Here is a 202,553-nt window from a genome sequence, read left to right on the forward strand (position 1 = left end):
CCGGCCGGTCGCGTCGACCGCGTTGATCAAGAGGTTCTGTTTGTCGGCGAAATGCTTGAGCAGCGGCGGGAATTCGGTGAGGACCCGATCGATGACGTCCGAGCGGGGACCGACATAGGCCAGCAGCCGGTTGGTCGAGTCGATTGCTCGGGTGATGTCATCGGTCTGCTCGTTGAGCCGGGCGGTGAACGTGTCCAGCTTGCCGAGGAAGGCGCGGATCTGGTCGGCCCGCCCGTGCACGACGTTGTAGACCTCGTTCTGCAGGGTTTCGAGGTTCGGGATGCCGCCCCCGCGCAGGATCATGGCGAGACTGGCCAGCGTCTGCTCGGTGGTGGGGTAGGCCGACGCATTTTGCAGCGGGATGGTGTCGCCCGGCTTCAGCGGTTCCGGCGACGGGTTGGGCGGCGCGGCCAGCTCGATGTGCTGGGAGCCCAGCAGGCTGGTCTGCCCGATCTTGGCGGTCGCGTTCCGGGGCAACTTGACGCTCTTGTCCACCCGCAGCGTCAGCGTGGCCACCCAGTTCTTCAGGGCGATCGCGCGCACCGTGCCGACGAAGACGTCGGCGACGCGCACCCGGCTGTTGTCGTTCAGGGCCAGCGTGTCGGGCATCTGCACGTAGATGACGTAGGAGCCGGGCCCGCTGCCCGGGCCGCCCGGCATCGGCACGTTTGCGATTCCGTGCCACTTCGCGCACGACGTCAGCGCCGCGGTGGCGACCAGCAGGGCCACCGCCTGCCGCGCCCGGTACCGGACGCGTATGCCGAAGGCGCGCAACGTATTCACGATCCCAGTCCCGCCGATGCGGCCGCGTCGGCGGGCGCGGGTGTCGGGGCGACCGGTCCGGGGATCACGCCCGGCCCGGGTGGCGGCGGTGGGATCGGCACCTGCGGGGCGCGCACGCCGATGGGTGGCAGCACCGGGTACTCGTCGTAGGCGTTCGGCGGTCCCGGCGGCGTCTGCAGCCCCGACTGTGGGGGCGCGATGTCCGGGCCGCCCATCAGTTCGGCGAGCGAGTCGGGGGTCAACAGGCCGGCGGTGATCGGCCCCACCTGCTGCCCCTGCATCCCCGGGGCGACGACCCAGCCGGGCTGGGTGTTGCGGTGCGACAGCGGGGTATCGGGGACCCAGATCCCGGGCACGGTCGTGTCCTTGTACCCGTTCGGCGGCTGCAGCCGGGGCTCCGAGTAGGCGACCTCCTTGGGCAGCGTCTCGGCGGTGGAAAACAGGTTCAGCCCGAAGGGCAGGTAGTTGAACTTGATCGCGTCGAGGACCGGCGCCAGGTATTGCGCGCACAGTTCGGCGGAATCCTGGTAGCCCAGCCGGCTGCCGGCCTGAATCATGCTGCACACGAACTGCATCGGGTTCGCGAAGTTCGGGATCGCCGGGATGGACATGACCGCGCCGTGCGACGGGTGGTAGATCTGGCTGAGGTTCGTCTCCAGCGTCGGCAGGACGTGCAGGGCCGTCTCCAGACCGTTCAGCGGATCGGGCTGGACCAGCGTGTTGGTCAGGGTGGCGAGGTTGTTGACGTCGGTGGCCAGCACGCCGCGGTTCTTGTCCAGGAACGGCCGCAGCGTGCCGAGCAGGGAATCGAATTGCTGTATCGCAGTTGCCAGCTCACGATCGGACCCGGTCAGCTTGTCGGTGAACTGGGCCAGGTTCTGGTTCAGTGCGACGAACTGCTGGTCGTCTTTGTGCAGGGCGTTGACGAACTGCGCCAGGCTGTGCACCACGGCGAAGAAGTCGCCGCGGCCCTCGTTCAGGGCGGTCAACGCCCGCGACAGGCTGTTCAGCGTGGTGTTGATCTGCTTGCCCTTGCCGGCCAGCCCGTCCGCGAACGATTCGATGGCGTCACCGAACGGGCCCTTGGGCTGCTCGGGTGTCGGCCCCAATTTGTTGATGACGTTGGCGACGCTCTGGCTTAGTTGGTCCCACTCCGTCGGGACCTGCGTGCGCTCGATGGGGATCACCGCGTTGTCGCCCATCACCGGGCCGCCCTTGTAGGGCGGCTCCAACTGAATGTTGCGTGACGCCACCAGGGTTGGGTTCACGATCACGGCGGACGCGTTGGCGGGCACCTTGTACTTGTTGTCGTAGTGGAACGTCACCTTCATCTTGTCGCCGGCGGGCTCGATCTTGTCGACCGAACCCACGCGGACGCCCATGATCTGCACCTTGTCCCCGGCATAGAGCGCGTTCGCCTCGGGGAAGTACGCGACCACCGTATTGGTCGTCAACTTGTTGTAGAGCCGCAACCCGAGGAACCCGGCGAGCACGGCCAGCGCCACCACCAGCAACCCGACGACCCTGCGGGCCCTCAGGTGGCGAAATGCGTTGAAGGCACTCAATTCTGGCTACCTCCCGTGATACCGCTACCTCCCGTGCCGCCGGGGTTGATGAAGGGGGCCGGCAGCTGGTTCCCCGGTCCGGGCGGCGCGGGTGGCCCCGGCGGCAGGGCGGGCGCGAATGTCGACGGCGGCGGCAGTGGGCCGGCGGGTTGCAGGTTCTCGGTGCGCGCGCCCGGCGGTGCCTGGGTGGGCAGCGGCACGGGTGTGCCCGGCACGTCCGGCGGCGGATCACCCGGGCGCCCGGCGATCGCGATCCCCGGCGTCGGGGGCAGGCCGTCCGGGTTCGGCGGTGCGGCCTGCACGTCCATCGGTGCCGGGAAGCTGCCGCCGAACGGGCCGACGTTAACGCCCGTGCACGGCAACGGGTTCCACGGCCGCGGCAGCGCGTCGGCCGGTGGGGTGTACGAACACGCCGTTCCCGGCGGGACGGCCGGCCCCGGATGATCCGGCGTGCCCTCCAGCACCGGAGGTGCCGGCGGTGGCGCCCCGTTGGGGAACCGGGTCCCGTTCGGGTCGGGCCAGCGGAACTCGGGCAGCCCGGCGCTGCGCCAGAAGTCCTCGGGGTCGATGCCACGCTTCTTGAACGCGGCGTCGACGAACGGCTGCAGGATCCAGTACGGCAGCAGGTTCGACAGGACGATCTTGAAGTACGGACCCGATGCGACGGATTCCCCCAGCGATGCGGCGAATTGGCTGACGTAGGTGAGGGTTTGAGCCAGGTCGTCCCTGCGCGCCACCAGCACGTCGGTGATGGCATGCAGCTGCTCCAGCACGGGGTTGAGGCTCGGGTTGTCGTTGATGAACCCCTGCACCTGCGTCGAGAAGGCGGAGACGTTTTGCAGCAGGGTGTCGATTGCCCGGCCCCGCTCGTTGAACGCGACCAGCAGCGTCTTCGCGTTGACCAGCAACCGGTTGACCTGTTCGCTGCGGTCACCGAGCACGCCGGCCACCTGGTGGGCCTGCGCGAGCAGGTGCTTGATCTGTTCGTCGCGCTTGCCGATGGTGTCGGAGAATTTAGTCAGACCGTCGAGCGTGGCGCTCAGGTGTGGGTAGGTCTGGTCGATGGTCTGCGACAACACGTTCAGCGAGCGCTTGACGGTGTCGATGTCCCAGCCGGCGGCGGCCCTGGTGATGTCGAAGTTCGCGTCGTAGAGCTGATAGGGGGTGGTGCTTTGGCTCAGCGGCAGGACGCTGCCCGGCTGCAACGTCTGGGTTCCTCGCGGCTCGATCTCGAGAACTTTTTTGCCCAGGATGGTGTCGGTCTTGATCGCGAGCCGGCTCTCGGTGCCGATGGTGTTGGCGCCGATGTTGAACTTGATCAGGACATGGTCGCCGTCGATGTCGAACGACTCCACCTTGCCGACATTCACGCCGGTGATGCGCACCTTGTCGCCCTTGTTCAGTTGGCCGGTGTCGGTGAATTGACCGTAGAAGCTCGGGCTGGCGAAGATCATCGGCACGCTGGTGAAGCTTTGGCCGACGAGTACGCCGAGAATCAACACCGTGATGCCCATGAGACCCACACGGCTGCGGTTGAATTCGGTCAGCGTTCTCATTGCGGTGAGCACCTGCCCGTGGGCTGCTGCCAGATCCTGACCGTCCGGACCGGACCGCCGGCCTGCAGCCCGTTCCACTTGATCGTCAGGTCACAGAGGTAGAAGTTCACCCAGTCGCCGTATAGACCGATGCTGCGTCCGATCAGGTTGAGCGCGGTCGGCGTCTTGTGGATCAGGTCGCTGAGCTGATCGCGTTGGTCGACGAGCGGCCCCTGGAGCGCCTGCAGGTAGTCGATCTCCTTGTGCAGTAGGGCGCGGTTGTCGGCCAGCAGGTTGGCCACGGTCCCGGCGGCGTTGCTGATGTTCGCGGTGCCGGCCGCCAGCGGGTCCGCGTGGTTTTTCAGCCCGGTGATCAACCGCTCGAAGTTGTCGATCGTCTGGTCGAACTCCTTGCGATGCCGAACCGTGGTGTCCAGCACCACATTCAGGTTCTTGACCACCTCGCCGATCGCCTCGTCGCGTTCGGCGAGGTGAGAGGTCAGCTGCGCGGTCTGGTCGAGGATGTCGTTGATGGTGCCGCCCTGACCCTGGAACACGGTGATGATCGCCGAGGCGATGGTGTTGACCTTCTCCGGATCCAGCGCCCGGAACAGGGGTTTGAAACCACCGATCAGGGCGTCGAGATCCAAAGCCGGTGACGTTCGGGACAGCGGGATGAATCCACCCGGCGGCAACACGCGGTCGGCACCCGCCCCGTCGCCGCGTTTGAGTTCCAGGAAGCGGTTGGCGAACAGGTCGAGGTAGCGGATCTGCGCCGTCGTCGACTGGTAGAGCGGAATCGAGCGGTCGACGGCGAAGTCCACCTGCGCCTTTCGGCCACCGTCGACCAGCCGCACCTTCTTGACCTTGCCGACCTCCACGCCGGAGGCGCGGACGAACTGGCCGTCCTTGAGGCCGCTGGCATTGCTGAACTCCGCGGTATAGCTGTTGGTGCGGCTGAAGCGCAGCTGGGCGAACACGACCACGATCGAGACGGTGATCAGCGCCAGCACCAACGAGACGATGCCGAGCTTGATGGCGGAGCCGGTGAGTTTCATGAATTCATCGCTGTCATGGGTTGATCGTGTTGTCCCCGACTTGCCGGCCCCACACGTACTCGATGGCGTACGGCGAGCCGGTATCCAGATGGTTGTACGGCGCAAGACTGGCGCCGGTGTCCAGCACCAACTCGGGCGCGGGCCACAGGTCATGGGTGATCGCCTGCCAGCAACCCGGTGCGCCCCCCGGCCCGCCGCGGGCGTTCACCCGCGGCAGATTGTCCGGGAACACATAGGGATTCGGCGCCCCGCCCACCAGCCCGGCCAGCCCGAGGAGGCCCATGGTGGCCACCGTGCCGGCCAGTCCCGGGAGCGTCAGGATGCCGCCCAACCCCGACGTCAGTTCGGTCATGGTTCGCAGCGCGTAGCCGTTGCCGCCGCCCGTCGTCGCGAAGGCCGCGGGTTCCTCGTCGTAGTAATTGCGGATGGTGCAGAAGAATTCGGGGCTGTAGGTGTCGAGCAGCTGGGCGGTGGGCACCAGATCCGCGACGCCCCGCTGGAAGTAGGGCCCGCCACGGGCGAAGATGTCTTCACCCGTGTTGCCCAACCCGGCCGCGGCCAGCAACGCGGCGTCCAGGTCGGCCTCCTGCCGGTGCAGCGTGCGCGCCGTGACCACCGCATGGTTGAGGGAGTCCAGCAGGTCCGGTGCGGCGTTGGCATAGGTGTCGCCCAGCGATGCCAGCCGCTGAATGTCGTGGCGGATCTGCGGCATTTGCGGATTGATGTCGTCGAGGATGGCGTTGCCGTTGACGATCGATTGCCCGAACTTGTCGCCCAGCCCGGTCAATGCCTGTGCGGCCGCGGCCAGCGTGAGGTTCACCTTGACCGGGTCCACCTTGTCCGCGATCGAAGTGATCGTCCCGAACAGCGTGTTGAACTCCGTCGTCACCGACCGCGCCTCGATCACCTGATTCGTGGTAACGCGTTGCGGCGTCGGGTTTTTCGGTGAGGTCAACGACACATATTTGTTGCCGAACACCGTGGTCGCCTTGATATTGGCCTCCACGTTGGCCGGGATCAGGTCGATGTACTTGGGTTCGACGTCCAAGACGAACTTGGCCGCCGGCACGCCATCACGCTGGATCTGCGAAATGCTGGCCACCCGGCCGATTTCCACCCCGTTGTAGGTGACCTTCGAATTCGGATCCATCACCAACCCCGAGCGGGGGGCCACCATCGTCAGCGGCGTCTTCGGCGCGAGCCGGCCCCGGAACTGCAGCCACACGAACGACAACACCACCGCGGCGACCACCAAGAACACCACGGCCGCCGTCTTGTACGGCGGGATCCGCGGCGGGTGGTCCTTGATTTGCGGGGTCGGGGCGGTTCGGGTTGTCATCGACGGCTACACCGTGAGGTTGAAGTTCGGGCTCTTGCCGTAGACGGCCATCGCGGTCAGGACGACCACGACGACGATCGTGATCAACGACAGCCGCATCGACCGGCCGACGGCTTCACCGACGCCGACCGGCCCGCCGCTGGCGGTGTAGCCGTAGTAGCAATGCGTGGTCATCACGACCACCGCGACTAGGATCACCTCCGCGAACGACCAGCCGACGTCGTTGAGACGCAGGAATGTGTGGAAGTAGTGGTTGTACGTGCCGGCGGACTGCCCGTAGAAGAAAACGGTCGTGACCTGCTGGGACACGAAGGCCAGGGTGATCGCCAGCCCGTAGAGCGGGATGATGACGACGAGACCCGCCACCACCCGGGTGGACGCCAAGAAGGCGACCGACCGGATGCTCATCACCTCCAGCGCGTCGATCTCCTCGCTGATGCGCATGGCGCCCAGTTCCGCGGTGGCGCCGGCTCCGACCGTTGCGGCCAACGCTTGGCCGGCGGCCACCGGCGCCACGAACCGCACATTGACCAGTGCGGCCAAGAATCCGGTGAACGCCTCGACGCCGATGTTGCCCAGCGTCGCGTAGCCCTGGATGGCCACCAGCGAGCCCGCGGACAGGGTGATGAAGCCGACGATGGCGGCGGTGCCACCGACCACGGCCATCGCCCCGGTGCCCATCCCCATCTGGGCGACCATCCGCAACATCTCTTTGCGGTAGCGGCGCATGGCGAAAGGGATCTGGCCGACGGCGGTCAGGGCGAACCAGACCATCTGCCCGATCTCGACCAGGACCCGGGCTGGGGCGTCCCCGTATCGGCGGAGGCTGTCGCGCGTGAAACGGACCCGCAGTCTGGAAGGTGCTGCTGTGGTTGCGGTCGTTGCCATCAGCGCCCCGTTCCGAACCGGACACCGATGGTCGTCAGGGCCGCGTTCACCGCGAACAACGCGATGAAGCACAGCACCACCGTCTCGTTGACGGCGGTGCCCAGGCCCTTGGACCCGCCACGGACGATCAGGCCGCGATAACAGCCGACCAGGCCGGCGATCAGCCCGAACGTCGCGGCCTTGATGAACGCGATCGTCACCTCGGGCAGGCCGGTCAACGCCGTCAACGTGGAGAGGTAGGCGCCGCTCGAGACGTTCTGCAGGTAGACGCTGAAGAGGTAGCCGCCCCCCAGCCCGACGGCGACCACCAGGCCGTTGAGCAGCACCGCGACCATCGTCGAGGCGACGACGCGCGGCACCACCAGCCGGTGGATCGGGTCGATGCCCAACACCTCGAGGGCATCGATCTCCTCGCGGATGGTGCGCGCGCCGAGGTCGGCGCAGATGGCGGTCCCCCCGGCACCGGCGACCACCAGCACGGTCACTATCGGGCCGAGCTGGGTGACCGCGCCGATCGCGGCACCGGCACCGGAGACGTCGGCGGCGCCGATCTCGGCCAGCAGCAGGTTGAGCGTGAAGATGAGCAGCACGGTTTCCGGGATGGACACCGCGATCGTCGGCAGCAGCGATACCCGCATGAGGAACCAGCCGGTCCAGATGAACTCGCGCCACTCGAACGGCTCTTTCAGGGCCTTGCCGGTCAGCACGCACATCCGAAAGAACCCGCCGGCCACTTCCGTGCCCGGCCGGATCCGTTGGCCCACTTTGCCGGCGAACGAGTGCGTGGTGGTCATCGGCGCGGCCCCCGAGGCGAAGGCCTAACGGATCGCGACTCTGCTGCGGGCCGTTCCGGTGAGCTGCGCGGCCGCCCGGGGGAGGGGCGGGGGCATCGGGCGTGGCTCCGGTTCGCCGCGTCGCCCGTAGCGGCACCGTTCCCCCAAACGCAAAGCCGCGCAGCGCATTTCGAACTCAGTCGGATTGGGGACGCTTGCCGGCTGCCGTGCCTCACGAGGGGGCCGAAACCGTGGCCCTCCCAAGCGGCGTCCCGGGTCCCCGCCCTGCGACCCCACGCCGCCATCGTTTGCGCCACGCTGCAACTATTGCATTAGACCGTACGTGCGGTCAATAAATCGCAAAACTCCTCGGCTTTCGCCCAAAACATGGGGCGCGATCCGCGGATCGTCTCGATTTCCCGCGGCTTTTGCGCTTCATTCCGACTGCCCGGCGCGGGGCGGCGGGGCGTTATGTATTCACGCCGCCTGTCGGCGAATTCAGCTCCCGCGCAAAGCGTTCCGCAGACCGGACGTCAGCGTCGGTCGGCCGTGACCGCGGCGAGGCACTCACGCACCACCGAGACGACGTCGGCGGACGGGTTCGCCCACTTGCGCAGGCCCAGCCGGTCGAGCAGGAGCCCGCCGAGGAACACGTCGACGAAGGCGGCCCCGACTTCTTCGGGTGTCCGGGAATCGGCCGGATCGAACCACACCCACATCCACTCCAGCGATCCCCACAACTGCAGCGCCGCCAATTCGACGTCCACGTCTCGGAACACGCCGCTGTCTATCCCGTTGCGGATTTCGTCGATCGCGTGTGTTTGCAACTGATCGCGCAGCTTGCGCACGTGCTGCATCGCCGGGTCGTCGGAGAGCTGAACCACCTCGCGCTGGCTCGCAACCGTCGCGTGGCGGGCGCTCACTTGCAGCAGCGCGGAGGCGTAGATGATCGCGGCAATGCGTTCGTGCGGCCCGGCCAGACGGTCCCATACCATCCGCAGCACGTCGAGCTGCAGGGCGAGGTGGGTCTCTTCGAGCTCCCGCAACATCTGGGCCTTGGTACCGAAGTGATGAACGATCGTGCCCTTCGACATACCGAGTTCGTCGGCGATGTCGCCGATATTCGTTCTGTCATAGCCACGTTCGGCGACATAGCGGACGAACGCGTCCAGAATCTCGCTACGCCTGCCAGGCGACCTGGGCATCTTCAACCCTTCGGCATAACTAACCGTACGAACGGTCTATCATAGCGGCCGGCGACGCGAATACAGGTAACGGTTTGGTCAGCGGTGCCGGCGGCGTGTCGCACCGGACCCATCCGGTGCCGTCACGACATACATGTTCTCGCCGGGCGCGGAGTTGATCTCACCCGCGGCGTACACGGTCAGAAGTTCGGAGCCGTCACGATCGGCGACGCACACATAGGCGTCCGTCTCGGCGTCGTATTCGAAGCCTTCCCAAGCCAATACGAAGGCTAGGCAGTCGCCGTTGCGGTCCAGAACGACGAGCTTGTGCACACCGGATTCCTTCAATACTTCGGCATCATGGCCGCGTCCTTGAGGGCCGTGGTTGTCGGTGACCGCTAGGCTGTCCAACATCTGCGTACTCCCTTAGCGAGGGCGTTGCGAACCTGCACCAGACGTTTCTCCCCGATACCGCCTCCGACCAGGGCATTTCGGCCCCTGTCAAGGGGTCGTAAGTCGCTTGCCAAAAGCGGACGGTGGCGTTAATGCCGGGGCGTTCGCGTTCCTCGGGTCGCGGGTTCCGCACCGACCGCACGCCGACCGGCCTTCGTCGGGCGAAGCGCGACCAGCAGCACGCCGGCGGCGAAGAGCGCCGCGGTGACCCATGGTAAGCGGCCGTCCGGCGCGAACCCCGCGTAGGCGAAGAAATGCAGGCCAGCGGCGGCCAGCGCGGCGCCGACCAGCATGAACACTTCCCCCCAGCGTTCGGTGAGGGGCACACCGAGCATGGGCAGCGGGGCCGCGAAAAGGCGCCGCAACGACCACAGCAACACGAGCTCGACCGCCGTCACCACGCCGAGTACGACCACCCACTCGAGCCGGGCCAGCCACCACAGCCCCGTTCCCTCGGGCGGTTGGGGGAGCAGGCAGGCCGGATACGCGACGATCGCGACGATCACGACCGGGATCATGTGCCAGAGGTAAAGCGCCATCACGTTGTTGTTTCCAACGGCCAGCGCCCGCTTGACCCAACCGGCGTGCAGCACCCGGTTCAGCGCGGGCGCGAGCGCGATCGCCAATCCGCCCTGCGCGCATCCGAACGCCAGAAGCGCCGCGGTGGGTGGCGTCGTGTTGTCGATCGTCTGCCCGGGAACGCCGATCATGCTGACCGGATACATACCCAGCCCGATCAGCAGCGCCAGCGCGATCGCCGAACAGGCGGCCAGCACCGCCGCTCTCCGGCCGCCCAGTAGCCCTCCGCGCCAAGCGATCCCGAGCTGGTAGAACGTCCCCCAGCACAGCAGGTAGTTGACCCAGCCAAGGTTGTGCACGTGGGCACCGATCGACAGCGCGTCCACCGCCACCACCCCCACCGCCAACGCCGCCGGCGCCAGGAGGCCCCAACGCCGGTGTGCGGCAACCGCAATCGGGGTCAGCGAGACGACGATCAGGTAGACGGCCAGGAACCACAGATGCATGGCCACCGCCCACCCCGCGTATTCCAGCGTCGTAGCGGAAAGGTGGCCGAGGTCGAGCACCGCCACCAGCACCAACACCAGCGCCACGTAGACCGCCGTCGGACCCAGCACGCGGGCCAGCCGGTGCCGAAGCCAGATCTGGCGCGACACACCGTCGGTTTCGCGCCGATGCGTCCAGGACAACGCACCGGCGTAGCCGGCGACCAGAAAGAACACGGGGACGGCCTGGAAGGGCCAGGTCAGCCACTGGGTCCACGGTATGTCGACGAGCGGGTTCTGCCGACCGAAGGATCCGTCGTGATAGGTTACCGAGCCGGCCAGCCAATGGCCCAGCACGATCAGGATCACACCCGACACGCGATAGAAGTCGACCGCCAGATTGCGGGCCGGTCGCGCTGTGTCCTGCACGAGCGCAACGGTACCCGCCCGGTGGCCCTGAGGAGCCCGGCGCACAATGGGGCCCATGAAACGGGCTCATCTCGCACAACTCGAAGTCGGACGCCTCGGCCTGGGCGCGATGGGCATGTCCGTCGCGTACGCCGGCGCCGGCACCGACGACGCCGAATCCATCCGCACCATCCATCGCGCCATCGACCTCGGCGTCACGCTGATCGACACCGCCGAGGTCTACGGGCCCTACGTCAACGAGGAACTCGTCGCCCGCGCCCTGCAGGGCCGGCGCGATCGGGTGGTGCTGGCAACCAAGTTCGGCCTGATCTCGCACACCGGCCGTAACGGCCTCGATAGCAGCCCCGCCAACATCCGCACCGCGGTGGAGGGCTCCTTGAAGAGGCTGGCGACCGACCGCATCGACCTCTATTACCAGCACCGCCTCGATCGCGAGACCCCGATCGAAGACACGGTCGGAGCGCTGGCCGAGCTGGTGGCGGCCGGAAAGATCCGGCACATCGGCCTTTCCGAGGTGGGCGTGAACACCGTTCGCCGCGCCCACGCAGTGCATCCCATCACCGCCGTGCAGTCCGAGTACTCGTTGTGGACCCGCGACCCCGAAGAGGGTGTGCTAGATGTGCTGCGCGAACTGGGAATCGGGTTCGTCGCCTATTCGCCGCTGGGCCGCGGCTTCCTCACCGGCGCGATCCGCTCCACCGGGGAACTTCCCGACACCGACTTCCGCAAGACCCACCCACGCTTCTCCGATGAGAACTTCCAGCACAACCTCAGGAGCGCGGACGAAGTGCGCGACATCGCCGCCGACGTCGGCGCGACTCCCGCACAGGTCGCCTTGGCCTGGCTGCTGGCGAAAGGTCCCGACATCGTGCCCATTCCGGGAACCAAGCGCGTGACGCGCCTCGAAGAAAACGTTGCCGCCGACGCGGTCGATCTCACCCCCGACCACTTAGCGAGGCTCGACCGACTCACCCCGGCCGCCGGGGACCGAAGCGCCCAAGCGACACAACAATGGATCGACCGCTAGTGGCGGCCAACAAGAAGCTGGTGATCGGGGCCAGCGGTTTCTTGGGATCGCATGTCACGCGCCAGCTCGTCGCCTCGGGCGCCGACGTGCGAGTCATGTTGCGCCGCACCAGTTCCACCCAGGGGATCGACGACCTGTCCGTCGAGCGCTGTTACGGGGACGTCTTCGACGACGACGCCCTGCGTGCGGCGATGGCGGAGTGTGATGTCGTGTACTACTGCGTGGTCGACGCCCGGATGTGGCTGCGCGATCCGGCGCCGCTGTTTCGCACCAACGTCGACGGGCTGCGCCACGTGCTCGACGCCGCCCTGGGTGCTGACCTGAAGAAGTTCGTATACACCAGCACCACGGGTTCTTTGGCGATCAGCGACAGCCGGCCGGTCACCGAAGACGACCCGCACAACTGGGACGAGGGCGGCCCCTACATCGAGGCCCGGGTGGCGGGGGAGAACCTGCTGCTGTCGTACGCGCGGGAGCGGGGGCTGCCCGCCGTGGCGATGTGCATTTCCACCACCTACGGCCCCGGCGATTGGGCGCCGACGCCGCACGGCTCCCTGATCGCCCTCGTCGCCAAGGGACGATTCCCGTTCTATTTCGGCTACTCGTCGGAGGTCGTGGGCATCGAGGATGCCGCCAGGGCAATGCTTTTGGCGGCGGAACGGGGACGAAACGGCGAGCGCTACATCGTCTCCGACCGATACATGAGCGGCCGGGAGCTGCACCGGATCGCCGCCACCGCCGTGGGCAGGCGCCCGCCGCGCATCGGCATCCCGATGGCGGCGCTGCGCGCCGGTGCGCGCGTCAACGATCTGGCGGCGCGGCTGCTGCGTCGCGATCTTCCGTTCGCCTACGCGGGAATTCGCATGGCGGAGCTGATGTCGCCCCTCGACCACGGCAAGGCCGAACGCGAACTCGGATGGAAACCCGAACCCGTCGAAGACTCGATCCGCAAGGCCGCGGTCTTCTTCGCTTCCCGCGGGTAGCCCTTACTCCGTGGCGGCCAGCGCCGCCGGGCCGTACTTCTTCTCGATCAACGCCCACGGATCGGCGTAGCGGCCCCGGCCCTCTAAGCGGCGCTGCAGCTTGAGGACGGCGCGCAGCACCGGTCGCAGGATCGGGCCCAGTGCGCGCAGGACGATGCGCATGCGGCCCTGGGATTCGGCGACCCAGGCCGTGGTCTCGCGCCAGTCGTGCTCCTGGAAGTCAAGCAGCGCTTGGGCTTCCGTGGTGTCGAACCATCCGGTGAAACTCCAGCCGCGGTCGTCGCCGGGGTCGCCGGGCAGGCTCGCCGAGGGGCCGAGCCGCCCCAGGCCTGCGGCGGTCATCAGGTCGTCCTCGAGGTCGCGCTGCAGCATCACATACGATTCGTTGCCGCCGATGAGCAGCACCTTGCCGGAGATCGCGGCTCCGCGGTCGACGGCGTTGGCGAACGCCAGCGCCACGTCGCGCGCGTCCACCGTGTGGATGCGGTTGTCGCCGGGTATCGAGCGCATCAGGGCCAGGTGGTCGCCGCTGATGCCCGCCTGGGTGTCCGGCGAAATGACCCCACCCAAGCGGAACAGCGCATACGGCAGGCCGCTGGCCCGGATCGCCGCCTCGGCCAGCACCTTGTCCTCGCCGTACTGGTCGATCGGCTGCACCGGCGTCTCCGGGGTGATCCGCTCGGGGTAGCGGTGCGGATTGCGCGACCCGTAGACCGCCGCGCTGGAGGCCATCAGAAACAGCGGGGGATCGGGCAGCTGGGCGGCCGCCGTCAGCAGGGTCTCGGTGCCCCCGACGTTGACCCGCCTGGCCAGCGCGGGATTGCGATACGACGCCGGCGAGATGACGGCGGCGAGGTGGATGATCGCCATGGGCCGATGGGTCGCGACCAGGTCGCCCACCGCCTCGGGGTCCAGCAGGTCGATGTAGGCGGGAATCAGCCTCCCGCCGCCCTCGGACAGCTCGGCCGCGGCGGCGACGGTCTTGTCCGTCCGCAGGTCGGTGGCGACGACCGTCCGTCCCCGGTCCAGCAGGATTTGCGCGCATCTCCTGCCGACCTGGCCGAACGCGCCGGTGATCAAAATGGTGCCAGTGCTCATCGGCGTATCACTGCTCCATCAGTCTGCCGGCGACCTTGGTGGCTAGCCGCCGGATGCGGTCGGAGACATAGATCGAGAACAGCGGCGTGACGATGTCTTCTCGCAGCCGAGTCAGCTTGGAGCTCTTGATAAGCCAGCACCCGTCGATGTTCTCGTAGGTCTCGTGGTAGTGGCCGTACCCGACCAGGGTCACGCCCGGCCCGAAGCGAACCACATCTTGCAGGGCCCACACCCCGCGCGCCGTCGTCGCCGACGTCAGCTCGATCTCGGGTGCGTGCACCTGGTGCGCCGTCGCCTGCGCGGGGCGTCCGATGCCCTTGCGGGTGAACGCCACGAACTCGTCGGCACCGACGATCAGCTTGCCGCCGGCCTCGGACGTGTCGCTGACGAAGTCGTCGGCGAACAGCGCCCGCCACGCCGCCCAGTCCTTGGTGTCGAGGTACCGGCAGTAGCGGGCTTTGAGCTGTTTGATGGCCTCGATCGCCGCCAGCGCGGTGGCGTGATCTTCGGCGGTCCGCTCCGTCATCGCAGGGGCCTTGCGTGACACTTCACCCCAAAACTGTAACCCTTCACCCTTTGAAGTAGACGATCTGGTGTGTGGTGGCCAGCAGCACCCCGTCCCGGCTCCATAACTGTGCGCTCTGGTCGAAGTAGCCGCCGGAGAAGCGGTTGGCGTGGGCGGTGGCCAGGACGAAGTCGCCTTTGACGGCGTCAAGCTGGTCCTGATCGGCAAGGAAATAGGTCGTCAACGAGATCGTCCCCGCCGGGGCGACGCCGCCGCGGCGCAGGAAGACCCGCGGATAGAAGACGTCGCTGAGGGCGGCCAGCGCCGGATAGTCGACGGGGCGTTGCGCCTTGTCACGCACCCACAACGTGGTCGTCGACGCCGGACTGGGTTGCCCGTCGGCGCCCGGGAGCGGGCCTTCGACGAATCGCATGTCGTACAGGTCCGCCCAACGGACGACGTGACCCATGCTCCTGGGTGCGATCCCTTCCGGCGGCGGCGCGCCCGGCGGGCGGGCTTCGGTGTCCGCCCAGCTCTCACGGATCGTCGCGAACACCGCCGTCGCCGTGGCCTTGGCCTGGCCGTCCTGGCCGAGCTCGACATTCCAGTGCTGATTCGTGCGGTTTGTGCGGACGACCCGAAGCGACAGGTCGAAGCCGCCGTCGGCGACCGGCGCGGCGAAGTTGACCGTCAACGCCAACGGCTCACCGATGCGCTCGGGGTGCGTGTCGATGGCCCGCACGATGGCGGCTGCGGTGATCCCGCCGAACGGGCCCACCATGTTGGCCCATTCCGGATGGGTCGCGCCCCGCCTGACGTCGCCGTCGATCACGTCGAGGTCGAGGGCGTTGTCAAAAGGGTGTGTGCCGGTCACGCGGATTCCTTGATGGCCATAGCATCGGGCAGTGGTCGCATGCCGATGCGAGTCGTCGGCAGACTACTTCCCGCCGGGCCTGGCCGCCGGGTGGGGTCATGGCTGGTGCCACAGTCGCGTCGTTATGACGCCAACGTGAGGAGGCGGGTTTTCGCATGAGCATTCCCGACCGTCAGCGCGCGATGGTGATGCCGGGACCCGGCGCGCCCCTCGAGACCGTGGACAGGCCCGTCGACGAGCCCGGGCCGGGGCAGGCGCTGGTCAGGGTGAGGGCGTCGAGCCTGAACTTTCACGACAACGTCAACCTCATGGGGCTCCTGCCGGGCCCGTGGCCGCGCGTGCCGATGAGCGACGGTGCGGGCGAGGTCGTAGCGGTGGGCCCCGAGGTAGACGGGCTCCAAATTGGCGACCGCGTCATGGGGGCGTTCCACCCCGGATGGCTGGATGGGCCGCCCACACCGGAATCGAAACGGGAGCTGCCCGGCGACACCGAGGACGGGTGGTTGCAGCAGTACCGCGTCGCCGACGCGGCGGGTCTGGTCCGCACGCCCGGGCACCTCAGCGACGTCGAAGCCGCGACCGTGCCGTGCGCCGGGGTGACGGCCTTCAGTGCGCTGATGGAAGCGAACATCGGTGCCGGCGACGTCGTGGTGACCCAGGGAACCGGCGGCGTATCGCTGTTCACGGTCCAGCTCGCCCGGGCATTGGGCGCCACGGTGATCTTGACGTCGTCGTCCGACGACAAGCTGAAAATCGGATCCGAGTTGGGTGCAACGCATCTCGTCAACTACCGCGAAACCCCGAACTGGGAGGCCGAGGTGAAGCGACTGACCGCGGGCCGGGGCGCGGACCTGATCGTCGACCTCGGCGGGCCCGCCACGGTGGCGCAGTCGGTGCACTCGGCGCGGGTGGGCGGCACGGTCGCGGTGATCGGCGTCCTCAGCGGATTCGACACGGCGCCCATCTCGGTCGCGGAAGTAATGCTCAACAACCTGCGCATCGTCGGAATCACGGTAGGCAGCGTGCGCGCACACCGCGCGCTGTGCGAGTTGATATCCGCAACCGGCATCAAGCCCCACATCAGCCACACCTTCGACTGGCAGCAGCTGGACGAGGCGCTGGCGGTGATGCGTGCCGGCGAACACGTCGGCAAGATCGCCATCACCATTCCATGACGAAACCAGCGGAAGGCAACATGACGGATTCTCCCTCGAAGCTCATCGACGCCAGGATCAAAGAGTTGGGCGATTGGCGGGGCGAAATGCTGTCTCGCATCAGGAAATTGATCAAGCAGGCCGACCCCGACGTGGTCGAGGAGTGGAAGTGGAGAGGCGTTCCGGTGTGGTACCACGACGGGATGATCTGCACCGGCGAGACGTACAAGAGCGTGGTCAAGGTGACGTTCGCCAAGGGCGCGTCGCTGGCGGATCCGGCGGGCCTCTTCAACTCCAGCCTCGACGGCAACACCCGGCGAGCCATCGATTTCCATGAGGGCGACGCGATCGACGAGAAAGCGTTCAAGGCGCTCGTTCGCGCCGCGGTGGAGCTGAACGCGTCCTAGTGCGCCGCCCTGTACAGCCGTAATGCGGTGCTGTACAGTCGCCCAGCACAAGGTCAAGGAGGCCATCGGCGATGACGCGCAGGCGAATTCGGTGACCGCCGAGTCGGTCGAAGAATTCCGCGGCCGGGCCAGGGCGTGGCTGGCCGAGAATATGCCGCGGCTGGATTCCTCCGAGGCGATGGTCCTCGAGCGAGACGAACTGGCGTCCTGGCGGCGCGCCCGCGCATTGCAGAGGAAGTTGTACGACGGGGGATTCGCCGGGATCTGCTTTCCCCGCGAATACGGCGGGCTCGGGCTGAGCTATGAGTACAAGAAGGCGTTCGACGCCGAGGCGGCCGCCTACGAGACGCCGTTGCTGCTCAACGTCCCGTCGTTCGCCATTTGCTGCGCCACGATCCTGGACATGGGTACCGAGGAGCAGAAGCGCACCCACATCGGTGCGGCGCTGCGCGGCGAGGAGGTGCTCGTCCAGCTGCTCTCCGAACCCAGCGGCGGTTCGGACCTCGCGGGGGTGATCACCCGCGCCGACCGCCGAGACGGGCGCTGGATCATCAACGGCGCCAAGACGTGGAGCACCTGGGCGTTCGCTGCCGACTACGGCCTGTGCCTGGCCCGAACCGACTGGGACGCACCGAAACACAACGGCCTGACGATGTTCCTGCTGCCGCTGCGGCACCCCGGCGTGACGATCAACCGCATCCGTCAGGTCAACGGTTCGGTCGAGTTTTGCGAGGAGTTCTTCGACGACGTCGACGTGGGCGACGACGCCGTCGTCGGCGAACCGGGCAAAGGGTGGGACGTCGCGTCACGACAGCTCTACCACGAGCGCCGCACCATGGGCGACGGCTCGGAGTACACCAGCGGACCCGGAATCGCTGAGGCCGAGGATATTTCGATCGACCTGATGTCGTTGGTCGACGCCGCGCGGCAAGGGGGCAGCGAACGCGTCCGCGAGATGGTCGGGCGCGTCCTGGTCCACCGGGCGGTGCACGGCCAACTCAGCGAGCATGTCTACCACGCCGTCGTCGACGGATCGCTGCCGCCCGCCGCTGGATCGATCATCAGGCTCGACATGGCCGAGGTGCACGACGTGGAGAACGACACCGCCCTCGCCATCGCCGGTTCGGCCGGCGTGGTCGAGGATGACGCGGGGCTGCTCGGTATCGGGACGCGATACCTGGGCCGTCAGATCGCCAGCATCGGGGGCGGCACGACGGAGATGGCGCGCAACGTGATCGGCGAGCGGGTCCTGAACTTTCCGCGCGAGTACGCCGCCGACCGCGGGGTGCCGTTCAACCAGGTGCGCAGGGGCAAGTCGGCAAAGGGGAACCACCAGTGAGCGACCAACTTCGCGACATTCGAGAGCTGGCCAACGACGCCGACGCCTACCGCGACGAGTTGTACCGACGCTGGACCGGACTGCTCAGCTACCGCTACATCGGCCGCAACCACGCGGCGATGAACATCGGCGAGACCGACGACACCGTCACCATCCGCCGCGACATGCGCAACGAGGCCGGGGGGCTCATGGTGGCGCCGTTGGCGATCGCCTCCCCGGAGGGATGCCAGACCGACATGGTCGCGGTGCCGAACCCGGTCATCGCATCGGTGCAGATCATCGACCCCGGCTACGACGTCAGCCGCATCGAGATCGTCGGTTCCGGCATCGTGCACCAGGGCCGCACCATGGGTTACGGGCGATGCAAGATCGTCGACGCCGACAACCCCGACCGGGTGATCGCGTTCAACGAGGGGCAGGGCGCCGTCATCGGTGTGCCACCGGAAGGCCTTGGCAAGATGGATGTTTCGGGCACCGAGCTGGTGATCGAGGACTCGCCCGATCTGCCCCCGCTGTGGCAGGCGTTCGGAGCCGCCAAGCGCGACGACGGCCATTGGGTGCTGCCCGCGCTGAGCGCTGAACTGGCCTCGCCGGACGCCGCGCTGCACATCGGGCCTCAGCACGTCGTCCTCGAGACCGCGGCAATCCACCTGGCCGCCGAGGTCGCAGGCACCCGAAAACTCCAGGTCGTCAGCTGGCACGTGATGTTCATGTCGCGCGGGAAGGTAGGCCCCTTCCGCGTGGAGGGCGCGGCGCATGCTGGGGGCCCCGGACGAATCGGCGTCCGCATGCTCCTGCACGACGAGGGAAACGCGGACAAGGCCGTCACGTCCGCCGCGGCGATCTTCGAGACGGTAACCTCCCGCGGGATTTAAATTCAGCCGGAACTAACGGCCAACGGCGCGTAAACCTTTCGGCCGCGCCACCCCGCCGCGAGTGGGGCCTTGACCGCCCGTGAGCTGGCACGCAATGATCTTTGCCGTGAGCAACCATAGACGCTAGACACCGTAGATGATAGAAACAGTCCGATGTGTAGTTTTGGGGCTTTCGGTCAATCCGAACCAAGTGTCGAACCTTGAAGGTAATGAGGGGAACGATGAAGCAACGGGGACTGGCTAGGAAGGTTTCGGGGTGCGCGTTGGGCGCGCTGGCGGCCGTCATGCTGGTGCCGACCGCCGTCGCGCACGCCGACCAGACCGACCAGGATTTCACCAACTATCTGCAGGCGCATGGCGTCGACCTCGGTAGCCCGGCGCTGGACGTGAAGGCGGCGCAGGTGATGTGCAAAGACCTCGAGGCCGGGTACAGCCAGAAGGATGAGATAGACCAACTGACGGGCTCGCATCGGTTGAGCGAGGGCCAAGCCCAGATGTTCGTCGCCGCGGCAACCGCGGACTACTGCCCCGCAAAGCACCCGCCGAGCAAGCCAAGCAGCAGCTAGCCGCGTCCGTCGGGTCGCGACGGCGGGGATCGCGGCGCGTCGAATCCCTGGTCATACATCTGCGTGCGTCTGTATGGTGCAAAAAACACCGGCACGACGGGAGACGCACAGTGACAGGACGGTTGGCGGGAAAGGTCGCGCTCGTCAGTGGCGGGGCTCGGGGGATGGGCGCCTCGCATGTGCGGACGCTGGTCGCCGAAGGTGCCAAGGTCGTGTTCGGCGACATCCTCGATGACGAGGGCAAGGCCGTCGCGGCCGAACTCGGCGACCCCGTCCGCTACGTGCACCTGGACGTGACCAAACCCGAGCAATGGGAGTCCGCGGTGGCCACCGCCATCGCCGAGTTCGGCGGCATCGACGTGCTGGTGAACAACGCGGGCATCATCAACATCGGCACGTTCGAGGACTACGAGCTCTCGGAGTGGCACCGCATTCTCGACATCAACCTGACAGGGGTGTTCCTCGGCATCCGCGCCGTGGTGAAACCCATGAAGGAAGCGGGCCGGGGATCGATCATCAACATCTCCTCGATCGAAGGCATGGCCGGCACCATCGGTTGCCATGGTTACACCGCAACCAAATTCGCGGTCCGCGGGTTGACGAAGTCGGCCGCGCTCGAACTGGGCCCCAGCGGAATTCGGGTCAACTCGATTCATCCCGGACTCATCAAGACGCCGATGACCGAATGGGTCCCCGAAGACATCTTCAACACCGCGGTGGGCCGGATCGGCGAGCCGAAGGAGGTTTCCAGCCTCGTGGTGTATTTGGCCAGCGACGAGTCCAGCTACTCGACCGGTTCGGAGTTCGTGGTCGACGGCGGCACCACCGCGGGCCTGGCACACAAGGACTTCTCCGTGGTCGACGCCAGCCAGCAGCCCGAGTGGGTCACCTAAGCCTTTTTCTAGGCCTTTAGCCGCATCGAAACTGCGCTCAGCGCTACCGGATTGGCGGTTGGCACGCGCTGAGCGCAGACTCGGCGCAGGGCTTAGACCGTCGCGAGGGATTCGCCTTTCTTGGCCGGCGTGGGCCACGGCGCGGGCACCGGCCGCTGCCGCACCCGTTGCGGCCACCAGAACCACTTGCCCAGCAGCGCCGCGATCGACGGCATCATCAGCGACCGCACGATCAGCGTGTCGAAGAGCAGGCCCAGGCCGATGGTGGTGCCGACCTGGCCGATGACGGTGAGTTCACTGACCGCCATCGTCATCATCGTGAACGCGAACACCAGGCCCGCCGAGGTGACCACCGACCCCGTTCCGCCCATCGCGCGGATGATGCCCGTGTTCAGGCCGGCGTGGATCTCTTCCTTGAACCGGGCCACCAGCAGCAGGTTGTAGTCGGCGCCGACGGCCAGCAGGATGATGACCGACATCGCCAGCACCATCCAGTGCAGTTCGATGCCGATCAGGTGTTGCCAGATGAGCACCGAGAGTCCGAAGGATGCGCCCAGGGAGATCAGGACGGTGCCCACGATCACGGCCGAGCCGACGACGCTGCGCGTGATGATCAGCATGATGATGAAAATCAGGCACAGCGAGGCGATTCCGGCGATCAGCAGGTCATAGTTGCTGCCGTCCTGCATGTCCTTGTAGGTCGCCGCGGTGCCGCCGAGGTAGATCTTGGCGCCCTCCAGCGGCGTTCCCTTGAGCGATTCGTACGCGGCCTTCTTGATCGCTTCGATGTGCGAAATGCCCTCCGGCGTCATGGGATCGCCGTCGTGGCTGATGATGAACCGCACCGCGTGGCCGTCGGGCGAAAGGAAATTCTTCATGCCCTTCTTGAACTCGGCGTTGTTGAACGTCTCCGGGGGCAGGTAGAACGAGTCGTCGTTCTTGGACGCGTCGAACGCCTTGCCCATTGCATTGGAGTTCTTCTGCGCCTCGTTCTGCTGATCCTGCAGCCCCTTCTGCGTCGAATACATGGTCAGCATCGTCGTCTTCATGGCTCGCATGTTCTCGATCATGGAGGGCATCAGCGCCACCATCTGGGGCATCAGCGTGTCGAGATGATCCATGACGGGCAGCAGGCTCTGGATGTCGTCGGTCATCGTGTCGATGCCGTCGAGGGCGTCGAACACGGACCGGATCGAAAAGCACACCGGGATGTCGTAGCAGTGCTTCTCCCAGTAGAAGTAGCTGCGGATGGGGCGGAAGAAGTCCTCGAAATCGGCCATGTGCTGGCGCAATTCGTCGATGTCGATGGTCATCTCGTGCATTTTTCTGACCATGACATGCATGTCGTCGGCCATCTGCGCGGTGATGCTGGACATCTTTTCCATGCTGTCGATGGTGGTCTGCATCATGTCGGCCTGGTGCAGCATGTCGGCCATCTGGTCCGCCTGGTATTTCTGATTCATCTGCTGGGTGACGCTCTGCATGCTGATCTGGAACGGAATCGAGGTGTGCTCGATCGGGGTGCCCTGCGGCCGGGTGATCGCCTGCACGCGCGAAATTCCGGGCACCCGGAAGATCGACTTGGCGATCTTGTCGATGACCAGGAAATCGGCGGAATTGCGTAGGTCGTGGTCACTTTCGATCATCAGCAGCTCGGGGTTCATCCGGGCGTTCGAGAAGTGCCGGTCCGCCGCCGCGTAACCGGCGTTCGCCGGCAGATCGGCGGGTAGGTATTTGCGGTCGTTGTAGTTGGTCCGGTAGCCGGGCAGGGTCAGCAGGCCGACGAGTGCGATCGCGATCGTCACGATCAGGACGGGGCCGGGCCACCGGACGACGACGGCACCCACCTTGCGCCAGCCGCGGGTCCGCTGCGCCCGCCTGGGTTCCAGCGTCTGGCGGAAGCGCGACGCCACCGAGATCACGGCGGGGCCAAGCGTCAACGCCGCACCGACCACCACCACCATGCCGATGGCCAACGGGATGCCCAGCGTCTGGAAGTAGGGCAGGTTGGTGAAGTGCAGGCAGAAGGTCGCGCCCGCGATGGTCAGGCCGGAGCCGGCCACGACGTGCGCGGTGCCGCCAAACATGGTGTAGTACGCGTCTTCTCGCGATTCGCCGACCGACCGGGCTTCCTGATATCGGCCGATCAGGAAGATCGCGTAGTCGGTCGCGGCGGCGATCGCCAGCGTCACCAACAGGTTGGTGGCGAACGTGGAGAGCCCGATGATGTTGTAGTAGCCGAGGAACGCCACCATGCCGCGCGCCGCGGATAGTTCGAGGACCACCATCACCAACGTGAGCAGCACGGTGATGATGGACCGGTAGACCATAAGCAGCATCGCGATGATCACCACGAACGTGACGGTCGTGATCACCTGCAGGCTGCGGTCGCCGGCGATGTGCTGATCGGCCTGCACGGCGGCGGGTCCGGTGACGTAGGCCTTGACTCCGTTCGGAGCCGGCAGGCTCTTGACGATGTTCTGCACGGCCTCGACCGACTCGTTGGCCAGGGCCTCGCCCTGGTTGCCCGCGAGGTAGACCTGGACGTAGGCGGCCTTGCCGTCGTTGCTCTGGACACCGGCCCCGCTCAGCGGATCGCTCCACATGTCCTGGACGTGTTCGACGTGTTTGGTGTCGGCGTCGAGCTTCTTGACCATCTGGTCGTAGTAGGCGTGCGCATCGTTGCCCAACGGGTTTTGGCCCTCCAGCACGATCATCACCGAGCTGTTGGACTTGTACTCGCGGAACACGTCGCCCATGTGTTTGGTCGCGATGACCGATTGCGCGTCGTCCGGGCTCATCGAGACCGAGCGCAGCTTCCCGACCTCGTCCAGCTGCGGGACGATCGTGTTGAGCACCGCGATGATCGCGATCCAGCCAAGGATGATGGGAACGGCGAAACGTCGGATGATCCGCGGGATCGCCGGGCGCTCCGCGTGCCTGGGGACGGGAAGGATATCGGTCGGGTGTTCGGTGCTTGCGCTCATGCGGATTTCACCAAGCAAAAGGTCAGGGCGTGCACGCCGTTGGTTATCTTCTCGTCCTTGACTTCGTCGTCGATCGTGATGCGACAACCGAGGCGGTCACCGTCGCTTTGGGCCGATAGGTTCGGGAACACCGAGGGCGCGGTCGTGCTGAGGACTAGCGTCCAGGGCAGTGGCGCATCGTCGATGCGCCTGGGGTCGGCGGAGAGATCCAGGTAGTTCACGTTGGCGTGGCTGGCCGAGCCGAAGATCTCGTACTTGACGACCTTGGGCTTGAAGGGCTTGGAGTCATCCTGCCGGGGGCTGGTCATGACCCCGGTGTCATTGGCCGTGAAAAAGGACTTGACCCGCGCCACGGTGAACCCGCCAATCACCACCACCGCGACGATCAAGAGCGGCAACCACGCATTGCGCACGACCTTGGATAGCTGCACCTGCGTGGATTCCTCTCCTGGTCAATCGACGGTGCTGCATCGCCCGCTAGGTGATCACCGCATTACGTTGCGCCACAACGGAGTTCATAGCTCGCCGCGATTTGCGCAGTTTGAGCCGTCGGGCCCTGGGAAATCTGCCCCTGCATCGCCGAACCCCCGCCTGATGCCACCCGAGCATAATACATCGCCTGCATAGTTTGCACACAGTGCAAACCAAGGTGATCTAGCTAACTATCCGTCACTTGGCGAAGATGCTGTTGACCAGCGCGGCAGCGTTTTCGACGTAGGGCATCGGCGTGTCTTCGGAATCCTTCGGTTCGCCGCTGGCCCAGCGTTCGATGCCCGACCGCACGGCCGTCAATGCCAGCGCGGCGATCAAGGGGGGTATCTCGTCGTCCGGCCGCATCCCCTGGCGGCGGGCGATGATGTCGGTCAGCTGGTTCTGGAACCGCTCCAGCTCGGCGAGAAACGCGGCCATGACGGCGGGGCTGGTCTTGGCGAGCTCGAGCATGCCCACGGCCTGTTCGCGTCGCGGGGGCACGTCGCGGAGATGGTGCGCGGCCAGCGTGATCAGCTCCGCCAGGACCACCCGATAGGGTGCCGGACCGGCCGCGACGAAATCTTCCGCCAGCTCCGGGGGCAGGTCGGAGGGGCCGTAGGCGATCGCCGATTCCTTGGTGGGGAAGTAGTTGAAGAAAGTCCGCGTCGAGATTCCCGCCTCGATGCAGATCTCCTCGATGGTCACCTTGTCGAAGCCGCGGCCGGTCGCCAGGCGCACCGCGGCGTCGCGGATGTCCGCGCTCGTCTGGCGACGACGTCGCTCGCGAAGACCCATCGGGTGGCACTGGTTGCGCATGACACTCATCGTTGCACGATACGCAAACTTTGCAGTCAAAAGCCGCGCGAGGTTAGGGCCGCGCGCAGGTGAGCGCACTGACTGGCGAAGAACTTGACCGATATCGGGGCCCTGTCCGCGATCTGGTCGAACGCGTGAAACGCGCCCGGAGCGATCTCTTCGTGGACGGGTACGCCGGCCTCCCGCAGGCGGCGCCCGTAGTCCAAGCACTCCTGGTAGAACAGGTCCAGCGTCCCGACGCCGATCCAGGCCGGCGGCAGGCCCGACAGGTCTTCCCGACGGGCCGGCGCCGCCTCCCGCGGATCCGCGCCGTTGAGGTACCACCGCCACGCCAGCTGATTGTCGGTTTCGGTCCACATGAGGCGCTTGTGGCCGTCGTGATTGGCGCCGGTGCGGTCGTCGAGCATCGGGTAGACCAGCAGCTGGAACGCGACTTTGACGTCGTCGCGGTCGTGCGCCCGCTGTGCCACGGCGGCCGCGAAATGCCCACCGGCACTTGCCCCGCCGACCGCGACGCGGTCCGGATCGACCCACGGTTGGTGCGCCAGCCATCGCAGCGCCGCGTAGCAGTCCTCGACCGGGATCGGATAGGGGTGCTCGGGCGCGAGCCGGTGTTCCACCGAGGCCACCGCGACACCGGTGTGATTGGACAGCTTGCGAAGAAACTTGTCGTCGTGGGCGGCGTGTCCCATGATTGTGCCGCCGCCGTGGATCCACAGCATCGCCGGCGCCGGCTGGGGCAGGCCGACGGGGCGGTGCAGGCGAACCGTGACGTGTTGGTTGACCGCGGCCACCGGGACGTTACGCAGCCGGCCCGCGTTGCCCATCAGGTTCATCAGCGCACGCTGGACCCGATAGCCCCGGTGCAGCGCGTATCCGCGGGGCAAGAAGTGGGCCGCCTTGCGCAGACCGGGATCCACCGCGTGCCGCGACGTGAAGGCGTTGCCGGCGTGCGTGTTTGCCATCGCGTGCCCTCCGCTCCAGTGCGCCGACCATACCTGACGTGGTCATCAACTGATTGGCCTGCGGACCGAGAGGGTAAACGGGGTCGTGGCTTCGACCATGACCAAGGTCATCAACGTCCTGGATCCGCGCACCGGCGACCAGGTGACGCAGGTGCCCATCACCGAGCCGTCCGACTGTGACGATGCGGTCCGGCGCGCCGCGGATGCCGCGGCTGCCTGGGCGCGCACGGCGCCCGCCGAACGGGCCGAGGCGATCGCGGCGGCCGCGGCCGATGTCCGCGGCGCCGCAGACGAACTCGCCGAACTGAACGAGCGGGAAACCGGAAAACTGCGCGACGACGCTCGCGGCGGTGTAGAGGCCGGAGTGGGCACCCTGTTGCAATACGCCCAACTCGGCCCATTGCACGGTGGGCGCAGCCTGCAGGGCGATTGGTCGGCGATGGATCTGATGGTTCCGCGGCCGCGCGGCGTCGTCGCGGTGCTCACCCCCTGGAACGACCCCGTAGCGGTGGCCGCCGGTCTCCTCGGCGCGGCGCTGGTCACCGGGAACACCGTGGTCCACAAGCCCAGCGAGCGTTGCCCGGGGACCGGTCGACGGTTCGCTGAGCTGCTGGCCGCCCGGCTGCCCGAGGGCGTGCTGGAAATCGTTGACGGCGACGGGACGGTCGGTGCGCGGTTGGCCGAGTCGGAGCGCGTCGACGTGGTCGCACACGTCGGCAGCAGCGCGACCGGCCGGGAGATCGCCCGCTGCTGTGTCGAGCGCGGCGCCAAGGCGCTGCTCGAGAACGGCGGAAACGACGCCCTGATCGTCGACGCCGACGTCGACCCTCGCTGGGCGGCCGGCCAGGCGGCGCTCGGCACGTTCGCCAACGCGGGCCAGATCTGTGTGTCGGTGGAGCGGGTCTATGTCGTCCAGCGGATCGCGGAGGCATTCGTCGATGCGCTGGTCGACGAGGCCTTGGCGTGGGCCGATCGGATCGGCCCGTTGGTGGACCAACGCCACCGCGAGCATGTGCACGCGCACGTCGAGGACGCGGTGCGGCGCGGCGCTCACATTCTGGCGGGTGGCGAACCGCGGCCGGGACCGGGATCGTTCTATCCGCCGACCGTTCTGACGGACTGCGCGCCGGACATGCTGGTGCTGCGCGAGGAGACGTTCGGTCCGATCGCGCCGGTGCGCTTGGTGCCGGATTTCGCCACGGCACTGGCCGAGGCCGCCGACGACCGCTTCGGCCTGGCCGCTACCGTGCTGACCGGCGACATGGCGCACGCGCAGGAGGCGTGGCGCAGCCTTCCGGTCGGAACCGTCAAGATCAACAACGTGTTCGGGGGCGCCCCCGGAGGAGTCTTCGGTCCCGAGCTACTCGACGAGATGACCGCCATGAAGGTGGTGCACTGGTCGCCGCTTTGATCCGTCGCGAGAGTGCAGTTGCCGACACCGCCACTCGAGAAACGTGTCGCCAGTTGCACTTTCGCGGCTAGGCTTGGTTCCGTTCCAGCTCGAGCAGGACGCGCTTGGCGGCCGGGCCGCCGCGGTAGGCGCCCATCGTTCCGTCGGACCGGATCACCCGATGACACGGCACGAAGATGGGGATCGGATTGGTCGCGCACGCGGTGCCGACGGCACGGATGGCCTTGGGGGAGCCGGACAGTCGGGCCAGGGCGGCATAACTGGCCGTGTCCCCGTAGTCGACCTCGGTGTTGAGGTGCTCCAGCACGGTGCGCCGAAAGCCTTGTGACAGCGACCAATCCAGTGTGACGTCAAAGCTGTGACGGCGGCCGGTGAAGTATTCGTCGAGTTGTCGCACCATCGGATCCAACCGTGCGCGCGATTCGAGCACACGCGGACTGATGCGCTCCGAGAGGTTCTGCAGGACGCTGTCGCGGTCTTCGTTGGCGAACGCCACCCGCAGCAGCCCCAGCGGGGTGGCCGCCAACAGCAGCGGTCCGACGGCGGAGTCCACTGTGCGATAGGCGATGTCGAGCAGATCGCCGGCCTCGGCATCGCTTTCCAGGCGCGCGTGCAGGCGCCGCAGGCGCTCGCGATCGACCGGGTAGTGCTGAGTGAGATCCGTTGTGGTCATTGGTGATTCCTTGTCGTATCGATGCGGGGATAGGTGCGGCGAAGGGTGGCAATACCGTCGGCGGCGGCCCGACGGGCGGCGTCAACGCTGCTTTCCAAAATCACCGCGATCTCGGCGTAGGGCAGGCCGGCCAGGTAGTGGTAGGCAACGGCCTGGCGCTGTTTGGGCGGCAGCGCGCCCACCGCGGCGTCCAGGTCGAGATCGTGCGCGTCGGCCCGCTCGCCCGCGGGGGAGTCGGGGGGATCGGCGACGGGGACGGCGCGGCGCGCGGCCCCGCGAGCGATGTCGATGGCCTTGCGGTGGGCGATGGTCACCAGCCACGCTTCGACGTTGGCGTCGGCCGGCAATTGCGGGTAGGCCTTCAACGCGGCCAGGAACGTATCCGACCAGGCGTCATCGGCGTCGACGTGGCCGATCACCGCGCGTACAACCCGCCACACCGTGGCGCCGTGTCGAGCCACCACCGCCTCGAAAGGCGCCTTGACGTGCCGATCGACATTCATCTTGGCGCCAATTCCTCCGTGACGTTCCGTGACCCTCATTGTGAAGACGTCGGCGGGTCGACAAATGTGAGGACCTCCGATGTCGGATGCGCGGCGGATACTCGGCGCCATGAACGCATCCGCACCCCTGGCCAATATGATCACTCTCGGTGCCCGTGACCTCCCCGCGCTGCGGGACTTCTATCGCGCGCTCGGCTGGCCGCTGATCGTCGACGACGGCGAGTTCGTGGCATTTGAACTCCGAGGTATCGTCCTGGCGCTATTCCCCCTCGCGCAGCTCGCCCGGGACGGACATACGGAACCCGAGCCGGGCGCCGGAGGCATCCGCTTCACCATCGGCATAAACGTCGACTCCGCCGACGAGGTCGACCGGCTGACGGAGCACATGCGCATGGCCGGCGCACGCGTGACCAAAGAACCCGTCGACGCGGAGTTCTTCACCGGCCGCTCGGCCTATCTGTGCGATCCGGAGGGCAACTACTTCGAGATCGTATGGGCCGAGCCAGACAATCCCGTCCTTGTCGCACTTCGCCGCGCCGCCGGCTCCTGAAGCCGCCCTCCCCCCGAAGTCGCGATCTCTCATTTGGGCATCCCTCGGCGTCTACCGGGAAAGGAGGTTGAACGATGCACACACGACACACGGTGATCGATAGCCCACTCGGCGAGCTGACATTGGCCGCGAATGGCGACACCCTCACGGGCGTGTACTTCCGGCATCATTGGCACCCACCCGCTGCCGACACACTCGGCCCGACCGTGGAACCGGTTGCCGATGAACTCCTCCGGCGCGCGGCCGATCAGCTGCACGGATACTTCGCCGGAGAACGTACCCAGTTCGATGTCCCCATCGCCCTGAGCGGCGACCCGCGGCAGAAGCAAGTTTGGGATTTGTTGCCGGACATCGGCTACGGCGAAACCACCACCTACGGCGAGCTGGCGGCGACGTTGGCGGACGGCTACACGGCCTACGAAGTGGGTCAGGTGGTGGGGCGCAACCCGCTGAGCATCATCGTCCCGTGCCATCGCGTCGTCGGAAAGGATGGCAAGCTTACGGGTTACGCTGGCGGCCTGAAGCGAAAACGATTCCTGCTAGACCTGGAGGCGCCGGTGCCCGCGGCTGCCGGCAGATTGTTCTGATGCCGTCGAAATGGGCTCGGAGGGTGAACGCCGCGGACTGGGAAGCGGTGAGTGCCGACATGAATGAGGTTGGCGGCGCGCTGCTTCCGCGGCTGCTCACCCCAAGGGAATGCGCCGCGATGCTCGATCTGTACCCCGACGACAAACTGTTCCGGGCCACCGTCGACATGGGCCGCCACCGTTATGGGGAAGGCGAGTACCGCTATTTCCAGCGGCCCTACCCGCACCCGATCGACGAGCTGAAACAGGCGCTCTACCCCCGGTTGTTGCCGATCGCCCGCGACTGGTGGACGAAGCTGCGACGCGACCCGCCGTGGCCCGACACGCTCGACGAATGGCTGGACATGTGCCATCGCGCCGGCCAAACCAAGCCCACCGCCTTGTTGCTCAAGTACGGGCCGGGCGATTGGAACGCGCTGCACCGAGACCTGTACGGGGACCTCGTCTTTCCGCTTCAGGTCGTCATCAACCTCACCGAGCCGGGAGTGGCGCACAGTGGCGGTGAGTTCCTGCTCGTCGAGCAGCGGCCCCGGGCTCAGTCGCGTGGAACCGCCACCACGCTGCCGCATGGGCACGGCTACATCTTCACCACCAGGGAACGGCCGGTCCGCTCGACGCGGGGATGGTCGGCTGCGCCCGTGCGACACGGCGTGTCTCTGGTTCGCACCGGTCACCGCTGCACCCTCGGCTTGATCTTTCACGACGCCGCCTGAGGGCGTGCGGCACGATGGCATGCATGGAGCTCTACGACGTCATGCGATCGACGCCCGCGGTGCGCGAATACACCGACGACCCGCTTCCCGACGACGTGCTGGCACGGATCCTCGACAACGCCCGCTTCGCACCGTCCGGCGGCAATCGGCAGGGCGTGCGCGTGATCGTGCTGCGAGACCAGGACACCCGGGCAGCGCTGGCCGACCTCGGACTTCCCGCCGCACGCCGGTACACCGCGCAACTCATCAACGGCGAGACGCCGTGGAATCCGTTGCACCCGACCGGCGTCGACGCGTCGACGATCGAGGCGACGGAGGCACCGGCGCAGATGTCGGCCCCGATTCGCGAGGCCCCGGTGGTGCTCGTGGCGTGTCTGGACCTCGCCGTCGTCGCTGCCACCGATCAGAACCTCGATCGCATCGGCGTGGTGCCCGGCGCCTCGGTCTACCCGTTCGTGTGGAACGTCCTGCTGGCCGCGCGCAACGAGGGCTACGGCGGAGTGCTGACCACGATGGCCGTCGCCGAGGAGCCGCGCGTCAAAGAACTTCTCGGCGTGCCCAATTCGTACGCGATCGCAGCGGTGGTTCCGCTGGGCAAGCCGCTGCGACGGGTGACGAAGCTGCGACGACGACCGGTTCCCGAGTTCGTCACCCGCGAGCGTTTCGACGGGGAACCCTTCGACGCATAGGCCCGGTCTTACCGGAGCTGTTGCGCCCCGTACCAGACACCGTCGGGGGCGCCGATCGCGCCGGCCCGTGCGCGGGCCGCGGCCAGTTCCGGTGAGGTGGCGAATTGGCGGGCCTTGTCCACGTCGTGCATATCCATGGCCACGATGACGGTGTCGGTGTCGTCGGCGTCGACGTAGGTTCCGGTGACCACGAGGCCGTGCTCGCGGCGCACTGCGTCAAGCTCCGGATCACGAAAGACGGAGTTCCATTGGTCGACACTGGTTACTCGCTGTTTGACGAGCATTATTCCGGTCATGATGAATCCTCCTGATTGTGCGTGTTTTTCAGGGCGCGGTCTTGTGCGCAGTTAGCACCCAGGCGCGGCTCGCTTCGTCGTTGCGTGGATCGAATGCGGGCGGGGCGGGGCGGCCGTAGTCGGCGGCAACCCGCGCGATGTCACGGATTTCGGCCCTCCAGCCGCGTCGCTGCAACCAGGCACCCAAGTCGTCGGACGGGCCGCCCTTCCACATCGAGACCAGTTCGGGTGAGATCGCCGCTCGCGCGGTGCGAAGCAGGGGGGAATCCTCGTTGTGATCCAGCGCCAGCGTACTTCCCGTCGCGGAGCAGTCGGTGATCCGATCGAGGAACGCATCGGCCGCACCGGGTTCGAGCGCGTAGAGGATGCCCTCGGCGAGCCAGGCCGTACGCTTCGCGGGGTCGAAGCCCGCCTCGACCAGCCGCGCCGGCCAATCCGTTCGCAAATCGACCGCGACTTCGACACGGTGACAGCGCGGCTGCGCGTGCATGCCTTGCAGCACGGCGGATTTGAAGGCCAGGACCTCGGGCCGATCGGCCTCATAAACGACGGTGCCGGCCGGCCACGTCAGGCGGAACGCCCGGCTGTCCATGCCGCAGGCGAGCAGGACGACCTGGGTGGCACCGGTGCCGGCGGCCTCGAGCAGCGAGTGGTCGAGGAACCGGGTGCGCACGGCGACCTGCTCGGCCATCAGCCGGAAGAAATCCAGGGCCGCACCCTCGTTGTTCCAGACGGATCCCTGCGGATCGGCGTGGTCAACGAACGCGCGGGCATACGGGTCGTTGAACAACCGGTCGGTGCGTGCGCTTTCGCGGGCACGCAGCATTGCCACGCCAAGAGATGTCGCCCCGATGCCCGTTGGGGCCGAATGCCTTTGCGGTTGCTCGGTCATAGCGTCTCACCCCTGCTGCGATTGTCTACAGACGTAGACATAACCGAGTCTAGACTCGGCCGACGGATATGTCTACAGTTGTAGATAAATTCGGATGGAGGTGGGATGAAGCCCACGGACGACGACGTGAGCTCGGACGCGAATCCGCCCCGACGCAATGCCGCGGCCACCCGGGCCCGGCTACTGACGGCGGCACGTGAACAGTTCTTGCGCAACGGATATCGGGCGACCTCGCTGCGGGCGATCGCGGCTCAGGCCGGCGTCGACGTGATGCTCATCAAGCGCTACTTCGGTTCCAAAGATGAGCTTTTCGCGGAAGCGACCGACATTTCGGACAATGTCGAAGCGGTACGGCGTGCGCCGGACGAGGCAGTAGGCCGCGTCATGATCGAACGGGTGCTGCGCGCACGCCGAGACGTCGACGCCCCGCTTTTCGCGCTGCTGCGCTCCAGCGGCGATCCTGCCGTCGTCGCGCGCCTCAACGAACAGCTCGAAACCGGCCTGACCCGCAACCTCTCCCGCAGAATCACGGCCGACGAACCACGACTCCGCGCCGAGATGGTCGCCGCCCTGCTTCTTGGGGTCGGCGTGCTGCGGGCCCTCCTCAACAAGGACCCGATCGCCACCGCCGACGACAGGGCCGTCGCCGCGATCTTCAACGAAGCATTCGAAGCACTGACGAAATTGCCCCAAGGACCCGCCTAGCGAGACGCCGGGCACTGATCGCCGTGACTAATCGCGGTGCAGTCCCCGCATGATTACCTCGACAAGACCATCGAATTGTTGCGACGTCGCCGCGTCGGCCTCGAGGTGGGCCAGCACGCGGTAGACCGGGGCACCTATGAGTGCTTGAGCAAGGGATTCAAAATCGGCGTCGGCGCGAATCGCGCTTGTTTGGACGGCGTTACGGAAACGGTCCAAGACAGCGTGATACTGCGGTTCAGTGAGTTGACGGTATAGCGTCTCCCCATCCTGTTTGTCCTCCGCAGCCGCAGCCAGCAGCGCGCGAAGCAGCGCTGCGTTGGAGGCAGAGGCGATGAACTGGGCATACCCGCGCAACCAGGTACGTAGATCGGCGTCAATGTCGCCTGTGTCCGGGAGCGCGAACGACGCTCCGCTGCGATAAGCGTCCAGGACTGCTTCGGCCACCATTGGCGCCTTCGATGGCCATCTGCGGTAGACGCTTTGCTTCCCTACTCCGGCACGGGCCGCTACCCGATCCATCGCTACTTCGGCATAGCCGCCTTCGATCAGGGTCTGCCTGACGGCATCCAAGATCGCGTCGTGGACCGCCGCGCTCCTGGGACGGCCTCCGCGCGCGGGTTCGCTCATTCTTCGTACCTTAATGGTGTAGCCTCCCGATACGAGACAAACTGTCTCGGTTCAGGGAGTGATGCGATGCCGTTCAACGCGAGCGACGAACACTCACCGCTCAGCGGTCTTGACGAATACCTGGTACACAACTTCCCGCACCCGGTACGCGTCATGTGGACGACCGACGCGCAGGCATACGAACGCATCTGGTTTTCAGTGGCTGACACCGCTGGCGTGCTGATGGTGGTATGCGGCTTGGCTTTCTACCCGAACCTCGGGACCGCCGAGGCGTATGCGTTGGTCAACATTGAAGGCGAGCATCACGCTGTACGGGCGCACCGACTGATGAGCGATGATCGGATGGTGACGGCGATCGGGCCGCTGTCGTTCGACGTGGTCGAGCCATTCAAACAGTGGCGACTCAGGCTGGCGCCCAACGATTCTGAACTTGCGTTCGACATCCGATGGTTCGATACCAAGCGTGCTGTCTTCCGCAACATCGGTGCCGGAGTCATCGCCGGAGGTAAGCCGTTCGGTGGTGTTGCCGGCTACGACGCCTTTGGCGTTCAAGACGGGTGGGTGGAAGTATCGGGGAAGCGGTACGTGCTCGATCGCGGAGAACACAACGGCAGCCGCGACCACCACTGGGGCACCCGCGACGGCGTGGGTGGCCCGGCGATGTGGTCGGGATGGCAGCACCCCACGTCGGGTGGGTTCGTGCAGTTCGCAGACTGGGCGGTGTTCGCCGATCACATCTTGTACAACCTGGGCGACCCCCGCCGGGGCAGCCGCGTCGCTATCCGTCGCACGCATCGGCTGCGGTTCGAATCCGAGACGGACATGCTCGTGGGCGGCGAAATGGACTTGGAACTCCCATCCGGTGAGATCAAACGCGTGACCTTCGAGCAGCTCGGTCAGCAGGTGGCCTACCTGCGATGCGCGATGTACGGCGGTCCGAACGGCGGCACCCCCGACGGCAACCTCTGGCACGGAATGCGCGTTACAGAGCGCCCCGACGAGGTGGCAGTCAGTCATGTGCGCTACAACGTGAACGATCCGCAGGTGCGTATGCAGATCCGCGGACTGGATCAGCACCACATGCGTTTTCAGTGCGATGGCGAGACCGCCTACGGCTTATTCGAAGCCTACGATCCGCTCTGCTATCAAACGGCTGCGAGGGGGCGTGGCGGACTGAGCATCGCAAAATGACGACCGGGCTGTTTCGAGATGACACGACGATCAGAGACGGCCTCGCCGCGTGGTGGTCCTACAAGTTCAACACCAGCGGCACAACCGTCACCGAACTCATCCGTCCCGCTAGTGGCCGCTCCAACGAAACCGTTCTCGCCGCGGTGGAGTACCACGGCGGAGCCGAACGGGTAGCGGTCCGCCTACCTACCCTCGTTCCGTCGTTCCCGAACTACGACTTGGAGGGGCAGTCTCGTCTACACGTCGCACTCGCCGCGCAAGGCATTCCGATGGCACGCCTCGTCGCCTACGAGGACGACGTGCGCTGGTTCGGAGATGCATTCATGGTCATGCGTGTCGAGCCGGGCCACTCCGTTGGCGACGCGCCGGCATTTGATCGGTGGCTCAACCGGTCCTCATCGGCTGTGCAGCGGCGGGTCGAAGACCAGTTCATCAGCGTGCTGGCTCGCCTCCACCGACTCAACTGGCGACAACTCGAGCTTGGAGAGGGATTCCGGCAATCCGGCGCAGACATGGCAACCGAACTCGATTGGTGGCGGGACTATCTCAACTGGGCGGCGGGCGATGGAGCGATTCACCCGAGACTTCAAGCCATCTTCGATTGGTGTGCGGCCGTGCCCCCTGAGCCGCATTCGTCTCTGAGCCTGTGTTGGGGTGACGCCCGTCTGGGCAATATTCTCTACGACGAAACCGGGACCATTTCAGTGGTACTGGACTGGGAATTGGCCTCTATCGGGCCTCCCGAGATGGACGTTGCGTGGTTCTTGGTGTTGGACGAGGTCTTTGGGGAACTCAGCGGCAAGCGCGTGCCTGGATTCCGCGACCGTCAAGCCGCGCTGAACGAGTACGAAAACCGTATCGGACGCAAAATGAGAAACCTGCAGTGGCACAAAGTTTTCGCGCTTTTTCGCGCCGCGGCCGTGACGGACCGCCAAGCACGGACCGCGCAAGCACTCGGAGACGAGTATCCAGGCGTGAGCGTCGACGACAACCCGCTCGTGTCGAAAGCGGAATGCCTTATGTCCAACGATGGTTGACTGTCCACCGCGATAACGAATCGTCGGCGTGGCGGTTGGTGACGTTGGTTGAGCGCTGCTGCTTGGCGGATCCACGCCTCGCCGCTCGCGAGGTCCGAACATCCGCCCTAGTTGCCCCAACAGCCACGCAGGGGAGTGACAAGCGGATCGCAAGGCGGCCATACTCCAGGAGATGCAGCCAGACTGCTCGGTAAACGGGAGACGATGACGTGACACGAATCGAGCCTTCGAGTGCGTTCGCCGCGGTGCCGACACAAGATCTCGGTCGAGGGGATCGGATCAATCTCGGCGTCGCCGCCATCATGGGTCGCCTGCCGGCGGTGGCCGAGGCGCTGGGCTCGTTGACCGCGGCGCTGCGCGGCCACGGTACGCTGCCGCCCCGGCTGCTCGAACTGGTGCGGCTGCGCATCGCATTCTTCAACCAATGCCGAAGCTGCATCGCGGTGCGGTACCAGAGCGCCATCGACGACGGTCTCGACCAGGACGCGGTCTGCTCGCTGGAGCGCCCCGCCGACGCCGAAAACCTCTCGGCCGCCGAGCGATCCGCCTTACGCTTCGCGGAGCTGTTCGCCACCGACCATCTCGCCATCGACGACGCGGTTTATGACGAGCTGCGCGAGCACTTCAGCGAAGACCAGCTCGTTGAACTCGGTGTGCACTGCGCGATCGCGCTGGGCGTCGGCCGGCTCTCGGCGACGTGGGACGTCAGTGACCATCTTCCCGAGATGACGGCTCCGTCGGAACGCGTGGCGCCATGGAACTCCGCCTCGGTGGTCGCGTCGGGTTAGGTGCCACGTGCATCCACCCATCAGTGGTGCTGAATTTAGTACCAGTTACGGTACTATAGTCGCATGCCTTCGCTGAATATCTCGTTTACCGACGAGGAACTCGAGGCCGTCCGCATTGCGGCAGCGGGCGATGACCTGTCTCTCCGCGCGTTTGCCCACCAGGCGATTCTGTCGGCGGCCAGTGAGCACAAGCGCCGGGTCGCTGAGGCTGCGAAAATCGTCGCGACGAGGTCGGCCGAACTCAACCAGCGTTTGGCGTGACCGAATTTCTCGACCGCGACGACGTCCTCACCGCCGGCGCGGCGGCTGTCGGAGAGGTCCTCACGGTGAGCGATTACGGCCTTCTCGACGCGGCCGTTGCGAGGCCTCGCGCGACCGTCTTCGGCATTGACGCGTATCCTGACCACCTCTCCAAGGCGGCCGCGCTCATGCAATCGGTTGCGCGCAACCACGCGCTTGCCGATGGCAACAAGCGCACCGCTTGGGCGGCCGCATGGACTTTCTTATGCATCAACGGAATCCAGCTAGGTGATTTTGACATCGACGACGCCGAACAGTTCGTGAACGCGGTCGCGACCGATGGGACCATGTCGGTCAACCTTATCGCTGGAAAGCTGGCTTCGTACACCGCTTCATAAACCGCGGCATTTCTTGGCGAGTTACCGGTCACGGCATCAGGATTCATCATCGCAGCGCCGTGCCCAGAACGCGGTGAATATGGTGGTGAATTACCCGGATCGCTTCGGGTCGAGTGTCTTCGGCGTCACCGGCTGGTGGGTGTTCGACATCTGGTACATGACACCATTCCTGACATTGCCCTGGCTCTACGCCATCGACAAGCGGCGCTGGAGCCGATTCTGAGGTCGGATCAGCGTGAGCTCCCCGGGGCGGCTTCGAGAGCGATGAGTGGTATTGGGCGGCAAGACTCTCACTCAAGGTGGACCAACCAAGCGGGGTCACGGCACTAGTGTGCGCCGAGGCTAGATCACGCATCAACATCATCCACGGCACCATGCTCAAGCAGATGGCCGCCAAAGCGGCCACAGGGCAGTAGGCCCACTTGCGGCTACTCCTAGGATCTCGAACCACTTCGTGCATTCATAGGCCAGCGTGTCACTCGAAAGTGAACAACACTTTCCCGCCTCGCTCGGGGGCGCTCGCGTGGTCGAAAGCCTTGCGGTAGTCATCCAGGGAGTAGGTCGCCTCGACCGGCACCGACAACTCGCCGTCCGCCACCAAGTACGCCAAATGCTGCAAGGTGGCGACGATTTCGTGGTGGGGTGAGCTGGAGTACCAGTTGCCGAGCCAGAAGCCGGTGTACCGCACCTCCCGTGCGAAGAGGTCGGCCGATGACACACCTGACGGCGGACCGATCAGCGACCCGTACGACACGGCGGTACCCCGGAAAGTAAGTGCCGCGATGAGAGCGGATGCGGTAGGCCCGCCCAGGGCGTCGAGGACCAGGCTGAGCTTCTGCGAACCGAGCGCCCGCGTGATGTCGGTCGCCAAGTGGGGCCCGTTGACCAGCACGACATCGGCTCCAGCTCGGCGAAGTTCATCGGCGACGTCCTCGCGGCGCACCACGTTGAGCGTCTTGAGGCCTCTCCGCCTGGCCAGTGTCACCACGAGCCGGCCCACGGCTGAATTGGCCGCCGTCTGGCCGACCCAGTCGCCGATGCGGGTCGGGACGATGCCGCCCAACAGCAGGTGGGCCGTCACCGGGTTGATTGAGAGCATGCCCAGTTGCAGCGTGTCGGTGCCGGGAACTTCGACGACGTCGCGCTCCGCTACCACCACCTTCTGTGACCACGTGCCGTAGGTGTATGTCGGGATCACGATCACCCGTTTGCCGACGATGGCGCGATCGACGTCCGGGCCGGCCTGCTCGACGATTCCCACGCCTTCGGCTCCAACTGTGGCGGGCAATTCGGGCCGGGCGAGATAGCGGCCCTGCAGCAGCAACAGGTCGGACGGGTTGATCGCGGTAGCCTCGAGGCGTACCAGTACCTGTCCGGGTCCGGGCGTGGGCTCCGCGCTGTCGGCCAGGTGCACCGACTCGGCGGGCTCGCCGTATTCGGTCAAAACGAGATGTTTCATCTGAAGCTCCTATCTGCACGAACATCTGAGTACGTCGAAGGATACTCAGATAGGTTTGATTTTCAAACCGATCTGTGTCACGCTTGCGCTCATGAGCAGTAGTCGCCTGGCTGAACTCCCAGGGCGCCCCTGTCCCATCGCCGCCGCCATCGAGGTGGTGGGGGAGCGGTGGTCCCTGCTCGTCGTGCGTGAATTAGCCTTGGGTGCAAGCACATTCAACGAAATCGTCGCGGGCACCGGCGCGCCCCGCGACCGCATCGCCGCCCGGCTCAAGAGCTTGGTCGACGCCGGAATCGTAGAGCGGGTCGCGTACCAAACGACGCCGCAACGGTTCGAGTACCGCTTGACGAAGTCAGGTGAAGAACTCGCACCCTTGCTCCGGGCGCTCCTGAAATGGGGACTGGCCCACGTTGTCTCACCCGACGACCCCGACCGCGACGTCTACCGCAGCGCGGCCGTGTTGAGGGGGAACTACTTTCACCGGACACGCGATGGCCACGGCCAGGGGTGAATCGAGCTTGGAATATATGAGAGGACACACGGTTGTGAGCACTTCATCCTCGGCCACCGACCTTCGCGCCGACGTCTATATCGGACCGTTCCTGAACTTCGAAAAAGGCGGAGGAACGTTTTCGGCGACGACATCCACGCTGATATCGGGCAAGTCCGACGCTGTGCTGATCGATGCACAGCACATCCGCTCCGACGTCGACGAGTTGGTTCAGTTCATCGAGCGCACCGGCAAGCGGCTGACGACTATCTATGTGACCCACGGACACGCCGACCACTGGTACGGCGCCAGCGCCCTGCTCGCAAAGTTCCCCGATGCGCGTGTCGTCACGACCGCACCGGTGGTGGACTACATCAACCAAGCGATTGAGATCGAATCCCAGCAGTGGGCCACGATGTTCGGTGAGCGGGTGGCCAAACCCACGGCGGTACCCCAGGCCCTCGACGAGCTGACCATCGATCTCGAGGGCCACGAGCTTCGGATCATCGAAATTGGGCAAGGCGACATCGAGCCCAGCACTGTCGTGCACGTGCCGGAACTCGACGCGGTGATCGCCGGCGACGTCGTCTACAACCAAATCCACGCCATGCTCGGCTTAAGTGGTCCCGGCGGTTGGCGGCGCTGGCTGAAGAGTATCGACGCCATCGAAAAGCTCGCTCCGAAAATGATCGTCGCCGGGCATCGCAAGCACGAGGCCTCCGATTACGACGTCAGCCGGATGCTGGAGGAAACACGTTCCTACATCACCGATTTCGCCGAAGGGGCGCAGAATCTGGACAGTCCCGGGGAACTGGTCAGCCTGATGAAGGCCAAGTACCCCGACTTCGGGAACCGCTGGACGCTGCATTTCTCGGCACAGTCGTGGTTCTCCCGGAAACAGGCGAAGGCGCAGGGTGCTGGCGCGGGGAGCCAACGATGATGCGCCGCGCGAAGATCACAACCGAGGACGGCACGATCCTGCGGGCCTATCTGCACGCACCCGACGGCACCGACGCGCACCCCGGGATCGTGATGTGTCCGGGCTTCGGCGGCGTGAAACCACATATCGACGCCTATGCGGCATTGTTCGCCGAGGCGGGTTTCGCCGTGCTGAACTTCGACAACCGCGGCTTCGGCACGTCAGGGGGCCAACCGCGCCAGGAACTCGATCCCTTCAAGCAACTGACCGACCTGCGCGACGCAATCACCTTCGCCGAATCACAACCCGAGTTCGACTCTACCCTTGGGTTCGGGGTCTGGGGGTCGAGCTTCTCGGGCGGATTGGCCCTCGTCACCGCCGCCAACGATCCGCGCGTCCGTTGCGTGGTCGCCCAGATCCCGAATGTCAGCGGTCACCGCAACGCGGTCAAGCTCTATACCGCCGAGCAGCGCGACGAGATCCGCCGTCGCGCTGCCATCGACCGGGCAGCCCGGCTGAATGGCCTGCCGCCGATGACGGTACCGATGTTCTCCGATGATCCCGACGAGCTGTGCGCGTTTCCCGGGGACGTACCCGACGAGCCCCGCAAAGCGATCGAAGCCGGCGTGTGGACCAATGAGACCACCATCCGCTCACTAGAGAACTTTCTCGATTTCGAGCCGGCCGGCTGGCTGCCCTACATCACACCCAAGCCGTTGTTGATGATCATTGCGGACCACGACCGGTGCACCTACACCGACGTTCAGCACGACGTGTACCAAGCTGCCCCAGAACCTAAGAAGTTGGTGACCTATGACGGTGGTCACTTCGATGCTTACACAACGTTTTTCCAGGAGACCGGGCCCCCGGCGCGAGACTGGTTCGTCGAGCACCTCGGCGCGCCTGTCGGGGAACCTGCGGGCACACAAGCACACGGATAGGGAGCGATCATGCCGCTGTGGAACGTGTACTGCGCTGAAGGCACCTACTCCAACGAAGAGAAGCGCGCCTTCGCTGAAGCCATCACCGATATCTACGCCTCGCCGGCGAACGGAATACCCGATATGGCCATGCCGCGCTTCTATGTCGTGGTGGTCTTCCACGACGTGCGGCGAGACTCATTGTTCATTGGGGGTGTCGCACGCAACGACTTCGTTCGATTCTCCATCGACCACATCGCCTACGCGATGCCGGTCGAGCTACGCGAGCCCTTGTTGAAATTCATCAACAAGTCCATTCATCCATACGTTCGTGATCGCGGGCTTGACTGGGAGATCCACATCGATGACACACCCCTAGACCAGTGGACCGTCCAAGGCATGCGTCCACCCGACCCCGGCTCAGAACAAATGAAGCGCTGGATCGACGAGAACAAACCCAGCAAGCCGATGCCTAGCGCCGCGGCGACTGCGTAGGCATCGCCCGCGACATGTCTTTGGCGCGCTTTGGCGGCAGACCCGACCTCGCACCCGACCCAGCGGCGGAGGAGTAGACGTGACGTCAACTGAAGAGACGAAGAATCCAATCCTGGTCATCGGAGCCACTGGCCGCCACGGCAACACCGGGGAATATCTGGTACGCCGCCTTCGCGACGAGGGCCGCGCGGTACGGGTGCTGGCGCGTAAGCGTAGTGACAGGACCGAGCAACTCGAGGCCGTAGGCGCCGAAATCTTCGTTGGCGACCTCCACGACCGGCGCACGCTGCTGCCAGCGCTTGCCGACGTTGACTTGGCCTACTTCACGTATCCGATCGACGCCGGCGTCATCCCGGCGGCCTCGAATTATGCGTCCGCGATTTGTGAAGTGGGGCGCCGGCCGCGAACGGTGGTGATGTCAATGGGCCCGGCCCTTCCGCATAGCCTGAGCAATCTCGGCAGGGACCAGTGGGTCGCCGAGCAGGTCTTGGAATGGGCCGGGCTTGACCTTCTGATCTTCCGGGTCGCGGCGTTGTTTCACCAGAACCTGGTGGTATTACATCGCCACTCGGTGCGGGAGTACGGGCTCATCCGCAACTCGTTCGGATCCGGAAAGATCGCCTGGATTAACGCCGCTGATGCGGCAGAGCTGGGCCTGGCGGGTTTGCTGCATCCTGAGCGGTTCTCGGACTTGGTCATGTATGTGTACGGATCCGAGGAATACAACCACACTGAGATCGCCGAGTTGCTCACTGAGGTGACGGGCAGGCCGATTCGCTACGAGGCTGCCACTGAAGACCAGTGGCGCGAGGATTTAATCGCATTGGCGCGGTCAGTTGGTCCGGGTGACGCGGTCAATCCGGCTATGGCGCAGCACATCTCGGCTGTTGGTCACACGGTGGCCCGGGCTGGACGCGCGTTTCCGGCGGATCGAGAAGCGCTGCGCGCACTCATTGGCCGAGAACCCGTTGGCCTGTCTGACTTCCTAGAAGCGAATCGAGATACCTTCACTCGGGCCACTAGCGAAAAGGACGTCGTGGCAGCGAACGCATTAACGACCTAGGCTGCACGCTCGTGTCAACCGCCATTTAGCTCGGCGCAGCGCTGATTCGAGCGGCCACGGAAGGAGTGGAGCGTGTGTCGTCGGTCATCCCGCGTTGCCGAATCGATCGATAGCTAAGTATAGAACTCTATAGTCAGAGTCCCCGGCAGGGACTTGGCAAGGAAGGGCGACGATGGCAGTGCTGGATGAGGCCTTGGACGCGCATGGTGGACTTCTGCGCTGGCAGCAGATGACGCGGGCACAGGGCACGCTCGAAAGTCGCGGCATTCTCTTCGAGACGAAGCTAGCGACCTACCCACCTCCGCCACTCCAATTCGCAGTGGCCACACAGGAGGTATGGGCGTCGCTGAAACCGGGAGCCACAGCGCCGTCCGTCGAGCTGACGCCACAACGGCTTGCGGTTGTGTCTGACGACGGAACCGTACTAGTCGAGGATGAGCACATCCGAGAAAGTTTCGCCGGCCACGAATTCTCCACCCCGTGGAATGCGCTGCAGCGGGGGTTTTTCGGCGCGTATGCGTTATGGAACTACCTCAATCTGCCGTTCCTGCTGACGCTGCCGGAGATCAGCACACACGAAATTAAGCCGGTTGACATCGATGGCGAACTGCTCCAAGGCGTCGGCGTGACGTTTCCGCGAAACATCCATACGCACAGCCGCGAACAGCAGTTCTTCTTCGACGCTGATCGGCTGCTGAAGCTCCACCAGTACCGCGTCGACATCGCAGGCGGTGTTCAGGTGAACCACTATGCAAGTGACTACGTCAACGCTCAAGGTATCAACGTGCCCACCACACGACGCGCCTATCTCCGCGATGACCGAGGACAGACCCAGTGGGATCAACTCCTCGTGCACTTGCGCTTCTCGGACATCCGTTATTCGCCTGTGGTGTAAAGCATTCCGAGATCCTGAGCGACGCGCCGAGGAATGTGCTCAATGCGCGACAAACCCGGTTCAGCATCTCGTGCGTCCAGGCCGGCCAGTACATCATGTGGTAGGTCGCGGATCAGCACATCACTCATGCACTGATGAAATCTGCGTGATATCGGTTCGGTCAGGCAGACATTGGCCGGTTGATCTCCGGCTGCCAAGCGTGGTTTCAGTCGCCGGACGCGTGAGCGGCGCGCGGCGACGGGGTTTGGACTCGCAGCGCATGGGGCACCGCATTTCGCGTCGTTGTACAGCGCCGAGATCGTCGAGGCGCCATACCGAACCCGTAATGCGGTTCGCAGTGGCCCACCAGTTTATTCGAGGGTTGCGCGGATGGTCTGGGGTCGCCGGCCGATGAGTTCGCTCAGCGTCGGGTCGGTGGTCGCGAAGTCACCGCGGCGAGCCGCCTGAAACAGTCCGAGCAGCAAACGGGCCGCTGGTTCAGGCGTGCCGGAGCCGATCATTCGCTGCACCCAGTCCTCATCGTCGATGGTGACGCGCCGGATCGTTTTTCCAGTGATAGCGGACATCATCTCGGCGACGTCGTCGAAAGTGACTGCTTCTGCGGCGGTGAGCGGCGGTGTCGGACCGTCGAAGCACGGGCCGTCGTTTCCCGCGAACCCGGCGGCAACGAGGGTTGCGGCACCGGCAGCGAGGTCCTCGCGCGCGGTCCAAGACACCGGGCCGTCCTCAGGCAGCGCGAGCTCGCCGGCTTCGGCGGCGCCATGCACCGGGTGTCCGACGGTGTGGGCGTAGAAACCGTTCCGTAGTGAGGTCCACGGCGCGCCGATCTGCGCGAGGCGCTCCTCCGTGGCCGCGTGATCGGGGGCCGCTGCAAAGGGGGAATCCAACGCGGTGTTCTGGTGCGCGGTGTAGAAGATGCGACCGGCGCCGGCCTCCGCGGCCGCCCTGGCGGCCGCGGTGTGCTGTGCCACTGCTTCCTCGCCGAGAGAATTCACGGATGTCACGAGCACTCGATCGGCGCCCTCGAACGCCGCGGCAAGCGATGCCGGGTCGCCGAAGTCGCCACGGCGGACACGGACGCCGCGCTCGGCAAGCTCGGCGGCTTTTTGCGGGTCACGGACGCTCACGGACAGCTCGCCCGCGGGGATCTTGCGGAGCAGCTCTTGGACGACGGCGGACCCGAAGGCGCCGGTGGCACCGGTGATGACGATCATTTGCGCCCCTCGTTATCGATGGAATCATATTTACCGTATCACTGATATGAACATCGATAACAGTTGACTGCTATCGTTGATATCCATGAAAGCCGAGCGGTCCCGCCGCGAGCAGACGCGAGACCACATTGTCGGTGTCGCGACTGAACTGCTCGCCGAAGGTGGGCCGAGCGCGGTGAGCACGCGGGCGGTGGCGGCAGCTGCCGGGGTGCAAGCGCCGACGATCTACCGGCTGTTCGGTGATAAAGACGGCCTGCTCGAAGCTGTCGCAGAGCGGGCATTCGCGGCCTACATCGATGCGAAACGTGTTCGCACTGACGTCGATCCGGTCGAGGACCTCAGTGAATCGTTCGCAGCCCATATCCGATTCGGGACGGCCAATCCCGGCCTGACCGCGATCATGTCCGACCCATTACGTCCCCGATCCGCGACCGAAGAGAGGGGAATCGCCGTCCTTTGGGAACGCATCCATAGGGTGGCGCTTGCCGGGCGGCTCCGCGTTCCGGAACACAGGGCCGTTGCACTTGTTCACGCAATCGGAGTCGGCGTTACGCTCGCGCTCATCGAAATCCCCGAGCAAGACCGCGACGCCGAGCTTGCGGACGTCGCCTGGCAAGCGCTTGCCACCGCCATTCTGATCGACATCGGGGACCGTGCAGACCAAGGTACGAGAGCGGCGGCACTTCGTCTCAAGGCTGACGACGATGCGCTGGCTGTCCTCAGTCCGGCCGAGCGCACGCTCATGCGTGAATGGCTCGACCGCGTCGCCAACGCGTAATACCGATTGCCCGGCGCCTGCGTGAACAACGTCATCCAACCCGCTATGCAAACGGACTTGTCAATACACATGTGGATCGGTGAGATTCAGACGAAATCCGGTCGTTTCAGGCGTGGCCGTTGATCGTTCGGGTGTGATGTCGGTGCGTCGTTGCGGGAGTTTGGCTTTGTGGAACATGGCGCCGGCGCGGACGAGGGCGACCCCAAGCTTGGCCCACTTCACTGCGATCCCACTGCGTCAAACGTCTGACATCAGCCGCGCGATTATCTTGCGAGCAATTGCTCGCTGAGTTGCCAGAGTCGCCGAGCTGCCCTCGGGTCGATCGAATGTGGTGCGACGTCAGCGGGAATGTCTACATCCGGGTCGGAGGTCATGGGCAAGTCTTCCGCGATCAGCGGCGAGATATCGCAGTCCTTCAGGTAAACCCCGCCGACCTCGCCGAGAAGCGGACTGGTCGCCGCGAACACGATGGTGGCGGCGCCCTGTGGTGGAGTCTTTCGTCCGGTGGCGGGGTTGATGATCGGCCGCCCAGCTTCGTCGATGAGGCCGCTAGCGCGCAGCTGTTGCTCGCCCGCTGCGCTGTTGAGGCCGGTACCGACGACAACACCGGGGTGTGCGGCATATCCGCGAATCCCCTCGGCAGCCCAGCGACGGTCCAACTCGACGGCGAAGAGCACAGCGGCGGTTTTGGACTGCGCGTAGGCAACCAGCGGGTCGTATCCGGTGATGAAATGAGGGTCATGCCAACGGATGTTGCCGAATCGTTGGGCTCCAGAGGTCACGTTCACTACGCGGGCGCCGTGGGCGGCATGCAACGCGGGCCGAAGGCCTTGTGTGAGTTGAAAGTGTCCGAGGTAATTCGTCACGAACTGTGCCTCGTACCCCCGCGCGTCTCGCATGACGTCGCGGGGAGCGGGCAGTCCAGCGTTGTTGATCAAGATCTGTAGCGGCCGACCGGAATCGAGCCAGCGGCCGGTGAAGGCGTCGATCGATGCGGGGTCCATCAGGTCCAGCGGGCTGACTTCGGTATGGGCCATGTCGGCCACGGCGGCCAGCGCTCGTTGCGGACGGCGGGCGGCGACGGTCACGCACGCGCCCGCCTTGCTCAACGCGCGAGTCGTTTCCAGGCCGATCCCTGAGTGCCCTCCGGTCACAACGACATTCATTCCCGTCAGGTCGATGCCTTGCAGTACTTCATCAGCCGTCGAGGACGCGGTAAAACCTGTTCCAAGGGGATGCTGGTTGTGGTCGTGAATCATGTTTTCTTCCTCGAGGACTCGCGCTACTGAGACATTTCCTGGCGGGGTGACAAGTCGGCGACATTCACAGGAGGCTGTAGAGATGAGGGTCCACCGCAGATCTCCGGTGCTCGAGCTGTCGCCGGTGTAACTCTGGGGGACTCACGAATCGTGCGTTGGTTTCACTGCAGCGGCAAGCCCCTGCAGTGCCTCGCGGGTGGAGGGATGTGGCTGGGCCAAGCGCGCCCTGGATTCGTCGGCGAGTGCCGTGAGGGCGGCCACCTCGTCGTCGGTGAGGCGGGCGGCGATCGCGGCGGCGGCAACGTTCTCGTGCAGGTGCTGCACGCTGGAAGTGCCCGGAATCGGCACCAAGGCAGGGGACCTGCGCAGCATCCACGCCAGCGCCACTTGGGTGGGCGACACATCTAGTCGGCGCGCAGGGGGCTCGAGCGCACGTTCCTGCAGCAAGCCGGATGCCAATGGAAAGTACGGGACGAACGGAATCCGTTGAGCCTCACAGTCTGCCAGCACCTCGACCCCACTGCGATCCAGGAGGTTGAACCTGTTCTGGACGGCGGCCACCGGTGTCACGTGTTGGGCCTGCCGCAATTGGTCCGGCGTGGCACCAGAGAGGCCGATCCGGTGGATCACTCCCTCATCACGCAGCTCGACGAGCGCGCCGAGCGCCTCCTCAAGCGGAACATCAGAGGGCGGGGCTTGACCGTCGCCCCCCAGGCGCAGATACGTCAGCTCACTTACGTCGGTGCGCAAATCGTCGAGTGCTTCACGCACCTGGCGGCGCAACGTATCCGGAGTGTTGTCGCTGATCCACGACCCGTCTTGCCCGCGCGTCGCCCCGACTTTGTTACCGATGATCAGGTCGTCGCGGTAGGGGTGCAACGCCCGCGCGATCAGCTGGTTCACCGTCCGGGGGCCGTAGGCGTTGGCGGTGTCGAAGAAACGAACGCCGGCGTCGACCGCCGCCCGAAGAACCGCGACTGCGCCGTCGACATCAGTGGGGTTACCCCACACGCCGGAGCCCGCCAGCTGCATCGCGCCGTAGCCGATCCGATCTTCACCTAGAACCGTCAGGATCGATTCGCTCATGATTTCACCCCTCTTGCTGGTCAGATTCCTCGTCGGCGGCCCGGTGAGTCGTTCCCGCACGGACTTCAATGGCCCGGAGCGCCGTGGTCCGTCCCTAGCTTCACCGTGCGTGTGGTCGTTGCGCGGATCCAGGCACTCTCGGTACCTGGCTGTCGGCGGCTCCCGACGCACAATGGAGGGATGGACCGGCGTGAGCTCGGCGCGTTTCTGCGCAGTCGGCGTGAACGCATCAACCCCGCCGACGTGGGCTTGCCCGTCGGCTCGCGCCGACGCACTCCAGGACTGCGACGAGACGAGGTGGCGAGGATGGCCTACATCTCCGTCGAGTACTACACGCGATTGGAACAGGCCCGCGCACGGTGTCCCTCGCGCGAGGTCCTTTCCGGCCTCGCTCGGGCACTGCGACTGTCCGACGTGGAACGCACCTATCTCTACAGGCTCGCCGATACCGAGCCGGCCCCGCCGACCGCACCGCCTCGCGAGGTGCGCCAGAGCATCCTCGACCTGCTGCAGCGGTTGCCTCAGGCAGCTGCGATCGTTACCTCCGCAACGCACGAGGTGATCGCCTGGAACGATCTGGCTTGCTCCCTGATGGAGGACTTCTCTGCACTGCCGCGACGCGACCGCAACCTCGTCCGCCGTCTGTTCCTCGGGCCACACCGGGCCGGACAACGCTTGTACGGTCTCTCCGATTCCGAAGAGTTCGCCCTGGCAAGCGTTCATGACCTGCGTGCCGCCGCCGCCCGCTACCCGGATGATCCGGAGGTAGGCGAGTTAGTATCCGAATTACTGGCCGGCAGTGAGGAATTCGCCCGCCTGTGGGCTACTCGGGACGTCGTTCGGCCGACCGTTCTGTGTAAGACCTTCACACATCCGTCTGTCGGTGCGGTCACCGTCAATTGCGATGTGCTGGATGTCGCTGACCGAGACCAACGAATTGTCATCTACACCGCCGAGCCGGGCTCCCGCTCCGAGGAAGCGCTGCAATTGTTGGCCGTCGTCGGCACCCAGCGCATGGATGTGCCCAACTGACCGCCGGTACGAACCGGAGGGCTTCCCCTACACGCACCGAACACCTCACCGCGGCTGCGACCCAAGCCCATTGGTCACTGTGACGTTTTAATAGAGGTGCGCAGGGGAGGGTGGGGCGCCTCGCCGTCCACACAACCCAAGCGATGGACACGGCTGCGAACGTCTGTCCGGTCTACCGCGGCGGCTCAGATCCATGCTCTCGGTGCAGCTCATCCGTAGTGCGCCGGCACAGAACAACAGCGAAAATCAGAGAATCATTAAGGGGTGCGACTCTTTTCATCTAATGCAACCCGCATGCAATTGGTACCGATGCGTGTTCAAGGGGTGCGAGTTTTACATGGCTGTTGGAGATGCGTGAAGGGCCGGCGAGTTGCGAGCGACCAGCCATATCGGCGGCCATCCAAAGAGCGGCAAGCGGTCAGCTTTGGGTCCGTTGCCGACCTAACGGCCCACTCAACACATTGGTCGGAAAGCTAAGCCGCCCACGGTAATTCGTCACAGTGACGTATTGCTAGCGATGCGGGGAGAGGGAGGAAGGTTGGTCGACCACCGGCTATGTGGCCGGCCCGCGGGGGTCGCTCAAGGTTTCGCCTGGCGCGCGAGTAATTCATTCCGCGGCGTATGTACAACCGATGTATAGAAGCGTGTCGATAATCGAGTACACAAGAGTCAGGGCCGTGACGTGCTCAGATCGGCCAATCGTCAAGGAGTGCGAGCACTTTCATCTAATGCAACTCGCATCAGTATTTACCGATAAGCGACATTATGTCGGGTAAAGCGTGTCGGTGCCCGCCCCGGATTTGCGTACATGACACCAATCCCCGAGGAAGCGGTCATCCGATGCTCTCCCGCCACTGGCTGTGGTCAACTCACTCAAAGGGTGAATGGCGGCCGCAGGTTCTTGAACATCGGGAAATGCTTCACGTTCAACGTCGCCGGCTGATATCCCTTCACGTCAGCAGTTGCAGCTATCAGATAGTCACCAAAGCCAATGCTGGAATGACTCGCCCCGTATTGCCGCCTGAAGTCGCCGGCCCGGCGCGCGATGATCTCAGTGGCCGGCTCGGTGCGAAACGACGCCAGCAGCCGCCAAACTTCGCGACGCTCCGCGCTGCGCATCCCACCGACGAGCTCGGCGATCGACACCACGCTGATCGCTATAGGCCCTTCCCCTCGAGCTTCGACGAGCCAGGCTCGCGCCGCGTCCAGACCGCGAAGGTGAGCGATGAGGATGTCCGAGTCGACCAGGATCACGAGGTGCGGCGCCACATCCGGTCGAGGTGCTCTTCACGGCTGCCGGGACGACGATCAGGCAATTCCACATCACGGAGCGCACCGAACGACTCGTCAATCGCATTCAAGTCAGATTCGAGATTGTCGTCGGCGTTGTTGAGGGCCCTGTCAAGCAGTTGGCGGATGAGCTCGGCACGCGAAACACCCTGTTGCTCGGCCAACTTGTCGAGACTGGCTGTCTGCTCCTCATCGAGGTAGATGTTGGTGCGTTTCATACACCAGAACATGCACCATGTTTGCCGGTCCACCCGTCGCACCGAGACCATCGGATATTTAAGTGAGCTCAACTCTGGAAGGAATATCGGATCAGCCCTGACGAGTACGACGCTCTGCGGGCTACGCACGAGTGTCGCTGCGGAATATGCGGCGTCAACGAGGTGCCTTAAAGGCATCGAAGTAGTGGTTTTGGCCTTCATCCTCGTACTCACTAGCGACGGACAGTCCAACCGCTGAGAGCTGGCGCCGGTACTCCTCGGCTCCGAGGGAACGGGTCTCTCGTCCCGTCAGCGCGTCATCGCCAAACCCGACTTCGGATGGGGAGGTGAAAAGTAGTCTGCCGCCCGGCACCAGAATGTCAGCCATACTTTGGATGAGTCGTCGCTGATCCTCGGGCGATAGCAAAAACATGACCCCCCATGCCAAGACACCATCGAAGGTTCGGTCAAAGAAGTTCGATTCTTGGACGGGTTCGCAAGCAACGGGTATGTCTGGGAGATTGCGTCGGAATGCTCGAACGAAAGATGGCGCGGCGTCAATGCCATAGACGTTCAGTCCTTCGGCCACCAAGACCTCAGTGATGGGAACGCCGGGACCGCAACCAATGTCGACGACCGTGCCGCCCCGTGGAAGCGTTTTGGCCCAGTCGCGGACCCTTGTTACCCCGATGGTCGTCGATCGAACGCTTATGAACTCGGCAGCGACGCCCTCGTATCCATTCGATCGATCTACCATGTCGCCAACATATCAAGCGAGTTCGGGTGGTACGTGCGGAAGCTCCTCTCCGGCAGCATGTTTCGGGAGTACCCTCACGCCTCCCCACTGGGGAGCACTGATCAGAACCTGTGGATTGTCTCGGCAGGTGGCGTGAAAGTGGAGGCGGCGTGGGCGCGCTGGCAGGCTCGCAGTAGTTCACGATGCTCAGGAGGCCTGGCTCGTAGGCTGGTTCTGTGGCCGCCGAACGAGTGGAACTAAGAGCAACGTCGATAACGATCGCTGCACCGGATCCGCGTGAGCTGGCGTCCTTCTACGCCCGCGTCCTGGGTGTGGAGGTGACCCATTCCGACCCGCCCCGTGAGGATGAACCCGATAATGCCGGATGGGGTCAGATCAAGACGCCGACACTGACGCTGAACTTCGAGTTTGAAAAGTGCTGGGAACCTCCGGTATGGCCGGCACGGTCAGGACGGCAAATCGCCACCCAACATCTCGACATCTGGGTGACAGACCTCGACGCCGCCGTCGAGTGGGCCGTCGAATGCGGCGCCCGGCTCGCCGATGCACAACCGCAGTAAGAAGTACGCGTAATGGTCGATCCAGCCGGCCATCCGTTTTGCCTGTTTCGCTAGACCAATCCGGCAAAGGTCGCCCGAAACCCCCATCCACAGGACTTGACGACAACTCCCGCACCGGGACGTATCGGGGTATTTTGGCGGCGAGTCACCATTGCCCGTCTCGCCGGACAAGGACCTACATACCCAGCTCCGAAAACGCCGCGGGCTCATCGCGGGTCGGTGCAATGGGCCGAGGCCAACACTGGTGGGGAGTTCTCGAAGGCGGTGCGGGAGGTGTTCCTGGCCACCCGATCGCGCACCTGGCTGGCGGTCGTCGAAGTGCGACGGGCCAAGCCGTCCGTGCCGTATCCGCTGTTAACCCATTGTGAAGATGGTCCCTGCGGCGACGCCAATCACCGTTACTAGAGCCACCAAAATCACCGCGACCGCTGCGCGCACGATCTCTTCTTCCGTCAGTCGCCACTGCGGTCTCGATGCGACGAGAATGGTGTCCCTTCGACGGCCAACGGCGTTCATATTTGCGACCGCCAACAAGAGATCGTCACGCCCGTCGGCCGCGTCTATGTCAACTGGGTTGTGCGCGGCGATTGCGGTGGTCATATCAGTCCCCCAGGCTTGCGGACGCCGATAGGCGTTTTCGGGAGGTCGAAACCTTCGATTTTCTGGTAATTCCAAAGATACGAGTGCCAGATCACGATTGCGGTAACGATCCTTAACGGTCACAGCACACAATCGTGCTCGCACACTTGGGAGTGAGCCGCCGTCGACCTGCCATCGCGACGCAAGTTTCGGAACGCGGTTTCACATGTGCCACAACAGTTTCAGATGTCGAAGACAACGTGCAGGGTCAAGGCCGATCATTCCTCGACGAGATGTGGTGGTCATCGCGCACACTAGGACTCGCATCCGACGCTATGGAGGACCGATACCGGAAATGAGCCCGGTCGCCGAATTTGACTTCATCATCGTGGGAGCAGGCAGTGCAGGCTGCCTGCTCGCCAATCGGCTCAGCGCCAACCGTGATCGCCGTGTGCTCCTCATCGAGGCCGGCGGCAAAGACGACTGGTTCTGGATCAAGGTGCCGGTCGGTTACCTGTACACCATCGCCAATCCCCGCACCGACTGGTGCTACACGACCGAGGCCGACCCGGGCCTGGCCGGCCGCAGCATTCACTACGCGCGCGGCCGCGTGATCGGCGGCTGCTCGTCGATCAACGCCATGATCCACATGCGCGGCCAGGCCAGCGATTACGACCTGTGGGCACGGGCCACCGGTGACGAGCGATGGCGTTGGGGCGGCCCCGACAGTCCAGGCGAGACGCTGTCGATCTACAAAAAGTTGGAGGACTACTTCGGCGGAGCCGACGACTGGCACGGCACCGGTGGCGAGATCCGTGTCGAGCGCCCGCGCGTGCGCTGGAAGATCTTGGACGCCTGGCAGGCCGCCGCTGCCGAGGTGGGCATCGCCCCGATCGATGAATTCAACCGGGGCGTCAATGCCGGTTCTGCGTACTTTCACGTCACCCAACGGCGTGGCCGTCGCTGGTCGATGGCCGATGCTTTCCTGCATCCCATCGCCCACCGGCCGAACCTCACCGTCTACGAGCAAACCCAAGCCTTGCGGCTACTGATGGACGACCAGGTCCACGAGGATCAGCGTCGCGGTGCCTGGACCACGGCGCAGCAGCGCGTCACAGGCCTGCGCCTGCTCAGGGGTGGCCACCTCGTCGACGTCAAGGCCCGCCACGAGGTGATCTTGAGCGCAGGAGCTATTGGCTCACCGCATCTCATGCAGGTCTCGGGTCTGGGCCCCGCCGACCTGCTTGCCCAGCATCAAGTGCCGGTGGCGGTCGATCTGCCAGGCGTCGGCGAAAACCTTCAGGACCACCTGCAGATTCGGACGATCTACCGAGTCCGGGGCGCCCGGACCGTCAACACGCTGTACCGGAACTGGATCACCCGCGCGGGCATGGGACTTCAGTACCTTCTGTTGCGATCGGGACCCATGACGATGCCGCCGTCGACGCTAGGGGCTTTCGCCAAGAGCGATCCCGCGCTGCAAAGTGCCGATCTGGAGTGGCATGTGCAACCCTTGTCGTTACCGAAGTTCGGCGAACCCCTGCACCCCTTCTCAGCGATCACTCCGTCGGTCTGCAATCTGCGACCCACCTCGCGAGGCCATGTGCGCATAGCCAGTGCAGATCCCCTGACCTACCCGAAGATCTTCTGCAATTACCTGTCGACTGACGCCGATCGTCGAATCGCCGTGCGGGGCCTCCGCATGACCCGGCAGATCATGGCGGCGCCGGCTCTGGCCCGCTATCGCCCGCAGGAGTTATTACCAGGCCCGCAACGGGTGAGCGATGAAGAGCTGCAGAAGGCGGCCGGTGAACTCGGTACGACCATTTTCCATCCCGTGGGCACCTGCGCGATGGGAGCCTTCGACGCCCGCGGGCGGCCGCGTTCCGCCGCCACGGTGCTCGACACCGACTGCCGCGTGTACCGGGTCGCCGGACTTCGAGTGGTCGATGCGTCGGCCATGCCCACCATCATTTCCGGCAACACCAACGCGCCGGTCATGCTCGTCGCAGAGCGCGCGGCGCGGGCGATTGTGGGATAAGTCGACTAGTCCAATTACCCTGCACGCCGAGTCATTTCGCCGGCGGGCGGCCGTGGGTCATAGCCGAACGGTCACCGTTCGGTATCCATTTGGGAATGCAACCGCGTTTCGGCTAGCGCAGCTCTATCGGTAACAACAGTCACATCGTTAACATCGCGCGATGCACAGTTTGCTCCCGCCGCCCGGCGATGTGCGACTGCAAACGGTCTCCCGGCGCGACGCGCTGCGCTACGCAACAGCGTTGGCCGGTCTGGCTGCCGCATCGGTAGCCTGCGGTCTGCCTACGGCGGCCGCCGCCGCTCCTCCCCAACTGATCGACTTCGCCGCGCGCCAAATTCCTGCGCAGCAGATTCGAGCTGCCGGCTATAGCGGGGTGGTCAACTACGTTTCGGAGTCGCGTCCCGGCTCATCGTTTGGCGCCAAGCCGATCACTCGGCCCTACGCCGACTCATTGAAAGCCGCAGGCCTGGTCATCGTCAGCAACTACCAATACGGCAAACCAGGTGGGTCGGCGCCGTCGGACTTCACGCGCGGCTACGCCGGCGGCGTCGCGGACGCGCGCACCGCCTGGCAGCTGCACACCGCCGCGGGCGGCAGCGAGGGTGCACCGATTTTCTTCACCATCGACGAGGACATCAATCGCGACACCTGGAATCGCACCGCGCTGCAGTGGTTTCGCGGAATCAACTCGGTTCTGGGGGTTCAACGCACGGGGGTTTACGGCGGCCTCAGGGTGTGTGAGTGGGCCGCGGCCGATGGCGTTATCGGGTCTTCGAGCACACCTGGTCGCCGCTGGGCGTGGCAAACTCGAGCCTGGTCCGGCAACCAGGTCCACCCCGCCGCTGTTCTCTACCAGCGCGTCGTGAGCACCGCGTCCAATCCGGGGCCGAAGGTCGGCGGGCTCGAAGTCGACGTCAACGACGTCCTAGCTGCCGATTGCGGCCAGTGGAACCTCCATGCGGGCCATCCCAGTGGCGATGTGCGGTAGTGGCGAGATCGCTGCCCGCAACTCGAGCTAAAGCCCGGATGGCACGACCTTGCCGTTCACCGTCACCGCCACCTGGCCGGTCGTCGGGGTGAATTCGATCTTGCCGTGCTCGAAGGTCGCCACCTGCAGATCGCCGACGGTGTTCACGTCGCTGGTGGGCACACCGAGCGGACCTGCCGAGCCGTTGGTGCCGGTTACCTCAGGCGTGCCGTCCGGCCCGCGTGGGACATTCCAGGCCTCTCGGATCTTGCCCAGGATGATGTACGCGGGCGTGCCGGCCTGGTTGTTCTTGGCGGTGATCGCGCCGCCCTGGAATTGCTGGAACACCACCCCGCTGTCCCGGGTGCCCGCGTTGCGGTCGCCCGTCAGTGGCTTGCCGAGCGCGTCCCTCTGACTCTGGGTTGCCGACGAGTACTTGGCAGCGATCGGGCCGGTCAGAGTCACCTCGACGCCGCGCTCCCCGACCAGCTTCACCTCCGGGGGCGGCGCTGGGGCGTTGGACGTGGACGTTCCACTCACCGCGGCCTTCGGCGGTGCCGCCGCGTCGCCGCTCTTGGCGTTGCCGCAGCCCCCAGCGATCAGCGCGACGGCGGCCAGGCCGACGACTGTCGCGCGACGCTTTGTGAATGTTCTCATGAGCTTTCCCCTCCGTATTCCTGTGCCTTATGTCAACTTGCGGCCGACCTCCCCGCCCCCCGGGACCACGACCGAACCATTTGAGTGGCGCAGGCGGCCGCGGTCGTCGTAGCTCCGAACGACCTTACGACGCGGTCATAGCCGCCAAGGCAGAGCACCTGGGTACGCATCACCGGTGCTCGATTGAACTCCACCGTGGGCTCGCGGCTCGTTGCGTGACATCGCATCGATGGTTTGAAAGTCCGAGCTGTGGATAGACCTCAATCCAGCTGCCGCTCCTGGATAGCCGGCACATCACGAAGGGAGCCCGACGTGGCATTCTCATACATTGCATCGAAAACAGCGGCGGCAACGGCCGCATTGGCGGCGGCCGGAATCCTCGCAGCGACACCGGCATTGGCCGATCCGCAAGTGCTGCAGTTCGGACAGATGGCAGAGCTTTCCAGTAATGGTGGCACCATCGACTACACCGTAAGCAACCTGCAGCCCAGCGGCCACAACGACGGTATCTGGTACTCCGACGTCACCGCCACAGGGGTGAGCGGTAACGCGACTCCGAACATTGCCGACTTCAACGCTCGGGCCGTCAACAGCTCCACATTCGCGGTGATGAAGGGCAACCAGACCGACGGCCTTCCTGAGGGGCCACTCCCCCTGGGCACCCCTGTTAAGGGGCGCATCTACTTCGACGTTCGCAACGGTACGAACCCGGACAGTGTTGTATACCGGGATGCCGGAGGCACTGACAAGGTCGTCTGGAAAGGCTAGCAACCCGACTCGGGTACCTCCGCCGCATCCAGTTTTGCCGAAAAATGCTCCGCTCGGCGAAATATGCTGCGGTGCAATGGTTTAACCGTTGTTGTTAACCGCCAAAGTCGGATACAACGGGTCCGGCTGACGTTCGCCCATCCACAACGATCTGACAATATCCCGGTGGGGTCGCGATGAGTTCTGCCCTCCCGTGCAGTCTGATCTGTATGGGCAAACTCATCTATGGCTTCAACGTGTCGGTGGACGGGTACATCGCCGACGCACAAGGCAAAATCGACTGGTCCGATCCGAGCGAAGAACTGCACCAGTACTGGAACGACTTCGAGCGTGAGACCGCCCTGGCGTTCTACGGCCGGCGGCTCTACGAACTGATGTCCGCGTACTGGCCGACCGCCGACGAGGCCCCGGACGCCACCCCCCTGATCATCGACTTCGCCCACATCTGGCGCGCCATGCCGAAGGTCGTGTTCTCGCGCACCCTCGAGTCCGTCGACTGGAATTCCCGCCTGGAACGCGGCGACCCTGTCGAGGTGGTAACGAAGCTGAAAGCCGAAACCGACGGCAGGCTGGAGGTGGCCGGCGCGACCCTGGCCGCACCGATCGTGCGGGCCGGGCTGGTAGACGAATACCGGATCGTGCTCACACCCACCGCCGTGGGCGGCGGCATCCCGTTCTTCCCGAGGCTGCCGTCATGGATCTCGCTGCGACTGTTGGAGAACCGCGCCTTCCCGGGCGGCACGGTCCTGCTGCGCTACGAGGCGAAACACGACTGATCGGAAATACACTCAACCGCCGCAAAGCCGGCAGGAAAAAACTTGTGACTTGCGGTTGACTGTCATTCGATCGCGGCGAGCGCCCGCGTGGCGACTGCGAGAGGAACGACTATGCCCACGATCACCACATCGGATGGTGTCGAGATCTTCTACAAGGATTGGGGTTCTGGCCAGCCGATCGTTTTCAGTCATGGCTGGCCGCTGACGGCCGACGACTGGGACGCGCAGATGATGTTCCTCCTGCACCACGGCTATCGGGTGATCGCTCACGACCGGCGCGGGCATGGCCGATCCGACCAGGTCGGGACAGGCAATGACATCGAGCACTGGGTGGCCGACCTGGCCGCGTTGACCGAGCAGCTCGACCTTCGCCAGGCCGTCCATATTGGGCACTCCCCCGGCGGCGCCGAAGTGGCCCGCTATGTGGCGCGCCATCAGGAGCGGGTCGCCAAGGCGATACTGGTGTCCTCCCCGACCCCGAACATGGTTCAGACGCAGGACAATCCGGGCGGGCAACCCCCGGAGTGGTTCGACGCAGTGCGGGCGGGTGTCTTGGGAAATCGATCGGAGTTCTACCGCGCGGTGCCAGAGGGGCCGTTCTACGGATTCAACCGATCGGGGGTGGAGCCGTCCGAGGCGGTCATCGCGAACTGGTGGCGACAGGGCATGTCCGGCAGCGCCCAGGCGCACTATGAGACCGTGTTTTCCTGGCTGCAGGACTACACCGAGGATCTGCGCACGATCACCGTTCCCGTCCTGGTGATGCACGGCGACGATGATCAGATCGTTCCGTTCACCAGCTCGGTGCCCCGAGCGGTCGACCTACTCCAAAACGGCGCGTTGAAAAGCTATTCCGGTTACCCCCACGGCATGCTCACCACGCACGCCGATGTCCTCAACCCGGATCTGCTCGCGTTCATCGCATCCTGATCGGCAGCAGCGGAATCCTGCCCTGCTGGGGTTAAACCAGCGATGCTGAGGACTTCTCTCAGTCGAAGACGACAACCTGGCGGCCGACCACGTCCCCGCTGGCGAGCGCCTCAAGCTTGTCGTTGATGTCGTCGAGTAACACGGTGGTGATGGTGTGCTTGATATGTCCGGCGGCGGCGAGCGCAAGGACTTCGGTCAGGTCGTTGTAGTTGCCCCAAAACGAGCCGAAATAGGACAATTCCGTTCCGACGATGACGTTCAGTGGGACCTCAACCTTGGTGCCCATCAGGCCCACGGAAGCGACGGCACCCTCTGGCTCGAGGATCGAAAAGTCCAGCCCGATCGACTCCGCGGCCCCGGCACAGTCGAGGATTGCGTCCACCGTGCCTCGGCCGGTGAGGTTCTTCAGCTCGGCCTTCACCTCGACGGTGCTCTTGCTGCGGGTGTTGACGGTGTGATCTGCGCCGTTGGCCTTGGCGACGGCGAGCTTGTCGTCCGTGCGTGAGAAGGCGACCACTGTCGCACCGCCGCCGAGCAGCTTCGCATATTGCACCCCGTAGCCGCCGAGCCCGCCGATGCCAGCGACCACCACAGTCCGGCCGGGTCCGAGCTTGCCGGCATCCCGCAACTTCTTCATACCCCGGTAAGGCGTGAGACCAGCGTCGGTCAGTGGCGCGAACATCTCCGGCTTCTGACCGTCAGCTGGCGTGACGGCGATGAGATGGCGGTACGGCACGGCGACGTACTCGGCGAAGCCGCCCGGCGGCCCGAACCCGATCCATCCGCCGGTGCCACTGCATAACTGTTCGTTGCCCTCGTGACACTGCCGGCACGTGCCGTCGCCCCACCCTGGATTGACCACGACTAGATCGCCGTCGGACAAACCGGCCGCGGCGGGCACGGCAGAACCGCGCCCGGCCACGTGGCCGGCGACCTCGTGTCCCGGAATAGCCGGGAACTCCATCGGCGCTGCGGCGGCGAAGTATCCGTCGATGAGCTGATAGTCGCTCCTGCACATTCCGCACGCCGCCACCCTGACGAGGACCTCGTCAGGTGCGGGGTCTGGCACCGGAACCTCCTCTAAGCGAAACGGCTCGTGGTATCCGTGCATGCGTGCCGCCCGCATTTTCATGTGTTCCTCCCCCGATTTGGGCAACTGGTGTGTCTGCAAACGTAGATGGGCGACACTGCACGCGCCATTCTTGGCTGCCCGGTCGTTAGAAGACGTCGCTCGCCAGCCAGAGTAGCGTTCTGCGATTGTGCAGCTTGGTCTGACGCCCGACGGCAAGTGGGATATCGCGACGCCCGACCTGGTGTCGGCGGCGAGCGCGGCGGGGTTCAGCGCAGTGGGGATCAACGCCGAGCGGGTCGGCGCGGCCGCCGGTGAGGCGTATGCCGCGGCCGGAGTTCGTTGCCATGAATTGCTCGCCTTCATCGTCGACGACGACGAATCCGCCACCATGGCAAGTGCCGAGCGGCTGGCCGACCGCGCGCAGACTATCGGCGCGGAGTGGGTGCTGACGGTGTTCACCGACAAGGTGCCGGCCGAGCGAATTCGACGCTGCGCCAGGCTCTTCGACGATGCCGGTGCGGGTATTGCGGTGGAATTCACACCGCTGGGCGCAATTCCGACGATCAGTGACGGCATGGAGTACGTGCGGGCCGCGGGCGGGATGGCGCGGGCCGGGCTGCTGATTGACTCGTGGCACTTCTGCTTCAGCTCCAACACGTGGGAGGATCTGGCGGCGGTGCCGCTGGACGACATCGCTTACGTGCAGTTCACCGACGCGCTGGAACCCGAGCATCAAGACCGGATGATCCGCGAGAGCCTGCACCGACGCGCCCTGCCGGGCGAAGGTGTTCTCGAGCTAAACCGTTTCGCGGCAACGCTGTTGGACCGCGGCTGGGAGGGCATGGTCAGCGTCGAGGTGCTCAGCGCTCGGCTGCGCGACCTCCCGGTCGACGAGCTAGTCGGACGCTTGTTCACCACGACCGCCGCGTACTGGTCCAGCGGTCCGACGACTCAATTGTCTTGATCGACGGGCGTTATGTGGACTGTGACGTTGCCGCCCTTGCGTTTAGCGTCGAGCATCGCTTGGTCGGCTCGACTAAGAAGGGTGTCGAGCAGGGCCGTGGGGTCGGTCTCTGGTGCGGTGAAGGTGCCGAGGTCGACATGAGTGACGCCGATGCTGCCGGTGACCGGAGCGTGATCGGCCGGCGCGGCGATCGCGCAGCGGACTTGTTCGGCAGTTCGTTGTGTGTGGCCAGGCTCGGTGACATCGATGACGACGAATTCTTCTCCCCCGATTCGGGCGACCAGTGCGCTTCCGCGTACGGCAGATTCGATCTGGCGAGCGGTGCGGATCAAGACGTCATCACCGATCGGATGGCCGAAGGTGTCGTTGATGTCTTTGAAGCGGTCGAGGTCGGCGACCATCACGGCCAGGTGCCCGTTCGAGGGACGATCGCTCAACAACTCGGCGAAGTGAAGGTGCAGGCCCCGCCGGTTGAGTAGACCGGTCAGCGGATCGGTGACCGACTCGTTGGCGTCATTGCGCAACGTCCGGATTCCGAACTGAATCCCTACGGGTGCGGCGAGGGCCGGTGCCGTCGCGACCAGGATGCTAACGACGAAGAGCACGCCGTTGAAGTGCGCTTCCGCGGCTGCCCGCATGGCGAACACGGCCGTCGACGCCAGTATCAACAGGGTATGCAGGGCAAGGAATTTCGGTCCGTCGAAGAACAGCAGATAGACCGAGAGTTCCGTAAACGCGTTGAAACCGAACAAGCCGGAGAGCCAGGTGGGTTCGTACAACGCCAGCATGGCGATCCCGAAGTCGCAGGAGATGACGAACGCGCGCGATGCTGGCAGTGACGGCCATGGTCGACAACACCACCGGATTGCCCAGGACAGTACCAAGAGCGCGAATAATGCCACGATGACCCGAGATACGAAGCGATCCGGGCCCGCCCACGGAAGCAGAATCGCCAGGGAATTCACGACGGTCAGCCCATTGCCCACCCCGATCATTACCCGGATGGCTTCTGCCATCCTGCGCTTGGCGAAGTACTGCACCTGCGCGGCGTAGTCGACCGGCGAATTCCACCATTCACCGACAAGACGGCGAAACACCGCGAAACTTCTGGACTCGGCCAGCGAAGCCACCTTTAGCGACGCCTCCTCGACCATCCCGAAATACCGCCGCTGACCACAACGCAAAAGCGGAACCAAAATCAGCGAACGATATTACAGCGTGCGGTTAGAGGAGCCGGCCTCCGAACCCGCTATCCCTCGACGGTCCTCTTCAGACCAGACAGCATCGAATTCCAATTCGCCTCTGCTCGGCTGGCTTCTTCTGGGCTGGAGTTGTTGTCCTGGGACAGCTTTACGTGGGTGCCTGAATTTGTGGACCCCAGTTCGAAGGTGAGCGTGTGGTAGTTCTCGGGCTTGTCGGGCAGGCCGGTCATGGGGCTGAAGTGCGTGACCCGCAGCAGGTGCGGCTCTTGCACGTCGATCACCGACCCCTTGTCCTCGTAGGCCTTTCCACCGTATTCGCCCGACCAGGTGATGGAGCTTCCCGGTTTCCAGTCGGTCTCCACGCGCGTGCCGAAGAAGTACTTCTCCACGATGTCCGGATCCGTCAGCGCCTGCCACACCCGTTCGACAGATGCGTTGACGTAGACCTCTGCGGTGGCTGTGTACGTCATCGACGAGCCTCCTTGTTCTCGCAATATATGACTGAGTCATATATCGACTACCCTGTAACAGGAACCGACAAACCATGTGGCAGGTGCGATGGACGAGCGTGACCGCGAGCAGCTGATCAACTGGGTGGCAGCGGCGGCGCTCGCCATCAGCGACGCCGTTTACGACTCGCTCGAGGCTTCAACCCGACACGATCGCAGCGCCGCTGTCGCACTCGTCGCATTGGCAGACTTAGCGCACGCGGGATCCGTTCAGTCGTTGTGCTCGATGCTAGGTCTCAGTCACTCGGGCTGCGTCCGGATCGTGGACCGACTGGCGCGCGACGGGCTCGTCGACCGCGCGCCCGGTGCGGACGGGCGCACCCGCTCCCTTGTGCTGACCTTGGAAGGACGACGACTTGCGTTGCGGCTGCGTCAAGCCCGCCGTGATGCAGTCGCCGCCACGCTCAGTGATCTCAGTGGCGAGCAAGGCAATCAGCTTCGCGCGATCAGCCGTGCGATCGTGACAACATCGGCGCGCGACCGCCTCGAACGTCGCCGACGTGGCGAACCGCCCAGCGGCGGCTGGCTGTGTCGGCTATGCGATGCGTCAGCCTGCGGGCGCGACATCGGCCAGTGCCCAGCCGCGAACGCGGCCGACGACCCATGATGCAGCCGGAAGGTGATGTCCGCCAGCTATATCGGCGTTTGAGCGCTTGGTCGAGGGGCTCCAAGCTGAATGCCTTGGCCGTATTCGATGCCGAGACGAATCAGCGTCTGCAGCTGGCCGGGTGTCTCCACAGCTTCGGCCACCAATTTCGCGTGCAGTTCGGACGCCAGCGAGTTCAGTGCGGTTGCCAACGCACGTTTGACCGGATCGTCGTCGATGCCAACGATCAACTCCCCGTCGATCTTGATGATGTCCGGATGTAACCGCAGCAGTTGGGTGAAGCTGGCATATCCGGCGCCGGCATCGTCGACTGCCAAGCGTATTCCGCGATCGCGCAGCTGCTTCAGCTCCGGGCCGAGGTTATCGGGAAACGGTTCGTGCTCGGTGATTTCCAAGATCAACGGCCGGTCCTGGGCCATAAGCAGGTCTTGAATCGCCGGGTCCAGCGCGGCGGTCGGGCTCAGGTTGCCGGCGACTGGACGATCACTGGGGATGTCGCGAGCACTATTGAGGACGGTGCACAGCGCGGCATGTTCTAAGTCGATGCCTCGGCCCACGCGCCGGGCAGCGCTAAACCATTGCGTTGGCGTCATCTCCGACGACGATGCGGGGAACCGTATCAACCCCTCGTAGGCGATCGTCGTGCCGCTTTTCAGATGGACGATGGGTTGAAAGACCGCACTGAGGGCGGTCGGGTCCGCCAGCAGTGTGTCCACTTGATCTTGCAGCGCTTCGGTGTCCATCGCCTCCGGCAACATCACCGAGGCGATGAATCGCTCTGTGAGGGCGCGTTGCCCGCGCTCGTCGCTGTCGGTCATCACGTGGGTCAGCAGTGTTGACAGTTGTGACTGGGCGCCGATCACCGCGGAAACGAACTCGCTGATGGCGAGCATCGCGTCGACATCTGCGTCGGTGAACGCGGCGGGGGCCGTCGCGGCCAGGAGCAGTGAACCGATGACGTCGTCGTTGTACATCAGGGGAATCGCCGCCCACGACCGGGTGCCCCACTGTTTGTTCATCGCACGAACACGTGCCGACAGTCGTCGGTCGGCAAGGGCATCGTCAATCAGCTTTGGGTGTTTCTCCCGCGCCGCGAGCCCCTGGATGCTGCTCTGTTTGGGCACCACGAAACCCGGCGTTGTCGCGAGCACACCGTGTCCAGAAACGGTCACGTACGCGTTATCGGAGGCGCGAAGTAGCGTGACTGCTGCTCCATCGGCCTTTTGCATAAACGCACAAGCCTGCTCAGCAATGCGTCCCATCAAAGACACCGGGTCCATCGACGCGGCCAACGCCTGCGCCAGGCTCTCCGACATCTCACCCCCGTTCTCAGCGGCGTGTGCGGGTCGCGCCGTTTACGATAACGACCGCGCGCCAAATGCGGGCGAGATTCAAAGCGGAGCCTAACCCGCCGGGCTACCGGCCCGGCCGCCGCAAAATCATCGAGGCACACGCACCGCCAGGTAGTACTCGGGACGCCGCTTCTTGTCGACCGTATAGCCGATGGCCTCTGCGGTGCCCTGTGAGTCGTAGGCTAACCAGCGCTCCGTGCGCTGGCGTTCGAATTCGGTCCACGACGCGACGGTGAACCTTTCGATGAACGTGTCCGGTTCTCCCACACGTTGATACAGCTGCCAACTGTGGCCGCCCGTGCGCAGCCGTGACCGCCTGACCGCACCCATCGCTGTCACAAAATCGCCGAGATTCTCAGCCGCTACTTGGTAACGGACACTCACCAGGACCGGCCCATCGTTGGCTGACGGTTCTGTCATCAGCGTCGGCACCGGCAAGGTCGAGGAAACGTCGAAGACGTTCACCTTGCCGGTCGCGGGCCGCAGGGGAAACGGCCAGACGCTAAGTGCGACCGCCCCCAACAAGATGGCGGACGCGATCATCGCGACGTCGAGTCCCTCACGTGTGGCGACGAGCCCCCAGGCATACGAGCCGATCGCTTGCGAACCCGTGAGGACCAGAAGATAGATCGACAACGCGCGGGCTCGAACCCACCGTGGCAAGGACAGCTGTGCCGCGGCGTTCAGCGTCGTGAGGGTGATCAGCCACGCCGTCCCCGACAATACGAGAAACGGCGTCGCCGCGACGAACGGCAGCCACACCGCGGCCAGCGGGGCAAAACCATAGACGACGGCGCATGCGGCCGACAAAACGTTGTCCGAGAACCGCCGGCGCAGCCGCGCGGCCACCGCGACGGCCAGGACTGCACCAAGCCCGATGGCGCCCAACGCGACACCGTAACCGCTGGACCCGGTCCCCCACCGTTGGGCGGCGGCCACCGGCAACAGCGCCGTCAGGGCCGACGCGGGAAAGAGAAAGAGCGCTGCGCGTAGCAAAATCCTGCGAAATATCGGCCCATGGCGGACGTATCGGAGTCCGCTGACGACGGCTTGGCTGAGACGTTCACGCTCGAGGGGCGACAGCTGCCGGGACCGATGCCACGTCATCAGCGCGAAGATGATGCCCGCGAACGACACCGCGTTCAACGCAAACGCCGCGGCGGGCCCGACCAGCGCAACTACGACACCGCCGAGCGCAGGCCCGACCGCACGGCCGACGTTGACGGAAACGCTGGCTAGTGTTGCGGCAGCAGATATCTGCTCACGCGCAACGACCTCGGATTGGATGGCCTGCCAGGCCGGAGCAGTGAGTGCGGAGGCACAACCGATGGCCACGGTGAACGCCAATAACGATGTCGGGTCGAGCCGTCCGAGGTAAGTCACCAGCGCTAACGCCAGCGCTACCAGCACCGCATAGGACTGTAGGACCATGAGGCGGCGCTGGTCGAAAAGGTCGGCGAGCGCTCCGGCGAACAACCCCAACAGCAGGGTCGGCCCAAGGCTCGCGGTCTGAACCAGTGCCACGACGACGTCACTGCTGTGCGATTCCACCAAGAACCACTGGGCCGCCACGATCTGCATCCAGGTGCCGATGTTGGAGGCGAACTGCGTAACGAACAAAGCGCGAAAGACGCGACCGCGCAACGGCGCCCAGGTCGACGGGTGCGCTCCGTCGGCGCCTTCTTGAGTAATCATCTTGGAAGATTTGTCGGCGACCTACACACCGCCCTCCGGCCCGGGCCGCATGACGCCGCAACATCGCGAGTCTTGCACACGTGCTGAATCGCCAAGGCGGAAACGTCGATTTCAGCAACCGCCGGCACCGGCTCGGGGACTCTCCACTTTCCCCGCCGATCGGCATCGAGCACACTTGTGCAATGGAGATTTGTCATTGCATCGCCATCGCGCCGAGCGCGGGGCCCCTGTCCCAGGCGCCGACGCCAGCACGGGTGGTGTGAAGATGCCAACCGAGCCGCAGCCGCGCCGCAAGCTGGACGGCCTCTCGGACATCCGGGCGTTTTTCCACACCAACAAGACGCCGCTTTACTTCATCTCCCCGACTCCGTTCAACCTGTTGGGCGTGGACCGCTGGATACGAAACTTCTTCTACCTGACCTACTTTGACTCTTTCGAGGGCACGCACTCGCGCGTGTTCGTGCCCCGGCGACGCGACCGTCGCGATTTCGACTCCATGGACGAGGTGTGCAGCCACCTCCTGTCCGATCCCGAGACGCTCGAGTTCATCGCGGGTAAAGGCCCCGGCGGCAAGTGCTGCTTTGTGATGATGAACGAGGAAATCCAGGCCCTCGCACGGTCGGCGGGTCTCGAGGTCATGCATCCGCCGATCGAGCTGCGCAATCGCCTGGGCTCCAAGATCGTCATGACGCGCCTGGCCGACGAGGCGGGCGTGCCGAGCGTGCCTAACACGATCGGGCGGGCCGGCTCCTATGACGAATTGCTGACGCTCGCACAAGGCGCCGGCTTGGGAGACGACCTCGTCATCTCGATCGCATATGGCAACGCCGGCAGCGGCACGTTCTTCGTGCACGGTCAGCGCGACTGGGACCAGCACGCCGGTGACCTGGTCGGGCAGGACCTCAAGGTCATGAAGCGGATCCGCAACGTCGAGGTGTGCCTCGAGGGTGCCGTCACCCGCCACGGCACCGTCGTCGGCCCCGCGATGACGAGTCTCGTCGGTTACTCGGAGCTGACACCGAGCCGGGGCAGCTGGTGCGGCAATGACATCTGGCACGAGGTGCTGCCGCCCGCCCAGACGCACGCCGCGCGAGAAATGGTGACCAAGCTGGGCGACGTCATGCGCCGCGAGGGTTACCTCGGCTACTTCGAGGTGGACCTTTTGCACGACCTCGACTCCGACGAGCTCTACCTCGGCGAGGTGAACCCGCGCCTGAGCGGCGCCAGCCCGATGACGAACCTGACCGCCGAGGCCTACGCAGACATGCCGCTGTTCCTCTTTCACCTGCTCGAGTACATGGACGTCGAGTACGAGCTCGACATCGACGAGATCAACGCGCGCTGGGAGCGGGGCTATGGCGAGGACGAGGTCTGGGGCCAGGTGATACTGACCGAGACCTCGCCGGACATCGAGATCTTCACAGCAACGCCGCGCACCGGGGTCTGGCGCATCGACGACGACGGTCGCGTCTCCTTTTCGCGGACCGCCAACGACTGGGCCACCCTGCTGGACGGCTCCGAGGCCTTTTACATGCGGGTCGCCGCGCCTGGCGACTTGCGTTCCGAGGGCGCTCAACTTGGCGTCCTGGTCACTCGTTCGCACCTGCAGACGGACGACTATCAGCTCAGCGATCGCTGCCAGCGCTGGGTCAAGGGCATGAAGGCGAAGTTCGTCTCGACGCCCCTGACGCCGGCCGCGCCGATCGTCTCGCGGCTCGTCGCACGCGCGTGAGCCGCCCGCCGGGCATCTCACTGGACAACTGGCTCGCGCCGCCCTACTCGCATTGGTCGTTCCAACACGTCGAAGATTTCGTGCCGACGGCGCCGATCTCCCGCGGGACCGGGCCGATCGCCACGCTGCCCGAAGCCCCCGCTCCCCTGGACGAGATCGCGGTGACCAACACCAACGGGACGGCCACCACCGTCGGCGCCGTGATGGCCGCCACGGCGACCGACGGCTGGGCCGTCGCCTATCGCGGGTCGATGGCGGCCGAGGAATACCTCGGCGGCATGACCGCCTCCACCCGGCACCTGCTGTTTTCGGTGAGCAAGTCGCTGGTGGCAACCGTCGTCGGCGCGCTGCATGGCGCCGGCGCGATCGACCTTGATTCGCCGGTCACGAAATTCGTTCCCGCCCTGGCGAATTGCGGCTACGCCGGCGCGACGGTGCGCCACCTGCTGGACATGAGGTCCGGCATCGCCTTCTCCGAAAACTACGGCGACCCGGCCGCGGAGATCCACTTACTCGACCAGGCGATGGGATGGGCACCCAGGACTCGGCCGGACGCACCCGCCACGTTGCAGGAGTTCCTGCTGACCCTGCGGCAGAAGTCGGCCCACGGCGGGCCCTTCGAATATCGCTCGTGCGAAACCGACGTCCTGGGCTGGATCTGCGAAGTCGCCGGCACCCAGCGGATGCCGGAGCTGATGTCCGACCTGCTGTGGAGCCGGATCGGCGCCCAACACGACGCCACCATCGGCGTCGACTCGACCGGAACCGGCTTTTTCGACGGCGGCATCAGCGCCTGCCTCACTGACATGATCCGGTTCGGGTCGCTACTCCTGCACGACGGCGCCTCGTCGACCGGAAAGCAAGTGGTGCCGGCGGCGTGGATCGCCGACACCCTCGACGGCGGCCCCGACTCGCGGGAGGCATTCGCCGCCAGCCCCGATGACACCGAGCTGCCCGGCGGGATGTACCGCAACCAAGTGTGGCTCCCCTACCCCGACGGCAACGTCGCGCTGTGCCTGGGCATGTGCGGTCAGATGATCTACGTCAACCGCGCCGCAGAGATGGTTGCCGCCAAGCTATCCACCCAGCCGCACTCGCACGAGCCGCACATGCTGGACACGTTGCGCGCGTTCGATGCGGTTGCAAAGGAACTGGCCGACTCCCCCATCGCGGCTATCGCTGACGAATGAACGTCGCCTGCGCTGGCTTCCGTCGCTCCACGACCTGCCTCTCCCGCCGCTGGCGGTCCCACCACGCCCGCAAGGTTTGAACGTCGATCGGCGCGGTTGGGTCGTCAAAAGGCGATGGTGCGGTGTACATGGCGCCTTCGTTCTGGATATTGTAGACGGAAACGTTCACTACTTGCTATGAGCTTACTGTGCGTCGATAAGAATCGCCAGTGACCGTCGGTACATCGCGCTTCAAACGCCAGAGGGGCACACTCGAAAGTATGGATGGCGTTCTGATTTTCGACGGAAAGTGCGGGGTGTGCACGCGTGCGCGCAACGTTCTCCTCCGGCTCAACAGGACTGGGCGGCTGCGAACGGAGCCGATGCAGAAGCCCGGAGTCTCCGAGCGGCTGGGAGTAGCGACCGAACGCGTGCCCGAAACGAGTTGGTGGCTGGATTCGTCTGGCGCGGTGTTCGCCGGCGCGGAGGCGATGAACGCGGCGCTATCGACCGCTCTGGGAACGCAATTGCCGCTACGCATCTACCGTGTGCCAGGAATCCGTTCAGTGCAGGAGGCGGTCTATCGGTGGGTGGCCGCCCACCGGTATCGATTCCGCGGAGTCACGCCGTTGTGCGAATCCGAACCCGACGAGTGCCTTTCCCCGCAAGCGTCCTGATCCCACTTCGCCTGAAGAAACCCGGGGTGGGCCACCGGTAAGGGACGCAATAAGCGACTGTAGCGTGACGGCCGTGAAGTCATCCTCCATCACGCTCGCGGCTTGTGTGGCAGCGTTCGTCCTCCCCCTGGCCGCACCCGGCGCGGCAACCGCGGCCGGCGCGTGCCCGACTGCCGCACCGCCAAGCGGCGGAACGCCCGAGTGGACGCTGACCGGAACCACCGGCAGCGTCGCGGTCACCGGATCCACGGATACGACGGCTCCGCGGGTGAACGTGACGACGCCGTTCAGCGTGACCCAGACCCAGGTGCAGACGCTGCACGCCGGAGACGGACCGGTGGTCCCGGCCACGGCCAAAGTCTCCGTCTGCTACATGGGCGTCAACGGACGCGACGGCTCCGTGTTCGACAGCAGCTACGAACGGGGCGGCGCGGTCGACTTCCCACTCGGCGGAGTCGTGCCGGGCTTCCAGAAGGCCATCGCGGGACAAAAGGTCGGGTCGACCGTCGCGGTCGCAATGACCTCCGCGGATGGATACCCGAACGGTCAGCCCAGCGCGGGCATCCGGCCGGGCGACACGCTCGTCTTCGCAATCAAGATCCTCAGCGCCTCGAGCTGAGCGCCGATTTTTCCACCGCCTGAATCATTTTCAACAACCGCGCCCGCGCATGCTAGCCTGATCGCTTGGATGTTTTTGGTACATCCACATTTGAATGAGAGAAGTAAGTAAATGGCACAGGGAACTGTGAAATGGTTCAACGGGGACAAGGGCTTCGGCTTCATCACCCCTGACGAAGGTGACAAGGACCTCTTCGTCCACTACTCCGAGATCCAGGGCAGCGGCTACCGCACCCTCGAAGAGAACCAGCGGGTTCAGTTCGAGGTCGGGCAAGGAGCGAAAGGTCCTCAGGCAGTAGGAGTCACAGCCGTCTAGGAAACTCACAAACCTGACAGTGGGCTGGTGCGTTAATTCGCACCAGCCCATTTGTAGTTCTCGATGCTGTACGCAATGCTCAACCGCTCACGCGAAAACGTTTGGTCCGTGCCGTCGTTCCGGATACCAACTCGACTCGGCTTCTTGGCAACTGAAGGTGCGCCGCCAGCAACCGGGCAACGGCGTCGTTGGCCTTGCCATCCACCGCCAGCTCCCGGACATAGATTGTCAACTCACCGTCAGGACCGACCTCGACGAGGGGCCCCTTTCGGCTGCCGGGCTTGACCTTGACGACGACGGACACCCTCATCGACTCCGCCATGGTTGTAATTGTCTCGCAATATCCCGGGAGCGAACGGCCAAATCTGGCATTGCGTTGTAGCCCAACAGGTTCAGTAACCGCGGTTAGTGGTGTTAGAGGTCGAGCACAATCCGCAACGCGGCATCGACGCGTCGCATCTCATTGAGGCTGAGAAAACCCACGCTCATGCCGAGGCGACCCGGATCCGCCGCCGCGGTTTGTTCTGCCAGCACCCGCGTCGCTTGGCCGTCAATCTCGACTTCAGGTCGAAAGCTCGCGGCCCGAGCTGATGTGGATGTGGGCGCCACTAGCCATGTCGACAACGGCAGCTGGTCGGATTGGACTACGACGGCGTATCGCGGGCCGGCCTGCTCGTGTCCGCGTCCCCGCCGAGGAGCATGAAGCCGGAAAACCTCACCACGCACGCAGTGTCTCCATGTCGCGCAGCACCTGCATTGCCTCGGCACGGTCCGCCTCGTCTGCGGCCAGCTCTTCGGCCTCGGCGCGCACGGCCGCCGCAGCCTTTCGGCGCGCGGTCTCGATGAGCGCTGCCCGCACAGCCGCAGACACCGGTGTGCCATCCCTGGTCAAGACGGCAAGCGCGCGCGACGCATCCTCGTCCGGGCGAAAGGTGATCGTGTCAGCCACGGAATCGAGTGTAATACAAAATGTAAGACGTAGGCGCCGCCCTCCGAGGGTCGACCAACAGGCCGCCGTGTCACGACTTGCCTGCTCGCGCGCGCAACCATCGCCACCATATGGACGGGTGCCGAAGGAGCGTGGGCAGGATCGCGAGAGGATCGAAATAGGTGACGCGTTCGATCGCCCTGCCATCGTGCAGCACCAGCCGGTTCACGTTGGGCCACTCGATGATTCGGCCCCCAATCGGGGCGTGCAGCCGGAACTCGATGAACAAGAGGTCGTCGTCTCCGCACCATCGGTCGACGCCACCGCGTAAGTCTGGAAGGCAGCACCAGATACGTCGGAACTCCGCTTGCGCGGCCTCGATCCCGATCATCCGACCCACGAGAGGTTGCACGAGAACCACGTCGGGGTGCAGAAGTTCCGGCAGCCGCTGCGGTGACGGGTCGTGCCAGAAATCGGCGAACTTGAAAACGAACTCTTCAGCGGCGGAGCGCTTGTTCACTCCCCCACGATGCCGACCGGGTTGCTGCCATCTCGACGCACGACACTGCCAAGAACCGCCAACCCGAAGGGCGGATCAGCCGGGCGGCGGCACGAGCGGCGGACGGCACGCATTGGCGGTCGGATCCCACCACCAACCGTTGTCGCATGCCAGCGGCTGCGGACCGACACCGAGCGGGCGGCACACATTGGCCGTCGGATCCCACCACTGGCCGGCATCGCACGCCAGGGGTTGCGGTCCGACGCCCAGCGGTCGGCACGTGTCGGCCGTCGGATCCCACCACTGTCCCGCGTCGCATTGCAGCGGGATCGGCGCCCCGAGCGGTCGACAGATGTTGGCCTTCGCGTCCCACCACTCGCCGTTCGCGCAGTCGGCCCGGCTCACCGCCGGCATCGCGATCGTCACGGCCGCCATCGACCCCAACGCCACGGCCGCGGCGGACACCGCACGGGTAATCCACGTCTTCATTTCGAGCCTCCCCCAGTCGGCATATGCATCAATCGAACCGAGCCCGGTCATCGAGGTCAAGGCCCGCCCGGCCCGGCTACCGTGAATCCTGTGAACGTTGCTACTGAACACTCGGACGACGAAGCCGACATTCGCCGGCGAACCGACGAGCTGACCGGCGCGATTCGCGCCGCGGATCTCGAAGCCGTGATGTCGATCTACGCCCCCGACGTCGTGTCGTTCGACCTCGAACCCCCTCTGCGACACGTGGGCGCGGAAGCAAAACGGCGGAACTGGGAGCGCGTCTTCGCGGCATACGAGCACCCGCTCGGTTACGAGATTCGCGACCTCACCATCACCGTGAGCGACGACGTGGCATTTGCTTACAGCCTGAATCGGCTCAGCGGCACGTTGAAGAGCGGACCGACCACCCCCGGCTTCTGGGTCCGCGCGACGACGTGCTTCCGCAAGCTCGATGGCCGCTGGTTCATCGCGCACGACCACGTGTCGGTGCCTCTGGAGATGACGACCGGCGCGGGGCTGCTGAACCTGGAGCCGTGACCCGCCATTGGCAGTAGTTGGCAGTCCCTTGCGTCGACCTGGCAGCGGCCGTGAAGTGCGATGACATATGAGGTCGGTACCAAACGCGCAAGGAGGGACAACCGACATGCCACAGCTTGCACTTCGCCAGGCCACCATCGAATACCAGGAATTCGGACCGCAGGATTCGCCGCACCCGCCGGTGCTGTTTGTCCACGGCATCCTTGTCGACGGTCAACTGTGGCGCGACGTCGCCGACGGCTTGGCGCGTCGGGGTTTCCGCTGCATCGTGCCGACGTGGCCGCTGGGTTCGCACACCATCCCCGTCAATGACGCCACCGCGCTGTCGCTGCCCGGCGTCGCGGAGATGGTCAACGACGCGCTCGTCGCCCTCGACCTCTCCGACGTGACACTGGTTGGCAGCGACACCGGAGGTGGGATATGCCAACTGGTCGTCGATGCTCACCCGGACCGGATCGGCCGCCTGGTGCTCACCAACTGCGACGCCTTCGACAAGTGCCCGCCCTTCCCCTTCGACGTTGCGTTCGCGGTGCTTCGCGGCCCCGCCTCAATCAAGGCGCTAGCCCAACCGCTGAGGTTCCGCGCGGTGCGCCAGTCGCTCTTCGGGTTCGGCCTGCTCGTCAGCAAGGCCGGTCCGGACCTCACCTCGGACTGGGTACAGCCCTGCCTCAGGGACGCCCGCATCCGCCGCGACCTGGCGGCGTTGCTGCGTCGGGTGGCCCCCTTCGATCTCACCGACGTGGCCACCCGCCTCCCCGGGTTCACCAAGCCCGTCACGCTGGTGTGGGGCCAACGCGACCGCTGCTTCACCCCGGGCCTGGGCCGGCGGCTGGCCGGGTTGTTCAAAAACGCGAAGCTGATCGAGGTGCCCGACGCAAAAACGTTTGTCGCCCTTGATCAGCCCGATGCGGTGATCGACGCGATAGCGACGATCACCGCGGTGAGGGCCTAGCACCGATCGCCAGCGATGAGTTCCGGGCGCGCCACCAGTCATACCTAAGAGAACGGAGTAATCGACAGCGCTAACGAAAGAGGTCTGGATCCGATGCCCTCGAACAACACGGCTCTACCGCCGATCGTCGACCAGCAGACCTGGCGCGCCGCGCTCGACGACCTGCGCAAGCGCGAGAAGGCCGCTACCCGGGAGCTGGATGCGATCGCCGCCCAGCGGCGCCGGCTGCCCATGGTCGAATTGCCGGACTACACCCTGATCGGGGCCGAAGGGCCCGTCCGCCTGGCCGATGTGTTCGACGGCCGGTCGCAGCTCATCGTGTACCACCACATGTGGTCCGACGGCGCTGAGTGGCAGTGCGGTGGATGCACGGGCTTCACGTCGCAATTCACCCGGCTGGAGTTCCTCGACAACTACGACGCCCGCTTCGTCATCGTCACCAACGGACCGATCGACGAGGCGCTCGCCTACAAGCGCAAGGTCGGTAACCGGATGGAGTGGTACTCGTCGTCGGAGAGCTCGTTCGGCGCCGACATGGATGCCCCGCCCGGGGGCGGCTTCGGGGTCAACGTGTTCCTGCGCGACGGCGACACCGTCTACCGCACCTGGCATACGAACGGGCGGGGCACCGAGCAGCTCAGCCATTCGTTCGGGCTGATCGACATCCTGCCGTGGGGCCGTCAGGAGGAATGGCTCGATTCGCCCCCGGGCTGGCCCTCCCGGCCGACATACTCGGGTTGGCTCGACTCCCCCGACATCGCCGCGGCCTATGGACCCAAGGACAACGCATGACCACGATCGCCGAACGCTACGTCGTCACCCGCACCATCGCCGCGAGGCCGGAACAGATTTTCGCCGTCCTCGCCGACCCCGCCCGCCACTGCAGCACCGAGCCCACCGACTGGGTCCGCGACGCGGTGGACACCGGACCGATCACCGCCGAGGGACAGATGTTCGCGATGAACATGTTCCTCACCCAGGCCGGCGGCCACTACGTCGTCCACAACCTGGTGAACGTGTTCGACAAGGACCGCGCGATCGGGTGGATACCGGGCCAGCTCGACGAGGCGGGCAACCACAATCCCGGCGGCTGGTTCTGGCGCTACGACCTGGCGCCGAACGGGGATGGCACCGACGTCACCCTCACCTACGACTGGAGCGGTACGCCGCAGGACTTCCGCGAGCGGGTCGGCGAAATGCCGATCTTCGCCGAGGACTACCTCGCCGCGTCGCTAGCGAGCCTGGACCAGGCGGTCGCGCGTTGACGAACGGTCCCGCAGCCCTCGGGTACGCCAAACCGCTTTGAACAAACCCATTTTCATGTGCGGACACCGAATGAAGACGACGGGATCGAATTTCGCGGTTTTCGCTTAGACCACGTGTTTTTGCGTGCCCATTCCCCTCAGAACCGCACTTCCGAATTGGCCCCCAAATTCGCGCAATCCGGTTTACTTTGGTAGAAATCCAAGCCTGGCTTCAGCGACGTTGGGTCGGTGAATTTTCCAATCGGAAGGCTCGCAATGAGTTGGTTGGCGGCGTCGTGGCGACGGCCTGACCACTTCGACTGGCTGACCGGCTACCTGCAGGCTCACGGGCTGGGCACCACCACCCGCCGCACCATGGCAGGGGTGTCGGCCTCGCTGGCGTTGTGGCCCGCAAACGCCCTGTGGGGAGTGACCCCGTTTTACCCGAGCCTTTCGCTGGCGGCGTCGGTGCTGGCCGGAGTGATCGGGCTAATCATGGCAATGGTCTGGTTGACCCGTTGGCCCACACGCCGTCAATCGATCTTCTTTGCAATGACCGGCAGCGCGAGCATCGTGATCGGCTGCCTGACGCAAACCCAACCGATCGTCGCGCTGATGGCATGCTCGGCCCTGGCCGTGTCCGGCGGCTACCTCGCCTTTTTCCACACCGCGCGATATATGGTCGTCAATTTCTTGCTGGCCGGCGCGGCGGGCGGTGTCGAGGTGGCCCGCCTGGTCGCTGCCGGTGAGACGACGCTGGCCTTCACCGGCTACTTTCTGGTGCTCGAACTCAACGTGGTCGTCCCCTTCGCAATCCATATCGTCATCCGGACGTTGGGTGTGGATCTGTTGCGCGCCGACCGCGACCCGCTCACCGGTCTGCTGAACCGGCGGGCCTGCGACCGCGCCATCATCGGCCGGATGCTGGCCGGCCACGACCACATGTTCCTGGCGGTGGCCATGGTCGACCTCGATCATTTCAAAGCGGTCAACGACAGCAGAGGACATGCGGCCGGCGACGAGGCGCTCGTTGCGGCCGCCCGCGCGCTTACCGCCGCGTGCCAAGAGAGCGCGGTCGTCGGCCGCGTCGGCGGAGAAGAATTTTTGATCGCAGACGTCGTCGCGACCCAACGGCCGCAGGGATGGGGCCATAAGTTGTGCAATGCGGTGGCGGCAATTCCCGCCTCGGTAACGGCCAGCGTGGGGACCGCCACCCTGCCGTTGCGCAGCGTGGGCTGCGACGACGTGGAACAAGCGCTGCGCCGGCTGGTCGGCGAGGCTGACGCCGCCATGTACGAGGCCAAGAGATGCGGCGGCAACCAAGCTCGACACCACCGCTCCCCCGCGCCGGCGGCGATGTCCTGACGACAGAGTCCACACAGCCGCGAGGAACCTAGATCCTGCGCCAAACGGCGCGCGCTGTCTTAGCCTGTCTAAGGGACAGTGGTGCGTACGATGACGGGGCGCGCGGGCGTGGGGATTCGATATGGCGGAGCAGGTCGTCGGTCGGCGGGCTGAAGAACGAGTCGTTGTCGAATTTCTTGATTGTGTGTCGCGTCAGGCGTGTGGCCTGGTTATCGAGGGTGAGCCGGGTATCGGCAAGACGACGTTGTGGTTGGACGTGGTTGAGCGGGCCCGGAAGCGTGGGTTTCGGGTATTGAGGTGTCGGGCGGCTGCGGCCGAGTCGGTGCTGGCGTACACGGTGTTGGCCGATTTGCTCGGCGATGTCGATGACTCGGTTTGGGCGGATTTGCCGATTCCGCAGCAGCGGGCGTTGGACGGCGCGGTGTTGCGGCACCGGGTCGAGGCGCACAACATTGATCCTCGCGCGGTGGCGGCGGCGTTTGTGACTGTCATCGGCCGCCTGGCCGCCGAAAGCCCGGTGGTGATCGCGATCGATGATTTGCAGTGGGTGGATACCTCGAGCGCGAATGTGGTGGCCTATGCGACGCGGCGGCTGCCGGCCGGGGCGGCGGTCGTGTGTACGACGCGTGACCAGGGGTCTGCGGCGCGCCTAGAGGTGCCCCGCCCGGACGCGACGCTGCGAATTCGGCTGCGGCCGTTGACGGTTGGTGAGCTGCATCAGGTTTTGGTGCTTCGGTTGGGTCGTTCGGTCGCGCGTCCTGCGTTGCTGCGAATTCATGAGATCGCCGGGGGGAACCCGTTTTTCGCCTTGGAGCTGGCGCGGGGACTGGGCTCGGGCGGGCGTGCTTCCGACTTGAGTTTGCCGGGCAGCCTCAATGAGTTGGTCCAGTCGAGGATTGGTCGGGTCGGCGCCCCAGATGTGTTGCTGGCTATCGCGAGCCTGCCGGATCCGACGGTACCGGTGGTGGCCCGCGCCACTGACTCGACGCCGGATCAGGTGGTGCAGTCGCTCGGTGAGGCCGAGACCCAAGCCGTAATCGTTATCGAGGGACACCGGCTCCGCTTTACCCACCCGATCCTGGCGCACGGAGTTTACAGCGCCGCGCCGGCTCGGCGTCGCCGCGAAATGCACCGGCGCCTGGCCGAACTCGTCACCGAGCCCGAGCTGCGCGCCCGCCACCTCGCCCTGGCCGACACGTCTGGAGATGCGGAAACCGTGGCTGCCCTCGACGCGGCCGCCGTTATCGCGCGCGACAGGGGGGCACCGGCGGCCGCCGCCGAACTGCTCGAACTTGCCTTAGGTCTCGGGGCCGACGACCCGCGGCGCAAGATTCGTTGTGCGACGCACTATTTCGATGCGGGAGATCCGGGGCGCGCGCGGCAGATCCTCGACGGGGTCGTAGCCACGCTTCCCGCTGGGCCGATCCGTGCCGAGGCCCTACATCAGCTGGGGTTGGTGCGCCTCTACGGCGACAGCTTTCCCGAGGCGGCGGAATTACTCGAGGCCGCGTTGCGAGACTGCGACGCTGACACGGGCTTACGGGTACGCATCTCGATCAGCTTGTCGTTCGCCCTCCTCAACGCCGGGCGACCCGCGCAGGCTTATGAGCGGGTTCAGCATGCCCTCGCCGACGCCGAGCGCATTGGCGCCGGGGCTCTGCTGAGCCCCGCCCTCGGGATGCGGGCGATGATGGACTTCATGGCGGGTCAAGGCTTCGACCAGTCCGCGTTGCGTCGCGCTGTCGAGCTGGAAGAGGCAAGCTCCCGCATTCCGTTGCCATTTCGGCCCCACGTGCAGCTGACGCTACTGCGCGCTTGGACCGGTGAACTCGAGCAGGCGCGTAAGGAGTTGGTGGAGCTGGGCCAGCAGTGCCTCGTTCTCGGCGAGGAAGGCGAGCTGACCTTCGTCGGATTTCATCTTGTTCTCGTTGAGATCTGGCTCGGCAGACTCGACAGCGCGGCCGGTACCGCTGACGCGACGATGGAAGTGGCAACACAGCTCGGCGGCGACTTCCCATTGTTCATCGCGCTGACCGTTCGGGCCGCGGTTGCCGCCTATGCCGGCCGCCTCCACGACGCCCGGCGCGATCTGGGCGAGGCGATCGCGGCCGGCCAGCGCTGCGGCTCAACGCGTTTGGCCGAGTGGCCCACCACGCTGGCCGGATTTGTCGAGGTGTCATGTGGCGACTATCAAGCGGCCCTCAGCGCGCTCGAGCCGCTGCTGCCGATGGTGCGGATGTTCCCGGATGCGAGTGAAATCATCTCGTCGTCTTTCGTTCCCGAGGCCGTCGAGGCGATGATCGGCCTTGGCCGCTTCGATGAGGCCGAGCCGTTGGTCGAAGCCTTCGAGCGCAATGGCCGTCGGCTCGATCGCGCATGGACGCTGGCCGTCGGTATGCGCTGCCGCGCGTTGCTGCAGGCGGGACGCGGCGATATCGCCGCCGCGGTGACAACCGCCGAGCTCGCCATCACCGAGCACGAACGCCTGGCGATGCCGTTCGAGCGCGCCCGCACGCAGCTGTTGCTGGGTCAGCTGCAACGCCGCCAGCGGCGCGCCGATGCGACTTCGACCCTGCGCGACGCCCTGCAAACTTTCCAGCAGCTCGGTGCCACGGTGTGGGCGGAGCGCGCCGAGGCGGAATTGGCGCGCGGGGTCTCGGGCAGGCGGCGCGAGCAGGGGTTGACCGCGACCGAAGAGCGTGTCGCCGAGCTGGCCGCCTCGGGGATGATCAACCGCGACATCGCGGTCGCGCTGTTCGTGAGTCCCAAGACGGTGGAGGTCAACCTCAGTCGCGTCTACCGCAAGCTCAACATCCGCTCGCGCGCGGAGCTCTACCAAGCACTGCAATCGCGAAAATCTGAATCGGATATGAGTAGGTAAACCCCTGATGTAAGCGGCCGCCACTATCTATAGCGTGGCCGAGGTGGCGAGCGTCGGCGCAGGAGCAGAGTCATTTCTGGTCGAGTGGTACGGCCCCCGCGCGCCCGGGCACTGGATCGGCGAAACCGCTCAACGCCTCAACGACTGCGCCGCGGCGACGTCGGCCCGCGGTGGACAGGTCCGATTGCTGATGGCCGTGGCCGTTCCCGCGGACGACTACGCATTCGGGGTGTTTGCCGCCGATTCGGCCGAGGCGGTCGCGGAAACCTGCGCCGACGCCGGCGCTCCCCCGGAACGGATCAGTGCCGCCGTCGGCTGGTGGCAAGGGCAGGATTTTCGATCGCCGACTGAGGCTTAGGGCTTTCCATATCCCACGGGGCGATCCGCGCCTGCCGAGTACGGCGCGCGTTCCGCGTCCCGGCGTTGACGATCTCCTTGACCGTTGCGATCAGCCGGTCCGGCCTATCCCGCAATGCGCGCGCGGCGGCCCGGGCGACTCGGCGCGTCGTGAAAAGCTGTGACGGGCGGACCTCATGGTTAAGCACGCGGAGCAGCGTCTGGGTGGCTTTGGGATCGCCGGCGATATCCTTCATCAAGCGGGTATTGAACGGCGTCGACGCACCCGGTGTGCCGAAGTCGCTTGCCATCCAGTGCATTTCATACGCATCGTCGTCGCGCCACCGCCACCAGCGCTGCATTGCCTCGTCGGGAGTCGTGTCGCCCAGCCCGGCCTCGATCGAATCGGCCAGCCGACGGGCCTGGCGGAACGCATCGCCGATGCCCTGCCCCGGCGATGGATCCTTGAAATGGCCGGCATCGCCGACGAGGACCCAGCCGGGGCCGGCGGACTCTCGGAAGTACCCGTGCCACTTGGTCACTACCCGGATCGGGCCGACGCGCCGCCCGTCGCCGATCACGTCGGCGAGTTCCGGCCAGGCCCGCAGACCGGCCGCGAAGTTGGCGTCACGATTCGCGTGGAACTCGGCTTGCTTCGCCATATCGATCCCGATCGCGGCCATGTAGAGATCACCGTCGGTTGGGCTGGCGAGGAAGCCCAGGTCACCGCGGCGTCCAAGCCGCGCGTGCCCTTCCGGCTCACGCACATGCTCGAAATAGGCCCAGGCAAACATCTTTCCGGGCTCGGCGACGTGATATTCGCGGGCACCGGCCAGCGCGGCGACCGTCGAGTGGCGGCCGTCGGCGCCGACCACCAACTGCCCTTTGATGGGGCCGGCAACAGTGTCTACCCCAGTGACGCGGCCGTCTTCGGTGACGAGGTTCGTGACGCGCAGGCCCGCGCGGACGTCGGCGGTCGCCGCGGCCGCCGCCTCGACCAGCAACCCATCCAGCGTCACCCGCCGGACGCATACGCCGCGCGGGGCCCTGAGCGCGGGATCGACCTTCGCCTCGATCCGAACGTCGTCGTCGATCACCATCGTCATCCGGTCGAGCGGGACGGCACCGGCCGCCAAGACGTCGTCGAGCACGCCGAGCTGCTGCAGCACCTGCACGCCGCAGGACTGGATTATGTGAGTCGACGGCGTCTCCGACGGGAACTGGGCACGGTCGACCAGGCAGACGCTCAGGCCCCTTCGCGCGAGCATCGTCGCCAGCGGTGAACCGGCGCAGCGCGCACCCACCACCACGACATCGAATCGCTTCACATCGCCTCCCCGATAGCTCGACGAACCGCTGCCGCCGACGCTACCGCAAGATTAAGGAAATCGTAAGAGCATTCTTAGATAACGTTTAGATCAAGCGCGAAGCTGTGCCATGGTTCGGTCCGGGGAAAGCCGCCCAAACACGTTCGGTCACAAGGTTATTCAGCGCAATTCCGAACCGCCCGACTCTGGGCCGACCGCGACATGGGAGTCCATTAGGAACGCGCCGTTCTTAGAGAAGCGACGAGCTGGCCCAGACCGTGCCCGGGTAGGGTCACCTCTCATGACCGCTCTGCGAACCCAGGTCTGTGTAGCCGGCGGCGGTCCCGCCGGACTCGTTCACGCTCTTCTGCTCGCCCGCGCCGGCGTCCAGGTCGTCGTGCTGGAGAAACACAACGACTTCTTGCGCGACTTCCGCGGCGACACCGTGCACCCCACCACCCTTCGGATCATGGACGAGCTGGGGTTCGTCGACGAGTTCCTGCGCCTGCCGCACACCAAGATCACCCGCGTCGCCTTCGACGCCGACGGGACGCTTCGCACCTTCGGCAACTTCAGCGCGCTGAAACGGTTGGGTTTCAACCAGCCCTACATCGCGCTGATGCCGCAGTGGGACTTCCTCGACTTCCTTGCCGAAAAGGCAAGTGCCTACCCGGAATTCACCTTGATCCGCAACGCCGAGGTCAAAGAGCTGATCTTCGACGGCGACCGGGTCGTCGGGGTGCGCACGCCGGAACTGGAGGTGCGTGCCGAGCTGGTTGTCGGCGCGGACGGACGCAAGTCCGCCGTGCGGGAGGCCGCCGGTCTGAACCTCGCCGCCGCGCACTCGCCGATGGACGTGTTGTGGTTCCGGCTGAAATGGCGTCCCGGCGATCCACAAGAGCTTTTCGGAGTCGCCCGTAAGGGCCTGCTGATGGCCATGATCTACCGGGGGGACTACTGGCAGGTCGCCCACCTCATGCCCAAGGGAACCGACCCGCGCGACGGTTCGCTGGAGGCGTTCAAAGAGCGCCTGGTCGCCGCCCAACCGCGGCTGCGCGAACACGTCGACGACCTGCATTCCTGGGACGACACCAGCCATCTCGACGTGCGGGTGGACCGGCTCGAGACCTGGTGGCGCACCGGCTTGCTCTGCATCGGCGACGCCGCGCACGCCATGTCTCCGGCCGGAGGGGTCGGCATCAACCTCGCCGTCGCCGGCGCGGTCGCCGCGGCGAATATTCTGTGCGCCCCACTTCGCGAAAACCGGTTGACCGATGCTGATCTCGCCAAGGTTCAGCGCCGCCGCGAGCTACCCACCCGAATCATCCAGGCCGGTCAGGTCTTCATCCAGGACCGGGCGGTCGAACCCAATTTGACCGGCGACCTTTCCCCGATCAAGATTCCCCGCTTCATCGGTCGCGGTCCCCTGCAGTTCATCCCGCCGATCATCGTCGGACGCGGCTTCCGCCCCGAGCACGTACGCACCCCGGACGCACACGCTTCCTAGTTCGAGCTTCTTAGCCGGCGAGCGGGTCGAACATGTGCGCCGGGTCGATGCCAAGCTGCTGAGCGACGTGGCTGGTGTCCCAATACTCCCGCCAGTGCGTGATCGTGCCGTCGCGGACCTCGAAGAGGGCGGTGACGTTGAACGTGACCGCGACACCGTTCATCGCATTCACGTCGACCCGTTCGACCACCACGGTGTCCGCGTTCGACACGACCGTGCGAATCTCGCTCCCCTCGATCATTCCGGTCGAGAGGCTGCTGTGTTTTTCGAGCTCGGCGCGCGCCGCGTCGCGCCCCACGACCACCGGCGAGAGGGGCACGTGCAGCTGCCAGACGAAGTCCTCCGCCATCAACGCGGTCATCGCTTCGACGTCCATGCGCTCGCCGTAAGCCGCATGCAGGAAGTCGAGCACGAGCTTTTCGTTCGCATTTGTGGCGACGGCCTGGGGCATGGTGTTTTCCTAACTCGTCGATGAGTCACGGCCTAAATAAACTGGTTGATTTAATGCCAAGCCAAACACGCTATCCCCTCGATCGGGTTGGGTAAAGACCCGCGCGCCTCAGGCCTGGGGCCCCTCCGAGGGCGGCCAGTGCGCGCCCGGCGACGCATCGCCGGGTTCGGCGTGCTCACCGCGCGACAGCGGCACCCACTGCTCGCTCGGCGCGGGCTGCTTGGAGGACGGGAAGTCACGCAGCGGACCCGACGGCTTGGCGTCCCACTTGGCGAAGGTCAACGGGGTCCGCAACCAGCAGTGCAGCAGGTTGTAGGCCGCCTCCAGCGAGTCGATGTGGGTGCGCTCCCAGCCGTGGCTGCCGTCGAGCCCGAAGCCGACCAGCGCGGCCCTGGTGCCCGCGCCCGCTTCGATCGCCGCGGCGGCGTCCGAACGGTAATAGCGAAACACGTCCCGCACGAAGGGAATCTTTTGCTCGTCGGCGAGCCGGCACAGCTTCCGCGTCAGGTGGTAGTCGAACGGGCCGTGCATGTCGGCCATCGGGATCGTGACGCCATCCTCGATGGAGTGCTGGCCGGGCGCGCACACCGCGTTGTCCACCGAGACCAGCTCCGCGACGTCGGCGGGCAGGCCGTGGCTCGCCCCGTGGCCGACCTCCTCGGTGATGGTGACCATGATCGTGGTGCGGTGCGGCAGCACGATCTTGTTTTCCGAAAAGTGCTTGGCCAGCGTGAGCGCGATCGCGACGCCGGCCTTGCCGTCGAGGTGACGGGAAACGATGAAGCCGTCGGCGGTGAGCTCGGGGCTGGCGATCAACGCGACGAAGTCACCGACGTTCACGCCCAGCCTGACGAGGTCCTCCCGCGAGGAGACCTTGCGGTCGACGCGGACCTCGACGTGCTTCCAATCGGTGGGCTGGGTGTCGATCTCGTCGCCGAAGCTGTGTCCACTGGCCTTGAGCGGCAAGACCGTTCCGGTGATGAACTCGTCGGGGTCGTCGCTGAAAATTCGCACGCGGGCACCCGTGGCGAACCGGGCCGAAAAGGTGCCGACCGGAATCAACTCGAGGCGCCCGTTGTCTTTGAGGCTGCGCACCATGCAGCCGATGGTGTCGGCGTGAACGGCCAGCGCCCGGTCGATGGTCGCGGATTCCCCCGGCAGTTCGGCGGTCAACGCGCCGCGGCGCGTGAGGGTAAACGGCACGCCGAAATCGTCGAAGATGTCGCCGATCAGCTGCATCACCGCATCCGTGCGCCCCGCGGGACTCGGGGTCTGCAGCAACGCGAGCAGCGTGTCGATCATCCACGCGCGGTCGGCCTCGGCCATGGCCGCGGTTTCGGGCACAGTCTCTCCCTTTCGGTTCGTTCGGGATCCGGGTTTAACCTACCGGTTCGCGCGGGAGCGAGAGGGCCTAGCCGCGAGGTCTACAGTTGGAGCCCGATGGACGCGTCAGCGGTTACCGGGTGACCGAGTTCGTCAAGCGCCACCGGGGCGCACCCGCCGGCTACTTCGCGTGGGAAGCCGCGGGCCTGCGATGGCTTTCGGCCGTCCCGGGCGGCGTGCTGTGCGCGACGGTTGTCGCCGTCGGCGCCGACCACCTCACGCTGCGGCGACTGGATTCGGTGACCCCCAGCCCCGAAGCGGCGTACGAATTCGGCGGCCGACTTGCCGTCACCCACGACGCCGGCGCGGCCGCGTTCGGCACCGGGCCCGACGACTGGGACGGACCCGGGTTCTTCGGCCCGTTGTCCCGGCCGCTGCCGATGTCGCTGCGGGGGCATTCACGCTGGGGCGAGTTCTACGCCGACGAGCGGCTGGTCCCGATGGCCGAGATGGCCGCCGCGTGCCTCGATGCTTCGGTCCGCGCGGCGATCGACTCCGTCGTGGCGCGTTGCCGCGCCGGCGACTACGACTCTGATGACGACGACGGGCCGGCCCGGCTGCACGGCGACTTGTGGAGCGGCAACGTGATGTGGACGCCCGACGGGGTGGTGCTGATCGATCCGGCCGCGCACGCCGGTCACCGCGAGACCGACCTGGCGATGCTCGCGCTGTTCGGCTGCCCGCACTACGACGCGGTCCTCGCCGGTTACCAGCGCGTGCGATCGCTAAAGCCGGGCTGGCGCAACAGGATCGGGCTGCACCAGCTGTACCCACTGCTGGCGCATGTCGCGTTGTTCGGCGGTGGGTATGCCGCGCAGACCCATGCCGCCGCCCGAGCTGCGTTGGACGCCGTTCGAAGTAAGCCCATCTGACGTTGGTTTTGCAGCCGAAATTCGTTTCCGGCGTTGCTGCAAATCGGAGTTAGGCTCCTCGATGTCCGGTCATATCGCAGATTAGGAGCTCGCTATGAAAGTGGATGAGCAGGGACATGAGGAAAAAGACGTCCGCCGGCTACGGGAATTCGCCACATTCGACAAGCTTTCCGATAATGATTTGCAGCGCATTGTCTCGGCCGCGCATCACACCTCCACGTCCGCGCCACTGCCGCTCATTCACGAGCAGACCCCGTCGGACGCCTGCTACATCCTGCTGACCGGCGAGGCCGGCGTATACGTCGGCCAGGACCGCGTTGCCGTGGTGGGGCCGGGCGAAGTGATCGGTGAATCGGCGCTGCGCCGTGGGAAACTGCGTTCCGCCACCGTCACGACGACCGGGCCGGCCGAGGTGCTGCGCATCGAGCGCGACGACCTGGGCCGCCTGCTCGAAGCGATTCCGGCGCTGCGCGAGACCATGGACGCGACCGCGGCGCGGCACGCGGCCACCGCCGCGCCCGAGCAGCCGCCGAAGCCGAAGCCGACGCATCGCAGGGTGGACGCGCAGGTCCCGACGGAATTGGTCGAGCGGTTCGAGCAGGCCGCCGAGGGCGCCGGTGTGCGTGTCTCGGCCGCGCTCGAGGACGCGCTCACCCAGTGGATCGAGCGAAACAGCACGGCCTAGCCGCAGGCACAGGGCGGCCTACGGGTTCACATTCGGGCAGATCTGCTTGATCCAACCGGTGATCAGGTCCCTGTTGGAGTTCAGGTCGGGGTCGGTGGGTTGCGCACCCAAGGTGGTGACGAAGTGCTCGATCGCGGCCTTCACCGGGTCGGGCGGAGCGTACTTCTCCAGCGTGTCGGCGTACTTGCGGGCGGTTTCCGGTTTCGACGCCACCATCAAGTTGTCCTTGGCGAACGAGATGTCCAGGCAGGTCGATTGATCGAGCGGCGCGGCCGGCGCGGAGGACGTGGGTGCCGTCGTCGGTTGCGATGAGGCCGCCGTCGGCGAGCTCGATGCCGACGCCTCACTCGACGCCGGAGCTGATTGAGTATTGCTGTTCGAGCAGCCCGCGGTGATGACCGCGATGGCGACCATTCCCGCGAGCGCAGTTCCGTTTAGCCGCACCAGACACTCCTTCGCCGGAAGATCTATTTGCTGCAGGCACCCTACCGGCAATTTCGCTTCGACACGGTTTGAACGCCGAATCGTGTTATGCCGATTCCATTTCGGCGATCAGCTCGCCGAGGGCGAGGATGCGCTGGGCGTCGCGCACGTGCAGGCTCTCGATCATCCGGCCGTCGACCGTGATGACGCTGTTCCCGGCGGCCTGGGCCTCTTCATAGGCGGAGACGATTTTGCGGGCATCGGCCAGCTCCTTGTCCGACGGACCGAACACGTCGTTCGCCGGTCCGATCTGGGACGGGTGGATGAGGGTCTTGCCGTCGAAACCCATCTCCCGGCCCTGCCGGGCCTCGGCCCGGAAGCCGCCCTCGTCGGTGATGTCGTTGAAGACGCCGTCCAGGACGACCTTCCCGGCCGCCCTCGCCCCCAACACGGCCAGCGACAACGCCGTTAGCACCGGCGCGCGACCGGGCAAGTGCAATCCGTGCAGATCGTTCACCAGATCGTTGGTGCCGACCACTAACGCCGCCAAGCGATCGCTGGCCGAGGCGACCTCTTCGGCTCGCAAGATGGCCCGGGGCGTTTCGATCATGACCCACAGCCGCAGCGGCTCCGGCGCGCCGAGCTCGTCGAGCGCGCCGGTCAACGTCCGGACCTGCTCGCCGGTCTCGACCTTCGGCACGAGCACGCCGTCGGCGCCCGAAGCGGCGACGGCCGCCAGGTCGTCGTCGTGCCAGTCGGTGCCCAGGCCGTTGATGCGCACCACGATCTCGCGGGGTCGGTAGGTCCCAGACGAGACCGCGTCGCACACCCGTGAGCGCGAGTCGGCCTTGGCGTCGGGCCCGACGGCGTCCTCGAGGTCGAAAATGAGCACGTCGGCCGGCAGGGTGCGGCCCTTCTCCAGGGCACGAGGGTTGTTGCCGGGCAGGTAGAGGGCGGATCGGCGCGGGCGCAGCGTCGGTGGCATGACACGACAGTAGGGCCTTCGGCATAAGCGTCGCCCACAGTGGGAAATCCCCGGAATGGGAAACGGGAGGAGCAACTCATGCAGGGTCACGAAATCCGGTCACTCGCCGACCTCGCCGGTGAGGGCACCCGCGTCTTGACCACGCTCGTGCGCGACACGCACAGCGGCATCGCGCGGCGCGTCTTCGGCGCCGTGGGACCGGTGTCCAAACCCGTAGAGGTGGTCCACAACACGACCGCCGCGGCGACGTATTACGCCGTCGACCGGGCGATCCGGGGCGCCCTGCGCGCCGCCGGTGAACTGGCGGCCGAGACGCGCGGCAGCGACGAGGACGAGACCGTCGAAGCCAATCCCAGGGTCGCCGGGGTCATCGCCGCGCTCAACGGCATCTACGGCGACGAGCTGACCAAGCGCGAAAACGGCTTCGCGCTGACCATGCAGGTGCGCCATCGCGGCAAGGCGGTCGCGATGACCGCCCCCGACATCGCGGCGGCGTTCCCGGGGGCAACCGGCCGGATCGCGGTCTTCGTCCACGGCTGGTGCATGACCGAAATGTCATGGTGGCGACGCCCGCGCGACGGCGAGGAGGTGAAGTCCTACGGCTCGCGGCTGCGCGACGACCTGGGATTCACCCCGGTTTACCTGCGATACAACACCGGCCTGCACATCTCCGACAACGGAAAGTCGCTCGCCGCCCTGCTGGAGCAGCTGCGGGCGCTGTGGCCGGTGCCGGTCGAGGACATCGTCCTGATCGGTCATTCGATGGGCGGCCTGGTGATCCGCAGCGCCTGCCACTACGGAACCCAGCATGAGCACGCCTGGCCCCACGCCGTTCGTCACGTCGTCTGCCTCGGCTCCCCGCACCTGGGCGCCGACCTGGAGAAGGGCGTCAACGCCGCGTCGTGGGCGCTGGCCCGGCTGCCCGAAACCCGGGCCCTGTCTTCGTTTCTCAACGCCCGCAGCTCCGGCACCAAGGATCTGCGCTACGGCGCGCTGCTCGACGAGGACTGGAGCGAGTGCGACCCCGACGAGTTCCTGCGGGACCGGTGCAACGAGGTGCCGTTCCTGCCCCACGCCGTCTACCACTTCGTGGCGACCAGCGCGGGCCCGGGCGCGGTCGGCGCGGTGCTCGGCGATCGCCTGGTGCGCCCCCAGAGCGCGTCCGGTGTGGGCAAGTCGCGGCGGATTCCGTTCGACCCGGACCACGGCCTGACGCTCACCGGCCTGCACCACTTCGATCTGCTCAACCACGCCGACATCTACGCGAAGCTGCACGACTGGCTCGCTCAGCCGCCGCGGCCGGACGCCCCGGGTTAAGTCTTCTTTTCGCGCCACTCCCGCTCGAACGGCAACCGCCAGGCGTTGGGCGCGATCAATTGGTGAATGGCGTTGGGACCCCACGTGCCGGGCTGGTAGATCTTGGCCGGCGGCGGGTCGTCGAGCAGCCCCTGCGAACGCTCCCACAACGACTCGATGCCCTCGGCGGTGTTGAACAGCGTGTGGTCGCCGCGCATCGCGTCGAGGATCAGCCGCTCGTAGGCCTCCAGCACGTCGACGACGGTGTCGATCTCCTGCGAGGAGAACTGCATGGACAACTTGTCCAGCTTCATGCCGGGGCCCGGCCGCTTGCCGTAGAAGGACAGTGAGACCTTCGAGTTGTCGGCGAGGTCGAAGGTGAGGTGGTCCGGACCTTGGGTGCCGACCCCCGATCCGGGCGGAAACATCGTTCGCGGAGCCTCTTTGAAGGCGATCGAGATGATGCGGATGCCCTCGGCCATCTTCTTGCCGGTGCGCAGATAGATCGGCACGCCGGCCCAGCGCCAGTTGTCGATGCCGACCTTGAGCGCGATGAAGGTCTCGGTGTCGGAGTCCTTCGCCACTCCCTTCTCGTCGCGATAGCCGCTGTACTGGCCGCGCACCACGTTGGACGGCTTGACCGGCAGCATCGAGCGGAACACCTTGTTCTTTTCCTCGCTGATGGCAAAGGGTTCGAGCGCTGTCGGCGGCTCCATCACCACGAACGCCATCACCTGGAAGAGGTGGGTCACCACCATGTCCTTGTAGGCGCCGGTTTCCTCGTAGAAGTTGGCCCGCTGATCCAGCCCTAGCGCCTCGGGAATGTCGATCTGGATGTGGTCGATGAAGTTGCGGTTCCAGATTGGCTCGAACAGACCGTTGGCGAAGCGGAACGCCAGGATGTTCTGGGCGGCCTCCTTCCCCAGGAAGTGGTCGATGCGGAAAATCTGTGATTCCTCGAACGTTTCGTGCACGAAGTCGTTCAGTGCGACCGCGCTGGCCAGGTCCGTGCCGAACGGCTTTTCCATGACCACCCGGGAACGGTCGACGAGCTCCGCGTCGCGCAGCATGGTGATGACGTCGCGCGCCGCCTTCGGCGGAACCGAAAGGTAATGCAGCCGCCGAACGTTTGGTCCCAGGTTGGCTTCGGCCTCGGCGACCGCGGTGGCGAGCGCCCCGGGCCCGGCGCCCTGCGGGACATAGGTGACGATCTTGGCGAAGTTGGCCCACTGCTCGTCCGTCAGCTTGTGCGTGCCGAAGGAGTCAATCGCGTTCTTGGCCAGATCACGGAACTCGTCGTCGCTCATGTCTTCCAGCGACGTCGCGACGATTTGGATGTCGGGGGCTAGTTCGGACTGATCCAAATAGGCCAGGCCCGGGATCAGCTTGCGCTTGGCGAGATCCCCGGTCGCGCCGAACAGGACGATGACGTGGGGATCCAGCCGTTCAGTGTCGTGGCGTCGCGGGCGTTTCTCCGGCGCCGGGTAAGAGATCGTTTGCGGTTTCTTGTCGGCCACCCTTGCGATCCTTCCATCGCCGCGCCGTGTGTGCAGCCCCATGTTGGGGTCGATCTGAGCGGTTACCGATCGCGCGGTGGGGTATGGAGAGCGGTATGACCGGACCCGACCGAGACCAGCTGAGCCACGCCGAGGAGCTGGAAAACATCGTCGACGAGCTCGACGAGAAGGTGGCCAACGAGCGGGAGGCCGAGGGCGTCCCCGGCAAGCCGAGCGACCGCGAACGTGACGCTGCAGGGCCCGGCCCGCAGGACGAGCCGCCGGACTGACGCCCTAGGCCGCCGCGGGCGGACCGAACCAGGCCGTCAGGGCGTCGGCGAGGGGTCGCTCCCCCACCCACGCGACGTGTCCGTCGGGCCGGATCAACACGGCGTCCGGAGCGTCCACGGCGCCGAGATCCGGAAGCTCCCACGCCCCAACGTATTTCCCGTCAACCAACGTGACGCGATCGCCCCAGCCGACGATGTCGACGACGCCGGGCTCGCCGAGGTTGAGCAGCACCGGCCGCGCGTCGTGCAGCAGGGCGAATACCCGCACCGTGCCGTCGGCGGTGACCAGGTCGAGATCGGGCATTCGACGCCCGAGCAGCGGGTGGCCTTCGCCCAGGTCGTAGTGGATGTCGAGACCCGACATCATCGCGGCGAATCGCTGCCGTGGCTCGGCCATGCCGAGCAGGTCCGAAGTGACCTCCCGCAAGGCCTTGGTGCGGTCGTCCGGGCGGAGCAGCGCCATTTGGGCCATGGCGTTGCGCAGCACGCGCGCGCCGACCGGGTGCCGCTCGGCGTGGTAGGTATCCAGCAGGCTTTCCGGGGCCGTTCCGTTGGCCACCTGCGCCAGCTTCCAGCCCAGGTTCACCGCGTCCTGCATGCCGGTGTTGAGGCCCTGCCCCCCGATCGGGTGGTGCACGTGCGCCGCGTCGCCGGCCAGCAGGACCCGCCCGTCGCGGTAGGCGGCCGCCTGCCGCGCCGCGTCGGTGAACCTGGAAATCCATGCGGGACTGTGGATCCCGTAATCCGTTCCGTAAACGGCGATCAGTGCCTCGCTGAGATCGCGCAGGGTGGGTTCGTCGGCGGGCCCGACCTGCCGCTCGGTCACCATGACCCGCATCGGCCCCCCGTCCTCCACCATGCTGAGCGAATGGACGCCGAGCGCGTCGTGGCGGATGCCCCATTCCGGCGCTTCGCCGGCCGCGCCGGCCATGTCGACCTCGGCGAGGAGGTAGCTCATCGTGGGGTCCCACCCGGGGAAGTCGATGCCCGCCGATTTGCGCACCGAACTGCGTCCGCCGTCGCATCCGACGACATATTCCGCGCGCAGGAAGCGGCCGTCCGACAGCACGACGTCGACGCCGGTGTCGTCCTGGGCGACGCCGGTCACCTCGCGTCCGCGATAGGTCGGCACGTTCAGTTCGTCGACCCAGCCGGCCAGGATGCGCTCGATGTGGATCTGCCACAGCGCGAGCCCGTAGGGATGCCGGGTGGGAAAGTCGCTGATGTCCAACCGAATCTGGGAAAACCCGGCGACCTGTGCCACCTGGCCCTCGGCAAGGAACCGATCCGCGATTCCGCGCTGATCGAGGACCTCGATGGTGCGCGCATGCAATCCGCCCGCCCGCGCACCAATCAACTCCTGGCCGGCGCGTCGCTCGACAATCGCAACGTCGACCCCCGCCAGCGCCAACTCGCCCGCCAGCATCAGCCCCGTCGGGCCGCCCCCGGCAATCACCACGGCATGCATTCTCGCCACCCCCAATTCAGTCCGTTCCGGCTTCGACCAGCGATTTTGCGGCATGACCCCGGTCTTGCCGCAAGCCCCCGGGTGCGTAATATGTTGAAGTGGGACGGACGAAAACCCGTCCCCTTCTTTTGCGTCCGACGGGGGTTCTCGATAAACCGCCAACGTCTTCCGAGATCTGAACTACGGTTCAGACGAATGGCAGTTGCGGGCAGCCAAAATGGCGGTGAAATAATATTGGCCGCGCGTCCGCATCAGCGCATCTGACCAGAGAGTGACGGGATGGGTCTACGCCTGGCAGGCCCCCTCGGCCACACCCGCCGATACAAGCTGCGGCTGCGCGCCGACTCCGGAAGCGGTTTCTACGGCAAACACCAGGTCCGGCTGCTGCGGATCTATTTGGGCACCACGACATTCCTGTACGCCTACGGCGTGGTGTTCAGCACAGTGATTGTGCTTCACCCCGACCTGCCCCGGGGGCATCCGGTCGGGGGCATCGTGGCGACCGTTCTCGGCATCGCCGCGCTGGCCTGGCTGGCGGTCCGTCCCGACAAAACCGGGCCCGCAACGGCCGTGGCGATCGCCGCCACACCGATCGTGATGGCCTTCCATATCGCGATCATCGCCGAATTCGTCTGCCTGATCGCTCCAATGTTTCTGGCGATGTACCTGCGCGCGTTCTACTCGCCGCGACGCGGCGCGCTCCTGGTCGGCCTGCTCGCCCTGGCGTGCGTTGTCGCCCTGGCGGTCTCGCGCACGGCCAACCTGGACATCGATTACTTCATCTTCGTGATCGCGATTGTCGGTGCCGCGGAGTCGTTCGGCCTGGTGACACGGAGCCTGGTCGACGCGGCGTGCACGGATCCGCTCACGGGGTCGCTCAACCGCGCCGGTTGGGAAATCGCCACCGCCGACCTGCTGGCGCGATCCCGTTCGACTTCCACCCTCATCACCGTCATCGCGCTGGACATCGACAACTTCAAACGGATCAACGACACCGACGGGCATGTCGCCGGCGACGAGCACCTGATCGGCCGCGCGACCGCCTGGCGAAAACTGGCTCCCGCCAACGCCATTCTGGCCCGGCTCGGCGGCGACGAGTTCGCCCTGTGCATCGCCGAGCGCCCGGGCGCGGGCCCGACCGCAGCCGAGCGGTTCGTCGCCGCCGTTCGGCTGCAGACCCCGGGAACGAGCGTCGGGACCGCATCGGCCATCGGAGCGAGCGCCAACGTCGCCGTGCTGTGGGCGGTCGCCGACGCGAATTTGTACACCGCCAAGCAGAACAGGACTCCGCAGCGCCGGGATCCAGATCTGCGCCACGCGCTCTAGACCAGCGTTGAGCAAAATCCGATAGCAGCGAGCGCAATCGAAATCCTCTATGCGACAACTTGTTTCAGCTCGGATACGGAACCGGCCTAGTTGTTGGTCGGTGGGGGTTGCGGTTGGAAGGGGGTGTACCACCACCAGTCGGCGCGTTCGCCGAGGGGTCCGCGGAAGGGCGGGACGGCGGGCGGCGGGCCAGTGGGTGGGCGTGCGAGTGATGCCGGGTTCAGTGGGTGGCCGTCGTCGTCGGTGACGCTCAGATCGTGGGCGGTCCCGGTGATGGTGAGCTCGCCGCGGTGGTGTTCGCGGTGGTGATAGGGGCAGACCAGTACCAGGTTGGCCAGCTCGGTGGGTCCGCCGTCTTCCCAGTGCCGGATGTGATGGGCGTGCAGACCGCGGGTGGCACCGCAGCCGGGCACCACGCACGTGCGGTCGCGGTGCTCGAGCGCGCGGCGTAGCCGGCGGTTGACGGTGCGGGTCGCTCGGCCGGCGCCGAGGGGCACGCCGTCGCGTTCGAACCACACCTCACAGGTGGCATCGCAGGTCAGGTATTGGCGTTCGGCGTCGGACAGCAGCGGACCCAAATGCAGCGCGGCGGCGCGCGCGGCCACGTCGAGGTGGACGACCACGGTGGTGTGCTGCCCGTGCGGGCGGCGGGTGGCCTCGGCGTCCCAGCCGGCCTCCACCAGCCGCATAAACGCATCCATAGTGTCGGGCAGCGGCGGCGCCGCCTCGGACGGGGCTTGGCCGTCGCCGCGGTCGCGCTTCCACTGCGCGATCAGCGCGTCTCGATGCGACGCCAGCGCCGCGTCGAACTTTGCCGCCTCGGGGTGCGCAAGTTTGATCCGCCAACAGGCGAACTGCTCATCGGAGGTCTTGGTGATCGAGGCCTGCTCGGGCCTCGGGTCGGGTTCGGGGCGCGGTTCGAGCTTGATCGCGGTGCGCAGCTGAGTGACCGTGGCCACCGCGGCCAACTGCGCGTAATGCTCATCCGAGCCCTCACCCGCGCGGGCGGCGATCACCCCGACCTGATCCAGCGACAACTGCCCCTGCCGTAAGGCCCGGGTGCACCGTGGAAACTCCTGCGCCCGGCCCGCCACCGTGGCGATCGTCTGCGCGTTGGCCGGCGAGCAGCCGGTCTTCCAGGCCACCAACGCCGGTATCGACCGCGCCCCGGTATTACCCCACAACCCGTCACGATCGATCTCGGCGACGATCTCCACAATGCGCCCATCAATCGCATTGCGCTGACCGCACAACTCCTCCATCTCCTCAAACAGCACGTCAATCCGCTTAGGCGTATTCACCCAAGCGCCAACAGATGCGGTCGAAGACATAGCCCCATGATCGCAGCCGGGTACGACAAGATTTCGGCTACCAAATCCGCGCGCAGATCCCCATCACTGCGGGTGGCTCGCCACGTACTCCGCGGCGGGGATCGGCGACGACGCGGCGTAGCCGATGGGCAGCAGCACGTCGCCGGCGGTGGTGTTGCAGTAGACGTCCCACCGGTAGTAGGCCGCAAAAGTTGCGGGATCGGACCCGATGAGGGCCGCGTATTGATCGACCGCGCGCACGTATTCGTTCGCGTGGTTGTAGCGGTAGATCGCGTGATCGCGGTCGCCGGCAAAACCGTTGGCGGCCAGGTAGCGTCCCGCCGCCATGATGCTGTCGTGCGGCGAGTTGATGTCGCCGCCCTGCCCGTAGCCGGCAAACGTCCCGGGCAGGAACTGCATGGGCCCCTGCGCGCCGGCGGTGCTCACCCCGTGGATGCTGCCGAGTCGGGTTTCGACGAGGTTGATGGCCGCGAGGTAGTTCCAGCCGACGCCGGATTCCGCCTCCGCCTGGTGGTAGTAGCCCAGCAGTTCGTCGGCGGGGGCCGGTGGCTCGATGCTCCACGCGGGCAGCGTGTCCCGGACGGCCGTCATCGCGGTGAGCTGGCGGCGCGCGTCGACGTTGCGGTCGTAGACGTCGAGTAGTGACGCCGGGATCCGCGGTCGGATGGTCGCGTCCCATTCGGGGTGGCGCCCGATGGCGCGATACGCCGCCTGCTCGCGGTGCGCCGCAGCGACCAGCGCGGCCTCCCCCGTAGACGCGTCACGCAGCGCGTGCTCGTCGGCGATGAGGTCGTCGGCCACTTGCGCAGGGTCCGACGCCAGTTGTGGCTGCGCGCCGGTGGGAATGCTCGGGGCCTCGGGCCGCGTCATGGGCGACGCGGACGCCGGTGGAGTCGGCGCCCCGGCGAGGGCGGCCAGGATCGCGCCGAGGACAAGCAGCCGTTTCACAGTGTGCCTCCCGTCCGCTCCGACTCGGGGTACGTCAACGGTAGCGACACGCGAGGCCGACGCTATGCGCTATCCCCGATTCGCGCACGGGCGGCAGTCATCGGCTCGAGCGGCGGTTGGCGTTGGGCCGGCAAACTGGCTCCGGCGGCTTCGTCGCGGCCCAGCGCGATCGCGGCCGCCGCCATCGCCGCCACCGCGACGGTGAGAACCAGCGCCCCCGACCCCCGCACCGCCAGGTGCTCCCCGAGCACGACGACACCGAGCACCACCGCGACGATCGGTTCGCCGACCAACATGATCGGAACGGACGCCTGCAACGCGCCGGCGTGAAACGCCGCCTGTTGCACCACGGTGAGCGCCACCGCCAGCCCGACCAGCACATAAAGAGCGGGAACGGTCAGCAGCCCCTGCCACCCGGCCACGGCGAAGCGGTGCGTGCAGATCTTGGTCAGGACGGCGATCATGCCCAGCAGGACCGCCACCGGGACCGCCAGCAGCATGGCGCGGGGGCGGCCGGCGGCGCGGCGGGCCGCGGCGACGCACACGATCACCAGCGGCACGGTCAACATCAGGGCAATCGTCCACGCGGGCACCGGGGCCCGGTTGTGACCCTCGCGGGGCTGGCCGACGAGCACGAACACGGCCAGGGCGGCGGTCAACAGCGTCGCCCAGCCCCAGTCGGCCCAACTGATGCGCTGCTGGCACAGCCTCGCGCTCATCGGCAGCGCGAACAGCAACGACGACACCAACAGCGGTTGGACCAACAGCAGGGATCCGTGGGCCAGCGCCAACGCCTGGAAGACATAACCGGCGACCGCGGCGAGAGTGCCCGCCCACCACAGCGGTTCGCGGACCAGGGTGGTGGCCATCGTGGGCGACATGGCCTTGTCGTCCGGGACGCCTCGTGCGACCCGTTGCCGAACGACGATGCCGACCGCGGCCCAGAATGCGGCGAGCAACGCCGACACGATCGCCACTGCGTGCAGCGCCACCCACCCCATGGCCGGGTGCATACCCAGCATTCAAGCGGGGCGAACCTCGCCGGGCGAGGGGGCGCGACTCACTGATAGAAGATCGTCGTCCCGACGCCACCCGGGCTATACGAGATGTACACGGGGTGTTCGAGGAAGGGCAGCGCCCCGGTGTTCATGATGTACGGCGACGGTGTCGGGAAGTACGTCCCGTCATATACATACGAGTAGAGCAAATGGCCGTTGGGCGCCCAGACATATACGGCCGTGCCGGGCGCCGCGTTGAGGCCCGTGGGGATGGTGCCCTGCACGCCGCCGGAATCGATCACCGCGTTGACCGTGTATTGCGGTCCGAAGAAGCCCAGCGGTCCGGTGCTTATCCCGAGGGTGGTGACGGGTGATCCGTTCAACGTGGCGATGGGGACCATGCTGTTCGGAGGCGCACCGAACTGCAGATACGGGTTGGCTCCGACCTCGTTGATCAGCAGGCCCTGGTTGTACGGTGCCGGCAATGCCTGGGTGGGGATGCTGGGCCCCGGGCCGCCGGCATTCGGCCCAACCCCCAGGACGCCCGTCACCCCGTCGGCCGCGAAATACGACCGCCACCCCCAGCCGTGGGTCATCGCGGCCTGCAGGGACGACGGCCACGAGAAGAGCTCGACGTTCACGGGGGTCCGCGCGGTGACGAGCCCGTTCCCGAAATTCACCGGCGCGTCGAAAGTGGCGTAGAGGTAATTCAATCCCCCGCTGTAGCCGCCGGTGCCAAATCCGACGGGCAATCCGAGGCTCAGCAGGCCGAATATTCCGCCGACATTGCGAAGCGGCACAACGAGACCCGTGGACCCGGTGTCGACCAATACGGGCCCAAATCCCCCGCCGCCCACGGCGACGTTCACCACCGGCTCGACGGAGTTGACCATCGTTAGCGGGACGGTGCCGGGCTGGCTGGTCGTGGCGTTGGTGGTGACGCTGGCGGCGACATTGCCGATCAGGGGATGGCCCACCAATAGTTCGGCGGGTCCGTTGACCGCGTCGATGACAGCCTGCCGCGCCTGGCCGAACACCGCGGCGGCCGGACTGCTGCCGATTGCCGAGGTGAGCGAATTGAGCACCGCGCCAACGGGACTCGCGGCCACGGCCGACGACCACGACGTCAACTGTGCCGCCGCCGCGGAGACGCCGCCGTGGTAAGCGACCATCGCGGCCACGTCGGCGGCCCACATCTGCTCGTATTCGGCTTCGGCCGCCGCGATCGCGGGTGCGTTCTGCCCGAATAGGTTTGAGACGACCAGCTGCACGAGCTCGTTACGGTTGGCGCTGACGACCGCGGGATGGACCGTGGCGGCGACGGCGGACTCGAACGCGTTCGCGACCGTCTGGGCCTGCGCCGCAGCCGATTCCGCTTGGGCCGCCGCCGCGCTCAGCGTCCCGGCGTACTTGGCCGCGGTGGAAAGCATCACCGTTGCCGCCGGCCCCTGCCAGGTCGCGGCGGCCATCCCCGAGATGACCGACGAAAACGACTGTGCCGCAGAGCCTAATTCGGCGGCCAACCTGTCCCAGGCCGCGGCCGCGGCCAGCATCGGTGACGGGCCGGCACCCGTGCAGATCAGCGTCGAATTGATTTCCGGTGGCAGCACCAAGAAACTCATCCCGCGCGTCCTTCCCCTCCGCCCCCACCACGATTGGTAAAGCAAAGGTTATGACCTGCCGCGGCCGACGAGTTGAAAATCGTTCTTCCCGCCAACGAACCGCCTATTCGGCTATGCGAGATCTCGGATTTCGCCTCAGGTCACTGGTATACGACGGCGGTGCCGTTGCCGTAGTTGATGTAGACCGGGTGCTCCTGGAAAAGCAGGTTGCCGGTATTCATCAACCCGCTCGAGATCGGCGTCGGGAAGTAGTCCCCGTTGTAGGTGTATGAGTAGAGCAGGTTATTACTGGCGTCGAAGACCTGAATGACGTCGCCGGGGTGGGCGCCAAGGCTCGTCGGCAGGGTTCCCTCAACGCCACCAGAGTCGACGATCGACGCGACGGTTTGCATGGGCCCGTTACCGACCTTCACCTCCAGGTTGGTGATCGGCATTTGTGGGAGCGTCGTCAACGGAGCATGGCCAGCGATTGTCGGCTGGTCACCGAACTGCAGATAGGGATTGGTTGTGTCCTGGTTGATCAGCAGCCCGTGATTCAAGGTCCCCGGCAGCGCCTGTAGCGGAATGCTGGGACCGGGGCCGCCCGCATTGGGCCCGACCCCCAGAACGCCGGAGGCACCGTCGGAGGCGAAGAACGACTGGAACGTCAGGCCGTTGGTCATCGCGGACTGGATCGTCACCGGGAAGGCCAGGAATTCGACATTGACGGGCGTGTTTGCAGTGATCAGGCCGCCGCCGAAATTTACCGGGGCGTTGTAGGTGAGGTAGATGTAATCCAGTCCCCCGCTGTAACCCCCGATGCCGCCTCCGATGGGAATGCCGAGCTGGAGGACGCCCAACAGCCCGCCGACCTTTGTGAAGGGGATGACGAGGCCGGCCGAGCCGGTGTCCACCAGCAACGGCACGGGCGATCCGGCGCCCACGGAGGCGTTCACCAGCGGCTCCGTCCCGGCGAACACGGTCAGCGGGGCTGTGGCCGTGGTGCCGCCGCCGCTTACCGTCGCGCTGGTGCCGAGGGACTGCGGCCCGGTCGGGATGATTTGACGCCCGAACAAGATGTCGGTGGGGAAATTGATGATGTTGGCGGCGTAGGTTTCGGCGCGCCCGACCAGGCCCGCAATGGGATCGCTGGCCGCGGGGGCCAGCGAGCCAAGCGCCGCCGGTGCGGCGGCCGCTGGGTTGAGGGTGCCGGAAACTGCGGCGGACGCCTGCGCCGGCAGCGCCTGCACCGCGGACGCCCAGGACGAGAGTTGGGCCGCGGCCGCCGAAACCCCGCCGTGGTAGCCGACCATCGCGGACACGTCGGTGGCCCACATCTCCTCGTATGCAGCTTCCGTGGCCGCGATCGCGGGCGCGTTCTGCCCGAACAGGTTCGAGAACACCAGCTGCACCAGCTGATTCCGGTTCGCGGCAACCAGCACGGGATGCACCGTGGCGGCCACGGCGGATTCGAATTCACTGGCCACCACCTGGGCTTGTGTGGCGGCTGTCTGCGCGTGCACCGCCGCCGCGCTCAGCGACGCCGAGTACTGCGCCGCCGTCGACAGCATCGCCGCCGAGGCGGGCCCCTGCCAGGCGTCGGCCGCCAACCCCGAGGTGATCGAGGAGAACGACTGCGCCGCGGAACCGAGTTCGGCGGCAAGCCCGTCCCACGCCGCGGAAGCCGCCAGCATCGGAGCCGGGCCGGCGCCGGCATGGAGCAGAGAAGAAATAATCTCTGGCGGTGACGTCAGAAAACTCATCCCCCGGGTGTCCTTCCCTCTGCCCCACGACCACGCGTTTTCACCGGGGACGGGCCCCTCACGCCACAAACCGGTACGCCAGACTCTAGGGAAAACCGGGCCAAAATTCTCGGTATTTACCAAACGTTTCCGCGCCCACGGCCGTGGCCGCCGACCGCGACTACCGTGGCCGCTGTGGCCGATCGCCAACAACGCGCGATGTCCTTCGGGTCGATTGCCGAAAACTACGACGGGCTGCGACCGCAACCCCCGCCGGAGGCGGTGAACTGGCTGGTCCCGCCCGGCTGCGGGGTGGCCGTCGACGTCGGCGCGGGCACCGGGCTGTTCACCCGGACGTTGCTGGGTAAGGCGGCGCAGGTCGTCGCCGTCGAACCCGACGCGCGCATGCGGGCGGTCCTCGCGGCCCGGTCGCCCGGCGTGCGCGTCGTCGAGGGCAGTGGCGAGTCGATTCCGCTGCCCGACGCCTCCGCGGACGCCGTCTTCGTCTCGTCCGCGTGGCACTGGATGGACCCCGAGCGCGCCGTGCCGGAGATCGGCCGGGTGCTGCGCGACGGCGGGCGGCTCGGCCTGATCTGGACGAGCCGGGACCGGGGGGTGGACTGGGTGAGCGACCTCGACCGGCTGCCCGGCGACGAGGCCTCCGGCGCCGAAGCGGCCGACCGGGCGCGCCGGCGCCTGGACGTCGTCCTCCCGCTGCCGACGACCTTCCGCAACTTCGCCCGCGAGACGTTCCGATTCACGCGAACCATGACGATCGACGATGCGGTCGCGATGCTGGGCACCTACAGCAGGTACCTCGTCGCCTCCCCCGACGACCGCGCCCGGCGGCTGACCCAAGCGCGGGCGTCCCTTCAGGCGCGGTTCCCCGGCATCGACACCGTCGAGATCCCCATGCAGGCGCGCTGTTGGCGGGCCGATCGGCTCGCGCGCGGCGACGGGCTTTGAGGCACCGCATGCGCCGCCGTCGTCGCGGATGTGTCAGCATTTGGAAATGAATTCACCCAGGCTTGCCCGCATCGTTGGAGTCTCGGCCGTGACGGCGTGGGCGGCGCTGAGCGCGCCGATCGCCATCCCGGCCGCGTCCGCCGATCCCTGCACCGACGTCGCGGTGGTCTTCGCTCGTGGCACCCACCAGGAGCCCGGCCTCGGCAACATGGGGCAGGCGTTCGTCGACTCGCTTACCGCACAGCTCGCGGGTCGATCCGTCAGCGCCTACGCCGTCAATTACCCGGCGAACGACGACTACCACAACAGCGCGACGGCCGGTTCCAACGACGCGAGTGCGCACATCCAGGACGTCGCCGCCAGCTGCCCCAACACGAAAATGGTGCTCGGCGGGTACTCCCAGGGCTCGACCGTGATCGACCTCGCCAGCCAGACGCTGCCGGGCCCGGTGGCCGATAAGGTGGCCGCCGTCGCCCTGTTCGGCGAGCCCACCAGCGGGTTCTCCAGCATGTTGTGGGGCGGTCAGCCGCTTCCGACGATCAGCCCGGTGTTCGTCGGCCGGACCATCAGCCTGTGCGCCCCCGACGACCCGATCTGCTCCCCGGGCGGCAACATCTTGTCGCACATGTCCTACATCGACTCCGGGATGGTCAACCAGGCCGCTTCGTTCGCGGCCAACAAGATCGGTCAGGCGCCCGCCCGGGCGCAGAACGGCTAACTGCCTCCGAGCCAACGGATTGTGAAATCCCTCGTAGCGGTTCGGATCCTGATCGCCGTGGTGCTCGGCGCCGCCGTCGCATTCGCGGTGGGCAACATCATCGGCTGGCGATTCGCGCTCGTCGGCTGGGTCGTCACCGCCGGCGTGTACGTGGTGTGGACGTGGCTCCTGCTGGGCGGAATGGACGCCGATCAAACCCGCGAATACGTCACCCGCGAGGACCCCACCCGCTGGATCGCCGACACCGTCGTCGTATCGGCAAGCCTCGCCAGCCTGGTCGGGGTGGCCTATGTGGTTGCCGCCGGGTCGCGCTCCGGCGCCGCGGCCGTCGTCGCTGCCCTGCTGGGCATCCTGGCGGTCTCGGCGTCCTGGTTCGCGGTGCACACGTTGTTCACCGTGCACTACGCGCGGCTCTACTACTCGGACGAACCGGGCGGGATCAACTTTCACGACCCGGAGCCGCCCCGGTTCCGCGACTTCGCGTACCTGGCATTCACGGTCGGCATGACCTATCAGGTGTCGGACACCGAAATCGGGCTGTCGTCCATCCGGGCGACGGTGTTGCGCCAGGCGATGCTGTCCTATCTGCTTGGCGCCGTTGTCCTTGCGGTCACCATCAATTTGATCGCCGGGCTGGGTTCCAAGCTGTGACGCCCGACTAATCTGGCTGGCATGGCAATCGAGTCCACCATGCTCGCCCTCGGCACCCCCGCGCCGCCGTTCTCGCTACCCGAGCCGGCCACCGGCGCCACGGTCAGCCTCGACGACCTCTCGGGCCCCGCGCTTGTCGTCACTTTCATCTGCAACCACTGCCCGTACGTCAAGCACGTCGCGGCGGGGCTCGCCGCGCTGGGCCGTGACCTCGCGGACAAGGGCGTCGCGATGGTCGGCATCTCGAGCAACGACGTCGTCACCTACCCGCAGGACGGGCCCGAGCAGATGGTCGCCGAGGCCCGTGCCCACGGCTGGACGTTTCCCTACCTGTACGACGAGAGCCAGGACGTCGCCCGCGCCTTCTCGGCGGCGTGCACGCCCGACACCTTCGTCTTCGACGGCGAGCGCCGCCTCGTCTACCGCGGACAGCTCGACGACTCCCGCCCGGGAAACGACAAGCCGGTGACGGCCGCCGACGTCCGCGCGGCGGTCGACGCGGTGCTCGCCGGGCGGCCCGTCGACGCCGATCAGCGCCCGTCGATCGGGTGCGGCATCAAGTGGCGCTCAGCCTGATTGGCGCGTTTGGGCGCCGTGCGGGCGGGTATCGCAGCACCAGCTATGACCGCGCAACCTCCCGATCCCGACCCGGCACAAACCCCCGACCTCGAGGGGGGTGGGGGCGTCACGCCCGGCGCGCCGCCGCCGGCGGCGCCGCAGACCTCGGGTGTGGCCGAGGCTCAACCACCCGATCGCCGGCGATTCACTCCCGGCGCCACGCTCACGGTGATCGCCGTCTGCGTGTTCTCCGTCGCGTTCCTCGCGGTGGCGGTGCTGCTCGTCATGAAAATGGTTGGGGCCGGCTGACTACGGGCCGATGGTGACGGGGTCGCCGACCCGAATGACGCCCTGCTCCACCACCTCCAGGTAGGCCCCCGCGCACGGCTGCGGTCCGTGACCGCCCGTGTCCCAACGGTTCTCGGCCGCGGGAGTGCGAAGCGCGTGCGGCGCGCGCGGTAACGCACCGTGCTCGAGCGTCGGCACCACGCACCGAGACGTGGCCGTCAGGGCGCGCAGCCGCGCCTCCCCCACCACGATTTCCCTTCCCGCCCAGTCATTTTCGGCATACGGAGGATGGCCCGGCGGTGTGGCGATCACCAGGTTGGGCCGGTAGCGCAGCGCCTCCACCTCGATGTGCTCGAGGGTGGCCGTGGTGATCGCGTGCAGCGGGGCCTCGTCGGTGAACGAGTCACCCGGCGTCGCCTGAGCGATCTTGAGGATGCGGCCGCCGACCTCGGCGTCCAACCCGAGCTCGAGCAGTTGCTCGGGGTCCGGGCGCTCCAGCGTCGCGCCCTGCGGTCGCTGCCGGACCAGTCGCACAGTGCGCCCCAGCAGCTGAGAGAGCACGTCGTCGACGCCGGGATCGTCGTCCGTGACGTCGGTGCCGTCGGGCAGCCTGATCGTGACCCGACCGGTGTCGGCGTGGGCGGTGCATTTCAGCAGCCCGCGCCAGAGCCGCGCATGTTTGGCGCTGGCCACGTGGCCGGTTTGGGTGTCGACGAGCGCCAGCCGCCGGTCGCCCTCGTGGCCGCCTTCGTCGACGAACAGGGAGTCCACCGTTTCGCCGAGCATCGACTTCACCGGGTAGCGGCGCAAACTCTCGACCCGCATGTGCACCTATCCCCCGCGAAAGACCCGTCGTTCACCGTCAGGGACGACAGTAGTGCGGTCGCGGTGGCCGGGTGTCGACTAACCCGGGCAGTAGGTCGATTCCGCGGCGCTGACCCAGCCGGTCATGTCCGCGAACGAGAAGCCCTTCGCGCTCATGCTGGAGTGCAAGTCGGAGGCGATCGCGTCGGGCGTCTTGCCGGCCATCCGGTCGGCGCAGACGGCGTGCCCCATCGCGATCATGTCGGAGTCGCTCGACGACGGCCACGAGAATCCGAGGGTTTTCAACTTTGCCAGGTATGCGTCGTCCGTCGAGTCGGCCGATGCAATCGCGGTGCTTGCTGTCAGGGCAGCGCCAACCATCACAGGAATTGTCAGTTTGGCCAGCCAGCGAGGTGCAGACATTTCGTGCCCTTCTTTTCTTGTCGGCGTTCAGGTGCCGTCAGTATATGGTCGCCCGGCCCGGCATGAACACTAAAAACTTCGAAACTTGCGGCCAGGTGGCCTGTGACGACGGTCGAACGCTGGCCCCGTTGGACGCCTACTGGAAGCGCATCGTGAGTTGGCGAGAATGCAACGCCGCCGAATACGCCGCGTAACCAACCGGTGCATAGCTTCATTCGCTGTCAAAAGGCAACTGTTGCCGTGGCCCACGATTTGCTACGGAATCTGAGACAGCAGTTTCTTCTTCTGTTCGGTGAATTCCTCGTCGGTCAGGATTCCCGCGTCGCGCAGCGAGGCCAGCTCACGAAGCTCGGCGGCGACGCTCGTGACCGGGCCCCCGGCCGGGGCCTCCGGAGGGGCCTTCTTGTCGGTTGTCGTCGGCGCCCCGATCCGCTCCCGGCGGGCTGGTGCGCTGCTCCCGCCACCGGTGCCGGCCATCGCGCGCCCGGCCATGCTCGCCAGGGCCATCTGGCTGAACAGGCTGCCCATGCTCCCGGAGGAGGCCTCGGCGGCGGCGCCCATGGTTGTCGCGGGCAATGCGACCGCCAGCGGTCGTATCATCGTCGTCTCGGCCGCCCAGGCGGGCGGAACGGACAGGGCCCCAATGGTTTTGGCTTCGGCGAGGCCGGCTGTGGCCGCCGACCCGCCGGCCAGGTTGGTGATCACCGGGAACGGAGTGGGCGGGGTCGGGGCGGAGCCCGGCCAGGTCTGTATGCCCGCCCAGCCGCTGACGATGTCGTCGGTGTGGACACCGACGTAGTAGCCGGCGACGTCGTAGGGAAGGGCCGTCGTGCCGAGCGTGGTGTCGGCGGCAAGGCCCGCCGCGCTCAACTCGGGGTCGATGAAAACGCCGCTCAGGTTCGCCAGCACGGCCAGCAGGTCGAGCGGCCCGGCCTGGGCCGGGGTGGCCGCGAGGCTGGTCAGCGCGGCGGGCACCGCGGCGATCGCCTGCGGTGCACTCGACACCGCGCTCTGCGCCTGTCCCGCGGAGGTGCCGGTGGCTTGGGCCACCGCCGCTGCCTGCGCGGCCGGCCCGGCGGAATTGGTGTTTCGCGGCGGCGGCGCGAACGGCGTCAGCGGCGTCGCCGACGCCGACGCGGCGGCGTACCCGTACATCGCGGCGGCGTCCTGGGCCCACATCTCGGCGTACTGCGCCTCGGTGGTCGCGATCGCGGGGGTGTTCTGCCCGAAGATGTTGGTCGCCACCAGCGTGAGCAGCAGGCTGCGGTTGGCCGCGACCACCGGCGGCGGAATCGTCTCCGCGAAGGCCGTCTCGTAGGCGCCGGCCGCGGCTTTGGCCTGGTTGGCGGCCTGCTCGGCCTGCGTGGCGGAGGTCCTCGTCCACGCCAGGTAGGGGGCGGCCGCGGCGGCCATCAACCCCGACGTCGGGCCCAGCCAGGGGCCGGCGGTCAGCGCGGCCACCTCCGATTGGTAGGAGCTCGCCGCCGCGTGCAGGGCGGCGGCCAGCCCGTCCCAGGCCGCCGCGGCGGCCAGCAACGGCCCCGAGCCGGGACCGGTGTACATCCGGGCGGAGTTGATCTCGGGCGGTAGTGCGGCGAAGTCCATGTCGTTCCCTCCGATCGACTCAAGCGCCGCCAGGGCGCTGACGGCTTCGGTGACGACTAGTTGGGCGGCGCGGCCGGAACCGGGCCGGCAAAGGATCGCACTTCCCTCAGTAGTACATGTCCGGCGCGTGAACGTGGCTAATACCCCGCCAAACGGCAGTGTTAACGGGTGGTGTAGGACGGCGGCCCCTGTGCGACCACGGATCGGGTCGTGTAGAAGAGTCTCGTGGACGCGCCGCAGCCCAAACCGTTCGACACGCCGAGGCTGCGCGAAGCGATGGTCAGCCGGGTGTACCGGCGATCGATGGCCGAGGGTCAGATTTCGGTGCCCGCGGTCCCCGGCATGATCGACGAGTACTCGCAGTTGTGCGCCAACCTGTGCGCGACGCTGGGGGTGCCGTACACGCCCGAACAGGCTCGTCAGCTCAACAAGGTGCTGGAGACCGAGCTGACGAAGGCCTTCAAGGCCTCCCAGCGTTCCGAAATCGTCATCTCGTTTCAGGTCCCCTTCGGAACGGGCCTGAACTACCGCGTCAACGCCGAATGGCGCACGGTCGAGGCCGACTACGACAACTGGGTCGAGACCCGCCCCGCGCCCCTGTTCGGCGCCGAACCGGACGCGCGTGTGCTGGCGCTGGCCTGCGAGGCGGTCGACCCCGCGAGCTGTCGGGTGCTGGACGTCGGCGCAGGAACCGGGCGCAACGCGGTGGCCCTGGCCCGGCGCGGTTACCCAGTGGACGCGGTCGAGATGGCCCCGAAGTTCGCAGAGCTGATGCGCGCGGACGTGGAACGCGAATCGCTCGGCGTGCGGGTCATGCAGACCGACGTCTTCACCGCCATGGAGGGTGTCCACGATGAGTACCAGCTGATGGTCCTCTCCGAGGTGGTGCCCGACTTCCGGACCCCCCACGAGTTGCGCGGCGTGTTCGACCTCGCCGCCGACGTGGTGGCCCCGGGCGGGCGACTGGTGTTCAACACGTTCTTGCCGCGGCCCGGCTATACCCCCGACAGAGCCGCCATCGAACTCGGGCAGCAGTGCAACACCATGATCTTCACCCGCGACGAGGTGGCGAACGCGGCGGCCGGGCTGCCCTTCGAGCTCGTCGCCGACGATTCGGCCTACGACTACGAGAAGGCCCACCTGCCCGAAGGCGCCTGGCCCCCGACCGGCTGGTTCGAGAGCTGGGCCAGCGGCCTCGACGTGTTCGACATCCCGCGCGAGCAGTCCCCGATCGAGTTGCGCTGGCTCGTCTATCAGAAGACGGCCTGAGGGCCGCTGAAGGCCCCTGAAGACCTAAGCCGAGTACACGTTCGGCGCGCTGCGCGTCAGGTCCCTGGTCGCCGGGCCTTCCAGCAGGGTGCCGTCCGGGGCGAAGCGCGACCCGTGCAGGGGGCATTCCCATGCCTCGTCGGCGTCGTTCCAGTTGACGATCCCGCCCAGGTGCGGGCACACGGGCGAGACGCGATGCTCGGTGCCGTCTACGCGGCAGCGGGCCTCCAGGTGCCACGGCGGGCCGCTCACCACGCCGCCCTCGCCGTTGACGGGCCTGCGGCGGCCGGTGCGGATCGCCGGGGTGATCCAGCCCTTCGCCAGGTCGAAGCCCACCTCGAGGTTGGCCTGCAGGGCCGTCAGCAGGCCCGACAGCTCATGCGGGCTCCAACTGGCGAACGCGCCGGCCCAGTCCATCCGCCCGCCCAGGATGCGGCTGGACAGCGCCAGCGCCGCCGCGGCGCCGTTGGTCATGCCCCATTTGTTGAAACCCGTTGCGACGAAGATGGTTTCGTTGTTCGGCAGGATCGGACCCACATACGGCAGGTAGTCGATGGGCGTGTAGTCCTGCGCCGACCAGAAGTGGGTCTGCACGGATCCCGGGTAGTGCTTGCGCGCCCACGACGAGAGCTCCTGCAGGGATTTCGACGGGCTCTTCTTGCGGCCCACCGTGTGGCCGGCCCCGCCGACGATCAGCCTCTCCCCGTCCGCGACGGGCGCATAGCGGACCGAACGCGTCGGCGAGTCGGTGGAGATCATCATCGGCCGGGTGATGTTGCCCGGGACCTTGAACGCGAGGCAGTAGGACCGGCTTGGTTTCACCCGCGCGAAATAACCGCCGCGATCCAGGATCGGGATTCCGGTGGCGAGCACCAGCTGCCCGGCTTGCAGTTCGACGTCCTGGGCCGCGGCGTCGTTGACGTGCACCCGCACCCCCTTGCCGCGCCAGGACACGCGCCGGACCCGGGTGTGCTCGACGAGTCGCCCTCCGCGGCCGAGCAACTCCGTGACCAGCGAGTCGAGGAACGGCATCGGGTCGAACTGGGCCTGCTCGGGCAGCCGCACGCCGCCGTGGTACGGAAACGGCACGTCGGCGTCGTCGTCCCACACCGCCCCCAGGCCCACCGCCTGGCAGGCCGCCAGCTCGGCGCGCGCGGACAAGACGCCCCGCGCGGACTGGGCGTAGGTGTAGGCGTCCTCGCGCTGCACGGCGATGCCGTTCGACTCGCAATGCTGCAGCACCCACTCCTGGCCCTCGCGGTTGCCGTCGAGGTAGGCACGGGCCACGTCCAGGCCGTGCCTGGGCAGCAGCTTGGACAGCTGGCTGCCCTGCAGCAGGCTGATCTTCGCCGTGGTGTTTCCCGTCGCGCAGGAACCGACCGTGCGGGCCTCGACCACCAACACGTCCTTGCCGGCGCGGGCCAGCAGGACGGCGGTCATCAGCCCGGTGATCCCGGCGCCGACGACGATGACGTCGGCGGAACGGGGGCCGTCGTCAAGCCGGCTTGCGGTCCAGGTCGGTTCGGCGCGGTCGGCCAGCCATAAAGAAGTCACGGCTGGGCTGATACCCCCGCAGCGTCGACGGAAACTGCGCGCCAGCCGCCGAATCGCGGTCACGCCCTCTTGAGCTGCGCCTTCGCCTCTTTGACCGATTCGGCGGCCGCGCGGCTCGCCTGCTTCGCCTTGTCGTAGTCGGTTTCGGCCCTGGCGAATTCGCGCTCGGCCTTGCGCAGGGCCGCGGTCGCCTCGTCGCGGCGCTGCCGGGCCGCGTCGCGTTCGGCTTGCCGCTTCGACAGGGCGTCGTCGGCGGCGGCCTGGGCTTGCTCGGCCTCGGTGACGGCCGCGTTCAGCTTTTCCCTGCGCCGCTCCGCGGCCGTCTGCGAACGCTTCGCCGGCCGGGCGGGCGCCGCGTCGCCGAACCCGCCGAAGCCCGACCATCGCTCGGGCTTGGCCAGTCGGCCGAGTCGCTCCCTGACGTCGGGGTCGGCGATCGCGGCTTGCAGGGTGGCCGTTACGTCTTCGCGCACCGACGCCGACGGCCGCTTGACGTCGGCAGCTTCGAACGCTGCGCGAGCGAGCCCCTCGATCAGCTTGTGTTGTTCGGCGGACAATGCCCGGATGCGTTCGCCGTCCATCGCGGCGTGCGCGTCGCGCAGTCGGTCACCCAGGTCGGCGAGGCGTTTCTTGGTGTCCTTGTGCCCGAGCGCGACCCGGTTGACGATCCAGGCCGCGGTCGTGGGTTTGCGCGCCGCGGAGATTCGTTTGGCGGTCGCGGCGTCTCCGCGGTCTTTCGCCTCGTCGGCCAGTCTGTTGCGCTGGGCGGTGAAAGCCTCCGGCTCGGTCCAGTACAGACTGTCGAGGTCGTCGTCGGCCATGACCCCATGATCCTCCCCGCGGACGGCGCGGCGTGCGCCACGTTTCAGGGCGTACGCCCCGGGCTATTTGATGCACATGATCGCCCCTCGCCCGGCAGTTGGATGGCTGCGCCCGCTCCTGTTCGCGGTGTTGCTCGTGGCCGGGGTGGTGGGCGCGATCCAGCTGGCGACGTCGGTCCGGTGCCCGCACGGCACGTGCCATGGCGTCGGCGCGAAAGAGCCTGGCGGGGCTCAGATCACGATCACGCCCGGACCCAATTCGCACGACGTCGACCCCGTCGCGCCGGTCATGGTGAAGGTCGACGCGGGGACGCTGACGGACGTCCGCATGGTCAACGAGAGCGGCAAACCGATCGAGGGCATCACCACCCCGGACAACACCGCCTGGAAGCCCACCGTCCCGCTCGGATACGGGCGCACCTACACGCTGACCGTCACCGCCCGCGGGCCCAACGGCGTTGCGGCAACACAGGTCTCGTCGTTCTCCACGCTGCGGCCGTCCAACCAGACCAAGGTGTCGTTCACCACCACCTCGGAGGCCGCGCTGCACGACGGCGGCACCTACGGAGTCGGAATGGTGGTCGTCGCCCACTTCGACGAGCAGATCGCCGACCGGGCCGCCGCCGAGCGACGGCTGAGCGTGACCACCAACCCGCCGGTGCAGGGCTCATGGTTCTGGGTCGACAGCCAAAACGCCCACTGGCGACCCGAGCACTACTACGCCCCCGGAACGACCGTCACCGCCGAAGCCAAGATCTACGGAATTGCCTTGGGCGACGGGCTGTTCGGACAAGACGACACGCGGGTGTCGTTCCGGATCGGCGACGCGCACATATCCATCGCCGACGACGCCACCAAACAGGTCAGCGTCTTCGACAACGGCAAGCTGGTGCGCACCATGCCCACCAGCATGGGAATGGGCGGCACCGAGGACGTCGGCGGGCGCACCATCTCGCTGTGGACCCCGCCGGGCATCTACACCGTGATCGACAAGGGCAACCCCGTCGTGATGGACTCCTCGACGTTCGGCCTGCCCAAGAACTCGCGCCTCGGCTACCGCGAGACCATCAATTACGCGACCAAGATCAGCACCGACGGCATCTACCTGCACGAGCTCGACGCGACGGTGTGGGCCCAGGGCCACCGGGACACTTCGCACGGCTGCCTGAACCTCAACGCCGACAACGCGAAGTGGTTCTACGACTTCTCGGTGCCCGGCGACGTCGTGGAGGTCCGCAACAGCGGAGGGCCGCCGCTGACGCTGGCCCAGAACGGGGACTGGACGCTGAGCTGGGACCAGTGGCGCAACGGCAGCGCCCTGAAGCCGGCTTCCTAAAGGCCACGGAGTCGCGCTCTGGCGCAACGTCATTCGGGCCGACGCACCGACCGGATGGGCACGGTTCACCACCTATTCCGCGGCTCTCCCCCGAGAAAGTCTTGACTGATTCCAAATAAGAGAGTGATATGGACCACGTGTCCTCATCGGCGAGTTACGCGGACCGGCTGCGCATGGCCGACCTGCGTGTGACCCGCCCGCGGGTCGCCGTGCTGGAGGCGGTGCACGCCCACCCCCATGCCGACACCGACACGATCTTCACCGCGGTGCGGGGGGATTTGCCCGACGTTTCGCGCCAGGCCGTGTACGACGTGCTCAACGCCCTGACCGCCGCCGGCCTGGTCCGGCGGATCCAGCCGTTGGGCCTGGTCGCCCGTTACGAATCCCGCGTCGGCGACAACCACCACCACGTCGTGTGCCGCTCCTGCGGGGTCATCAACGACGTCGACTGCGCGGTCGGCGAGGCGCCCTGCTTGACCCCGTCGGACGACAACAACGTTCTGGATGGCTTCGTCCTCGATGAGGCCGAGGTCATCTACTGGGGCATGTGCCCCGACTGCTCGACGGCAGAGTCCTGATCACTCCCGTGATCGCAGCCCGCATTACAACCACCGGAAAGGAATGCTGTGTCAACATCTGACAGCCGCCCACCCCACGACGACAGCAAGACGACGAGCAACAGCGAGAGCGAAAACCCGGCAATCCCTTCCCCCAAACCGAAATCGCACGCGCCGCTGACGAACCGGGACTGGTGGCCCGACCAGATCGACGTGTCGACGCTGCACCCGCACTCCCCCCAGTCCAATCCGCTCGGCGACGACTTCGACTACGCCGCGGAATTCGCCAAGCTCGACGTCGACGCGCTTAAGGCGGACGTCATCTCGGTGATGACGACCTCGCAGGACTGGTGGCCCGCCGACTACGGCCACTACGGCGGCCTGTTCATCCGGATGAGCTGGCACGCCGCCGGCACCTACCGCATCTTCGACGGCCGCGGCGGCGGCGGCCAGGGCATGCAGCGCTTCGCCCCGCTCAACAGCTGGCCGGACAACGTCAGCCTGGACAAGGCCCGCCGGCTGCTGTGGCCGGTCAAGAAGAAGTACGGCAACAAGATCTCCTGGGCGGACCTGATCATCTTCGCCGGCAACTGCGCCCTGGAGTCGATGGGATTCAAGACCTTCGGCTTCGCCTTCGGCCGCGAGGACGTGTGGGAGCCCGAAGAGATCCTCTGGGGTGAAGAGGACACCTGGCTGGGCACCGACAAACGGTACTCGGGCGAGCGGAGCCTCGCGCAGCCCTACGGCGCCACCACCATGGGCCTGATCTACGTGAATCCCGAAGGCCCCGAAGGCAAGCCGGACCCGATCGCCGCGGCGATCGACATCCGCGAGACGTTCGGCCGGATGGCGATGAACGACGAGGAGACCGCCGCGCTGATCGTCGGCGGGCACAGCTTCGGCAAGACCCACGGCGCCGGCAGCGGCGACCTGGTGGGCCCCGAGCCGGAGGCCGCCCCGATCGAGCAGCAGGGGCTGGGCTGGAAGAGCTCGTACGGCACCGGCGTGGGCAAGGACGCCATCACCAGCGGCCTGGAGGTCGTCTGGACGCCCACCCCGACCAAGTGGGACAACACCTTCCTGGAGACGCTGTACGGCTACGAGTGGGAGCTGACCAAGAGCCCCGGCGACGCCTGGCAGTTCGTCGCCAAGGACGGGGCCGGCGCCGGCACCATCCCGGATCCGTTCGGCGGGCCGGGCCGTGCCCCGACGATGCTGGTGACCGACATCTCGATGCGGGAGTCCCCGATCTACCGCGACATCACCCGTCGCTGGCTCGACCATCCCGAGGAGCTGGCCGACGCGTTCGCCAAGGCCTGGTACAAGCTGCTGCATCGCGACATGGGGCCGATCAGCCGCTACCTCGGGCCGTGGGTGGCCGAGCCGCAGCTGTGGCAGGACCCGGTTCCGGCCGTCGACCACGAGCTGGTCGACGACAAGGACGTCGCTGCGCTGAAGAGCAAGGTGCTCGACTCCGGCCTGTCGGTGCCACAACTGGTCAAGACGGCCTGGTCGGCGGCGTCGAGCTACCGCAACACCGACAAGCGGGGCGGCGCCAACGGGGCGAGGCTGCGCTTGGAGCCGCAGCGCAACTGGGAGGTCAACGAGCCCTCCGAGCTGGACAAGGTGCTGCCCGTGCTGGAGAAGATCCAGCAGGACTTCAACGCGTCGGCTTCGGGTGGCAAGAAGATCTCGCTGGCTGACCTGATCGTGCTGGCCGGCTCGGCGGCGGTGGAGAAGGCGGCCAAGGACGCCGGCTACGAGATCACGGTGCACTTCGCGCCCGGGCGCACCGACGCCTCGCAGGAGAGCACCGACGTGGAGTCGTTCGCGGTGCTCGAACCGCGGGCCGACGGGTTCCGCAACTACATCCGCGCCGGCGAGAAGGCACCGCTGGAGCAGCTGCTGGTGGAGCGGGCCTACCTGCTGGGTGTGACCGGGCCCGAAATGACGGTGCTGGTCGGTGGGCTGCGTGCGCTCGGCGCGAACCACGGCGGCAGCAAGCACGGCGTGTTCACCGACAAGCCGGGCACGCTGACCAACGACTTCTTCGTCAACCTGCTCGACATGGACAACGCGTGGAAGGCGTCCGAGACGGCGGAGAACGTCTACGAGGTGGTGGATCGCGCCACCGGCCAGCAGAAGTGGACGGCCACGGCCAACGACCTGGTGTTCGGGTCGAACTCGGTGCTGCGCGCGCTGTCCGAGGTCTACGCCCAGGACGACAACCAGGGGAAGTTCGTCGAGGACTTCGTCGCGGCCTGGGTGAAGGTCATGAACGCCGACCGGTTCGACCTGAAGTAGCAGTCGATACGCACCGGCGCCCCGTGAGCCACCGACTCGCGGGGCGCCGGGCATTTCGAGCCCACCGTGAGGCCAGCCACACTATTACCCACCGGTAACCTACGAAGGCGTAAGTTACGTACCATGGCCAATAGTCGACGCGTCCGACTACCGAAGCTGGGTAAACGCTGACATGAGCGAATTGAAGTATCTCGAACTTCACGGAGACCGGATCGCCTACCGGGATGCCGGCGACGGCCCCGCCGTGTTGCTGATCCACGGGATGGCCGGCAGCTCCGCGACGTGGCATGCGATCATTCCGCAGCTGTCAAAGAAATACCGCGTCATCGCGCCGGACCTGCTCGGCCACGGCATGTCCGCGAAACCGCGTGGCGACTACTCGCTGGGAGCCTTCGCCGTCTTCCTGCGCGACCTGCTCGACGAGCTCGGGGTGGACCGGGCAACGGTGATCGGGCAGTCCCTCGGCGGCGGCATCGCGATGCAGTTCGCCCACCAGCACCGGGAGCATTGCGAGCGGCTCGCCCTTATCGGCAGCGGCGGCCTCGGGCCCGACCTCAGCCCCGTGCTGCGGATCCTGTCCGCACCGGGCGCCGAGTTCGTCTTGCCCGTCGTCGCCCCGCAGCCGGTGCTGAACCTCGGGAACAAGCTGGGTTCGTGGCTGACCTCGGCCGGGATTCAGTCGCCGCGAGCCGGTCAGATGTGGCACGCCTACTCCTCGCTGTCCGATCGACGGACCCGCCAGGCCTTTTTGCGGACGTTGCGCTCAGTGGTGGACTACCGCGGTCAGGCGGTCAGCGCTTTGAACAAGATCCACCTCACTGCTGGGATGCCCGTCGTGCTTATCTGGGGCGACCAGGACCGGATCATTCCCGTGGCCCACGCCTACGCTGCCCACGATGCGCTGGAGGGCAGTCGCCTGGAGGTGCTGGAGGGAATCGGGCACTTTCCGCATGTCGAGGCGCCATCGGCGGTGGCGGACATCCTGGAGGACTTCATCGCGTCGACGACCCCGTCGGCGACCCCCCAGACGAACGGTGACAGGTCGGTTCACCTGGGGATGTAGGGCCAAATCAGCGCGGAAGATCCCATTGGCCGTAGTCGGCCGCGAGGACGTCGTCGATGTCCACGTTGATCCCGCCCAGCAGCGGGCTCGGATTCGACGGGCTGTTGACCACGGTCTGATACAGCACCGCCGCCGGTTCGCGCTCCCCGTTCGACCATGACCTGGTCTGCCACGCCCAGCGGTGGCCGGGGGTCGTCGAGTTCCCGATGACGCCGTCGCGGATCGCCCAGCCGCACGCCCGGGCGTGCCCGTAGATGCCGGTGCGGCCCACGCCCAGCGCCGAGTTGATGCCCCGAAACCATTGCACCGCAGGGCCGTTCCAGGTGTTCTCGTCGATGTTGTCGTCGACGCTGAAGAAGATCGGGGCCGACGCCGTCCCGCCCGCCGCGTTGTGCAGTTGCAGGGCGGTGTGCGCGTCGGCCACCCCGCCGTCGTATCCGCGGGTGTAATCCGACGGGTCGGGCCAGCCGGGTTTGCCGTACTGGAAGTTGCTGACGATCTGCAGGCCGGCGGCGCGCAGCGCGTCCGCGTACTCGCGCGTGATGGGCTTGGCCTCGAAGTTGGCGCCCGGCCGCGACGCCGACACGTAGTTCACCACCCCGCCGTAGCCCGCCGCCTTGATCTCGGCGGGCGCGATCCTTTTCTCGGCGAAATCGATCAGTTGCAGGTCGGCGGCCGATGCCCGTTGCTGCGCGAGCGGCGCGGCCAGGCCCAGCATGGCCGGCGCGAACGCATATTTGAGGGCGTCGCGTCGTGAGACCGATCGCCATCCGTCGTGCACGGCGCGATGGTAACAAAGCGGGCTCGCCCCGCGGGGCGGCGGTCTCCGCCGATTTCGCGACGGTTTCGATTGCGCAAAGGTCGTGCAGCTACCTGCGATGCGCGGGCCGATATCGCCTGCTCGTCGTTAGTGTTGGCCACCATGGACCGACTGACCAATTACGTGAAGCGCTGGCGCGCAGCGCTTCACGTGACCGTGTCGGCGGTGACGGTTGCCGCCCTCGGACTCGCCGCCGCCCCCGCGACTCACGCGGCCGCGGCCGCTGCGACGTTGTCGGTGGAACACACGTGGCAGACCGGTTTCATCGCCAACTTCACCGTCACCAACGCGAGCGCGGCGCCCCTGAGCGATTGGAAGATCGAATTCGACTTGCCGGCGGGAGAAGGCATCTCCCACACGTGGAACAGCTCCTTCACCCAGTACGGCACGCACTTCGTCATCACCCCCGCGAACTGGAATCGCGTCATTCCGCCCCTTGGTTCGGCCACGGGTGGCATGCGGGGCGTGCTGAGCGGCACCTACTCGCCGCCGGTGAACTGCGTGCTCAACGGGCAATATCCCTGCAGCTAGCGGCGGCTGCGTCGCAACCGGCGAAGCCCTGAGGGCACACTGAACGCTGTGTTCCGCCTTCGATTGCATCAATTAGGTCGGCGAACTATAGTCTGGACACATGTCCAGTTTGCTGTCACGGCGCTCGGGAGTCCGTTGATCGCGATGGATTGGGGGCCGCCCGCCCGCGATTTTTCCTCGGCGGATAAGAGTTGAGTATGCGAATTGCCCTGCTGTCCTATCGCAGTAAGGACCATTGCGGCGGACAGGGCGTCTACGTGCGCCATCTCAGCCGCGGCCTGGTCGAACTCGGCCACGACGTCGAGGTGTTCTCCGGCCAGCCCTATCCCGAGCTGCTCGATCCGCGGGTGCGGTTGACCAAGGTGCCCAGCCTGGACCTCTACCGTGAGCCCGACCCGTTCCGGGTGCCGCGCCCCAGCGAGATCCGGGACTCGATCGACCTGCTCGAGCTGCTGACCGTGTGGACGGCGGGATTCCCCGAACCGCGGACCTTCACCATGCGCGTGGCCCGACTGCTGGCCGAGCGCGCCGACGACTTCGACCTGGTGCACGACAACCAGAGCCTGGGCACCGGGCTGCTGGCGATCGCCGACGCGGGGCTGCCGGTGGTGGCCACGGTGCATCACCCCATCACCCGCGACCGCGTGCTCGACGTGGCGGCCGCGCGCTGGTGGCGCAAACCGCTGGTGCACCGCTGGTACGGGTTCTCCAAGATGCAGGAGCAGGTGGCCCGCCGGATCCCCGACCTGTTGACGGTCTCGTCGTCGTCGGCCGCGGACATCGTCGCCGACTTCGGCGTCGCCCGCGAGCAACTGCACGTCGTGCCGCTGGGCGTGAACACCGAGCTGTTCCGGCCGGCATCGGGCCCCCGCCAACCCGGCCGCATCATCGCGATCGCCAGCGCCGACACCCCGCTGAAGGGTGTGCGGACGCTGTTGCACGCGGTCGCCCGGCTGCGCACGCGCCGCGACGTCGAATTGCGGCTCGTCGCCAAGGTGGAACCCAACGGTCCCACCCACAAACTGATTGCGGAACTGGGGATCTCGGACATCGTCCACATCACCAGCGGGTTGTCCGACGAAGCGCTCGCCGCCCTGTTCGCGTCGGCCGAGGTCGCCTGCATTCCGTCTCTCTACGAAGGGTTTTCGCTGCCCGCGGTGGAAGCCATGGCGAGCGGGACGCCGATCGTGGCCAGCCGGGTGGGCGCGCTGCCCGAGGTCCTGGGGACCGACGGCGCCTGCGCCGAGCTGGTGCCGCCGGCCGACGTCGACGCCCTGACCGGCGCGCTCGGCGAGCTGCTCGACTCGCCGGAAAAGCGCCGCACCATGGGCAAGGCAGGCAGGGAACGCGCGATCAACGTGTTCAGCTGGGAAGCGGTGGCCGCCCAGACCGTGCAGGTCTACGAGCGGGCGATCGCGCGATGCTGACAATAGATTTCGACCGGCTCGGTATCGGACCGTCCACCAAGGTGATCGACGTGGGATGCGGCGCCGGCCGGCACGCCTTCGAGGCCTATCGGCGCGGCGCCGACGTCGTCGCCTTCGACCGCGATCCGGACGAACTGCGTTCCGTCGACACCATCCTGAAGGCGATGGCCGAGACCGGGGAGGCGCCCGAGGCGGCCTCGGCGGAGGTGGTGCTCGGTGACGCGCTGAGCCTGCCGTACGCCGACGAGACGTTCGACTGCGTCATCGCCTCGGAGATCCTCGAGCACGTCCCGCAGGACGACGCCGCCATCGCCGAACTGATCAGGGTCCTCAAAGTCGGTGGGACACTGGCGGTCAGCGTCCCGCGCTGGCTTCCCGAGCGGATCTGCTGGCTGCTTTCCGACGAATACCACGCCAACGAGGGTGGGCATGTGCGCATCTACCGGGCCGACGAGTTGCGCGGCAAGATCGCGGGCGGCGGAATCGAATTGATCCACGCCCATCACGCGCACGCCTTGCACTCGCCGTTCTGGTGGCTGAAATGCGCGGTGGGCGTGTCGAATTCGGAGAACCCCGCCGTCACCGCCTACCACAAGCTCCTGGTGTGGGACCTGATGCGCCGGCCCAGGGTGACGCAGCTGGCCGAGTCACTGCTCAACCCGCTCGTCGGAAAGAGCGTTGTCCTGTATTTCGCGAAGTACTACGCCGCGCCGCCCGCCGCGGAAAGCGAAGCCGCCCCGGGATATTCAGTTGCGTCGAGTTAGCGCGCCGGCGATTCCGGGTGTCCTCACCCCGGACCAGTGTCGGCAGACCGCGAAGTCGATAGCGGCGGACCAGGAATCGTCGGGCGCCATCCCCTGGTTCGCGGGTGGCCACACCGACCCGTGGGACCACGTGGAATGCGCGATGGCGCTCACCGCGGCCGGACTGCTGGAGCCGGCGCGGGCCGCGTTCGAGTGGAGCCGCCGCACGCAGCGGGCCGACGGCTCCTGGCCCATCCAAACCCGCGCGGGCGTCGTCGAAGACGCCAACAGCGACAGCAACTTCTGCGCATACATCGCCACCGGCGTCTGGCATCACGTGCTGATCACCGGCGACAGGTCCTTCGCCGCCGAGATGTGGCCGGTGGTGCACAAGGCGATCGACTTCGTCATCGATTTGCAGTTCGGCTACGGCGAAATCGCCTGGGCGCGAAGCGAAGCCGGGCCCGTCCCGGAAGCGCTGCTGACCGGTTGCGCCAGCGTGTTCCACAGCATCCGCTGCGCGCTGGCGCTGGCTGTGCTGGTCGGGGATCCCCAGCCGGAATGGGAGCTGGCACTCGGGCGGCTGGGCCACGCGATCGCCGTGCATCCGGAGGCGTTCACCGAAAAGGACCGCTACTCGATGGACTGGTACTACCCGATCCTGGGCGGTGCCCTGCGGGGCCCCGCGGCGGCCCGGCGGATCAGGCAACGCTGGGACGACTTCGTGGTGGGCGGCCTCGGGATCCGCTGCGTCGACGATCGGCCCTGGGTGACCGGCGCCGAAACCTGCGAACTGGTGATGGCCCTCGACGCCATCGGTCACCGCTCCGCCGCGCACCGGCAGTTCGCCGCGATGCAGCACCTGCGCGAAGAGGACGGATCCTATTGGACCGGTTTGGTTTTCGCCGACGGCAAGCGGTGGCCCGAGGAGCGCACCACCTGGACAGGCGCGGCGATGATCCTGGCGGCCGACGCGCTGTCGGACACCACCAAAGGCAGCGGCATCTTCCGCGGCGAAGGGCTGCCCATGGGGCTGCAGACCGACTTCGACTGCGAGTGCGTGGTCAGCGGTCCCGGCCGGTAATCGGGTCACCCGGTCCCCCGCCGGTGCGTTCGAGCACCCGCAGCGACCCGGTGGCCGAAACCTCCCGGAACTGACCGGAATCCAGCGCGCGGCGATAGATGTAGTAGGGCGGGCGGCCGCCGTCGCGCGGGTCGGGGAAAACGTCGTGGATGATCAGCGCCCCGCCGGCGTCCACCCACTTCGCCCACCCCTCGAAGTCCTCGTTGGCGGCCTTCTCGGAGTGGCCGCCGTCGATGAACAGCAACCGTAGCGGTGCCCGCCACCCGCGGGCCACCACCGGCGACTTGCCCACGACGGCGACGACGTGGTCGTCGAGCCCCGCGGCGTCCAGCGTGCGGCGGAACGTCGGCAGCGTGTCGAACAGACCCGTCACGTCATCGACCATCGAGGCGTCGTGGTACTCCCACCCGGGTTGGTGTTCTTCCGAGCCGTGGTGATGGTCGACGGTGTAGAGCACGCTGTTGGTCTGTTCGGCCGCCGCGCCGAGCAACAGGGTCGATTTGCCGCAGTAGGTGCCGACCTCGACGCCGATGCCGCCGTCGAGGTACCGCAGCGCCGCGTCGTAGAGCGCGCGTCCCTCGTCGGGCGGCATGAAGCCCTGCACCTGCTCTGCAAGCGCAAACAGGCGCTCGGGTGACTCGGCGTCGGCGTGGCTCATGAGGCGAACCTATCCGACCGCTGCCCAACCGACGCGCTCGCTCTACCATCGTGCTGTGCGTGCTTTGGCTGTTCGCAGGTTGCTTGAAATCGGGATGGCCGCCGTTGCTGTCGCGGCGGCGTTGACTTTGACGCCCGCGGTGGTGCCGGCGGGGACGCCCGAGGCCGCCGCCGCGAGCTGTCCCCCCGTGCAGGTCGTCTTCGCCCGCGGACGATACGAGTCGCCCGGCACCGGCGCGCTCGGCAGCGCGTTCATCAGTGCGCTGCGATCCAAGGTTTCGAAGAACATCGGCGTCTACGCCGTCAATTACCCCGCCGACACGCAGATCGACATCGGGGCCAACGACATGAGCCATCACATCCAGTCCATGGTCAGCAGTTGCCCGGACACCCGACTGGTGCTGGGCGGCTACTCGCTCGGCGCGGCGGTGACCGACGTGGTGCTCGCGGTGCCGTTCAACGCGTTCGGTTTCGACAGCCCCCTTCCGGACGGCACCGATCAGCACATCGCCGCCGTCGCGCTGTTCGGCAATGGAAGCGCATGGGCGGGTCCGATCACGAACTTCAACCCGCTCTACAACGACCGAACCATCGAGCTGTGCCACGGCGCCGACCCCGTCTGCAACCCGGCCGACCCGAACACCTGGAAAGAGAACTGGCCTCAACACCTCGCCAGCGCCTACATCGACGCGGGCATGGCCAACCAGGCCGCCGATTTCGTCGCGGGCAAGCTCTGAGCTCGCGATTCAGGCTTCGTACGTGACCTGATACCAGTGCCGTACCGGCTTGTGGCTGGTGTCCGCCTGACCGGTGTCCGTCGCGCTGACGACGTTGACGTCGGTCACGCCGGGGTTGTGGGCCTCGATGTAGCGCTCCAATTCGTGCAGGAGTGCGCCATGGGGCTGGGAGGGGTTTGCGAGCGCCTTTGTCCTGCGCGTCTGGGCCACGCGAAGAATTATGCCGCTGCACCGACCGTCGCGCATCCGATGTTAATGGATTGCATTACAACGGAATTGGGATTAATGAATTGTCGCGCATTCCGCGGTATAAAGGCGGCGGATTTCAGGCCGGGGTGTCGGTGCTCGAGTACACCTTGAAGTCGCGGGTGACCGGGCCACCCGCTGCGGCGGCGCGCCGTCGGGCAAGGAAGGAGGGATGGCGACGCATCGCGTCGTGACGTTCCCGGTCCCGCCGCCGGGCCGCGGCCCATGCGGGATGGGATTGAAGGAAAATGACCGTCGCCCCGGCTGCGTCCGCCATGATTCCAACTCCTCCCGAGCAATCCGCAAAAGCATGAACAGTGTTTATCGGTTCGTAATCCAGGATGCCCTGCGGATCCTGTGACGAAACCACGTGCCAAGTTGAGAATTAGCCATGAATTTCGGCGTCATTCCGCACCCACTGCCCCGCCGCCGTCCGTTTGCGCCAGCGGCGATCCACACGCTAGCGACGGCCACCGACAGAATTTCCGTTTCGACCTAGGGCACGACCGGCTGCTAGGGTGCCTTGCTTATGCCAGAGATGGACCGTCGCCGGATGATGCTGACGGCCGGGATCGGCGTGCTGGCGGCCGCGCTGCCGCTCCCCGAGGCCTGCGCCTTCCCGAGTCGACCAGACACACCCAGCGGCCAGACCTACATCTTCCAGGACGAATTCGACGGGCCGGCCGGCTCGGCCCCCGACCCGTCCAAGTGGGCGGTGGCCAAGGCCCGCGAGACGATCAAGGACCCGACCTACTGGGAGCTGCCCGAGCACATCGGGCAGTACCGCGACGATCGCAAGAACGTGTTTCTCGACGGCAACTCCAACCTGGTGCTGCGCGCGGCCAAGGACGGGCCCACCTACTTCAGCGGCAAGGTGCAAAGCCTGTGGCGGGGCGGCGTCGGGCACACGTGGGAGGCCCGGATCAAGCTCAATTGCCTGACCGCCGGCGCCTGGCCCGCCTACTGGCTGGGTAATGACGATCAGGGCGAGATCGACGTCATGGAGTGGTACGGCAACGGCAACTGGCCCTCGGCCACCACCGTGCACGCGAAGGCGAACGGCGGCGAGTGGAAGACCCACAACATCGCGATGGACAGCGCCTGGCACACCTGGCGCACCCAGTGGGACGCGACCGGCATCCGCTTCTGGAAGGACTACACCGACGGCGCCCAGCCCTACTTCGATGTACCCGCCAGCTCGCTTCCGGACTGGCCGTTCAACAACCCCGGCTACGTCGTCTACCCGGTGTTCAACCTTGCGGTCGCCGGTTCGGGCGGCGGCGACCCGGGCCCGGGAACCTATCCCGCGGACATGCTCGTCGACTGGATCCGCGTCTGGTAGCTCACTGGGTGAGCAGCGCCGTCGCGCTCCAGGCCCTGCCGCCGGGACGACGTGGGTCAGGCTGGGGCAACCACGTGAGCGGGCGCATGAACAGCGGTAACCGACGGAACCGATGGGCCGCCAGATACAGCGCTTGCACCTGCACCGTGCGCCAGCCGAGGTCTTCGAAATAGGCCAAGCCGTTCTCGGGCGCGAACTTGAACGGCGCGTTTTGCAGCATGCCGGCCATCTTCTTGTTCATCAGCCGTTTGAGGCCGGGGCCGGCGAAGTCGAGCATCCACCAGGCCACCTCGGGTCGCCTGATCGCCGCCGAAAGCGAGACGACGTCGCTGTCTTCCAGATACATCAACAGGCCCTCGGTCAACACCAGCGCTTTGGTCGCGCCGTCCAGCGCGTCGTCGAGGAAGGCGTCGCGGGCCTGCGGGTCGGCCAGGTCGACGGCGACGCGGGTCAACCGGCACCGCGGAGTCTGATCCGCGAGCACCTGCGTCTTTTCCTCCAGCAGCTTCGGCAGGTCCGCCTCCACCCAGGTGAACTCCGCCGGAAGCTCCAACCGGTACGGCCGCGTGTCCAGACCGGCGGCCAGGTTCAGCACCCGGTCGCAGCCGCCCGCGATCGCTTCGGCGATGGCGTCGTCGATGATCTTGGTGCGCGCGACGAGCCACCACCCGTTGCGCGTCGACCGGGGGACGTTGGCGACGATCGCGCGGCCGTGTTCACCGGCGAGGCGCTCGGCGAGCGGGTCGCTGAAAAGCGCGTCGGGACGGGCCGATTCGGTGGCCCGATGCAGCGCCGTCCAGCGCGCCGTGTCCGAAACGTGGGTGATCGAGTGCATGGGGCTGACAGTAGTTGGCGGGTCTGACGGGTCGGTGTGGGGTTTTGGTGAACTGCGACGGGTGGCCTGCGCTGGTTAAGCTGGCTGATAATCGCCCGCGGGGTGTTCAGGGAGGTGATGGGCGATGGTATTCGCAATGGAGCCGGCTGCGGTGGGGGCCGCGGCTTCGATCCAGGCAGAGCTGGCTGCGCAGACTGGCGCTAGTGCGACCGCGGGCTCGCCGACGCTGTTGGGAGTCATGCCGATGGGCACCGACGCCGATTCGATGGCGTTCGCCGCGGCGCTGGCCGCGGTGGGTGCCGCGTACGTGGCGGCCGCGGGTGAGCATGCGGCCCAGCGGGTGTTGTTCTCCGACGCCCAGTCGTTGGCGGAGGCGACCACCGTGGCCAGCGAGGCGACGCGCGCGGCGGCCATGACACTTTAGCGGCCAAGGGAATCTGGTGTCGCACCCGTGGCCGACGTTTAGCCCGGAGGCCAACTACACGGCGTTGGCGTCGGGGTCTGGCCCGGCGCCCACGTTGGCCTACGGGGAGACCTTGAGCGCCGAAGCGGCGAATCTGCAGACAGTCATGGCGGCCTCGGCCACGGCCGGCGCGGCAACCTATGGCGCCAGTTGGCAGGGAGCCGGTGCGACCGCCTCGGCGACCACCCAGACCGCGCTGGACACCCAGCATCAACTCCTCGCCGCGGCACTCTTGGAGAAGGTGCCGCACGTGGCGGCGGCGGCCAGCGCTCACCAGACCGCGCTCGCGTCGATGGTGACCGCTGAGCAAGCGCTGGCCAATCGGATGGAAGAGGCTACTGCCCAACACATTAACCCAACCGTATTGGGCGCGTTGACCCCGCGGATCACGGCGTTGAACCTCGAGTATTACGGGCAGATGTGGCCGCGCAATGCCGCCGCGGGCGCGGCCTACGGGGCGGCGCTGCGCGCGAGTACTGCGGCGATCATGGTTCCGTTTCCGCCGGCCGTGGCTGGAGCGTCGGCGGCGGCGCCGGCCGTTGCCGCCGCGGCGTTGGCTGAGAACGCGGCGATGGCCGCCGCAGGGGTGACGATGCAGGCCAGCGAGCAGGCCGTCCAAGCGGCGATGACCCCGGCAGCGGCCGCGGCCCAGGCGGTGGCTCCGTTGGCGGCCACGCAAACTGCCGCCCAACCGGTCGCCGCGGCCCCACAGGCCCCGGCGGGCATGTTCGCCCAGCAGTCGCAGGCCGGGGGGCTTCCCGCGCCAACCGCTACCCCCGGTAGTCAGGGCGTAGCCTCTTCCCCTGTTCAGCAGGCAATGACCGCGCGGGCCGAAACGCTAAGTCCGCCAACAGGATCGGCGCCGGGGCCGGGTGGTGTGGCCAGCGGCTATCCGGGTGCCGGATTGACCAGCTACGTCCGGCCCAAGGGCGACGGTTTCACCCCGCCGACGGCCAAGCAGGCCAGCGGTGCGAGCCCCGGCATGCTCAACGCCGGTGCTCTGACGACAACGAGTGCGACATCGACGGACGCTCAGCCGATGGCCTACGTCCACCCCGAACCACCACGGCCCACCGTTGCCTCGACACCGTCGCAACGACCCCAGTTGGATCTCGGCGACACCGCGCACACGAAGAACATCCCACCGCCACCGCCACAACCACTCACCTCTCCACCGCCGGCGCCCCCGCCACCTGCACCGCAAAGTGGCCCCCAGGGGCCGGCGCCCGATGGCAACGGGCCGAGTGGTCCCGGCGCCCAGATGCTCGGCACCGGACCGGGCCAAGCGCCGCAAGCGCCGTCCATCCCACCGCCGCTCGCTCCGCAACCGCCGATACCACCGCCGCCTCCCCCGCCGTCGCCGGGCAACCCGCCTCTACGCCCACCGTCTCCTCCCTCCTGGGCTAGCCCGCCGGTCCCGAAGTCGGTGGAGGCAGCGCAGAGGGCATACCAGCAATTAATAAAAGACATATTGGAGCACAATTCTCGGCCGCCCGATCCGACCAATTTGGAAGCGGTGAACGCCTACAACCAAGAAGCGTGGACCTACAATGCGTGGAAGGCGCAGCTCGAGAACCAACTGAAATCGTCGAATGCGGAATATACGCCCGGCAAGGACGCGGCACGCGCGGATATACCGTCCTGGACACAGCCTGCGCCAGAGCAACCACATGCGCCCGGTTCCCAACAACCTGGTGGGCCTTCAACTCCGAGTCTCGTCGACCAGGCACGGGAAATTGGTAAGGAGATCTCCGTTCTTCCCAGAGGAACCAGGTTAGATACACTGGCGGACCGGATCTCTGGCCTCCATCTCAATCAGGACCAGGCTGTGGAGGCAACCGACATCGCCGCGAAAGCCGCGTTCGGTGAAACCGGGGGAATTGTTAACGTGCCCGACGGAACCAAGGTGGTATTACCGGCGGACTTGGGCTATGGGAAAGCAATGGTGGTACATCCTGATGGAACGGTGACAGTGTTCGTGGGCGACCTTCATCAATTCTTGCCGTACATCGGCAGATAAGGGGTTAGCATGAATATACCCTCACGTACGGCCATAAGAGATTTCGAAGCCTACATTCTGTTGACGATGAAGCTCAGAATGTCAATGGCGAATAAGATGACTCAGCTAGAAGCAAAACTTGCTGAACACGGGCTCTCCTTGGGTGACGCGGAAATCCTACATGACCGAATAGCCGAAGCCCTTCGCGACGAAGCTTCCCGTTTTGAGCAGATGCAAAAGTTGCTGGGCATTACAGAATCGGGTTCCGTGTCACTGAAGTACGACAGCGTGTTTTGGCCTGGATTCAGCTTTCATGCCATGGTTGGTAAAGCGGGATTACTCGAGTCGGCCGGATACTTGCACGCGACAGCCAGTCGGCCGGAGGTCGGTTCTCCGACCGAGCTGCCCACTTGGAGCGTGGACATCAGCGAATTCGCTGAGCAGTTTGGCCCCATAGCGCTCCGCGACAAGCAACCCCTGTTCGATGAATTTCTTCCTGCATACGAAGAGTACGAATTCTCATGGAATGGAGAGCCTTACGGTGCACGATTCATCTGGGGATTGTTCTTGTCTTCTTCGATCTACTGGGACTGAAGCGAATTTGGACGAATTCGTCTTAGGCGCCGCGGCCCACGGGGCATGCGTTGGTGTGCACGCTGCGATGCCGTCGCCGTTGCTGCCTCCGGCCGGAGTCGAGCTTCGAACAGTCGACGGCGCGCATATCGAAACGCTCGATGCTCTTTTCGACGCGTTCGCCACGGTGTGGCATTTCCCGCCATGGTTCGGGCGGAATATGAATGCATTTAATGATTTCATGCGTGACTTGGACAACATGATTAATGCAGCCGAGGGCAAACCACCTGCTTCCGGCTACCTGACCGAAATAAATAACGCGCACTTGCTTCTTACTGGCCAGCCGGAAGTTTTTTCTTGGTTTGCTAAGAAAATACCATTCTATCGGGACTACTACCGTGACGAAGCCGATCCGCCAGCAGCATTCGGCCTATTGCTATCGGTTCCGAACAGTGAAGTCCGCGCGGTCCGGGAGCGTTGGCTAACCGTCGGAACCGATGTCGCGACCGTTGCCGTCTGAGCACCGGACTGTGACCTTGACGAACAATGAGGCTTCAATCGGCCGGATTGCCTATCTTCGGCAACTCGCGCTTGACTCGCTGAAGGATTACAGCGGCGGATTCGTTGGACTTGAACGGGTGGACCGTGACCTGAAGTCGATAATCCGATCTCTCGAAGAAGTCGCGGATCCATCCTGGACTAATTCGTTGCTCCGACAGTGGGGTCAGCTTGAAATCATCTATGCATTGATCCTTGATGAAGGACGGTTTCGCTTGACTCATGAAGAAGAAGCCGACGTACGGGAGATTATCGCCACGATTCGCACCGAACTCCAACGGTATGAACCGCCATCACCCCTCGATGCAGGCGAAGTAAGGTGACAGCTCCCCTGGTCACGGTCTGCGTGGCTATTCCGACGGGGGCGACAACAATTGGACTGCAGCCCGCTCCGCGAGCAGTTCGGGGCCGACGAACACGTAGAGAAAGTTGGACTCATCGACCGTTTCCCTGGGGTCGAATGGTTGCGCAGCCAACCTCCGCACGGTCGCGGCGACGGCACTGACGAAAAATTGAGGCCACGTGACCACCCGCACAGCCAAAACCGGAGCCTCGCAGTCGGCTAATCCGACAGCGACGGAAAGGTGATGGCCCGGCGCGACCGCGGGCACTCCAGGAACTTTGTCAGCGGAGTATCCCGATGCGGGTTGAACGGAATCATCTTCCAGCGCCAGCCCCCGAATCTGTAGCACAAGATCCCGTTGTGGCGCGCATCGACCCACGCGAAATTCGCGTCGGTCGTTGCGAACTCATTGATCTGTTCCCGTGTTGGAGCTATGTAGTCGGTGAGAAGAACGCACCCATCGGTGGTCAAGACCAGCTCACTGCCTGGCCAGCCTTGGACACCCGAGTCATAGAACTCGCCGACACACAGGCGCAACGGATCGGCCATGCAGTCCATTCTTGCCTGTGCCGACCGACAGGTATCTGACGAATAACCCGTCCGGCGTCAACGAGGCAGCTGGCCCAGCGCGCTACTGACCGGCCTTGCCCCCGGCAAACCACGCCTCGGTCACCGCGCGGGTCTGCGGCGGCGGAAGGGCGGAGTCGGGTGTGCCGAGCTGACCGACCTTGACCGTCCAGGCCGCGGACGAGCGGTCGATGCAACTGCCGGCGCCTTGGCTGGGAAGCCATAGCACCGCGAGGTGCGCGACGGTGCCGCTGCAGCTGTAGGCGCCCTCGTAGCCGTCGGCGCGCACGCCCCAAGCGCCGCCGTTACGCAGCAGGCAATGGGTGCCGTCGTCGAGGGTCAGCGCGAAGGGATCGGGCGTGGCGGTCGGCTGCACCGGGGGCAGCGAACCGGTGTAGTTCACCCGATGCATGCGCTTGTCCCACGGGTTGTCCACGCACAACAGCGAACCGGGGGTCGACGGCCAGCAGGTGCCCGCGCCGGCCGCGCTGGGCGAGCACGAGTAGACGTTGTCGGCCACGGCCGAAGGCGAGGGTTCCGAGCACTCGACGGTGACGACGTTGCCCTCCGGCGGCGTCTCCTTATAACCATTGATCGGTTGGCCGCCGGGCCCGCCGGCCATAACGGTGATCTGCTGGGTGGCTGGCGGGTCGGCGGCCGCCACGGGCAGCGACAAGCAAGCCGTTAGAGCGATAGGGATCAGGGCAATTCGCGACGCTACGTTCACCGTGCAAAACCTCATTTATGGAAGCGTAGTTGTCGCGGCGGCGGTCCAGTACGGTGCGCTTATGCCCGATCGAAATCGCCGTTTTCTGCTCCGCGAGCGCCCCAGCGGGCGTATCGGCCCCAACACCTTCGAGTTGAGCGAGGAGGCCGTGCCCGAGCTCGCCGACGGCGAGGCGCTGGTGCGCGTCAACTGGATATCGCTCGACCCGACAAACCGGATGTGGATCAACGACACCCCGACCTACCTGCCGCCGGTGGGCATCGGCGAGGTCATGCGCGCGGGCGGCCTGGGCAAGGTCGTCGCGTCGAAGAGTGCGCGTTTCCCGGTCGGGCAGACCGTGCAAGGTCTCCTCGGCTGGCAGGAGTATGCGGTCCTGTCGGATTCCGCGCTCGTGATGCCGGTCGACGTTGCCGAGGGCATTTCGCCGAGCGCCTACCTGGGCGCGCTGGGCACGACCGGGCTGACGGCATGGATCGGCATCCGCGACATCGGCAAGCCCAAGCAAGGCGAGACGGTCGTGGTCTCGGCCGCGGCGGGCGCGGTCGGGTCGATCGCCGGGCAGCTGGCCAAGGCCGACGGCGCACGCGTCGTCGGCATCGCCGGCGGCCCCGAGAAGTGCGCGCTGCTCACCGACCAGCTCGGCTTCGACGCCGCGGTCGACCACCGCGCCGATGACTGGGCCGCCCAGCTCGTCGCGGCGACCCCCAACGGCATCGACGTCGACTTCGAGAACGTCGGCGGCGACATCATGGACGCCGTCTTCGCGCGCGTCAACATCGGTGCCCGCGTTGCGCTTTGCGGCCTGATCTCCGGATACAACGCGGCCGATCCGCCGCCGGGCCCGCGCGCGTTCGCCAACCTGCTCATCCAGCGCGCGACGCTGCAGGGCTTCATCGTCCTCGACCATCTGGGTCGCGCGGCGGAGGCGGCCACCGAGATCGGCGGCCTGATCGCCGGCGGCAAGCTCACCCCGCTGGAAACGGTCGTCGAGGGCTTCGAGCAGCTGCCGACGGCGATCAACATGCTCTTCGATGGCAAGAACGTCGGCAAGCTCGTCGTGAAGCTGTCGGACTAGCCACATGTTTCGCATGACGGTCCAGGACGTGTTCGTGATCCGCGGTCGCGGGGCGGTGGCCACCGGCCGCGTGGAGTACGGGCAGCTGCGCGTCGGCGACCAGGTGAAGATCAACGGCGGGCCGACGGTCCGGGTGGACGCGATCGAGGCTTTTCGCAAGAAGATCGACACCGCGACGACCGGTGACAACGTCGGATTGCTTTTCAAATCGCTCGACAAAGGCGATGTTGCTGCCGGGGACGTAATCACCTCGTCAGGCGCCTTTTTGGCGTAAGCCGGGCAATTTACAACTGTCGCGGGCCGCCGCTCTGGCCTCTAATGTCTTCGCCATGACATCCGCCACCCCGCAACTGCGCCGGGGTCTCGCCAACCGTCACATCCAGTTGATCGCGATCGGCGGGGCGATCGGCACCGGGCTTTTCATGGGGAGCGGAAAAACGATCTCGCTCGCCGGCCCCGCGGTGCTGCTGGTGTACGCGATCATAGGGTTTTTTGTGTTCTTCGTGCTGCGCGCGATGGGCGAACTGCTGTTGTCGAACCTGAATTACAAGTCGTTCGTCGACTTCGCCGCCGACCTATTGGGGCCCGCGGCGGGCTTTTTCGTCGGCTGGTCGTACTGGTTCGCCTGGATCGTCACGGGCATCGCCGAGATCGTTGCGATCGCCGGCTATTCGAGGTTCTGGTGGCCCGACGTGCCCCTGTGGCTGCCGCCGCTGGTCACCGGTTGCGTGATCCTCGCCTTGAACTTGTCCAGCGTGCGCAATTTCGGGGAGATGGAGTTCTGGTTCGCCCTGATCAAGGTCGCGGCGATCGTCTGCCTGATCGTCGTTGGCGTCGTGCTCGTGGCGACGGGTTTCGTTTCGCCGCAAGGCAATCGGGCAACGGTCGAGAACCTGTGGAACGACGGCGGATTCTTCGCGACGGGGTTCATGGGCGTGGTCGGCGGGTTCCAGATCGCGTTCTTCGCGTTCGTGGGGGTGGAACTCGTCGGCGCCGCGGCGGCCGAAACGGCGGATCCGCGCCGCACCCTTCCCCGCGCCATCAACGCGGTCCCCCTTCGGGTGGCGATCTTCTACATCGGTGCGCTGCTCGCGATCTTGACCGTCGTCCCGTGGCGACACTTCGCCGGCGGCCAATCCCCGTTCGTGACGATGTTCGCGTTGGCGGGGCTCGGCGCGGCGGCGTCGATCGTCAATTTCGTGGTGACCACGGCGGCCGCCTCGTCGGCCAACTCCGGCGTCTTTTCCACGGGCCGCATGCTGTTCGGCCTGTCCGACAACGGAAGCGCTCCGTCGCCCTTCCGTCGGCTGAACCGCCGCGGCGTGCCGTCGGTCGCCCTCTTTCTCACCGCGGCGCTGCTGTTGACCTCTATCCCGCTGCTCTACGTCGGCGGTTCGGTCATGGGCGCGTTCACATTGGTGACCACCGTCGCCTCGCTGTTGTTCATGTTCGTGTGGGCGGCGATCGTCGTCAGCTACCTCGTCTACCGGCGCCGGCACCCCCAGCGGCATGCCGACTCGTCCTACAAGATGCCCGTCGGTGTGGCGATGTGCTGGGCGATCCTGGGCTTTTTCGCGTTCGTGATCTGGACGCTGTGCACTGAACGCGAGACCGCGATCGCGTTGGCGTGGTTTCCGCTGTGGTTCCTGGTGCTCGCCGCCGGCTGGCTGGTCGTGCGGCGCCGACCCGGGCGCGCCGAGACGTATCGCCGCTTCCAGGCCGAGATGAACAACCCCGTCGGCGACACCGCCGAGCCCGCGCCCGCCTCCTGACGCCCCGGCGTTCTTGGGATCGGTAGCGAATCCCGCCCTTTGTACTTGTCCCAACGACGACGCCAACCCGGCGGCGCCACCTGAAAGGAAGTCACACAAATGAAGCTTGTCCCCGCCAGCATCGAAGAGCAGATCAACCGCGTCGACCGTCAGCGCAGCCTGTACTTCGGCATCAGCGCCGGCGTGGTCGCCGTGCTGAGCCTGTTCCGCCTGCTCTGGACGCTGTACCTCGCGCTGACCTTCGATTGGATGTTCGGCTCGCTGGTTTTCCAGATGCTGCTGCTGGCCGTCGTCGGCTCCGTCGCGGGCGTGGCGGCCTACGGGTTCCTCACCCGCTACTCCAGGGGGTCATGAACCTCGCACGCTGCGGTCGAAAGTCCCGAACCCCAAGCGGGTTCGGGACTTTTCCCGTTGTGGGCGTTCAGCGGATCTGCTGGATGCGGATCAGGTTCCCCGCGGGATCGCGCACGGCGCAGTCGCGCAGCCCGTACGGCTGCTCGGTTGGCTCCTGGACGATTTCGGCGTCGGCAGCCTGCAGCCGCTCGAACGCGCCGTCGAGGTCCTTGGTGGCCAGCATGAGCATGGCGTAGGTCCCCTTGGCCATCATCTCGGCGATGGTGCGTCGCTCGTCGTCGGTGATGCCAGGGTTGGCGGCTGGCGGGCTCAGCACGATGGACGTGTCGGGCTGGTTCGGCGGGCCGACCGTGATCCAGCGCATCTTGCCCTGCCCGACGTCGAGGCGAACCTCGAAGCCGAGGGTGTCCCGGTAGAAGGCCAGGGAGGCTTCCGGCTCGTCGTGCGGAAGCATGCTCGAGTGAATCGTGATGTCCATGGCGTCAGGCTAGGTGCGGCCCGGCGGCCGACGCTTCTCGATTCCTGATCGGTCTGGTGACTTGCTTCGCGACGCACGGCGCTATCCCGGCCGTCGCGTCGCCCGCCTGGCGGCGAAACACGCTGGGCGGCATGCCGACGAGCTCGGTGAAGCGGGTGCTGAAGGTGCCCAGCGACGAGCAGCCGACCGCGAAGCAGACCTCGGTGACGCTGAGGTCACCGCAGCGCAGCAACGCCATCGCGCGCTCGATGCGCCGCGTCATCAGGTACGAGTACGGCGATTCGCCGTAGGCCCGCCGGAATTCGCGGCTCAGGTGCCCGGCCGACATGTGCACCGCGCGGGCGAGCGCCTCGACGTCCAGCGGCTGCGCGTAGTCACGGTCGATGCGGTCGCGGACGCGACGCAGCAGCGCGAGGTCGCGCAGTCGCTGCTCGGCGGGGCTACCGGTCACCCACGCGATATTGCCACGATCGGCCGGAGGCTTACGGCATCGTCGCCCGGTGCCACGCCAGCGGGTTGAGCCCGCGGTACGGGTCGCCGTCGCGCAGCCGCCGCAGGTCACCCAAGATGTTCTCCAGCGCCCGTTGCGTTTGGTCCTTGACGACGTCCACCCACTCCTGGGCTGTGACGCCCAGCGGCCTGCTCGTATCGATCGGCGACCCGAACCGGAGATACATGCGCTGCGGCCGGGGAATCAACGTTGGCCCGATCCCCCGCATCAACGGCATCGCCATGTCCGCGCGCCCATTCAGCCTGCGGCCCAACGCCTCACTGAACCGTCCGTACGCGCTGTCGCGCGTGGTCAAGCTGCGATAGACGTCGTCGCCGCCGACGAGACCGGCCGGCACGATCGGGTAGCCGTTCTCTATCGACAGCCTTGCGAACCCCGCGCGTCCCTGCCAGCGCAGCCGGTACTCCTCGCCCTTGAACTTGGCGATCTCGCGGCCGCCGCCGGGGAACACGAGGATGGTCTCGTCGTTTCGCATCAGTTCGCGCGCGGTCTCCGGTGCGCCGACGACGGCGCCGTACGCCGCGATCAGGTCGCCGGGCAGCCCACGCATGCGCCCGAAACCCCGTTCGGCCAGTGGTCGGACCCGGGTCCCGATGGTGCGGCGCACGGCGTCGGAGATCAAGAAGACCTCGGAGCCGAACTGAGTGTGGTTGCCCACCAACAGGAATCGCCCGTCCGCGGGCAGGCGTTCGACGCCATCGACGTAGGGCCGAGAAAGATCGACAACGGGGCGCAGCCGGTCGCTCACCTCGTCGAGGGCTCGTCGCAATGTCCGCACCCGTGCGCTCGGCTCCGTGATGCCGGCCAGGTCGGTGTCGTCAGCCACGGTTTGCACCCGGGCGGGAGAACACGACGGTGAGCGACGGCGGACCGAACCGGGTCGGGCTGGGCAGCAGCTCGATGCTCATCTCCGGATCGGCGGCGCGGCCGAGTGCCTGCATCGCCGACGGGCTGTAGGCACGCAGCGCGCTGATGAACCCGTCGTGCAGCCCGGGCTGAATCGACGACCATGGGACCAGGACGAGATTCAGGGGCAGCGCGAAGACCGGAAACAGCAACGTGGCCAACGGGTTCTGTCGTTTGATGTCGATGACGAGGAACCGCTTGGCCACTCGGGTGGCCTCGGCGATGGCGCGGCACGCTACCGCCGGCGGAAGGTGGTGAAACGCCATCGCGAACACCACCAGGTCGTAGCTGTTGTCGGCGGCGTCGATCGCGGTCGCGTCGACCACCTGGGTGCGCGCCCGCGGGTGGTCCCCCAGCTCGCCCGCCGCGATATTGGCCACCGAGGTCGCGTCGAGGTCGCTGACGGTCACGGTGGCGGTCGGGTGCAGCTTGAGGATCTGCGCCGAGAGCTTTCCGTGGCCCGCGCCGAGCTCCAGGATCCGTGGATTGGGGATGTCGGCGACGACGCTCAGCGCCGTGCGCGCGTACTGCTCGTGCTGCTTGGTCAGCGTGCCAATCCGGTCGAGCATGCCGATGACCTTCTGCTTGACCTCGTCGGCCACGTCGTCGCGGTCGAGGTATTCGAGCGCATCGGTCTCGAATCGACGATCCAGCCACGACGCGTCGGGGCCACCCCTGGGCATCGTCGCGATCGCCTGGTCCAGCGTGTTTGTCGTAACCATCACGGCTCTCCTGTTCATGTCGTCAGCCCGTTCTCGAACCCACCATAACAAACGAACCAGTTCGTCTGCTTATGATGTTCCTGTGAGATCGAAGACAGAGCTCCGCGGCGAGATACTCGCCGCCGCCCGCGCGGAGTTCGCCCAGTACGGCTTGGCCGGGGCGCGCATCGACCGGATCGCGCGCGCCGCCAACGCGAGCAAGGAACGGCTGTACGCGCATTTCGGTGACAAGGAGACCCTGTTCCGCGATGTCGTCGCCACCGACGGCGCGGAGTTCTTCCGCGCCGTGGAGCTGCACCCCGACGCGGTGCCCGAGTTCGTCGGCGGCATCTTCGACCTGACGCAGGACCGGCCCGAGCACCACCGAATGATCACGTGGGCGCGGTTGGAAGGTTTTCCGCTGGACATTCCGGAGTTCGACGAGGAGCGCCCGCCCGAGCGTGCCATCGCCGCCCTGGAGCAGGCGCAGGCCGACGGCCACGTCGACCCTTCCTGGGAACCGCAGCAGCTGCTGGTGCTGCTCTTTTCGATCGCCCTGGCCTGGGCGCACTGGCCCGACCCCGCGGCCGCCACCACGGACAAGCGGGTGATCGCCAGCCGGCGCGCGGCGGCCGTCGAGGCGGCGGCCCGCATCGTCAAACCCGTTGCGCCGGCGGGCCCATGACGCTGCGCAAAGCGCGTAGTGTCCCAGGCCATGGCCGATGAGATCCAGTTCGTCGAGGCCAACGGGCTGAGATTCGCCTATCTGGAGGACGGCTCCGGACCGCTCGTCCTCCTGCTGCACGGGTTCCCGGACACCCCGCACACCTGGGACGATCTGCGCCCGCGCCTGGCCGCCCAGGGCTACCGCGCGGTCAGCCCCTATATGCGCGGCTACCACCCCAGCGCGATCCCCGCCCGCGACGCCGACCAGGAAACATTGGCGCGCGATCCGCTCGCGCTGATCGAAGCGCTCGGCGCCCGCGAGGCCGTCGTCATCGGGCACGACTGGGGCGCCTCGGCCGCCTACGGTGCGGCCGCCCTCGGGCCGGATCGGGTCAAAAAGCTTTTCGTCGTGGGCATTCCGCATCCGGCGGCGCTCAAGCCGACGCTGAAAAAGCTCTGGGGCGTGCGCCACTTCGCGGCGTACAAGTTGCCCGGCGCGCCGAAACGGTTCGCGCGCAACGACTTTGCCGCGCTGCCCGCCATTTGCCGGCGCTGGTCGCCGACCTGGAATCCGGATCCTCACGAGTTCGACGCCGTCCGAGCCAGTTTCGCCAACCCGGCGAGCCTGAACGCGGCGTTCGGCTACTACCGCAAGCTCTCCCCCGTCCCCAGCGCATCACTGAAGGCGAAGATCAAGGTGCCGACGGTTGTCTTCGCGGGGCTGGACGACCCGATCGCCGAGCCGTCCGACTACCGCGGCGCCGCGCGCATGTTCGAGAACGAGTACGTCGTCGAGGAGGTCCCCGGCGGGCATTTCATGCACCGGGAGCATCCTGGGACCTTCGCCGAACGGCTCTTGGCCCACCTGTGATTGCGGCCTAGGCGTCTGGATGGGTTAGGCCTTGGCCTGCTCGACCATCTGGTCCATGCTCGGTGTCGTGCCGGTGCCGTAACCGGGCAGAACCTGTTCGAAGGCCTCAAATCGCCCGAGCAGTTTGAGCGTGTCACGCCCGTAGAAGGGAAGGTAGACCGTCCGGCGCCTGCCTTCACCGACCGGCGGCGGACCCGCGTGTGTTGTGCACGAATAGTGGATGGTGACGTCGCCAGGTTGGGTGTTCATCGGGATGGCGTTCGGGTCGTCCGTCTGGAGCCCGCCCGGCGCGTGGGTGACCTTGCCATTGGATCCGGCCAGCGCCCATAGTTGCGAGCCGGTAGGTCCCGCGGCGTCGAGATGGATTCCGATGTTGATCGACGGGCACATGATGGGGCAGCCACCCAGGTCGCAGTCCCGGTGCCAGCCGAGGTTCGCGGCAATGCTGTCGCCGAGCGACGCGCCAACACCGAACGGTTTGAGGACGGTCAGTGCGCCCTGCCCGCGGTCATGCAACGGCACCAAGTCGCGTTTGGCCAGCGCCGCCAGGGCGGCGATTGTTGGATCGTCGTCGAATAGGGAGCGAATTAGCTCGGAGTACTCCGACATGTAGAGCAGGCGGTAAGGGAACCGACCGCCGGTCGCCTTGTTGTCGACCCACCAGGAGAAGATGTTTCCCTCTGTTGCATCGTTGGTGAGCTTGTCGATCTCGTTCGCGATCTCCTCGTGACGGTGGGCCATCGCCCCGCGCACCACCAGATAACCGGCGGTCTGCAGGAAGTGAGACAGATCCTCATGGTCGTCATCGAGTGAGAACGACTGGTGCAAATCCAGAGGATCGCCGTTGCGATCCGTGAAAGACATCGACGGGTCGTAAATCGGTCGTCCCGAGTAGATACACCGAATTGCCGGCGCCCACGTATCCCACTCGTCGAACCCGCCTCGTTCAAACCGAACGGAGCCTGCGAGCAGGAGCGATGAGACATTGCGGAACTCGTGGACATAGTCTTGCCATGCGCGCTCCTGGAGCTCGATGACAGCGTGTGCATCGTCGCGAACACCATGCTCGACTCGCACGGTTCCCTCATCGCAAACGTAACTGTATGCGCGACCATCGGGCATTTTGACCGCGATCGGTGGCGCATCCGCGACGTCCCACGCGACTTGCTCACTGACGCCTTCGGCGAGTCGCCGGGGCAGTTCAGACGTATGAAACTCGTCGAAGTCCCATCGCTGCCTCCCCCATGCTTCCAGGCTGCCGACGTCCGTATTACGGGCGATTTGGTCAAGCATCATTAATCTCCTTGACGTTTGCGAATATTCGGAATATGATTCCGGGATGTCGGAAGAGCGTAAAACCCAATCGCCACCGACGTCAAGAGCTTTGGCGGTGCTCGAGGCGCTTACCAAAGCGCCGATTGGTGGCCTATCGCTGTCAGAGGTCGCCCGCGCGGTAGGACTCAGCACTTCGACCACCGCGGCGATCCTCGCCACGATGGACGACGCCGGCTATGTTGAGCGACTCCCCGACAAGGGGTATCGCCTCGGATCGGGTCCGCTCAAACTCGTTGGGGCGCTACGCGTCCGCTACCCCTTACTGGGTGCAGCCGATCCCGAGTTGTCACGCCTTTCGGCCCTCACCGGCGGAGGCAGCACCTTGACGCAAATTAACGACAACGACCTCGAGGTCATCCTCACTGCCGGCCGGGTTGAGGAGTTCGTCACGCGGATCGGCCACCGCCTGCCGCTCTACCCACCGTATGGGACGGTCCCGATGGCTTGGAGCTCGCCCAAGCGGGTAAACGAGTGGCTGTTCAGCGCGCCCGATCCCATGACGGCTGAGGAGATCGAGGCGCAACGGGACACGCTGGCGGGCGTCAAAGAGCGCGGCTATGCGGTCTACAACATCAAGCAGGACGTTCGCTCGATGGTGGAGCAGATTCGCGATCTACTGACGTCCGCGGACGAACACGCCCCCAGCGATGTGCTGCGTCGCCTACAGGTTGGCGCCGTCACAGGAATAGGGATCTACAGCACTGCTGAACTCGCCGACCGGCGCCGCAGACCCGTCAGCTACGTGATGGCGCCGGTGTTCGGGCCCGACCAACAGCCTCGCTATCTAGTAGCACTGCACGTCATGGCCGACGCGTTGCCGGCCGGCGACCTCGACAACTACATCGAGGCGATCCTGCAGACCGCCAAAACCCTGACCAGGGCCGCCGGTGGACGCTGGCCGAAATCTGGTCGCTGACAAGATATTCCGGGGCTCTGCAAAATTGCTCTGCGCGGCAACAGCCACAATGCTGTCGCCGTACCGCGCGTGGAGCAGGGTGGGCAGGCACCTCACATGCCCGAGGTCGCTAAGTCCAGCGAGACGGACGGTGCGGCGCGAACGGCGTCACCACTCTGACGCTCGGCGATCTCAGCGCAGGCCGCTTTCCGCTCCTGCGCGCATGGGCAGATCGCACACCACAGGAGACGATGCGCGTTACTAGGGGCCTAGGCCTCGACCAGCTCCGGGTGGAACTTCGCCGCCAGGCGGCGCATCCCGTCCTGCCAGTCGACGGTCGTGCCGCCGATGAGCTCGTGCATGCGGGTCAGGTCGGTGGGGTTGCCGCGCAGCGCGTGCGCGTCTTCTTTGAAGACGGGCTCCTTGCCGACGAGCGAGCCGAGGTAGCCACACCACTCCTGCAGGCTGACGGTTTGATCGCCGCACCAGTTGACGGTGGTCGCCGGGACGGAGGCCGCGTCGAGCAGCTTCGGCAGCGTCGCGATGATGTCGTCCTCGTGGATCGGGTTGTATTGGGCCGGTCCGCCGGGCGGGACCGGAATCGGGATGCCGGCCAGCATCATCTCCATGTGGTAGTACGGCCAGCCGCCGTTGTTCCCGTACGGGACGTTGAGGCGGGCGATGACGGTGGGCACGTCGAGGATGCGCGCCATCGACCGGGCGACGACCTCCCCCGCGACCTTGGAAATCGAGTAAGTGGGGAACAGAAACTTGTGGTTGTCGCCCAGGGCGGCCCGCTCGGTGCGGGGTTCGTCGCCGGGCGGGTCGTACACGGCGGCCGAGGAGCAGTGCAGGAAGGCCTTCGCCCCGCGGCAGTGGGCCATCAGCAGGCCGACCGACTCGGCGTTGGCCCCGAGGTCGGTGTCCCAGTCCCCGCTCTTGGCCACCGCCAGGTTGAGGACGTAGTCGAAATCGCTTGGGAGACCGGTGAAGTCCCCGGCCGCCAGATCGACCGTCTCGCACCGGACACCGGCCTTCTCGAGGCCTTCCCGCGCCGCGGGGTTGGTGAAGCGGGCGACGCCCCACACCTCGTTGTCGGGCGCCAGCGCCAGGGCGATGGGAGTGGCCAGTTGACCGGTCGGGCCGGTGATCAGGATCTTGGATCCGCGCATGCGCTGATAGTAGGTGAGCGCCACGGGGCGCAGACGATCACCGACTTTCGCGCATTGTGCTCACCCGCGCGGTAGGGTCCGTTGCATGGCCGCCAGGGGCCGCGTCGACTTGCGACTCGCCACGCAGGTGATGCTGCTGCAGCTCGTCGTCGTGACGCTGACACTGATCGTCGCCTTCGCGTTGTTCGCCGTTTTCAACCGCGCGCGCCTGGACAGTCAATACCACGTCCACGCCACGGATATCGCCCGTGTGGTCGCCTCATCCCCCACGGTGGTCACCAACATCGCCCGCTACGACGATCCCTCCTTGGCCCCGCTGACCCCGAGCCCGGAACTGGTCGGCGAACTTGCCACGGGTCCGATCCAGGGCGTAGCAACCCGCGTTCAGCTACGCACCCATGTGGCGTTCGTGGTCATCGCCAACGCAAGCGGCATCAGGGTCGCGGATCCCCAACGCGACAGGCTGGGCCTGCATGTCCAAGGCGACATCGCCGCACCGCTGGCCGGACATGAGACGACATCGCATGACGACACCGTGCTCGGGCGCGCGATCGTCGCGAAAGTGCCGGTGTTCGAGCCAGGTTCCGATCGGGTGCTGGGGGTGGTCATCGTCGGCCTGTCCACCAAGGCCTTCGATGAGCAGTTTTCGAAGAACCTGGTCGTGCTGGGCGCGATGGGCGGTGCCCTGCTGCTGATCGCGGTCGCCGGCTCGGTGGTACTGGCCCGCCGATGGCGAGGGCTGACACTGGGTTTGCGGCCAGCCGAGATCACCGAACTGATCCGCAGCCAGGCCGCGGTGCTGCAGGGCATCGGTGAGGGCGTGCTGGCGACCGACACGGCCGGCAAGACCACCTTCGTCAACGACGAGGCGTGCCGGCTGCTCGAGATCGGCAACGAAACGGGCCGGCCCATCGAGGAGATTGGGTTGACCCCGCGCGTGCTCGACGTGTTCAAAGCGGCCGACCCGACCCCGACGCTGGCGACCGTCGGCGAACGCATCGTCGTGGTCTCGGCTCGGCCGGTGTCGCGCGAAGGACGGCCGCTGGGAACCGTTTTGGTGGTGCGGGACCGAACCGACGTCGAGTCGCTGACCCGCCAGCTCGACGCGGTGCAGGTGATGAGCACGGTGTTGCGCGCCCAGCGCCACGAGTTCGCCAACCGCCTGCACCTGCTGACCGGGCTGTTGCACGGCGGTCACGTCGAGGAGGGGCTGCAATACCTGGAAGAGCTCCTCGGGTCGGGCCCACTGGGATCCGCGCTGCCCGGCATCGACGCGATTCGCGACGCCTACCTGCAGGCGTTCCTGGCGGCCAAGGGCGCCGCCGCCCGGGAAGCCGGCGTGACGCTGACGATCGGTGAAAACACTTGGGTGGCCGGCCGGCTCGTGCTGCCGGTCGACGTCACCACCGTCGTCGGCAACCTGCTCGACAACGCCATCGACGCGGCCCGCACGAGCGACAACGCCACCAAACAGGTGGAAGTCGAACTGCTGCAAGAGGGTACGACGCTGCACATCACGGTGGCCGACAGCGGTGACGGCGTCGCGCCCGAGTTCGTCGAGCACCTTTTCACCGAGGGCACGTCGACCAAGCCGGATTCCGGCATACCGGGCGGGCGGGGCATCGGGCTGGCGTTGTCGCGGCAGATCAGCCGCGCCCTCGGTGGCGACCTGTGGCTGGCCAGCCCCGGCAACCCGGAACTTTCGCTGCGCGGTGCGGAATTCATTGCCCGCTTGCCGGGCGTGATGGTTGAGGAGGAGCAATGGGCGACGCAGACCTGACCGTACTCGTGGTGGACGACGACTTCCGCGTCGCCAACCTGCACGCCGAGGTGGTCAACACGCTGCCCGGCTTCACGGTGAGCGCCACAGTGAACACCCTCGGGTCCGCGCGGGAGGCCCCCGCCGTCGACCTCGCTCTGGTGGACGTGTACCTGCCCGATGGTTCCGGGATCGACTTCGTCCGCGAATTGCGCGGGGACAGCATGGTATTGACGGCGGCCACCGAGGCGGACACCGTCCGCGCCGCCATGTCGGCCGGCGCGCTGAGCTACCTCGTCAAGCCGTTCGCGACGACCGAGCTGGCCGCGCGGTTGGCCGGCTACGCGCGCTACCGCAAGATTCTGACGAGCCCCAACCTCGGCTCCGGCGACGTGGACGCGGCCCTGGACGCGTTGCGCCCCCGGGTCGCTCCCGCGGCGCCGCCCACCATCGCGGCGTCCTCCACCAAACAGCTTGTGCTGCAAGCCTTGCGCACCTCGGAGAAACCCATGTCGGCCGCCGAGGTGTCCGCCGCGATCGGGATATCGCGGGCGACCGCCCAGCGGTATCTGGCGGGGCTGGCCAGCACCGGTGACGTCTCCGTCGGGTTGCGCTACGGCACGACGGGACGGCCCGAGCAGGAGTTCGCGGCCAAGGACAAGCGGCCAATGCGCCGATGAGGCGTCTCGCCGAGACTGCGCTCAGCGCGTGATTTCCCCGACCAACCGCGACCTGTGCGCAGTCTCGGCGCGGGGTGCGGCCACCAATTGGCCTTCCCCACCAACGCCGCCAGGGCCGGCACCGTGACGGTGCGAACCACGAACGTGTCGATCAAAATGCCCATGCCGATGATGAATCCGGTCTGCACCATCGTCGAGAGGCTGCCGAACAGCAGGCCGGACATCGACGCGGCGAAGATGATGCCGGCCGAGGTGATGACGCCACCCGTCGAACGCACCGCGCGGACGATGCCCGAGCGCACGCCCGTGCGGGACTCCTCACGAATCCGCGTGATCAGCAACAGGTTATAGTCCGCCCCGACCGCGACCAACACGATGAACGCCGTCGCCTGCACGTTCCAGTAGATCGGCTGGTGCAGCACGAACTGGAAGAAGACCACTCCCACGCCCACCGCCGACAAGAACGAGATCACCACGGACGCAATGAGATACAGCGGGGCCACGATCGCGCGCAGCAGCAGGATGAGGATCACGAAGACGATGAGCAGCGTCATGGCCACGATCAGCCGAACGTCGTGGTCGTAGTAGCCGCGAATCGCGCTGTACATCGCGGTCGTCCCGACCATGGATATCGACGCGTCCGCGAGTGAGGTGTTGGGCTGGGCGCCGCGCGCCGTGTCGAGGATCGACGCGACCTGATCCATCGCGGCCGTGCTGAACGGGTCGAACTTCGTTTCGACCAGGTAGCGCGCCGAGTGCCCGTCGGGCGAGATGAACAGCTTGGCGGCGTTCTTGAAGTCGTTCGAGCTCAGCACCTGCGGCGGGATGTACATGCCCGCCATGGATTGCCCTGTGGCGTCGCGCTTCATCGAGAGCAGCAGGTCGGCCGCCTGGTTCATCCCGGTGCCCATCCGCTTGGTCTGGTCGACGAGCGCCCGCACCCCGTCGGCCAGCCGCCGGCTGCCGTCGGCCAGCCGGTCGGCGGCCGCCTGCAGGCCGGCGATCTTCTGCGCCATGCCCGCGGTGCTGCCGCCGGCCGCCCGCAGGCTGTTGGAGGCCGTGGCCAACAGCGTCGTCATGCTCTGCACCGCCGCCTGCACGCCCGGTGCCGCAGCCGGCGCGGCGAAACCCGCGGCGGCGGCGACGTTGGCCAGCGTCGAGACCGGCCCGGTCGCGAGACCGCGCACGTTGTCCAGGAGGTTGGCCGCCGCGCCGAGCTGCTGCTGGGCCTGGCTCAGCGTCGCGGTGAGCTGGGTGATAGGCCCTGCGGCGCCGCGGAGTTTTTCGCGAATTTCGGCGAGGCTTGCCGCCAGCTGATCGCCGCCGCGGGTCAGCGCGTCGAGGTCGCCGGCGCGGTCGGTGATCTGCGTCGAGGCGTCCTCGAGCTTGGAACCGACCGCCCCGGCCTGGGAGCTGAGCTTGGCCTGATCGAGCGGCTGGCCGTCGGGCCGCGTGATGCCCCGCACCGCGGCGATGTTGGGCAGCTGCGACACGCGTTGCGCCATCTGATCCAGGTCGGCCAGGGCACGCGACGTCCGCAGGTCCTGTGGTGAGCGGACGTAGATGTATTGCGGCAGCAGGGCGCTCGTCGAAAAGTGGTTCTCCATCGCGGAGAAGCCGACATTGCTCGGCGCCGACCGCGGCAGCTGCAGGCGGTCGTTGAAGGTGGGTCGGAGGAAGGCCGCGCAGCCGGCCAGCGCGACCAACACCGAAAGGCTCACCAGCAGATGCGTTTTGGGCCGGCGGACCAGGTGGACGGCGGAACGCTGCCACAGGCGCCCGGTCAGCGGCGGTCGCGGCGCCACCCAACCGCGCCGACCGGCCAGCACCAGGATCGCGGGCAACAGCGTGATCGCGGCAAGGAACGCGATCGCAATCGAAACGGCAAGCGCCGGGCCGATACTCGTGAACGCGGGCAGGCGGGTGAAGACCATGCCGAGGAAGGTGACGGCCACGGTGGCCGCCGACCCGGCGATCACCTCCCCGATGGAACTCAGCGCCTTTTGCACGGCCCGGTCGGAGTCGACGCCGGAGCGGATGTACTCGTGGTAACGGCTGATCAGGAAGACGGCGTAGTCGGTGCCGGCGCCGAAGATCATGGCCGTCATCAGCCCGATCGTCAACGCGGAGATGCCGAGCCCGACCTGAGCCAGCGCGGACACCACGCCCTGAGCCGACGCCACCGAAACCCCGATGGTGATCAACGGCAGCAACACGGTCACGGGCCGCCGGTAGATCACCAGCAGGATGATCAGCACGAACAACGCGGTGACGATCTCGGTGATGTGCAAGTCGCGGGCCGTGACCAGCGACATGTCGCCGACCATGGCGGCCTGGCCGGTCACGTCCGCGGTCAGCGGGGTGCCCGCGGTGGAGTGCTTGACGGTGTCCGTGATCCGTTGGTACGCCTGCGAGGACTCGGGAGACCCGGCGGGCGCGCGCAGCATCACCGCGAGATAGAACGCCTTGTTGTCCGCGCTGACCATCAGCGGGCGCAGGGCGGGCGTGGTCGCGACGTCCTGCACGCCGGTCACATCGCGGGTGTCGTCACGCAATGTGGTGGCCAGCCTGCGGTAGGCATCCTCGTCAGCCGGCTGCAGACCCCGATTGTCGGTGAGCACGACGATCAGGACGTTCTGGGCGGATTCCCCGAAGTCCTTGGCCATCTGCTCGGCCGCGGCCATCGCCTTGGGCGGCAGCGGTTGTACGGTCTGGCCTTCGACCACCTTCGTCAGCGGGGGGAAAGCCACTGCCAGCACGGCCACCACGGCGGCCCAGGCGGCGATCATGAGCCAGGGCGCGCGCACGACGACGCGGCCCAGCGCCCCAAACGCGCCGGTGCCTGCCTTGGACGTAGCGGACTCTTTGGTCATGGTGAAACCCCTCATAGTCTGGCCGCGAACGACTTTCGCCTCGGTTACACGGAACTTATGGCGCCGTGGGCAGCCGCGTCTCGCTTGTCAGCGATAGTCGGAATTAGCCGCGATTCCACGGTTTTGCGCGTTGTGCTCGCGCGTCGCGGCGGTGGTGGCGTCGAGTCTGCGCTCAGAGCGTGGTGGACCCGCGTTGAGGCGCGCTGAGCGCAGTCTCGACGCAATGGGTCGCGAAGCCCAACGTGGCGTCGAGTGAGAAGTCACGCAGCGCGCCCGAAAGGTCGCTCCGCAGAACCTCATTCGAGTCGGGGCGGCCCGGCTGATACGCGACGACCGAGACGAAAACCTGGCCGTTCGCCCGGCCCGAGGCCAGCGACAGCATGCCGCCGAACCGGTCCATGACGGCGGTGGTCGTGTCGGGGTGGGGAGCCCTGATGGCGAAGTGGTCGGCGTCGGTGCCGTCCGGGCGGCAGACGCCCGGGTTGAGGTCGCCGAGGTTGGACGCGACGACGGCGGTGGGGCTGCCGGCGGCCACACCGACGAGGCGCCTGATCAACCACTGCGGCATCAACGGAACGAGGGGCAGCAATTCGCGCCGCCGGTCGGGGGTGTCCTGCAGCCGGATCAGCGCCTGCTTGGTCGAGGCGCGGATGTCGCGCAGGTCGGTCGCCGCGGGCGCGGGGTCGACGGTGACGTCGGCGTCGGCGACGGCGTTGGCGCGGGTGTCACCGAGGGTGCGCTCGTTGACGGGTATCGCCAGGGTGACCCGGCCGTCGGGGGTGACCCGTCCCGCGCGGTGGGCGAGTCGTGCGGCCAACCCCGCGAGCAGGGTGTTGCTGGTCCCGCCGAGCGCCGCCGCGCGGGCGTCCCACTCGTCGGCGTCGACGAACACCGTTTCCGTTGGGAGCGTGATGGATTGGCTTGGGGCGGCGGGCGGTGGCGTGGACGGCCCGGCCGTGGCGACACCGGCCCGCGCCTGACGCGCCGCGCTGGCCAGGGCCCGGCCGATTTCCGGGATGTCGCGCGCGGCCTGGCGGGCGTCCTCGCGCAGCGAGCGCCAGCGCCGGCGCGACGCCGCGGCGGGCCAGCTGACCGGATCGGGTCGGCCGGAAGCCGCGTCCGCCAACGCATCGCACAGGCCGATGCCGTCGGTGAGGGCGTGCGGGATGACCAGGCTGACGCCCGCGCCGCCGTCGGTGAACGGCAGCACCGCCAGGTGCCATTCGGGTCCGCGCTCGACATCCAGCGGCGTGGCCGCTTGCTCGCGCAGCCAGCCGTCGAACTCGTGGCGCGGCCTCGGCGTCGTGACGATCTCCAGCCGGGACCGGCCGCTGGTCGAGACCCACCGGTCGCGGCCGAACGGCAGCGCCGATCGTTCGACGCGCCGCGATAGCCGTCCCCGCAGCAGGTTTCGATGAAATCGCCGCAGGCCGTCGAGGTCGATCTCCCGGTCGTACACCCAAACGCACTGCAGCAGGCCGAGAACACCGGTCGCACGGTCCAGGCTGGCGAAGGTCTGGTCGAACAGGTCCAGTGTGTTGTTCATGGTCTTCAAATCCTTGTCGCTTGGGCCGCGAGGGGACGCGACCAATCGTCGACGGGGTCGAGCGAGAATTCGTCCAGGACGCTCGAAAGGGCTTGGCGCAGAATGCCCGTCGAGTTGGACCGCCCCGGCTGATACGCCTGCACCGATACGAACACGTGCCCGTTCACCCGCGCCGACAGCAAGGCCAGCACCCCGCCGATGCGATCCAGCGTGGCCTTGGTCATGCCCGGGTAAAGCGACGTCACCCAGACGAAGTCGGCGTCGGTGCCGTCCGGCCGGTTCACCGCCGCGGGGGCGGCGCCGATGTTGGACGAGACGACACCGGTCGCGTTGCCGGTGGCGACCCCGACGCATCGCTTGGCGAGCCGTTTGGGCAGCAGCGGAACGAGGGGCAGCAGCGCCTCCCGCTCGTCGGGCGCCTCGTGCCGCTGGATCAACGCCTGCTTGGTGGCCGCGCGGATCTGGCGCAGGTCCGTTGCCGCGGGCGCCGGGTCGACCGTGACGTCGACGTTGGCGACGGCGTTGGCGCGGGTGTCGTCCGCGGTGCGCTCGCTCACGGGTATCGACAAGGTGACCGAACCGTCCGTGCCGACGCGTCCCACCCGCTCGGCGAGGCGGGCGGCGACGCCCGCGAGCAGCGCGTTGCTGGTCCCACCGAGCGCCTCCGCGCGGGCGTCCCACTCGTCGGCGTCGATGAAGATCGTCGCCGTCGGGATGGTCACGGGCCCGTCCACGGCCAGCGGCATGGGCGGTGGGGCGGCGGGTGCGGCGCCAACGCGGTTGCGCCGCGCGGCTCGGGCGGCGGCGGCCGCCGCGACCATGGCGCGCCCGACGCTGGGAAGGTCGCGCGCGGCCTGGCGGGCGTCCTCGCGCAGGGCCTGCCACCGCCGGCGCGACCCCTCGGCGGGCCAGTCGATGGCGCTGTCGTAACCGCATGCCGCTTCCACCACCGCGAGGCAGCCCGCCATGCCGTCGGCCAGGCTGTGCAGGCCGACCAGGCTCACGCCGGCGCCGCCGTCGGTGAACGGGAGCACCGCCAGGTGCCAGCCGGGCCCGCGCTCGGCGTCCAGCCGCGTGGCGGCCTGCTCGCGCAGCCAGGCGTCGAACTCCTCGCGTGGCCGGGGCGTCGCGACGATCTCGAGCTCGGACTCGTGGCTGGGCGACACCCAGCGGTGCCGGCCGAACGGCAGGGGCGAGCGCTCGATGCGGCGCGAAAACCGTCCCCGCTGCAGGTGGCGGTGGAACCGGCGCAGGCCGTCGAGGTCGATGGCGCGGTTGTACACCCAGACGCACTGGCCCACGCTGGTGACGTTGGTCGCCTCCTCGAAGCGGAAGACGGTCTGGTCGAACAGATCGAGTAGGTTGTTCATTTCGCTGGGTCCTTTCGTCGTTACGGTCTAGAGGCTGATGACCGGGATGCCGTGTTGCGAATTCGCGTGTTCCGCAACGACGTTCACCCAGTCCGAGGTGGTGTTGACGGCGTACGCGAACGCCTGAGTCAATGCCGCGAGGTAGCGGTGCACCGACTTGCGGGCCGTCGCGTTGTCCGGGAAGGAGATCGTCGCCGTGGTCTTGTCGTTCTGACGGTTGATCCACAAGTTGATTCCGCCGTGCGACAGGTTGTCGGCGTAGGTGCCGAAGTTGGCCTGCTCGAACAGTGTGGCGGCGGGTATCTTGCGAAAGTCCATGAAAGACACCATCATTGCCCGGGCCGTGGGGGGCGCGATGCCTTCCGGTGCGGCGAGCGCCAGCGCCCGCTCCACGGGCACAGCCGCGAGGTGCTTGGCGTCGTCGTAGGACTTCTGGGCCGCCCGGGCCGCCTCGGCAAACGTGGTGGCGCCGATCGGCACGGTGACCGGAACCAGGTTGGCGAACCAGCCGACGGTCATCGAGTCGACGCCCGGCGTCCGCGTGTCGTATGCCGTGAAACCGTGGTAGGTCTCGGTGCCGGTGAACTCGTGCTCGGCCAGGGCCGCGCAGGCCAGCACTCCCCCGCTGAATCGGGCGTCGGCCGCGTGGCAGGCGATCTCGAAGGCGTCAGTTGCGTCGGCGTCCAGCAGGTCGACCGTCAGGAAGGTGCCCTTGTTGCCGGCCTTGTCACCGGCCTCGGTGTCGCCGACCTGGAGCGGAAAGCTCGGCCAGTCGCCGCGCGTGTCGCGCGCGAACTCGATCCAGTCCCGGATCCCCGGGGAGGACGCGGTCAGGGCCGCCACCTGCTCGTGCTGCCGCGCGGCGTAGCTGCGGTAGCTCGCGATCCCCGGAAGGACTGGGCCGTCCGCGGTTTCGGCGCCGCCCTCGGACAGCTGCTCGTACATCAGGTTGATGTCGAAGAAGATCAGGCCGGCGGACATGCCGTCCATGTGCAGGTGGTCGATGCTGGCGTAGAACGTGAAATAGTCGGCGTGCTGGACGATGCCGAACGTGAAGCAATCCCATTCGAGCGTTTCCGGTGTGGTCGTCAGGGCGTGTGCGCGTATTTGTTCGCTGTCCATGTGCCCGAAGTCGGCCGGCACCAGGCCGATGACGTCGGGGTCGTCGATCGTCCGGCGGACGATGACGCCGCCGTCGAATTCGAACCAGTCGTGGTAGGCGTCGTGACGACGGACGTGCGCGTTGATCGTTGCGGTCATCGCCGCGATGTCGCAGACGCCCGGCATGTCCCACGCCACCACCATCAGGCGGGGCAACTGAGCGCCGGCCTTCTTGGCGTCGAATGCCGCGCGGAGGTGACGGCTCCGCTGGTAGGTCGGTGCGAGGTCGCTGCGCCGGGCGTTGCGGGCCGCGGCCCGCGCCGCGGCCGAAGCCGTCCAGGTGATAACCGAGCCTTCGCCCGGCTGCCATCCGTTGATGTTGCCCAGTGTGACCATTTTCCCCGTCCCTTTGTGATGCCGCGCGCGCCTCGCGAATTGCCTTCTCGCCAGCCCGAATTGGGCTTCTGTGGTGCGCCTGCGCGGCTTATTCGGTTGTTTGCTGAAACCGAATTTACGGAGGGACGGAGCCGCTGTCGCCGTTGTGGGCGATAGTCGAAATAAGCGACGATTAAGTGCTTTTGCGCTTTGTGCTCAGGGGGCGCACGGCGCCGCGCTAAGAGGTGGGGCTGCTACAGCCCCGGCTGGTCGTCGATGATGCCCAGCCAGATCTGCGCCACGTCGATGGCCACCTTCTCGCTGATGAAGGCGTGCTGGGTGCCGGTGTAGATGTCGCGGAAGGCGCGCTCCAGCCGGCTGCCCTCCCGGATCGAGCTGGTGCCCGCCACCAGGTGCGCCCACTCGGCGCAGGCCCGGGCCGTGTCCGTCGCATAGACGGCGGCCACCCGCATGTCGGCCCGCAGGGCCGGCGTCAGCTCCTCGCCCGCGGCGACCGCGGCCTCGGCGATGGTGAACGCGTCGAGCACCAGCAGGCGCGCGGCGCGCCAGGCCGCCCGGTGGTGCGCCAGCCCCTTCTGGAACGTCGGGCGGCTGGCCAGCGCCGCCATGTCGCTCATCCGGAACTTCGTGGCGGCCAGCTCCTGGACGTCGTCGAGCATGCTTTTCGAAACCCCCAGCGCCCACGAGGCGTGACCCGCGGCAGTGACCGGCATCAGGCCCATGCGCGTGGCCGGCGACGTGCCCCGGTACGGCTGCCGGACGAACAGCTCGAAGGTGCGGCTGTCGGGCACGAACACGTCCTGCGCGCTGTAGTCATACGAGCCGGTTCCCTTGAGCCCCTGCACGTACCAGCCGTCGTTGAAGCTGATCTGGTCGCGTGGGATGACGGCGACGCGCATCTCCGGGAAGCCTTCGCTGACCCAACGCATCTCGCCGTTGTCCATCGGAAAAAACCCTGCCGCGATGTACTGCGAGTGGCCGATGCCCGAGCCGAAGTTCCACGACCCGCTCACGGTGTAGCCGCCGTCGACCGCGGTGCCCTGCCCGTTGGGGAAGAACTGGCCGCCCAGGGTGACGCGGTTGTCGTTGGCCGTGAACACCTCGGCGAAGCCGTCGTCGGGCAGATACGCCGCGGCGGCGAACGACGAGGGCAGGTTGGCGATACCGATCCACCCGAACGACCCGTCCTGCCAACCCATTTCGATCCAGGTTTCGATCATCGCGGCGAACGATGGTTCGACCCCGCCGGCCTCGACGGGGTTGAACGAGGACATCAGCCCGCTGGCCCACATCTCGTCGACGATCGCCGGGGTGAGTGTGCGCGCGCGTTCGGACTCGGCGGCTTCGGCCCGCACGAGATCGCGCATGCCGCGGGCGAGTGCGACCACCCGATCGTCGGTGTCGGCTATCGACGTCATTGTCGTTTCCCATCATCGGTTGGAGAAAACTGATACCGGTGACCGTAGTTAATACCATTGCTGCGCGTTTCCGGGCGGACAGTCAGGAATTAGTGTGCGCTGACGGCTTTTCGCGGGTATCCACGGCGGCTCGCGTCGGCGTGTCGCCGCCCTGAGTGCACACTGAACGCCCAGGACTCACGCTCAACGCGGTGCCCTACCGTGTCTTTGTGCGGTGGATCGTCGACGGCATGAACGTGATCGGGAGCCGCCCCGACGGTTGGTGGAAGGACCGCGGCGCGGCCATGGTCGCGCTGGTGGAAAGGCTCGACCGATGGGCAGCGGCCCAAGGAGAGGACGTGACCGTGGTGTTCGAGCGACCGCCGGCGACGGCCATCACCTCGTCGGTGGTCGTGGTTGCCCATGCGCCGAAGGCGGCGGCGAACTCGGCCGACGACCAGATCGTCCGGCTGGTGCGCGCGGACACTAGGCCGGAGGAGATACGGGTGGTGACGTCGGACAGGGGCCTCGCCGGCCGCGTCGGCGCCCTCGGTGCCTCGATCTATCCCGCGGCCGGTTTCCGCGACCTGATCGACCCGCGCGGCTGATGGGCACCCCCGCGCCCAATCGGGTCTGCGAACTCGCGAGGATCGACGTCCCGATCATCCAGGCGCCGATGACCTACATCGCCGGGGCGCAGCTGGCCGCGGCGGTCTCCAACGCCGGCGCGCTGGGCATCATCGAGACCACCTCCGACCAGGGCCGCGCCGACGTTCAGCGGGTCCGCGAGCTCACCGACCGGTCGGTGGGCGCCAACATCGCGCTGCTGTTCAACCGCGATCCGGCCGTCGTGGATCTCCTGGCCGCCAACGACATCCGGTTCGTCACCACATCTGCGGGCGACCCGGCGCTCTTCGCGGCTCGGCTGCACGACGCGGGCATCACCGTGTTCCACGTGGTGGGCACGCTGGCCGCCGCCCGGAAGGCCGTCGATGCCGGCGTGGACGGGCTGGTGGTCGAGGGCGTCGAGGGAGGCGGGTTCAAGAACCGGTTCGGCGCCTCGACCATGGTGCTGCTGCCTCTGGTCGCGGCCCACGTCGACGTGCCCATCGTGGCCGCGGGCGGGATCTGCGACGCCCGCTCCATGGCCGCCGCAATGGTTCTCGGCGCCGACGGCGTGCAGATGGGCACCCGGCTGATGGCCTCGGCGGAGTCGCCGGTGCACGTCAACCTCAAGCAGGCGGTCGTGCGCGCCGACGACACCGCGACCGTGCTGCTCCCCCTGGACGGCAAACGGATGATGCGGGTGATCCGCACCGCCGCCGCCGAAAAGATCGACTCCTCAACGTCTTTCGGCGAAGGCGGGGCGGCGCTGCAACGCGTGCAGCGGCTCTACTTCGATGGCGACATGGACGCCAGCGTTGCCAACACCGGCCAGGTGGCCGGGCGCATCGAGGACATCGCGCCGGCCGCCGACATCATCGAGCGGATGTGGACCGGATGCCGGCAGATCCTGGCCGCCACGGCCGATCGACTGGGACCGGTTACGACGGACGGCTTCTGACGTCGAACTCGACCCGCTCGCCGTCGACCTTGGTGATGCGCATGTGCGCGGTGTACTCCTTGCCCTCCGGGCCGGTGAAGTGACAGTCGAACTCCTGGCCGACCTTGGCCTCCACGCCAGACGGGCAGTGCACGTCGGTCGGGTGAAAGCCCGTCTGGCTGGAGACGACGTCGACGACCGACTGCGCCGCGCCGTCGGGTTTGACGGTCGACTTCGCGTGACACGCCGTCAGCGCGATCGTGGGTACGAGCAGGGCCGCCGCCAACCGGGTGTGGTCGCTGAGTCTCGTCATCGCCTTCGCAGGCTAACACGCAACGACGGCGATACGACAGCTCAGGGCGGCGGGTCGTATCGCGTCGCAAACAGTCGGCGTCAGCCGACCGCGGCCAGCGCCGCGTCGTAGTCGGGCTCCTGCGCGATCTCCGGAACCAGCTCGGTGTATGCGACGTTGCCGTCGGCGCCGATCACGACCACCGCGCGCGCGAGCAGGCCGGCCATCGGGCCGTCGACGATGCTGACGCCGTAGTCCTTGCCGAAGTTGTCCCGGAACGCCGAGCCCGTCTTGACGTTCTCGATGCCCTCCGCGCCGCAGAACCGCGCCTGCGCGAACGGCAGATCGTTCGACACGCACAGCACCGAGGCGCCGGTCGAGGCGGCGCGCTCGTTGAAGGTCCTCACGCTCGTCGCGCACACCGGGGTGTCGATGGACGGAAAGATGTTCAGCACCACGGGCTTACCGCTGTACTGGTCGTTGCTGATCGCGCCCAAGTCCGTGCCGGTCAAATTGAAGGCCGGGGCCGAAGATCCGACGGCCGGCAGCTCGCCGACGGTGTTGATCGGGTTTCCACGCAAGGTTATCTGTGCCATGCGCACAGTCTGCCAAGGCCGGTGCGACCGCCTCAGGTCAGGTCCGCATGTCCTAATTCGTGGGGTGCTGGTCGTAGACGCCATGGGTCAGTCTGGCCGAGACTGAAGCCATGGCTCGCAGGGTGGTGATCGTCGGCTTTCCGGGCGTTCAGGCGCTCGACGTCGTGGGGCCCCACGACGTGTTCACCGGGGCGTCGCAGCTGACCGACGGCGGATACGACGTCGCCATGGCGTCGGTGGACGGCCAGCCGGTCACCACCGCCACCGGCCTTTCCTTCCTCACCACACGGCTGCCCGACCCGAGCGAACCGATCGACACGGTGGTCCTGCCCGGCGGTGGCGGTGTCGACGCGGCGCGGTCCGATCCCGACCTGGTGGGCTGGATCAAACGGGTGACCGGAAACGCCCGCCGCGTGGTGACCGTCTGCACCGGCGCGTTCCTCGCCGCCGAAGCGGGCCTGCTGGACGGCCGCCGGGTCACCACGCACTGGGCGTTCGCCGGGCGGTTGGCCCGCGAGTTCCCCGCCGTCGACGTCGATCCCGACCCGATCTTCGTCCGCAGCTCGGACACGGTGTGGACGGCCGCCGGCGTCACCGCCGGCATCGACCTCGCGCTCTCGCTGGTCGAGGACGACCACGGCACTGAGGTCGCCCAGACGGTCGCCCGCTGGCTCGTCCTGTACCTGCGCCGCCCCGGCGGGCAGACACAGTTCGCGGCGCCGGTGTGGATGCCGCGCGCCAGGCGCACCTCGGTCCGCCAGGTGCAGGAGGCCATCGAGGCCGAACCGGGCGGCCAGCACAGCATCGGCGAGTTGGCCCGCCGCGCGGCGATGAGCCCGCGCCATTTCACCAGGGTGTTCACCGACGAGGTCGGTGAGGCGCCCGGGCAGTACGTCGAGCGCATTCGTACCGAGGCGGCGCGCCGCCAGTTGGAGGAGACCGACGACACCGTCGTCGCGATCGCCGCCCGGTGCGGCTTCGGCACCGCGGAAACCATGCGGCGCAACTTCATTCGGCGCGTCGGCATCTCGCCCGACCAGTACCGCAAGGCTTTCGCCTAATTAAGAAAGGAAAAGTGCGATGACGCAGATCGCAATAGTCGCGTACCCCGGATTCACCGCGCTGGACATGATCGGCCCGTACGAGGTGCTGCGCAACCTGCCCGACGCCGAGGTGCGGTTCGTGTGGCACGAATCCGGGCCGATCACCGCCGACTCCGGCGTGCTGGTCATCGGCGCCACCCACTCGCTGGCCGAAACCCCTTCCCCCGACATAATTTTGGTGCCCGGCGGCCCGTCGACCCCGGTGCACGCGCGCGACGAGGCGCTGCTGGAGTGGCTGCGCCGGGCGCACCGGACCGCGAGCTGGACGACGTCGGTGTGTTCGGGATCGGTGATCCTCGCGGCCGCGGGACTGCTCGAGGGACGGCGCGCGACGTCGCACTGGCTGGCCATTCCGCTGCTGAAGGGATTCGGGGCCATCCCCATCGCCGACGAGCGGGTGGTGCACGAGGGTGACGTCGTCACCAGCGCGGGCGTGTCCGCCGGGCTCGACCTCGCGTTCTGGCTGGCCGGCCAGATCGGCGGCGAAGGCCGCGCGAAGGCGATCCAGCTCGCCATCGAATACGACCCGCAACCCCCGTTCGACTCCGGTCACATGTCGAAGGCGTCGGCGACCACCAAAGCCGCCGCCACGGCGCTGCTGTCGAAGGACAGCGCCAAGCCGGCCAACCTGAAGGCCACCACGATGCTGGCGTGGGAGCAGGCGCTGGCCGCGGTGCGCTCACGGCGGCGGAGGCGGCCCACGCCCGCCGCTTCGGTCCCGTCCGGCTAGGCAGGCCTATCAACACTTGACAGCTTTGTTTAGCAACTCCTAAATTTAGGAAATGCTAAACAACGATCTGCGCGCTCCCGTGTCGCTGTACCGCGCTGCGACGGATCGGGCCGTCGCGGTCGTGGAGGCGGTCACGCACGACCAACTGGAGTGGCCGACCCCGTGTTCAGAGTGGTCGGTGCGGCAACTGATCGATCACCTGGTGGGCGGGGCCGATTATCTGCTCGCGGCGGCGACGGGGCCGGAGGGAGCCCTGTCGGACCGCCCTCCCGGCATCACGTACCGAACATGTGTGGACCGGGTGCTGACCGCCCTGGAATCACCGGGAGCGTTGGAGCGCGTGTGCGTCTCACCGCTCGGCTTCGACTGGTCGGTGGCCGACGCGGTTGCCGGAACGTTCATGGATGTCCTGATCCACACCTGGGACCTGGCCCGCGCGACGGGCCAGGACGAGCGGCTCGATGCGGACTTGGTGGCGGCGTGCTCCGCGATGTTCCTGCCCGAAATGCCAAGACTCGGGCGGGAAGCCGGCATCATCGGCCCGGAGGTGCTGCTGGGCGAGGGCGCGTCGGCGCAGGATCGGCTGCTGGCCGCGATGGGCCGCTCAGTATGAGCGAGCCGGCCGTTGAGGCTGCCATCAGGGCGCTGGCCCATCCGGGCCGGCGGACGATGCTGCGGTTGGTGTGGGATCAAGAGCGACCTGCTTCCGCGCTCGCCGAGGCCGCGGGTCTCTCGAAATCGGCTGCGAGCCAACACCTTAAGGTCTTACGAGACGCGGGGTTGATCGACGTGCGTGTCGATGCGACCCGACGGCTGTATCGTGCCGACGTCGCCCGGGTAGCCGAGGTGGCAGCGCTGCTGGACGAGTTCTGGGCCGCACCGCTGGAACGGCTGCGTGCCGCCGCGGAAAGCGAATCGCCATGAAGTTGGTGGTCCAGCAGCTGGTGGTGCGGGCCAGCGCCCAGCGTGTCTTCGAATTGTTCACCGACCCGGTGCAATTCGGCCGATGGATGGCCGAGGATGCGCTGCTGGACGCCACGCCTGGAGGCGTCGTCCGCTGGACGCATCCCCACGGCGACACGGTGAGTGGCCGCTATCTGGAACTCGACCCGCCGCGCCGCATCGTCTTCACTTACGGGTGGGAGCGGGCCGACGTCGGGATTCCGCCCGGTTCGACCACCGTCGAGATTGACATCGTCGGGCAGCTCGATGGCACCACGCTTGTCAAGCTGGTGCACCGTGGTCTCGAGGGTCGCGCCGCAGACGCCCATGACGGCGGTTGGGCTCACTACCTCGACCGGCTTCGCCGCCGCGCCGAGGGTCAAGACGTCGGCGCCGATCCATGGGCCGACCGCCGGGTGCCAAGTCGCGAGGCGCCAGACCGATGAGGGACGCGTCGGCCGAGGCCAACTTCTGGGCGGTCGCCGAACCGCTGTTGACCGCCGCGACCGTCACGCGGTCGACCATGATGGGCCTACCCTGCCTGCGATCCAGCGGTCGATTCTTCGCTTCTTTCGACCGCCGCACCGCCGCCCTCCTCGTGAAGCTGCCCGCAGCGAGGGTGAACGAACTCATCCAATCCGGTGACGCTGAGCCGTTTGCGCCGTCGGGACGGCGCTTTCGCGAATGGGCCGCCATCGGCTCCGGCCGATCAGAAATCTGGCCGCCGCTTCTCGATGAAGCTCTAAAATTCGTTGCGGCCCAGCCACCTTCAGGTGGGTAGCGCCCGCGGGACGAACCGGACGAACGGCAGGTTCTCGCCGACGGCGCGGAAGTCGGCGTCCGATCCGTCGACGGAGAATCCCAGCACGCGCGGCAGCACGAACTTGGCCGCCGCGCGGTGCCGCGACGCGTACCGGAGGAAGACTTGTGCCCCTTCGTCCTTGTCGAGCGGAGTGGCGGTGACGGGTATCGTTCGCGTCCCCACCTGGATGCTGACGTCGGGGTTGCGCAGGATGTTGCGGTACCACGCGGCGCCGGGTCCCCACCCCGAGGCGACGACATAGGTGTCGCCGTCGCGCTCGGCGACCTCGAGGACGGTCTGGCGGGGCTTGCCGGAGACGCGGCCGGTGTGGTTGAGCAGCAGCAGGCGGCTGCCGAACAGCCACCCGAGCCTGAGCCGATAAAGGTGGATCGGAACCCGGAAAAGGAACCGGGTCAGTCCCGTTGGTGGCTGAATGTTCTTGACGATCCTCATGATTGGCCACCTTCGCCGTGCGCACTAGAGTAGACAACTGCAATTATTGCACACTGCAATTGTGGTGACCAGGCGCCGTCAGCGCTAACCGTTGGGCTGCAGGAACTCCGTGGAGGCCAGCTGGCCGCCGGCCTGCAGCCACGCCCCCACCACGCCGGGGGCGTCGCGGTTCGGGTTGTAGATGTCCTCCTCGCTGGAGAACAGGCCGTCGCCGGCGTAGACGAGCCGCGTCCAGTTGGGGAACCAGAAGGGTTCGCCGTTGGGGTCGGTCGGATGGTCGAGCAGGTTCTTGATCATGATCACCACGGCATCGTTGTCGTCGTCGTAGGCGGTCCAGTCGCTGGGAAAACGCATGTGCGGGAAGGGGGCCATCACCGCGACGATCCAGTCGCGCACCGCCTCCCGGCCGTGAAAGACGCCGTAGTGATGCTCGGTGTAGACGACGTCCTCGGTGAAGAGGTCGGCGAAGGGTCGCCAGTCGCCCGAGGCGCTGCACCCCTCGGCGACTTTGGTGTAGTTTTCGACGGCTTGCTCGATTTCTGCCCTGGTGAATTTGCCCATGTCGGACACACTAGAACGTGTTTTTGTTGAAGGCGACGCTTTGAATGGGGATCTGCGATGAGTGTGCTGGACCTGTTTGACTTGCGCGGCAAGAGGGCTCTGGTGACCGGGGGGTCCAGCGGCATCGGCAAGGAGGTGGCGCTGGCCTACGTTCAAGCCGGCGCCGAAGTGGCAATCGCGGCAAGGCATTCCGAGGTCTTGGACGGCGTCGCGCAGGAGCTCACCGCGGGCGGTGGCCGGGTGGTGCCCATCAAATGCGACGTGACGCAACCCGAGCAGGTCGACGCCATGCTGGACCGGGCGACCGCGGAGTTGGGCGGCCTCGACATTGCGGTCTGCAACGCCGGAATCGTCACGGACACCCCGATGCTCACGATGCCGCCGGAAGAATTTCAGCGCATCCAGGACACCAACGTCACCGGCGTCTTCCTCACCGCCCAGGCGGCCGCCCGGGCGATGGTGCGGCAGGGGCAGGGCGGGGTCATCATCACCACCGCGTCGATGTCGGGCCACATCATCAACATCCCGCAGCGGGTCGGCCACTACTGCGCCTCCAAGGCGGCGGTCATTCACCTGACCAAGGCCATGGCCGTCGAGTTCGCGCCGCACAACATTCGGGTCAACAGTGTCAGCCCGGGCTACATCCTCACCGAGCTCGTCGAGCCGCTCGCGCAGTACCACGCGGAGTGGGAACCGAAGATACCGATGGGCCGGTTGGGCCGGCCGGAAGAACTCGCCGGCCTCTACCTGTACCTGGCCAGCGATGCGTCCAGCTACATGACCGGTTCGGACGTCGTGATCGACGGCGGCTACTGCTGCCCCTGACAGCCGGCTCAGCCGACGACGAACGGGCGGCCGAACCGGGTCACCACACAGGGCGAAAAGAGCGGGCGCAGGCGCTCGCCGGCCGGGCGCACCCCGCTCGCGCCGAGCAGGTCGTCGCTCAGCTCGACGATCTCAGCGCGGCGAAACGGCCACGGCTCGTGTTCGTTCGGCACCCACCAGGTCCGCCCGGCCTTGCGGGTGTGCGCCCCCCAGCGGGCGGTAAGCCAGATCTCCACCGGCGTCGGCTCGACCGCGTCCCCGACGGCGACGGTCAGCCGGCTGCGCAGGCCTCGCTGAGGCCAGCGGCGCACGCTGTCGTACGCGATGTGCTCACCTCGCAGCGTCACCCGCATTCGTGACCAGACGTAGGGCACGCCGAGGGTCATCCGGATCACGGGCACGACGGCCAGCCGGGACGTTTCCAGCGACCGGAACAGCACGCCGTGCCGGCCGGCGTCGTCGATCGAATACAACCGAACGTTGGTTTCCGCGAAGCCGCCGAAATACGGCACGGGAAACGTGGTGCCGACTTTGGTGGCGGTCAACACGAATGGGATCAGCCCCACGTAGGTCATCCCGTCGGCGAACACGTCCGGCCGGGTGCCGGGCGGGTAGAAACGTTCGACGCTCTCGGGCCGCACCGGCCAATGGACGAAGGTCAGGTCGTCCCAGCGCTGCTCGAACGTGACTGGGCCGGCGAGCGGGGGCGGGCTGACGGGGAACCCCACCAGGCCTGATTGCGCGTCCGGCAGGTCGGGTACGGCGGCCATTCGCACATCGTTGCATGGGTAGGTGGCATGGGTGGCGTTTGCGGCCTATCCCTCCAGCTGACCGGAGATCCCGCGCTCGATGCTGGCCTGGGTCGTGGACGGCAACACGAGCAGGCCGTCGAGTTCTTTGCGGGCCAGGTCGAAGGCCCGCTGGCGTTCCTGCGGCGCCGCGGCGGGATCCGACGCCACCCGCAACAGGCTCTGGGCACGCGCGATCCGCTGTTGGGCCTCCCGCGAGAAGTCGCTGCGGCGTTTGCGCATCGCCTCGGCCTCGGCGACGTTGAACGCGGTCACGTAGTCCTCGACCGCGGTTTGATACAACGTCGCCGCCTCCCGGTCGTCGAGCAGGTCCTCGGCCTTGACCGGGCGCAGGAAGTCCGCCCGCAGCTTGGCTTTGTGAAAGCCGACCGTGAGCGGGTCCCGCATGTCGGTCATCAGCGGGAAGTCGAGAAGCTTGGCCACGTCGAGTTCGTACTCGAGCCAGCGGGCGTCGGTGCGGCCGTGCTCCTCGATGACGCGGCGCAGCGAACGCCATTGGGCCGCTTGGTTGTTCACGCTGCGGTCGGGCGGCGGGCCCGCGGCTTCGGCCGGTCGATCGACTTCGTGGCGCTGTTCGGTGCGGCGCTTATTGGCGCCGAACGCCCGCACCGCCGCGATGACCATGCCCGTCAGCGGCAGGATCACGATCAGCAGCTCCGCCAGGCGGATCAGCAAACCCACACCGCCAGGATGCCATCTAACGGACGCCCAATGTGCCGCTGAGGTATTCGGCGCGGCAGGCCCGTCGGGCCAGTTTTCCGCTGGTGGTGCGCGGGATGGCGCCGGCCGGCAGGAAGCGCACGTTCCAGACCGCCACACCGTGCCGCCGCGACACCGCGCTCTCGATCGCCTCGATCGCTGGCCGCGGATCGTCGCGGCTGGTGCCGGCGGCGCGTTCGGCGATCACCACGAGGCGTTCTTCGCCGTTCGCGGGGACGGCGAACGCGGCGACGTATCCGCGGCGCACCATCGGCGAGGCTTCCGCGACGGTGGCCTCGATGTCTTGCGGGTAGTGGTTGCGCCCCGCGATGGTGATCAGGTCCGCGATACGCCCCGTCACGTAGATCTCGCCGTCGAGGTAGACGGCGAGATCCCCGGTCCGCAACCAGGTTCGCTCGGCCGCCGAGCCCTCGGCGTGGCTGCCCTCGGCCAGGCGCGACTGCAGCTTGGCGCCGAAGGCGAGCTGGGTTTGCTCGGGCAGCCCCCAGTAGCCGCGACCGACGTTGTCGCCCTGCAGCCAGACCTCGCCGACCGAACCGTCGGGCAGCTCGGATCCGCTGTCGGGGTCGACGATCACCGCCCACAGGCTGCGGGCGATCCGGCCGCAGGACACCTGCGCCACGGCGGTGGGGGCGTCCGCGTCGACGCGTACCGCGTGACCGGCGCTCAATTGTTCGCGGTCGAGATACGCGACGGATGCCTCGGCGTCGGCATCGATGGTCGCGATGAGCAGGGTCGCCTCCGCGATGCCATAGGAGGGCTTGAAGGCGGTGCGCGGCAACCCATACGGGGCGAAGGCGTTGTTGAACGTGCGGATCGCGTCGATGCTGACCGGTTCGGAACCGATGATCATCACCACGTTGCGCAGGTCGACGTCGTCACCGGGCGCGGGCAGGCCGCGCTGCGCCGTCCACTCGTAGGCGAAGTTGGGTGCGGCGGTCACCACCCGGCCCTGCTTCGACCCGGCGGACAGGGCGTGGATCCAGCGCAGCGGCCTGCGGACAAATGCGGTGGGCGCCATCAGGGTCGAGTGCCCGCCGTACACCGCGGGAAAGCCGATCATCGACAGGCCCATGTCGTGGTAGAGCGGTAACCAGCTGACGCCGTGGGTGTTCCGGTCCAGCAGGTCGATCGAGAGGATCATCTGCACGAGGTTGGTGCCGACCGCGCGGTGGGTGATCTCCACGCCGACCGGTGGCCGGGTCGACCCCGAGGTGTACTGCAGGTGCGAGACGCGGTCGATGTCCAGCTCGACGGGGACGAACCGCTCCCCCGCCGAGTCCGGCACGGCATCGATGACGATCAGGTGCGGCTTGCGCAGGTCCGGCAGGCTCTCCAGGAAGCCCTCGACCGCCGCTTTGGCCGCCGCCGTCGTGAGGACCGCGGCGGGTTCGGAGTCGCGAAGCGCGGTCTGCAGCCGCTCGGCGTGGCCCGGCAGCTCGGGCGCGAACAGCGGGACCGCGATGGCGCCCGCCTTGATCGCGGCGTAGAACCCGGCGACGTAGTCGATGCCCTGCGGGGCCAGGACCGCTACCCGATCGCCCTCGGCGGCGAACTTCTGCACCTCCGCGGCGATCGCCTGCAACCGGACACCCAGTTGGCTCCACGTCACTTCGAAGGTTTGGCCTTCGGAGCGCGCGTAGTCCAGGTAGCGATACGCGACGGCGTCACCGACGTTGGCGATGTTGCGATCGATGAGGGAGATCAGCGTGGTGCCCGGCGGCAGCGCGACGCCGCCGTCGGCGTCCAGGCAGTCCTCGATCAACAGCAGGCCTTTTGGAGCCGCGGCGTCGTGGCGGGTACCGCAATCCATAAGCGCAGTCTAGGGGCCCGACGGCGCAGCCCCGGGGTGCCGGGTCGGGCCCGGGCGGGCACCCGCGCGGCGGCGCGGCGAACCTGTTCGGCGCCTACCGGCGGCTCGCTCGACGGCCGAACAGGGCGAGTAGCTGCTCGCTTGGCGTGGCGGTGGCGGGCGACGCCAGCGGCGCGGCGAACACCCCTCCGGCCCGCCCGGCCTGGGCTAGGGGTGGCGAAACGCACAACAGCGCCGAGGCGACATCCGACGGAATGGGGCGATCGGTTCGGCAGGCCTGCGCGATATCCCACGCGTGCAGCACCATCTCGATCGCCCCAACGTAGACAACGGTTTTGGAGGGAAGCGCGCGGCCGTAGATTTCACACCACAGGCCGGCCGCGGGTGCCGTGTTCGACACGAGCAGCAAGTCGATGATCGCGACCCGCAACGCGGCGACGGGATCGGACGGATCGCCCTCGGCCGGCACCCGTTCGGACCCGCGGTCCGGGTCACCCGCCAACAGCACGTCGGCGACATCCGCCAGGGAGCTGCGCACGTGCCACAGCAGCCGGCGCAGGTCCCAGTCCGGGCAGGGCGTCGGCGCCGACAGGTCGGCCTCGCGAACCAAGAGAAGGTTGCCGAACAGGTATCGGGTCGCCTCGGCCAGAACGGGGAGTTCATCGGTGTCGGACACGGTCCGGGCCCTCACCCCGCGAACGTCTCGGGCAACCCGAACTTGGCGACCAGCGTGGCGTCGTTGAAGGCAACGATCCGTGAGATGCGACCGCCGGCCAGCGACAGCACGTCCAGGCCGTGAGCCTGGAAAGAACCGTCCGCCGCCCGCCGGTACATGGCGAACGCCGGGGCGCCGTTGGCGCGGGTGTAGGCGAGCCGCCATTGATCCGGCGTATGCAGCACCACCCGCGCGATGAATCCGCGCACCGCCTCCCGGCCCGTGAACCACGTTGGGATGGGCGGCATTTCGAGCTCCACGTCGGCCCGCAGAAGCTCCGCCAGCAGGTCGACGTCGGCGTGTTCGAAGGCGGCCATGTAGCGGTCGAGCACGCCGCGCAGCTCCGGTTCGGCGGGTTCGCCAAGCTCGTCGAGCAGCGGGCCGGCCTCGGCCAGTCGCGCCCGGGCGCGCTGCAACGCGCTGTTCACCGCCGGCGTGGACGTCTCCAATATCTCGGCGACTTCGCCGGCCTGCCAACCCAACACGTCGCGCAGCACCAGGACCGCGCGCTGCAACGACGACAAATGTTGCAGCGCAGCGACGAACGCCAAACGGACGCTGCTGCGCAACGACACCACCACCGCGGGATCGTCGGTGGCGCCGTACAGCAGGCTGTCGGGCGCGGGTTGCAACCACGGGATCTCGGATTGCGCCGGGGCCAGCGCGGCCGTCGCGCTGTCGGCCGGGGCGCTCAGCCCGGAGGGCAGCGGACGCCGCTTGTGCGCCGGCAACGCGTTCAGGTACGTGTTCGTCGCAATCTTGTAGAGCCACAACCGCACCGAGGAGCGGCCCTCGAACTTCTCGTAGGCCTGCCACGCGCGCAGGTAGGTGTCCTGCACCAGATCCTCGCATTCGTCGACCGATCCGAGCATGCGATAGCAGTACGCCCGCAACTCGGGTCGGTACTGTTCGGCGACTTGCGCGAAATCGTCGGCGCTGGCGTCCGGCATGGCCCGAAGCCTTTCACGACCCGCTGCGCGACGGCCGGGGATCGCTGGGATTCTGCTCGCCCGGCTCGGGGTCCTCCCACCATTGCGCGGGCTGATCGCCGTACGCGTCGTGCCAGTTCCACCACGCATACGCGGGGCCCTGCGGGTACCCTTCCGGCGAGTCCTCCCAATCCTCTTGCCGCCCAAGGGCGGTCATGTCGAGGTAGCTCCAGGTGGTGCCCAGCGCCTCGTCGCCGCGGTTGTTGATGAAGTACGTGCGGAACACCCGTTCGCCGTCGCGGATGAACGCGTTGGTGCCGTGCCACTCGTCGACCCCGAAGTCGCGGTCGAACTCGTCGGTGATGGTGTACCACGGCATCTGCCACCCCATCCGGGCCTTCACCCGCTCGATGTCGGCCTGGCCTGCGCGGGAGGCGAACACCAGGGTGGTGCTGCGGGCGTTGAGATGCGCCAGGTTGCCGATGTGATCGGCGATCATGGAGCAGCCGCGGCAGGCGTGGTCGGGCCAGCCGTCCACCCCCGGCTCCAAGAACGCCCGGTAGACGATCAGCTGACGCCGGCCAGCGAACATGTCCAGCAGGCTCACCCTGCCGTCGGGCCCGTCGAACTGGTAGCGCTTGTCCACTTCCAGCCACGGCATCCGGCGGCGCTGGGCGGCCAGCGCGTCGCGCGCCCGGACGAGCTCCTTCTCCTTGACGAGCAGCCGCTGGCGCGCGGCGTCCCATTCCTGCGCCGACACGATCGGGGGCGTTTGCATGTCCATGTCCAGCCTTTCGGTTGCGGTGGAGGGTCTTTCAGGCGATCTTCTGCAGGCCGGCGCCGGTCAGCAGGTAGCCCGCGGCGACGGCCTCGGTGTCGGACTGCACCAGCTCGACGACGGCCGCGCCGGCGACCCGCGGGTCGACCAGTTCGCCGAGCTGCTTGACGTATTCCTCCTCCGATCGGCCCTCGCGGGCCGCGTACGCCCGCACGGCGGGGCGGCCGAGCTCGGTCAGCGGCGTGATGCGGGGCAGCAGGGCGGTGAAGCTGATGTCCAGACCCGCGCGGTTCGCTTCGTCCTGGGCGTAGCCGGTGATGAACCGTTGGGTGGCTTTGGCGCCGGCGTACCCGCCGCTGAGCGGTGATCCGGCCAGGGCGGCGCCGCTGCTGAAAACCACCACCCGGCTGCCGGGGCGCAGCGGTTTGAGCAGGGCCTCGCGCAGCCAATGAAAGGCGATGCGCACGTCGGTGTTCCAGTTGGCCGAGAACGTCTCCCAGGTGTGGTGTTGAAGCGGGCGAGGCAACGGGCTTGCCCCGGCCACCAGCACCAAAATCTCTGGGTCGTACCGATCCAGCAGGGTGCCCGGCGCCGATGCGTCGGCCGCGTCGGCGACGACCGCTTCGATGCTGCCGGCGCCGTCGGTGGGGTCGGGAAACGTCGTGGCGGTGCGGGACACCGCGACGACGGAGGCGCCGGCTTCGGCCGCGGCCGTCGCGATGCCGCGGCCCAGGCCCCGGCTGGCGCCCACGATGAGTGCGGTGTGGCCGGATAGGTTGTTCATCTTGTCCTCCTGGTGATGGTGTTATGCGGGCGTTGCCGTCGCAAGCAGCTGGGCGTACTGGCGTTCCAGCTCCTTGGCCGGGGTGCTGTCCCAGCCCGCGGCGATGGAGCGCGAGATCGGGTCGGGGAAGACGTCCTGCTCGCCTCGCTGCAGCGCGTCGAAGACGGCCGCCGCCACCGACTGCGGGGTGGCCTTCGGGATGTCGAGATCGCGGCTCATGTCGGTGTCCACGGGACCGGTGAAAACCGCGAAAACCCGCACGCCCTGCGGCGCCAGGACGGCGCGCAGCGACTGGGTGAGGTTGAGCGCGGCCGCCTTGGAGACCGAGTAGGCCGGGATGATCGGCAGCGGCGCCAACGCGTTGACCGACAGGTTGTTGATCACCGCTCCCCCGGAACGAATGAGCGCCGGCAGGAACGCCTGCGTCACCGCATGGGTGCCGAACAGGTTCACGGCGAGGTGGCGTTCGAGCACGGCGGGATCGCTCAGGTCGTCGTAGAGCGCGATGCCGGCGTTGTTGATCAGCACGTCAAGCGATTCCACCGTCGCGGCGGCCGCGCGGATTTGCGCCGCGTCGGTGACGTCGAGCGCCACCGGGACCACCCGCTCGTCGGGAAATGCGGAACCGTCTCGCGAACCCGCGTAGACCCGGCTGGCTCCCCTGCGCAGGGCTTCCTTCACGAAGGCCCGACCGATGCCGCGGTTGGCACCGGTCACCAAGACCGATTTGTCCGCGACTGTGTCCTGTGCCGTGTCCTCTGCCAAACCCATGACAAGCCCCTCTCAAGCGAAAAGCCCCCGCACGGGGGTGTGCGGGGGCGTCGATGGTGTAGCGGTCGAACTACAGGTATAGACAGTTCCCGTCGCGGAAACTCATCGCAAAGCCGGACCCCAATTTCCGCGGGTGGCGCGCCGCGGGGCGTCGGCTTCTGGCAACCTCGGTTGTCATCGCGGCCGGGCGTGCCTTAGTTCACCCGGCCGCAACAAAACTGGGGTTGCCTTGGGCGGGGATTTCGGAAACGGGGAGATAGGGCCGACAGATGACGACAACACAGCCTCGACGGGTGGAACGACGCGGCTTCATCCAGCGGCTCACCGAGGTGTGCGTCCGCTACGTCGAACGCCTCATGCCCGACCCCTACCTGTTCGCGGTCATCCTCACCCTCATCGTCGTCGCGCTGGTGGCGCTGCTGGTCCGGGGCGCGTCGGCCTCCGGCATTCTCAAGGCGTGGTACGGCGGGGTATGGGGACCGCAGAACATCTTCACCTTCGCGTTCCAGATGGTGCTCGTGCTGGTGACGGGTTACACGCTGGCCGAGGCGCCCGCCCTCAAGCGCGCCATCGTGCGGCTCGCGAGCAAGCCGAAGAACCAGGTCCAGGGCGCCCTGCTGTGTTTCGGGGTCAGCACCGTCTTCTCCCTGCTGAACTGGGGGCTCGGTTTGGTGGCGGGCGCTCTGGTCGCGCGGCAGGTGGCAAAGCGCCTGCGCGGGGCGCATTTCGGCTACCTGATCGCGACCGGGTTCATGGGCTACATCGTCTGGACGCAGGGCCTGTCGTCGTCGATCGCGCTGGCCAACACCGACACGACGAGCCCGATCAACGTGATCCACAAGATCGCCGGGATCACCGTGCCGTTGACGCTGACGGTTTTCCAGCCCTACAACTGGATCGCGGTGATCGCCGTCGTCGCCCTGCTCGCCGTCGCGATCTGGCGCATGGAGCCCAGACATGGCCTCGAGCCCGATCCCGCGGTCTTCGACGAGGAGCCGGAGCCACCCGCGCCCGACGGCAAGCGGACGTTTGCCGAGTGGTTGGAAAACCTGTGGATTCTCAACGTCATTGTCTTCGTCGCGGGCATCACGTACTTCGTGCTGAGCGGCTTCGCGCTGAACATCTCCTCGATGATCATGCTGTTCACCATCACCAGCGCCCTGCTGCACCGGACGCCGATTCGCTTCATCCGGGCGTTTTCGGGGGCGGCGAAGGTGTCCGGCCCGCTGCTGCTGCAGTATCCGCTGTACGGCGGGATCGTCGGTCTGTTGGGTTATCTGCCCACCGGATCGGGCAAAGCACTGCAGACGGTGCTGGCCGAGGCGCTGGTGCGGGGCGCCGATCAGTACACGCTGCCCTTCCTGACGTTCGTCGGGTCGGTCATCATCTCCCTGTTCGTGCCCTCCGGCGGGGGCCACTGGGCGGTGCAGGGACCGATCGCCGTCGACTCGGCGCTGGCCATCGGGCAGCACTCGCCGGCATACCTCGGGCTGACCTCGATGTCGGTCGCGGTCGGCGAGGGGGTCGCGAACATGATCCAGCCGTTCTGGCTGCTGCCCGTGCTCGCCATCGCGAAGCTCAATGTCCGCCAGGTGATGGGTTTTACGGTGATCGCCTTCCTGATCGGTTTCGCGGTCGCCAGCGCCATGGTCCTCATTGCGCCGTATGTCATCTGACGCGCCCGGCTCCCCCACGGCACGCGTCGACGAGGCGTATCGGCGCGTCGCCGAAGCCGACCGGCCCGAAATCTGGATCACGCTGCGCGCGCGGGACGACGTGCTCGCCGACGCCGGCGCGGTCGAGCAACGGCTCGCCGCGGGAGAGAGCCTGCCCTTGGCGGGACGGGTGGTCGCCGTCAAGGACAACATCGACGTGGCGGGCCTGCCGACCACCGCCGGCTGCCCCGGATTCGCCTACCTGCCGGCGGCAACCGCGGCCGCCGTGGAGCGGCTCCGCGGCGCCGGGGCCGTCGTGCTCGGCAAGACGAACCTCGACCAATTCGGCACCGGTTTGGTCGGCACCCGCAGTCCCTATGGCGCCGTACGCAATTCGCGCGATCCGCACCTGGTCGCCGGCGGCTCCAGTTCCGGGTCCGCCGTGGCGGTCGCGCTGGGCATCGCCGACATCGGCATCGGCACCGACACCGCGGGTTCCGTCCGGGTCCCGGCCGCGCTGAACGGGATCGTCGGCATCAAACCCACGCTCGGCATCGTGCCGACCCATGGGGTCGTCCCCGCCTGCCCGAGCTTCGACGCCGTCTCGGTGCTCGCGGCGGACCTCGCCCTCGCAACCACCGCGGCACGGGTGATGGCCGGGCCCGATTCCCGCGACGCCCGCAGCCGCACCTGGCCGGCCGACGTCCGCCTGGCCGCACCCGGCACCCCGCGCGTGGCGGTCCCGCAAGCCGCGAACCTCACCGCGCTCAGCGTTGCCTACCGAGACGCGTTCGAGCGCAGCGTGGTTCGCGCGTCCGACGCGGGACTGAGCATCGAACCGGTCGACGTCTCCGTACTGCTGGAGGCGGCCCTGCTGCTCTATGACGGCGCGTTCGTCGCCGAACGATACGCCGCGGTCGGCGAATTCCTCGACACCGCGCCCGCGGGTGCGGACCCCCACGTGGCGGCGATCATCACCGCGGGACGCCAGATCACCGGCGCCGCATTCGCCGCGGACCTGGACGCGCTTGCCCGCGCGCGGGTCGCCGCCGCGGCCCTGCTCGCCGGTTTCGATGCGCTGCTGCTCCCGACCACGACCGAACACCCCGCGTTGGCCGATGTCGAGGCCGAGCCGTTGTCGATCAACCGGCGCATGGGCACCTACACCAATTTCTGCAACCTGCTCGACATGGCCGCGGTCGCCGTTCCCGGGGTTCCGACGGCCACCGGTGCCCCGTTCGGCGTGATGATCGTCGTGCCCGCGTTCCACGACCAGATCGGCGTCGACATCGCCGCGCGCCTCGGCGGGGCTGTACCTCCGCTTCTGGTCGAAAGTGGCTGCGAGGTAGCGCTATTCGGGTTGGAACCCGTGCGCCGGCAACTCGAACTGCTGGGCGCCCGTCACGTCGGACGTGTCACCGCCAACGCCGGACCCGGAGCGCCGTCGGGTGCCGAGCTGTTCCGGGTCTCGGAAGCCGGGCTGGGGCGCCTGATGGCGGGCCTGCCCGCGCCAGCCGCGGCGACGATGGTCGAACTCGAGGACGGCCGCACGGTCACCGGGCTGGCCGAAAAGAACTGACCGGCGGCTACATCCACAGTTTGGCCAGCGAGTCGGCCAGCGCTTCGGGGTCCTGCTTGTCGGTATTGCAGCTGATGGCCAGGGACGTGTTTCGGTCCTTGCTCACGCGGAAGGCCGTGACGAACCCGCCCCATGCGCCGTCGTGATCGAGCGTGCCGTTGGCCATCAAATAGATCCCGGCCCCGTACCGATCGGCGCCGCCCGGTTCGGTCGGCACCGCGCCGGCCAGTTGTGCATCCAGGAGCGCGGGACCGCCCACCCGGCCGGTTCGGTAATTGTCGGCCCATCCGACCAATTGGCTTGGCGTGGTTTGAATTCCGCCGTCACCGACCTGCTCCCAACGCGATTCGATCGCCCGGTATCCCGTGCTGCTGTTCTCGTACGGGACGGCTTTGTCGGGAATCGGACCGGCGGGGTCCAGGACGATGGCCAGCCCGAGCGGACCGAAGATGCGTTCGGTGAAGAACTGCGGCAACGGTTCCCGCGCGACCCGGCGGACGATCTCGCCGAGCAGCAGGTAGTTGGAGTTCGAGTACTCGAATTGGGAGCCGGGCGCAAACTCCAGCTTGGGCACGCCGGCCACGGCCTGCAGGGCCTGGTCCTCGGTGGTGCGGTCGGCGAGCTGGTATCCCTGGGCCTCGAGAAGCCCGACGTACTCCGGGATCCCGCTGGTCTGGTGCATCAGCTGCGCGACGGTGACGGTGCCGGCCCACGTCGGCAACTCGGGTAGGTATCGCGACAGTGGGTCGTTGAGCGCCAGCTTGCCTTCGGCGACGAGCAGCAGGAGCCCGGTGGCGGTGAACTGCTTGGATACCGAGGCGATGTCGAACACCGTTTGCGCGGTGATGGCCTTGCCGCCCGACATGTCGGCGACACCGCGGGCGCCCGTCCACACCACCTTGCCCTTGACGCCGACAGCGGCCGAACATCCCGGCGCGCCGGCCTTGATCGCGTCGTCCAGCACGCTCTGGCTGCGGGCGGCCGCGTCGGCGTGATCGGTCGATGGCGTGGTGGTGGGTGCGGGACCGCGAGCGCCGGCGCAGGCGCCGACCAGCAGCAAGACCGCCAGACACGCGAACCGCCGACCCATACCGTGAATGATCGCGCTCGGCGCGAGGCCCCGCAGAGAAACGACGCTAAGGGGTGGTGGAGGTAGGGTACGCGGCAGTGCCATCGAGGTCACTCAGCGATCTTCAGGGAGTCGGGATGTCGGGTCGTATGTTCTCGTTCGAGATCAACCGGACCAGCAGCGCGCCTGCGGCCACCTTGTTCCGGCTGGTGACCGACGGCGCCAACTGGTCGAAGTGGGCCAAGCCGATCGTCCTTCAGTCGAGTTGGGCGCGCCAGGGCGATCCGGCGCCGGGCGGCATCGGGGCCATCCGCAAGGTGGGCTTGTGGCCCTTGCTCGTGCAGGAGGAAACCGTCGCCTACGAGCAGGATCACCGCCACGCCTACAAGCTGGTCGGGCCGCCGAGCCCCGCCAAGGACTACTCCGGCGAGGTGATATTCACGCCGAATCCGGCGGGCGGCACCGACATTCGCTGGACCGGCGCGTTCGTCGAGGGAGTCCCCGGGACGGGTCCGGTGATGCGGGCGGCGCTCGGCGGCGCCGTCCGGTTTTTTTCGGGCCGGCTGGTGAAGGCGGCCGAACGCGAGGCACACGGCGGACGGTAGCGATTACCTTGGCGGGCAAGGTCTTTCGAGACGCTTAGGGGTCATTGGCCTGTTGCTCGGTGGTCTGCGCCTGCTGCATGTCCTGTAAGAACTGCTGCTGGGCCGCTTCGTTTTGTTGTTCGGCCTGCTGCATGGACTGTTGCATCTGCTGCAGCGCAAGCTGTTCCTGCAGCTGGGCCTGCTGCTGAGCCCAATCGTCGTCATCGGCCGCGAGTCCCCCGAAGGGACCGGCGGCGGGCGCCGATCGGGCCGCGTCGGTCAGGCGCACGGAGCCGGGCGCGGCATGCGGGGCGTCGGGGCGCGCGGCATCGAATAGCGCGATCATCGCCAGGGTCGCGACCCCGGCCAAACCCAGCCGCACCATTCGCAGTCGCCGGCGCCGATCAGGGGCTGTGGTTGTCATCCTTCAGGTATCCGCCCCGTCGCTAGCCGCAGGCTGGGAAGGGGCTATTGCCCGCATATGAGACATATTTCGACATCGAAAAGGTTTAAAACGAGACTCGGACGGCCAAATATTAAGGGCGTCGTGTTTGGGTTTGCCCTGCACTTCGGTCGCTTCGAAGAGGTGAACGAATGAAAAGATTCGTTATTTTCGGTATAGCGGCCGCGGCGTGGCTAGGCCTGAGCGTTCCTGTGGCGCAGGCGGATATCGGCGGAAACGTCCCCGGCCCCGGATTGTGCGACTACCCGGGTGTGGGCGGGTCGGGCATGGAGATGGGGGCCTACCACTACTGGTGCGATTTCCCAGTGGAGGAGAACGGTAGTCACTGGCACTGCGAGTACGGCGGCGGTGCCGTGCAGGGTGTCGGCGGCGTCAACATCCTCATCTTCAGCGCCTCGGTCATCACCCCGCTGGGGGTGCTGGAGGGTTCGTGCTCGTTCCGCTGCCCGGACGGCTCGCTGTCGGCCGCCCCGAACCCGCCCGGGGCCTGGAAAAACGCGCTTCACCCGAAAAAATGCGTTCCAGTAGAAGTGGCGCCGACGTCTGAACCGAATACCGCGTTGCCGCCCTGGCCCGGGCAGCTTCCGGGGGTAACGAACCCGGCCACCCCCAACCCGGTGACCACGGAAAACCCCTAGCTGCCCTTTTCGCTTTCGTACTTTTTGGTCATGTGCTCGACGGCCTGCAACTGCGACTGCGCGAGGCCCTCGCGAACCTGCCCGGCGCGAGCGGCGGCGTCCAGCGTCGGTTGCGCCTGACCCTGGAAGTGCGGGATCACCTCTGCGGCGAACAGTTCGGCGGACCGCTTGGTGGCGGCGGGATTGGCCCACTCGTGGCCCATCTGCAGGAAGCAGCCGAAGCCGCCGGATTGGTCCCAGAGCCGCTGGACCTGGGCCCGCGCCCGCTCGGGCGTGCCGATCACCCCGGCCCCGCTCTCGTTGATGATGTCGATCATCTCGTCGAGCTGCTCCCCGGGCATCGTCATCTGGGGGAAGGCCGCAACCTTCTGGAAGTAGTTGAACCACGACTCGATGCCGAATTTCACGTCGGCGCGGGCCTGCTCGTCGGTCTCGGCGATGTGCATCGGCCCGACCAGGCTCCAGTCCTTGCGGTCGACCTGCGTGCCGAAGGCGGCGGCGCGTTCCTCGACGATGCCCCAGTGATAGGACAGCGCGTCGAAGCCCTCGACGATAAGCGTCGCCCCGATGGACAACAGCCCGATGCCGTGCTTGCCGGCCAGCCGCGCGCCGGGCGGCGAGGCGACCGCGGCGACCGCCAGCGGGATGCCGCCGTCCGAGTACGGGGCCAGCTGCAATTTGGCGTCGAAGAGCTGGTGCGTGGCGGTTTTCGCGCTGACCGTCTCGCCCGCCAACAGCCGCACGACGATGTCGAGGTTGGTTTCCAGCAGCTCGCGCGTGTCGGTGGGGTTGAGCCCGATCATCGCCGAATCCGTCGGCAAGGAGCCGGGTCCCATCCCGCCGATGATGCGCCCGTGCGTGAGGTGATCGAGCAGCATCAACCTGTCGGCGACCCAGAGCGGGTTGTGATAGGCCAGCGAAATGACCCCGGTGCCAAAGCGAATGCGCTTGGCGCGTTCGGCGGCCGCGGCGATGAAGACTTCCGGCGAGCTGATGATCTCGCTGCCCGCCGAATGATGTTCGCCGATCCAGGCTTCGTCGAAGCCGACCGCGTCGAGGTGTTCGACGAACTCGAGATCGCGCTGCAGGGCCAGCGTCGGGTTGGTGCCGGCCCGGTGGAACGGGGCGATGAAATATCCAAACCTGAGCTTGGCCATGGGGATCCCCTTGCGGTCGAGTTGACCGAACCATAACGCAAGCCGCCGTTGGTTAGGGCAAAAGGGCGGACCCCAGATATTGCTCAGCCGGCGGGGCCAGATTCACATGACCCCACCGGCTTGGGAGCAAGTCCTTGCCGTGGCGGTGTGTTAGCCGCCGCCGCAGATGTTGCCGATGCAACCGCCGCCGCCGCCCGGTCCCCCGCCGCCGCCACCGACGCCGGGGATGCCGCCGCTCCCCCCGCCGGGACCGCCGCCGCCGCCGGTGCCGCCGGGAATGCTGCCACCGCCGCCGCCCGGGCCGCCGCCACCGGTCGGGCCGCCGGGGACGGTGCCGCCCCCGCCGCCGGGACCGCCGCCGCCCGTCGGGCCACCCGGCTCCGTGGACGGCGCGGGCGCCACGCTGGTCGTAGTAGTAGTGGTGGTCGATGGCGTCGTGCTGCTGCTGCTCGGCCCCTTACTGCCGCCGCCGCATCCGACTGCCAACACGAGCATTGCCGCGCCGCCGAACAGCGCGACGGCATTCCTAGCTCCAGATCTCATCGCCGAACCCCCACTCTCCACTCGCGCCGCTGTAGATGCGGACCACTTGTCCGTACCCGGGCATGCGGGTGCACAAACGAGTTGGGGATCTTGGTCGGTTCAGCAGTCGAGGCCGGAAACGCACGCGGTGAGCGTGGCGATGTGCACGCCGCTGCCGCCCACGGGAGCGGCCGCGTCCGGGTGGGCCGCGGTCGCGCTGGGCGACGGGTGCGGCGTCGGCGTCGCCGCCGTGGCCACCGGGCTAACGCCGCCGAATCCGATTGTCGCAGCGAGGACGGCCGCGCCGCCGAACACCGCGATTGCCTTCTTAACCTGTGCCTTCATCGGTCCGTCCTCTCCTCGCAGGGTCACTCACTGCGGCTAACCATACACATGCGCAACTATTGCTACAAGGGAGAGTTTTCATGGCGTACAACACTCTCCCCAGGTCGCCGGGGCACGGATCTAGGGGCAGCCCGCCGCGCAGGCGTGGCGCCGCACGCGTCGGAAAAAGCGCGCGACGAAATGAGCCCGGCGATAGCCGCGGCAAGGTCAGCAAATAGTTCGCGACGTCGCTCGCCGCGATGCGGCCTAGTCTTCCTTGGTGATCAGCCTGCGCAGCGCCACGCGGTCGGGCGTTAGCAGCTCCTCGATGCGCGGGTGGTTGACCTCGGCGACGATGATCTCGCCCACCTCCTGGTTGACCTCGCTGAAGATGCCGTGCGACTTCATCTTCGAGGTCTGATACAGGTTGTCCTCGGTGGGCGTCACGTAATAGACCGCGTCGGCCTTGAAGCGGTGCACCAGCCAGAGGTGGATCAGGGTCATCAGGCGCTTTTGCCGCAGCTTTTCGGCGAACGTGTTCTGATCGCGCACCGTGAGGATGCTGCGGCCGTGGCGGTCCTTGATGGGATCGAAGACCACGTTGGCGAGCTGCTCGTCGCCGTTGCCGTGGATCCCCAGCACGAGCACGTCCGAGCCGGCGCGGCGGGGCCGCAGCTGCACCCGGAGCTTTTCCCCGAGGTGGTAGTGCTCGCTCCACAACGCCAGCCATTCCTCGAGCAGCTTCTTCGGCACTTCGGTCTGCACGAGGTGCTGGTGCTGGGTCGAGCCCTTGCCCATCGCCTTGGTGGTCGCGGTGCGTCCCGAGGACGCGGCCAGCGCGGCGTCGCTGCGCGGGCCGCCCACCAGGGTTTGCGGTGTGCGGTACGGCGACTCGACGAGGCGCATCTTGCGCTGCAAGCGGGCCAGCGCCAGCATGCCGTCCTGTCGCAGGGCGGTGGCGAACTCCTCGGCGGCGACGCCGTCGATCTGGTGTCCGCCGTAGGTGATGAAGTTGAAGACGAAGCCCATCTTGCCGAGCTCTTCGGGGAAACGCTTCATCTCCTCGTCGGTCATGCCCGTGGTGTCCCAGTTGAACGACGGCGAGAGGTTGTAGGCCAGCATCTGTTCGGGGAACTTGGCGTGGATGGCCTCGGCGAACTGCCGTGCGTCGGCGAGATCCGCGGTCTTGGTTTCCATCCAGAGGATGTCGGCGAACGGCGCCGCCGCGAGCGACTTGGCGATCGCGTACGGAATGCCGCCGCGGATCTGGTAGTAGCCCTCCGGCGTCTTCGCCAGCTCGCAGTCCCACGGCGAGTCGACGCCCAATTCCCTGGCCTTCTCCTTGGCCTCGTAGAGCGACGCGTGCTCGGCGAACTGGCGCCACTCCTCGGGGCGCATGCCCTTGGGCTCCTCCTCCTCGCTCTCCCCGAACGCGAGGACCTCGGCCACGGCCTCGGCGTAGGTCATCAGCCCGGCGTCGTCCTCCCAGGCGGCGACGAACCGCGACTCGACCTGGTCGAAGAGGTCGTCGATCGATTCCTTGCCGTTCTCCCGCCAAGTGTTGACGGCGTCGGAGATCACGCCCTGAATGCCTTGGCGCTCAAGCCATCCGGTGGCGTTGGCGTACTCGGCGTCGGACATGGCGTAGAGGAGATGGCCGTTGAGCTCCTTGACTCCCAGCTCGTAGAAGCGCCGAACCAGCGCCAGGAAGCAGGCCTTGTAGGACGGAATCTTCAGGTTGGTGGCGCCGAGCAGGAACGGCTGGTCGCGCTCGTCGGCGCGGCTGTCGATCAGGTTGGCCGCCTCGGCGTCGGTGCGCGCGACAATGATGCCGGGCACCCGCATCACGTCGAGCTGGAAGCGGGCCGCGTTGAGCCGCTTGATCTGTTCGTCCGACGGCACCAGAACCTTGCCGCCCTGATGGCCGCACTTCTTGGTGCCCGGGCGCTGGTCCTCGATGTGGTAGCCGGGCACGCCGACCTCCACGAAGCGTCGAATCAGGTTGCGCACGTGCGGGTCACCGCCGTGCCCGGTGTCCGCGTCGGCGATGATGAACGGCCGGTAGTCGTACTCCGGCGCCGTCGCGCGCTGCTGTTCGCTCATGTTCCGACGCATGTACTGCTGGTTGCGGTCGGCGGTGAGGAGCGCGCGCACCAGCACGGCCGCGTCGTCGGGCACCTGGCTCAACGGGTAGCTGGCGAGGTCGGGTCCGGGGTCCTCGGTCGTGGAACCCTTGGCCGACGTCGCCCATCCGCCGAGGTAGATCCCCTCGATGCCCATCCGCTTCATGCTGACCGCCTGGCCGGGCGAATACGGGCCGAACGTCGTGATGCTCTTCTTCGCCGCGAAGAGTTCGCGCAGCCGGTCGTAGAACGCCGCCGCCGCTTCCCGCGCCACGGTGTAGTCGGTCGGGATCGTCCCGCGCTGCTCGGCGACCTGGCGGGCCGTGTACAGGCGGGTGATCCGGGCAAAGCGCGAACTCTCGAAGTATCGCTGCGTAGCCTCGACGTCCTGCTCGAACGGCGTGCGGACCTCGGTGTCCGTTTCGATGATAGCCATGGGGTTACGCTCCTCTTCAGCAGACTCCGCTGACGGTGAGTTTATCCCCGGACATGGTGGTTCAATCAGGGGTCAATAGTCCCGATCCGCGCCAACACCCAGCAAAGCGCATCGGCGATCGGTAATCTCCCCACCGTGCAGACGAGCTTGCGCTTCGAGCGTTGGTATCTTCCCCTCGCGGTTGCGGTCGGGTTGGGCCCCAGCCAGAGCGACATCCGGTTGGACGCCGGCGTGCTGCACGTCAAGATGGGCTGGGCGTTCGAAGCCGACATCCCATTGGCGTCGATCACCAAGGCCGAACCGGCCACCGAGCGCGTGTTCAGTTGGGGCGTGCACTATTCCGGGGGTCGCTGGTTGGTCAACGGCTCGGGCAAGGGGCTGGTTGCGTTGACGATCGAGCCCCCGGTGCAGGCGAAAGTGTGGATCAGGTCGGTGACGCTGCGTTCCTTGTGGGTCAGCGTGACCGATCCGGACGCCCTCATCGCCGCCTGCTCTGGGCGCTCAACCAATCCCGCTGGCGGCGGATGAACCCGGCGCCGACAGCCTTCCCGTGGCCGGGCACGTAGACGGCTTGGGGCCCACCGATCTCGAGCACCCGGTCAAGGGTTGCCGGCCACGCCGCCACGTCGGAATCGGCGTCGATCGCGGGGTCGGCGGATTCCTCGACGAGATCACCGGTGAACACCACGACCCGGCCGGCACCGGACGCCGAGACGACCAGATCCGACGTGGTGTGACCGTGGCCCGGGTGGGCGATCGTCGCGGTCCGGTCCCCGAGGTCGATGACAGCGTCATAGATCCCGTGCTGCGGAGGGCGCAGGGCGGCGATCGCGCGGTCGATCTCGGCCGTATCGGCGCCGTTGCTCAGCGCGTCGGCGCGAAGCTCGTCGGTCGCCGTCGATAGGCACTCGACGACCTCGGGTGCGCAGTACATGTCGGCATCGGCGAACACCGATGAACCCAGGACGTGATCGAAATGCTTGTGTGTCAACACAACATGGGTAACCGAGCGTCCCGCGATCTCGCGGACGTCGTCGTCGATCGCGGCCGCTTCGGCGAGCGTGGTCCCGGTGTCGACGAGCAGCGCTCCGGTCCGGCCGACGATCAGGCCGACCGTGACGTCGCAGAAGGGAAGCCGGCAGCGATGCACGCCGGCGGTCAGCTCCTCCCACGCGAAATGCACAAGGCAGACGGTAGCGCCGTCCGCCAGCACAACGCGTCGGAAAAAGTTGACATGTCGGAATTTTCCGACATATATTGCGCGGGTGGCCGCCGACCGCGTCTTTCTCGCCCTGGCCAACCCGGTGCGCCGGGAACTGCTGGCGATCCTCGCCGGGCGCCCTCTGTCCGCGGGCGAACTCAGCGACCGGTTCGAGCTCAGCCGCCCGGCCATCGCCGAGCACCTCAAGGTGCTGCGTGACGCCGGGCTGGTGGCCGACGAGCCGCAGGGCCGCCGGCGCATCTACCGGCTGACCGCCGAACCGCTGGCGGAGCTCGGTGAGTGGCTGCATCCGTTCGAGAAGTTCTGGCGCGCCCGGCTGGCCGGGCTCGCCGAGGCGGCAGAGGAGCTGGAATGAGCGAGACGCCCGCAACGATCCGCGTGGACCAATTCGTCGCGGCGCCGCCGGCGAAGGTGTGGCGGCTGCTGACCGAACCGGAGCTGATGCGACTGTGGTGGGCCGAGGGTGAGGTGGCCGCGGTGGTCGGCCATCAGTTCACCCTGGACATGCCGGGCTACGGCAAGCAGCCCTGCAAGGTGCTCGAGGTCGATCCCCCGCACCGCTTCGTCTACACGTTCACCGCGGCCTGGACGCTGACCTGGCGCCTCGAGCCGGAAGGCGGCGGCACTCGGGTGTTCTTGGAGCACAGCGGATTTGACCTGGACGACACCAGGATGGTCGAGGCCTTCGAGCGCATGGGACCCGGCTGGCGCGACGTCGTTCTCCCCCGCCTCGCCGGGACCGTCGCGCGGGCCTGAGGCGCTCGGCGGCGTGTGCGACCATCACACGATGCGCGCAGTCGTCATCACCAAGCACGGCGACCCGTCGGTCCTGCGGGTCCAGGAGCGACCGGACCCGCCGCCACCGGGCCCCGGGCAGTTGCGGGTCGCGGTGCGGGCGGCCGGCGTCAACTTCGCCGACCACCTGGCCCGCGTCGGCCTGTATCCCGATGCGCCGAAGCTCCCGGCGGTGGTCGGCTACGAGGTCGCCGGGACGGTCGAGGCCGTCGGCGACGGCGTCGACCCCGGCCGCGTGGGCGAGCGGGTATTGGCGGGCACGCGATTTGGCGGCTACGCCGAGGTGGTCAACGTGGCGGCGAACGACACCGTCACGCTGCCCGCCGCGGTGAGCTTCGAACAGGGCGCCGCCGTCCCGGTGAACTACGCGACCGCCTGGGCGGCGCTGCATGGTTACGGATCCCTGCGCGCCGGCGAGCGCGTGCTGGTGCACGCGGCGGCCGGCGGGGTGGGCATCGCCGCCGTCCAATTCGCGAAGGCCGCCGGGGCCGTGGTGCACGGCACCGCGTCGCCCGCGAAGCACCCGAAGCTGGCCGAGCTCGGCGTCGACCGGGCCATCGACTACCGCCGCGACGGCTGGTGGAAGGGCCTGGAGCCCTACGATCTGGTGCTCGACGCGCTCGGCGGCACGTCGCTGCGGCGGTCCTACGCGCTGCTCCGCCCGGGCGGAAGGCTTGTGGGCTATGGCATTTCGAACATGCAACACGGCGAGAAGCGCTCACTGCGCGCGGCCGCGCCGCATGCCCTGGCGATGCTGCGCGGTTTCAACCTGCTCGACCAGCTCTCGGAGTCGAAGGCCGTGATCGGGATCAACATGCTGCGGCTGTGGGACGACCGCGGCACGCTCGAGCCCTGGATCACGCCTCTGGCCAAGGCGCTCGACGACGGCACGATCGCGCCCGTCGTGCATGCGGCGGTCCCGTTCGCCCAGGCGCCGGAAGCGCACCGGATCCTGGCGGCCCGGGAGAACATCGGCAAGGTCGTGCTGGTGCCCTGAGTTTTGGCGCCGCGACAATGGCTATCTAATCCGTTATGGCTATCTCCGATTCCCGCGAAGTCGTCATCGACGCGACGCCGGACGAAATCATGGACGTGCTGTTCGACCTCGAGTCGTTGACCGAGTGGTCCTCGTTTCACAAGAAGGTCGAAATCCTCGAACGCGACGAGGAGGGCCATCCGAGCAGATCGCGGCAGACGGTGAAGATCGTGGGTGTCAGCGACGAGCAGGTGCTCGACTACTCCGCGTACGACGACGGCGTGGGCTGGACGCTGGAGAGCTCCAAACAGCAGCGCGCACAGGAGGGCCGCTACACCCTGACGCCCGACGGCGACTCCACCCGGGTGCGTTTCGATCTGACCGTGGACCTTTCCGCCCCGGTCCCGGGATTCCTGGTCAAGAGGGGGGCCAAGGGCCTGATGGAAACCGCGACCGACGGCCTGCGCAAGCGCGTGCTTCAAGTCAAGGGCGGCAAGTAGGTTCCGGACGAGTCCTTCCCGACTGGCCGTCGGCGAGCGACACTGTCCTGTATGGAATCGCTTCACCGCTTCGCGCCGGTCACCGCCGGGCTGGCGCTCCTCGTCGCGCTGGCCGGCTGCGGCGGCCAGGGGGGCAGCCATTCGACCGCCCCGCAGACACCCAAGGTGACGACCCTCGGCCGGACCGTCGCGCAGGCGCCTGGCGACGGTCCGCTCACCATCGGCAGCCCGGCATTCGCCGACGGCGCGTCGATCCCGGCGCAGTACACCTGCAAGGGAGCCAACGTCGCGCCACCGTTGACGTGGTCGGCGCCGTTGGGCGGTGCACTCGTCGTCGACGACACCGACGCGCCGCGCGGTCCCTACGTGCACTGGATCGTCGTCGGCATCCCACCCGGTCCCGGGAGCACCGCGGACGGCCAGACCCCGGCCGGAGCGAGCAGCCTGCCGAACTCGGCCGGGCAGGCCGGCTACAGCGGGCCCTGCCCGCCCGCGGGCACCGGGGTGCACCACTACCGGTTCACCCTTTATCAGCTTCCCGCCACCTACCAGCTCCCCGCGGGACTGGCCGGGGCGCCGGCGGCGCAGGCGATCACGAAGGCGGCGGCGGCCCAGGCGCAATTCACCGGAACCTTCGAAGGCTGATGACCCCAGCGGTGGCGCCATGCCGGCACAGCCGACGTTAGACGTAACGCGGGCAATACAATTCGGCCAGCTCGTCAATGCGACCGCCGCGACACCGCCGGGCGATCTGACGAACAAGGCCGGGCAGGCCCTGAGCGCCGGCGGCGTCGCCTACACCGTCGTCACGACGATCTACGCCAACGATCTGGCGACCGACATGAATCCCGGCCGCGCCGAGAACGAGGTCTCCATCGGGCTGATCTGCCAGGAGGACAAGAGCGGCGACGTCGTGATCGCGATCCGCGGCACCGAAGGGTGGCTGGAATGGATCCACGACGCCGAATTCGGTTTGGTGCCATGCCCTTTCCTGGCCGGGGCCGGCCACACGGAAGACGGCTTCACCGAGATGTACGAGTCCTTGCGGACCGGAACCCGACCGGATTCGCCTACCGTCGTCAAAGGACTCGCGGAGCTTACGTTCCCGCAAGCCGTTGGCGCCGTGGCGATCTGCGGTCACAGCCTCGGAGGAGCCCTGGCGACGCTGTTGGCCCTCGACCTGGCGGCGAACACGGGGTTCAGCGCCCCGGCCGTCTACACCTACAGCAGTCCGCGCACCGGGGATTCGCTGTTCGCCCGCACCTACGACCAGGTGGTCAAGAACTCCTATCGCATCGCAAACCGCCTGGACATCGTCCCGGCGTTACCTCCACCCGTCGAGTACGAGCACGTGCTCACCCGGTTTTGGCTGAACCCGGTTCGGCTGGTGCCACTGCCGCCCAAGGCATTGGTCAAATACTCAGTGCCATGCGAACATTCGCTCGCGACCTATCTGCATCTGCTGTCGCTGCAATCCGGCGGCCCGGTCCTGCCCCTGCAACCCGCCTGCAAGCCCACCTAGTCCGCCGGCGTCCGGGTGGCGAGCCGAAGCAACCCGCGACGCAACCGTTTGTCGCGCTTGCCGGCGTCGAGCTCGATCAGGGCGATCTCCGCAACGGCCGCGACGAGCAGCACCGCGACCGGTTCCGGGGGCGTCCATCCGAGCGCGACCAGGTCGGGCACAATCTGCGCGGCCGCGCTTTCGTTGCGGGCGGCCACCAAATCGCTCAGCCCGGCCTCGGTGCGCGACTGCACCAGCAACGCCTTGGTGGCCGGCTCGGCCAGGCAGCCGTCGAGGTAGGCGTTCATCCCCGCCTCGAGCCGCTCACGGCCGGGCGGCAGGTCGGCGCCGGCCGCGGCGATCGAGTCCTGCAGGTCGTCGTGGAACCGGTCGTGAAGTGCCCGCACGTATTCCGATCGGCTGGGCCAATGCTGATAGAAGCTGCCCTTCGCCATGCCGGCCTCGGCGACGATAGCGTTCACGGAGATCCGGGCCAGGTCGGCGGACCCCAGCAGCCGCTGCCCGGCGTCCAGCAGCGCATTGCGGCCCGGCTCAGGCGATCTCATCGCGCGGCCACCCTGCGCTGACTGCGACGGGCCAGCATCTCGCCGTACTGCTCGCAGACGTGGATCACGCCGGTGAGTTGATAGGTGATCCACCCCTTGTGGGTCGAGGGCAGGTTCTTCTCGAAGACCCGGTGCCCGACGATCTGGAGGGCCCATCCGCCGACGAACATCGCGGCGCCGATCCTCGGCTTGGCGAAGATCAGGGGTAGGCCGGCCGCGATGATCGGCGTGCCGACGAGATGCGTGGCCCGAACCCCTTTCGAGGTGTGTTGCGTTCGGTAGTAGGCCATCTTGTCGGCAAACGGCGCTTCGGGCGGCGGGGCTGGCATCGCTGGTCCCTTCTTGTCAGGGCGGTCCTGTCGTTGTAGCGTAAGCCATGACCGACCAGTCGGTCAAAATTCTGAGAGGAACTTCCATGGCGACTGTTCAAACCCGGGCGGGCCGCGTCGCATACCACGAATCCGGTAGTGGCCCAACCGTTTTGCTGCTTCATGCCTCGCTGCATGACCGGCACGACTTCGACCCGATCGTCGAGACGCTTGCCCGGAGCTACCGCACCATCGCGGTGGACTGGCCCGGGCACGGCGAATCCGATCCGGTCGAGTCCCCCATGTCGGCCAGCGCGCCGCTCTTCGCCGACGTGCTGGAGGACGTCGTCGACGGCCTCGGCGTATCGGGCGCAGTGCTGATCGGCAACTCGGTCGGCGGGTTTGCGGCCGCGCGGCTGGCGATCAATCGGCCCGAGTGCGTCGGGGGCCTGATCCTGGTCAACACGGGCGGTTTCGTGCCGTTGAACCCGGTGGTCCGGGGCTTCTGCCGGGCGCTCGGCACGCCTGCGCTGTTCCGGCGGGCCGCCCCGCTTTTCGTCCGCGGCTACATGAAGCCCCGCACCGACGACGATCGGCGGATCGTCGAGCGCGCGACCGCGGTGGCGAAAACACCCGAGGGCGTCCGCACCGGCGCGGCGCTGTGGCGCAGCTTCGCCACGCCCGAGCACGACCTGCGCGGTCGCGCCGGCGAGCTGACCGTGCCCACGCTGATCGTGTGGGGCAAGAAGGACATCGCCATACCGTTGCGGGCGGGACGCGCGACCCACGACGCCATCGCCGGTTCCCGGCTGGAGATCCTCGACACCGGGCACGTCGTCTTCTCGTCGGATCCCGGCGGCTTTCTCGCCGTCGCCCAGCCTTTCCTGGAATCCGTCAGCCTGCGGCGGTGATCGGGCGCGTGACGATAGGTTTCGCGAAGGAGGCGGTGCGCCCGCGCCAAATTCAGTACAGGGGTGACCAGTTCGACGTGCGCAGCAGTCGGCTCTCCCACTGGTCGCGGTACTTCAAGGCCTCGTACATGTAGCTGCCCGGCGCACGGTGCTCTGGCGGAGTCTCGGTGGTCAGCAGGTGCACCAGCGCCGCATAGTTGTTGGCGTCTTCAATCTTCTGCCACAGCATGGCTTCTCGCCGGCGATAGCTCCCATGCGCGACCTGGAAGCACGCCTGGATGTCCAGGATCCGCATCGGCCGCGGGGCCTTGGAAAGCACCCGGTAGTAGATCTCGTCCCACATGCGGATGTAGTCGTCGAGCGGGGCGGATGGCCAGCCGGTGTCCTCCATGAACAGGCTCAGCGCATGAGTGGCCCCATCGGTGGGCACCGTCGCCAGGTCGACCGTCTGCAGCGGTGACCAGGACACGGGCAGCAGCAGCTTGCCGGTCACCTCGTGGCGCAGGTTGTCCAGCTCGCGCATCCATGGCCGAAGGTCGCCGGTCTGGGCACGGTGGACCAGGCTCTCCCACGCCGCACCGTCGCTGATCGCGGTGATGGTGACGACGTTGTAGGACACCCCGGAGCCGTGGGCGTGGTTGGTGTACCAGAGCAGCCGGGCATCGTCCCCCTCGGCCAGCATGGGCATCCAGCCGTCGCGGTAGGCCGCTTCGAATTCCTCCTGCCGAGAGCCGACCACCCTGTGGGTCTCGTGAAGAAACAGCACTGGCACTCCCTGACTTCAGGCACTATCCGCGATGAGCGCGGCGATCTGACGGCGGCTGACCTTGCCGGTCGCGTTGTACGGGATGCTGTCGACGATCGTCAGCCGCTCGGGCAGCTTGAAGTAGGCGATCAGCTCGCGGCAGTGCGACCGCAGCTGCTCGAGTGTCACTGGGGCGCAAGCAACTACGGCCGCCCCGACGCGCTGGCCGAGCTCCTCGTCGGCGACGCCGGCGACCGCGACGTCGCTCACCGCCGGATGGGAACGCAATGCCTCCTCGACTTCGACCGGCCCGAACTTCTCTCCCCCACGGTTGATCGTGTCACTCAGCCGGCCGCACGGGAAGATGTAGCCGTCGGCGTCCCGGCGGGCGAGATCACCGGTGTGCAGCCACCCCTCGGTGACGTTCTGGGTGGTGTTCACCCACAGCTCGCCGACCGTTCCCGGCGCGACGTCGTCGCCGGTGACGGGGTCCACCACGCGCACGTCGACGCCGGGCAGCGGCCGGCCGACCGAACCGGCCCGGGCCGCATCCCGGTGGTCTTGAGGCAGCAGCGTCGTGTACGCCCCGAGCGTCTCGGTCTGTCCGAACACGTTGGCGAAGGCGACGTGTGGAAGCGCGGCCATTGCCCTGCGCACCAAGGCAATTGGCGCGGCGGCGGCCCCGTACGCGATGGCGACCAAGGACGACAGGTCGCTGGTCGCAAAGTCGGGGTGATCGAGGATGCGCTGCAGCATCGTCGGTACCAGGAAGGTGGCCGTGACCCGGTGCTCCGCCACCAGCCGCAGCCATTCGCCGGCGTCGAAGCGCGGCTGCACCACCGACGTGCTGCCCGAGTACAAGCTGCCGAGCGTGCCCAGCGCGCCGCCGACATGAAAGAAGGGGACACACATCATGCCCACCGCGGGCGGGGCGTCCGGCCGGAACGGCGCGGCCATTCCCTTGATCCGGGCGCTGAGCTGCCGGGCGGAGATGCCGACGGCCTTGGGAAGTCCGGTCGTGCCGCTGGTGAACAGCACCAGGGCTTCCCCGTCGTCGGGGGGCGGTCCGGGCTCGGCCGCGTCATCCGCGAGGTCGGCGACGGTCAGGACGGTCGCTGCACCCGCGTCGCGCACCCGCTGCACGTACTGCTCCCCCGCGACGGCGACGTCGGCGCAGCCGGCGTTTTTCAGCAGTCCCTGCAGCTCCGGCGGCGTCAGCGCGGGATTCATCAGCGCGGCCGCGGCGCCGAGGCGCGCCGCGGCGAGCAAGGTCGCGATCGACATCAGGCTGCCGTTGTCGACAACCGCGACCCGCTGGCCGGCCGCCACGCCACGGTCGGCCAGGGTGGCCGCGCAGCGCCGAACCGTCGTCGCCAGTTCGCCGTAGCCGATGGTGCGCCCGTCGATGATCAGGGCAGCCCGGGCGGGATCGCCGGTCGCGGCGGCCTCGTGTATCGTCCCGATCTTCATCCGCGGTCCCTAATACAGCGGCGACCAGGTGGAGGTGCGCAGCAGCCGGCTGGTCCACTGATCGCGCAGGTCCAGCGCGTCGTACATCCAGGTCCCGGGGGCGCGGTATTCGGCGGGAATGTGGGTGCGGAGCAGCTCGAGCAACGCCTCCGGCCTACTGATGCGCTGCATCAGGATCACCTCGCGCCGCACGTGGCTGCCGAGGGCGGGCTGGAAGGCGGCGTGCATGCTCAGCATGGATGACGGTTGGTCGAGGCCCTTGGCGTAGACCTCGCCGCATCTGACGATGTACTCCTCGAACTTGTCCTCGTACGGCCACATGGTGTCTTCCATGTAGAGGCTCATCTCGTGCTCTCGCCCGTCGACCGGCACCTCCTCGAGGCGGACGTCCTGCAGCGGCGACCACGGCAGCGGCACCAGCAGCTTGGCGTCGACCTCGTGGCGCAGCTCGTCGAGGTGGCGCATCCACTCCTGCAGGTCGCCCTTCTGGACTCGCTGGGTCAGCCGCTCCCAGGCCGCTCCGTCGCGAACGGCGGTCATGGTGACCACCGTGTAGGCGGGTCCACTGCCATGCGCCTGGTTCGTGTACCACAGCAATCGCGCGTCGTTCCCGGCGGCGAGCATGGGCATCCAGCCTGTTCGAAATGCGGCCTCGAAGTCATCCTCGCTGCGGCCGCGGACCTTGTGCACCTCGTGCATGAACAGCACGCACAGACCTCCAGATTCGGGACGCCCGCCCGATGAGCGCCCTCAATCAACGGACCGTAGCCAACCAAATTTTCGGGGCGGCGCCGGGTATGCCTTTGCACGACCGCATGCGGGCGCCGACCTAGACAGCCGAGTTGAGAATCTGGTTTGCTCCACTAGGTAACGATGTTCCCCGGGCAGGAGTTCACGGATGGCCCGAGTCAATGTTCCGGATGGCCCCGGCGGCGAAGCCGCCATGATCTGGTCGCTACGACCCCAGCTCGGCTCCATGGTCGAGCGGATGATCAGGGGCGCGTACCAGCAGAGCATGCTGCCGGCCGAGGAGCGGGAGCTGGCCCGTATGCGCATCGCCCAGATCAACGACTGCGTCGCCTGCTCTGACTTCCGCGCCCAGTCGGTCCTGGACGCCGGCATCGCCCCCGAGCTGTACGACAATGTCGCCGCCTACGCCAGCTACCCGGGCTACACCCCGCGCCAGCGGCTGGCCATCGAGTACGCGGAACGCTTCGCCACCGACCACGCGTCGATGGGCGACGCGTTCTTCGCTCGGCTGCGCGAGTCGTTCTCCGACGAGGAGATCCTCGATCTCACGCTGTGCGTGGCGGTGTTCCTCGGCCTGGGCCGTTCGCTGACCGTCCTGGGTGTCGACCAGTCCTGCGCCATCGACCTCTGACCCCGTCGGGAAGGACCCAATGGACCTCGCCTCGGTCGATGAACTGCTGACCACCACACGCGCGGTGCGCAGGCGCCTCGACCTGAACCGGCCCGTCGGTCGCGACGTGATCCTCGAGTGCATCCGCCTCGCCATGCAGGCCCCTACCGCGAGCAACGCGCAGGACTGGCGATGGCTGGTGATCACCGACGCCGACAAGCGGGCCGCGATCGGCGACATCTACCGCAGCGTCGGCGCCGAGTACCTCGCGTACGCGGCCAAGGAGGCGTCCGATCCCCAGACCCAGCGGGTCTACGCCGGTGCGCTGGCCCTGACCGACACGCTGGCCCGGGTGCCCGTGCACGTCATCCCCTGCCTGGACACCCGCATCGACAACTCGAATCTGCTCACCGCCGCGTCGGCCTGGGCGTCGATCATCCCGGCCGGCTGGAGCTTTTTGCTGGCCCTGCGGTCCCGCGGGCTGGGATCGGTGTGGACGACGATGCACCTGGCCAAGGAGCAAGAGGTGGCCGAGTTGCTCGGCATCCCGCCCACGGCCACCCAGGCCGCGCTGTTCCCGGTCGCCTACACCGTCGGCACCGACTTCCGGCCGGCGTCGCGCCCGCCGGCGGAGACGATCACTTATTGGGATAACTGGGGAGCCAGCTGATGCAGTCCTACACCGTGCGATTTCACGTCGACGCGCCGCCGAAAAAGGTGTGGCGGGTGCTTCACCCGCCGGCGCCGCCCGACGCGCCGCGACCGCGGGTCCTCACCTGGCCCACCGGCAGCATGGAGATCCTCAACGAAGGCAACGAGGCCGGCGAGGGCTTGGTGCGCACCTGCATCTTCCCGGTGCCCAGGTATCTGCTGTCCGGCGGCAAGGGGCGGTCCTGGGAGAGCGTGACCGAGGCCGAGATCAACAAACTGTCGCGCTATGTGGCGGTCGGTGCGCCGCTGTGGTCGCGCGCCGAGGGCTATCACGAACTCGAGGAGCAGCCCGACGGCACCACCGTGCTGACCTTCCACGAGACCTACCACGCCTATAACCCGGTGCTGCGCTTCTTTCTGGAACGCCCCGTGCACGCGCGGATTTCTCGCGACAACCTCGAGGTGTACGAGCATGCGTTGGGCTACGCGGGGAAGGTGCGCCGCCTGACGTAATGCCCTGCGCGGGCTGGCGGGAGCTTGTCACATTGGCCACTGAAACGAGACACAGAACAAACCGTCCGTCCGCGTGGCAAACGGATCTCGTTCGACTGGAAGCCTTTTATCCGGCGGACCGAATGTTTGGTTAGACCGTTAGACGCTTGCCTAAAAAAGGGTGACGCGATTTGTGCGAAAACCGACTATTTCGGGAAACTGCGCCCTACCGTGGGCTCCGCCGTGAATTTCCGTTCTCATCGTGCGGCGGACGCCACGGGTTCTCCAGGCCCGAGGGAAGGGGTCAGGATATTGATCAATTCGAGAAAAGATATTCGCCTGGTACAAGTTCCGTCCGTGGCGCGTTACGCCGAGCGGCTTCGTTCGGCCGATCTGCGGGTGACCCGCCCGCGGATTGCGGTGCTCCATTCGGTGAACCTGAATCCGCACGCCGACACGGAAACGATCATTGGAGCCGTGCGTTCCTGTCTGCCGGACGTGTCGCGGCAGGCCGTGTACGACATCCTGCACGCGCTGACCGCCGTGCGGCTGTTGCGGCGGTTCCAACCGCCGGGCTCGGTCGCCCGCTACGAGACCCGCGTCGGCGACAACCACCACCACATGGTCTGCCGGACCTGCGGGGCGATCGCGGACGTCGACTGCGCCGTCGGCGCGGCACCCTGCTTGTCCGTTTCGGACACCAACGGCTTCGACCTGGACGGGGCCGAGGTCATCTACTGGGGCCGGTGCCCCAGCTGCGTGACGGCGGACGCCATGGCCAAGCAGGAGGGCGGCCCAGCCGATCCCGTTCCGGACGAACCGCCCCGCATGGGCCACTCCCACCCTCTGCTGATGGAGACCCACTCATTGCCGCTACCTACCCCGGCGCCGGTGGAATGGGTCGCAGTGGCGACGACCACGGCTAACATCCCGGTCAATACCCCGGTGAAACCGGTGGGCGTCGGGACTGGCGGCGTGGGCGCCAACAGCACGTCCGGCGCGCTCGGCGATGAACTGTCCTACTTCAGGGCCGGCCCGCCCGGGCCCGGTGCATCATCGATATGAAATAGGCCGTCGCCCAAGGCGGGTACGCTGTCGTTCCATGAGGTTAAAGGCGAGAGCGCCCGTCTCGGCGCGATTCGTTGCCGCCGGGCTGCTGCTTGCGGGCTGGGCGGCATCGGCGGGGGTCGCCGGCGCCGATCCGGAGCCGACACCGCCGCCGGCGCCGGGGCCGGGGCCGAAGACGACGATCGACCACGACGGCACCTACGCGGTGGGGAGCGACATCGCGCCGGGCATCTACAGCTCGGCCGGGCCCGTCGGCAACGGCACCTGCTACTGGAAGCGGACGAGCAACCCCGACGGCAACCTCGTCGACAACGCCATGAGCAAGAAGCCGCAGGTCGTGCAGATCGACCCGGGCGACAAGTCGTTCAAGACGACGGGTTGCCAGCCCTGGCAGCTGACCCCCGACGCCGCGGTGCCTCCCAGCGCACCGCCCGCCGGTGTGCAGGGCACTCTCGGCATCCTCAACGGGCTGCTCGGCGGCCAGAACGGCCAGCAACCCCCCCATTCCTGACGGAAGCTCGCGGCCATTGGCAAGTGATGCGGGTGACCCGCAGCGGATCGTCGTCGTCGGCGCCGGCGTCAGCGGCTTGACGTCGGCCATCTGCCTGGCCGAAGCGGGCTGGCCGGTGCGGGTGTGGGCGGCCGCGATGCCGCGACAGACCACCTCGGCGGTGGCCGGCGCGGTGTGGGCTCCCCCGCGACCCGCCGAACGCGCCGCGGCGACCCTGGGTTGGAGCGAGCACTCCCTGCGGGTGTTCCGCGAACTGGCCGACGATCCCCGCACCGGCGTTCGCATGGCACCGGCGCTGGCCGTCGGGGAATTCATCGGCGCCGAGGCGGCCTCGCCGGCGGCCAAGCTCATCCCGGACCTGCGGCCGGCCGACCCGGCCGACGTCCCGGCGGGCTTCGGCGCCGGCTTCCGCGCCACCATGCCGATGATCGACATGCCGCAATACCTCGACTACCTGACCCGGCGCCTGGCCGCGGCCGGCTGTGAAATCGAGGCGCGCCCGGTCGGGTCGTTGGCCGAGGCCGCCGACGCGGCGCCGATCGTCGTCAACTGCGCCGGGCTCGGCGCGAAAACGCTGACCGGCGACGACACCGTGCGGCCCCTGTTCGGCCAGCACGTCGTCCTGGCCAATCCCGGTCTGCGGCAACTGTTTATCGAGCTGAACGAGGCGCCCGAGTGGACCTGCTTCTTCCCGCACCCGCAGCGGGTGGTGTGCGGCGGCATCAGCATCGCCGACCGCTGGGACACCACCGCGGACCCTGACGTGACCGACCGCATCCTGCAACGGTGCCGCCGGATCGAGCCACGCCTCGGTGACGCCGAAGTGATCGAGACGATTACCGCGCTCCGTCCGCACCGGCCGTCGGTGCGAGTGGAAGTCGAACCGCTCGGGCGGGCTTCGGGAAAAGCGCTGTGCATCCACAACTACGGCCACGGCGGCAACGGCGTGACCCTGTCGTGGGGTTGCGCCCGCGACGTGGTGCGTCTGGTCGACGGAGTTGCGCGGTGAGCATCGACTACCGGCTGGACGACCACGTCGCCACCATCACGATCAACCGTCCCGAGACGCGAAACTCGTTGGATATGGCGCACTTTCGTGACTTGGCCCGCGCGTGGGCGGCGTTCCGCGACGACGAAGCGGCCTGGGTCGCGGTGGTCACCGGCGTCGGCCGGGACTTCTGCACGGGCGCCGACCTGAAGAAATTCATCCCCGAACTCACCGGTGACCTGCCCCGGCCCGACGGGTGGAACAAGGACGACGCCATCCACGCGGTCCTGCATCGGTTCCCGGTGTACAAGCCGATCGTCGCGGCCGTGAACGGGACGTGCGTCGCGGGTGGGTTCGAGATGCTGACCTCCACCGACATTCGCGTCGCCGTCCCCGAGGCGCGCTTCGCGGTGATGGAGCCCAAGCGCGGTCTGTTCGCCGGGGGCGGGACCACCGTTCGGCTGCCGCGGCAGATGCCCTACCCGCTGGCGATGGAGCTGCTGCTGACGGCCGACATGGTGGACGCGGAGCGCGCCCTGGAAATGGGACTGCTCAACCGGGTGGTCCGGGCGGACCAACTGATGGACACCGCCTACGACTTCGCCGAGCGCATCGCTGCCAACGCGCCGCTGGCGGTCTTCGCGACGAAGCAATCGGCCGTCGAAGGCTTGGCGCTCGACCTCCATTCGGCTTACGACAACGAAACACGGCACAGCGACCGGGTTTTCGAGACCGAGGACGCCAAGGAAGGGCCGCGCGCGTTCGCCGAGAAGCGGCCGCCGCGCTGGCGGGCCCGCTGAACCTCAGGCGCGCGTGACGTCGCGAATCACCAGGGACAGCACCCAGCTCACGATCGACAGCAGGATGGCGGCCCAGATCGCCGTCCACCAGAAATGGTCTATCTGCAGCCCCCAGTGGGTGGTGTGCGCGGTAATCCACGCGGTGATCCACAACATCAACGCGTTGATCACGATATGGAAGAGCCCGAGGGTCAGGATGTACAGCGGGATCGACAGGAGCTGAACGACGGGCTTGATGAACGCGTTGACCAGACCGAAGATCACCGCGACGACGAAGATGATGCCGACCGTCTGCAAAGTGGTGCTGCCGCCGACGAATCTCATTCCGTGCATGAACAGGGTGACGATCCACATTGCGATACCGGTCAGCGCGGCGCGAAGCAGGAATGGTCCCATGCGGGAGATCCTGCCACCCCGGGGGCGGTTTAGTTCAGGTTGTAGAACCGCTGCGCGTTGAGCCCGCCGATCTTTTCGCGCGCCTCCTCGCTGATGTCGGCGCGGGTGCGCAGGTGCTTGGTGCTCTCCGGCCATTCGCCGTCCCAGTGCGGGTAGTCGCTGGCGAACATGATGAAGTCGGCGCCGAGCACGTCGATCACGCCGGGCAGGATCGGTTCCTCCGGCTCGCAGGTCACGAAGATGTTGCCGGCGGCCAGGTACTCGTGCGGATCGCGGCGCCAGCCGCGCTCGACCCAATCCCCCCGCTTCTCGTAATGCTCATGCAGGCGATCGATGAAGAACGGGACCCACCCCGCGCCCGCCTCGAGGAAGGCGACCCGCAACTGCGGATGCCGCTCGAAGACGCCGCCGGAGACCATCGCGGTCATCGCCGTCATCTGGTCGAAGGGAAAGCTGATGCAGTGCACCTGAATGTAATTGGTGAAGCGGTCCACACCGATCTTCGGCAGGTGAATGCCCGGAGCGCCGTGAACGCCGAGCGGCATCTGAAGCTCGACGGCGGCGGCATAGAACGGATCGAGGTCGGGGTGGTCGAGGTTGCGGGTCTTGAGCGCCGGCGGCACGAGCGTCGCCACCAGCCCGAGCTCCTTGGCTTCGGTCATGACGTCGATGGCGGCCTGGCCGTGTTCGATCGGGGTGACGGCGACGCCGAGCAACCGGCCTTTCGAGGACGCGCAGTAATCTGCGATCCACTGGTTGTAGAGCCGCGAGAATCCCGCGGCGAATTCCGGATCCTCGAGGCTGGGCGCGCACAGCCCCATGCTCGGATACAGCACCATCGTGTCGATGTGATCGCGATCGGCGTCGCCCAGCACGCCCTCGGGTGTGCGGCAATTGATGTCGGGTGCCTTGCTGATCCCGTGTTCGGGCGGGCAACCCGCGCCCGGGCCCTCGTCCTCCGGGTAATTGCGGCCCTCGAACACCAACCGCAGCCGCCCGTCCGTGCTGGGCCTGACGTGGTCGGGCCAGCGTTTGATCGCTTCGATCGCCAGCGAGGAGTTCTCGGCGACGTGTCCATCGGCGTCGATGATTCGCATGTATCCGGAACTTACTCTCGCGCATCGCCGCCCGGTACTGCAACGATGCTCAGGTGACCACACAACCTTCTCGACAGAAGTTGACGGCCGATCAGCGGAATTCGTTCGTCGCGGCGCTGCTGGGCTGGACGATGGACGCCTTCGACTACTTCATCGTCGTGCTCGTCTACGCAGACATCGCCAAGACGTTCCACATCAGCAAGGCGGAGGTCGCGTTCGTCACGACGGCGACCCTGATCATGCGCCCGGTCGGCGCGCTGCTGTTCGGGCTGTGGGCGGACCGCGTCGGGCGGCGGCTCCCGCTGATGGTCGACGTGATGTTCTACTCGGTGGTCGGGTTCCTGTGCGCGTTCGCGCCCAATTTCACCGTCCTGGTGATCCTGCGACTGCTGTACGGCATCGGCATGGGCGGCGAGTGGGGGCTGGGGGCCGCGCTGGCCATGGAGAAGGTTCCGGTGGAGCGGCGCGGGTTCTTTTCCGGGCTACTGCAGGAGGGCTACGCGTTCGGCTATCTGCTGGCTAGCGTCGCGTCGCTGCTGGTGATGAACTGGCTCGGGCTGTCATGGCGCTGGCTGTTCGCCTTGAGCATCATCCCGGCACTGATCAGCCTCATCATCCGATACCGGGTGGAGGAGTCCGAGGTCTGGGAGGCCGCGCAGGACCGGATGCGCCTCACCAGCACCAGGATCCGCGACGTGCTGCGCAGTGGGGCGATCATCCGCCGGTTCTTCTACCTGGTGCTGCTGATGACCGCCTTCAACTGGATGAGCCACGGCACCCAGGACGTCTACCCCACCTTCCTGGGTGCCACGGGCAATCATGGTGCGGGCCTGTCCAGCGTGACCGTCAAGTGGATCGTCATCGCCTACAACGTCGGCGCCATCATCGGCGGCCTGTTCTTCGGCACCATGTCGCAGCGGTTCGGCCGCCGCTACACGATCATCTTCTGCGCGTTGTTGGGCCTGCCGATCGTGCCGCTGTTCGCCTACTCGCACACCGCGGCGATGCTCTGCCTCGGCTCGTTTCTGATGCAGCTCTGCGTGCAGGGCGCGTGGGGCGTCATTCCCGCTCATCTCACCGAGATGTCCCCGGACGCCATCCGCGGCCTGTACCCCGGCGTGACCTACCAGCTGGGGAACCTGCTGGCCGCGTTCAACCTGCCCATTCAGGAACGCCTGGCCGAGTCGCACGGCTATCCTTTCGCGCTGGCCGCGACGATCGTGCCGGTGCTGATCGCCGTGGCCTTCCTCACGCTAATCGGCAAGGACGCCACGGGGATTCGCTTCGGCACCGCCGAAACCGCCTTCATCCCATCCGAAATGACGTGAGCCTATTCGGCGCCGCCGAGCAGGCGTAGCAGCAGGTGCATCGCCACCGTCGTCGACCGCTCGCGCACGTCGGAGCGGTTGCCGGGCAGCCGCAGCGTCCTCGTATCGGTGCGGCCATCCGCGAGCATCACGGTGAAACAGACTGTGCCGACAGGCTTTTCCGGTGTTCCCCCGCCCGGGCCGGCGATCCCGGTGATCGCGACGGCGGTGTCGGCACCGAAGCGCTTGAGCGCGCCCTGTGCCATCGCCTCGGCCACCGGTTCGGACACCGCGCCGTGCTTCTCGATCAGGTCGGGGTCGACGCCGAGCAGGTTCGCCTTCGCGTCGTTGGAGTACGACACCACGCCTCCCGCTACGTAGTCGGAGGAACCGGCCCGATCGGTCAGCCGCGCCGCCAAGAGTCCCGCGGTGCAGGACTCCGCCGTCGCTATCCAACGGCCTTGCAGCAACCGCGCCACCAGGTCGTCCACCCGTGAGCCGTCTTCGGAGTAGATCTGCCGCCCGTGCCGCTCGCGCAGCGTCTCGGTGAGGCGCGCATAGACGTCCGCGGCGTCCGGCTCGTAGCGCGTGACCATCTCGATCTCGCCGCGGCGCAAGCAGGTGGTGATCTCCAGGCGGTCAAAACCCGGCACGGATTTCTCGGCGTCGCGCAGTGTTTCGGCCAGCCCCGACTCGGGCAGCCCGAACATCCGGATCGTCTCCTGCCGGTAGGTCGTTCGGCCGGCGATCGCCTCCTGCGCGGCGGGCGTCTCAATCGCCGTGTGCCACATGGGCTGAAGCTCGCGCGGTGGTCCCGGAAGCACAATGACCGCGGGCTTGCCGGGCACCACCACACCCGGCGCCGTGCCAACCGGGTCCAGCACCTGTGCACCTTCGGGGACCATCGCCTGTTTGCGGTTGGCGGCCCGGATGGAGTCGAAAGTGCCGGGGTCAAGAGCGGATTGGAATGCCGGATTGCGGCCCATCAGTTTCTTGAGGATCTCGGCGATCTTGTCCTCGACCTCGGCGTCGAGGACCAGCTCGCGGCCACAGAAGCGCGCCACCACCTCGACGGTCATGTCGTCGGCCGTCGGGCCGAGCCCGCCGCTGGTGACGATCAGGTCCACGCCCTGGTCGGCCATGAAACGCAGCTGAGCCTCGATGTCGGCCGGCCGGTCGCCGCAGATTGTGATGTGCGCCAGCTCGACGCCCAGTTCGAGCAGGCGGTCGGCGATCCAGGGGCCGTTCGCGTCTTGGACGCGCCCGGTGAGGACTTCGGTTCCGGTGACGACGATCCCTGCGCGTGCGCTCACCGGCATGAGCCTACTGGCGTGTCTTCGGCCGGTTGACTGAACTAGCCTGAGGCCGTGGCCGGGACGTCTGCGGCACCGCGGATTCGCTACGCCAAATGCGGTGATATCGACATCGCCTACCAGGTCTTCGGGGAAGGCCCGGTGGATCTGGTCTTGCTCGCCGGACCATCGATACCGATCGACTCCATCGACGCCGAGCCCTCGCTGTACCGCTTCTACCGGCGTCTGGCGTCGTTCAGCCGCGTGATCCGCTTCGATTTTCGCGGAATGGGTCTGTCGTCGCGGGTGCCGTCGCTGGAGATGATCGGTCCCAGGTTCTGGGCCGAGGACGCGATCGCGGTGATGGATGCCGTCGGCTGCGGGCAGGCGGCCGTCCTCGCGACGAGCTACAACGCGATGAGCGGGCTGGTGCTTGCCGCCGACTACCCCGGCCGCGTGCGCAGCCTGGTGATCGTCAACGGCACGGCGCGTGTCTCGTGGGCACCCGACTACCCGATCGGTTCGAGGCCGAGCGCAACCGACCCCTACACGACGGTCGCAATGGAGACGGATGCGGTTGAGCAAGGCTTCGACGTGCTCGCGTCCGTCGCGCCGAGCGTCGCCCGCGATGACGCGTTTCGGACATGGTGGGACGTCGCCGGCAACCGCGCCGCGTCGCCGAGCATGGCGCGCGCCGTCAGCAAAGTCGTCACCGAGAGCGACGTACGCGACACACTCCCCCGCATCGGCGCGAAAACGCTTATCCTGCATCGGGATCGCGTCCAATTCATCTCGGCGGACAATGGTCGTTACCTTGCGCAGCACATCGCCGGCTCACGCTATGTCGCACTGCCGGGCGAAGATTCGCTGTACTGGGTCGGTGACGCCGGGCCGATGCTCGGGGAAATCGAGGAGTTCATCACCGGTGTTCGCGGCGGCTCCGACAGCGAGCGCGTGCTCACCACGATCGTGTTCACCGACATCGTCGGCGGTACCCAGCGCGCCGCCGAACTCGGCGACCAACGATGGCGAGACCTGCTCGACCGGCACGACACCATGGTCCGCCGGGAAATCAGGCGGTTCGGTGGGACCGAAAGAAACAGGGCCGGCGACGGATTCCTCGCGACGTTTGTGAGTCCCAGTGCCGCAATATCTTTTGCCGACGCCATCGTCGATGCGGTGCGTGTGCTCGGCGTCGAGCTGCGGGTCGGCATTCACGCGGGTGAGATCGAGGTTCGTGGCAACGACATCGCCGGATTGTCGGTGCACATCGGTGCGCGCGTTTCGGCGCTGGCCGGACCGAGCGAGGTGCTGGTGTCCTCGACGTTGCGCGACATCGTCGCCGGTTCTGGGCGCGCCTTCGCAGCGCGCGGTGAGTATGAGCTCAAAGGCGTGCCGGACGTGTGGCGGCTCTACGCGTTGGTCCGCGAGAAGGCGACCACCAGGCGCTAGTCGCCAGGTGCGCCGGGCTGGCCGGGTTGGCCGGGCTGCCCCGGTTGCCCGGGCTGGCCAGGTTGCCCCGGTTGCCCGGGCTGGCCACCGGGTCCGGGTGCGCCACCGGCGCCGCCCTCGCCGGGGGCCCCGCCAGCGCCGCCATCGCCCCCCCGGCCCCGCCGACCTGATCGGCCATGACTGCCTCCTGTGGGCCCCGACTTTCGCGCCCGTCGCGTCAACCTATCCCAAAACAGCGCGACAATGAGCCGATGATCGAGTTAGAGGTAGTGCAGGCCGACGTGACCAAGCTCGAGGTCGACGCGATCACCAACGCGGCCAACACCCAACTGCGGCACGGCGGCGGTGTCGCCGCGGCCATCTCCCGCGCGGGTGGGCCGGCGGTGCAGCGGGAGTCGACCGAGAAGGCGCCGATCGGGCTCGGCGAAGCGGTCGAAACCACCGCGGGCGACATGCCGGCGCGCTACGTGATCCACGCGGCGACGATGGAACTCGGCGGCCCGACCTCCGCCGACATCATCACCCGCGCCACCGATTCCACGCTGCGCAAGGCCGACGAACTCGGCTGCCGATCCCTGGCCCTGGTGGCCTTCGGCACCGGCGTCGGCGGCTTCCCGCTCGAGGACGCGGCGCGGCTGATGGTCGACGCCGTCCGCAAGCACCGGGCGAGCTCGCTGCAGAAGGTGATCTTCGCCGTCCACGGCGACGCGGCCGAGCGGGCGTTTCGGGACGCGGTGCAGGCTTAGTCGTCGGCCAGATAGCGCTCGACGGTGGCCACCTTCTGCGTCATCGCGTCGTGGGCGCCGGCCCGCCAGTCCGCCTTGATCACCGTGCTGACCCGGGGCGCGCGGGCCGCAACCGCCTCGACGGCGCGCTGCACGACGGCCATCACTTCCCCCCAGCTGTCGCCCTCGATCACGGTGAACATGGAGTCGGTCTTGTTGGGCAGGCCGGACTCGCGAACCACGCGAACCGCGTCGGCAACGATCTCGCCGACGCCCTCCCCGACGCCCAGCGGGGTGACCGAAAACGCGACGAGCACGGACACGTGACGAGCCTACTCGGCCTTTTCGGGGCCGGCCTGGCAGCATCGAGGGCCATGCGGGTTCTCGTGCAACGGGTGTCGTCGGCGTCGGTGTCGGTCGACGGCCGAGTCGTGGGAGCCGTCCGGCCGGACGGTCAGGGACTGCTGGCGTTCGTCGGTGTCACGCACAACGACGGTCCCGACAAGGCGCGGCGGCTCGCCGAAAAGCTCTGGTATCTGCGCATTCTCGCCGACGAACGGTCCGCGGCCGATGTCAATGCGCCGATCTTGGTGGTCAGCCAGTTCACCCTGTACGCCGACACCGCGAAGGGCCGGCGCCCGTCGTGGAACGCGGCCGCGCCCGCCGAGGTCGCCGAACCGCTGGTGACGGCGTTCGCGAAGGCGTTGCAAGCGCTGGGCGCCGAGGTGCAGACCGGTGTGTTCGGCGCGCACATGCACGTCGAATTGGTGAACGACGGCCCGGTTACCGTGATGTTGGAACTTTAATGAGGCCCCGCCGGGAGGGATGACTGAACTATGAGCACGACGCCTGAGTTTGGGTCGCTTCGTTCCGACGACGACCAGTGGGACATCGTCAGCGGCGTGGGCTACACCGCGCTGCTGGTGGCGGGATGGCGCGCGCTGCACGCCGTGAGCCGCCAGCCGCTGGTCCGAGACGACTACGCGAAGGCATTCATCGCCGCCTCGCAGGACCCGTATCTGGCGGGCGTGCTCGCCAATCCGGGAACCTCCGAGGACGAGACGGCCTTTCCCCGCCTCTACGGCGTGCAAACCCGGTTCTTCGACGACTTCTTCACCTCCGCGGGAGACGCGGGCATCCGGCAAGCGGTGATCGTGGCCGCCGGATTGGATTCGCGCGCGTATCGCCTCGAATGGCCAGATGGCACAACGGTTTTCGAGGTCGATCTGCCGAAGGTCCTGGAATTCAAGGCCCGCGTCCTCGGCGAGCAGGGTGCCATGCCCAAGGCCCGCAGGATCGAGGTCGGCGCCGACCTGCGCACCGACTGGTCGCGCCGACTGGAGGAGGCCGGCTTCGACACGGAGACGCCCAGCGCCTGGTCGGTGGAGGGAGTGCTGCCCTACCTCACCGACGAGGCCCAGAACGCGCTCTTCACCCGCATCAGCGGGCTCAGCGCGCCCGGCAGCCGAATCGCCATCGGCGCCTTGGGATCGCGGCTGGACCGCCAGCAGCTCGCCGCCCTGGAGGCCGACCATCCCGGGGTCAACATGTCCGGCGACGTCGACTTCTCCGCCCTCACCTACGAACCCAAGTCTGACCCGTCGGACTGGCTGGTCGCGCACGGCTGGGCCGTCGAACCGGTCCGCAACACGCTGGACCTGCAGGCCGGCTACGGACTGACCCCGCCGGAGGTCGACGTCAAGATCGACGCTTTCATGCACTCGCAATACATCACGGCGACGCGCTCCGCGTGAGCCGCGATCAAGGCGTCAGCAGGACCTTCACCTCGTCGCCCGACCGCGCCTCGGCCGTCGCGTAGCCTTTGGCCGCCTCGTCCAACGGCAGTGTGGTGGTGAAGATTCCGTCGACGTCGAGCCGGCCGGACCGCAGCAGCGGGATCAGCTCCGGCCAGGTCCGCTGGACCGGCGCCGTGGTCATCCGAAGCGTGATGCTGCGAATCAGGCAGCCCAGCGCGTTGAGCGGAAACGGATTCATATCGTGCACGCCCACCACCGAGACGGTGCCTCCCGCCCGTACCGCATTGAGCGCGTCGGTCAGGGACGCGTCCGTGGCGACGGCGTCGATCACCGCGTCGGCGCCGCGACCGCCCGTCGCCGCCAGGATCGCTTCCACCGCCGGCGCTTTGATCGGCGTGGCCCCCCACCGAGCGGCGCGATCGAGCCGGCCGTCGACCTGGTCGACGGCGAATACCGTTGCCGCGCCTTGGAAAAGCGCGCTGCGCAGCGAGCACAACCCCACCGCGCCCAGGCCGATCACGGCCACGGTGCCGCCGAACGGGATGTCGGCGCGCTGCGCGGCGGCCCAGCCGGTGGCGAGGTTGTCGGTCAAAAGCAGGGCCTGCTCGGTGCTGATGCCCTCGGGCGTCCGCAGCAGCTGAAAATCGGCGGCGGGCACGGCGAGTAGATCGGCTTGCGCACCGCCGAGCAGACCGCCGCCGAAGATCTGAAACCCGGAGTGGCACATGACCGGATCGCGTGTGGCGCACCCGGGGCAGCGCCCGCAGCCGGTCACCGAGGAGACCATGACCTGGTCGCCGGCCTTGACCGTGCGCACCTCCGGTCCGACCTCCACGACGGTGCCGACGGCCTCGTGTCCGAGCGCAATCGGATCGGGCATCGGGAAATCGGCCTCGTAGAAGTGCAGATCGGATCCGCAGATGCCGGCGGCGGTGACCTCGACGATGGCGCCGTCTGGGCCCGGGAGCGCGGGATCGGGGCGGGTCTCCACCCGGATGTTGCGGGGACCGTCGATGACTACCGTGCGCATGGTTGTGTGCTCACTTTCCCTGTCGCACTCACTCTTTTTCTCGCACAAGAAATTGTGACCAATCGGGCTCGCGCACCGCGGCCCAGTACTCGTTGAGTCGCCACGGGCTCACGGTGTGGATCTCGCCGTCGGCGTTCTTGAAGTACGAGTGTTTGACCGCCGGGTGCGACCAGACCATCTTCTTGATCTGCGTCTGTGTCCGTTCGTGCCATGCGGTGGCGGCTTCGGGCTTCGGCTCGATCGAGTGCAGCTTCTGCTCGGCCAGCCGCCTGAGGCACTGGTCGACGTAGCGCATCTGCAGCTCCGACTGGAAGATCAGGCTGCCCCCGTGGGCGAGATGGGTTCCGGGTCCGTAGACGATGAAGAAGTTCGGGAATCCCGGCACCGTGATGCCCAGGTAGGCATACGGGCGGCTCCCCCACATTTCGTGCAGTTCAATCCCGTTGCGCCCCCGCACCTTCAGCGGCCACAGCACATCGGTGTGCCGGAATCCGGTGGCGTAGACGATCACGTCCGCGTCGTACGCCGCGCCGTCCTCGGTGACGACGCCGTGCGCCGTGATCTGCCGGATCGGTGTGCGCACCAACTCGACGTTGTCCCGTTGCAGCGTCCGCAGCCAGCTGCCGTTGTCCTGCAGGGTCCGCTTGCCCGTGGCGGGGTAGTCGGGCAGCACCTTGTCCAGCAGCTCGTGACTATCGCCGACCTGGCTGGTGATCCACTGCGAGAACATCATTCGCGCGGCCGCGTTGATGTCGCTGACGGCGTAGTCCTGATCGGCGTAGTTCGGATCGCCCTCCGCGGCGTCCAGGCCCTTGTCGGCGCCGGGCCACAGCACGAGAAACCGATACCACCGTCCGTAGAACGGCAGGTGGCGCATCGCCCAGCGCACGCCGTCGCCGACCTCGTCGTGATACATGGTGTTCGGGAACATCCATTGCGCCGTCCGCTGGAACACCGTCAGGTTCTCGACTTGGTCGGCGATCGCGGGCGCGATTTGAAATCCGCTGGCGCCGGCCCCGATCAGCGCGACGCGCTTGCCCGTCAGGTCGACCGAGTGGTCCCAGGCGGCGGAGTGAAACGACGGTCCCTCGAAGGTGTCGGCCCCCTCGAACTCGGGAAGATGGGGCCGGTTCAGCTGGCCGACGGCGGTGATGACGGCCCTCGCGGTGAGCGTGCTCGTGTCACCGTCGGCGCCGCGCACTGTGACGCTCCAGACGCCGTCGCCGTCGTCCCACTCGGCCGCGAGGACCTCGGTGTTCCACCGGATGTGCTCGGCCAGGTCGTGCTTGTTCATCACCGCGGTGAAATAGTCCTGCAGCTCGTGCTGCTCGGCGAAGAAGTGAGTCCAGTCGTTGTTGGGTTCGAAGCTGTAGCAATAGAAATGGTTTGCCACGTCGACGCGGGCGCCGGGATAGCTGTTCTCCCACCATGTTCCGCCCGGGCCGGCGTTCTTTTCTACGATGGTGAACGGGATGTTGGCCTGTTTCAGGCGGATTCCGGCCAGAATGCCGGACTCGCCGCACCCGACCACCACGACGGGGAGCTCGGCGGCGGATTCGGCGGGCAGGGCGGCGGGACGGCGGGGGTCGACGCCCTCGAGGTCCATCTCCTCCAGGATCAGCGGCAGGTACTCGTCGTTCACGTGTTCACAGGCGGCCCAGTCCATCATCTCCCGAATGAGCTCGAGGCTCAGCGGCTCGGGCTCCGGGCAACCGCGGTCCCGGTAGTCGGTGATCACCGGCAGCGCCGCCGCGCGGGCCCGGGCCTTGTCCTCCTCCGACATGAACCCCTGGACCTCGTTGAGGAAGATCCCCATGGGCTTGAAGTCGCGGATGAAACGAGGATCGCCGGTGATGTGGACGAGCGACAGCAGCAGCGTCGGGATGCTGACATCCTCGAGCGCGGCCGCGATTTCGGCCGTCGAGGTGGCGAACGGACGGCCGGCGTAACGGCTGCGCATCAAGCCGATTCCTTCCGATAGACGGGGCGCCACCAATTACGCTACGCACAGTTTCGTAATTGGCAGCACCACGCTACCGTGTGACGCCGAAGACGATCAAGAGCCGCTACGGGTCGTGGTCGGTGTCGCGGAGCATCCGTTCGGGGTGGTGGAAGGAGTTGGTTCGGGGTTGTCCGTGGTCGAGGTGGGGCGGGGGGATCCATTCGGTCTCGCCGTGGGTGTTGGTGCGGGTGGTCCAGCCTTGTTCGGCGAGCCGGTTGTCCGGCCCGCAGGCCAGGGTGAGGTCGTCGATGTCGGTGCGCCAGGTGGTGGCCCAGCCTTGGATGTGGTGGACCTGGCTGTGATAGGCCGGGGCGTCGCAGCCGGGTTTGGTGCAGCCGCGATCGCGGGCGTAGAGCATGATGCGTTGCGCGGGTGAGGCCAGCCGCTTGGTGTGGTAGAGCGCCAACGGCTTGGTGTCATCGAAGATGGCGAGGTAATGGTGGGCGTGGCCAGCCCAGCGGATCACATCCGACATGGGCACCAGGGTGCCGCCGCCGGTGAGGGCCTTGCCGGTGGCGGCCTCCAGCTCCTTGAGCGTCGTCGTTGCCACGATCGACACCGGTAGCCCGTTGTGGCTGCCCAGCTTGCCGGAGGAGAACAGGGCCCGCAGCGCGGCGAGGAAGGCGTCGTGGTTGCGCTGGGCCGTCGAGCGGGTGTCGCGGCGCACCGCGTCCTCATCGGGGGTGTCGTCAATGACAGGCGTGTCGTCGTCGGGGTTGGCCGCGCCGGGGGCGGCCAGCTTGGCCAGCAGGGCCTCGATGGCGGCGCGTAGTTCCGGGGTGATCAGGCCGCTGAGCCGTGACATGCCGTCGAAGTCCTGCTCGCCGAG

General features: G+C 67.0%; 225 protein-coding genes and 1 pseudogene. 118 read left to right on the forward strand and 108 right to left on the reverse strand.

Features of this window, described 5'->3' with window-relative positions; translation table 11 throughout:
• The 10 genes from A9X00_RS00250 to A9X00_RS00295 form a co-directional block, all read right to left on the reverse strand.
• Nucleotides 1–783: MCE family protein (locus A9X00_RS00250; protein WP_369830697.1), on the reverse strand; the 783-nt coding region annotated here is incomplete at its 3' end.
• A complete protein-coding gene (locus A9X00_RS00255) occupies nucleotides 780–2,348 on the reverse strand; it encodes a virulence factor Mce family protein (RefSeq protein ID WP_067147497.1) in 1,569 nt (522 codons plus the stop codon). The genes A9X00_RS00250 and A9X00_RS00255, both read right to left, overlap by 4 nt.
• On the reverse strand, nucleotides 2,345–3,904 hold the full coding sequence (locus A9X00_RS00260) for a virulence factor Mce family protein (RefSeq protein ID WP_067147500.1): 1,560 nt from the start codon (nucleotides 3,902–3,904) through the stop codon (nucleotides 2,345–2,347). Before A9X00_RS00260 ends, A9X00_RS00255 begins: the two co-directional genes overlap by 4 nt.
• Entirely contained in the window at nucleotides 3,901–4,941 is a 1,041-nt protein-coding gene (locus tag A9X00_RS00265) for a virulence factor Mce family protein (RefSeq protein WP_067147502.1), read from the reverse strand. Before A9X00_RS00265 ends, A9X00_RS00260 begins: the two co-directional genes overlap by 4 nt.
• 13 nt (nucleotides 4,942–4,954) lie before the next feature.
• Nucleotides 4,955–6,280 (reverse strand): MCE family protein, encoded by a 1,326-nt coding sequence (locus A9X00_RS00270; protein ID WP_067147505.1) that lies wholly within the window; start codon nucleotides 6,278–6,280, stop codon nucleotides 4,955–4,957.
• Nucleotides 6,281–6,286: 6 nt separating this feature from the next.
• A complete protein-coding gene (locus A9X00_RS00275; protein ID WP_067147508.1) occupies nucleotides 6,287–7,168 on the reverse strand; it encodes an ABC transporter permease in 882 nt (293 codons plus the stop codon).
• Complete coding sequence (locus A9X00_RS00280; RefSeq protein ID WP_369830699.1) at nucleotides 7,168–7,881, reverse strand: MlaE family ABC transporter permease; 714 nt, start codon at nucleotides 7,879–7,881, stop codon at nucleotides 7,168–7,170. Before A9X00_RS00280 ends, A9X00_RS00275 begins: the two co-directional genes overlap by 1 nt.
• A 593-nt stretch (nucleotides 7,882–8,474) precedes the next feature.
• Entirely contained in the window at nucleotides 8,475–9,146 is a 672-nt protein-coding gene (locus A9X00_RS00285; protein ID WP_067147514.1) for a TetR/AcrR family transcriptional regulator, read from the reverse strand.
• Between the two features lie 78 nt (nucleotides 9,147–9,224).
• On the reverse strand, nucleotides 9,225–9,536 hold the full coding sequence (locus A9X00_RS00290) for a hypothetical protein (RefSeq protein WP_232006620.1): 312 nt from the start codon (nucleotides 9,534–9,536) through the stop codon (nucleotides 9,225–9,227).
• A gap of 131 nt (nucleotides 9,537–9,667) precedes the next feature.
• Nucleotides 9,668–11,011, reverse strand: a complete 1,344-nt coding sequence (locus A9X00_RS00295) for an acyltransferase (protein ID WP_067147523.1) — start codon at nucleotides 11,009–11,011, stop codon at nucleotides 9,668–9,670.
• A gap of 55 nt (nucleotides 11,012–11,066) precedes the next feature.
• Between A9X00_RS00295 and A9X00_RS00300 the strand changes: the two genes are divergently transcribed.
• On the forward strand, nucleotides 11,067–12,038 hold the full coding sequence (locus tag A9X00_RS00300; protein WP_067147526.1) for an aldo/keto reductase: 972 nt from the start codon (nucleotides 11,067–11,069) through the stop codon (nucleotides 12,036–12,038).
• Entirely contained in the window at nucleotides 12,023–13,021 is a 999-nt protein-coding gene (locus tag A9X00_RS00305) for an NAD-dependent epimerase/dehydratase family protein (protein WP_066932263.1), read from the forward strand. The genes A9X00_RS00300 and A9X00_RS00305 overlap by 16 nt, the downstream gene beginning before the upstream one ends.
• 3 nt (nucleotides 13,022–13,024) lie before the next feature.
• Here A9X00_RS00305 and A9X00_RS00310 read toward each other — a convergent pair whose 3' ends face one another.
• From A9X00_RS00310 to A9X00_RS00320, 3 genes are read right to left on the reverse strand one after another with little or no spacing between them, the layout of a single operon-like run.
• Nucleotides 13,025–14,119 (reverse strand): NAD(P)-dependent oxidoreductase, encoded by a 1,095-nt coding sequence (locus A9X00_RS00310; RefSeq protein WP_067147529.1) that lies wholly within the window; start codon nucleotides 14,117–14,119, stop codon nucleotides 13,025–13,027.
• Nucleotides 14,120–14,126: 7 nt separating this feature from the next.
• Nucleotides 14,127–14,645, reverse strand: coding sequence for a nuclear transport factor 2 family protein (locus A9X00_RS00315; protein WP_067147533.1), 519 nt, complete (start codon nucleotides 14,643–14,645; stop codon nucleotides 14,127–14,129).
• 43 nt (nucleotides 14,646–14,688) lie between these two features.
• Complete coding sequence (locus A9X00_RS00320; protein ID WP_067147536.1) at nucleotides 14,689–15,498, reverse strand: acyl-CoA thioesterase II; 810 nt, start codon at nucleotides 15,496–15,498, stop codon at nucleotides 14,689–14,691.
• A 155-nt stretch (nucleotides 15,499–15,653) separates the two neighbouring features.
• Between A9X00_RS00320 and A9X00_RS00325 the strand changes: the two genes are divergently transcribed.
• From A9X00_RS00325 to A9X00_RS00350, 6 genes are all read left to right on the forward strand, one after another.
• Nucleotides 15,654–16,673, forward strand: a complete 1,020-nt coding sequence (locus tag A9X00_RS00325) for an NAD(P)-dependent alcohol dehydrogenase (protein ID WP_067147539.1) — start codon at nucleotides 15,654–15,656, stop codon at nucleotides 16,671–16,673.
• On the forward strand, nucleotides 16,670–17,059 hold the full coding sequence (locus tag A9X00_RS00330; protein WP_067147542.1) for a DUF1801 domain-containing protein: 390 nt from the start codon (nucleotides 16,670–16,672) through the stop codon (nucleotides 17,057–17,059). The genes A9X00_RS00325 and A9X00_RS00330 overlap by 4 nt, the downstream gene beginning before the upstream one ends.
• A 91-nt stretch (nucleotides 17,060–17,150) precedes the next feature.
• Nucleotides 17,151–18,398 carry an acyl-CoA dehydrogenase family protein gene (locus tag A9X00_RS00335; RefSeq protein ID WP_067148062.1) on the forward strand — a complete coding sequence of 416 codons (1,248 nt, stop codon included), beginning with the start codon at nucleotides 17,151–17,153 and terminating at the stop codon, nucleotides 18,396–18,398.
• The gene (locus A9X00_RS00340) at nucleotides 18,395–19,273 is read left to right on the forward strand and encodes a hypothetical protein (RefSeq protein WP_067147545.1); all 879 of its coding nucleotides are present in this window, start codon (nucleotides 18,395–18,397) and stop codon (nucleotides 19,271–19,273) included. Before A9X00_RS00335 ends, A9X00_RS00340 begins: the two co-directional genes overlap by 4 nt.
• A gap of 221 nt (nucleotides 19,274–19,494) precedes the next feature.
• On the forward strand, nucleotides 19,495–19,839 hold the full coding sequence (locus A9X00_RS00345) for a DUF732 domain-containing protein (RefSeq protein WP_197515003.1): 345 nt from the start codon (nucleotides 19,495–19,497) through the stop codon (nucleotides 19,837–19,839).
• Nucleotides 19,840–19,949: 110 nt separating this feature from the next.
• Entirely contained in the window at nucleotides 19,950–20,732 is a 783-nt protein-coding gene (locus tag A9X00_RS00350; protein WP_067147551.1) for an SDR family oxidoreductase, read from the forward strand.
• Nucleotides 20,733–20,824: 92 nt separating this feature from the next.
• Here A9X00_RS00350 and A9X00_RS00355 read toward each other — a convergent pair whose 3' ends face one another.
• From A9X00_RS00355 to A9X00_RS00370, 4 genes are all read right to left on the reverse strand, one after another.
• Nucleotides 20,825–23,719, reverse strand: coding sequence for an RND family transporter (locus tag A9X00_RS00355; protein ID WP_067147554.1), 2,895 nt, complete (start codon nucleotides 23,717–23,719; stop codon nucleotides 20,825–20,827).
• A complete protein-coding gene (locus tag A9X00_RS00360; RefSeq protein ID WP_197515004.1) occupies nucleotides 23,716–24,150 on the reverse strand; it encodes an MmpS family transport accessory protein in 435 nt (144 codons plus the stop codon). Before A9X00_RS00360 ends, A9X00_RS00355 begins: the two co-directional genes overlap by 4 nt.
• A gap of 238 nt (nucleotides 24,151–24,388) precedes the next feature.
• Nucleotides 24,389–25,006, reverse strand: a complete 618-nt coding sequence (locus tag A9X00_RS00365; RefSeq protein ID WP_082974593.1) for a TetR family transcriptional regulator — start codon at nucleotides 25,004–25,006, stop codon at nucleotides 24,389–24,391.
• Between the two features lie 35 nt (nucleotides 25,007–25,041).
• Entirely contained in the window at nucleotides 25,042–25,971 is a 930-nt protein-coding gene (locus tag A9X00_RS00370) for an alpha/beta hydrolase (RefSeq protein ID WP_067147559.1), read from the reverse strand.
• A 97-nt stretch (nucleotides 25,972–26,068) separates the two neighbouring features.
• Between A9X00_RS00370 and A9X00_RS00375 the strand changes: the two genes are divergently transcribed.
• Nucleotides 26,069–27,382 carry an aldehyde dehydrogenase gene (locus tag A9X00_RS00375; RefSeq protein ID WP_197515011.1) on the forward strand — a complete coding sequence of 438 codons (1,314 nt, stop codon included), beginning with the start codon at nucleotides 26,069–26,071 and terminating at the stop codon, nucleotides 27,380–27,382.
• A 67-nt stretch (nucleotides 27,383–27,449) separates the two neighbouring features.
• Here A9X00_RS00375 and A9X00_RS00380 read toward each other — a convergent pair whose 3' ends face one another.
• Together A9X00_RS00380 and A9X00_RS00385 are read right to left on the reverse strand one after the other, a co-directional pair.
• Nucleotides 27,450–28,055, reverse strand: coding sequence for a methylated-DNA--[protein]-cysteine S-methyltransferase (locus A9X00_RS00380; RefSeq protein WP_067147562.1), 606 nt, complete (start codon nucleotides 28,053–28,055; stop codon nucleotides 27,450–27,452).
• Nucleotides 28,052–28,558 carry an RNA polymerase sigma factor gene (locus A9X00_RS00385; protein WP_067147565.1) on the reverse strand — a complete coding sequence of 169 codons (507 nt, stop codon included), beginning with the start codon at nucleotides 28,556–28,558 and terminating at the stop codon, nucleotides 28,052–28,054. Before A9X00_RS00385 ends, A9X00_RS00380 begins: the two co-directional genes overlap by 4 nt.
• Before the next feature lie 109 nt (nucleotides 28,559–28,667).
• Between A9X00_RS00385 and A9X00_RS00390 the strand changes: the two genes are divergently transcribed.
• The 4 genes from A9X00_RS00390 (at nucleotide 28,668) to A9X00_RS00405 (ending at nucleotide 31,097) form a co-directional block, all read left to right on the forward strand.
• The gene (locus A9X00_RS00390; RefSeq protein ID WP_067148071.1) at nucleotides 28,668–29,108 is read left to right on the forward strand and encodes a VOC family protein; all 441 of its coding nucleotides are present in this window, start codon (nucleotides 28,668–28,670) and stop codon (nucleotides 29,106–29,108) included.
• Between the two features lie 74 nt (nucleotides 29,109–29,182).
• Nucleotides 29,183–29,695: a methylated-DNA--[protein]-cysteine S-methyltransferase gene (locus A9X00_RS00395; protein ID WP_067147568.1), complete on the forward strand. Its 513-nt coding sequence runs from the start codon at nucleotides 29,183–29,185 to the stop codon at nucleotides 29,693–29,695.
• Nucleotides 29,695–30,408: a 2OG-Fe(II) oxygenase gene (locus tag A9X00_RS00400; protein ID WP_067147571.1), complete on the forward strand. Its 714-nt coding sequence runs from the start codon at nucleotides 29,695–29,697 to the stop codon at nucleotides 30,406–30,408. The genes A9X00_RS00395 and A9X00_RS00400 overlap by 1 nt, the downstream gene beginning before the upstream one ends.
• A 23-nt stretch (nucleotides 30,409–30,431) precedes the next feature.
• Nucleotides 30,432–31,097, forward strand: coding sequence for a nitroreductase family protein (locus tag A9X00_RS00405; protein ID WP_067147573.1), 666 nt, complete (start codon nucleotides 30,432–30,434; stop codon nucleotides 31,095–31,097).
• 8 nt (nucleotides 31,098–31,105) lie between these two features.
• Here A9X00_RS00405 and A9X00_RS00410 read toward each other — a convergent pair whose 3' ends face one another.
• Nucleotides 31,106–31,393 (reverse strand): hypothetical protein, encoded by a 288-nt coding sequence (locus A9X00_RS00410; RefSeq protein WP_232006622.1) that lies wholly within the window; start codon nucleotides 31,391–31,393, stop codon nucleotides 31,106–31,108.
• 28 nt (nucleotides 31,394–31,421) lie between these two features.
• Nucleotides 31,422–32,285 carry an SAM-dependent methyltransferase gene (locus A9X00_RS00415; protein WP_255363046.1) on the reverse strand — a complete coding sequence of 288 codons (864 nt, stop codon included), beginning with the start codon at nucleotides 32,283–32,285 and terminating at the stop codon, nucleotides 31,422–31,424.
• A 105-nt stretch (nucleotides 32,286–32,390) separates the two neighbouring features.
• Between A9X00_RS00415 and A9X00_RS00420 the strand changes: the two genes are divergently transcribed.
• The gene (locus A9X00_RS00420; protein WP_067147583.1) at nucleotides 32,391–32,990 is read left to right on the forward strand and encodes a TetR/AcrR family transcriptional regulator; all 600 of its coding nucleotides are present in this window, start codon (nucleotides 32,391–32,393) and stop codon (nucleotides 32,988–32,990) included.
• 27 nt (nucleotides 32,991–33,017) lie between these two features.
• On the opposite strand, the gene A9X00_RS00425 is transcribed toward A9X00_RS00420, so the two are convergent.
• Complete coding sequence (locus A9X00_RS00425) at nucleotides 33,018–33,617, reverse strand: TetR/AcrR family transcriptional regulator (RefSeq protein WP_067147587.1); 600 nt, start codon at nucleotides 33,615–33,617, stop codon at nucleotides 33,018–33,020.
• 66 nt (nucleotides 33,618–33,683) lie between these two features.
• Between A9X00_RS00425 and A9X00_RS31075 the strand changes: the two genes are divergently transcribed.
• The 6 genes from A9X00_RS31075 (at nucleotide 33,684) to A9X00_RS30410 (ending at nucleotide 37,494) form a co-directional block, all read left to right on the forward strand.
• Complete coding sequence (locus tag A9X00_RS31075; RefSeq protein ID WP_067147590.1) at nucleotides 33,684–34,808, forward strand: hypothetical protein; 1,125 nt, start codon at nucleotides 33,684–33,686, stop codon at nucleotides 34,806–34,808.
• The gene (locus tag A9X00_RS00435; protein WP_067147593.1) at nucleotides 34,805–35,845 is read left to right on the forward strand and encodes a phosphotransferase family protein; all 1,041 of its coding nucleotides are present in this window, start codon (nucleotides 34,805–34,807) and stop codon (nucleotides 35,843–35,845) included. Before A9X00_RS31075 ends, A9X00_RS00435 begins: the two co-directional genes overlap by 4 nt.
• A gap of 245 nt (nucleotides 35,846–36,090) precedes the next feature.
• The gene (locus A9X00_RS00440) at nucleotides 36,091–36,633 is read left to right on the forward strand and encodes a carboxymuconolactone decarboxylase family protein (protein ID WP_232006623.1); all 543 of its coding nucleotides are present in this window, start codon (nucleotides 36,091–36,093) and stop codon (nucleotides 36,631–36,633) included.
• Between the two features lie 63 nt (nucleotides 36,634–36,696).
• Nucleotides 36,697–36,894: an antitoxin Phd gene (locus A9X00_RS00445; protein ID WP_067147599.1), complete on the forward strand. Its 198-nt coding sequence runs from the start codon at nucleotides 36,697–36,699 to the stop codon at nucleotides 36,892–36,894.
• Entirely contained in the window at nucleotides 36,891–37,271 is a 381-nt protein-coding gene (locus A9X00_RS00450) for a type II toxin-antitoxin system death-on-curing family toxin (protein WP_067147601.1), read from the forward strand. Before A9X00_RS00445 ends, A9X00_RS00450 begins: the two co-directional genes overlap by 4 nt.
• Before the next feature lie 85 nt (nucleotides 37,272–37,356).
• A complete protein-coding gene (locus A9X00_RS30410) occupies nucleotides 37,357–37,494 on the forward strand; it encodes a hypothetical protein (protein WP_156771860.1) in 138 nt (45 codons plus the stop codon).
• 252 nt (nucleotides 37,495–37,746) lie between these two features.
• Here A9X00_RS30410 and A9X00_RS00455 read toward each other — a convergent pair whose 3' ends face one another.
• The gene (locus tag A9X00_RS00455; protein ID WP_067147603.1) at nucleotides 37,747–38,730 is read right to left on the reverse strand and encodes a zinc-dependent alcohol dehydrogenase family protein; all 984 of its coding nucleotides are present in this window, start codon (nucleotides 38,728–38,730) and stop codon (nucleotides 37,747–37,749) included.
• A 55-nt stretch (nucleotides 38,731–38,785) separates the two neighbouring features.
• Between A9X00_RS00455 and A9X00_RS00460 the strand changes: the two genes are divergently transcribed.
• From A9X00_RS00460 to A9X00_RS00485, 6 genes are all read left to right on the forward strand, one after another.
• Complete coding sequence (locus A9X00_RS00460) at nucleotides 38,786–39,241, forward strand: helix-turn-helix domain-containing protein (protein WP_232006624.1); 456 nt, start codon at nucleotides 38,786–38,788, stop codon at nucleotides 39,239–39,241.
• Entirely contained in the window at nucleotides 39,222–40,160 is a 939-nt protein-coding gene (locus tag A9X00_RS00465) for an MBL fold metallo-hydrolase (RefSeq protein WP_232006625.1), read from the forward strand. Before A9X00_RS00460 ends, A9X00_RS00465 begins: the two co-directional genes overlap by 20 nt.
• Nucleotides 40,157–41,080: an alpha/beta hydrolase gene (locus A9X00_RS00470; protein ID WP_082974598.1), complete on the forward strand. Its 924-nt coding sequence runs from the start codon at nucleotides 40,157–40,159 to the stop codon at nucleotides 41,078–41,080. Before A9X00_RS00465 ends, A9X00_RS00470 begins: the two co-directional genes overlap by 4 nt.
• 9 nt (nucleotides 41,081–41,089) lie before the next feature.
• A complete protein-coding gene (locus A9X00_RS00475; protein WP_067147614.1) occupies nucleotides 41,090–41,554 on the forward strand; it encodes a tautomerase family protein in 465 nt (154 codons plus the stop codon).
• 79 nt (nucleotides 41,555–41,633) lie between these two features.
• Nucleotides 41,634–42,617 (forward strand): NmrA family NAD(P)-binding protein, encoded by a 984-nt coding sequence (locus A9X00_RS00480; RefSeq protein WP_067147617.1) that lies wholly within the window; start codon nucleotides 41,634–41,636, stop codon nucleotides 42,615–42,617.
• Between the two features lie 172 nt (nucleotides 42,618–42,789).
• Complete coding sequence (locus A9X00_RS00485; protein WP_067147619.1) at nucleotides 42,790–43,512, forward strand: hypothetical protein; 723 nt, start codon at nucleotides 42,790–42,792, stop codon at nucleotides 43,510–43,512.
• Here A9X00_RS00485 and A9X00_RS29450 read toward each other — a convergent pair.
• Nucleotides 43,494–43,640 carry a hypothetical protein gene (locus A9X00_RS29450; RefSeq protein ID WP_304441539.1) on the reverse strand — a complete coding sequence of 49 codons (147 nt, stop codon included), beginning with the start codon at nucleotides 43,638–43,640 and terminating at the stop codon, nucleotides 43,494–43,496. The genes A9X00_RS00485 and A9X00_RS29450 overlap by 19 nt on opposite strands.
• Nucleotides 43,641–43,862: 222 nt before the next feature.
• Nucleotides 43,863–44,726 carry an NmrA family NAD(P)-binding protein gene (locus A9X00_RS00490; RefSeq protein WP_067147622.1) on the reverse strand — a complete coding sequence of 288 codons (864 nt, stop codon included), beginning with the start codon at nucleotides 44,724–44,726 and terminating at the stop codon, nucleotides 43,863–43,865.
• A gap of 85 nt (nucleotides 44,727–44,811) precedes the next feature.
• Between A9X00_RS00490 and A9X00_RS00495 the strand changes: the two genes are divergently transcribed.
• Nucleotides 44,812–45,504 (forward strand): TetR/AcrR family transcriptional regulator, encoded by a 693-nt coding sequence (locus tag A9X00_RS00495; protein WP_067147625.1) that lies wholly within the window; start codon nucleotides 44,812–44,814, stop codon nucleotides 45,502–45,504.
• Nucleotides 45,505–45,767: 263 nt separating this feature from the next.
• On the opposite strand, the gene A9X00_RS00500 is transcribed toward A9X00_RS00495, so the two are convergent.
• Both A9X00_RS00500 and A9X00_RS00505 read right to left on the reverse strand, forming a co-directional pair.
• Entirely contained in the window at nucleotides 45,768–46,763 is a 996-nt protein-coding gene (locus A9X00_RS00500) for an SDR family NAD(P)-dependent oxidoreductase (protein ID WP_067147628.1), read from the reverse strand.
• A 141-nt stretch (nucleotides 46,764–46,904) separates the two neighbouring features.
• Nucleotides 46,905–47,849, reverse strand: a complete 945-nt coding sequence (locus A9X00_RS00505) for an aldo/keto reductase (RefSeq protein ID WP_082974600.1) — start codon at nucleotides 47,847–47,849, stop codon at nucleotides 46,905–46,907.
• A 180-nt stretch (nucleotides 47,850–48,029) separates the two neighbouring features.
• Here A9X00_RS00505 and A9X00_RS00510 point away from each other — a divergent pair, with 180 nt between their 5' ends.
• Nucleotides 48,030–48,881 (forward strand): helix-turn-helix transcriptional regulator, encoded by an 852-nt coding sequence (locus A9X00_RS00510; protein ID WP_067147631.1) that lies wholly within the window; start codon nucleotides 48,030–48,032, stop codon nucleotides 48,879–48,881.
• An 873-nt stretch (nucleotides 48,882–49,754) separates the two neighbouring features.
• Here the strand turns inward: A9X00_RS00510 and A9X00_RS00515 are convergent.
• The 3 genes from A9X00_RS00515 to A9X00_RS00525 all read right to left on the reverse strand — a co-directional run bounded on the left by A9X00_RS00515 (nucleotide 49,755) and on the right by A9X00_RS00525 (nucleotide 51,125).
• Nucleotides 49,755–50,135, reverse strand: a complete 381-nt coding sequence (locus A9X00_RS00515) for a type II toxin-antitoxin system VapC family toxin (protein WP_067148076.1) — start codon at nucleotides 50,133–50,135, stop codon at nucleotides 49,755–49,757.
• Nucleotides 50,132–50,389, reverse strand: a complete 258-nt coding sequence (locus A9X00_RS00520; RefSeq protein WP_067148079.1) for a CopG family transcriptional regulator — start codon at nucleotides 50,387–50,389, stop codon at nucleotides 50,132–50,134. Before A9X00_RS00520 ends, A9X00_RS00515 begins: the two co-directional genes overlap by 4 nt.
• Nucleotides 50,390–50,543: 154 nt before the next feature.
• Nucleotides 50,544–51,125 carry a bifunctional 2-polyprenyl-6-hydroxyphenol methylase/3-demethylubiquinol 3-O-methyltransferase UbiG gene (locus A9X00_RS00525; protein ID WP_067147634.1) on the reverse strand — a complete coding sequence of 194 codons (582 nt, stop codon included), beginning with the start codon at nucleotides 51,123–51,125 and terminating at the stop codon, nucleotides 50,544–50,546.
• Between the two features lie 215 nt (nucleotides 51,126–51,340).
• Here A9X00_RS00525 and A9X00_RS29455 point away from each other — a divergent pair, with 215 nt between their 5' ends.
• Nucleotides 51,341–51,685, forward strand: a complete 345-nt coding sequence (locus A9X00_RS29455) for a VOC family protein (RefSeq protein ID WP_197515005.1) — start codon at nucleotides 51,341–51,343, stop codon at nucleotides 51,683–51,685.
• Between the two features lie 354 nt (nucleotides 51,686–52,039).
• Here the strand turns inward: A9X00_RS29455 and A9X00_RS00530 are convergent, their stop codons facing one another.
• Nucleotides 52,040–52,408, reverse strand: coding sequence for a hypothetical protein (locus tag A9X00_RS00530; RefSeq protein WP_232006626.1), 369 nt, complete (start codon nucleotides 52,406–52,408; stop codon nucleotides 52,040–52,042).
• Nucleotides 52,409–52,619: 211 nt separating this feature from the next.
• On the opposite strand from A9X00_RS00530, the gene A9X00_RS00535 reads away from it, so the two are divergent.
• Both A9X00_RS00535 and A9X00_RS00540 read left to right on the forward strand, forming a co-directional pair.
• Nucleotides 52,620–54,305 carry a GMC family oxidoreductase gene (locus tag A9X00_RS00535; protein ID WP_067147640.1) on the forward strand — a complete coding sequence of 562 codons (1,686 nt, stop codon included), beginning with the start codon at nucleotides 52,620–52,622 and terminating at the stop codon, nucleotides 54,303–54,305.
• Nucleotides 54,306–54,465: 160 nt separating this feature from the next.
• A complete protein-coding gene (locus A9X00_RS00540; protein WP_067147642.1) occupies nucleotides 54,466–55,293 on the forward strand; it encodes a DUF1906 domain-containing protein in 828 nt (275 codons plus the stop codon).
• Between the two features lie 27 nt (nucleotides 55,294–55,320).
• Here A9X00_RS00540 and A9X00_RS00545 read toward each other — a convergent pair whose 3' ends face one another.
• The gene (locus A9X00_RS00545) at nucleotides 55,321–55,929 is read right to left on the reverse strand and encodes a hypothetical protein (RefSeq protein ID WP_067147645.1); all 609 of its coding nucleotides are present in this window, start codon (nucleotides 55,927–55,929) and stop codon (nucleotides 55,321–55,323) included.
• A 312-nt stretch (nucleotides 55,930–56,241) separates the two neighbouring features.
• On the opposite strand from A9X00_RS00545, the gene A9X00_RS00550 reads away from it, so the two are divergent.
• From A9X00_RS00550 to A9X00_RS00560, 3 genes are all read left to right on the forward strand, one after another.
• Nucleotides 56,242–56,697, forward strand: a complete 456-nt coding sequence (locus A9X00_RS00550; RefSeq protein WP_067147648.1) for a DUF1942 domain-containing protein — start codon at nucleotides 56,242–56,244, stop codon at nucleotides 56,695–56,697.
• 209 nt (nucleotides 56,698–56,906) lie between these two features.
• A complete protein-coding gene (locus tag A9X00_RS00555; RefSeq protein WP_067147650.1) occupies nucleotides 56,907–57,473 on the forward strand; it encodes a dihydrofolate reductase family protein in 567 nt (188 codons plus the stop codon).
• A gap of 111 nt (nucleotides 57,474–57,584) precedes the next feature.
• Complete coding sequence (locus A9X00_RS00560; protein WP_067147653.1) at nucleotides 57,585–58,403, forward strand: alpha/beta fold hydrolase; 819 nt, start codon at nucleotides 57,585–57,587, stop codon at nucleotides 58,401–58,403.
• 58 nt (nucleotides 58,404–58,461) lie between these two features.
• Here A9X00_RS00560 and A9X00_RS00565 read toward each other — a convergent pair whose 3' ends face one another.
• Nucleotides 58,462–59,472: a zinc-binding dehydrogenase gene (locus A9X00_RS00565; protein WP_232006627.1), complete on the reverse strand. Its 1,011-nt coding sequence runs from the start codon at nucleotides 59,470–59,472 to the stop codon at nucleotides 58,462–58,464.
• Nucleotides 59,473–59,662: 190 nt separating this feature from the next.
• Between A9X00_RS00565 and A9X00_RS00570 the strand changes: the two genes are divergently transcribed.
• Nucleotides 59,663–60,439, forward strand: coding sequence for a sugar phosphate isomerase/epimerase (locus A9X00_RS00570; RefSeq protein WP_067147656.1), 777 nt, complete (start codon nucleotides 59,663–59,665; stop codon nucleotides 60,437–60,439).
• On the opposite strand, the gene A9X00_RS00575 is transcribed toward A9X00_RS00570, so the two are convergent.
• Together A9X00_RS00575 and A9X00_RS00580 are read right to left on the reverse strand one after the other, a co-directional pair.
• Nucleotides 60,427–61,593, reverse strand: a complete 1,167-nt coding sequence (locus A9X00_RS00575; protein WP_067147659.1) for a diguanylate cyclase — start codon at nucleotides 61,591–61,593, stop codon at nucleotides 60,427–60,429. The two genes, A9X00_RS00570 and A9X00_RS00575, sit on opposite strands and share 13 nt — an antisense overlap.
• A gap of 95 nt (nucleotides 61,594–61,688) precedes the next feature.
• Entirely contained in the window at nucleotides 61,689–62,111 is a 423-nt protein-coding gene (locus A9X00_RS00580) for an SRPBCC domain-containing protein (RefSeq protein WP_067147662.1), read from the reverse strand.
• An 88-nt stretch (nucleotides 62,112–62,199) separates the two neighbouring features.
• Between A9X00_RS00580 and A9X00_RS00585 the strand changes: the two genes are divergently transcribed.
• Nucleotides 62,200–62,757, forward strand: coding sequence for a MarR family winged helix-turn-helix transcriptional regulator (locus A9X00_RS00585; protein ID WP_156771861.1), 558 nt, complete (start codon nucleotides 62,200–62,202; stop codon nucleotides 62,755–62,757).
• Between the two features lie 26 nt (nucleotides 62,758–62,783).
• On the opposite strand, the gene A9X00_RS00590 is transcribed toward A9X00_RS00585, so the two are convergent.
• Nucleotides 62,784–64,073: an EAL domain-containing protein gene (locus A9X00_RS00590; protein ID WP_067147668.1), complete on the reverse strand. Its 1,290-nt coding sequence runs from the start codon at nucleotides 64,071–64,073 to the stop codon at nucleotides 62,784–62,786.
• A 123-nt stretch (nucleotides 64,074–64,196) separates the two neighbouring features.
• Entirely contained in the window at nucleotides 64,197–65,804 is a 1,608-nt protein-coding gene (locus tag A9X00_RS00595) for an MFS transporter (RefSeq protein ID WP_067147671.1), read from the reverse strand.
• A gap of 265 nt (nucleotides 65,805–66,069) precedes the next feature.
• Between A9X00_RS00595 and A9X00_RS00600 the strand changes: the two genes are divergently transcribed.
• The 5 genes from A9X00_RS00600 (at nucleotide 66,070) to A9X00_RS00620 (ending at nucleotide 70,316) form a co-directional block, all read left to right on the forward strand.
• Nucleotides 66,070–67,536: a biotin carboxylase gene (locus tag A9X00_RS00600; protein WP_067148085.1), complete on the forward strand. Its 1,467-nt coding sequence runs from the start codon at nucleotides 66,070–66,072 to the stop codon at nucleotides 67,534–67,536.
• Entirely contained in the window at nucleotides 67,533–68,726 is a 1,194-nt protein-coding gene (locus A9X00_RS00605; RefSeq protein ID WP_067147674.1) for a serine hydrolase domain-containing protein, read from the forward strand. Before A9X00_RS00600 ends, A9X00_RS00605 begins: the two co-directional genes overlap by 4 nt.
• 260 nt (nucleotides 68,727–68,986) lie before the next feature.
• Nucleotides 68,987–69,382, forward strand: coding sequence for a thiol-disulfide oxidoreductase DCC family protein (locus tag A9X00_RS00610; RefSeq protein WP_067147676.1), 396 nt, complete (start codon nucleotides 68,987–68,989; stop codon nucleotides 69,380–69,382).
• A 64-nt stretch (nucleotides 69,383–69,446) separates the two neighbouring features.
• A complete protein-coding gene (locus tag A9X00_RS00615; protein WP_067147679.1) occupies nucleotides 69,447–70,001 on the forward strand; it encodes an FKBP-type peptidyl-prolyl cis-trans isomerase in 555 nt (184 codons plus the stop codon).
• Nucleotides 70,002–70,112: 111 nt separating this feature from the next.
• Nucleotides 70,113–70,316, forward strand: a complete 204-nt coding sequence (locus A9X00_RS00620) for a cold-shock protein (protein ID WP_067147683.1) — start codon at nucleotides 70,113–70,115, stop codon at nucleotides 70,314–70,316.
• A gap of 79 nt (nucleotides 70,317–70,395) precedes the next feature.
• On the opposite strand, the gene A9X00_RS00625 is transcribed toward A9X00_RS00620, so the two are convergent.
• From A9X00_RS00625 to A9X00_RS00645, 5 genes are all read right to left on the reverse strand, one after another.
• Nucleotides 70,396–70,626, reverse strand: coding sequence for a DUF167 family protein (locus A9X00_RS00625; RefSeq protein ID WP_067148088.1), 231 nt, complete (start codon nucleotides 70,624–70,626; stop codon nucleotides 70,396–70,398).
• 104 nt (nucleotides 70,627–70,730) lie between these two features.
• Nucleotides 70,731–71,042, reverse strand: a complete 312-nt coding sequence (locus A9X00_RS00630; protein ID WP_067147686.1) for a type II toxin-antitoxin system PemK/MazF family toxin — start codon at nucleotides 71,040–71,042, stop codon at nucleotides 70,731–70,733.
• The gene (locus A9X00_RS00635; RefSeq protein WP_067147689.1) at nucleotides 71,032–71,265 is read right to left on the reverse strand and encodes a hypothetical protein; all 234 of its coding nucleotides are present in this window, start codon (nucleotides 71,263–71,265) and stop codon (nucleotides 71,032–71,034) included. Before A9X00_RS00635 ends, A9X00_RS00630 begins: the two co-directional genes overlap by 11 nt.
• Nucleotides 71,266–71,335: 70 nt before the next feature.
• Complete coding sequence (locus tag A9X00_RS00640; RefSeq protein ID WP_067147692.1) at nucleotides 71,336–71,764, reverse strand: nuclear transport factor 2 family protein; 429 nt, start codon at nucleotides 71,762–71,764, stop codon at nucleotides 71,336–71,338.
• Nucleotides 71,765–71,839: 75 nt separating this feature from the next.
• A complete protein-coding gene (locus A9X00_RS00645; protein ID WP_067147695.1) occupies nucleotides 71,840–72,232 on the reverse strand; it encodes a hypothetical protein in 393 nt (130 codons plus the stop codon).
• Between the two features lie 90 nt (nucleotides 72,233–72,322).
• On the opposite strand from A9X00_RS00645, the gene A9X00_RS00650 reads away from it, so the two are divergent.
• The 7 genes from A9X00_RS00650 (at nucleotide 72,323) to A9X00_RS29460 (ending at nucleotide 79,572) form a co-directional block, all read left to right on the forward strand.
• Entirely contained in the window at nucleotides 72,323–72,772 is a 450-nt protein-coding gene (locus tag A9X00_RS00650; RefSeq protein ID WP_067147698.1) for a nuclear transport factor 2 family protein, read from the forward strand.
• Nucleotides 72,773–72,878: 106 nt separating this feature from the next.
• On the forward strand, nucleotides 72,879–73,724 hold the full coding sequence (locus A9X00_RS00655) for an alpha/beta fold hydrolase (RefSeq protein ID WP_067147701.1): 846 nt from the start codon (nucleotides 72,879–72,881) through the stop codon (nucleotides 73,722–73,724).
• Between the two features lie 93 nt (nucleotides 73,725–73,817).
• A complete protein-coding gene (locus A9X00_RS00660) occupies nucleotides 73,818–74,516 on the forward strand; it encodes a DUF899 family protein (protein WP_067147704.1) in 699 nt (232 codons plus the stop codon).
• Entirely contained in the window at nucleotides 74,513–74,989 is a 477-nt protein-coding gene (locus A9X00_RS00665) for an SRPBCC family protein (protein ID WP_067147708.1), read from the forward strand. The genes A9X00_RS00660 and A9X00_RS00665 overlap by 4 nt, the downstream gene beginning before the upstream one ends.
• A 255-nt stretch (nucleotides 74,990–75,244) precedes the next feature.
• Nucleotides 75,245–76,333 carry a diguanylate cyclase gene (locus A9X00_RS00670; protein ID WP_067147711.1) on the forward strand — a complete coding sequence of 363 codons (1,089 nt, stop codon included), beginning with the start codon at nucleotides 75,245–75,247 and terminating at the stop codon, nucleotides 76,331–76,333.
• Nucleotides 76,334–76,454: 121 nt separating this feature from the next.
• A complete protein-coding gene (locus A9X00_RS00675) occupies nucleotides 76,455–79,214 on the forward strand; it encodes an AAA family ATPase (RefSeq protein ID WP_067147714.1) in 2,760 nt (919 codons plus the stop codon).
• Nucleotides 79,215–79,248: 34 nt separating this feature from the next.
• Entirely contained in the window at nucleotides 79,249–79,572 is a 324-nt protein-coding gene (locus A9X00_RS29460) for a hypothetical protein (protein WP_156771862.1), read from the forward strand.
• Here A9X00_RS29460 and A9X00_RS00680 read toward each other — a convergent pair.
• The gene (locus tag A9X00_RS00680; RefSeq protein ID WP_067147718.1) at nucleotides 79,514–80,878 is read right to left on the reverse strand and encodes an NAD(P)/FAD-dependent oxidoreductase; all 1,365 of its coding nucleotides are present in this window, start codon (nucleotides 80,876–80,878) and stop codon (nucleotides 79,514–79,516) included. The two genes, A9X00_RS29460 and A9X00_RS00680, sit on opposite strands and share 59 nt — an antisense overlap.
• 280 nt (nucleotides 80,879–81,158) lie before the next feature.
• On the opposite strand from A9X00_RS00680, the gene A9X00_RS00685 reads away from it, so the two are divergent.
• Nucleotides 81,159–82,364 (forward strand): FAD-dependent oxidoreductase, encoded by a 1,206-nt coding sequence (locus tag A9X00_RS00685; protein ID WP_082974602.1) that lies wholly within the window; start codon nucleotides 81,159–81,161, stop codon nucleotides 82,362–82,364.
• 10 nt (nucleotides 82,365–82,374) lie between these two features.
• Here A9X00_RS00685 and A9X00_RS00690 read toward each other — a convergent pair whose 3' ends face one another.
• Both A9X00_RS00690 and A9X00_RS00695 read right to left on the reverse strand, forming a co-directional pair.
• Complete coding sequence (locus A9X00_RS00690) at nucleotides 82,375–82,815, reverse strand: nuclear transport factor 2 family protein (RefSeq protein ID WP_067147721.1); 441 nt, start codon at nucleotides 82,813–82,815, stop codon at nucleotides 82,375–82,377.
• A gap of 108 nt (nucleotides 82,816–82,923) precedes the next feature.
• Nucleotides 82,924–84,159 (reverse strand): osmoprotectant NAGGN system M42 family peptidase, encoded by a 1,236-nt coding sequence (locus A9X00_RS00695; protein WP_067147725.1) that lies wholly within the window; start codon nucleotides 84,157–84,159, stop codon nucleotides 82,924–82,926.
• 119 nt (nucleotides 84,160–84,278) lie between these two features.
• Between A9X00_RS00695 and A9X00_RS00700 the strand changes: the two genes are divergently transcribed.
• Nucleotides 84,279–85,070, forward strand: a complete 792-nt coding sequence (locus A9X00_RS00700) for a fructosamine kinase family protein (protein ID WP_067147728.1) — start codon at nucleotides 84,279–84,281, stop codon at nucleotides 85,068–85,070.
• A gap of 94 nt (nucleotides 85,071–85,164) precedes the next feature.
• Nucleotides 85,165–85,755 carry a cyclic nucleotide-binding domain-containing protein gene (locus A9X00_RS00705; RefSeq protein ID WP_067147731.1) on the forward strand — a complete coding sequence of 197 codons (591 nt, stop codon included), beginning with the start codon at nucleotides 85,165–85,167 and terminating at the stop codon, nucleotides 85,753–85,755.
• An 18-nt stretch (nucleotides 85,756–85,773) separates the two neighbouring features.
• Here the strand turns inward: A9X00_RS00705 and A9X00_RS00710 are convergent, their stop codons facing one another.
• Together A9X00_RS00710 and A9X00_RS00715 are read right to left on the reverse strand one after the other, a co-directional pair.
• Nucleotides 85,774–86,199: a hypothetical protein gene (locus A9X00_RS00710; protein ID WP_156771863.1), complete on the reverse strand. Its 426-nt coding sequence runs from the start codon at nucleotides 86,197–86,199 to the stop codon at nucleotides 85,774–85,776.
• A gap of 85 nt (nucleotides 86,200–86,284) precedes the next feature.
• The gene (locus A9X00_RS00715; RefSeq protein ID WP_067147739.1) at nucleotides 86,285–87,163 is read right to left on the reverse strand and encodes a CoA ester lyase; all 879 of its coding nucleotides are present in this window, start codon (nucleotides 87,161–87,163) and stop codon (nucleotides 86,285–86,287) included.
• A 78-nt stretch (nucleotides 87,164–87,241) separates the two neighbouring features.
• Here A9X00_RS00715 and A9X00_RS00720 point away from each other — a divergent pair, with 78 nt between their 5' ends.
• A complete protein-coding gene (locus A9X00_RS00720) occupies nucleotides 87,242–88,480 on the forward strand; it encodes an alpha/beta fold hydrolase (RefSeq protein ID WP_067147742.1) in 1,239 nt (412 codons plus the stop codon).
• Here A9X00_RS00720 and zwf read toward each other — a convergent pair.
• Nucleotides 88,477–89,976, reverse strand: a complete 1,500-nt coding sequence (gene zwf, locus A9X00_RS00725; protein ID WP_067147745.1) for a glucose-6-phosphate dehydrogenase — start codon at nucleotides 89,974–89,976, stop codon at nucleotides 88,477–88,479. The genes A9X00_RS00720 and zwf overlap by 4 nt on opposite strands.
• An 83-nt stretch (nucleotides 89,977–90,059) precedes the next feature.
• Between zwf and A9X00_RS00730 the strand changes: the two genes are divergently transcribed.
• Entirely contained in the window at nucleotides 90,060–90,245 is a 186-nt protein-coding gene (locus A9X00_RS00730; RefSeq protein WP_067147748.1) for a hypothetical protein, read from the forward strand.
• 4 nt (nucleotides 90,246–90,249) lie between these two features.
• Here A9X00_RS00730 and A9X00_RS00735 read toward each other — a convergent pair whose 3' ends face one another.
• On the reverse strand, nucleotides 90,250–91,713 hold the full coding sequence (locus A9X00_RS00735; RefSeq protein ID WP_067147750.1) for an FAD-dependent monooxygenase: 1,464 nt from the start codon (nucleotides 91,711–91,713) through the stop codon (nucleotides 90,250–90,252).
• A 327-nt stretch (nucleotides 91,714–92,040) separates the two neighbouring features.
• Between A9X00_RS00735 and A9X00_RS00740 the strand changes: the two genes are divergently transcribed.
• The gene (locus A9X00_RS00740) at nucleotides 92,041–93,039 is read left to right on the forward strand and encodes a GGDEF domain-containing protein (RefSeq protein WP_067148093.1); all 999 of its coding nucleotides are present in this window, start codon (nucleotides 92,041–92,043) and stop codon (nucleotides 93,037–93,039) included.
• 86 nt (nucleotides 93,040–93,125) lie between these two features.
• Here A9X00_RS00740 and A9X00_RS00745 read toward each other — a convergent pair whose 3' ends face one another.
• From A9X00_RS00745 to A9X00_RS00765, 5 genes are all read right to left on the reverse strand, one after another.
• A complete protein-coding gene (locus A9X00_RS00745; RefSeq protein ID WP_067147753.1) occupies nucleotides 93,126–94,370 on the reverse strand; it encodes an HNH endonuclease signature motif containing protein in 1,245 nt (414 codons plus the stop codon).
• Between the two features lie 63 nt (nucleotides 94,371–94,433).
• Nucleotides 94,434–95,192 (reverse strand): transglycosylase SLT domain-containing protein, encoded by a 759-nt coding sequence (locus A9X00_RS00750; RefSeq protein ID WP_369830700.1) that lies wholly within the window; start codon nucleotides 95,190–95,192, stop codon nucleotides 94,434–94,436.
• A 188-nt stretch (nucleotides 95,193–95,380) separates the two neighbouring features.
• Nucleotides 95,381–96,340: a DMT family transporter gene (locus A9X00_RS00755; protein WP_232006630.1), complete on the reverse strand. Its 960-nt coding sequence runs from the start codon at nucleotides 96,338–96,340 to the stop codon at nucleotides 95,381–95,383.
• A gap of 38 nt (nucleotides 96,341–96,378) precedes the next feature.
• Entirely contained in the window at nucleotides 96,379–97,938 is a 1,560-nt protein-coding gene (locus A9X00_RS31080) for a PecA family PE domain-processing aspartic protease (protein WP_067147758.1), read from the reverse strand.
• A gap of 140 nt (nucleotides 97,939–98,078) precedes the next feature.
• Nucleotides 98,079–99,680, reverse strand: coding sequence for a PecA family PE domain-processing aspartic protease (locus tag A9X00_RS00765; protein ID WP_082974604.1), 1,602 nt, complete (start codon nucleotides 99,678–99,680; stop codon nucleotides 98,079–98,081).
• 174 nt (nucleotides 99,681–99,854) lie between these two features.
• On the opposite strand from A9X00_RS00765, the gene A9X00_RS00770 reads away from it, so the two are divergent.
• From A9X00_RS00770 to A9X00_RS00790, 5 genes are read left to right on the forward strand one after another with little or no spacing between them, the layout of a single operon-like run.
• Nucleotides 99,855–100,625 (forward strand): class I SAM-dependent methyltransferase, encoded by a 771-nt coding sequence (locus A9X00_RS00770; protein WP_067147765.1) that lies wholly within the window; start codon nucleotides 99,855–99,857, stop codon nucleotides 100,623–100,625.
• Between the two features lie 46 nt (nucleotides 100,626–100,671).
• Nucleotides 100,672–101,343, forward strand: coding sequence for a cutinase family protein (locus A9X00_RS00775; RefSeq protein ID WP_067147768.1), 672 nt, complete (start codon nucleotides 100,672–100,674; stop codon nucleotides 101,341–101,343).
• A gap of 21 nt (nucleotides 101,344–101,364) precedes the next feature.
• On the forward strand, nucleotides 101,365–101,994 hold the full coding sequence (locus A9X00_RS00780; protein ID WP_369830698.1) for a DUF1345 domain-containing protein: 630 nt from the start codon (nucleotides 101,365–101,367) through the stop codon (nucleotides 101,992–101,994).
• 21 nt (nucleotides 101,995–102,015) lie between these two features.
• Entirely contained in the window at nucleotides 102,016–102,570 is a 555-nt protein-coding gene (locus A9X00_RS00785) for a thioredoxin family protein (protein ID WP_067147774.1), read from the forward strand.
• A 45-nt stretch (nucleotides 102,571–102,615) separates the two neighbouring features.
• Entirely contained in the window at nucleotides 102,616–102,861 is a 246-nt protein-coding gene (locus tag A9X00_RS00790; RefSeq protein ID WP_067147778.1) for a DUF6480 family protein, read from the forward strand.
• Here the strand turns inward: A9X00_RS00790 and A9X00_RS00795 are convergent, their stop codons facing one another.
• The 3 genes from A9X00_RS00795 to A9X00_RS00805 all read right to left on the reverse strand — a co-directional run bounded on the left by A9X00_RS00795 (nucleotide 102,862) and on the right by A9X00_RS00805 (nucleotide 105,672).
• Entirely contained in the window at nucleotides 102,862–103,665 is an 804-nt protein-coding gene (locus A9X00_RS00795) for an MOSC domain-containing protein (protein ID WP_067147781.1), read from the reverse strand.
• Nucleotides 103,666–103,743: 78 nt separating this feature from the next.
• Nucleotides 103,744–104,025 (reverse strand): DUF732 domain-containing protein, encoded by a 282-nt coding sequence (locus A9X00_RS00800; RefSeq protein WP_232006631.1) that lies wholly within the window; start codon nucleotides 104,023–104,025, stop codon nucleotides 103,744–103,746.
• Nucleotides 104,026–104,322: 297 nt separating this feature from the next.
• Nucleotides 104,323–105,672, reverse strand: a complete 1,350-nt coding sequence (locus A9X00_RS00805) for a PPE domain-containing protein (protein WP_067147788.1) — start codon at nucleotides 105,670–105,672, stop codon at nucleotides 104,323–104,325.
• 276 nt (nucleotides 105,673–105,948) lie between these two features.
• Here A9X00_RS00805 and A9X00_RS00810 point away from each other — a divergent pair, with 276 nt between their 5' ends.
• Nucleotides 105,949–106,941, forward strand: a complete 993-nt coding sequence (locus A9X00_RS00810) for a bifunctional 2-polyprenyl-6-hydroxyphenol methylase/3-demethylubiquinol 3-O-methyltransferase UbiG (protein WP_067148100.1) — start codon at nucleotides 105,949–105,951, stop codon at nucleotides 106,939–106,941.
• Nucleotides 106,942–106,965: 24 nt separating this feature from the next.
• On the opposite strand, the gene A9X00_RS00815 is transcribed toward A9X00_RS00810, so the two are convergent.
• Together A9X00_RS00815 and A9X00_RS00820 are read right to left on the reverse strand one after the other, a co-directional pair.
• Nucleotides 106,966–108,495: an FAD-dependent oxidoreductase gene (locus A9X00_RS00815; RefSeq protein WP_067147791.1), complete on the reverse strand. Its 1,530-nt coding sequence runs from the start codon at nucleotides 108,493–108,495 to the stop codon at nucleotides 106,966–106,968.
• A gap of 59 nt (nucleotides 108,496–108,554) precedes the next feature.
• Nucleotides 108,555–109,316: a hypothetical protein gene (locus A9X00_RS00820; RefSeq protein ID WP_067147793.1), complete on the reverse strand. Its 762-nt coding sequence runs from the start codon at nucleotides 109,314–109,316 to the stop codon at nucleotides 108,555–108,557.
• A gap of 76 nt (nucleotides 109,317–109,392) precedes the next feature.
• On the opposite strand from A9X00_RS00820, the gene A9X00_RS00825 reads away from it, so the two are divergent.
• From A9X00_RS00825 to A9X00_RS00840, 4 genes are all read left to right on the forward strand, one after another.
• Complete coding sequence (locus A9X00_RS00825; protein WP_156771864.1) at nucleotides 109,393–110,652, forward strand: Ig-like domain-containing protein; 1,260 nt, start codon at nucleotides 109,393–109,395, stop codon at nucleotides 110,650–110,652.
• Between the two features lie 137 nt (nucleotides 110,653–110,789).
• Entirely contained in the window at nucleotides 110,790–111,230 is a 441-nt protein-coding gene (locus A9X00_RS00830) for a Fur family transcriptional regulator (RefSeq protein ID WP_197515012.1), read from the forward strand.
• A gap of 48 nt (nucleotides 111,231–111,278) precedes the next feature.
• Nucleotides 111,279–113,513 (forward strand): catalase/peroxidase HPI, encoded by a 2,235-nt coding sequence (gene katG, locus A9X00_RS00835; RefSeq protein WP_067147798.1) that lies wholly within the window; start codon nucleotides 111,279–111,281, stop codon nucleotides 113,511–113,513.
• 172 nt (nucleotides 113,514–113,685) lie between these two features.
• Nucleotides 113,686–114,576 (forward strand): alpha/beta fold hydrolase, encoded by an 891-nt coding sequence (locus A9X00_RS00840; protein ID WP_067147801.1) that lies wholly within the window; start codon nucleotides 113,686–113,688, stop codon nucleotides 114,574–114,576.
• A 7-nt stretch (nucleotides 114,577–114,583) separates the two neighbouring features.
• On the opposite strand, the gene A9X00_RS00845 is transcribed toward A9X00_RS00840, so the two are convergent.
• A complete protein-coding gene (locus tag A9X00_RS00845) occupies nucleotides 114,584–115,294 on the reverse strand; it encodes a DUF1906 domain-containing protein (RefSeq protein WP_082974618.1) in 711 nt (236 codons plus the stop codon).
• Nucleotides 115,295–115,498: 204 nt separating this feature from the next.
• Here A9X00_RS00845 and A9X00_RS00850 point away from each other — a divergent pair, with 204 nt between their 5' ends.
• The 4 genes from A9X00_RS00850 to A9X00_RS00865 all read left to right on the forward strand — a co-directional run bounded on the left by A9X00_RS00850 (nucleotide 115,499) and on the right by A9X00_RS00865 (nucleotide 119,181).
• Nucleotides 115,499–115,927, forward strand: coding sequence for a cellulose-binding domain-containing protein (locus A9X00_RS00850; RefSeq protein ID WP_067148106.1), 429 nt, complete (start codon nucleotides 115,499–115,501; stop codon nucleotides 115,925–115,927).
• A 197-nt stretch (nucleotides 115,928–116,124) separates the two neighbouring features.
• Entirely contained in the window at nucleotides 116,125–117,354 is a 1,230-nt protein-coding gene (locus tag A9X00_RS00855; RefSeq protein WP_067147808.1) for a glycosyltransferase family 4 protein, read from the forward strand.
• Complete coding sequence (locus A9X00_RS00860; protein WP_067147811.1) at nucleotides 117,348–118,118, forward strand: class I SAM-dependent methyltransferase; 771 nt, start codon at nucleotides 117,348–117,350, stop codon at nucleotides 118,116–118,118. Before A9X00_RS00855 ends, A9X00_RS00860 begins: the two co-directional genes overlap by 7 nt.
• A complete protein-coding gene (locus tag A9X00_RS00865; RefSeq protein ID WP_067147814.1) occupies nucleotides 118,105–119,181 on the forward strand; it encodes a prenyltransferase in 1,077 nt (358 codons plus the stop codon). Before A9X00_RS00860 ends, A9X00_RS00865 begins: the two co-directional genes overlap by 14 nt.
• Here A9X00_RS00865 and A9X00_RS00870 read toward each other — a convergent pair.
• Nucleotides 119,162–119,839 carry a class I SAM-dependent methyltransferase gene (locus tag A9X00_RS00870; protein WP_067147817.1) on the reverse strand — a complete coding sequence of 226 codons (678 nt, stop codon included), beginning with the start codon at nucleotides 119,837–119,839 and terminating at the stop codon, nucleotides 119,162–119,164. The two genes, A9X00_RS00865 and A9X00_RS00870, sit on opposite strands and share 20 nt — an antisense overlap.
• A 94-nt stretch (nucleotides 119,840–119,933) precedes the next feature.
• Here A9X00_RS00870 and A9X00_RS00875 point away from each other — a divergent pair, with 94 nt between their 5' ends.
• The gene (locus A9X00_RS00875; RefSeq protein WP_232006635.1) at nucleotides 119,934–120,575 is read left to right on the forward strand and encodes a cutinase family protein; all 642 of its coding nucleotides are present in this window, start codon (nucleotides 119,934–119,936) and stop codon (nucleotides 120,573–120,575) included.
• Nucleotides 120,576–120,584: 9 nt separating this feature from the next.
• Here the strand turns inward: A9X00_RS00875 and A9X00_RS00880 are convergent, their stop codons facing one another.
• Entirely contained in the window at nucleotides 120,585–120,785 is a 201-nt protein-coding gene (locus tag A9X00_RS00880; RefSeq protein ID WP_232006632.1) for a hypothetical protein, read from the reverse strand.
• A 115-nt stretch (nucleotides 120,786–120,900) separates the two neighbouring features.
• Nucleotides 120,901–121,098, reverse strand: a complete 198-nt coding sequence (locus A9X00_RS29465; protein ID WP_082974606.1) for a hypothetical protein — start codon at nucleotides 121,096–121,098, stop codon at nucleotides 120,901–120,903.
• 252 nt (nucleotides 121,099–121,350) lie between these two features.
• Here A9X00_RS29465 and A9X00_RS00885 point away from each other — a divergent pair, with 252 nt between their 5' ends.
• On the forward strand, nucleotides 121,351–122,163 hold the full coding sequence (locus A9X00_RS00885) for a family 16 glycosylhydrolase (RefSeq protein WP_067147827.1): 813 nt from the start codon (nucleotides 121,351–121,353) through the stop codon (nucleotides 122,161–122,163).
• Between the two features lies 1 nt (nucleotide 122,164).
• On the opposite strand, the gene A9X00_RS00890 is transcribed toward A9X00_RS00885, so the two are convergent.
• Nucleotides 122,165–122,998, reverse strand: a complete 834-nt coding sequence (locus A9X00_RS00890; RefSeq protein ID WP_067147830.1) for an SAM-dependent methyltransferase — start codon at nucleotides 122,996–122,998, stop codon at nucleotides 122,165–122,167.
• Between the two features lie 124 nt (nucleotides 122,999–123,122).
• Here A9X00_RS00890 and A9X00_RS00895 point away from each other — a divergent pair, with 124 nt between their 5' ends.
• The 5 genes from A9X00_RS00895 (at nucleotide 123,123) to A9X00_RS30425 (ending at nucleotide 126,914) form a co-directional block, all read left to right on the forward strand.
• The gene (locus A9X00_RS00895) at nucleotides 123,123–123,422 is read left to right on the forward strand and encodes a PE family protein (RefSeq protein WP_067147833.1); all 300 of its coding nucleotides are present in this window, start codon (nucleotides 123,123–123,125) and stop codon (nucleotides 123,420–123,422) included.
• A gap of 16 nt (nucleotides 123,423–123,438) precedes the next feature.
• Nucleotides 123,439–125,481: a PPE domain-containing protein gene (locus A9X00_RS29470; RefSeq protein WP_197515006.1), complete on the forward strand. Its 2,043-nt coding sequence runs from the start codon at nucleotides 123,439–123,441 to the stop codon at nucleotides 125,479–125,481.
• Between the two features lie 66 nt (nucleotides 125,482–125,547).
• Nucleotides 125,548–126,054 carry a hypothetical protein gene (locus A9X00_RS30420; RefSeq protein ID WP_156771866.1) on the forward strand — a complete coding sequence of 169 codons (507 nt, stop codon included), beginning with the start codon at nucleotides 125,548–125,550 and terminating at the stop codon, nucleotides 126,052–126,054.
• A 7-nt stretch (nucleotides 126,055–126,061) separates the two neighbouring features.
• Entirely contained in the window at nucleotides 126,062–126,553 is a 492-nt protein-coding gene (locus A9X00_RS29475) for a barstar family protein (RefSeq protein WP_197515007.1), read from the forward strand.
• Nucleotides 126,554–126,563: 10 nt separating this feature from the next.
• A complete protein-coding gene (locus tag A9X00_RS30425) occupies nucleotides 126,564–126,914 on the forward strand; it encodes a hypothetical protein (protein ID WP_156771867.1) in 351 nt (116 codons plus the stop codon).
• A 239-nt stretch (nucleotides 126,915–127,153) separates the two neighbouring features.
• Here A9X00_RS30425 and A9X00_RS00920 read toward each other — a convergent pair whose 3' ends face one another.
• Nucleotides 127,154–127,483: a hypothetical protein gene (locus A9X00_RS00920; protein ID WP_156771868.1), complete on the reverse strand. Its 330-nt coding sequence runs from the start codon at nucleotides 127,481–127,483 to the stop codon at nucleotides 127,154–127,156.
• Nucleotides 127,484–127,565: 82 nt separating this feature from the next.
• On the reverse strand, nucleotides 127,566–128,177 hold the full coding sequence (locus A9X00_RS00925; RefSeq protein ID WP_232006633.1) for a hypothetical protein: 612 nt from the start codon (nucleotides 128,175–128,177) through the stop codon (nucleotides 127,566–127,568).
• Between the two features lie 112 nt (nucleotides 128,178–128,289).
• Between A9X00_RS00925 and A9X00_RS00930 the strand changes: the two genes are divergently transcribed.
• The 4 genes from A9X00_RS00930 (at nucleotide 128,290) to A9X00_RS00945 (ending at nucleotide 131,429) form a co-directional block, all read left to right on the forward strand.
• On the forward strand, nucleotides 128,290–129,303 hold the full coding sequence (locus A9X00_RS00930; protein WP_067147853.1) for an NADP-dependent oxidoreductase: 1,014 nt from the start codon (nucleotides 128,290–128,292) through the stop codon (nucleotides 129,301–129,303).
• Nucleotides 129,304–129,307: 4 nt separating this feature from the next.
• Entirely contained in the window at nucleotides 129,308–129,577 is a 270-nt protein-coding gene (locus A9X00_RS00935; RefSeq protein WP_067147856.1) for an EF-Tu/IF-2/RF-3 family GTPase, read from the forward strand.
• Nucleotides 129,578–129,632: 55 nt separating this feature from the next.
• Nucleotides 129,633–131,075: an amino acid permease gene (locus tag A9X00_RS00940; RefSeq protein WP_067147860.1), complete on the forward strand. Its 1,443-nt coding sequence runs from the start codon at nucleotides 129,633–129,635 to the stop codon at nucleotides 131,073–131,075.
• Nucleotides 131,076–131,174: 99 nt separating this feature from the next.
• Nucleotides 131,175–131,429 carry a hypothetical protein gene (locus A9X00_RS00945; protein ID WP_067147863.1) on the forward strand — a complete coding sequence of 85 codons (255 nt, stop codon included), beginning with the start codon at nucleotides 131,175–131,177 and terminating at the stop codon, nucleotides 131,427–131,429.
• A gap of 67 nt (nucleotides 131,430–131,496) precedes the next feature.
• On the opposite strand, the gene A9X00_RS00950 is transcribed toward A9X00_RS00945, so the two are convergent.
• The 4 genes from A9X00_RS00950 to A9X00_RS00965 are packed head-to-tail and all read right to left on the reverse strand — an operon-like array spanning nucleotide 131,497 to nucleotide 134,046.
• Nucleotides 131,497–131,907 (reverse strand): VOC family protein, encoded by a 411-nt coding sequence (locus A9X00_RS00950; RefSeq protein WP_067147866.1) that lies wholly within the window; start codon nucleotides 131,905–131,907, stop codon nucleotides 131,497–131,499.
• Between the two features lie 4 nt (nucleotides 131,908–131,911).
• Complete coding sequence (locus A9X00_RS00955) at nucleotides 131,912–132,358, reverse strand: helix-turn-helix transcriptional regulator (protein ID WP_067147868.1); 447 nt, start codon at nucleotides 132,356–132,358, stop codon at nucleotides 131,912–131,914.
• 31 nt (nucleotides 132,359–132,389) lie between these two features.
• Nucleotides 132,390–133,244 carry a lysophospholipid acyltransferase family protein gene (locus tag A9X00_RS00960; protein WP_067148109.1) on the reverse strand — a complete coding sequence of 285 codons (855 nt, stop codon included), beginning with the start codon at nucleotides 133,242–133,244 and terminating at the stop codon, nucleotides 132,390–132,392.
• The gene (locus A9X00_RS00965; protein WP_067147871.1) at nucleotides 133,237–134,046 is read right to left on the reverse strand and encodes a class I SAM-dependent methyltransferase; all 810 of its coding nucleotides are present in this window, start codon (nucleotides 134,044–134,046) and stop codon (nucleotides 133,237–133,239) included. Before A9X00_RS00965 ends, A9X00_RS00960 begins: the two co-directional genes overlap by 8 nt.
• An 82-nt stretch (nucleotides 134,047–134,128) precedes the next feature.
• On the opposite strand from A9X00_RS00965, the gene A9X00_RS00970 reads away from it, so the two are divergent.
• Both A9X00_RS00970 and A9X00_RS00975 read left to right on the forward strand, forming a co-directional pair.
• Nucleotides 134,129–134,710 (forward strand): TetR family transcriptional regulator, encoded by a 582-nt coding sequence (locus A9X00_RS00970; protein ID WP_067147874.1) that lies wholly within the window; start codon nucleotides 134,129–134,131, stop codon nucleotides 134,708–134,710.
• A gap of 30 nt (nucleotides 134,711–134,740) precedes the next feature.
• Nucleotides 134,741–135,562 (forward strand): alpha/beta fold hydrolase, encoded by an 822-nt coding sequence (locus A9X00_RS00975; RefSeq protein WP_067148112.1) that lies wholly within the window; start codon nucleotides 134,741–134,743, stop codon nucleotides 135,560–135,562.
• A gap of 24 nt (nucleotides 135,563–135,586) precedes the next feature.
• On the opposite strand, the gene A9X00_RS00980 is transcribed toward A9X00_RS00975, so the two are convergent.
• Nucleotides 135,587–136,855, reverse strand: coding sequence for a phytanoyl-CoA dioxygenase family protein (locus A9X00_RS00980; RefSeq protein WP_156771869.1), 1,269 nt, complete (start codon nucleotides 136,853–136,855; stop codon nucleotides 135,587–135,589).
• A 46-nt stretch (nucleotides 136,856–136,901) separates the two neighbouring features.
• Between A9X00_RS00980 and A9X00_RS00990 the strand changes: the two genes are divergently transcribed.
• On the forward strand, nucleotides 136,902–137,813 hold the full coding sequence (locus tag A9X00_RS00990) for an IclR family transcriptional regulator (protein ID WP_082974610.1): 912 nt from the start codon (nucleotides 136,902–136,904) through the stop codon (nucleotides 137,811–137,813).
• Nucleotides 137,814–138,061: 248 nt separating this feature from the next.
• Here the strand turns inward: A9X00_RS00990 and A9X00_RS00995 are convergent, their stop codons facing one another.
• Nucleotides 138,062–138,964 carry an NAD(P)-dependent oxidoreductase gene (locus A9X00_RS00995; RefSeq protein WP_067148115.1) on the reverse strand — a complete coding sequence of 301 codons (903 nt, stop codon included), beginning with the start codon at nucleotides 138,962–138,964 and terminating at the stop codon, nucleotides 138,062–138,064.
• Between the two features lie 85 nt (nucleotides 138,965–139,049).
• Between A9X00_RS00995 and A9X00_RS01000 the strand changes: the two genes are divergently transcribed.
• Nucleotides 139,050–140,744, forward strand: coding sequence for an ATP-binding protein (locus A9X00_RS01000; protein ID WP_232006634.1), 1,695 nt, complete (start codon nucleotides 139,050–139,052; stop codon nucleotides 140,742–140,744).
• Nucleotides 140,726–141,403, forward strand: a complete 678-nt coding sequence (locus tag A9X00_RS01005; RefSeq protein WP_067147885.1) for a response regulator — start codon at nucleotides 140,726–140,728, stop codon at nucleotides 141,401–141,403. The genes A9X00_RS01000 and A9X00_RS01005 overlap by 19 nt, the downstream gene beginning before the upstream one ends.
• On the opposite strand, the gene A9X00_RS01010 is transcribed toward A9X00_RS01005, so the two are convergent.
• The 5 genes from A9X00_RS01010 to A9X00_RS01030 form a co-directional block, all read right to left on the reverse strand.
• The gene (locus A9X00_RS01010; protein ID WP_082974611.1) at nucleotides 141,337–144,276 is read right to left on the reverse strand and encodes an RND family transporter; all 2,940 of its coding nucleotides are present in this window, start codon (nucleotides 144,274–144,276) and stop codon (nucleotides 141,337–141,339) included. The genes A9X00_RS01005 and A9X00_RS01010 overlap by 67 nt on opposite strands.
• Nucleotides 144,277–144,448: 172 nt before the next feature.
• On the reverse strand, nucleotides 144,449–145,822 hold the full coding sequence (locus tag A9X00_RS01015) for a hypothetical protein (protein WP_067148121.1): 1,374 nt from the start codon (nucleotides 145,820–145,822) through the stop codon (nucleotides 144,449–144,451).
• 5 nt (nucleotides 145,823–145,827) lie between these two features.
• The gene (locus tag A9X00_RS01020; protein ID WP_067147887.1) at nucleotides 145,828–147,192 is read right to left on the reverse strand and encodes a hypothetical protein; all 1,365 of its coding nucleotides are present in this window, start codon (nucleotides 147,190–147,192) and stop codon (nucleotides 145,828–145,830) included.
• 27 nt (nucleotides 147,193–147,219) lie between these two features.
• Nucleotides 147,220–148,689 (reverse strand): condensation domain-containing protein, encoded by a 1,470-nt coding sequence (locus tag A9X00_RS01025; RefSeq protein ID WP_067147891.1) that lies wholly within the window; start codon nucleotides 148,687–148,689, stop codon nucleotides 147,220–147,222.
• Nucleotides 148,690–148,922: 233 nt separating this feature from the next.
• Nucleotides 148,923–150,107 (reverse strand): acyl-CoA dehydrogenase family protein, encoded by a 1,185-nt coding sequence (locus tag A9X00_RS01030; protein ID WP_067147894.1) that lies wholly within the window; start codon nucleotides 150,105–150,107, stop codon nucleotides 148,923–148,925.
• A 209-nt stretch (nucleotides 150,108–150,316) separates the two neighbouring features.
• On the opposite strand from A9X00_RS01030, the gene A9X00_RS01035 reads away from it, so the two are divergent.
• Both A9X00_RS01035 and A9X00_RS01040 read left to right on the forward strand, forming a co-directional pair.
• Complete coding sequence (locus A9X00_RS01035; protein ID WP_067148123.1) at nucleotides 150,317–150,694, forward strand: NYN domain-containing protein; 378 nt, start codon at nucleotides 150,317–150,319, stop codon at nucleotides 150,692–150,694.
• On the forward strand, nucleotides 150,694–151,650 hold the full coding sequence (locus A9X00_RS01040) for a nitronate monooxygenase family protein (protein ID WP_067147897.1): 957 nt from the start codon (nucleotides 150,694–150,696) through the stop codon (nucleotides 151,648–151,650). The genes A9X00_RS01035 and A9X00_RS01040 overlap by 1 nt, the downstream gene beginning before the upstream one ends.
• Here the strand turns inward: A9X00_RS01040 and A9X00_RS01045 are convergent.
• Nucleotides 151,631–151,942, reverse strand: a complete 312-nt coding sequence (locus tag A9X00_RS01045) for a DUF4333 domain-containing protein (protein WP_067147900.1) — start codon at nucleotides 151,940–151,942, stop codon at nucleotides 151,631–151,633. The genes A9X00_RS01040 and A9X00_RS01045 overlap by 20 nt on opposite strands.
• 80 nt (nucleotides 151,943–152,022) lie before the next feature.
• Nucleotides 152,023–152,517, reverse strand: a complete 495-nt coding sequence (gene tpx / locus A9X00_RS01050) for a thiol peroxidase (protein ID WP_067147904.1) — start codon at nucleotides 152,515–152,517, stop codon at nucleotides 152,023–152,025.
• Nucleotides 152,518–152,627: 110 nt separating this feature from the next.
• Here tpx and A9X00_RS01055 point away from each other — a divergent pair, with 110 nt between their 5' ends.
• From A9X00_RS01055 to A9X00_RS01080, 6 genes are read left to right on the forward strand one after another with little or no spacing between them, the layout of a single operon-like run.
• A complete protein-coding gene (locus A9X00_RS01055) occupies nucleotides 152,628–153,578 on the forward strand; it encodes a GlxA family transcriptional regulator (RefSeq protein WP_067147907.1) in 951 nt (316 codons plus the stop codon).
• Nucleotides 153,579–153,597: 19 nt separating this feature from the next.
• On the forward strand, nucleotides 153,598–154,350 hold the full coding sequence (locus tag A9X00_RS01060; RefSeq protein WP_067147910.1) for a DJ-1/PfpI family protein: 753 nt from the start codon (nucleotides 153,598–153,600) through the stop codon (nucleotides 154,348–154,350).
• Nucleotides 154,351–154,402: 52 nt separating this feature from the next.
• A complete protein-coding gene (locus tag A9X00_RS01065; protein ID WP_067147914.1) occupies nucleotides 154,403–154,963 on the forward strand; it encodes a TIGR03086 family metal-binding protein in 561 nt (186 codons plus the stop codon).
• Nucleotides 154,960–155,274 carry a helix-turn-helix transcriptional regulator gene (locus A9X00_RS01070; RefSeq protein WP_067147917.1) on the forward strand — a complete coding sequence of 105 codons (315 nt, stop codon included), beginning with the start codon at nucleotides 154,960–154,962 and terminating at the stop codon, nucleotides 155,272–155,274. The genes A9X00_RS01065 and A9X00_RS01070 overlap by 4 nt, the downstream gene beginning before the upstream one ends.
• A complete protein-coding gene (locus tag A9X00_RS01075) occupies nucleotides 155,271–155,738 on the forward strand; it encodes an SRPBCC domain-containing protein (RefSeq protein ID WP_067147920.1) in 468 nt (155 codons plus the stop codon). Before A9X00_RS01070 ends, A9X00_RS01075 begins: the two co-directional genes overlap by 4 nt.
• Nucleotides 155,735–156,073: a hypothetical protein gene (locus tag A9X00_RS01080; protein ID WP_067147923.1), complete on the forward strand. Its 339-nt coding sequence runs from the start codon at nucleotides 155,735–155,737 to the stop codon at nucleotides 156,071–156,073. The genes A9X00_RS01075 and A9X00_RS01080 overlap by 4 nt, the downstream gene beginning before the upstream one ends.
• Here the strand turns inward: A9X00_RS01080 and A9X00_RS01085 are convergent.
• Nucleotides 156,062–156,547 (reverse strand): nitroreductase family deazaflavin-dependent oxidoreductase, encoded by a 486-nt coding sequence (locus A9X00_RS01085; protein WP_067147926.1) that lies wholly within the window; start codon nucleotides 156,545–156,547, stop codon nucleotides 156,062–156,064. The two genes, A9X00_RS01080 and A9X00_RS01085, sit on opposite strands and share 12 nt — an antisense overlap.
• A gap of 84 nt (nucleotides 156,548–156,631) precedes the next feature.
• On the reverse strand, nucleotides 156,632–157,108 hold the full coding sequence (locus tag A9X00_RS01090; RefSeq protein ID WP_067148126.1) for a nuclear transport factor 2 family protein: 477 nt from the start codon (nucleotides 157,106–157,108) through the stop codon (nucleotides 156,632–156,634).
• A 57-nt stretch (nucleotides 157,109–157,165) separates the two neighbouring features.
• Between A9X00_RS01090 and A9X00_RS01095 the strand changes: the two genes are divergently transcribed.
• On the forward strand, nucleotides 157,166–157,933 hold the full coding sequence (locus tag A9X00_RS01095) for an SDR family oxidoreductase (RefSeq protein WP_067147929.1): 768 nt from the start codon (nucleotides 157,166–157,168) through the stop codon (nucleotides 157,931–157,933).
• A gap of 8 nt (nucleotides 157,934–157,941) precedes the next feature.
• Here A9X00_RS01095 and A9X00_RS01100 read toward each other — a convergent pair whose 3' ends face one another.
• The 8 genes from A9X00_RS01100 to A9X00_RS01135 form a co-directional block, all read right to left on the reverse strand.
• Entirely contained in the window at nucleotides 157,942–158,703 is a 762-nt protein-coding gene (locus A9X00_RS01100) for a YqjF family protein (RefSeq protein WP_067147932.1), read from the reverse strand.
• Nucleotides 158,704–158,748: 45 nt separating this feature from the next.
• A complete protein-coding gene (locus tag A9X00_RS01105; RefSeq protein WP_067147935.1) occupies nucleotides 158,749–159,423 on the reverse strand; it encodes a hypothetical protein in 675 nt (224 codons plus the stop codon).
• Between the two features lie 16 nt (nucleotides 159,424–159,439).
• Nucleotides 159,440–161,275: a fatty acyl-AMP ligase gene (locus A9X00_RS01110; RefSeq protein WP_067147938.1), complete on the reverse strand. Its 1,836-nt coding sequence runs from the start codon at nucleotides 161,273–161,275 to the stop codon at nucleotides 159,440–159,442.
• A 94-nt stretch (nucleotides 161,276–161,369) separates the two neighbouring features.
• Nucleotides 161,370–161,951 carry a TIGR03086 family metal-binding protein gene (locus A9X00_RS01115; protein ID WP_067147940.1) on the reverse strand — a complete coding sequence of 194 codons (582 nt, stop codon included), beginning with the start codon at nucleotides 161,949–161,951 and terminating at the stop codon, nucleotides 161,370–161,372.
• 11 nt (nucleotides 161,952–161,962) lie between these two features.
• Nucleotides 161,963–162,940 carry a sigma-70 family RNA polymerase sigma factor gene (locus A9X00_RS01120; protein ID WP_067147943.1) on the reverse strand — a complete coding sequence of 326 codons (978 nt, stop codon included), beginning with the start codon at nucleotides 162,938–162,940 and terminating at the stop codon, nucleotides 161,963–161,965.
• 13 nt (nucleotides 162,941–162,953) lie between these two features.
• The gene (locus tag A9X00_RS01125; RefSeq protein ID WP_067148129.1) at nucleotides 162,954–163,697 is read right to left on the reverse strand and encodes a DUF899 domain-containing protein; all 744 of its coding nucleotides are present in this window, start codon (nucleotides 163,695–163,697) and stop codon (nucleotides 162,954–162,956) included.
• 37 nt (nucleotides 163,698–163,734) lie between these two features.
• The gene (locus tag A9X00_RS01130; protein WP_067147946.1) at nucleotides 163,735–164,481 is read right to left on the reverse strand and encodes an SDR family oxidoreductase; all 747 of its coding nucleotides are present in this window, start codon (nucleotides 164,479–164,481) and stop codon (nucleotides 163,735–163,737) included.
• A gap of 21 nt (nucleotides 164,482–164,502) precedes the next feature.
• Nucleotides 164,503–165,252, reverse strand: a complete 750-nt coding sequence (locus A9X00_RS01135) for an SDR family NAD(P)-dependent oxidoreductase (protein ID WP_067147950.1) — start codon at nucleotides 165,250–165,252, stop codon at nucleotides 164,503–164,505.
• A 269-nt stretch (nucleotides 165,253–165,521) separates the two neighbouring features.
• Here A9X00_RS01135 and A9X00_RS01140 point away from each other — a divergent pair, with 269 nt between their 5' ends.
• Complete coding sequence (locus tag A9X00_RS01140; protein WP_067147953.1) at nucleotides 165,522–166,928, forward strand: TIGR00366 family protein; 1,407 nt, start codon at nucleotides 165,522–165,524, stop codon at nucleotides 166,926–166,928.
• On the forward strand, nucleotides 166,918–168,486 hold the full coding sequence (locus A9X00_RS01145) for an allophanate hydrolase (RefSeq protein WP_067147956.1): 1,569 nt from the start codon (nucleotides 166,918–166,920) through the stop codon (nucleotides 168,484–168,486). The genes A9X00_RS01140 and A9X00_RS01145 overlap by 11 nt, the downstream gene beginning before the upstream one ends.
• 7 nt (nucleotides 168,487–168,493) lie before the next feature.
• On the opposite strand, the gene A9X00_RS01150 is transcribed toward A9X00_RS01145, so the two are convergent.
• Complete coding sequence (locus tag A9X00_RS01150; protein ID WP_067147959.1) at nucleotides 168,494–169,576, reverse strand: serine hydrolase; 1,083 nt, start codon at nucleotides 169,574–169,576, stop codon at nucleotides 168,494–168,496.
• 116 nt (nucleotides 169,577–169,692) lie between these two features.
• Between A9X00_RS01150 and A9X00_RS01155 the strand changes: the two genes are divergently transcribed.
• On the forward strand, nucleotides 169,693–170,160 hold the full coding sequence (locus A9X00_RS01155) for an SRPBCC family protein (RefSeq protein WP_067147962.1): 468 nt from the start codon (nucleotides 169,693–169,695) through the stop codon (nucleotides 170,158–170,160).
• A 34-nt stretch (nucleotides 170,161–170,194) separates the two neighbouring features.
• Here A9X00_RS01155 and A9X00_RS01160 read toward each other — a convergent pair whose 3' ends face one another.
• The gene (locus tag A9X00_RS01160) at nucleotides 170,195–170,563 is read right to left on the reverse strand and encodes a hypothetical protein (RefSeq protein ID WP_156771870.1); all 369 of its coding nucleotides are present in this window, start codon (nucleotides 170,561–170,563) and stop codon (nucleotides 170,195–170,197) included.
• Nucleotides 170,564–170,733: 170 nt separating this feature from the next.
• Here A9X00_RS01160 and A9X00_RS01165 point away from each other — a divergent pair, with 170 nt between their 5' ends.
• A complete protein-coding gene (locus A9X00_RS01165) occupies nucleotides 170,734–171,240 on the forward strand; it encodes a hypothetical protein (protein ID WP_156771871.1) in 507 nt (168 codons plus the stop codon).
• Here A9X00_RS01165 and A9X00_RS01170 read toward each other — a convergent pair.
• The 4 genes from A9X00_RS01170 to aceA all read right to left on the reverse strand — a co-directional run bounded on the left by A9X00_RS01170 (nucleotide 171,237) and on the right by aceA (nucleotide 175,802).
• Complete coding sequence (locus A9X00_RS01170; protein WP_067147971.1) at nucleotides 171,237–172,397, reverse strand: LLM class flavin-dependent oxidoreductase; 1,161 nt, start codon at nucleotides 172,395–172,397, stop codon at nucleotides 171,237–171,239. The genes A9X00_RS01165 and A9X00_RS01170 overlap by 4 nt on opposite strands.
• Before the next feature lie 150 nt (nucleotides 172,398–172,547).
• Entirely contained in the window at nucleotides 172,548–172,940 is a 393-nt protein-coding gene (locus A9X00_RS30430) for a hypothetical protein (protein ID WP_067147975.1), read from the reverse strand.
• Between the two features lie 99 nt (nucleotides 172,941–173,039).
• Entirely contained in the window at nucleotides 173,040–173,264 is a 225-nt protein-coding gene (locus A9X00_RS30435; protein ID WP_067147978.1) for a hypothetical protein, read from the reverse strand.
• A gap of 246 nt (nucleotides 173,265–173,510) precedes the next feature.
• Nucleotides 173,511–175,802 (reverse strand): isocitrate lyase ICL2, encoded by a 2,292-nt coding sequence (gene aceA / locus A9X00_RS01185; RefSeq protein WP_067147981.1) that lies wholly within the window; start codon nucleotides 175,800–175,802, stop codon nucleotides 173,511–173,513.
• 135 nt (nucleotides 175,803–175,937) lie between these two features.
• On the opposite strand from aceA, the gene A9X00_RS01190 reads away from it, so the two are divergent.
• Complete coding sequence (locus A9X00_RS01190) at nucleotides 175,938–176,330, forward strand: hypothetical protein (protein WP_067147983.1); 393 nt, start codon at nucleotides 175,938–175,940, stop codon at nucleotides 176,328–176,330.
• On the opposite strand, the gene A9X00_RS01195 is transcribed toward A9X00_RS01190, so the two are convergent.
• The gene (locus A9X00_RS01195) at nucleotides 176,281–176,985 is read right to left on the reverse strand and encodes an MBL fold metallo-hydrolase (RefSeq protein ID WP_067148132.1); all 705 of its coding nucleotides are present in this window, start codon (nucleotides 176,983–176,985) and stop codon (nucleotides 176,281–176,283) included. The two genes, A9X00_RS01190 and A9X00_RS01195, sit on opposite strands and share 50 nt — an antisense overlap.
• A gap of 82 nt (nucleotides 176,986–177,067) precedes the next feature.
• Here A9X00_RS01195 and A9X00_RS01200 point away from each other — a divergent pair, with 82 nt between their 5' ends.
• Genes A9X00_RS01200 through A9X00_RS01225 form a run of 6 tightly spaced genes read left to right on the forward strand, consistent with a single transcriptional unit; the run spans nucleotide 177,068 to nucleotide 180,817 of the window.
• Nucleotides 177,068–177,379, forward strand: coding sequence for a helix-turn-helix transcriptional regulator (locus A9X00_RS01200; RefSeq protein WP_156771872.1), 312 nt, complete (start codon nucleotides 177,068–177,070; stop codon nucleotides 177,377–177,379).
• Entirely contained in the window at nucleotides 177,376–177,780 is a 405-nt protein-coding gene (locus tag A9X00_RS01205) for an SRPBCC domain-containing protein (protein WP_067147986.1), read from the forward strand. Before A9X00_RS01200 ends, A9X00_RS01205 begins: the two co-directional genes overlap by 4 nt.
• 31 nt (nucleotides 177,781–177,811) lie before the next feature.
• The gene (locus tag A9X00_RS01210) at nucleotides 177,812–178,816 is read left to right on the forward strand and encodes a medium chain dehydrogenase/reductase family protein (protein WP_067148139.1); all 1,005 of its coding nucleotides are present in this window, start codon (nucleotides 177,812–177,814) and stop codon (nucleotides 178,814–178,816) included.
• A gap of 35 nt (nucleotides 178,817–178,851) precedes the next feature.
• Complete coding sequence (locus tag A9X00_RS01215) at nucleotides 178,852–179,295, forward strand: SRPBCC family protein (protein ID WP_067147989.1); 444 nt, start codon at nucleotides 178,852–178,854, stop codon at nucleotides 179,293–179,295.
• Between the two features lie 51 nt (nucleotides 179,296–179,346).
• On the forward strand, nucleotides 179,347–179,940 hold the full coding sequence (locus tag A9X00_RS01220; protein ID WP_067147992.1) for a YbhB/YbcL family Raf kinase inhibitor-like protein: 594 nt from the start codon (nucleotides 179,347–179,349) through the stop codon (nucleotides 179,938–179,940).
• A 19-nt stretch (nucleotides 179,941–179,959) separates the two neighbouring features.
• Nucleotides 179,960–180,817 carry a lipase family protein gene (locus tag A9X00_RS01225; RefSeq protein WP_067147995.1) on the forward strand — a complete coding sequence of 286 codons (858 nt, stop codon included), beginning with the start codon at nucleotides 179,960–179,962 and terminating at the stop codon, nucleotides 180,815–180,817.
• Here the strand turns inward: A9X00_RS01225 and A9X00_RS01230 are convergent.
• Nucleotides 180,814–181,362 carry a TetR/AcrR family transcriptional regulator gene (locus tag A9X00_RS01230; protein ID WP_067147998.1) on the reverse strand — a complete coding sequence of 183 codons (549 nt, stop codon included), beginning with the start codon at nucleotides 181,360–181,362 and terminating at the stop codon, nucleotides 180,814–180,816. The genes A9X00_RS01225 and A9X00_RS01230 overlap by 4 nt on opposite strands.
• Complete coding sequence (locus A9X00_RS01235; RefSeq protein WP_197515008.1) at nucleotides 181,359–181,691, reverse strand: DUF962 domain-containing protein; 333 nt, start codon at nucleotides 181,689–181,691, stop codon at nucleotides 181,359–181,361. Before A9X00_RS01235 ends, A9X00_RS01230 begins: the two co-directional genes overlap by 4 nt.
• An 86-nt stretch (nucleotides 181,692–181,777) precedes the next feature.
• On the opposite strand from A9X00_RS01235, the gene A9X00_RS01240 reads away from it, so the two are divergent.
• Entirely contained in the window at nucleotides 181,778–182,581 is an 804-nt protein-coding gene (locus tag A9X00_RS01240) for an alpha/beta fold hydrolase (RefSeq protein ID WP_067148001.1), read from the forward strand.
• A gap of 52 nt (nucleotides 182,582–182,633) precedes the next feature.
• Here the strand turns inward: A9X00_RS01240 and A9X00_RS01245 are convergent, their stop codons facing one another.
• The 3 genes from A9X00_RS01245 to A9X00_RS01255 are packed head-to-tail and all read right to left on the reverse strand — an operon-like array spanning nucleotide 182,634 to nucleotide 185,495.
• Nucleotides 182,634–183,347 (reverse strand): hypothetical protein, encoded by a 714-nt coding sequence (locus tag A9X00_RS01245; protein ID WP_067148003.1) that lies wholly within the window; start codon nucleotides 183,345–183,347, stop codon nucleotides 182,634–182,636.
• Between the two features lie 15 nt (nucleotides 183,348–183,362).
• Nucleotides 183,363–184,796 carry a class I adenylate-forming enzyme family protein gene (locus A9X00_RS01250; RefSeq protein WP_067148006.1) on the reverse strand — a complete coding sequence of 478 codons (1,434 nt, stop codon included), beginning with the start codon at nucleotides 184,794–184,796 and terminating at the stop codon, nucleotides 183,363–183,365.
• A 9-nt stretch (nucleotides 184,797–184,805) separates the two neighbouring features.
• Nucleotides 184,806–185,495 carry a hypothetical protein gene (locus A9X00_RS01255; protein ID WP_232006638.1) on the reverse strand — a complete coding sequence of 230 codons (690 nt, stop codon included), beginning with the start codon at nucleotides 185,493–185,495 and terminating at the stop codon, nucleotides 184,806–184,808.
• A 199-nt stretch (nucleotides 185,496–185,694) separates the two neighbouring features.
• Between A9X00_RS01255 and A9X00_RS01260 the strand changes: the two genes are divergently transcribed.
• The 7 genes and pseudogenes from A9X00_RS01260 (at nucleotide 185,695) to A9X00_RS01290 (ending at nucleotide 190,666) form a co-directional block, all read left to right on the forward strand.
• On the forward strand, nucleotides 185,695–186,177 hold the full coding sequence (locus A9X00_RS01260) for a carboxymuconolactone decarboxylase family protein (RefSeq protein WP_067148012.1): 483 nt from the start codon (nucleotides 185,695–185,697) through the stop codon (nucleotides 186,175–186,177).
• 19 nt (nucleotides 186,178–186,196) lie between these two features.
• Complete coding sequence (locus A9X00_RS01265) at nucleotides 186,197–186,826, forward strand: nitroreductase family protein (RefSeq protein ID WP_067148015.1); 630 nt, start codon at nucleotides 186,197–186,199, stop codon at nucleotides 186,824–186,826.
• A complete protein-coding gene (locus tag A9X00_RS01270; RefSeq protein WP_067148018.1) occupies nucleotides 186,826–187,320 on the forward strand; it encodes an SRPBCC family protein in 495 nt (164 codons plus the stop codon). The genes A9X00_RS01265 and A9X00_RS01270 overlap by 1 nt, the downstream gene beginning before the upstream one ends.
• Nucleotides 187,321–187,638: 318 nt before the next feature.
• Nucleotides 187,639–188,091 (forward strand): annotated as a pseudogene (locus tag A9X00_RS31580) (Fur family transcriptional regulator); the annotation flags it as partial.
• Nucleotides 188,092–188,401: 310 nt separating this feature from the next.
• The gene (locus A9X00_RS01280) at nucleotides 188,402–188,878 is read left to right on the forward strand and encodes a hypothetical protein (RefSeq protein WP_067148021.1); all 477 of its coding nucleotides are present in this window, start codon (nucleotides 188,402–188,404) and stop codon (nucleotides 188,876–188,878) included.
• A gap of 16 nt (nucleotides 188,879–188,894) precedes the next feature.
• Nucleotides 188,895–189,887, forward strand: a complete 993-nt coding sequence (locus A9X00_RS01285) for an FAD-dependent oxidoreductase (RefSeq protein WP_082974613.1) — start codon at nucleotides 188,895–188,897, stop codon at nucleotides 189,885–189,887.
• The gene (locus tag A9X00_RS01290; protein WP_067148023.1) at nucleotides 189,884–190,666 is read left to right on the forward strand and encodes an enoyl-CoA hydratase/isomerase family protein; all 783 of its coding nucleotides are present in this window, start codon (nucleotides 189,884–189,886) and stop codon (nucleotides 190,664–190,666) included. Before A9X00_RS01285 ends, A9X00_RS01290 begins: the two co-directional genes overlap by 4 nt.
• Nucleotides 190,667–190,669: 3 nt before the next feature.
• On the opposite strand, the gene A9X00_RS01295 is transcribed toward A9X00_RS01290, so the two are convergent.
• Both A9X00_RS01295 and A9X00_RS01300 read right to left on the reverse strand, forming a co-directional pair.
• A complete protein-coding gene (locus A9X00_RS01295; protein ID WP_067148027.1) occupies nucleotides 190,670–191,062 on the reverse strand; it encodes a phage holin family protein in 393 nt (130 codons plus the stop codon).
• A gap of 29 nt (nucleotides 191,063–191,091) precedes the next feature.
• The gene (locus A9X00_RS01300) at nucleotides 191,092–192,159 is read right to left on the reverse strand and encodes an amidohydrolase family protein (RefSeq protein WP_067148030.1); all 1,068 of its coding nucleotides are present in this window, start codon (nucleotides 192,157–192,159) and stop codon (nucleotides 191,092–191,094) included.
• Between the two features lie 53 nt (nucleotides 192,160–192,212).
• Between A9X00_RS01300 and A9X00_RS01305 the strand changes: the two genes are divergently transcribed.
• On the forward strand, nucleotides 192,213–193,487 hold the full coding sequence (locus tag A9X00_RS01305) for an MFS transporter (RefSeq protein WP_197515010.1): 1,275 nt from the start codon (nucleotides 192,213–192,215) through the stop codon (nucleotides 193,485–193,487).
• Nucleotides 193,488–193,489: 2 nt separating this feature from the next.
• Here the strand turns inward: A9X00_RS01305 and A9X00_RS01310 are convergent, their stop codons facing one another.
• Nucleotides 193,490–194,785 carry a competence/damage-inducible protein A gene (locus A9X00_RS01310; protein WP_067148035.1) on the reverse strand — a complete coding sequence of 432 codons (1,296 nt, stop codon included), beginning with the start codon at nucleotides 194,783–194,785 and terminating at the stop codon, nucleotides 193,490–193,492.
• A gap of 48 nt (nucleotides 194,786–194,833) precedes the next feature.
• On the opposite strand from A9X00_RS01310, the gene A9X00_RS01315 reads away from it, so the two are divergent.
• The 3 genes from A9X00_RS01315 to A9X00_RS01320 all read left to right on the forward strand — a co-directional run bounded on the left by A9X00_RS01315 (nucleotide 194,834) and on the right by A9X00_RS01320 (nucleotide 196,956).
• The gene (locus A9X00_RS01315) at nucleotides 194,834–196,210 is read left to right on the forward strand and encodes an adenylate/guanylate cyclase domain-containing protein (protein ID WP_067148037.1); all 1,377 of its coding nucleotides are present in this window, start codon (nucleotides 194,834–194,836) and stop codon (nucleotides 196,208–196,210) included.
• Nucleotides 196,211–196,236: 26 nt separating this feature from the next.
• Nucleotides 196,237–196,380, forward strand: a complete 144-nt coding sequence (locus A9X00_RS30440; RefSeq protein ID WP_156771873.1) for a hypothetical protein — start codon at nucleotides 196,237–196,239, stop codon at nucleotides 196,378–196,380.
• An 81-nt stretch (nucleotides 196,381–196,461) separates the two neighbouring features.
• Entirely contained in the window at nucleotides 196,462–196,956 is a 495-nt protein-coding gene (locus A9X00_RS01320; protein WP_067148040.1) for a macro domain-containing protein, read from the forward strand.
• Here the strand turns inward: A9X00_RS01320 and A9X00_RS01325 are convergent.
• The gene (locus tag A9X00_RS01325; RefSeq protein ID WP_067148043.1) at nucleotides 196,953–197,258 is read right to left on the reverse strand and encodes an MTH1187 family thiamine-binding protein; all 306 of its coding nucleotides are present in this window, start codon (nucleotides 197,256–197,258) and stop codon (nucleotides 196,953–196,955) included. The two genes, A9X00_RS01320 and A9X00_RS01325, sit on opposite strands and share 4 nt — an antisense overlap.
• Before the next feature lie 51 nt (nucleotides 197,259–197,309).
• Here A9X00_RS01325 and dtd point away from each other — a divergent pair, with 51 nt between their 5' ends.
• Complete coding sequence (dtd, locus tag A9X00_RS01330; protein ID WP_067148046.1) at nucleotides 197,310–197,741, forward strand: D-aminoacyl-tRNA deacylase; 432 nt, start codon at nucleotides 197,310–197,312, stop codon at nucleotides 197,739–197,741.
• Nucleotides 197,742–197,771: 30 nt separating this feature from the next.
• On the forward strand, nucleotides 197,772–198,689 hold the full coding sequence (locus tag A9X00_RS01335) for a class I SAM-dependent methyltransferase (protein ID WP_067148050.1): 918 nt from the start codon (nucleotides 197,772–197,774) through the stop codon (nucleotides 198,687–198,689).
• Between the two features lie 7 nt (nucleotides 198,690–198,696).
• On the opposite strand, the gene A9X00_RS01340 is transcribed toward A9X00_RS01335, so the two are convergent.
• From A9X00_RS01340 to A9X00_RS01350, 3 genes are all read right to left on the reverse strand, one after another.
• On the reverse strand, nucleotides 198,697–199,722 hold the full coding sequence (locus A9X00_RS01340) for an alcohol dehydrogenase catalytic domain-containing protein (protein WP_067148053.1): 1,026 nt from the start codon (nucleotides 199,720–199,722) through the stop codon (nucleotides 198,697–198,699).
• Nucleotides 199,723–199,750: 28 nt separating this feature from the next.
• A complete protein-coding gene (locus tag A9X00_RS01345; protein ID WP_067148056.1) occupies nucleotides 199,751–201,682 on the reverse strand; it encodes an NAD(P)/FAD-dependent oxidoreductase in 1,932 nt (643 codons plus the stop codon).
• A gap of 106 nt (nucleotides 201,683–201,788) precedes the next feature.
• The coding region (locus tag A9X00_RS01350) for an HNH endonuclease signature motif containing protein (RefSeq protein ID WP_067148059.1) at nucleotides 201,789–202,553 on the reverse strand (765 nt) is incomplete at its 5' end.

The sequence above is a fragment of the Mycobacterium sp. 1245805.9 genome (genome assembly GCF_001672915.1).
Taxonomy (GTDB): domain Bacteria; phylum Actinomycetota; class Actinomycetes; order Mycobacteriales; family Mycobacteriaceae; genus Mycobacterium.

What these genes read in the sequence shown, in the direction of transcription:
- A9X00_RS00260 (WP_067147500.1), bottom strand. Translation starts at nt 3,904, where the DNA reads ATGAGAACGCTGACCGAATTCAACCGCAGCCGTGTGGGTCTCATGGGC.
- A9X00_RS00265 (WP_067147502.1), bottom strand. Translation starts at nt 4,941, where the DNA reads ATGAAACTCACCGGCTCCGCCATCAAGCTCGGCATCGTCTCGTTGGTG.
- A9X00_RS00270 (WP_067147505.1), bottom strand. Translation starts at nt 6,280, where the DNA reads ATGACAACCCGAACCGCCCCGACCCCGCAAATCAAGGACCACCCGCCG.
- A9X00_RS00275 (WP_067147508.1), bottom strand. Translation starts at nt 7,168, where the DNA reads ATGGCAACGACCGCAACCACAGCAGCACCTTCCAGACTGCGGGTCCGT.
- A9X00_RS00280 (WP_369830699.1), bottom strand. Translation starts at nt 7,881, where the DNA reads ATGTGCGTGCTGACCGGCAAGGCCCTGAAAGAGCCGTTCGAGTGGCGC.
- A9X00_RS00285 (WP_067147514.1), bottom strand. Translation starts at nt 9,146, where the DNA reads ATGCCCAGGTCGCCTGGCAGGCGTAGCGAGATTCTGGACGCGTTCGTC.
- A9X00_RS00300 (WP_067147526.1), top strand. Translation starts at nt 11,067, where the DNA reads ATGAAACGGGCTCATCTCGCACAACTCGAAGTCGGACGCCTCGGCCTG.
- A9X00_RS00305 (WP_066932263.1), top strand. Translation starts at nt 12,023, where the DNA reads ATGGATCGACCGCTAGTGGCGGCCAACAAGAAGCTGGTGATCGGGGCC.
- A9X00_RS00310 (WP_067147529.1), bottom strand. Translation starts at nt 14,119, where the DNA reads ATGAGCACTGGCACCATTTTGATCACCGGCGCGTTCGGCCAGGTCGGC.
- A9X00_RS00315 (WP_067147533.1), bottom strand. Translation starts at nt 14,645, where the DNA reads ATGACGGAGCGGACCGCCGAAGATCACGCCACCGCGCTGGCGGCGATC.
- A9X00_RS00325 (WP_067147539.1), top strand. Translation starts at nt 15,654, where the DNA reads ATGAGCATTCCCGACCGTCAGCGCGCGATGGTGATGCCGGGACCCGGC.
- A9X00_RS00330 (WP_067147542.1), top strand. Translation starts at nt 16,670, where the DNA reads ATGACGAAACCAGCGGAAGGCAACATGACGGATTCTCCCTCGAAGCTC.
- A9X00_RS00345 (WP_197515003.1), top strand. Translation starts at nt 19,495, where the DNA reads ATGAAGCAACGGGGACTGGCTAGGAAGGTTTCGGGGTGCGCGTTGGGC.
- A9X00_RS00355 (WP_067147554.1), bottom strand. Translation starts at nt 23,719, where the DNA reads ATGAGCGCAAGCACCGAACACCCGACCGATATCCTTCCCGTCCCCAGG.
- A9X00_RS00365 (WP_082974593.1), bottom strand. Translation starts at nt 25,006, where the DNA reads ATGCGCAACCAGTGCCACCCGATGGGTCTTCGCGAGCGACGTCGTCGC.
- A9X00_RS00370 (WP_067147559.1), bottom strand. Translation starts at nt 25,971, where the DNA reads ATGGCAAACACGCACGCCGGCAACGCCTTCACGTCGCGGCACGCGGTG.
- A9X00_RS00375 (WP_197515011.1), top strand. Translation starts at nt 26,069, where the DNA reads ATGACCAAGGTCATCAACGTCCTGGATCCGCGCACCGGCGACCAGGTG.
- A9X00_RS00380 (WP_067147562.1), bottom strand. Translation starts at nt 28,055, where the DNA reads ATGACCACAACGGATCTCACTCAGCACTACCCGGTCGATCGCGAGCGC.
- A9X00_RS00385 (WP_067147565.1), bottom strand. Translation starts at nt 28,558, where the DNA reads ATGAATGTCGATCGGCACGTCAAGGCGCCTTTCGAGGCGGTGGTGGCT.
- A9X00_RS00390 (WP_067148071.1), top strand. Translation starts at nt 28,668, where the DNA reads ATGAACGCATCCGCACCCCTGGCCAATATGATCACTCTCGGTGCCCGT.
- A9X00_RS00395 (WP_067147568.1), top strand. Translation starts at nt 29,183, where the DNA reads ATGCACACACGACACACGGTGATCGATAGCCCACTCGGCGAGCTGACA.
- A9X00_RS00400 (WP_067147571.1), top strand. Translation starts at nt 29,695, where the DNA reads ATGCCGTCGAAATGGGCTCGGAGGGTGAACGCCGCGGACTGGGAAGCG.
- A9X00_RS00405 (WP_067147573.1), top strand. Translation starts at nt 30,432, where the DNA reads ATGGAGCTCTACGACGTCATGCGATCGACGCCCGCGGTGCGCGAATAC.
- A9X00_RS00410 (WP_232006622.1), bottom strand. Translation starts at nt 31,393, where the DNA reads ATGACCGGAATAATGCTCGTCAAACAGCGAGTAACCAGTGTCGACCAA.
- A9X00_RS00415 (WP_255363046.1), bottom strand. Translation starts at nt 32,285, where the DNA reads ATGACCGAGCAACCGCAAAGGCATTCGGCCCCAACGGGCATCGGGGCG.
- A9X00_RS00420 (WP_067147583.1), top strand. Translation starts at nt 32,391, where the DNA reads ATGAAGCCCACGGACGACGACGTGAGCTCGGACGCGAATCCGCCCCGA.
- A9X00_RS00425 (WP_067147587.1), bottom strand. Translation starts at nt 33,617, where the DNA reads ATGAGCGAACCCGCGCGCGGAGGCCGTCCCAGGAGCGCGGCGGTCCAC.
- A9X00_RS31075 (WP_067147590.1), top strand. Translation starts at nt 33,684, where the DNA reads ATGCCGTTCAACGCGAGCGACGAACACTCACCGCTCAGCGGTCTTGAC.
- A9X00_RS00435 (WP_067147593.1), top strand. Translation starts at nt 34,805, where the DNA reads ATGACGACCGGGCTGTTTCGAGATGACACGACGATCAGAGACGGCCTC.
- A9X00_RS00445 (WP_067147599.1), top strand. Translation starts at nt 36,697, where the DNA reads ATGCCTTCGCTGAATATCTCGTTTACCGACGAGGAACTCGAGGCCGTC.
- A9X00_RS00455 (WP_067147603.1), bottom strand. Translation starts at nt 38,730, where the DNA reads ATGAAACATCTCGTTTTGACCGAATACGGCGAGCCCGCCGAGTCGGTG.
- A9X00_RS00465 (WP_232006625.1), top strand. Translation starts at nt 39,222, where the DNA reads ATGGCCACGGCCAGGGGTGAATCGAGCTTGGAATATATGAGAGGACAC.
- A9X00_RS00470 (WP_082974598.1), top strand. Translation starts at nt 40,157, where the DNA reads ATGATGCGCCGCGCGAAGATCACAACCGAGGACGGCACGATCCTGCGG.
- A9X00_RS00475 (WP_067147614.1), top strand. Translation starts at nt 41,090, where the DNA reads ATGCCGCTGTGGAACGTGTACTGCGCTGAAGGCACCTACTCCAACGAA.
- A9X00_RS00485 (WP_067147619.1), top strand. Translation starts at nt 42,790, where the DNA reads ATGGCAGTGCTGGATGAGGCCTTGGACGCGCATGGTGGACTTCTGCGC.
- A9X00_RS29450 (WP_304441539.1), bottom strand. Translation starts at nt 43,640, where the DNA reads ATGAGTGATGTGCTGATCCGCGACCTACCACATGATGTACTGGCCGGC.
- A9X00_RS00490 (WP_067147622.1), bottom strand. Translation starts at nt 44,726, where the DNA reads ATGATCGTCATCACCGGTGCCACCGGCGCCTTCGGGTCCGCCGTCGTC.
- A9X00_RS00495 (WP_067147625.1), top strand. Translation starts at nt 44,812, where the DNA reads ATGAAAGCCGAGCGGTCCCGCCGCGAGCAGACGCGAGACCACATTGTC.
- A9X00_RS00500 (WP_067147628.1), bottom strand. Translation starts at nt 46,763, where the DNA reads ATGATTCACGACCACAACCAGCATCCCCTTGGAACAGGTTTTACCGCG.
- A9X00_RS00505 (WP_082974600.1), bottom strand. Translation starts at nt 47,849, where the DNA reads ATGAGCGAATCGATCCTGACGGTTCTAGGTGAAGATCGGATCGGCTAC.
- A9X00_RS00510 (WP_067147631.1), top strand. Translation starts at nt 48,030, where the DNA reads ATGGACCGGCGTGAGCTCGGCGCGTTTCTGCGCAGTCGGCGTGAACGC.
- A9X00_RS00520 (WP_067148079.1), bottom strand. Translation starts at nt 50,389, where the DNA reads ATGAAACGCACCAACATCTACCTCGATGAGGAGCAGACAGCCAGTCTC.
- A9X00_RS00525 (WP_067147634.1), bottom strand. Translation starts at nt 51,125, where the DNA reads ATGGTAGATCGATCGAATGGATACGAGGGCGTCGCTGCCGAGTTCATA.
- A9X00_RS00535 (WP_067147640.1), top strand. Translation starts at nt 52,620, where the DNA reads ATGAGCCCGGTCGCCGAATTTGACTTCATCATCGTGGGAGCAGGCAGT.
- A9X00_RS00540 (WP_067147642.1), top strand. Translation starts at nt 54,466, where the DNA reads ATGCACAGTTTGCTCCCGCCGCCCGGCGATGTGCGACTGCAAACGGTC.
- A9X00_RS00545 (WP_067147645.1), bottom strand. Translation starts at nt 55,929, where the DNA reads ATGAGAACATTCACAAAGCGTCGCGCGACAGTCGTCGGCCTGGCCGCC.
- A9X00_RS00555 (WP_067147650.1), top strand. Translation starts at nt 56,907, where the DNA reads ATGGGCAAACTCATCTATGGCTTCAACGTGTCGGTGGACGGGTACATC.
- A9X00_RS00560 (WP_067147653.1), top strand. Translation starts at nt 57,585, where the DNA reads ATGCCCACGATCACCACATCGGATGGTGTCGAGATCTTCTACAAGGAT.
- A9X00_RS00575 (WP_067147659.1), bottom strand. Translation starts at nt 61,593, where the DNA reads ATGGTCGAGGAGGCGTCGCTAAAGGTGGCTTCGCTGGCCGAGTCCAGA.
- A9X00_RS00580 (WP_067147662.1), bottom strand. Translation starts at nt 62,111, where the DNA reads ATGACGTACACAGCCACCGCAGAGGTCTACGTCAACGCATCTGTCGAA.
- A9X00_RS00585 (WP_156771861.1), top strand. Translation starts at nt 62,200, where the DNA reads ATGGACGAGCGTGACCGCGAGCAGCTGATCAACTGGGTGGCAGCGGCG.
- A9X00_RS00590 (WP_067147668.1), bottom strand. Translation starts at nt 64,073, where the DNA reads ATGTCGGAGAGCCTGGCGCAGGCGTTGGCCGCGTCGATGGACCCGGTG.
- A9X00_RS00595 (WP_067147671.1), bottom strand. Translation starts at nt 65,804, where the DNA reads ATGATTACTCAAGAAGGCGCCGACGGAGCGCACCCGTCGACCTGGGCG.
- A9X00_RS00600 (WP_067148085.1), top strand. Translation starts at nt 66,070, where the DNA reads ATGCCAACCGAGCCGCAGCCGCGCCGCAAGCTGGACGGCCTCTCGGAC.
- A9X00_RS00610 (WP_067147676.1), top strand. Translation starts at nt 68,987, where the DNA reads ATGGATGGCGTTCTGATTTTCGACGGAAAGTGCGGGGTGTGCACGCGT.
- A9X00_RS00620 (WP_067147683.1), top strand. Translation starts at nt 70,113, where the DNA reads ATGGCACAGGGAACTGTGAAATGGTTCAACGGGGACAAGGGCTTCGGC.
- A9X00_RS00625 (WP_067148088.1), bottom strand. Translation starts at nt 70,626, where the DNA reads ATGAGGGTGTCCGTCGTCGTCAAGGTCAAGCCCGGCAGCCGAAAGGGG.
- A9X00_RS00645 (WP_067147695.1), bottom strand. Translation starts at nt 72,232, where the DNA reads ATGAAGACGTGGATTACCCGTGCGGTGTCCGCCGCGGCCGTGGCGTTG.
- A9X00_RS00655 (WP_067147701.1), top strand. Translation starts at nt 72,879, where the DNA reads ATGCCACAGCTTGCACTTCGCCAGGCCACCATCGAATACCAGGAATTC.
- A9X00_RS00660 (WP_067147704.1), top strand. Translation starts at nt 73,818, where the DNA reads ATGCCCTCGAACAACACGGCTCTACCGCCGATCGTCGACCAGCAGACC.
- A9X00_RS00665 (WP_067147708.1), top strand. Translation starts at nt 74,513, where the DNA reads ATGACCACGATCGCCGAACGCTACGTCGTCACCCGCACCATCGCCGCG.
- A9X00_RS00670 (WP_067147711.1), top strand. Translation starts at nt 75,245, where the DNA reads ATGAGTTGGTTGGCGGCGTCGTGGCGACGGCCTGACCACTTCGACTGG.
- A9X00_RS00675 (WP_067147714.1), top strand. Translation starts at nt 76,455, where the DNA reads ATGGCGGAGCAGGTCGTCGGTCGGCGGGCTGAAGAACGAGTCGTTGTC.
- A9X00_RS00685 (WP_082974602.1), top strand. Translation starts at nt 81,159, where the DNA reads ATGACCGCTCTGCGAACCCAGGTCTGTGTAGCCGGCGGCGGTCCCGCC.
- A9X00_RS00690 (WP_067147721.1), bottom strand. Translation starts at nt 82,815, where the DNA reads ATGCCCCAGGCCGTCGCCACAAATGCGAACGAAAAGCTCGTGCTCGAC.
- A9X00_RS00705 (WP_067147731.1), top strand. Translation starts at nt 85,165, where the DNA reads ATGAAAGTGGATGAGCAGGGACATGAGGAAAAAGACGTCCGCCGGCTA.
- A9X00_RS00715 (WP_067147739.1), bottom strand. Translation starts at nt 87,163, where the DNA reads ATGCCACCGACGCTGCGCCCGCGCCGATCCGCCCTCTACCTGCCCGGC.
- A9X00_RS00720 (WP_067147742.1), top strand. Translation starts at nt 87,242, where the DNA reads ATGCAGGGTCACGAAATCCGGTCACTCGCCGACCTCGCCGGTGAGGGC.
- A9X00_RS00730 (WP_067147748.1), top strand. Translation starts at nt 90,060, where the DNA reads ATGGAGAGCGGTATGACCGGACCCGACCGAGACCAGCTGAGCCACGCC.
- A9X00_RS00735 (WP_067147750.1), bottom strand. Translation starts at nt 91,713, where the DNA reads ATGCATGCCGTGGTGATTGCCGGGGGCGGCCCGACGGGGCTGATGCTG.
- A9X00_RS00745 (WP_067147753.1), bottom strand. Translation starts at nt 94,370, where the DNA reads ATGTCTTCGACCGCATCTGTTGGCGCTTGGGTGAATACGCCTAAGCGG.
- A9X00_RS00755 (WP_232006630.1), bottom strand. Translation starts at nt 96,340, where the DNA reads ATGCTGGGTATGCACCCGGCCATGGGGTGGGTGGCGCTGCACGCAGTG.
- A9X00_RS31080 (WP_067147758.1), bottom strand. Translation starts at nt 97,938, where the DNA reads ATGAGTTTCTTGGTGCTGCCACCGGAAATCAATTCGACGCTGATCTGC.
- A9X00_RS00765 (WP_082974604.1), bottom strand. Translation starts at nt 99,680, where the DNA reads ATGAGTTTTCTGACGTCACCGCCAGAGATTATTTCTTCTCTGCTCCAT.
- A9X00_RS00775 (WP_067147768.1), top strand. Translation starts at nt 100,672, where the DNA reads ATGAATTCACCCAGGCTTGCCCGCATCGTTGGAGTCTCGGCCGTGACG.
- A9X00_RS00785 (WP_067147774.1), top strand. Translation starts at nt 102,016, where the DNA reads ATGGCAATCGAGTCCACCATGCTCGCCCTCGGCACCCCCGCGCCGCCG.
- A9X00_RS00790 (WP_067147778.1), top strand. Translation starts at nt 102,616, where the DNA reads ATGACCGCGCAACCTCCCGATCCCGACCCGGCACAAACCCCCGACCTC.
- A9X00_RS00795 (WP_067147781.1), bottom strand. Translation starts at nt 103,665, where the DNA reads ATGCGGGTCGAGAGTTTGCGCCGCTACCCGGTGAAGTCGATGCTCGGC.
- A9X00_RS00800 (WP_232006631.1), bottom strand. Translation starts at nt 104,025, where the DNA reads ATGGTTGGCGCTGCCCTGACAGCAAGCACCGCGATTGCATCGGCCGAC.
- A9X00_RS00805 (WP_067147788.1), bottom strand. Translation starts at nt 105,672, where the DNA reads ATGGACTTCGCCGCACTACCGCCCGAGATCAACTCCGCCCGGATGTAC.
- A9X00_RS00810 (WP_067148100.1), top strand. Translation starts at nt 105,949, where the DNA reads ATGGTCAGCCGGGTGTACCGGCGATCGATGGCCGAGGGTCAGATTTCG.
- A9X00_RS00820 (WP_067147793.1), bottom strand. Translation starts at nt 109,316, where the DNA reads ATGGCCGACGACGACCTCGACAGTCTGTACTGGACCGAGCCGGAGGCT.
- A9X00_RS00825 (WP_156771864.1), top strand. Translation starts at nt 109,393, where the DNA reads ATGATCGCCCCTCGCCCGGCAGTTGGATGGCTGCGCCCGCTCCTGTTC.
- A9X00_RS00840 (WP_067147801.1), top strand. Translation starts at nt 113,686, where the DNA reads ATGAGCGAATTGAAGTATCTCGAACTTCACGGAGACCGGATCGCCTAC.
- A9X00_RS00845 (WP_082974618.1), bottom strand. Translation starts at nt 115,294, where the DNA reads ATGCTGGGCCTGGCCGCGCCGCTCGCGCAGCAACGGGCATCGGCCGCC.
- A9X00_RS00850 (WP_067148106.1), top strand. Translation starts at nt 115,499, where the DNA reads ATGGACCGACTGACCAATTACGTGAAGCGCTGGCGCGCAGCGCTTCAC.
- A9X00_RS00855 (WP_067147808.1), top strand. Translation starts at nt 116,125, where the DNA reads ATGCGAATTGCCCTGCTGTCCTATCGCAGTAAGGACCATTGCGGCGGA.
- A9X00_RS00860 (WP_067147811.1), top strand. Translation starts at nt 117,348, where the DNA reads ATGCTGACAATAGATTTCGACCGGCTCGGTATCGGACCGTCCACCAAG.
- A9X00_RS00870 (WP_067147817.1), bottom strand. Translation starts at nt 119,839, where the DNA reads ATGAGCCACGCCGACGCCGAGTCACCCGAGCGCCTGTTTGCGCTTGCA.
- A9X00_RS00875 (WP_232006635.1), top strand. Translation starts at nt 119,934, where the DNA reads ATGGCCGCCGTTGCTGTCGCGGCGGCGTTGACTTTGACGCCCGCGGTG.
- A9X00_RS29465 (WP_082974606.1), bottom strand. Translation starts at nt 121,098, where the DNA reads ATGGCGGACGCAGCCGGGGCGACGGTCATTTTCCTTCAATCCCATCCC.
- A9X00_RS00885 (WP_067147827.1), top strand. Translation starts at nt 121,351, where the DNA reads ATGCCAGAGATGGACCGTCGCCGGATGATGCTGACGGCCGGGATCGGC.
- A9X00_RS00890 (WP_067147830.1), bottom strand. Translation starts at nt 122,998, where the DNA reads ATGCACTCGATCACCCACGTTTCGGACACGGCGCGCTGGACGGCGCTG.
- A9X00_RS00895 (WP_067147833.1), top strand. Translation starts at nt 123,123, where the DNA reads ATGGTATTCGCAATGGAGCCGGCTGCGGTGGGGGCCGCGGCTTCGATC.
- A9X00_RS30420 (WP_156771866.1), top strand. Translation starts at nt 125,548, where the DNA reads ATGAAGCTCAGAATGTCAATGGCGAATAAGATGACTCAGCTAGAAGCA.
- A9X00_RS00920 (WP_156771868.1), bottom strand. Translation starts at nt 127,483, where the DNA reads ATGGCCGATCCGTTGCGCCTGTGTGTCGGCGAGTTCTATGACTCGGGT.
- A9X00_RS00930 (WP_067147853.1), top strand. Translation starts at nt 128,290, where the DNA reads ATGCCCGATCGAAATCGCCGTTTTCTGCTCCGCGAGCGCCCCAGCGGG.
- A9X00_RS00935 (WP_067147856.1), top strand. Translation starts at nt 129,308, where the DNA reads ATGTTTCGCATGACGGTCCAGGACGTGTTCGTGATCCGCGGTCGCGGG.
- A9X00_RS00940 (WP_067147860.1), top strand. Translation starts at nt 129,633, where the DNA reads ATGACATCCGCCACCCCGCAACTGCGCCGGGGTCTCGCCAACCGTCAC.
- A9X00_RS00945 (WP_067147863.1), top strand. Translation starts at nt 131,175, where the DNA reads ATGAAGCTTGTCCCCGCCAGCATCGAAGAGCAGATCAACCGCGTCGAC.
- A9X00_RS00950 (WP_067147866.1), bottom strand. Translation starts at nt 131,907, where the DNA reads ATGGACATCACGATTCACTCGAGCATGCTTCCGCACGACGAGCCGGAA.
- A9X00_RS00965 (WP_067147871.1), bottom strand. Translation starts at nt 134,046, where the DNA reads ATGGTTACGACAAACACGCTGGACCAGGCGATCGCGACGATGCCCAGG.
- A9X00_RS00975 (WP_067148112.1), top strand. Translation starts at nt 134,741, where the DNA reads ATGGCCGATGAGATCCAGTTCGTCGAGGCCAACGGGCTGAGATTCGCC.
- A9X00_RS00980 (WP_156771869.1), bottom strand. Translation starts at nt 136,855, where the DNA reads ATGCTTGACCAAATCGCCCGTAATACGGACGTCGGCAGCCTGGAAGCA.
- A9X00_RS00990 (WP_082974610.1), top strand. Translation starts at nt 136,902, where the DNA reads ATGTCGGAAGAGCGTAAAACCCAATCGCCACCGACGTCAAGAGCTTTG.
- A9X00_RS00995 (WP_067148115.1), bottom strand. Translation starts at nt 138,964, where the DNA reads ATGCGCGGATCCAAGATCCTGATCACCGGCCCGACCGGTCAACTGGCC.
- A9X00_RS01000 (WP_232006634.1), top strand. Translation starts at nt 139,050, where the DNA reads ATGGCCGCCAGGGGCCGCGTCGACTTGCGACTCGCCACGCAGGTGATG.
- A9X00_RS01005 (WP_067147885.1), top strand. Translation starts at nt 140,726, where the DNA reads ATGGGCGACGCAGACCTGACCGTACTCGTGGTGGACGACGACTTCCGC.
- A9X00_RS01010 (WP_082974611.1), bottom strand. Translation starts at nt 144,276, where the DNA reads ATGACCAAAGAGTCCGCTACGTCCAAGGCAGGCACCGGCGCGTTTGGG.
- A9X00_RS01015 (WP_067148121.1), bottom strand. Translation starts at nt 145,822, where the DNA reads ATGAACAACACACTGGACCTGTTCGACCAGACCTTCGCCAGCCTGGAC.
- A9X00_RS01020 (WP_067147887.1), bottom strand. Translation starts at nt 147,192, where the DNA reads ATGAACAACCTACTCGATCTGTTCGACCAGACCGTCTTCCGCTTCGAG.
- A9X00_RS01025 (WP_067147891.1), bottom strand. Translation starts at nt 148,689, where the DNA reads ATGGTCACACTGGGCAACATCAACGGATGGCAGCCGGGCGAAGGCTCG.
- A9X00_RS01030 (WP_067147894.1), bottom strand. Translation starts at nt 150,107, where the DNA reads ATGACGTCGATAGCCGACACCGACGATCGGGTGGTCGCACTCGCCCGC.
- A9X00_RS01040 (WP_067147897.1), top strand. Translation starts at nt 150,694, where the DNA reads ATGGGCACCCCCGCGCCCAATCGGGTCTGCGAACTCGCGAGGATCGAC.
- A9X00_RS01045 (WP_067147900.1), bottom strand. Translation starts at nt 151,942, where the DNA reads ATGACGAGACTCAGCGACCACACCCGGTTGGCGGCGGCCCTGCTCGTA.
- tpx (WP_067147904.1), bottom strand. Translation starts at nt 152,517, where the DNA reads ATGGCACAGATAACCTTGCGTGGAAACCCGATCAACACCGTCGGCGAG.
- A9X00_RS01055 (WP_067147907.1), top strand. Translation starts at nt 152,628, where the DNA reads ATGGCTCGCAGGGTGGTGATCGTCGGCTTTCCGGGCGTTCAGGCGCTC.
- A9X00_RS01060 (WP_067147910.1), top strand. Translation starts at nt 153,598, where the DNA reads ATGACGCAGATCGCAATAGTCGCGTACCCCGGATTCACCGCGCTGGAC.
- A9X00_RS01065 (WP_067147914.1), top strand. Translation starts at nt 154,403, where the DNA reads ATGCTAAACAACGATCTGCGCGCTCCCGTGTCGCTGTACCGCGCTGCG.
- A9X00_RS01070 (WP_067147917.1), top strand. Translation starts at nt 154,960, where the DNA reads ATGAGCGAGCCGGCCGTTGAGGCTGCCATCAGGGCGCTGGCCCATCCG.
- A9X00_RS01075 (WP_067147920.1), top strand. Translation starts at nt 155,271, where the DNA reads ATGAAGTTGGTGGTCCAGCAGCTGGTGGTGCGGGCCAGCGCCCAGCGT.
- A9X00_RS01080 (WP_067147923.1), top strand. Translation starts at nt 155,735, where the DNA reads ATGAGGGACGCGTCGGCCGAGGCCAACTTCTGGGCGGTCGCCGAACCG.
- A9X00_RS01085 (WP_067147926.1), bottom strand. Translation starts at nt 156,547, where the DNA reads ATGAGGATCGTCAAGAACATTCAGCCACCAACGGGACTGACCCGGTTC.
- A9X00_RS01090 (WP_067148126.1), bottom strand. Translation starts at nt 157,108, where the DNA reads ATGGGCAAATTCACCAGGGCAGAAATCGAGCAAGCCGTCGAAAACTAC.
- A9X00_RS01095 (WP_067147929.1), top strand. Translation starts at nt 157,166, where the DNA reads ATGAGTGTGCTGGACCTGTTTGACTTGCGCGGCAAGAGGGCTCTGGTG.
- A9X00_RS01100 (WP_067147932.1), bottom strand. Translation starts at nt 158,703, where the DNA reads ATGGCCGCCGTACCCGACCTGCCGGACGCGCAATCAGGCCTGGTGGGG.
- A9X00_RS01110 (WP_067147938.1), bottom strand. Translation starts at nt 161,275, where the DNA reads ATGGATTGCGGTACCCGCCACGACGCCGCGGCTCCAAAAGGCCTGCTG.
- A9X00_RS01120 (WP_067147943.1), bottom strand. Translation starts at nt 162,940, where the DNA reads ATGCCGGACGCCAGCGCCGACGATTTCGCGCAAGTCGCCGAACAGTAC.
- A9X00_RS01125 (WP_067148129.1), bottom strand. Translation starts at nt 163,697, where the DNA reads ATGCAAACGCCCCCGATCGTGTCGGCGCAGGAATGGGACGCCGCGCGC.
- A9X00_RS01130 (WP_067147946.1), bottom strand. Translation starts at nt 164,481, where the DNA reads ATGAACAACCTATCCGGCCACACCGCACTCATCGTGGGCGCCAGCCGG.
- A9X00_RS01135 (WP_067147950.1), bottom strand. Translation starts at nt 165,252, where the DNA reads ATGGGTTTGGCAGAGGACACGGCACAGGACACAGTCGCGGACAAATCG.
- A9X00_RS01140 (WP_067147953.1), top strand. Translation starts at nt 165,522, where the DNA reads ATGACGACAACACAGCCTCGACGGGTGGAACGACGCGGCTTCATCCAG.
- A9X00_RS01145 (WP_067147956.1), top strand. Translation starts at nt 166,918, where the DNA reads ATGTCATCTGACGCGCCCGGCTCCCCCACGGCACGCGTCGACGAGGCG.
- A9X00_RS01150 (WP_067147959.1), bottom strand. Translation starts at nt 169,576, where the DNA reads ATGGGTCGGCGGTTCGCGTGTCTGGCGGTCTTGCTGCTGGTCGGCGCC.
- A9X00_RS01155 (WP_067147962.1), top strand. Translation starts at nt 169,693, where the DNA reads ATGTCGGGTCGTATGTTCTCGTTCGAGATCAACCGGACCAGCAGCGCG.
- A9X00_RS01160 (WP_156771870.1), bottom strand. Translation starts at nt 170,563, where the DNA reads ATGACAACCACAGCCCCTGATCGGCGCCGGCGACTGCGAATGGTGCGG.
- A9X00_RS01165 (WP_156771871.1), top strand. Translation starts at nt 170,734, where the DNA reads ATGAAAAGATTCGTTATTTTCGGTATAGCGGCCGCGGCGTGGCTAGGC.
- A9X00_RS01170 (WP_067147971.1), bottom strand. Translation starts at nt 172,397, where the DNA reads ATGGCCAAGCTCAGGTTTGGATATTTCATCGCCCCGTTCCACCGGGCC.
- A9X00_RS30430 (WP_067147975.1), bottom strand. Translation starts at nt 172,940, where the DNA reads ATGAGATCTGGAGCTAGGAATGCCGTCGCGCTGTTCGGCGGCGCGGCA.
- A9X00_RS30435 (WP_067147978.1), bottom strand. Translation starts at nt 173,264, where the DNA reads ATGAAGGCACAGGTTAAGAAGGCAATCGCGGTGTTCGGCGGCGCGGCC.
- aceA (WP_067147981.1), bottom strand. Translation starts at nt 175,802, where the DNA reads ATGGCTATCATCGAAACGGACACCGAGGTCCGCACGCCGTTCGAGCAG.
- A9X00_RS01205 (WP_067147986.1), top strand. Translation starts at nt 177,376, where the DNA reads ATGAGCGAGACGCCCGCAACGATCCGCGTGGACCAATTCGTCGCGGCG.
- A9X00_RS01210 (WP_067148139.1), top strand. Translation starts at nt 177,812, where the DNA reads ATGCGCGCAGTCGTCATCACCAAGCACGGCGACCCGTCGGTCCTGCGG.
- A9X00_RS01215 (WP_067147989.1), top strand. Translation starts at nt 178,852, where the DNA reads ATGGCTATCTCCGATTCCCGCGAAGTCGTCATCGACGCGACGCCGGAC.
- A9X00_RS01220 (WP_067147992.1), top strand. Translation starts at nt 179,347, where the DNA reads ATGGAATCGCTTCACCGCTTCGCGCCGGTCACCGCCGGGCTGGCGCTC.
- A9X00_RS01225 (WP_067147995.1), top strand. Translation starts at nt 179,960, where the DNA reads ATGCCGGCACAGCCGACGTTAGACGTAACGCGGGCAATACAATTCGGC.
- A9X00_RS01230 (WP_067147998.1), bottom strand. Translation starts at nt 181,362, where the DNA reads ATGAGATCGCCTGAGCCGGGCCGCAATGCGCTGCTGGACGCCGGGCAG.
- A9X00_RS01235 (WP_197515008.1), bottom strand. Translation starts at nt 181,691, where the DNA reads ATGCCAGCCCCGCCGCCCGAAGCGCCGTTTGCCGACAAGATGGCCTAC.
- A9X00_RS01240 (WP_067148001.1), top strand. Translation starts at nt 181,778, where the DNA reads ATGGCGACTGTTCAAACCCGGGCGGGCCGCGTCGCATACCACGAATCC.
- A9X00_RS01250 (WP_067148006.1), bottom strand. Translation starts at nt 184,796, where the DNA reads ATGAAGATCGGGACGATACACGAGGCCGCCGCGACCGGCGATCCCGCC.
- A9X00_RS01255 (WP_232006638.1), bottom strand. Translation starts at nt 185,495, where the DNA reads ATGCACGAGGTGCACAAGGTCCGCGGCCGCAGCGAGGATGACTTCGAG.
- A9X00_RS01260 (WP_067148012.1), top strand. Translation starts at nt 185,695, where the DNA reads ATGGCCCGAGTCAATGTTCCGGATGGCCCCGGCGGCGAAGCCGCCATG.
- A9X00_RS01265 (WP_067148015.1), top strand. Translation starts at nt 186,197, where the DNA reads ATGGACCTCGCCTCGGTCGATGAACTGCTGACCACCACACGCGCGGTG.
- A9X00_RS01270 (WP_067148018.1), top strand. Translation starts at nt 186,826, where the DNA reads ATGCAGTCCTACACCGTGCGATTTCACGTCGACGCGCCGCCGAAAAAG.
- A9X00_RS01280 (WP_067148021.1), top strand. Translation starts at nt 188,402, where the DNA reads ATGAGGTTAAAGGCGAGAGCGCCCGTCTCGGCGCGATTCGTTGCCGCC.
- A9X00_RS01295 (WP_067148027.1), bottom strand. Translation starts at nt 191,062, where the DNA reads ATGGGACCATTCCTGCTTCGCGCCGCGCTGACCGGTATCGCAATGTGG.
- A9X00_RS01300 (WP_067148030.1), bottom strand. Translation starts at nt 192,159, where the DNA reads ATGCGAATCATCGACGCCGATGGACACGTCGCCGAGAACTCCTCGCTG.
- A9X00_RS01310 (WP_067148035.1), bottom strand. Translation starts at nt 194,785, where the DNA reads ATGCCGGTGAGCGCACGCGCAGGGATCGTCGTCACCGGAACCGAAGTC.
- A9X00_RS01320 (WP_067148040.1), top strand. Translation starts at nt 196,462, where the DNA reads ATGATCGAGTTAGAGGTAGTGCAGGCCGACGTGACCAAGCTCGAGGTC.
- dtd (WP_067148046.1), top strand. Translation starts at nt 197,310, where the DNA reads ATGCGGGTTCTCGTGCAACGGGTGTCGTCGGCGTCGGTGTCGGTCGAC.
- A9X00_RS01335 (WP_067148050.1), top strand. Translation starts at nt 197,772, where the DNA reads ATGAGCACGACGCCTGAGTTTGGGTCGCTTCGTTCCGACGACGACCAG.
- A9X00_RS01340 (WP_067148053.1), bottom strand. Translation starts at nt 199,722, where the DNA reads ATGCGCACGGTAGTCATCGACGGTCCCCGCAACATCCGGGTGGAGACC.
- A9X00_RS01345 (WP_067148056.1), bottom strand. Translation starts at nt 201,682, where the DNA reads ATGCGCAGCCGTTACGCCGGCCGTCCGTTCGCCACCTCGACGGCCGAA.